The following is a 195,711-nucleotide window of genomic DNA, read 5'->3' on the forward strand; positions in this document are numbered from 1 at the left end:
GAGCCAGGGCTTTTAGCGATTGTACTGCACTTGAAACTGTAAAAATAGGAGATAAACTCACTACTATTGAAGATGAAGCTTTCAAAGGATGTAAAAAGCTGACAACTCTTACGATTGGAAGTGGCATTCAGACTATTGGCTCTAAGGCATTTTATAAGTGCAAAAAGCTTGGTAAGATTACAATAAAGTCTAGCAAGATTAAAAAGATCGGATCAAAGGCTTTTAAGGGAACATCTAAGAAGAGTGAGTACACACTTCCTTCGAAAAAACTGAAATCATACAAGAAAAAGTTTAAAAAGGCAGGTGCGCCAAAGACCGTTACCTATAAGAAATTGTCTAAAAATAAGTAAGTATTTCAAATCAATAAAAATGGATTTGTACTAAAGTGAAAGCTGTGAAATGGGGATATCTCCTATTTCACAGCTTATTTATGTGGATAAGAGCTGCGAAAAGAGGACTTTCAGAAATACGCAGCCCAATTCTGGCAATAAGAGCTGCGAAAAGAGGACTTTCTGAAATGCGCAGCACAATTCTAGCAATATGAGCTGCGAAAAGAGGACTTTCAGAAATACGCAGCCCAATTCTGGCAATAAGAGCTGCGAAAGAGGACTTTCTGAAATGCGCAGCACAATTCTAGCAATATGAGCTGCGAAAAGAGGACTTCCACAAATGCGCAGCCCACTCAAGCAAGTCCGAGCGGCAGCTATGAGCAACAGTCAATAAATTTCCAGCTCTTTGAGTTTCAATTAAGATTTGTGTCTAGCAATGATGTTTTTAAAAGTTAAATGTTTGTAAAAACAAGGATAAATCATTGTTTTTTCTGATAAATGCTTGTATTATTGAAATATATATTGCGAAATTTCGTGATTGAAAAAATATTCTGAAATGAGAAGATAATACATAAAAAATCAATTAAAATTCAAGATGATAATTGATTATTCAGAACCGGTGATCAATATTTTTGGATTTCCAGATGCTTTTTCTATTATGGGCTTTGGAAGTCGTAGATTCTGAGATATCAAAAGAATTTCACGAAGGAACAGATGATCAAGAAGACAACTGATTTTTCTAAATTAATGACTCAATTCGCGATGGTGGGACAGCTTGGACTATCTTTAGTAACTCCGCTTCTCATCTGTATTTTTGCGTGCTATATGCTGACAACCAAGCTTGGCGTCGGCGGATGGGTTTACATTATAGGTTTCTTTTTTGGACTGGGTGGTTCAATGATGACAGCCTATAAAGTTTACCTTGAGGTAAATAAAAAGAACGAGAAAAAGAAACGTTCCGAGAACGAAGTTAATTTTAATAAGCATATTTAAAAGGTAATTGCCGTGGGACAGATGGAAGGACACGTCCTACGTAATTATCCTTGTTATCGGTTGAAAAGTTATATCGATATAATAAAAAACTATGTTTTCAATCACAGGGCAATAGAGAGTGCGGATTGAAAATAGGGAGTGACGGAGAAAAAAGTTATGGTGGTTCAGGACGCAGTTAAGAAAGAGACTACGTTCATTGCTGTGGGGACAGCATTGGCGAGTGTCTTGGTTATAGTATTGTTTTTTGTTTTGCATCAAGTGGTACCAAAGGATGCTCCTTTTGGCTATTCGGTACCTTTTGATTATACGATCTTCCTGGGGGCTATTGGCGGCACTGTTGCTGCTGTGGGGAACTTTTTTTGGATGGGACTCACGGTCCAGAAGATCACAGGGATGAGCGAAGAGGAGACAGACAGGGCGAGAAGTACTATGGCAGTAAGTCTTAGATATAGGACATTACTTCAACTGCTGTGGGTAGTACTTGCTATCTTCGTGCCGGCAATTAATCTTGTTACCGGCGTAATTCCTCTTTTTATTCCGAGTATTCTAATAAAATTTCGCGGGATTTTTCTGCGAGGAAAGGAAGGTGATACTAAAGTATGAACTTTGAAGTAGCCGGCAGTAAAATCTATTACAGTATCCACACTGGTATTCCGGTTCTTGGTGATTTCAATATCACAGAGACACTGGTGGTCAGCTGGATCGTAATGGCAATCATAACGCTGCTGTGTATCTTCCTGACGAGAAACCTTCAGGTCGAGAATATTTCAAAGCGCCAGGCGGTTGCAGAGATGATAGTTGAAGCAGCTCACAATCTGGTTCGAAGTAATACCGGTGGTACAAAGTTTGACTGGCTGATTCCGCTGGTATCAGCAATATTTGCCACAAGTATTGTATCGAATCTGATATGCCTTGTGGGTCTGAGAAGTCCCACGGCTGATCTTTCAACAGAAGCAGCATGGGCTATTGTTGTTTTCATAATCATTACTGCATGCAAGATTAAAGCGGGAGGTTTCCTGGGTTATCTCAAGAGCTTCACAACGCCGATTGCAGTTATGACACCGTTTAATATTCTGTCTGAGCTGGCAACGCCTGTAAGTATGGCTTGCCGTCATTTCGGTAATATCCTTTCAGGAATTGTTATCGACGGACTGATTTACGCGGCACTTGCAATTGCGTCTTCCGCATTATTTGGACTTATACCGGGCGTCGTGGGTGATGTGCTTTCAAATATCCCAATCCTGAGCGTAGGTCTTCCGGCTATTCTGGGCGTATATTTCGACTGGTTTACAGGATGCATGCAAGCGTTTATTTTCTCAATGCTGACAATAATGTATATAGCAAATGCAGCAGAGGGATAAAAAAATTTAAAATTTCATATACAAACAATAAACCTAGGAGGATTTCAACATGAGTGATTTTCAGATGTTAGCAAAAGGTATTGCACTTGCAGGATGTGGTATCGGTGCAGGATGTGCACTGATCGCCGGTATCGGCCCTGGTATTGGTGAAGGAAATGCCGTTTCAAAGGCTCTTGAGGCAATCGGACGCCAGCCTGAGTGTAAGGGTGACGTAACAAGTACCATGCTTCTTGGTTGCGCTATCGCAGAGACAACCGGTATCTATGGTTTCGTTACAGGTCTTCTTCTGATTTTCGTAGCACCTGGCACATTCATGAACTATCTGAATTAAGATATTAAAATCGTGAACATGTGATTTTAATTGGGCGAAACACCTGCCTTGTGATCACAGGCATGTGCGAGCCGTTCGAGTTCTTTTTATAAGGCTAAGCAAAACCTTATGGAACTTGCAGCCCCGATTTATTTAATTAGGAGGTACACGAATGGGCACACAGGATCTAGTTACAATCGTTCCGTGGACGTTCATAGCACAGATATGCAACCTCTTCATTCAGCTTTGGCTCATAAAGAAATTCCTTTTCAAGCCTATAAATGAGGTAATTGAAAAGAGAAGACAGCTCACTGAGAATGAAATTAAGGGAGCCAGAGAAGCTAAAGAAAAAGCTGATGCAATGAAGAAGGAATATGAAACCAGCCTTTCTTCTGCACAATCACAGGCAGCAGAAATCGTTGCAAATGCTCAGAAGGAAGCTCAGGGCAAGGCTGACAACATCGTTAAGGATGCTGAAAAGCAGGCTAAGGGTATCATTGAGAGAGCAGAAGCTGATATCGAGCAGGAGAAAAAGAAAGCCATCAATGAGGCTAAGGATACCATCGGCGGACTTGCAATGGATATTGCAGGAAAAGTCGTGGAGAAAGAAATCAACGAGAACGATCATAAGAAACTTATTGATGAATTCATTAACAATGTAGGGGAGGCGTCATGACCAAGGCTGGAGATTTATACGGACAGAGTCTGTATGATCTGGCGCTTTCGGAAAACCTTACGGATGAAATCTTAAGTCAGATGGAGTCGGTAAAAGAGATATTAAAGGAGAATCCGGATTATGTAACTCTTTTGTCGGAACCCTCGATTCCTAAAAAAGAGAGATTAAAACTGGTTGATGAAGCATTTGACGGACAGCTTCAGCCCTATCTGCTGAATTTTATAAAGATCCTCATTGAAAGAGGATTACTAAGACAATTTTCAGCATGTGAAAAGAGGTTCAGGAGCAGCTATAACAAGGATCACGGCATAGCAGAAGCTATAGTGACAAGTGCTATAGCACTAAATGAGTCACAGGTAAGTGCTCTTAAGTCAAAACTTGAATCCATCAGTGGAAAGAAGATTCTGCTTACACAGAAAACCGATGAAGCTGTTCTCGGAGGTATCCGGGTGGAGATCGAAGGTAAGCTCTATGACGGAACTGTTCAGGGGCGCCTAGATGAACTCCGCAAAAAGGTTGACGAGACAGTCCTATAAGAAAGAATAAAACCCACGGAGGCTTTTAGAATGGAATTAAAACCAGAAAAAATATCCGAGGTGATTCGAAGCCAGATCAAAAACTATCAAAATGCGATCATTCAGAATGAGACCGGTACAGTTTTAACCGTTGGTGACGGTATATCCAGAGTTAGCGGACTTTTGAATTGTATGTCAGGTGAGCTCTTAGAGTTTGAGAACGGCACATTCGGAATGGCTCAGAACCTCGAAGAAACAGTAGTATCCGCGGTTCTGTTCGGAGAAGATGTTGGAATCAGTGAAGGACAGACCGTTAAGCGCACCGGACGAGTAGTTTCTGTTCCGGTAGGCGATGCAATGATTGGACGTGTTGTAAACGCTATTGGACAGCCGATTGATGGCGCAGGCCCTATTGAATCGGATGATTACAGACCTGTTGAGATCAAGGCACCGGGCATCATTGAAAGACAGCCCGTTAAAGAGCCTTTGCAGACAGGTATCAAGGCCATCGACTCCATGATCCCTATCGGACGTGGACAGCGTGAGCTGATTATCGGTGACCGTCAGACAGGTAAGACCACAATTGCCATCGATACTATCATCAACCAGAAGGGTAAGGATGTTATTTGTATCTATGTTGCAATTGGTCAGAAGAGATCAACAGTAACATCACTTGTGGCAGAACTGCAGAACGCAGGAGCTATGGAATACTCCATAGTTGTAGCAGCTACGGCTTCAGAGCCCAGCCCGCTGCAGTACATCGCACCTTATACAGGTTGCACCATGGGTGAGTATTTCATGAATAAGGGTAAGCACGTACTGGTTATCTATGATGACCTTTCCAAGCACGCTGTTGCTTATCGTGCACTTTCACTTCTTATTCGCAGACCTCCGGGACGTGAAGCTTATCCCGGTGACGTATTCTACCTGCATTCAAGACTCCTTGAGAGAGCTGCTAAGCTTTCTGATGAAAACGGAGGCGGTTCACTTACTGCTCTTCCTATCATCGAGACTCAGGCAGGTGACGTATCTGCATACATTCCTACAAACGTTATCTCCATCACTGATGGACAGATATTCCTTGAGACAGAGCTTTTCCATTCAGGAATCATGCCGGCTGTTAACCCTGGTATCTCAGTTTCCAGAGTTGGTGGTAATGCTCAGATCAAGGCCATGAAGAAGGTTGCAGGTACACTTAAGCTGATTTATTCACAGTATCGTGAGCTGCAGAGCTTTGCTCAGTTCGGTTCAGACCTTGATGAAGACACCAAGAGTCGTCTTGCACAGGGTGAAAGAATTGTTGAAGTTCTTAAACAGGACAAGAGCTCACCGGTTGCTGTAGAAAAGCAGGTTGCTATCCTGTACGCAGTTATCAACAATGTACTGACAGAGGTTGCTGTTACAGATATTGCAGAGTACGAGGCAGGACTTTTCGAGTATCTTGACACAAATCCTGATGGAAGCGATGTTATGAAGACTATCCGCGAAACAGGAAAACTTGAGGCAGATACAGAAGAGAAGATGAAGAATGTACTCAAGGCATATACCGATAAGTTTTTAGCCGGTAAAAAGTGATAACGGAGGATAAAACATGGCTGCTAATATGAAAGCTGTGAAGCTCCGGATAAAAAGCGTACAGAGTACCATGCAGATTACAAAGGCGATGCAGCTGGTTGCCGCAAGTAAGCTGAGAAAGGCAAAGGAGAAGGCAGACAACTCCAAGCCCTATCTTGGAACACTTCTTGCAACATTACAGGATATCGCCAGAGAAAACCATGATTTTCAGTCCCCTTATACCAAGGCAGGCAAAAATGATAAATGGTTATATGTTGTAATCGCCGGTGACAGAGGACTTGCAGGAGGATATAACTCCAACCTGTTTAAGTTCATGGAGAGCGAGACAAAGGGCCGTGATATAGAGGTATTTCCGATAGGAAAGAAATCTGTAGAATACTTTAAACACAGAAATGTTCCGATTTTCACAGAGGAATTTGCAGAGGTGGCAAAGGTTACAATATCTGAGTGCTTCTCGGTTGCAAAGATTCTTTGTGAAGCTTACAAAGAAGGAAAATTCGGACATATTTTCCTGTGTTATACAGATTTTGTATCTATGATGTCACAGGTTCCGACGGCCAGCCCTATTCTTCCGTTGTCAGATATGGCAATAGAGGACGAGGAAGCTAAAAAGTCTAAATCGCTTATTCTGTATGAACCGGACAGCGAGACTGTTTTCAATACAGTTGTTCCGGAGTATTTGGCGGGAGTGCTTTACACCAGTATCAATATCTCGGTTGCAAGTGAACTTGCAGCAAGAAGAACTGCGATGGAAGCTGCTACCGACAACGCAGAAGAAATGATTGAAACATTAAGTCTGTACTATAACAGAGCACGTCAGGCAAGCATTACTCAGGAAATTACGGAGATTGTTGCCGGTGCAGAAGAGCCATAAAAGAGGTTTATGTTTTTGCGATAGTCAAAAGATGTATCGCAACTTGGAATAACCTTATTGGATACTTACTTAAAGGAGAAAACTCACAATGAGTGAAAAACATATTGGAAAGGTAATACAGGTAACAGGACCTGTCCTTGACATTCGTTTTGGTGAGGGTGAACTGCCGGATCTGCATAGCGCTATTGAAATCAAGAATGGAGATTCCACTCTTGTGGCAGAGGTTGCACAGCAGATCGGTGATGATGTAGTTCGTTGTATTGCGATGAGTTCCACGGATGGTCTTGTTCGTGGAATCGATGCGGTAGATACAGCTGCTCCCATCTCAGTTCCTGTAGGTGACGAGTGTCTGGGAAGAATTTTCAATCTTCTTGGTGAGCCGGTTGATAATCAGCCTGCGCCCACAACACAAGAGAGATGGCCTATTCACAGACCTGCTCCGTCATTTGAAGATCAGGTTCCTGCTACTGAGATTTTTGAAACAGGAATTAAGGTAGTTGACCTTATCTGCCCTTACGCTAAGGGTGGTAAGATCGGTTTGTTCGGTGGTGCGGGAGTTGGTAAAACAGTCCTTATCATGGAACTTATCAATAACGTTGCGAAGGCACATGGTGGTATCTCAGTATTCACCGGTGTTGGAGAGCGTACCCGTGAAGGAAATGACCTTTACGGTGAAATGAAAGAAAGCGGAGTTATTAACAAGACTGCGCTGGTTTACGGACAGATGAATGAGCCCCCGGGAGCACGTATGAGAGTTGCTCTTTCAGGACTTACAATGGCAGAGTATTATCGTGATGTTAAGAATCAGGATGTGCTTCTTTTCATTGATAATATCTTCCGTTTCACTCAGGCAGGTTCAGAGGTTTCAGCGCTTCTTGGACGTATGCCTTCAGCCGTTGGTTATCAGCCGACACTGGCTACAGAAATGGGTGCTCTGCAGGAGCGTATCACTTCTACAAAGAAGGGTTCAATCACATCAGTTCAGGCCGTTTACGTGCCTGCCGATGACTTGACTGACCCTGCACCTGCAACTACATTCACACACTTGGATGCAACCACCGTTCTTTCCCGTGATATTGCATCAAAGGGTATTTATCCGGCAGTTGATCCTCTGGATTCCACAAGCCGTATCCTTTCACCCGACGTAGTTGGTAAGGAACACTACGAAGTGGCAAAGGGAGTACAGCAGGTGCTTCAGAGATATCGTGAGCTGCAGGACATCATCGCTATCATGGGTATGGATGAGCTCTCCGATGAAGATAAACAAACAGTATTCAGAGCACGTAAGGTTCAGAACTTCCTGTCACAGAGCTTCTCAGTTGCTGAGCAGTTCACAGGACTTCCGGGTAAATACGTACCTCTGAAGGAGACCATTCGCGGATTTAAGATGATCCTTAACGGCGAGTGTGACGACCTTCCTGAGTCAGCATTCCTGTTGGTCGGAACAATTGATGAAGTGTTCGAGAAGGCAAAGAAGAATAGCTAATATACTTGAGAGATTTTGCTTCCCGAATAGCTAATTTACTTATGAGATTTTTCTTCCGCGTGGTGTAGAATAGCTAAGCCTTTCTTAAAAAGTGAAGGCGGATGGAAAGCAAACAGATGAGGATTTAACAATATGGCAACATATCATTTACAGGTCGTATCCCTGGATGGATTGGAATATGAGGGCGAAGTTGAGAAGGTTCTTATTCGTACAATAGACGGTGATGTTGAGATTTTGGCTCGCCACACCAATTATTGTACCGGAATCGGAATGGGAACTGCTCATGTAACCTTTGCTGACGGAAAAGAGAGAAAGGCAGCCTGCATAGGCGGTATGCTCTCTGTCATGGATGGTGAAGTCCGAATACTTCCTACAAACTGGTTGTGGAGCGACGAGATAGATGTGGAACGTGCGCGTTCAGCTAAAGCGAGAGCTGAGGAAGCCTTGAAGGATGCTCAGCTTACCAAGGAAGCAAGAGTGCGCGCCGAAGCCAAGCTTTATCGTGCACTTGTGCGAATTGGTTCCGCTCAGTGAAAAAAATAATTCAGGAATATACATAAACATATATTGGGCGCTGTGGCTTGCCTATACGGCTTGCTGCGGCGCTTTTTAAATAAGAAACAGGGAGTATGAATGGAATCTCTAAAGGTTCTTATTGCTTCTGACGGATACAGGGATGATTTACAATGTTAAACAAGGAAGCAGCATAAACAAATGCTGTATAAACAAATCAAGATCAGCTGAAAGATGAAGGGAGTTGTCGCAAAATGTCAGTGCGTCAGCTCCCTTGTTATCTTTGTATAAATTCTATCTGAAATATTTGTAGAAAAACAATAATTGTAGAAATGTGCGGATTAACCTATAATGTGTGTACGTTAACAGAATAATACAAATAACACACAAAATTACAATATATTAAGAAAAGGGGTAGGAAAAATGGTAATCAAAAGTGTAACAGACAAAGAATTCAAAGAGTACGGCAGAGTTGTTGAGGGCTACAGTGTTGCAGAAATCCTTAAGACACTTGAGAATGACACACCTTGTCCGGATGATGTTGTTTATGTAGCTGAGGATGCTAATCTTATGGCTACAGCAGACACCAAGGATCTTGGCACAAGCCTTTTTGGCGGTATGCCTTTCCAGTTTGGCTACTGCAATGGTCACAACACAAAGATGAACTGCATGGAGTATCACAGAGACAGTGAGTTCAATCTTGGTACAGAGGATTTCATTCTTCTTCTTGCAAAGCTTAGTGATATCGAGGATGGCAAGCTTGATTCATCAAAGGTTGTAGCTTTCAAATGCCCTAAGGGTGTGCTTGTAGAGGTTTATGCTTCAACACTTCACTATGCACCTTGCCATGCAGATGCAGCTAAGGGCTTCAAGGTTCTTATTGCTCTTCCCAAGGGAACAAATGTAGGAACCACAGAGACAGCAGGTAAAAACCTTGATGACAGAACACTTTTTGCTACAAACAAGTGGCTTCTTGCACACAAGGATGCTTCAGAGATCGCTGATGGTGCTTATGAAGGAATTACAGGCGAGAACATCGATATTGCAGGACTCATCTGATCTTAGATTGTAAAACATCAACCTTTTTAATGTTACTATATTGCTTTGTTTTTAAGCATTGAAGAATGAGTTTTTGACGATATGAAATAATATTAGCGGATTCCGAATGTTCTAAAACTGCGAAAGCTTCGTAGAAATGGAGCAATTAGTACATAAGTAAGGGGCAAGATTTACTTTTGACCATTACATTATTTTAATGAAGGTTGTCACTAAATGACAGATGAGGGGTAAAAATGGCAACAATTAACGAGATAGCTGAACTTGCGGGCGTGTCCATCGGAACGGTGGACCGCGTTCTGCACAATCGCGGCTATGTTAAGGCTGAGACAAGAGAACGTGTTGAAAAAGCCTGTGAAGAACTGCATTATGAGCCAAACCGTGTGGCACAGGGACTTGCTGTCAGAAAGAAGAAACTGAAGTTTCTTTTTATGATACCAAAGACACAATATAGTCCCTTTTTCATACCGGTTCGTGAGAGCGCTGAAAAGAAGGCAAAATCGCTGGAAGCATACGCAGCAACTACGGATATTTTAGAATACCCTGACAGTGAAGCTGAAGAGAAGAAGCTCATCGATACATTGAAAAAAAGTGTTGGCGAATACGACGGTGCCTGCATTACAGGTACAGTGTCACCAATAAATGATCTGATCATAGCTGAGAGTAAAAAGCGGGATATGCCGCTGGTTTTCTATAACAGCAGGCTTGACGGTGTGGAACATCTTGCATACGTAGGGTGTGACTATATAGCTTCCGGAAGGCTGGCTGCCGGTCTGTCTGCAATGGCAGGCGGTGAGAATGCGAAAATCTGTTTTTTTACTGAGTATGACAGCATAAAAGAAAGTGCAACCGAGCGTATCAGAGGCTTTTCTAATGAGATGAGCTCAAGATATCCTGACATGGAGCTTCTTGGAAAATGGAGCATATCCCTTGATCGCGAAGAAAACAAGCGCTCTGTAAGAGAGATGTTTGTGAAATATCCGGAGACCAATGTGGTGTATGTTATAAATCCAAGAGATTACGATATATGCAGGCTTATAGCCGCTGAGGACACTGATCACAGGATAAGAATAATCACTAACGATCTGGTGGCAGTGCAGTATGAGATGTTCCACAAGGGACTCATTACAGCAACAATATGCCAGGAGCCTGAAAAGCAGGGCAAGCTTTCACTGGAGATATTATTTAACTATCTGGCATATGGCACAGTTCCTAAAAAGGTGAATTACACAGAGCTTAGCATACATATTGAGCAGAATCTGTAGTCTTTTGTGCAGTATTCAACGTACACATAAAGGCAGAAGTATGTAGTCTTTTATACGGAATTCAGCATATATGCAGAGTGGATTTTGACTTCTTGCGGGCAAAAGAGAAAGCAGAAAGCGGTAGTTTTTATACAGAATTCAGCATATATGTAGAGTGAAGTTTTGTCTTCTTGCGGGCAAAGTAGGAAAACAGAAAGCAACTGTCTTTGTCGGACATAGGAACGTTTTAGAGAGCCGCTGAAATGAAGAACGGGCGACATTGTGAACAGAATTATACACTTATTTCTGTGAAATATGTCGTGTTGACAAAATAACCTTCAAAACTTATGATTTATTTGATGTGTGAACGTACACACATTTCAAAACATCCATGTTTATATATGAAAAATGATAGTAAATATCATTTACAGGCATGTTCATTTTTCGCAGTTTTTGTAAAACTGCATAGCAATAATATTTATTTTTAAGGGTAGGAGGACATAAAATGAATAACATTCCCCAGGTTAAAATCGGTCTGGTAGCAGTCAGCCGTGACTGTTTCCCGGCATCACTTGCAATCAATCGTAGAAAGGCATTAGTTGAGAGCTACAAGAAGCTTTACAACGATGTAGACGTATATGAGTGCCCTGTATGTATCATCGAGAGCGAGACTCAGATGGTAGAGGCACTTGAGGACATTAAGAAAGAGGGCTGCAACGCTCTTTGCGTATATCTTGGTAACTTTGGTCCTGAGATTTCAGAGACACTTCTTGCTAAGCACTTCGATGGTCCTGTAATGTTCTGCGCAGCTGCAGAGGAGTCACAGAGTGACCTTCAGGACGGCAGAGGCGATGCTTATTGCGGAATGCTTAACGCAAGCTACAACTTAAAGCTTCGTGGTGTTAAGGCTTATATTCCTGAGTATCCTGTAGGAACAGCTGATGAGTGCGCTAAGATGATCAACGAGTTCGTTCCGATCGCAAGAGCACTTGTTGGACTTTCAGATCTTAAGATTATTTCTTTCGGTCCTCGTCCGCTTAACTTCCTTGCTTGTAACGCTCCTATTCAGCAGCTTTACAACCTCGGTGTTGAAATTGAAGAGAACTCAGAGCTTGATCTTTTCGAAGCATTCAACAAGCATGCTGATGATGAGAGAATTCCTGAAGTTGTTGCTGATATGGAAAAGGAACTTGGCAAGGGCAACAAGAAGCCTGAAATTCTTAAGAAGCTTGCTCAGTATGAGCTTACACTTCTTGACTGGGTTGAGGAGCACAAGGGTTACAGAAAGTATGTTACAATCGCTGGTAAGTGCTGGCCTGCATTCCAGACACAGTTTGGTTTCGTTCCCTGCTATGTAAATAGCCGTCTTACAGGCCGTGGAATTCCGGTATCCTGCGAAGTTGATATCTATGGTGCACTTTCAGAGTTCATCGGAACATGTGTAAGTAATGATGTTGTTACACTTCTTGACATCAACAACTCTGTACCTGCTGATATGTACGAGCAGAGCATCAAGGGCAAGTTTGATTACAAGCACACAGATACATTCATGGGCTTCCACTGCGGAAATACATGCTCAAGCAAGCTTACTGAGTGCACAATGAAGTATCAGAAGATCATGGCTAGAAACCTTCCTGAAGAAGTTACACAGGGAACACTTGAAGGAAACATCGTTCCTGGAGATATCACATTCTACAGACTGCAGAGCACAGCTGATAATCACCTTAAGGCATATGTTGCACAGGGTGAGGTTCTTCCTACAGACTCTATGTCATTCGGTGGAATCGGTGTATTCGCTATTCCTGAGATGGGACGTTTCTATCGTCACGTACTGATCCAGCACAACTTCCCTCACCATGGTGCAGTTGCGTTTGGTCACTTTGGAAAGGCACTCTTCGAGGTATTCAAGTATGTAGGTGCTGAAGTAATCGGCTACAACCAGCCTGCATCACTTCCTTATCCTACAGAGAACCCTTTCAAGTAATTTGAATTATTGATTTATTTGAATTACGGATTAAATTAGTTTGAATCATGGATCAGATTAGTTTAAAGCACCAATCAAATTAGTTTGGGTTACGAAAATAATTAGTTTGAATTTCGGATATTTAAATCAAGAATAATTGTCGAACTGCCGCATCATTTTGGTGCGGCAGTTTTTATAATATGTGCTTGAAAATGGGGCTGGATTGCAATAAAATGTGCGCAATGAGATTAAGTGAGCCGTATTACCGCAAGCGGTACATTTTGGAATATTAGTGAGGTAAGGCAATGAGAATAGTAGCAGCAGAAATAGACAGTGTAGGAAATGATATAGACTACAGCGGCCTTCAAACGCTGGGAGATGTAACTTTTTATGAGGACAAGATAACAGAAGAAAATGCAAAAACACGCCTTGAAGGGGTTGAGGTGCTGTGTATAAATAAGTCAAAGATCACACAGGCAATTTTGGATGATGCGGATGATTTAAAACTTATTTGCGAGTTTGCAACAGGTTTTGACAATGTCGATTTGAAGGCATGTACAGCAAGAGAAATCAAGGTGGCAAATGTAGCGGGATATTCTACATCTTCAGTGGCGCAGCACACGTTTGCACTTCTTTTTTATCTTATGGAATCACTTAAAGACTACGATGAATTTGTGAAAAGTGGCGAATATGCAGCGCAGGATCATTTTAGCAAGGTTGATATCCCTTTTCATGAGCTTGAAGGTGTTACCTGGGGAATTATAGGAATGGGCAACATCGGAAGAAAAGTCGCACATATCGCTGAAGCTTTTGGTGCAAAAGTAATCTTTTGTCCTGCGTCAGGAAGATCAACTCACAATTCAGATGATGAGTCATTTGAGATGGTGACATTTGATGAACTATTAAGAAGAAGCGATGTTCTGTCACTGCATTGTCCTTTGTCTGATAAAACCAGAAATCTGATAGACAAAGATGCTCTTGTAAAAATGAAGAAAACTGCAATTCTTATCAATGTGGCAAGGGGGCCTGTGGTAAATGAAGAGGATTTAACGAATGCTCTGATAAATGGAGAAATTGCCGCAGCAGGGCTTGATGTGCTAAGTGTAGAGCCCATGAGAAAGGATAATCCGCTGTTAAAAATCCAGGATAGCAGTAAGCTTCTTATTACGCCGCATATGGCATGGGCTAGTGTTGAAGCCAGAACACGATGTGTAGACGAAGTAAAGAAAAACATTCTTGCATATGAAAGAGGCGAGAATAGAAATATTGTGAATCTTTGATCAGATGCTACTCATGAATGAAGGCATCAATAACTTTCATGAGTGCTTCTTTTTGATAATCTGTAAGCAGTAAATATTTGGAGTTCAGATCAGCAAGTTCCGCGTCGGTTTTCCCATTATCTAACTGGTCGGCATCACTGAAAAACTCAGAAAGGGTTATTCCGAATGCATTACAGATGGATTCGAGCTTATCTATGCTGGGATATCTATTCTTGTTGTACCAGGTCACGATGGTTGATTGAGGTACGTCTGCAAGTTTGGCCAGCTTGTAAACGGATAAACGGCGTGCCTGTCTAAGTTCTGAGATACGTCCTAAAGCGTCAAACAATTATGATTGCCTCCATATGCAAAAGCTAATTGAGTGTAATTATAAGCACAAAATGCAAAATGTGCAAAATTTAATTGAGTGTTATCGTAGCCAAAATATGCAATGTGCGTAAAATTTGTTGAACGAAATTGTAGGCTCAATACACACGTATGCAAAATAAATTGATTGTAACTGCAAGCACAATATGTAACGAGTGCAAAACTAATATGACTGTGATTGCAAGTACAATATGCATCGTATGTATAATATTTTAATGCGCATATGTGATAGGTAATAATATTCACATACAATACGATGATATGCATATGCGATATATGCGATTAATGTAGGCGTGAGCTTTATGCTCCGCCTTTTTGTATTAAGAAACTACTCAATTTAAATATAAATTTGCACAAGAGCACCTGACTAATTGGAGCAGGAATTCCATTTTACGAATCTACCGATTGTTAATTGCAGATAAATTCCGTTGTGCTATTTCACCGACTGTTAATTGCAGAGGAAATTCCGTTACGCTGTTTCACCGACTGTTAATTGAAAATGATATTCTGTTGTACTGATCCACTGATTGTTAATGGGTGCGTAAATCCCGTTGCACTAATCCACCGATAGGCAAGGTTAGTCGTGTGTGCTAATTGATAGATGAAAAAACTATTTACAAACAGACATCAATGAATATAATAATATATTAAATGATATTAAATGATATTTTTCAAGGAGAAAAAATGCCTGTCGTAAATTCATATTCCATACTTGATTTTTATGCGCTTCCGGAGGAGATTCATGTGGAACTTATCAATGGCAGATACTATGAGATGCCGGTTCTTGGGGCGATGCATCAGGATTTGGCTTCATATTTTCATATACTTATTGGAGAATTCATAAGCGAGCTGGGAATAGATTGCAAAATATATGAAGGCTCTGTAAATGTAATGATATTGCAGGATGACTATAATATGTTTCAGCCGGATCTGATGATAGTTACGGATAAGAGCATCCTTGGTAAACGTGAGGTATATGGTGCTCCTGATTTTGTTTTGGAGATAATCTCAGATGAGATGAGGAGAGCTGCGATAGATGAAAAGGTGGAATGCTATGAGAGGGCAGGTGTGAAAAAGCTTCTGATAGTAGATATTAAGAATAGAAGTTTGACGGTATACGATCATGATGGGAATTCATACAACTGTGAGCAATACGGCTTTGTAGGGAATATGGATATGAATTTACTTGGTGGACAAGTAGTGATGGATCTTGAAAAGATCGGCTGTATCGCAGATGAGTACGGGAAATTCATTGACTGAACATGTTCGTTGATAAGTGATGATGTAGATAAATGAATAGGATTCGAGGCCTAATTTTTTGATGAAATTGAAAGAAATGGTATTAAATGGATGAAATTGAAAGAAATGGTAATTAATTTGAACCTATTCACATATTGTATTGGGATAAAATCAATTAGTGGGATAGGAATTGATTACTGTTAGCACAGGTTATTTAGGCGGTTACGGTATCCGTATTAGACCGGATTTACTAATATATAAACTGTCGTTTTTAGCAGTGAATAGAATGAAATAAATGAGAAGTATAAAGAAAATGGCTCCTCAGATTGTTTTTATAAGTTTTGTGATATATCATATAATAGGTTTCGATAAGAAATACAGGTAAATTAGTGAAGGAGAATCGCTATGACATTAGAAGAAGCAAAAAGCAAATTAGAGAAAAACGGACAGATGCATGTCCTCAAATATTATGATGAGCTTTCAGATGCTGAGAAGGCTGCGCTTTTACAGCAGATTGATGAGACAGATTTTGAAGTACTTAAGAATGCAAAAAATCTTGGACATGGTTCCGAGAGAGGAAAATTCGAACCTCTTGCATGTATGCAGCTTTCAGAGATCGAGAAGAGAAAAGAAGAGTTCAACCAGATCGGTACAGATGCAATCAAGGCTGGTAAGGTAGCAGCTTGTCTGTTGGCCGGAGGTATGGGTACAAGACTTGGTTCAGATGATCCTAAGGGTATGTACAACATCGGATTGACCAAGGAAGTGTTCATTTTCCAGAGAATTATTGAGAACCTTCTTGATGTGGTTAATGCAACAGGTTCATGGATTCATCTGTTCATCATGACAAGTGAGAAGAATCATGAGAAGACTGTAAACTTCCTTACAGAGAAGAACTTTTTCGGATATAAGGCAGATAAGGTGACATTCTTCAAACAGGACATGGCTCCTGCTTCAGATTATGAAGGAAAGGTATACATGGAGGAAAAGGGCCGTATCTCTACATCTCCTAACGGAAATGCAGGCTGGTTTTCATCTATGATCAAAGCAGGTCTTGATAAGACTCTTCATGAAGAAGGAATAGAGTGGGTTAACATTTTTGCTGTTGATAATGTGCTTCAGAGAATCTGCGATCCTTGCTTTGTTGGTGCTACTATCGAGCAGAAGGCTGAGGTAGGTGCAAAGGTTGTTAAGAAGAACGCTCCTGATGAAGGTGTAGGTGTTATGTGTCTTGAGGATGGCAAGCCGTCTATCGTAGAGTACTATGAACTCACACAGGAGATGATGGATGCTAAGGATGCAGCCGGAGAGCCTGCATATAACTATGGTGTAATCCTGAATTACCTCTTCAACGTACCGGCTCTTGAGCGTATAGCTAAGAATGAGCTTCCTCTTCACGTTGTTGAGAAGAAGATTCCTCACATCGATGAAAACGGGGAACTTGTAAAGCCTGAGACTCCTAACGGATGCAAATTTGAGCAGCTTGTTCTTGATATGATTCATGAACTTGACAGCTGTGTTCCTTATGAGGTTGTTCGTGAGTATGAATTTGCGCCTATTAAGAATAAGACAGGTAAGGATTCTGTAGAATCAGCAAGAGAACTTTGCAAGAAGAATGGTATAGAGCTGTAATTTTGATATCTTGAAATCTTATGAATATAGTAGACAGGGAGGAAAAAATGGCAATTTTAGTTACAGGTGGAGCAGGCTATATTGGAAGCCATACAGTTGTAGAACTTCAGAACGCAGGCTATGACGTAGTTGTTATGGATAACCTTGCCAATGCAAGTGAAAAAGTTTTGGGACGTGTTGAAGCAATAACCGGTAAGAAGGTTCCTTTTTACAAGACAGATATCCGTGACAGAGCAGGTCTTGAGGAGATTTTCAATAAAGAGAAAATCGATTCTGTTATACATTTTGCAGGACTTAAGGCAGTAGGTGAATCCGTACAGAAGCCTTGGGAGTACTATGAGAACAATATTGGCGGAACATTAACTCTTGTGGACGTGATGAGACAGCATGGCTGCAAAAACATAATTTTCTCATCATCAGCTACAGTATATGGCAATCCTGCATTTATACCGATCACAGAGGAATGCCCCAAGGGTCAGTGTACAAATCCTTATGGATGGACAAAGTCAATGCTTGAGCAGGTGCTGTCAGATATGCAGCATGCTGATCCTGAATGGAACGTAGTGCTTTTGAGATATTTCAATCCTATCGGAGCTCATAAGAGCGGAACAATAGGAGAGAATCCTAATGGTATTCCGAACAATCTGATGCCTTATATTACACAGGTTGCTGTTGGAAGACTTCCCAAGCTTAATGTATTTGGAAATGATTATGATACACCCGATGGTACAGGCGTACGTGATTACATCCATGTTGTTGATCTGGCTGTTGGACACGTTAAGGCTCTTAAGAAGCTTGAACCCGGAAGTGGTCTGTCCATCTACAACCTTGGAACCGGTGTTGGCTACAGTGTTCTTGACATTGTTAAGAATTTCGAAGAAGCTAACGGAGTTAAGATTCCTTATGAGATCCAGCCCAGACGTGCAGGGGATATAGCTACATGCTATTCAAATGCAGATAAGGCTGAGAAGGAACTTGGATGGAAAGCTCAGAACGGAATTCGTGAGATGTGTGAAGATTCCTGGAGATGGCAGAGTCAGAATCCTAACGGCTACGAGGACTAAGGATAGAGCCACAAGGCTTTTCATATATAATTTCTTGTTATTGTTCATACAGCTTTGCGCACTTGCTGCTCAGAGAGTGAGAATGTTTGAAGCTTTGAATATTGGATTTGCCCCATTGCCGAAGGCAACTGGAATTGGCAAATCCAGTTGCTTTGAGCATATTAAGGTGTGAACAGTAATAATTGCTTGAGGTATTATGTTTAAATTATGGGTACGACTCGTAAATGATAATCATCTTCTGAAGGATACGGTGATTGAGGATAACTCAATGGATACCAGGACGCATAAAGTTATGAATGCGTTGGAGAAGGCTTGTTATGACCTTGATCTGAGCAAGCCTATATGGCTGAAATCCACAGTACATGATTTTCAGCTTCATAATAAATGCAGATTTACCAAGGATGCATTTATTGAAGATATTCCATTCGAATATATGGAAATTCAGGTCATAGAGGAAGATGATTTTTATTATTGAATATGATGAAACAAATGATCAGAAAATGAAATAAATTGTCAATTTTTTGTGTCTTTAAAATCATTAGGAAAAATAACATAAACGTGATTTGCTAGATATTTCCCCGCTTTTTTGAGCATGAATTAAAGTTCAATTAAGATGAGGGAAATATTTTTTTGATACTTTTATCACAATTTCGTCACAATCACTTCCTATACTGAGAACATAGAAAACGAAATGAAAGAAATTATTTATCAAAATTTATCAAAGAAAAGAGGTAATGGATGATGTTTGATAATGAAAATAATGAACAGAATAAAGCAGAACTGGGGGAAAGACAGGAGACCAATGTTAATCCCGGAAGTACCTATGGCTCAGGTAGTAATTCAACAAGTGGTAGTGCAGAAAATGTAAACTCAAATTCTTACGGCAGCGGAAATCAGGGTAGTACCTACGGAAGTCAGAATAATACTTACGGAAACGGCTCTCAGAATAATACCTACGGAAATGGTCAGGGTTATACATATGGTTCAGGCAATCAGAATGGATCATATGGCAGCAACCAGAATAACAGCTACGGAACAGGCAATTATAATCAGAACAGCAATACAGGAAGTTACGGTAATTATTCTCAAAACCGTAATACAAACGGTAATTACAACTATAATAATCAGGGGACATATGGTAATTACCAGTACACATACAATCAACCCGGTATGAATGGAGGAAATGGACCTGTTAAAAGAAATACAGGTAAGAAAGTAGCAGCAGTTATTGCAGCAGCACTTGTTCTTAGTTTAGGTCTTGGTGCAGGATATTACAGCATGACAAGAATTACTCAGATGCCGGCATTGACAGATTCTCAGGATCAGGCTAGCGCAGCTGATAAGAATAAAGCTGCAGACGATAATTCAGTAAACAATGAATCAGGCAGCCAGGCTGATGCAGGATTAGATAGCACAACAGATATCATCGCTGATAACAATGCTGATTCCGGAATCGCACAGACTGAAACTGTTGAGAATAGTAAGACTGTTGTAACCGATGTTACAGAGGTTGTTGCAAAAGCAATGCCTGCCATGGTTTCAATCAACAATAATTACACACAGTCCGCATCATATTTTGGACAGACCTATAGCAAGGAGCTCACTGCATCAGGTTCAGGTATCATTGTTGGAACAAATGACAACGAGCTTTTAGTTGCAACTAACTATCATGTAATAGAAGGTGCTGATTCTCTTGAGGTATTCTTTGTAGATGAGAAAACTGCTAAGGCAGAGGTTAAGGGAACAGATTCAAATATGGACCTTGCAGTTATAGCTGTACAGCTTTCAGATCTTAGCGAGGAAACAAAGAATGCAATTGCTATAGCTACACTTGGTGATTCAGATTCACTTATCCTTGGTGAACCCGCTATAGCCATTGGTAATGCACTTGGATATGGCCAGTCAGTTACAACAGGAGTTATCAGTGCTGTTAATCGTATGATCGATCTGGACAACAGTAAGCAGGGAACATTCATTCAGACTAATGCAGCTATTAACCCCGGTAACTCAGGTGGTGCACTTCTTAACATCAGAGGTGAAGTAATTGGTATCAACTCTAATAAGATTGGTGGCGAAGCTATAGAGGGTATGGGATATGCTATCCCGATTTCAACAGCAAAGCCTATCATCGAGCAGCTTATGACTGAAAAGACACGTTCTAAGCTTGCTGAGGATCAGAGAGGTTATCTTGGAATATCCGGTGTTGGCGTAACTTCAGATGTATCACAGATGTATGGTCTTCCTCTTGGTGTATATGTAGCATCAGTTGCTGATGGAAGCGGCGCTAAGAATGCAGGCATTCAGGAAAGCGATATTATTACAAAGTTTGACGGAAAAGAAATTTCATCTATGGAAGATCTTCAGAACAAGCTTGCTTATTATGAAGCAGGTGAAACAGTTACAGTAACTGTTAAGAGACAGTCCACAGATGGATATCAGGATCAGGATATTCAGGTTACATTGGGTACAAAGCCCACAGTTCAGTCTGACAGCAATACTGAAGGCGAAAAGTATCAGGGCGGATCAAATCCCGATGCTAAGCCTGAAGAAGGTCAGGATGGTCAGGATGGTCAGCAGGGCGGCTATGAGATCAATCCATTTGAGAATCCTTTCGGTTTTGGATTTAACTTTGGTAACTAATTCAAGGAACTATTTAAATGCCATTGGGAGAGTTTCCCAGTGGCATTTTTTTATGTGAGAATGTTCTACGTCTTGAATATAGGATTTGCCCCTTTGCCGAAGGCAACTGGAATGGGCAAATCCAGTTGCTGTGAGCACCGTAAGGTGTGAACAGTAACACTGCAGGAGAATTAGCAAGCAAAATCCTTTCCAGTTAGCTTGATGAAAAACTTTACCGCGCATATAATTAAAATGTGTGTCAAATAACTACAGACAATATGGAGCTGAATACCGTTAGTGCAAGTACTTTGGGCGCTTATGGTATCCGTATCCGAACGGACTAAGTCGGATATAAGCTGGCATTTATATAGGAGAAATAATATGAGCGATAAATTCGATAATAACGGAAATGACGGGTTTGACTTCAGAGAAGTTATGGACTCTTCAGTTAATAATGATGAGGCTAAATCTGAGCATGAAAATGAGAAAAAGGATAAAGACTCAGTGACCTCAGTTAGCGGTAGTGTGGAAGATACTACAGGTAAAAAGGAAGGCTCTCAAAATAAAGAGAGCGAATACGAGGATGTCTGCTTCATGTGCAGACGACCTGAGAGTAAAGCCGGAAAGATGTTTCATTTACCCAATGGTATCTGTGTATGTGATGACTGTATGCACAAAACCATGGATACCGTAAGCCAGTTTGATTATCAGAACCTGTTAAATAACCCTAATCTCATGAATGAGTTAAATAAACACAGTGGGATGCCGGGGTTGAATTTTATGGATTTTGGTGACTTCATGAACACGGGTGGAATACCAAACTCCCAGAAGATTAAGAAGAAAAAAGAGGAAGACATTAAGGTAAAGCCTGTGTTTGATATTGAGCACATGCCTGCACCTCACAAGATCAAGGCTAAGCTTGACGATTTTATTATAGGTCAGGAAAAGGCTAAGAAGATTATTTCCGTTGCTGTTTATAATCACTATAAGCGTGTTAAGACAGGAACAATGGATGACATAGAGATCGAGAAATCAAACATACTGATGATCGGACCTACCGGAAGTGGTAAGACATATCTGGTTAAGACTCTTGCCAAGTTATTGGATGTGCCGCTTGCCATAGCTGATGCTACGTCTCTTACAGAGGCAGGATATATCGGTGACGATATTGAAAGTGTTGTAAGTAAGCTTCTTGCAGCTGCCGGGAATGATATTGACAGAGCTCAGCAAGGTATCATCTTTATCGACGAAATTGATAAGATTGCAAAGAAAAAGAATACAACATCCAGAGATGTTAGCGGAGAATCTGTTCAGCAGGGAATGCTTAAACTCTTAGAGGGAGCAGACGTTGAAGTTCCTGTTGGAGCAAGCAGCAAGAATGCTATGGTTCCCATGGCTACTGTTAACACCAGAAATATTCTGTTTATCTGTGGCGGTGCTTTCCCGGATCTTGAAGAGATCATCAAGCAGAGACTGAACAGGCAGACTTCAATAGGTTTTGATGCAGACTTAAAGGACAAGTGGGATAAGGATCCTGATCTTATTACAAAAGTTACTGTGGATGATCTTAAGAAATTTGGAATGATTCCTGAATTTTTAGGTCGTCTTCCTATCATATGCACTCTTAAGGGATTGTCCAAGGATATGCTTGTCAAGATTCTTGAGGAGCCGAAAAACGCGATTCTTAAGCAGTACCAAAAGCTCTTGGCGTTCGATGAGGTTAATCTTGAATTCGACAGAGATGCCCTTGAAGCTATCGCTGAGAAGGCCATGGAAAAAGAGACAGGAGCCAGAGCTCTGCGCGCAATAATAGAGGAATTCATGCTTGATATCATGTATGAGATTCCAAAGGATGACAACATAGGAAGCGTAACTATTACCGGAGATTACATCAGAGGAAAAGGCGGTCCCAGAATAGAGCTTAGGACTACCGAGGTTCCAAAGGCCATTCCGGTAAAAAATTCAGATGACTAAAGTGGATAGCATACAAAAAGTAACAAAGACATTTTTGCATATGCTGCCGGGGAAAAAGCAAACAATATAAAAAAGTAAATGAAAGCCTTCACCGTTGAAAAATGGCGAAGGCTTTTTATAAACTCATTAACTAAACGGATGGAGCGTAATTAAGCTGTGATAAATGTACCGGCTTTTCCTTTAAGTGCAGCGGATACTTCTGAAAGAGATGTTATAAGTACGCTACCTGAAGGATTCTTTTTAAGGAATTCGATGGCTGCCTCGATCTTGGGAAGCATATTGGTTGCACCAAACTGACCATCACGTATGTACTCTGTAGCTGTAGCGACATTCATGCGGTCAATCGGAGCCTGAGAGTCTTTTCCGAAGTCTGTGTATACGTTAGGCACAGATGTAAGGATGATAAGTCTGTCGGCACCTAAATCTGCAGCAAGCTTTCCTGCAATAGCGTCTTTCTCAATAACTGCTGAAGCTCCTTTAAGGACATGGCCCTGTTCAATAACAGGAATTCCGCCGCCGCCACATGCAATTACTATCTGACCGGCATCTGCAAGAGTACGGATGGCGTCTATTTCAACTATATCTATTGGCTTGGGAGCGGCAACGATACGAAGATATCCTTTTCCGGGAACCTCCTGAACAAAGTTGCCCTTCTTTATCTCGTTATCGGCATCCTCTTTTGACATGTATCTTCCGATAACTTTTGTGGGTGAATAGAAAGCCTCATCGTAAGGATCAACCGTAACCTGAGTAAGAATAGTACTTACAGGAGTTGAGATTCCACGGCTTGTAAGCTCGCTCTTAAGGGAATTCTGAAGGTCGTATCCGACATAGCCCTGGCTCATGGCGCTGCAGACACTCATTGGTGCAGGAGTATAGTCTATATAAATTCTTCTGAGCTCTGTCATCGCCTTGTGAATCATACTTACCTGCGGGCCGTTGCTGTGTGTGATGCTCAACTGGTAACCTGCCTCTACAAGATCTGCAAGAGCTTTAGCAGTGACTTTGACAGCTTCCATCTGTTCTGTGGTTGTATATCCAAGTGCCTCATGTCCAAGAGACACTACTGCCTTCCTGTTTTCCATAACAAATTCCTCCGTTATTTGACCTAAGGGGTACCACTTGCGGTGGGATTCCTTAGGTCAGTCCATTATTTTCATATTTGGTTTGACACTATCTTTTGATGTTTAATTATAGCACGATATATACATGAAAAGAATAATTATCGTTTTCCCAAAATGTATTCTCTAAACAGTGATTCGCCATTTTCAAGAAGCGTCTTGTAAGTATCAACAAACACTTCGTAAATAGGCAAAGAGCGCTTATCAAGGTCATAGGTTTGCGGAACTTCATTAAGCGCAGTATCTATGTCTGCCGCAATTTTTATGGCAACATTCTTATCAGGCATGGGAATCATGCCAAGAAAAGCTGAACTATAGGCTTTGCTGGAAGTGCAGGAGCTGATATAACAGGCTGCACAATCGGCCCATTCTTCTTTTATCATTGCTTTCTTCTCATCTGAAGTGCTGGAGGCTGAGTATTCATCAAGCTTAAAGTCATTTAGAAAGCCTTCTGTTTCCTTTTTGCGCTTTTTTGCAAAGAAGCCAAGCCCTGAAGATCTGTTACTTGTTAACAGCATCATAAAGGCACGCATATAGCGGTCTATGTATTGGGATCCTCTTTTCTCGTAGCGACCTTCGAGCAGTTCTGAATAGTAAGATATCTGCTGCTTTGTCAGAGGTTCTTCAGGAGCGTAATCTATATTTTTGTCAGGATTCTCATTAAGCAGTCCCTGTAAAAATGATTTTCTCTGATCGATGTCAGTAATCTCATGAAAATTGTGGACTTGCTTAATTGGAGAATTGTATAAGCTGTTGTTATTTATCATTATTAATCCTTAATGAATGTGGCTCATATATGGCCTACATCTCCAGCTTGTTATGCCTTCGATCGTAGGTCAGTATACCGTTTACTTCTTCCTCAACGTCAGAAAGCTGGGTATAAACAGCACCGGCGAGACCTTTTTTCTTAAGATTTTCAATGGTTTCGTTCATGAGGCTGTTGAAAGCTTTCTTAAAGTCTGATACTGTATCGAATCTTTTATAGCCATATATTCTGTCAACACTGCTATGACCGCTGATATAACAGGTATATCCGCCATATTCTGATATAACGAAAGCTCTGCGCTTTTTATCAGCGATTACGTCAAGCGGTCTGAAATAATTATGGACACTTCTAAAGTCACCGCCATTTTCATCAAACCATCCGCTTGCCTGGTCTATCAGTCTGTTGTCGGCAAATTGCCTTGCTTGAATTGTAGCTGCAGAAGCATTGAATTGTCCCCAGCCTTCATTGAAAAGAACCCACACGGAAATACTGGGTACATTGATGAGGTGCTGGATTGTCTCCTCCATCTCCCTGGTCCATTCTTTACGGCCGTCGGCAGATTCTCTTGAAAAGATATGATAATTAATTGGACCATCAGGCATATGTCCAAACACACCGGGAAATAGTGTGGGGAGATAGCTTACTACCGGCTTTGCGTAGGATGAACCTCCGCTGACCATATCCTGCCATACTATCATTCCAAGTCTGTCGCAGTGATAATACCATCTGGCTGCCTCGACTTTTATATGCTTTCTCAGCATATTGAAGCCAAGCCTTTTCATCTCCTGAATGTCAAAAATCAGAGCTTCATCACTCGGCGCAGTGTACAGACCGTCTGGCCAGTAGCCCTGGTCGAGAACTCCGTTCAGGAAATAAGGCTCACCGTTTAAGAAAAATAACGGGTGACCTTCTGCATCAAGTTGCCTTGTGAATGAGCGCATACCAAAGTAGGTCCATGCTTCATCGGAACCTGCTTTAATACATACCTGATAAAGATAAGGATCTTCAGGCGTCCACAGATGAGCCTTCGGTATGGCTATCTTGCAGGAGTAAACGTGAGTTGATATGTGTTTGCCTTCGATATCCGGCGAGAAGGTGCTGAGTTCATCAGATGAATGACTGAAGGAATCGTGAAAATCTTCAGATTCGAAGCGGTCACGTTCCTTGTCGCTTCTGTGGGTAGTATCACCCTCATTTTCAGCTATAAGTATCTCTTTATTTGCATCAAATATCTTGATGCTGATCGGAGAAATATCGTTGGTGTGAATCGTAACATATATAACGTCCAGATCTCTGTCCGGTATTATTCTGTAAGCGGTTATATGGGTTTTGGGAACGATCTCCATCCAGACTGTCTGCCAGATTCCGCTCTGGGCAGTATAATACATACCACCGCGCTTCAAGGTCTGTTTTCCTCTGCTGTGATAGGATGAGTCGGAATCATCCTGAACACAAACCGTAAGAACGCCTGAAAGTTTAGGGAATGAGCCTTTCAGGGCGTCAGTAATATCGATTGTAAAAGGAAGATAGCCTCCTGTATGAGCACCGACAGGCGTGCCGTTTATGAAAACGATGGCGCGCTGATCACAGGCTCCAAAATGCAGAAGTATCCTGGAATCAGGAGTCGGAAGTTCGATTTCACCCAGATTTTTTTTGTACCAGAGATATTCATCGGGCTTTAACTGGCGTTCAACACCTGAAAGAAGGGCTTCCGGGGAGAATGGAACCAGTATCTGACCATCCATTTTTTTGGGGTGAACATTGCTTTTTGTAAAAGCGTATTCCCACGATCCGTTGAGGTTTATATAGCTATTGCGTACAAACTGCGGACGGGGATATTCCTTAAGTACGTTGTCTTTATCAAGTGAATCTCCCCAGACAGTGGTAAGTTTGTGGAGAACATCATCTTCGTGTGTTTTATCGATAGCTTTGATTGCGTCAATTAAGTCCATTTTCTCGTCCTTCCATTAAGTAAGAAGTTTTGTTAACGCTGCACAAGGTCCTGGTAGAAAGCAGCAGTGGCGGTTGAAAGATAAGATATCACCCACAAAAGTGGCAGGAAGCATGCAAGTGTGCCGATTATAGCCAAAGGAATATAACTAATATACAGAAGCAGAAGTCTGTGCTTGTGGCCTTTCATGAGCTTGGCACTTGTCTTTAAGATTGAAAATGCATCCTTTTCCGGGAAATCCTGCAAAAGGTAATATGACTGTGAAAACATCAGTCTTACATAAATATTAACGATAGAGATCATGAGAGTTATTGCCAGTACTGTGAGCGGAACTTTGGGATCTATGGCTCCGTTTAAAACTCTGTTCTGGGCGCGAATTACAGTGAAGAGCTGCAGCGGGATAATTGTCAGAATATCCATTACTGCCAGCGGAATCTGCAAAATAATGGCTTTGTCCGGGTGATTTCTGAATCCCTGAAAAAGATCGGATACGGAAACCGGCTGACCATATACTATGTTCATGAATAGATAGGCAAGTCCTGACTGAAATACACCAAAAAACAGGTTTATTAAAAGTGTGGCTGCAAAATAAATCAGATATGATATCAGATTACTGGGGATAATCGCCCCTACTACGATATTTACGATGATAATCGCTAAGATTCTATACAGAATTACGGCAGCTATGGAAGTTCCATAGTGTCCAAGTAGTTGCTCCCTCGCAGTTGCTTTGATCATTGAAGTATTAATGTTTTGTTTCATACATTCCTCTTATAAAATTAAATTTAAACCATTGCAAAATGGCTCCTAAAAATAAGGCGAAGCATAAAGCTTCACCTTATTATAAACGTTTTTGAATATCTAAAATACAGATCTGCTTAAACAGCAGCATCAAAACTTGATCCGATCAGTCCACTGGCAGCGTCGGCTGATTTGCGGTTTTTCATATAAGGATTTTGTTCATTTTTATACATGATCTGAGTGGTGGTAAGGCCACCGGAAACGTAGGTCCTTCCGCATTCAGGACATATGGCTGTCTGTATTTTAACTGATGCCTGTAAAACTTTGCCATCACCTTCTGCAGCCTTTTTGTATGCGTTGGATACGTGTTCCTGCTCATGGCCGCGGACTCTGGAAGGTGCTGCTTCAGGAGAAATATGAGCGGCACTCTTAAATGAGACATTTTCATCTGAACCATCAATATATTTACGGTTCTTGCATGTCTCACACTCAGCCGGGGATGAACGCATACCGGGCTTTTTCTCAACGGATTCTCCGGGATTTAATGATACTTTTCCGGCATCAGTACCTAAAACTGATCCGGCAGCGGCTTCAGAAACGGTTCCTGAGCCTCCATTATTAAAAGCAGGGCCAAAGAATCCGGATGCATATGAACTATTAAATCCAATTCCATTGATTCCGCTCATAAGCACACCCTCTTAATCCAGATAAGGAAGGTCAAGCTCTATACCAAAGCTGTCGGCGATCTCCTTAAACATATCATCAAAGCTTTCACCGCTAATAGCCTGTGAATACTGATTGACCATCTTGTGAGCTTCGGGATCGGTAAACACCGTCACGAAGGATGAAACCATCAGTGCATAACCACCAACCAATCCGATAAGACCGAAGATAATTCCTCTTTTAGCCTGCGGATAAAGCTTTCCGGCAGAATCTCTTGAGAGAAACGCCAGGGTTATTGCAATTCCTCCGAGAATAATGGAGAAATAAACGCTTAATAATAATGCAATCGATACCAGACCCAAAATTGATGCGATGGTTGCAAGTGATACCCTGGGATTTAAAGGGTTATGAGTCTGATTATACTCAAAACTTTCATTCATATCCGGTAGTGTAAGTCCCTCCTCTGTAAACGCCGGTTTATATCTGATAAGAACCTTCCGATATTCACCTGAAGATTCCGACATTATGTGAGATATTGCTAACCGGCTGCATATGCATGTCAACACATAAAAGATGACAATATTTCAATTTAAGTTTACCGCAAAACGAGGGAAAAGTGTATTAAATTTTGGTGAAATCTGGTCATGCAGTGACAACGTTATCTGTTGATTTTTTACGCCATTTAATATTGTAATATAAAATTTCAATAACGCAGCAGCACATCCAGCCTACAGGATAGCCAAAGCCTACCCATTTGGGATCGTTTACCACGTAATTTGTGAGCAAAAACAGATATATCTGTCTGATTACAACGAAAGTGGCAATCATTATGTACATCGGACCCTTGGAATCTCCTCTTCCGCGAAGTGCAGCAGCCAGAGTGTGGTTTACGCAGTTCGCGATCAGGAAAAACACGTTGGTTCTTATGAAAAGAGAACCAAATTCGATTACTGACTCGTCTGATGAAAACAGTCTGATGGCAGGTGCTGCAAAAATATACAGAAGGAGCGCTATTACAAAAGTGATCATGGTTGAGAGCAAAATTGCGTCTCTGGTACCCTTTTCAGCGCGCTTAACTTTTCCTGCACCTATGTTCTGACTTACAAAGGTTGTGGCTGCCATGGCAACGCTGGACATGGGTAGCATTATGAAGGTGTCAAGCTTGTTGTAGCTGCTCCATCCTGCCATACAGCTTGAGCCGAAATGGTTTATATATGATTGGACAAACACATTTGAGAAAGCTGTTATTACTGACTGAATACCTGCAGGAAGTCCTACTACAAAGATCATTTTCAGAATCTTAGGATCAAGTGACAGATCTTTCCAAACAAGCTTATAGATATCGTTGGTACTTGTTAAGAGGAAAAGCGTAAGAATCGCCGAAACCATCTGAGATATTATTGTGGCATATGCAACACCTGCAATTCCTGTGTGAAGACCAATAACAAAAAACAGATCAAGAATTATGTTCATGACACTGGTAAGGATCAGGAACATAAGTGGCCTTGTGGTATCGCCTACAGCTCTAAGTATTCCGCTTCCCATGTTATAGATGAGAAGTCCCGTAAAGCCAAGGAAATAAATTCGAAGGTAAGTAGTGGCATCTGCCATAACATCATCAGGGGTTGCCATAAATCGGAGCATGGGCTTTACGCCAAGGCTTCCAATAATTGTAAAGACCACACAGAATATGAAGGTGGTGGTCATTGTGGTTTCTATGGCTTTATGAAGATTCTTTAAATCCTTTCCTCCGAAATATCTTGATATAAGTACGCCTGCACCGATAGAGAAACCGTTAAAGAAGAACACCAGCATGTTGATGATCATTGTGGTGGAACCGACCGCCGCAAGAGCTTCTTTTCCTACAAAATTGCCTACAACTATGGAGTCAACGGTGTTGTAGAGCATCTGGAATATATTGCCCAGCATCAGAGGCATGGCAAACATAATAATTTGGAATATGATGGAACCTTTTGTCATATCCCTGGTTGTTGTTTTAGTTTGTGACATAAAAATACCCTTCTTTTTTAAAATACTGAATATTAGTTTAGCACAACTAAATATGACAATTAAGAGATGAAATTTGATATTTGAGGAATGATTTTTTACATTATGCAAATTATACAGACATTGAAAAAGATGATAGTGTCATAGTAAAATAAAAATCGCGTATGAAGTCCAAACGTATTTTAAGATAGCGTTTAGAGTATGTCAGATAAAACCATTGTTTTTAGAGCCCGGTACCGTCCAGGAACGAAGTGATTGGTTAACGGTACCGGCAACAGACCGGTCTGAGTCATATAAAAAACTATGTTTATAGATGAGGAGAATTACAGTCGTAATGGATATTTTACAGAAAATCACAGAAGAACTCAGTGTACAGAAATGGCAGGTAGAGGCAGCAGTCAAGCTTATTGACGAAGGCAACACTATCCCGTTTATTTCCAGATACCGTAAGGAAGTGACAGGTTCCCTTAACGATGAGCAGCTTAGAACTCTCGGAGAGAGACTTACGTACTTAAGAGGTCTTGAAGAGAAAAAGGAACAGGTTATTTCCAGCATCGAGGAGCAGGGTAAGCTCACTGATGAACTTAAGGCGAAGATTATAGCTGCGGAGACACTGGTAGCTGTTGAGGATCTTTACAGACCATACAGACCAAAGAGAAAAACCAGGGCATCTGTTGCCAAGGAAAAGGGTCTAGATGGACTTGCAGATATTATTAGAGCACAGGAGACAACGAAATCTCTTGTGGAAGAAGCAACTCCCTATGTCAGTGAAGAAAAAGGAGTTAAGAACATTCAGGAAGCAATTCAGGGGGCTATGGACATCATCGCCGAGGAAATCTCTGATAATGCAGACTACCGCACATATATCCGTGAGGAGACTTGGAATCAGGGCTTTGTGACATCTGTTGCCAAGGATGAGAAGGCAGAGAGCGTTTATGAGATGTACTACAATTTCGAGGAGCCTGTTAATAAGATCCTCGGGCACAGAGTTCTTGCTCTTAACCGTGGTGAAGCAGAGAAATTCCTCACAGTTAAGATCACAGCTCCTGAGGAGCAGATACTTCGTTTTCTTGAAAAGAAAACTATTGTAAAGGATAATCCGGAGACAACTCCCGTACTTGTGGCAGTTTGCAAGGATTCCTATGACAGACTTATAGCTCCAGCCATTGAGCGTGATATCAGAAATGAACTCACTGAGAAAGCTGAAGACAGCGCTATAGGCGTATTTGGTAAGAACTTGGAGCAGCTCCTTATGCAGCCTCCTATCGCAGGCAAGACAGTACTTGGATGGGATCCTGCTTTCAGAACAGGTTGCAAGCTTGCAATTGTTGATGCAACAGGAAAAGTGCTTGATACAAAGGTAATTTATCCTACAGCTCCTCAGAACAAGGTAGAGGAAGCAAAGGCTGAACTCAAAAAGCTTATCAAGAAATATGATGTTGACCTTATTTCAGTAGGTAACGGTACTGCTTCAAGAGAATCAGAACAGGTAATAGTTGAGCTTATTAAGGAGCTTGATAAGCCTGTTCAGTATGTAATTGTTAATGAGGCAGGTGCTTCCGTATATTCTGCAAGTAAGCTTGCAACAGAAGAATTCCCTCAGTTTGATGTAGGTCAGAGAAGTGCTGCATCTATCGCAAGACGTCTTCAGGATCCTCTTGCAGAGCTTGTTAAAATTGATCCTCAGAGTATCGGTGTAGGTCAGTATCAGCACGACATGAATCAGAAGAAGCTTGGCGAAGCCCTTTCAGGTGTAGTTGAGGACTGCGTTAACAAGGTAGGTGTTGATCTTAATACAGCATCGGCACCGCTTCTTACTTATATATCAGGTATCAGCAAGGTTATTGCCAAAAATATTGTTGATTATAGGGAAGCTAACGGCAAGTTCCAGAGCAGAGATGAGCTCCTTAAGGTTCCAAAGCTCGGACCCAAGGCTTATGAGCAGTGTGCAGGATTCCTTAGAATCCATGATGGTAAGAATGCTCTTGATGATACAAGTGTACATCCTGAGTCCTATGAAGCAGCAGAGAAGCTTATGGATAAGCTTGGACTTACAATGGAGGATGTAAGGGAAGCACAGAAGAAGAGTGCCAAGGCTAAGGCTGATGCCAGGAAGGCAGAGAATAAGCCTCAACCAAAGCCTAAGAAAAAGGAAAAACAGTTTGTAGTTAAGAATACAAATACAGCTATGGGTGCAGCTCTGGCAGCAGCACTTAACGGAGCTAATCTTGGAGTTGATAGCGGTGTACCACTGTCATCTTCAGATATGGGAATTTCCGGAGCAGATACAGGAAAAGGTGGAAATGATAAAAATGTAGGTGGCAGCCTCCTTAAGAAAGTAGGAGATAAGAAGAAGCTTGCTGAGGAGCTTGGCGTAGGTGAAATCACACTTACAGATATTCTCTCAGAGCTTGAGAAGCCTTCACGTGATCCCAGAGAGAGCATGCCCGCTCCTATCCTTAGAAGTGATGTAATGGATATGAAGGACTTAAAGCCCGGAATGATCCTTAAGGGAACAGTCAGAAATATCGTAGACTTCGGTGCTTTTGTGGATATAGGTGTCCATCAGGACGGACTTGTTCATATCTCACAGATTACAGACCGCTACATCAAGCATCCTCTTGATGCTGTAAGCGTAGGGGATATCGTAGATGTTCAGGTCATAGAGGTTGATGTTAAAAAGCAGAGAATCGGACTTACCATGAAGATAAAGAAGTAAGAATATAAAACGAGAGCCATGTTGAAATGCATGGCTCTCGTAGTTTTTATAAAAATACATTAGTGATCAATTTCATAATCCAGAATCTGTCCATCGGACACCCTGATATCATATTGGTACTCTTTACCATATATATAGAATTCTACTTCATAGATATTTTCACCATGATCGTAGTCATTTTTAACTTCAGAGCCGGTAGTCTCAGCAGCGGTGAAGCCTGCGTGTTTTAGAGCAATTTCAAGAGCCTGATCCGGAGTTATCTCCTCCGGCGGGGGAGTTTTCATGGAATCCTTCGCCTTGCGCTTCTCCTCGTCATAGTACATGTAGTAGAGTATTTTGCCGGTAGAAGCTTCAATTTCAAAGTAATACTCATCAGGTTCTGCAATGAAACCTATATCATATTGCGCAATTCCGTTCTCCACTTCTCTTTCGGATTTTATGATGGTGACGTTTTCTTCCTTGCAGCCTGCATTGTGAAGAGCAATCTGCTTGGCGTCATCGAGAGAAATCTCTGAATCCTTCATAGCGCGTGCAGGTGAAAAGAATAAAGTGGCAGCCAGAGCTATGGCAGTAATGGGGATTACAAAAAGGATCTTTTTCATTTGAATATCTCCTTGTAGGAAAAGCAACAAAGCAGTTGAAAACATCAGTAAGAGCAAAGCTCTTTTAACTTATACATCTATATATCTAATTATATGTTTTCAAGGAGAGGTAAGAATGAAAGGTTTATTAAATATAGATAAATTGTTTTGAAATAGAGAGTTGCGGCATCAGTCTTGATAGAATGAATATTAATAGTATTATTGTGGAAACTACATCATTAATTATTGTACCAGGGGGCATATTAAAACAATATTCAATTATTGCTATTTCGTTTTTTTTATAAAACATCTTGCAAGAATCAAATTAATATAGTAGTGTATTTTTCAGATATGACAATTCCATATTGTTACATTTCTCTTATTCAGAGTGGTGGAGATACATAGGATCTGTGAAGCCACGGCAACCCCGGACATCCGGAAGGTGCCAACCTGAGCGTAGTGAGTAAGTGATCGAATACCGCATTGCTTTTTATTTTGGCGGTAGGATCTGCGAGCAATAAGAGGATTTGATTATCTGATATCAGGTCCGCTTGGCGTCGCTAAGCGGATTTATTTTTGCTTTTTAAGCAAAAGTTCAATGTTTTGTTTGAGCGCTAAGAGCGCAGAAAGGAATTTAAAATGGCAGAAAAGTTTATTTTCACTTCTGAGTCAGTTACTGAGGGACATCCCGATAAAATTTGTGATAACATCTCTGATGCTATCCTTGATGCCTGCCTTGCACAGGATCCCATGAGCCGTGTTGCTTGTGAGACAACAACTTGCACAGGTTTTGCACTTATCACAGGTGAGATCACAACCAAGGCTGTTGTTGATTATGCCAAGATCGCAAGAGACACTATCGTAGAGATCGGCTATGACAGCTCAGAGAAGGGCTTTGATGGTAACACATGTGCAGTTATGGTTGCTCTTGATCAGCAGTCAGCTGACATCGCTATGGGTGTTGATAAGGCTATCGAGGCTAGAGAGAACAAGATGACTGATGAGGAGATCGAGGCAATCGGTGCCGGAGATCAGGGTATGATGTTCGGTTATGCTACCAATGAGACAGAGGAGCTTATGCCTTACGCTATCTCACTTGCTCACAAGCTTACAAAGAAGCTTACAGAGGTTCGTAAGAACGGAACTCTTCCTTATCTTAGAGCAGATGGTAAGAGCCAGGTTTCAGTTGAGTATGATGAGAACGGCAAGCCAGTTAGACTTGAGGCTATAGTTGTTTCAACCCAGCATGATGATAAGGTTACTCAGGAGCAGATCCACGCTGACATCAGAAAGTACGTTATCGATGCAGTTGTAGATGCCGCTATGGTTGATGATAATACTAAGATTTATATCAATCCCACAGGTCGTTTCGTAATTGGTGGACCTCAGGGTGATGCAGGTCTTACAGGACGTAAGATCATCGTTGATACTTATGGCGGAGCTGCCCGTCACGGCGGCGGTGCTTTCTCAGGTAAGGATTGCACAAAGGTTGACCGTTCAGGTGCTTACGCAGCCCGTTACGTTGCAAAGAACATCGTAGCTGCAGGCCTTGCTGATAAGTGTGAGATTCAGCTTTCATACGCTATCGGTGTTGCTCAGCCTACATCAATCCTTGTTGATACTTTCGGAACAGGTAAGGTTTCTGATGAGAAGCTTACAGAGGCTGTTCGTAAGACTTTCGATCTTCGTCCTGCAGGAATCATCAAGATGCTTGACCTTCGTCGCCCTATCTACAAGCAGACAGCTGCTTATGGTCACTTTGGACGCAACGATCTTAACCTTCCCTGGGAGAAGACAGATAAGGCTGAAGAGCTTAAGAGCCAGGTTAATGCCTGATTGATTCTAAGTTAAGTGGTGGTTACAGATAAAAAGACCATTATATAGCTAAAAATTATGAGCCTCCTTGTAAGGGTATACTTACAGGGAGGTTTTTTATGATATATTGATTATGAAAGGAAAAGACTATGGACTTACTAAAAAAATTCGTACCGTATTACAAACCATACATAGGTGTATTTGTACTTGATCTTGTGGCAGCTTCAATTCTTTCGCTGATAGATCTTGTTTTTCCGCAGCTCCTCAGGGTACTCAGGCAGACGCTCTTTTTAGAGAGTCCTGATAAGATAATTGTCGGTATCGTAAGGCTTGCTATAGTTCTTCTTATAATGTATACCGTTCGTGCTCTTTGTAAGCATTATGTTACTTACCAGGGACATATGATGGGTGCCAAAATGGAATCCGGAATGAGAAGTGATCTGTTTGAGAAATTTGAGAGCTTTTCATTTTCATATTATGACAGGAATAATACCGGTGAGATGATGAGTAAGCTGATATCGGATCTTTTTGACATATCCGAGCTTGCGCACCATGGACCTGAAAATATTTTTATCTCAGTAGTAAAACTTATAGGATCCTTTGCGATTCTGCTGACCATGAATGTTCCAATGACTCTTATCCTGGCAGCAGTTGTGGTTTGTATGGCGATCTTTTCATACAACCAGAATGGCGTAATGAGAAGAACTTTCTTCGATAACAGGAAGAAGATTGCAGGAATAAATACCTCTCTTCAGGACACCCTTGGCGGGATACGAGTAGTAAAATCCTTCACAGGCGAAGAGATTGAGAAGAGCAAATTTGATAAGAGCAATCAGGCATTTCTTGATTCCAAGAAGGCTAACTACCTGACAATGGCACTTTTCCAGTCCGGAAATAACTTTTTTGAAGGACTTTTATACATAGCTGTTATAGTATCCGGTGGATTTTTTATTGCACAGGGAAGCTTGTCTGTAGAGGATCTGGCAGTTTATGCTCTTTATATAAATGTATTTATCGCTCCGGTAAATGTTCTTATTGAGTTTACTGAGCTTCTTCAGAAGGGGGCAGCAGGCTTCCAGAGATTCAGAGATGTGATGGATATTATGCCTGAGATCGTCGATGCTCCAGATGCACAGGCGCTGACAGATTGCAAGGGCACTGTGGATTATGAAAATGTATCTTTTTCATACGATGACGATGAGGAGAGAGTTTTGGATAACATCAATCTTCACGTTGATGCCGGTAAAAAGGTGGCAATCGTAGGACCCTCAGGCGGCGGAAAATCTACACTTTGCTCACTTCTTCCCCGTTTTTATGATGTTACTAAGGGTTCAGTAAAAATTGATGGGAAGGATGTAAGAACCCTCACACAAAAATCTTTAAGAGGTGTCATTGGTATCGTACAGCAAGAGGTGTATCTTTTTAATGGGACCATAAGAGAGAACATTGCTTACGGAAAACAGGATGCAACTCTTGAGGAGATAAAGGATGCAGCTAAGAAGGCTGACCTTGATGAATTCATATCTTCGCTTCCAAACGGTTATGATACCTTTGTGGGAGAGCGCGGAGCAAGATTATCCGGAGGACAGAAGCAGAGAATTGCCATTGCCCGTGTTTTCCTTAAAAATCCCCCGATACTGATACTGGATGAGGCAACAAGTGCTCTTGATAATGAGTCTGAAAAGTATATCCAGGAGAGTCTGGACAGACTTGCTGTTGGCAGAACAACCATTACTATTGCGCACAGACTTTCTACTATCAGGAATGCGGACGAGATTATAGTTCTTGATTCAGACGGAATACAGGAAGTGGGGAATCATCAGGAACTACTATCTAAAAACGGTATCTACGCAAAGTATTATCGTATGCAGGTCGGATAATTATTGATTCAATATTTGACTGGTACCTTTCAAGAATGCTAAGCATGATTTGGTAATGGTATTGAAAAAACAGACCGGTATGAGTCAGATAAAAACTTTTGGTTATAAATGAGGAGTAAACATGTCATTTGCACACTTACATGTACATACAGGGTACTCATTGCTGGATGGTTCCAACAAGGTTGAGGATTATGTAAAGAGGATAAAGGAACTTGGCATGACCGCCGGAGCAATAACGGATCATGGTGTCATGTACGGAGTTATAGATTTTTATAAACTCGCCAAAAAAGAAGGAATCAAGCCAATCATAGGTTGCGAGGTGTATGTAGCACCGGGATCCCGTTTTGAGAAGGAAGCCGGTGTTAATGAAAACAGATATTACCATCTGGTACTTCTGGCTGAAAATAATAAGGGATATGAGAATCTCTCACATATTGTCAGCCGCGGATTTACAGAAGGTTACTACTATAAGCCCAGAGTAGACCATGAGCTTTTGGAGGAATTTCATGAGGGTATAATATGCCTTTCCGCCTGCCTTGCGGGAGAAGTTCCAAAGGCCATAACCAGAGGCGATATGGATGCTGCAAGGGCAGCAGCTAAGAGATATGATGAGATTTTTGGTCACGGCAACTTTTTCCTGGAGATGCAGGACCATGGTATTTCAGAGCAGCATGCGGTTAACTCTGCGCTGCTTACACTTTCCAAGGAGCTTGATATACCTCTCGTTGTAACCAATGACTGCCACTATACCTATGCGGAGGATGCCGAATCACACGATCTTCTTCTTTGTATTCAGACCGGTAAAAAGGTTACTGATGAAGACAGAATGAGATATGAGGGCGGTCAGTATTACGTAAAGAGTGAAGATGAGATGCGTCTTCTTTTCCCTTACGCTCAGGAGGCAATAGACAATACGCAGAAGATAGCAGACAGATGTAATGTTGAGATAGAATTCGGCGTTACAAAGCTGCCTCATTTTGATGTGCCGGAAGGATATGATTCCTGGACATATCTGAATAAACTGTGTCTGGACGGACTTGCAGAGAGATATCCCGATGATGACGGAACTATCAGAAAACAGCTGGATTACGAATTATCTGTAATTCAGAGGATGGGATATGTGGACTATTTCCTGATAGTGTGGGATTACATCAATTTCTGTCGTGAGAATGGAATTGCGGTTGGTCCGGGACGTGGTTCGGCAGCAGGATCCGTAGTTTCATACTGTATACATATTACAAATATTGATCCGGTTAAGTATGACCTTCTCTTTGAGCGTTTCCTCAATCCTGAACGTGTATCCATGCCCGATATTGATGTGGATTTCGAATACGAACGCAGGCAGGAGGTTATTGACTACGTCACAAGAAAATATGGTGCTGATAAGGTTGTACAGATCATAACCTTTGGAACCCTGCAGGCAAAGGGAGTCATCAGGGATGTGGCAAGAGTTCTTGACCTTCCCTATAACTATGGTGATAATCTTGCAAAGATGATTCCCGGCGAACTTGGAATGACACTGGGAAAAGCCCTTGAAATGAATGCTGAGCTTCGAGGACTGTATGAAACGGATCCACAGGTCAGACATCTGATAGATATGTGTAAAAAGCTTGAGGGACTTCCAAGGCATACATCAATTCATGCGGCTGGTGTTGTTATATGTCAGAAGCCTGCAGAGGATCTGGTTCCTTTGTCACGATCTGCAGAAGGAAACCTGACAACTCAGTTCACCATGACTACGATTGAGGAACTGGGACTTCTGAAGATGGATTTCCTTGGACTCAGAACACTTACTGTTATCAAGGATGCGGCGAGATTTGCCAATGAATCTATTGGTGCAAAGCCCGGAGATGATAACTACATAGATATGGATAAGATTGATTATGATGATCCACAGGTCCTTGCCTCAATCGGAAGTGGCCACTGTGAAGGTGTGTTTCAGCTTGAAAGTGCCGGAATGCAGTCCTTTATGAAGGAACTAAAACCGCAGTCTCTGGAGGATATCATAGCAGGAATATCACTGTACAGACCGGGACCGATGGATTTCATTCCGAAGTATATTTCCGGTAAAAAAGATAAACAGAACATATCCTACGCAGCTCCTCAGCTTGAATCCATTCTGGCGCCTACTTACGGCTGTATAGTCTATCAGGAGCAGGTTATGCAGATAGTTCAGCAGATGGGTGGATATACACTGGGACGAGCTGATGAAGTAAGACGTGCCATGAGTAAGAAGAAGCAGCACGTTATGGAAGTTGAACGTGAAAACTTTGTAAATGGTAATGAAGCAGAGGGTGTTCCGGGATGTAAAGCTATCGGTATTTCTGCTGATGTTGCGAACGGAATCTATGATTCGATGATGGATTTTGCAAAGTATGCTTTTAATAAGTCACATGCTGCCTGCTATGCTGTCGTATCAATGCAGACCGCATGGCTTAAGTACTACTTCCCGGTTGAATTTATGGCTGCGCTTATGACATCCGTTATTGATAACCAGAGTAAAGTATCCTATTACATTATGACCTGCAGAAATGCAGGGATCGAACTGCTTCCTCCCGATATCAATGAAGGATACGCATGGTTTTCCGTAGCAAGAAATGATAGCGCAGAGGATGAAAACAATGTGCGAAGAACGAACGGAAGAGCCATAAGATATGCCCTTACATCCATAAAAGGAGTGGGAAGACCGGTAATAGAAGCCATTGTCAGAGAACGAAATGCAGGCGGAACATTTAAGAGCCTCAATGATTTCCTTAGCAGAATGGAGCCTTACGGCGAAATTAATAAGCGAGCTGTTGAAAACTTTATAAAAGCAGGTGCCTTTGACAGTCTTGGCGGTACAAGAAAGCAGATGATGTGCGTATATGCCAAGATGATGGATCAGCTCCATGACAAAAATAAAAACAGCGTTGCCGGGCAGATGTCACTGTTTGACTTTGCGCCTCAGGAAGTAAAGGAGCAGTTTGAGATAAAGCTTCCTGATGTGGGCGAATATCAAAAGGACATGCTTCTTGAATTTGAAAAAGAGGTGCTTGACGTCTATGTTTCAGGTCACCCTCTTGAAGAGTATGAAGGACTCTGGAAAAAATATATAACTGCAAAAACTACTGATTTTTATATTGATGAGGAGACAGGAGAAACCAGTGTCAGAGATAATCAGACAGTAACTGTTGGTGGAATTATCTCGGCAAAGACCACAAAATACACCAAGAAAGACCAGCTTATGGCGTTCATATCGCTGGAGGATCTTGTGGGAAGTATTGAGGTTATAGTTTTTCCTAAGACCTATGAAGGAAATATCGGCAGATTAAATGAGGATGCCAAGGTGTTTATCCAGGGAAGAGTCAGCGCAGAAGAGGATAAAAACGCCAAGCTCATAGCTTCAAAAATACAGTTGTTTGATGAAGTTCCCAGAACTTTGTGGGTTCAGTTTGAAAATAAGGAAGACTATGCAAAAAATGAAAAACTTCTTGAAGAAACGCTGCTCTCAACTGTTAAGGGCCCCGGTGCAAGGGATCAGGTCAATGTTTTCCTAAAGGCCACAAAGCAGATCAAAAAATTGTCCCCGTCGCTTAAAGTAAAGGCTGATGATTCAACACTTTCGGTTCTTGCGGACAAGTTTGGCAAGGAGAACTTAAGGGTTGTTTGAATTAATAAAAATATGCTAAATTTATGTCGTTCACAATTGCAGATTACTTAGTTTTGCGCTAATATATTAGCGTAAAAAGTGACAAAGAATTATCAATAACGAGGTATTACCTGATATGGCAAAAGAAATCAAAACTATTGGAGTACTTACAAGTGGTGGTGATGCACCTGGTATGAACGCTGCTATTCGTGCGGTTGTTCGTAAGGCTCTCGCAAATGGACTTAAGGTAAAAGGTATTAAGAAGGGATACATGGGACTTCTTAATGAAGAAATTTATGATATGGATCGTAGAAGCGTTGCTGATATTATTCAGCGAGGCGGTACTATCCTTGGAACAGCCAGATGTATGGAATTCACAACTGAGGAAGGCCAGAAGAAGGGTGCTGAGATCTGCAGAAAGCACGGCATTGACGGTATGGTCGTAATCGGTGGTGACGGCTCTTACAGAGGAGCTCAGAAGCTTTCAGCTCAGGGAATCAATACAATTGGTCTTCCCGGAACAATCGACCTTGATATTGCATGTACCGATTATACTATTGGTTTTGATACAGCTATCAACACAGCTATGGACGCTATCGATAAGATCAGAGATACATCATCATCTCATGAGCGTGTAAGTATCGTTGAGGTTATGGGACGTCATGCAGGATATATTGCTCTTTGGTGTGCAATTGCTAACGGAGCTGATGATATCCTTCTTCCTGAGAAATATGACTACAATGAGCAGCGTATCATCGATAACATCATCGATAACCGTAAGAAGGGTAAGACACACCACATCATTCTGAATGCTGAAGGTATCGGACATTCAGCTTCTATGGCGCGTCGTATCGAGGCAGCTACAGGTCTTGAGACCAGAGCTTCTATCCTTGGATACATGCAGCGTGGTGGTAGCCCGACCTGTAAGGATCGTGTTTATGCTTCAATGATGGGATGCTATGCAGCAGATATCCTTACTGCAGGTAAGACAAACCGCGTAGTAGCATATAGAAATGGTCAGTTTGTAGACTATGATATCGATGAGGCTCTTGCAATGAAGAAGTCCATCAACGAGTATCAGTACGAGATCAGTAAGATATTATAAATATGAAAGCCTTATGGGCTTTAAAGTACGTAAAAGCCTTCCCCGTTGGGGGAAGGTTTTTCAGTATCATGAGAGGATATATGATTTCCAGCACAAATAATTCCAGAGTTAAGAAAATAGCAGAATACGCTAAAAAAGCCAAAGCCAGAAGAGAAGACGGGGTATTTCTGATCGAAGGGATACGTATGCTAAGAGAAGCGCCGACAGATCAGCTTAGAGAAGTTTATGCCACGTCACATTTTTTATCCAACCTGTCTGCAGACGACAACAATATAATAGAAGAAATACGTTCTGATGACGGTGTGAGCTTTGAAGAAGTATCTGATGATGTGATGCGCAAGATGGCTGACACTCAGACACCGCAGGGAGTAATAGCTGTTGTTAAGCAGAAAAAGTGGGATCTTCAGGATATACTTATTGGCAAAGAGAGTGATAGTAATTCAGAGAATAGTGTGGCATCTCCGCTGATTCTGATACTTGAGAATATACAGGATCCGGGTAATCTCGGTAATATGTTTAGAACAGGCGAAGGCGCAGGAGTTACCGGAATCATAATGAGCAGTGACATGGCGGACGTATATAATCCAAAGGTTGTGAGATCCACCATGGGAGCTATTTTCAGAGTACCTTTTATTTATGTTGAATCAGTTCCTGATATAGTTAAGGAGCTCAATGATAAGCATGGAGTGATCAGTTATGCTGCGCATCTTCGTGGCAAAAAGAATTATGATCAGATAGATTACCATGGTGCGACTGCGTTTATTATTGGAAATGAAGGAAACGGACTTACGAAGGAAACTGCTGATGCTGCTACGGATTATGTGCTTATCCCTATGCTTGGGAAGGTTGAATCCATGAATGCGGCAACATCTGCAGCAATTTTAACTTTTGAAGCGGCAAGACAGAGAAGACAATAAGGAGGCAAGGTATGACAATTGGTTTCATAGGACTTGGAAACATGGCGAAGGCACTGATGGGAGGCATTATCTCCAAAGGGATATTTGATCCGCAGGATATAATAGGCTCTGATCCGATGGAAGCAGCAAGAGAAAGCGCTGCAGGCAAGTTCGGGATACAGATACGTGACAACAATTCAGATGTTGCTAAGGATGCAGACATAATACTTCTTGCAGTAAAACCTCAGTTTTTAAAGGTTGCAATAGCAGACATCATGGATGATATCAATGACAGTAAGCTGATAATCAGTATTGCTGCGGGTAAGAGCCTCGAATGGATTGCTAAGGAATTCGAAAAGCCTGTAAAGATTATAAGAGTTATGCCCAATACTCCTGCGCTTGTTGGCGAAGGATGTGCAGCAGTATGTCCCAACAATCTTTGCAGTGATGAAGACCTGAATGTGGCTCTTGAAATATTAAGAAGCTGCGGAACAGCAAACGTTGTTACTGAGAATCTGATGGATGTGGTAACAGGCGTAAGCGGATCATCACCTGCTTATGTATTTCTTTTTATCGAAGCCATGGCAGATGCTGCAGTACTTGGCGGAATGCCCAGAAAGCAGGCCTATGAATTTGCTGCGCAGGCTGTACTTGGAAGTGCCAAGATGGTACTTGAGACAGGAAAGCATCCGGGTGAGCTGAAGGATATGGTTTGTTCACCTGCAGGAACCACTATCGAAGCAGTAAAAGTAATGGAAGAAGCCGGCTTCAGGGGCATAATGATGGATGCGGTTCAGGCTGCTATAGAAAGAAGCAAAGAGCTGTAAAAAATATCCAAAATTGCAAACGGTATTTGGTTAATTTTTTCTGTGAAAAAGAATGAAACAAATTTGAAACGCAGTAATGACAAGGACTCCCTAAATTCCAGGGAGTCTTTTTTACGATTATTTTGCTCATTATTTGACAAAAAAACATATATTTGTTACAATCGTGGAGTGTTTTGTTTTAACAATTTGTAACAATTTTAAAAAGGAAGCAAAAAATCATGAGAAAAGCAGGCACGTTAATGCAGATAGCTTTAGGTTTGGCAATGGCAACAACATTGCTTGGAACAACTAACTGCAAAACCGTACAGGCGAGAACATCAAGTATCTTGACAAGCAACGACGTTGGAGTAGGTAATCTTTTGAATCCGACAGAAGTTACTGATATATCGGATGAAGATGTAGAAAAGGCCCATGACTTCGCCATGCTCATCAATGATGAGGTTATGGATGAAGAAGAGTTCGAAGAAGACGAGATGGAAGCAACAGATTCTTCAAAACTCGTAATGGCTAATGTATCTCAGGTTATGAATATCCGTATTTCACCTGATGATGATTCTGAGAAGGTCGGAGTTCTTTACAAGGACTGTGGTGGTAAGATTATCGAACAGCAGGATGGATGGACTAAGCTCCAGTCAGGCGATGTTATCGGATGGGCTAAGGATGATTACCTTCTCTTTGGAGAGGAAGCTGAAGCACTTGCACAGGAAGTAGGAGTTCAGCTTGTTACAAGTAAATGTGATGCTCTTCGCATTCGAGCTGAGGCCAGTGAGGACGCTGAAGTTCTGGGTGTCATTACAGACGATAGCTTTGTTGATATGGTTGAGGACGCCGGTGATGGCTGGATAGCTGTTGATTACAATGACCAGACAGGTTATGTACAGGCTGATTATGTGGCAACAGACTTCAGAATCGATGAAGGCGAGACCATGGAAGCCATTGAAGAGAGAGAAGCTGAGGAAGCTAAGAAGAAGGCTGAGGAAGAAGCTAAAAAGGCTGCAGCCAAGCTTACACAGAATACAGGAGCTGTATCAGCATCAACGGATGAAGCAAGACTTCTCGCTGCACTTATTTATTGCGAAGCAGGTAATCAGTCATATGAAGGTAAGCTTGCTGTAGGTGCTGTTGTTATGAACCGTGTGAAGAGTGGTGCTTATGCCGGAACAATCCCCGGAGTTATCTATGCATCAGGACAGTTTACACCTGCGCTCAACGGATCTGTTGACAGAGTATATGCGGGCAATATTCCTGACAGCTGTATACAGGCTGCCAATGCCGCACTTGCAGGAGAGACAACCTGCGGAACTGCTACTCACTTCAGACGTGCAGGCGGACATGATGGACAGGTTATCGGAGCCCACGTTTTCTGGTAATAGTATTTTTTAAATATATTTTGTGTTAAAATAAAGCCTGATTGCAGATTTTATCTGTGGTCAGGCTTAAATTATAATTACTGTAAAAGTTTATTGCATAAAGGGGAGGTTGTATCATGGCGGTTGATTTACACGGAAAAGATTTTCTTAAGCTCTTGGATTTTAAACCTGAAGAGATTGAGTATCTGCTTGATCTTGCGGAAGAGTTTAAGCAAAAGAAAAAGAACGGAATTTTACACGATGAGTATCGGGGAAAAAATGTAGCACTTATTTTTGAAAAGACCAGCACCAGAACAAGATGCTCGTTTGAAGTGGCTGCCCACGATCTCGGAATGGGTACAACTTACCTTGACCCCTCGGGTTCACAGATTGGTAAGAAGGAGAGTATTGCAGATACTGCCCGTGTGCTCTCAAGCATGTATGATGGAATCGAATACAGAGGTTTTGAACAGACAATAGTTGAGACCCTTGCAAAGTATTCAAAAGTACCGGTATGGAATGGACTCACGAATGAATTCCATCCTACACAGATGCTTGCTGATCTTCTGACAATCCGTGAACACTTTGGAAAGCTTAAAGGGATTCACATGGTTTATATGGGGGATGCAAGATACAATACAGGTAATTCCCTGATGGTTGCCTGTGCAAAGATGGGTATGCATTTTACAACCTGTGCACCCAAAAAGTACTGGCAGAATGAAGAACTTGTAAATACCTGCAGAGAGATAGCAAAGGAAACAGGCGCAGTAATTGAACTCTGCGAGGATCCGATGGAAGCAACCAAGGGTGCTGACGTAATCTCAACTGATGTATGGGTTTCAATGGGTGAACCTGACGAAGTATGGGAAGAGAGAATAACTGATCTCAAGGCCTATGCCGTAACAGCAGAGATTATGAAAAATGCAGGAGACCAGGCGGTATTCATGCATTGCCTTCCGGCTTTCCATGATCTGGGAACAGGTATAGGTATGAAGATAAAGGAAAAATTTGGACTTAACGAGATGGAGGTTACTGATGAAGTTTTCGAATCTCCTCAGTCCATAGTATTCCAGGAAGCGGAGAACCGCATGCATACAATTAAGGCGGTTATGTACGCAACAATATAAAAGAGGGTTTTTTATAAATGCTAAGTAAGGAAGCAATCAGTGCGGCGCTTACCACTGAATGGATGGCAAGAAATCTGGAATTTCATCCTGTAATAGATTCGACTAATAATGTGGCTAAGGCAGCAGGGGTAGAGGATAAGCCATCGGGATATCTGGTGGTGGCAGACAAACAGGAAGCCGGACGGGGGAGCAGAGGCAGAAGCTGGGACAGCCCGGCTGGTAACAACGTTTTCATGAGCCTTATGGTTCGCCCCGGAATACCAATGGACAAGGTATCAGGACTTACTCTTGTTATGGCTCTTTCCATATCCCAGGGAATAGATGAAGTGATCAGCGGGGTAAAAGACAGCTGTGAAATAATATCTCAATCTGAAAATTGCAGAGATGATGTAGCCTCGGCAAATGGAATAAGTGAAGATGACTCTAAAGAATCTCCATTAGATACTGGGAGTGGATACAGGACAGGAATTAAGTGGCCTAATGACATTGTACTGAATAAAAGAAAAACCTGCGGAATTCTTACCGAGCTGCATATGATGCCTGAACAAAATGATTATTTTGTTGTTATAGGTGTAGGAATAAATGTGAATCAGCCAAGGGAATTATTCCCCGAAGAAATTCAAAGCACCGCCGGTTCGATTTTATCAGAGACCGGAAAAAGAATCGACAGATCTGAGCTGATCGCTTTATGTATGAAGCATTTTGAAAAAAATTATGAGCAGTATATAGATGCTCAGAACCTTGCACCTTTGAGAGAGCAATACGAGGAACGTCTTATCAATATCGGAAAAGAAGTCCGGGTATTGGATCCAAAGGGAGAATATGAAGCAAAGTCCCTGGGAGTGACTGATGAGGGTGCACTCATAATAATCAGGTCCGATGGGAAAAGAGAAGAGATAAATGCCGGAGAAGTCAGTATACGAGGACTTTACGGATATGTGTAAAAATATGAATGATAATACACGGAGGGTTACATGCTTTTAGCTGTAGATGTAGGAAATACTAATATCGTATTTGGTGTCTTAAAGGGCAAAAACATAGTGGGATCATTTCGTATGATGTCGCAGACCGCCCACACTTCTGATGAATATGGTAACAATATTATCGCCATGCTCAGAAATAACGGGATCGACAAGGATGAGATCAATGGAATTATCATTTCAAGTGTAGTTCCGAACGTAATGTATGCACTTGTTAATTCCATGATCAAATATCTTGGTAAAAAGCCATACATTGTTGGACCTGGTATAAAAACAGGAATTAGAATTCTTACTAAAAATCCTAATGAAGTCGGACCGGATCTGGTTGTTGGCGCAGTAGCTGCTCACGAGTTATATGGCGGTCCTGCAATAGTAATTGATTTTGGAACAGCGACCACATATGTGCTTATCAATGAGAACGGGGATTTCGTAGCAGGTGTAGTGAGCCCCGGAATCAGAATATCTGCCAAGGCACTTTGGGAGGACACAGCAAAGCTCCCGGAAATTGAGATAAGGAAGCCTGAAAGTATTCTTGCTCAGGAGACGATCAGTTCAATGCAGGCAGGACTTGTATATGGACAGATTGGACAGACTAAGTACATCATAAATGAGATGAAACGCGAGTCAGGATTTAAAGATGCCAAGGTCATCGCCACCGGCGGTCTGGGAAGACTTATTTCAGATGAGTGCGATGAAATTGATATTTATGATAACAACCTTCTTATTCAGGGACTCAGAATTATTTATGATAAGAATAAGAGGATAAAGCCTAAAAATGATGAGTTTGAGAATACAGAACATTGATCCGGGAATGTAGGATGCGGGTTAAAAAAGAGGAATATCGTTAAATGAGTAATAAAGAAGATAAAGAAACAAGAAAAGTTTTTAGTGAAGAGGTGCGCCCCGGTGATGAAGAGAAGCTTCACTCTGATACCCTTGATGCGGACAGATCACAGGGAAGACGCCTTATCATAAATAAGGAGACCGGGAAAATCACAAATGCTGAGACCGGAGAAGAGGTTTCAGATATTCAGGTTGTGACTGAGGATGGATCTCTTGGCAGCGTATCTGCAGGTGGAAGAATTATTCTCTGCGGAGCAAATGCCTATGAGATGAAGTACTACTTTAATCCTCTTTTCAAAAAGATTCCCGAAAGCATACAGAAGGAACTCCATATCATAAGTGTTCTTTTCACACAGGAAGCCGGTGGAATTTTCACAATCGAATTTGAAGATGACGGCACGATAACCATGGAAACCACCAGAACCGAAGAGGATATCACTTATGATGAAATAAGTGCGGGCCTGCTAATCGGAGAAGTGAGAAGACAGAGACAGGATCTGTTCGAGGCATTGCAGATGTATTACAGAGCAATGATCCTTCATGAGGATATGAGCGATATCTTAAGCGAAGAAGATGAATAAGAAAACAGATTAAATAATTTGCAGTACACTGACAGTTTATCAGATTTTTGAATTCTATCAGGAATTTGGGAATCGTAATGGAGTAGTGCCTCGCAAAGTGAGGGTAATATCCAGGGTAAAATGAGCTTGGAAGGATTTAGATATGTACAGGGCTTCAAATGCCTTTAATGGTAAAGGAATTAGATATAACGAGTATCTGCACCCTCTTACTATAGGAGATGTGGAGATTAAAAATAATATTATACTAGGACCGATGGCAGGAGTATCCGACCTGCCATTTCGTCTGTTATGTAGCGAGATGGGCGCAGGGCTTGTCTGTATGGAAATGGTGAGTGCCAAAGCGATAACCTACCATAACAGAAATACAGATAACATGATGGAGATTCATCCTTCTGAGAGACCGGTATCGCTGCAGCTTTTTGGAAGTGAACCGGAGGTAATGGCAGAGGCTACAAGGATGATAGCAGAAAAGCCTTATGACATACTCGATATTAACATGGGGTGTCCTGTTCCCAAGGTTGTGGGAAACGGAGAGGGCTCTGCTCTTATGAAAAATCCCAAACTGATCGAAAAAATAGTGAAGGCTATGGTCCATGAGACTGACAGACCGGTGACTGTTAAAATCAGGAAAGGTTTTAACGAATCAAGCGTAAATGCTGTTGAGTGTGCCCTTGCAGCTGAGGAGGGAGGCGCGTCAGCAATTGCTGTTCACGGAAGAACAAGAGAGCAGTATTATAGCGGTAATGCGGACTGGTCCATTATAAAAAAGGTAAAGGAAGCAGTCAGGATTCCTGTAATCGGAAATGGTGATGTCACTGACGGAAAAAGTGCAAAAGCCCTCATAGATGAAACCGGATGCGACGGAGTTATGATAGCCAGGGCAGCAGAGGGTAATCCCTGGATTTTCAGAGAAGTCATATCATATCTTGGAAACGGTGAAGTAATAGAAAGACCGACCATGAAGGAAATGTACGAAATGGTCATTCGCCATGCTGATCTGCAGCTGCGTTATAAAGGTGAGTACATCGGAATAAGAGAAATGAGAAAACATGTATCCTGGTATACGACAGGACTACCGGGTTCAGCAAAGTTCAGAGCACTTATAAATACAATGGATGATATGGATTCACTAAAAGCAGCATGTGCGGAAGTATTCGGAGAAGGTACAAAGAATACAATCTGATAGAGTCTTTGTATTACTGAAGATGAGCATGCCAGGCACTGTGAGAATATCAGGCTTATCGTGATTATTGAGCTGAAGATTCATATCAGTTTTTAGATATGTTATAAACGAATAAATATACTTTTGACTTTATATAATTATTCATATATAATGCTATGGATTGTAAATAAGTATAAAACGGACATTGTGTCCGATCTTTTTCATAGAAAGGGTATAGAAATGGAAGAAAAGAAGAACATTTTAACCTATGAAGGACTCAAGGCATATGAAGATGAGCTTCATGACCTCAAGGTTGTTAAGAGAGCAGAGGTTGCTGAGAGAATCAAAGAAGCACGTGAGCAGGGTGACCTTTCAGAGAATGCTGAGTACGATGCAGCCAAGGATGAGCAGAGAGATATCGAAGCTCGTATCGAAGAACTTGAAAAGATCCTCAAGAATGCAGAAGTTGTTGTTGATGAGGACGTTGATCTCGATAAGGTAAGCGTTGGCGCAAAGGTTAAGCTTCTTGACATTGCATCCAATGAAGAGGTACAGTACAGCATCGTTGGTTCATCAGAGGCCAACAGCCTTAAAGGTAAGATCAGTAACGAGTCACCTGTTGGTAAAGCCCTTATCGGTGCAAAGGTCGGCGAAGAAGTCACTGTTGAAACACAGATGGGTGATTTTGTATACAAGGTCCTTGAAATTGTTCGTAAGTAATAAGATTTGCAGAATGCAGCAGCATTCCGGAATCTTTAGAACATAACATGAACACATGCAAATGTGATTTTGAGTCGTTAATGACATAATTGGTGGGGGTAATGAAAATTTGCCCCCATTTCTATTTTAACAGAGCACTTGGCGAGGGTTATCACGAGCTTAGTGCGAGCCATGCAAATCCACTTGACGAAGTGTTTTCGATATTGGTGGAGCTGTTTGAATTACAAGTGAATTAGTATTAGTAATAGATTAAGCTACAATCTCATATATATAAATAGTTCTTGTGAGAGCAGTAGCTGGAAAGAGGAGAAAAAGTGGCAGAGAATCAGCAGAAGAATCAGAATAATCAGAAGACAGAAGATATAAACCAGCTTAAAAAGGTTCGCCGCGAGAAGCTTGCAGACCTGCAGGCAAATGGCAAGGATCCTTTTCAGATCGTAAAGTATGACCAGACACATCATGCACAGGAGATCAGAGACAATTTTGAAACATTGGAGGTTGTTCCCGAGACAGACGCAGAGGGAAAACAGATCACTCCTGAGCTTTCAGATATTCCGGCAGAGAAGGTTGTATCACTTGCAGGTCGTATGATGAGCAAGCGTGTAATGGGTAAAGCATCTTTTGCAAACCTTCAGGATAAGTCAGGAAGAATGCAGCTCTATGTATCAAGAAATGATCTTGGCGACGAGTCATACGCAGCATTCAAGAAGATGGATATCGGCGATATCATCGGTGTTAAGGGATTTGCTTTCAGAACTAAGACAGGCGAGATTTCTGTTCACGTTAAGGAGCTGACACTTTTATCTAAGTCACTTCAGCCTCTTCCGGAGAAGTTCCACGGACTTACAGATACAGAGATCCGTTTCAGACAGAGATATGTAGACCTTATCATGAACGAAGAGGTTAAGGATACATTTATAAAGAGATCACAGATCATCCAGGAGATTCGTAACTTCCTGTCAGCAAGAGACTTCATGGAAGTTGAGACACCTATGCTTGTTGAGAATGCAGGCGGTGCGGCAGCAAGACCTTTCCTTACTCATTATAATGCTCTTGATGAGGAGAGAAAGCTTCGTATTTCACTTGAGCTTTACCTTAAGAGACTTATCGTTGGCGGTCTTGAAAGAGTATACGAGATTGGCAGAGTATTCAGAAATGAAGGTACAGATACCAGACACAACCCTGAGTTCACACTTATGGAGCTGTATCAGGCATACACAGATTATGAAGGAATGATGGAGCTCACAGAGAGCATGTTCAGATACCTTGCTGAGAAGGTATGCGGCACAACACAGGTTCCTTATGGTGATCACATCATCGACCTTGGTAAGCCCTTCGAGCGCCTCACAATGAACGATGCTATCAAGAAGTATGCAGGCATTGACTTCGATGCTGTTAAGACAGATGAGGAAGCTAAGGCTATCGCTAGGGAAAAGGGCGTAGAGTTCGAGGATCGTCACACTAAGGGTGACATCATCAACCTCTTCTTCGAGGAGTTCTGCGAAGAGAAGCTGATCCAGCCTACATTCATCATGGATCATCCTCTTGCAATATCACCTCTTACAAAGAAGAAGCCTACAGATCCTGATAAGGTTGAGCGTTTCGAGCTCTTCATCAACACATGGGAGATGTGCAACGCTTACTCAGAGCTCAACGATCCTATCGATCAGAGAGAGCGCTTCGCAGCTCAGGATGCCAATGCGGCAGCAGGCGACGAAGAAGCCGAGCACACAGATGAAGATTTCCTCAACGCACTTGAAATCGGCATGCCTCCGACGGGTGGTATCGGTTATGGTATCGATAGATTGTGTATGCTGCTTACTAATAGTGCAAACATAAGAGAGGTTCTGCTCTTCCCTACGTTAAAATCAACAAAATGACGTCCCTGTACGGATAAGGACGAGGCTGTCCGTGCTTCTACGGAGACAGACGGTGTTCAGACGGGTGACACGTTTTGACCTGCTTTCTGAAGAACGTTACGGAACGTGTTGGAAGCTGATGTAAAAGTAGAAAAATGATTCATGGAACACGACGGAAGCTGTCGTGGACCTGGATTTGTTGCTAAATAAATACAGGCAAGATTCAGAAAGAAACAGCTTTTTGAATGGCGCGTAACAGGCACTTACTTTAGTGAAAACTAGAGTAGGTGCCTTTTTTGCGTTCTGGGATTGAGACATTAGCAATGAAAGGAGGCCAGGTTTTGGCAAGAAAAAAAGAATTAAGTGAAGAAGAAAGAAAAAAGGAACTGATCAGAAAACTAAAGAAAGGCCCTGATCTTGAAAAGTACCTTGAAGGCAGAAAAAGGACATTTGTTTCATATGCACAGGGTGCAAGGATGTACTCCATGAGCTATTACACTTTTATTAAATTTGCCAAGGAAGCAGGCGCAAATATTCATATCAAGAAAAATGTAGTTGTAGATGTGGGAGCTATAGAGGCTTACATACAGAAAAATGGAGAAGGAGGACCAAATAGTAATGAGAAGAAGAAATCAGATTGATGATCCCGAGGTAAAAGAGAAGCTGGACAAACTGCTTCCATTGGGAAGGAAAAAATGGGTCAGATACGATGAAGGCGCACTGCTGTATTCTATGGGGCTTCATTCGTTTGAGGAGCTCGCTAAGAAAGCCAAGGCAGTTTACCACTACAACAGAATAGTACTTGTTAATACAGAAAAAGTAGATGAATACATGGAACTGATGTGTGCGGATGATCCCACAGATTTATGAGGAGGAAAACAGATTATGTGTAAAGTAATTGCAGTTGCAAATCAAAAAGGCGGGGTGGGAAAAACCACAACAGCATTAAACCTGGGTGTTGGACTGGCAGATAAGGGAAATAGAGTGCTCTTGATTGACGGAGACGCACAGGGATCCCTGACGATCAGCTTGGGATATAAGGAGCCAGATAGGATTGAAGTAACGCTTGCAACACTTCTTTCAGAGATTATGGAAGAAACAGAGCCTTCAATCTCAGAAGCAATTATTCATCATGCAGAGGGTGTGGATCTTATTCCGGCAAATATTGAGCTGTCTGCACTTGAAATCAATCTTGTGAATGCCATGAGTAGGGAAGTGATGCTCAGAAGTCTTGTTGATACCATTAAGTCAGATTACGACTATATAGTCATTGACTGCATGCCGTCACTTGGAATGCTCACAATAAACGCTCTGGCTTGTGCTGATAGTGTCCTAATCCCGGTTCAGGCTGCATATCTTCCTATGAAAGGTCTTGAACAGCTGATGAAAACAATAAGCCGAGTGCAGAGAAGACTCAACAGAAATCTTGTGGTTGAGGGTATTTTGCTCACTATGGTTGATTGCAGAACAAATTATGCCAAGGATATATCTCAGCTTGTAATCGACACTTATTCAGACCAGCTTCATGTTTTTGATACGACAATTCCGCTTTCTGTAAGAGCAGCTGAGATTAGTGTGGAAGGTGCGAGTATTTATCAATATGATCCCAAAGGAAAAGCTACAGCTGCTTACAGGACATTAACTGAGGAGGTGATTAAACATGCCTAAACAGAGAATTGGACAAAAAATAAAACTTGCATCAGTTGAAGAACTGCTAGGAGTTCCTTCTGTTGAGGGATGTATGGATATTGAAGTAGCGAGAATTCATCCATTCAAGGATCATCCATTCAAAGTTATTGATGATGACAAAATGCATGAGCTTGTAGAAAGTATCATGATGAACGGCGTTCTAGTACCGGTTATTGTGAGGCAGATGGAAGATGGCGATTATCAGATGATAGCTGGACACCGAAGATTATTTGCTGTTAATCAGATTGGAATGGATAAGATTCCTGCGATTGTAAAGGAATATACAGATGATGAAGCAATCCTGGCGATGGTTGATTCGAATCTGCAAAGAGAAGAGATCCTGCCAAGTGAGAAGGCGTTTGCCTATAAAATGAAATATGAAGCCACGAAGCGCCAGGGCAAACGTAATGATTTAACTTCTTCCCAATTAGGGAAGAAGTTGTGGGCGGACGAACAGCTTGCCAAAGAAGTTGGTGAAAGCAGAAATCAGGTGCATAGATTTTTGCGTCTTGCAGAGCTTATTCCACCTATTCTGGATCTGGTTGATAGAAAAATCGTGGCAATTGTCACAGCTGTAGAAATCTCGTATCTTGATTCGGCTGTTCAGGTAATGCTCTATAACTATATGAAAGAAAATGGAGAATGCAAGGCTTATCAGATCTACGCACTTAGGGATTACATGAAGGATCATGAGAGTATCACCAAGCTTGAGCTGATCAAGATTCTTAACGAGAACGCTCCAAGAAATGAAACTAACAAGTTCCAAAAGATTACGATACCAACAACGAAGCTAAAGGAGTATTTTCCGACATTTTATACCAAGTCACAGATAGAAAATGTATTGTTCCAACTGCTTGAGGATTGGAAGAAAGAAAATGTGGATAAGGAGGGCTAGATCATGTTTGTACTGAGACTGTTTTTTAAAATTCTGTTATTGCCGGTATTCTTCTTACTATTACTTCTGAAAGCTATGATTGTAGCTTTTGAAGACTTATCATCTGTAATAATTGGAGCAATGGTACTTTTAATTGGATTTGGTATTGCATATTGCATTTATAGTCATAGATATCAGGAAATAATTATTTTTCTCGTTGTGGGAATGATATTGATGGTTGGAATGTTTGCGGTAACTATTATTGAAGGTATGTGCGATTCACTTATCGAAAAGATAAGTGAACTATGAATCTACAAACTGATGTGATAGAGCCATTTTACAACAGATTGATGCTGAGTGGTTCTAATACAATAGTTGTCTTCATGACAAAAGGGTCTGTAACCACATCTTGTGCTGTTATAGGCTCTTTTTATTCGCGAAAAAAACACACCCTGTAATGAAAGGAGGAATGCACTGTAAATGTGTTCGGAAATTAGGCAGTGCAAATTTCATATGAAAAATACAGGGTATAAGGCAAGTGATATTTTCAAAAAGGATTCTTTACAATTGAATAATGGGGAGGAGGTGATTGATATTAACAGTAATCCAGAACGCTATAGCGGCGTGTATAAGGAATTGGCAGAGCTTATTGGCGATGCGGCGACTTTAAAAGTCTGGAAACGATTCTCTGGACTAAATATCACATTTCCACAAAAACTCTACTCTAAGGAATTTCGAAAGGAATATATAAGGGAGAACATGGATGCAGTAAAACCAGCTGACATGGCTAAGCTATTAGGACTTTCAGAGCGGAGAGTTAGACAGATAATTGTAGAAATAAGACATGGCGAATAGGTATTAAAGCGTTTGCAAGGCAGGTTCAATGCGAGTTTTGGGTTAAAAGAGAATATGAAAAGTTTCTAAAGAAACTCCAAGTGGATTCATTATTCCGCATAAATAAAGGATTATTAGGTGTCGAGATTGGAGTGGAGAGCGTTGATATTGTTCCGTTTGAGGATTATAATTTATTAGTGAGTGGTTTTACAGCTCTATATACAAAAATGGCTGGAACATCGCGTGACATCTAAGAATAAGGCAGTTGAGGCATCATGGAGTTCCTATGCTCTAGGGTGCCTTTTGTTTTATGAGGAATATGTATGGAAAACTACATTACACTATCCGAAGCCTCTCAAAAGTGGGGAATCTCGGAACGAAGGATAAGAACTCTATGTGCAGAAGGACGCATTAAAGGCGTTACTCGCTTTGGTAAAGCCTGGGCAATTCCAGAAAATACAGAAAAACCTGCTGATAATAGAGTTAAGACTGGAAAATACATAAAAAAACAGACTTGATAGCTTGGAAAGAAGCTGTCATTTTTGTGGGACAGTATAGGTGATAGTCTAAAATTACTCTAAGAATAATTACATCTCGAGAAAGGTATGGTTAATTAAATGCATACACTTGAAGCAATCAATAAAGACTATGTGGAGTTATTAAATAAGATCAACGTATTGCAGGGCTATTTCAGAAAGGTAGACTCTAGAAGAACAGATAAAGCTGCTATAGGTATAAAAGATGCGTTGTCCCAGATGAAGAATATGGTTAGTGAAATTGATTGTAAATCTTATGATCAAATCATGGATACCATTAAGGTTGTGGAATCCTATCTTCTGTGTGTAGATGCGATTGATAGATATAAAAAAGGCTTATTAGGATCAGTTAAAACTGATACTCCATCAATTAAGGGATTGGCAAAAAACATTGCAGAAAAGCAGCATGATTTTGATAAGCAAAAAGATGAGTTTCATCAGAAATATGACTATCTGATGAACTCAGAAGAATCAATACTTACTGCCATGCCTGCATGTATAGGAAATGTTGTTAGCATGGTTCAAAGAAATGCTGACGAACTTAAAGAAGAAGCCAGGGAAATATTAGGAAAAGAGTTATCGGTAGAACTTAAGAGAACAGATGGAGCAAATAATACTGATAAGTTACCTGAAACTATGCTTGTAGCAAGATATCCTTTGAGCAAAGTATCGATGCAAATTCTTAATGATGTAGGAGTTAAGGAGTCGTATCAGGATTTGATGATCGACTTAAAGAAGCAGGGAAACTGCGTTTTGCATACAGCATATGAAGATATGGAAAAGGAGGATGTTGATAATTTCATCATTTCTTACATTTTCAGATATTTAGATTCTTTTCCTGTTGGAACTGTTAATGTGCATATTTTTGATCAAAATGCGAACTATCTTTATAAGAGATTGTCTAACTGCTTTCAGGCAGAAAATGCTGGTGAAAATACAAAGAAAGCGGTACAAATACATAGCGATATCAGTGATTTAACGGCATTTAGGGATGTAAATTGCGAGGATATATTTAAGAAAACATCACTTGAGTATCCGGATTTGTTTTCTATATATGATCATGATAGGACAGATGCATTTAATCTTATTGTGCTACGTGATGGATTGGTAGATGGTAATGCATATGCTCCTTCTGATATTCTAGATGTCATCTATTCTTTGTCGAGGCCTGGAGATACCGGGCACAAGTGTGGCTTAAGATTTCTTGTAGTAGATAATAGTGTTTCTTTTGATAAAACACTTAATCCAAATGCAAAGCATGTTATTGGTCAGATAGTACAGAATTGTGAGTTGGAAATTGAATATAAGGAAGGCAAGTTCGTTGCTGATGGAAAGCATACAGAGGTTCTTCATGTAAACGGCAATATGGATGAATTTGTACAAGCAAGAGCTCAGGCTACAGTAGAATTACTGAATACTAAAGAACGTAATTTGATATCAATTGATGAAATATCAGATGGAGGTAGCACTGAACTAGGCAGCATAATGTATATTCCAGTTGGGCAGTCAGGAAGCAGTGTTGTTGAACTGCCATTTAGTTGTAAGGATGAGAATGGTACTGTCGCTGGACAATGCATTGGATATATGGCTATTGGACAAAGTGGTTCTGGTAAATCTTCATTTTTCCACAGCTTGGTGCTGAGTGGTTGTATTAGGTACTCACCAAAAGATTTGCAGTTTTGGCTACTTGATTTCAAGAATGGAGGTGCGTCATCAAAATACAGTAAATCGGGGCTCCCTCATATAAAAATGATTGCTGAAAATAACAAGATCGATGATGCATTGTGTTTGTTCCAGATGGTATTAGAGGAGATGGAGCGAAGAAACAAAGCATTTAACAGGAATTTTTCAGATAACATCATTGATTACAATAAAATCGCAGTCGAGAAGGGGCTGGAGTATTTCCCGAGGATAATTATTGCAATTGATGAAGTACAGGAAATTTTTAGGGATGACAATGCGTCTGTTTTGCAGAAACTTATCTCATCTATAGCTACCAGGATGAGATCAGCAGGCATGCATTTTGTTATGGTTGCGCAGAACCTTAGCGATGGAAAGTCATACATGTTAAAGGATGCGTTTTTACCAAGTGCAACTGGAAGAATATGTTTCCGTGTGGCGCCTGATATTCCACGAGATTCAGGCTTTGAAGAGGAGTTTGTTCAAAGGAAACAGGAGATTACAGAACTAAAGACAGGCGAAGCATATGTATCATACGGAAAAGATACTATTAAGAAAGTAAAAATGGCATATACTTCTCCGGAAGAGATGAAGGATAAGTATTTTGATGATATTAAGAATAAGTATCCTCAGTTTGCGGGAATGAGACCGTTAGTAATCGGATCAAAGAAGCGATTGTCGGTTTGCACTCCGATTCAAGGAACAGAAAAGTCATTTGCAGCGGAAATGAAAGAGCTAAAAGCAAAAAGAGGCACTTATTCTGCAATTGTTGCGGAAGACACATATAGAATGTCTCCGTTAAAAATCGAGTTCTCGCAACATGAGAATTCTTCAGTTCTATTACTTGGGGGTGACAAGCAGATTGCTTCTTCTTTGTGTAGTTCATTTGTTCTGTCATTAGCAAAACAAAATGTGGCTGTGCATCTGTTTAATGGAGATAGAACTAAGGTACAGGATGAATATGATGCGGTGGCGCACTCATTTATGTATATATGTCAGAACGCTGCATCATTTGGTGGGTGCGTTACAAACCATAGATTGACAGACTTTTCCGAGGTTATCAGAAGTATATACAGTGAGTACCTAAGACGACAAGCTCTGTATCAGAAAGCAGAGGATGAGGATCCGGAATTTGATCCATTATTCCTTGTAATAAATGATTTGTTTGCTATTGAAGCGTTTAGCAATAATGAAATGATTGAAGGTGATCTTCTAGAGGCAGATAGTCATACTGAGCCAGAAGCGTTTGACATAATGAATGTGGACGTGGATGCTGCATTTGAAGATATGGAATCCTTTAAGCCAACAAGCAGTGGGAAAATCAGGGAAAATGTTCAGACAATCATAGGTACTTTACTTAAAAATGGTTGGCGACATAATATGCATTTGATTTTGGGGTTGAAGGGAGATCCATATACGTGGCGAAATACACGAGTTGTATCTGACACAAATAATATCATTATGTTTAATAGAACAGAGTATGTAGATCAAATGGAAAATACATACTTCCTTAAAGAAATGCTTAAAAATATTTCTAATGACGGCAAAGAAGAGACCATGGCAATATGGTCAAATAGAAAAGCGGTAAGTAAAGTCAGACCAATCATTTATAACATGTCTGATCCAGATGAAGCTACTATGCTCGATTCGATAATCAAAGGGGAATGATGCATGAAAAAATTGTATGAAAGAATTGATGATATAGACATAAAAGGTGAACCATCTCAGTTAACTGAAATGGTGACTGCCATTGATATTGCGTTACAGAACGTGGCAGAACAAACAGATCAGCTAACTATAAACCTGGTTAGATACAGTGCTTCAAACAAAGGAACTCAGTACGAAAAGGTCGCTGACCATACAATAGAACTGAGAGATGCATTGTATGAAGCTTCTTTGGAACTAAACGATATACAAAACCAGGTAGTAGATTATCAAAATAAAGTGTCTAGATATGATGAAAGAAATGAGTATGCAGCTAAGCATCACCCATATCTTGTAAATATTAACCAAAATATTAATGTTGAAACAAAAGTTGTTCAGTTTGAAAAAGCAGAAATGCGCCATGTTGTGGCATTGTTGAATAATTACTATCAGACAGTTGTGTTTCAAATGAGGACCATTATCCAAAAGAAGAATGATATTGGGATGATATGGCGTGATTCACAGTACAGAGATTTCGCAAATTTTATTGACGTGGTTACAAATAGGGTTAAGGATGCGTTGAAAGAGTATCAGGAATATGCAAGGTATTTGGATGGAAAAATTAAGGAGCTGAGCTGATCATGGATATTAGATTTGACGCAAATGCAGCAAATGAATTAATTAGCCAAATGAATATGTATTGTGCTGGAATTTTGCAGGAAACTCGTGGCCTCTCGGAAATCATGAACAATACTGACGGGTGGAATGATAATCAGTCTAAAGCATTCAAGAATAATGTGAAGGAATTGAATAATGATTTGAAGACGGCCTTATCACTTGAAAAGGACTACATGAAGACTTTCCAGCAACGCGTAAAAGAACTGAGGGGATGATGAAATGGCAGGATATGATATGGATGTCAATTATGACACCTTATGCTCGGTGGAAGAAAAACTAGAAAAAATACAATTCGATTTGGATAACTCAACACAGAAGATGGCGGATGCAATTCAAAGAAGCCAGGATTTTTTGGCAGGAAATCAGTACGAAAAAGCCAAATCAATAACGACAAGAAGTATTGAACTGACGAAAAGAACTCATGATAATATCGGCAATGCAAGAAAATATATTGGCGACCTAAGAATGATAATGGAAGAGTATGGTAGGTGTGGTTACCCAGGAGAGGCATGATGAAGGAGATAAATTTAACTCCATTAAAAGATATTGATGTTCAGTATGAGAAGATCACTGAAACGCTTGATACAAAATATAAGTGCGATTGGGATGACTCTGTACATGAGTCATACGGCAGGTTTGTAACTCAGCTTCGAGAAATGGCCAAAGATGTCAAAACAATCAGATGTAGGGTAGAGACGTTACAGAAAGAAGCAGAAGAATTGAGAATTGAAGAGCTAGTGGGTAAAGCTGATGCATTATGTAGGGAGGCAGACGCAGTATGATCACGAAAGCAAAAGTAAGTCTGGCATCAGTTAAAGCTTTTAGCCAAGCGGCAATCGATAGCAGGGACTTTTCATTCAAATTTGATAGGGGAATATTATGCATTGAGCAGCTGATGAAAAGCTTTTCTGAATTAGAGCAAGGCGTTATGGAAAAAATAAAAACTATGCAGGGCTCAAAGGATAAGCTGGCTATAACAATGCGTAGCATAGAAGAGATTATTGCCAGGCTCACAGCTCAAATAAATGAGTTGCAGGATAAAGCATCAGGAATGGAAAACGAATTGGCCTCAATGAGTCCTTCATATACGACAACAGATGAGAATGGGGAAGAGCATGAAGTTCCAAATCCAGCATATGTTGCTCTAGAGGCAGAAATATCAGCAGTTTACAGCGAAATCGCAACGGTGCAGGAAGAATTGTTTCCACATGAGCGACGACTGGATAGAGCGCATTTTGTAAATAGCAAACTGTCATCTCATATTGACGCGGCAAATAGCACAGCATATGCACTTTCTGAAAAGCAGAATCAATGTAAGCAGCTTATGACAGAATTGGACGATATTAAGAATTCTAATTCTAGGAAGAGCACTGTTGCTGTTGATAATCTGAAAAAAATAGAACAGCAAGTAGCAGCCTATATGAGGACTAAGATGTCATATGATATGGGTAAAGGTAGTAGTGGTTTAGCCGGGAATGGTGCTGTAAATATAAATATTAATATCAATAAAACCACAGTTATTAATGAGGACCGAATTCAACGTCCTGAGCTAAACGATGAATATATTAAAGAGCATCAGATAAAACTTGATTCCGAAAATCATATTAATGAATTTGAAGGAAAGAAGTTTGGAGGAAAGTATAACTCATACAAAGAAAGAATAGATGGTACATCGAAAGAAAGCCCGATTCTTGGAAGATATGATGGAGAGAGAGGAGAATCAAAGTATATTCCATCCAATAGAAACGCTGAAGGAATAGTGGTGATTGGCATTCTGAAAAAATATGGCGTTGATGGAATAGAGTATCGGAACGGAGAGCCGGATTTTGAAGTATGCGCTGAAAGTGTAGTAAAAATAGAACATATGACAGAATTTAGATATGACTATGAGGCGCCTAAAGGAGTACTCGGTAACTTTACCCAGGCTGATATAGAGTGTGCCAAGGCGTGGAATTTCGAAGAGAAGGATGGCCGTTCAAACTGGGAACCTCGAGATGTACTTAATTATAGAAAAGCAAATGGTCTGACATGGCATGAAAAATGCGATACAGAGACAATGGTTATGGTCAGATCTGAGATAAATGCTTATTTCAAGCATGTTGGTGGTTGTTCTGAGTGCAGATTAAGGGATTCGTCTGCTGATGAAGGAGGATTCGATGAATAACAAAGTTAATCTCAACATATGGGGAAGAGATTTTGAATTGAATATTGTATTTCAGAATTTTCCTGGTGAAGAAGTTACAGCGCAACAAAATAGTGTTGTAGATTCGTTGACTTCCATTGATTTTAGTGCATCGCTGGATTCGGTCAAGGATTATATTGTGAAATATAACTCGGAAGATTTAGGCGGAACAGAGATTACTAATATCTTCAAGTATGTTATCCCCAAGAGTGTACTGATACCTAGAGAAAACGATAAAAGGGTTGCTGCTCTTATGTGTAATTATAAGTTTGATATGGAACATGGTATGGCTGTTGTATATGAAAATGAACAATACAAAGCTGTTGGTCCACAAGATATAATTCTTTGAAATTATAAATGATGTAAGGAGACGGAGTTTTTATGGATATCAAGTACGATGAGTATCTTGAGAAAGGTACAGAAAAGCTTTTAGAAATCTTTTCTTCGTCTGATATTTCTGAAGGAGAAAAAGAGGCAGTTGTATCGGCCTTTTCCGATGAACTGGTTAGTAATATCGGAGACACATGTAAACTTCAGGACTATGAGCACTTAATATATAGTGTTTCATTGAAATATATAGATGATTGCCTGTCAAAATTGTTATCTAATACCGAGGCTTCATATAGCGATTATGAAAAAGCTATTAAGTATTGCGTTAGGGAAAAAGAAATTCTGCAGATTTTTCAGGTAAAAAAGTGGAGTGTTCCTGTTATAAGCAATAATGACTTGGATAAGTGTGAGTCAACCATAAGAACAAGGCAGGAGTCGACTTCAATAAGCAGTAAGATTTCGGAAGAAGATCATAAGATTGATGAGCTTGTAAACACAGCACAGACAGAATTGAGTGTTAGTGCATGTGATAAGGCTTTGGAATTACTTGAAGAATTAGCAAATGATTTGGCTATATGTAAACAAAAAAAGCTGACGGTTCCCTCTGTAAATAATAAAGACACTAAGAAAATAGCAAAAAAAGTGTCAGATATCAGGAAAATTGCAGAAAAAAAGGAAAGCTTACACCAGGAAATGTATGGTATTGATTCACAGATCGATAGCATAGTTTCTATGCCAGAGACATCACCAAAGCATTGGGAAGAGGTTATTGCGCTTTGTCAGAGGCAGATGCCATTAATATCAGAATGCAATAAGAAACATTGGCCACAGCCGTCTTTGTCACATTCAGATACAAACGGTCTGATTACAAAATATCAACATTATATACACATGAATGATCTTGATAAGGCAATTGTATCAAGTCGCTCCCTTTTAGAGAGTGGAAAACAATATAAGGTCTTCTTTAGTAACTGCTCACAGCTTTCCAATTGTATAGATACTTGCAAGAAAAATAAGTGGATGCTTCCAGAACTGGCTACTACGAATCCGCAGAAAATTGAAGCGGAAGTAAGAGAAGAAAAGAAGCAGAAAGACCATGTGAAGAAAATAAAGCAGACTATTACATTAGCTGTTGCCGGAGTATTTGCGGTTATCATGCTGGTTGTGTTCTGTGTCCTTAAGTATAGAGAGGGGAAGGTTCAGATTCCATTTGATCCTGATTATGTTGAAGGTGCAAGTTTATCGACTATAGTTAATGAGCTTGATGAGGCAGGATTTGAAAATGTGCAGAAAGTAGCTGATTATTCTGGCTGGTTACAAAGTGATCAGGTAATATCGGTTTCTATTGATAATCAGGATACCTATAAGAAAGATGCATATAAAAAGCCTGACGTGAGCGTGGTTATTACCTATAGCAGTTCAGATAGAGTGTATGCTACGGACCTTTTGAAAGACTGGAAGAGTTCAAAATATACAGATATTGTTGAGAATTTGAAAGACGCAGGATTTACAAATATAGTAACAAATGAAGTAGATACTGCTGAAAAAGATTATGATCAGTTGGTAGAGGCTGTTGAATTGAATGGCCTGCCTTACAAAAATGAGCATTGCTACTTGCCGAAAAATGCACCAATTTCAATATCTTATTATGCATTAAAAATCGGTATTGGAAATGATAGTGCCCAGTTTATTGGTCAGGATTATAAATCTGTTGTTGATAGTCTTAAGGAGAGCGGATTTACTAATGTTCAGACAGAAGTTATTAACACGGGTTGGGCAAAAGGAAATACAGTAATAGGTGTAAATGTTAATAATTCTGATTCCTATAGCAGTAGCGATTCCTTTGCTCCTGATGTAAGAATTATCGTTAAATACAGTAGTAATGATAGGATAGACATCACTGATCTAGTAAAAGGCTGGGATACTAAGCAATATGAGTCGCTTAAGACTGGAATAACATTGAAAGCATTCACTAACGTAACATACAAAGAGAAGTTAACCGACAATAAGTCGTTAAATAAACTTGTTGCAAGCATTTCCGTTAATAACCAGCAATTTGATCAGGGCGATTGCTTTGTACAGAAGAATGCACCGATTGTTGTCGAATACTATGTATTAAGGATTACTATTGGTCAGAGCGCATCAGACTTTAAAGAAAATAAGGAAGGTAAGTATAAGGCAGTAGTTGATTCGCTGAAAGAAATGGGTTTTACAAACATAACAGTATATAGAAATGATGATCTGTTTAATGGGTGGATTACGAAAGAAGGCTCCATAGAATCTATTTCAATAAATGGAAATGAGACTTTTGAGGCAACAAATCAATACTATTATAATGCGCCAATAGTTATAGTTGTGAACACCTTTAAAGGCAAAGGATGCGAAGATATTACAAAGACAAAGTGACCCAACATTTCTTGAATTAGTAAGACAAGTGCTGAAGAAATTCGGCACTTGTTTTAACTATATGAGTATAGAAAGTGAGCTGTGGAATTGTTACGTATCATAGCTGTCTATGCCAGAATATTAAATTTTTGTGATAGACAGATTCTGTCATTGTGGAATGATATTATTGATATAGTGAATGACAGATTATGGAGGTATACATCATGCAGATTAAACTGAATAATTCAAATATAGTTTTATTGCTTCCAAGGGGATATGGACAGGTTGATAATGGTGAAGCCTTATATGGAGTTATGTATCATGTAAGAAAAGCCAATGATATACAGATGTTTCAGAATATAGCGGCAAGATCATATGGGAATACTGTGATTTCACATATTTCACGTGAAGAGGCAATGCCGTTTGATAAAGAGGCATTGATCAGTCAGATACATGCAAATCTTAGTGACAATCAGGGACTCATTGAGGTTGAAACAGGGAAGAACCCTAGAGGCTTTGAGTATGTATATAGCATTATAAAGACCTACCATCAGGATTGGTTGAATGTAAATTATTGTTTAAGGATGAATATTAAAAATGGGAATGAGATCATTGATGTAACAGGTAGCTTCTTTGAAATTATCATGACGGGCGAGCGTAGTGCAATGGGATGGAATTTTGCCATGAATGCAGGGTTCGAACGTGATCAGAATAATAAAGGCGAATTAACTCAGATCAAAGGATGGGCTGAGGATCCATATGATCCAAACTTTACAAGAGGGTGCCTTATGATTATGCCTGAGCGCCCAGGGTTAGATGGCTTATTTCCGTATGATCCTCTTTCTCAGGCCAGAGAACTTGTTTTGGCATTAACTGAAGACTCATATTATAAAACAAGAGATGAGATAGAAGCTGAAAGTAAAAAAGATACAAGCAAGAAGGATAAGAAAGCAGCAAAGCAATCGCCTGATGGTTCAGAGGAAAGAGAAGAGGATAAAGAGGATCCCAAGGAAGTATATAAGATGCTCTTTAGCAAAGACGTTTCTCGAAATGGAGCATATAAGGTAGAAATAGCAGATGGTCCAGAGAATAAGGGTAAGTTTGGAATTAAACTTCCGGATATAAAAGCTATCGATTTATCTAAGACAGCTACTATGGCAAAAGATGGAATAAAGTCAGCTGTAAGCAAAACAGCATCAGAACTCGATAAAGTAAAGACTCCGTTTGAGATACCAGATGATTTCAGATGCAAGTTGAATAAACCAATGCCTAAGGAACTTCCAGGCTGGGGAAAACGGCAGTATATAGGTTTTGGGAAACACTCTTTTGCAACTAGTGCACTTATTATGAGTTGGCCTGTAACGGAGACGGAATCATTACCATTGGGTGATGAACAGGGAATTATAAATCAGTTTCATCAAGAGGGAAATGAAAACCTGGGGCTTATTGCAGCTAAGTGCGGACTTACCCCTAAGGGAAACCGATATGCATATACAATAAGAAAAATGATGTTCTTTGATGAGGAAGGTAATCCACAAGGACCGATGGATTATGAGCTTAACTTGAATATTAGGGTTAATGGAAAAATCCATTTTATGAATGGCTCATTCCAGCCGGAAGAGGATCTTGAAGGAATAAGGGGAAGTGCACTAGGTATTATGGAACGTGGTAGCAGTGAATTATTACTTAATGCCGAACACTGGGCACGGGATCCATACGATGCTTCATATAAGAAGGGGCTACTTATGACATGGGAAGAAGACGAAAAGTTTGATGGACTTTTCCCATATCACCCTTTGTCCGAAATGAGAAGATTTGTTAAATATGTGATTGAGAATAACTAACCGTTTGTCTGGGAGTAAATATGGAAGAGATTAAAGGAGATAAGATTTCTCGAATACTTGATCTTTATACGAAGCTCATGGATGGCTGTGTTATTTATAAATCTGAAGAAGCACTTAGCCATGGTGTTAATGAAAGAAGTATCCAGCGTGATATTGATGATATCCGGTGCTATTTGGAGGATGATGCATCTGAGCGAGGCTATATAAACTCAGTAATCTATGATCGGGAGAAAAAAGGATATCGGCTAGAGCAGATTTACAAGATTAGGCTGACAAATAGTGAGGTGCTTGCTATTTGCAAAATTCTTTTGGACAGTCGTGCATTTACTAAGAAAGAAATGAAGGATATTCTTGATAGATTAGTGAATTGCTGTGCACCAAAGGTAAACCAGGACCTTGTATATGATCTTATAAAGAATGAGGAATACCATTATGTTGAACTCAGACATAAGAAAGCTTTTATTGATGTGTTATGGGAAGCTGGGATGGCAATCCGAGCTTGCCATTATGTTGAGATAAAGTATGAGCGTCTTAAAGATAAGAAGAATGTAAATCGTAAACTTAAGCCTGTATCCATAATGTTTTCAGAGTATTATTTTTACCTCATTGCATTTATTGATGATGAAGACGAGGCCCGTCAGGACTTTGATGTTTTAAATGATGCCTTTCCTACAATATACAGAGTGGATAGAATAAAAAAAATAAAGACATTGGAAGAACGATTTGAGATGCCTTACGCAAGCAGATTCGAAGAAGGTGAATTTAGGAAAAGAGTGCAGTTTATGTATGGCGGCAAATTACAAAAAGTCAGATTTCGGTACACAGGACCTGATGTGGATGCAGTTCTTGATAGATTGCCAACGGCAGAGATTGTTGATGAGGATGAAGAAGGCTACGAACTGAAAGCAGAGGTTTTTGGTAAAGGAATAGATATGTGGATTAGAAGTCAGGGAGATTATATTACGATGCTAGAAGGAGGAACTGACAGATGATAGGCGCAATAATAGGAGATGTTTCTGGATCTCGTTATGAAAGACTAAATCATAAATCAAAAGAATTTGAATTACTCGATAAAAGATGTCATCCCACAGATGATACTATTATGTCTCTTGCAGTGGCTAAGGCTATCCTGGAATGCGAAGGAAATTGGGAAGATCTTTCAGAAAAAGCAGTATCTGCAATGCAGGAATTGGGCCGAGCATATAAGAATGCTGGATATGGAAAATCTTTCATTGGTTGGTTGTCAGAAGATAATCCAAAACCGTATGACAGCTATGGCAATGGAGCTGCAATGAGAGTAGGCCCATGTGGATATGCTGCAACCAATATTCCCGAGGTAAAAGAATTGTCTGCTGCAGTTACAAAGATTAGTCACAATCATCCTGAAGGAATGAAAGGTGCTGAGGCAACTGCTATTGCCGTTTTTATGGCGAAAAGTGGTAGGAGCAAGGATGAAATAAAGGGATATATCGAAGAATATTATTACAAAATAGATTTTACGCTTGATCAGATAAGGGCTTCATATAAATTTGATTCTTCATGTCAGGGATCTGTGCCAGTGGCTCTTGAGGCTTTTTTTGAAGCAAGTGATTTCGAGGATGCTGTTAGAAATGCAATTTCAGTAGGCGGTGACAGTGATACGATTGCAACAATTGCAGGAGTGATAGCTGAGGCATTCTATGGAATTCCCGAAGGAATAATCGAAGCAGCTACAGATTACTTAGATAGTCGTCAGATGGAGATTCTTTATTATTTTGAAAAAATGTATACTTCTAAAGCGCTTGATTTAGATGGCAAAGCAACAAGGACTGTGTTTGAGGTAATTGATGACTGTGTAGACAAGGTAATACCGGCTGGAACATCAATAACTGCAGAATGTGATGAAGATGGAAATATTATTCACGCCCAGGTAGATGAATCTGTTATGAAGCCGGATTTTAGTTCCTTTGATAAACGGGATATAGGAAAAGAGGCAAAAGAAATACTGTCTAAAGCCGGTTCAGATTTGACTAAGGTTGGGAAAAAAGCAGGCAAAAAAGCAGGAAAAGGTATATTGACAGCAGCTAGGTCTATGAAAGATACCATAGATAAAACTAAAGAAATGGCAGCTGCAAAAGCAATTAATTGCTATGCCATTGCAACAGAAAATACAGAAGATACGGAATCTACTATGTACGCCGTAAGTGTTTTGCAAAAAGCTGGATTTGACGCAAAGATACATGTCGCACAAGGCACGATGTTCGGATATGTTTTTGCAAAAGGCGAGGATTATGAAAAGGCTGCAAAATTGTTGGAAGATGTAAAAGGAGTGTCTTTAAATGCCAATCCAGTGGATAAAGTAATGGCTGAAATGATAAGAAAACACTAGGAGGTACGGATATGTCCTACAAAATAGGATCATTTAATGTCCGAAATCTATCTTTCGGTGCTGGCGCAAGTAGAGATCTTGATTTGATGGCTGGCATAATAAAAGAATTTGATGTTATTGCCCTTCAGGAAGTACTGAGCGAAGGAAAGATTCTAGAGGGAATAACTGTAAGTGATGTTTCGGGGCAAGCTATGGCCTATGAATATTCATTAAGGAGTAGGCTTGGTGATAATTGGGATATGTGCTGGTTGGATCCCAAAACTGATAGTAAATGGTATCCATACACCGGGGATGATTCCAGAGGGGAAGGATATGCTTTTCTTTGGAGGAAAGATAAATTCAAGTGCCCATTGAATGAGCATGGAAAAGTAGTAAGACCAAGAATAATACATCAGTATAAAACAGATAGTTCCAGAGGCGAAATGAAGTTAATCAGGGATCCTGGATATGCGAGATTACAGCTCGTTGATATGCCCAATGCTGAAATCAGGCTTATTACAACGCATATTGTTTATAAGAAGCCTAGTGAAGATAATTTGTCAAAGGCAATTGATTTTGGATCTTATGTCATGAGGCAAAATGAGTTTAATGTACTGGCGCGAAGCATATATACATCTGTGAGTGAGGATCATAACGATATCAATTGTATTGTCCCGTACACGATTATACTGGGAGATTATAACCTTAATTTATTTTCAAGTGGAGCAGGTTCGCCTTTTGTGCCGGCAGTTATGGTAGTAGATTCAAAAAAGAGAATCTTAGGTACAGAAGGAGAAATGAAGAACGGATTCTATTTTATGCATACTACACAGGCTGATTTATCCACTGTAAATAAAGATGCTGATAATTATGCAAGCAATTATGATCATTTTACATTTGATGAGCGAACGAAGAATAGTATTGTTGAGGCAACACCGCACAGAGTTAATGCAGTGGAAAGGGCAGGAGACTTTAAAACATACAAAGACAAAGTCTCAGATCATATACCAGTAATGCTTGAAATAAGCATGAAATGAGGAGGTAACGAAGATGAGCGATAACACATATGAGATTCAGGATCAATTAAAAGCGGCATATGCATTAAACATGTGTACTGTATCTGTATCTCAGATAGTAGATTATAACGATGAATATATACTGGAGCAGGAATACGAGGCAATACTTAATAATCTGAACCTTGAGCAGATGCCAAAGGATGAGGCTCTTCTAAATATTCTTGTTAAGCTGCTTAATGTAATTACATTTTTCAGAATAGATAAGGTTAAGAGGGCTCAAATAGAGAAGAAATATCAGCGCAGGATAAAAAACGCCATTTGGTCTGCTGTTCCCAATATCGGGGTTATTGTGGCTGGAGATCCTGTGACAGTGGGATTATCACTTGCGACACAGGTTGGCATTGGCTATATGAATTACAGGAGAGAAAAGGCTGATGCATTAGCTGATAAAGAAGATTCTGAGGTAGAGCTTAGAATTACTGCAATGGAACAGTTTAATGCTTTAAGGAGGGAACTGTTTACTACAGCTTGGAGACTTGCTGATGAATATAACTTCCCGGATAAATACAGATTAACTGAGCGTCAGATAACTCAATATAATGAGATACTTATGGATCCTGACGAAATAAGGAAATATGAGCGCTTATCAGCTGTTAAGGATAATTTTGAAGCATATCTTCCGTTTTGGTATTTTATGGGGCATTCAGCGAAGTATATTGCAGAGGACAAGGATAATGGACTGGATTCAAACGCTAGAGACTACTATATAAGTCAGGCAAAGGAAAACTTTGAGAAATATGAGAGCCTTAATTCCTTTAATATTCTGAGAGAGGATGAACTAACTGCTTCATTTGCGCTCGAATATGTAGATTTGCTTTTATTGGAGGAAAATCCTGACCAGGAAAAAATCATAAGACTTATCGAAACAGCTGTGAAGATGGCTGGAAATGCAAATGACATACTTGAACTTTGTGCAGTGTCTTATCTAAAAGTAGGACAAACTGATAATGCAGAAAAACTTCTCAGAATATTGGTAAATGAAAACTACAATACAGCTACAAACGCTAAGCTTTTGAGCAGAATATATGTTAGTGAATATCTGAAAGGTACCAATCCGTTGGCAAAGACGCAGTATGGTATTTTGGCTTCAAGAGTGACACCTGCATGGCTTTTCCCTATGCCTGATAATAGAGCAGATGATCTTATGCTTCAGGATAAGGAACTCCAGGACAAGTATATTTCAGAGCAACGTTTTGCTCTTCAGAAGGAATATGGGGATGTTATAAATCAGTTCATTGAAAAAAACATTGTTATGTTCAATAAGATTATTCCTATCCCGGTAAGGGATGCTAATGATGAGTATTTTACTAATTCAGAGACAGCTATTAAGAGAAGACGCCAAGATGTTTATGACGCGTTGGAGAGCGATAGGGGAAATGAGTACAGGCAACAAATAAAGGAATCTGGATACAGATTTAGGTACATAGAACTAATCAATGAAATGCTTAATGCACTTGACGAGCTGAGAGTCTTCCGTGATAACAGTGATAAGGAAAGCATGATTCAGCTTATTAAGACAAATCTTTCTGATTCAAGTGGAGAACTAAAAGAAATCCAAGAAAAGCTTAATCGCAATGATGCATTCTCTATTATTGATTATGAAAAGATCCAAAAAAGCCTGTCTTTCCAAAGATTGACGAAAGAGTTCTTTGATGTTCTTAAGGATAAAATACTTCAGAGCATAGGAAGTATTGAAACCCTTGATGATTTAGATGATGTTGAATTGGATATTGTACAGTTTTGTAGAAAACATGATCTGGAAGAGCGTAATCCTAATCCAAAAGGGAAAATAGCACAGTCTGTTCATGATAAGGAAAGTGATTATATTTCTCAGGACATTTTAGGTGAGGATGAACGTGATGAAAGCTTTAGCAAAGTAGCATTTGAAAAAATGCTAGTTGCAGTTAGAGATGCTGCGGATGGTATCGTAGAGGATGGAAGTAAAATGAATCTTCTTATCCGGGGAGATAAAGAATTCGAGCTGTATTTCAAAAATGTGAAATTAAGGGGAGATGCCTTTAAGACTAAGACATTAGCAATACTTGATGATCACTCCTTTGCTAATTCGGATTTGTTCATTACATGTGATGGTGTAGTGCCGGTAAAGAGAAGCAAAGTGGAGGGACTGAAAGCTTTTAGTAAGATTGAGTACCAAGGCAAGAGTCTTAATCTTGGTTGGCCTGAAGAATATTCAAATCGCGCCGTTAATCTAGGTAATCTATATAGCTTACTTGAGAAACTTGGTAATATTAGAAAGAACTCAAAAGCATAAGTTCAATAGATAGAAATATAACGTTTTTTCAGTTGGGAATATTTCGGGAAATACTGGTACGAAATCAGGAAAAACTGGGAAGGTTATAGGGTTTTTTTATCAAAATTACTGTGTTATATTTACAATGGACAAAGCGATAGGGAAAAACAAAAAACACTTCCCCGGTCGCCGAGTCCATTTTCTTTTGCAAAAGAATAACGGTAAATGAAGCGTCAGCTTGTGACTGTGAAATGCAGTTGCAGGTCTGGCGCTTTTCTTTTGCCCAAAATCAGACAGCCAGCGGATGACGATCCAGGGCATACTACAACAAAAGAAAGGATAACACATTTATGGATTATGAAAATTTCAAAGAAAGGTTCGTGGAGGACCTGAAGGATAAGCTTTACGAGAAAGGAATTGAGGCAGATGTTTCAGTAAACACTGTGAACAAGCTGAACGACAGCTACGAGGCAGTGACGATCAAGCCGGTTGATGATCAGGTCGGTGTGAACATCTCACTTAATAAGTGCTACGGGGCATATGAAGATGGAACTGACTACAACGAGGTTGTTGATAAGACATCGCAGCTTGTTGCAGACAGTCTTGAGAATAAGCCTGAGGTCGATATGGCAACACTTACTGATTATGACAAGATGAAGGACAAGCTTGTGATGGAGGTTGTTTCAGCTGAGACCAACAAGGATCTGCTTGAGACGGTTCCTCATAAGGACATCGAGGACATGGCTGTGGTTTACCGCTTCGTTCTTAATTCTGATGTTGAGGGCAGAGCATCAATCCTTGCTACTAATCAGATGATTGAGAACTTCGGAATCACGGCTGATCAGCTCCATGCTGATGCACTGGAGAATGCGCCTCGAATCAAGCCTGTTGAGATCAAGGGCATGGGCGAAGTACTTGCCGAGATGATGGGAATTGAGCAGGCTGAGATGATGGGACTTTATCCTGTAAGACCTGAGGATGAGCAGATATTCGTAGCATCCGTACCTGATAAGGTGCACGGTGCCGGAGTTCTTGCTTACCAGGATTTCATGGATCAGGCTGCAGAAAGGGCTGGTGGAGATTTCTACATTTTACCTTCGAGCATTCATGAAATTCTCATCGTTCCTGACAACGGAAAGATGGGACTTCCTGAGCTTGAGAATATGGTAAAAGAGGTAAATGCCACTCAGGTATCACCTCAGGATAAGCTTACTGATAACGTATACCACTACGATTCACAAGCCAAGATCTTCGAGCTTGGTGAGAAGTTTGTGGAACGTCAGGCTGAGCGTGAGGAGCAGGACATCGACAAAGAGGAAAAGGGCTCTGTTCTTGGTGAGCTTAAAGCCAAGAAAGAAGAGGTTTCCAAGACTCCTAAGAAGGATGCTGTAGATAAGGCATCTAAGACCAAGGGCGGCGAAGCAATTTGACCGCCCTGCTCCAGGTATTGTTACTAATCAAATAATAGCTGATGGGCTATGAAGCGTCAGGCTGTGAGTATACCTCCGGTTTGGCGCTTTTTTGATGCCCGGAAAGGATAGAAAAATGTCAAAAACAATCGTAGACGTAAAATCAGGAACCCCCAGAACAGTTACAAGATCAGTGATCGGTCAGAAGGAGCCACTTCCTCATCCCAAGAATTGTAGTCATGAATGCCCCTACGGATATGGCAGAGCTTTCTGCTGGCCCTGCATGGCAAAGATTATGAATGAGCACAGAGCTGTCACGAAAACTGTACAGGAAGCGTGACACTATGAAATTCGATTACTTTTATGAGAATCAATCAGAGAAGTACTCGTTTTATAGGATTCCAAAAGCCCTTTTTACAGAGGGACCATTTCAAAATCTATCCACAGATGCAAAAGTGCTCTACGGACTTCTGCTTGAGAGGACAAGTCTTTCACAGGAAAATGGATGGCTTGATGAGAACGGCAGAGTCTATGTCTATTTCACAATCAAGGCAGTTAAAGCATCAATGGGATGTGCAAACGATAAGGCCTGCGGTCTTTTAAAAGAGCTGGAAAGAATAGGTCTGATCGAAAAAAGGAAGCAGGGACTATGTAAGCCAACAATCATATATGTGAAGGATTTCATGGGATTCCGGAAAACGGAACGCAGGAATTCCGATAATCAGAACTCCGGTGTTCCGAAAATCAGAATTCTGGACGACCGGAAATCGGAATCTAATAATACTGAGAATAATAATACTGAGTTAAATAATCCTAATCTTATCTTATCAGGATTAGATGTGGATAAGGATGAGAGATCAGTTTATCACGACATTCTTATGGAGCAGTTATCCATGGAGATATTGTATGAGCGTTATCCATTTGAGAGAGAAACTCTGGATGCAATCCTGGATATGATGCTGGATATCATCTGTTCCAAGAAGGAATACATCCTCATTGCAGGGGATAAGAGACCTTTAAATGTCGTGAAGTCTCAGTTTCTGAAGCTCAATTCAACGCATATTGAGTACGTTATGGACTGTATGAAGGACAACCCTGTAAAGGTTCGGAACATCAAACAGTACCTATTGGCAACACTCTACAATGCACCACTTACTATAAACAGCTATTACCAGGCCATGGTCAACAACGATATGGCTGAAGGAAGAATTTAGGAGGAAAACAAAATGGGAAAATTCTCACTTAACTTAGATCCAATAAAGGACGGATTTGTAGGAACAATAGAAAAGGCAGCAAGCACTGCCGGAAGATATGCAGTCATCGGTACCAATTATGATCACAGATTCATTTCTGAAAAGCAGTTCAATGCATATACAGATGAGATGTCAGAGAAAAATACTTTGGGGCTTTTGCTCGTCAGCAGTTTCATGATTTTTTATGACACAACAAAGCTTATCGAGATTGATGGTGAGAACTATCTTGTCGGAAGCTTCCTGGTTGTGGAACCGGCAGGTGAGAATGAGGCTCCTCATGCATATGCCTGGCTTGGAGATGGTGACATTGAGGCAGTAAAAGAAACACTTTCAGAGTATCTGACAGAGCTGATCATTGATGGTGAGCGCTATGATGCGCTGCATGTGGACTAAGGAGGCAAAAGATGAGCAGGACAATACCTAGAGCATTTGTTACAGCAGCATGGAGCAAAAACCGCGTGGACGCAGAAGACCAGGCGAGGAAATATTGCAGTGAACTTGTAAAGGCAGAATATTTACCGCTTTGTCCGGTGCTGGCTTTTAGCGGAATCATCAGCGAGGATGATCCGGACGGGGAAAAGAAGCGCAGGGAGATGTCGGAGGATCTCTTAAGACGCGCAAGATTTCTCGTAGTCTGTGGCAAGAAAATCAATGATGACGTTAGGGCAGATATTTCCGTTGCAAAGCGTTCCAAGGTAATACCTACAACGCTGGAAGGCGTTCTGGAATGCGGTGAATAAGGCTTCCGTGCTGACAGAAAGGAAGTGATTATTTGCAGGAAGAAGTATCCAAAAAGACGGTTCAATTCGCAGTGAATGGAACCAAGCTGACAGCAAAGTTTCTCTGGAAGGCTCTTGTAGCCTTTAAGAGACATCACGATAAGAAAAAAGTCGAGAGAGAAGTAAAAAAGAATACTCCCAAAAGAGGCAAACAGACTGTAAAGCAGCTCGTAGGTCAGGGGCAGGGTGTTTCTGCTATGGAAATAGGAGACTCCGGAATCAGTGATTTCAAGCGCATTGCCAACAAGTACGGTGTGGATTTTGCAATAACGAAAGATAAGACTGTTGATCCGCCAAAATACACTGTGTTTTTCAAGGCAAAGGATGCAGATGCTATCACTGCTGTATTGAAAGAATATGCTGCAAAGCAGACAAAACGTAAGAAATCGCAGCAGAAGGAACGTCCCAGCATCCTGCAGAAACTCAAGAAGTTCAAGGAGCTTGTGGCGAAAACAGCTCGTCAGCCCAAGGAGCGCAGGAAGGAGCAGGAGAGATGAAAAAGAAATATAAAAAGCTCTTTATCCTGAATATTCCTTATGTGTTTGTGGGACTGGTAGGAACCAATGTTGGCGAAGCAATCCGCATAGCATCAGGAACCACATCTTCAGAGAAGCTGCAGAGCATAGTTATGGATGGCACTTTCGGAACAGCTTTTTCTAATCCGATGCCAAGCTTTAATCCAAGAGATCTGCTTGTGGGGCTGGCTATCGGAGCAGGGCTGAGGCTTGCTGTTTATATCAAAAGCAAGAACGCCAAAAACTTTCGCCACAACATCGAATACGGCTCAGCCAGGTGGGGAAAAAGAGAAGACATAGAACCTTACGTAGATCCTGTCTTTGAGAATAATGTCATCCTTTCCCAGACTGAGCGGATCACAATGAACAGCAGACCTGCGAATCCCAAGTACGCAAGAAACAAAAATCTTCTTGTAGTTGGCGGTTCCGGTTCAGGTAAGACCAGGTTTGTAATGAAACCTAACATCTTACAGATGCATTCAAGCTATGTTGTAACTGATCCAAAGGGCACAGTAGTAAATGAGGTTGGATACGCACTTGTTAAAAATGGTTATGTGATGAAAATATTCAATACCATCAACTTCAAGAAATCAATGCATTACAATCCATTTGCTTATGTGCATGATGAGAAGGATATCCTGAAGCTCGTCACCACGCTGATAGCCAATACAAAAGGCGAAGGAAAGTCAGGTGACGAATTTTGGGAAAAGGCGGAAAAGCTCTTATATTCAGCACTTATCGGATATATCCATTATGAAGCACCGGAGGAGGAGCAGAACTTTACAACTCTTCTGGAAATGCTCAATGCAATGGAAGTCAGGGAGGATGATGAGGAATTTAAGAATCCGGTTGACCTGATGTTTGAAGAGCTGGAAGAAAGAGATCCTGAGCACTTTGCGGTAAGGCAGTACAAAAAATACAAATTAGCTGCAGGAAAGACAGCGAAATCAATACTTGTAAGCTGCGGAGCAAGGCTTGCACCTTTTGATATAAAGGAGCTTCGCGAGATCACAGCTTACGATGAACTGGAGCTGGATACTCTCGGAGACAGGAAAACAGCACTGTTTTTGATCATGTCAGATACAGATGCCACATTCAATTTCCTGATTTCCATGGTATATACCCAGCTCTTTAATTTGCTCTGCGAAAAAGCAGATGATGTGTATGGTGGAAGGCTTCCGGTTCATGTGCGATGTCTTATTGATGAGGCAGCCAATATCGGACAGATCCCTAATCTGGAAAAGCTTATGGCTACCATACGAAGCCGCGAGATTTCTGCGGCGCTTGTACTACAGGCAAAATCGCAGCTAAAGGCGATTTACAAGGATAACGCTGATACCATCATAGGCAACTGCGATAGTCAGATATTCCTTGGAGGCTCTGAACAGACAACCCTTAAGGACCTCAATACCACACTCGGTAAAGAGACAATAGACATGTATAACACAGGAGAGTCCAGGGGAAGCTCACAGAGTTTTAATACCAACTATCAGAAGCTGGGACATGATCTTATGAGTATCGATGAACTGGCGGTCATGGACGGTAGCAAATGTATTGTGCAGGTCCGTGGTGTAAGACCATTTTTGTCAGATAAATATGATCTGACTCAGCATCCAAAGTATCCACTAACAGCGGATGCAGACAAGAGGAACTGGTTCGATATCGAGAAGTTCCTTGATCACAACTTAATATTGAAACCCGATGACGAATATGAAGTCATCGACCTAAACGAAGAAGAGTAAAGCCCACTGAGGTGTCAATAAAAGGCATCTGAGTCAGGGCTTTTTCTTATGCCCGGAAATCGGGCAGATACGGCCGTATTCCCAAAGCTCAGTCGACGGGGCTTTGGATTGTAACTAATAAACCACAGATTTCAAACAAAAGAAAGGAGAACCGGAATTATGGGGACTGCAATTATAAAAATGAGAGAGAAAGGGACTAATACAGTCCCCGAAAAATTCCGGAAACACACATTATGGCATTTTTTCAGAGTTCAATCACAGCACTTCAGACAGTAGTAGTTGCCCTTGGCGCAGGCCTTGGAGTATGGGGAGGCATCAACCTTCTTGAAGGTTATGGCAATGACAATCCCGGCGCGAAGAGCCAGGGAATGAAGCAGCTCATGGCCGGAGGCGGAGTTGCCCTCATTGGAACCACACTTGTTCCTCTTCTTGCAGGTCTTTTTTGATCTGCCGGAGGGGAGGAATCGGAAGAAGCATGTCTCATTGACATAAGGACGCGCAGGTAGTATTATAATGATAGGTGGGATATCCCACCTATCATATAAGGAGGTGGACCTTATGGAAGCTATCAAAGATTATACGGTACACATTGACAGCAAAAAGAGAATCACCCTCAGAGGTGCGTTGTATCAATACTATAATGTAAAAGAATACGAAAATGGTTGCATAATGCTTGAACCGCGTGAACTAACTGTTCCTGATGGCATCTCGGCAAATACTTTAAAAGATATGGATAGAGCAATAGAGAATTTCAAGATGGGAGATGTTTCACCCGCTATTGATCTGTCTGATTTTTAGGGGGGATTGCCTGGATGGGATATGCGATTAGGATGGGAATTCCTGAAATGGAGGAATTATGGAATTCTCTTCAGACTCAGTACCGGGATGGTACTATCAGTAAAAAAGACGAGGAGCTTTATAGAAAATGGGGTAATGCTTTGAAGAAGCTATCCCTTGATCCGATGTACCCGAGCTTAAAATCTCATGAAATAACTGAATTGTCCAGACGATATGGTATGAAAGTCTGGCAGTCATATCTTGAGAATAAAAAGAGCGGGGCGCGTCGCATGTACTGGGTATATGGACCAGATCAGCAGGAGATAACAATAATCGGTTTGGAACCACATCCTGAAGATGCAAAAAATGGTGCATATGACAGAATAAAGCTGTCGGATTTATAACAACTTAATATTGAAGTAGTGCAGGACCATTCAACAAAGGATGGTCCTTTTTTAATGCAAAAAAGTAGGAGGTAACAAGTGGACAGCATAATTGAGGCGATAGAGGACTGGTTTAGAGGTCTGCTTGTTTCAGGCATTATGAGCAACATTACAAATACATTCTCCGCACTGAACAATCAGGTGGGTGAGATTGCATCAGAAGTCGGAAGGACACCGGCAAGCTTTTCACCAACCATTTTCAACATGATTAAAAATCTTGCAGAGAATGTGATTATGCCGATTGCAGGGATATTGCTCACCTTTATTGCCTGTTATGAGCTGATCCAGCTGGTTATAGGCCATAATAACCTGGCCAATTTTGAAACCTGGATCTTCTGGAAATGGATTTTCAAAACCTTCTTAGCAGTGACACTTATAACAAATACGATGAATATCTCGATGGCAGTCTTTGATGTTGCGCAGCATGTGGTAAACAATGCAGGCGGCATAATAGCAGGTTCCACAGCCATAGATGACAGTGCACTGGCCACAATGGAAAGCACTTTGGAGACCTTGGAAATAGGTCAGTTATTATCCATATATCTGCAGTCATTCGTGGTACAGTTTCTGATCTATATCCTGTCAGCCCTGATATTTGTCATAGTCTACGCAAGAATGATTGAGATCTATCTCATGGTAAGTCTTGCACCTATCCCATTTGCAACCTTTGGAAACAGGGAGCAGTCACAGATAGGACAGAACTATTTAAGGTCACTCTTTGCACTGGGATTCCAGGGATTCTTGATCATGGTATGTGTTGGAATATATGCGGTTCTTATTCAGACCGTAACCTTCTCAACAGATATCATCGGCTCTCTATGGGGAGTCATGGGTTACACGATACTATTGGCATTTACGCTCTTTAAGACAGGGGCAGTTGCCAAATCAATTCTCCATGCACACTGATAGGGAACAAATGCAGGAGAAATAAATACAAAAGTTCCCTAAAACAAAAGAAAGGATTTTGGGTAACAAACATGGCAGCATCATATATCTCGGTGCCTCGTGATCTCACGAAGGTCAAAAGTAAGGTGATGTTCAATATGACAAAAAGACAGCTGATCTGTTTCAGTGTTGCAGCACTGTTTGGAGTGCCGACCTTTTTTCTGATAAAAAGGGTCGCATCCCCAACTACAGCAGCTATGGGAATGATGGTGATAATGATGCCGTTTTTCTTCCTGGCTATGTATGAAAAGAATGGTCAGTATCTTGAGGTTATCTTAGGACATCTCATAGAGGCAACATTCATCAGGCCAAAACAAAGGCCCTATAAGACAGACAATAACTATTCAGCACTTGAAAGGTATGTAAACGCACAAAAGGAGGTCGATAAGATTGTTCAAATTGCTTTCGAAAGAGAAAAAAAGAATTCTCGTCATGCCAAAGCATCTGACTAAAGCCGAGAAGAAGCAGGTCAGAGAGATCATAAAGAACGCACAGAAAAATGACGGGGTTCCCAAAACTGCCCAGCAGTCCATTCCCTTTGACAGGATGTTTCAGGATGGTATATGCAGGATAGGGCAGGACTATTACACCAAAACAATTCAGTTTCAGGACATCAATTATCAGCTGGCACAGCAGGAGGATAAGACAGAGATCTTTGAGGAGTGGTGCAGCTTCCTTAACTTCTTTGACAGTTCAGTTCATTTTCAGCTTTCCTTCATGAACATGGCTACTGATATAGATGATTTTAGAACGAGCATTGCCATTCCGCATCAGGGCGATGGATTCAACAGTGTAAGGGATGAGTATAGTTCAATGCTCTTTCATCAGATGGAGGCTGGTAACAACGGACTTACCAAAACAAAGTTCCTTACCTTTGGTATCCATGCTGATTCCATGAGATCGGCAAAGCCAAGGATAATCCATATTGAAACGGATATCCTGAACAATTTCAAGAGGCTTGGTGTTCAGGCGAAGATCCTGAATGGAAAAGAAAGACTTGCCCTTATGCATCAGCAGTTCCACATGGGAGACATGGAAAAATTCATCTTTGACTGGAAGTACCTGAATAGAACAGGACTCACAGTTAAGGACTTCATAGCACCAAGTGGTTTTGGCTTCCCTACAGGAAGGAAATTTCAGATGGGCAGTCTGTACGGGGCCATGAGCTTCTTATCCATTGATGCATCGGATATCAATGACAGAATGCTTGCTGATTTCCTTAATATGGAATCCAGCATGATAGTAACCATGCATATCCAGTCAGTGGATCAGCACGAAGCTATAAAAACTGTAAAACATACCATTACAGAACTTGATAGGAGTAAGATCGAGGAGCAGAAAAAGGCTGTAAGAGCCGGGTATGATATGGACATAATTCCCTCAGACCTAGCAACTTTTGGTAAGGATGCAAAGGATCTTCTGAAGGAATTGCAGAGTCAGAATGAGAGAATGTTCCTTCTAACCTTCCTTGTCATGAACACCGGAAGGACAGAGCAGGAGCTTGAAAACAATGTTTTCCAGGCTAAGTCAATTGCTCAGAAGCATAACTGTAATCTTATCCGTTTGGACTTTCAGCAGGAGCAGGGGCTGATGAGTTCGCTTCCCCTGGCAAACAACCTTGTTGAGATTCAGCGTGGTATGACTACAAGCAGTACAGCAATATTTGTTCCGTTTACTACGCAGGAATTATTCCAGGCAGGAGACGAGAGCCTTTACTATGGCTTGAATGCTCTTTCCAACAACCTGATCATGGTAGACAGAAAGCTCCTCAAAAACCCTAATGGTCTTATCCTTGGTACTCCCGGTTCCGGTAAATCATTTGCAGCAAAGAGGGAAATTGCCAATGCTTTCCTTGTGACTGACGATGACATAATCATCTCAGATCCCGAGGCCGAGTATGCAGCTCTGGTTGAGCGCTTTAATGGCCAGGTGATCAAGATAAGCCCTACATCTACGCAGTATATCAATCCCATGGACATCAACATGAACTATTCGGATGATGATAATCCGATAGCGCTTAAGGCAGATTTCATCCTGTCCTTGTGTGAGCTGATCGTAGGTGGAAAAGAGGGATTGCAGCCTGTAGAAAAGACGGTTATAGACCGCTGCATTCATCAGATCTATAACAAGTATTTCGAAGATCCCACACCAGAGAAGATGCCGCTTTTGGAAGATCTTTACAACGCACTTCTTAAGCAGGATGAGCCGGAAGCCAAACATGTGGCGACTGCACTTGAAATTTATGTCACAGGTTCCCTTAATGTCTTTAACCACAGAACCAACGTGGATATCACAAACAGACTTGTTTGTTATGACATTAAGGAACTCGGTAAGCAGCTTAAGAAGATCGGAATGCTAGTGGTTCAGGATCAGGTCTGGGGCAGAGTTACAGAGAACCGTTCTCAGGGAAGGAGCACCAGATACTATATGGATGAGATGCACCTTCTTCTGCGCGAGGAGCAGACAGCAGCTTACACAGTAGAAATATGGAAGAGATTCCGTAAGTGGGGCGGCATTCCGACAGGTATCACGCAGAACGTGAAGGACTTGCTTGCTTCAAGAGAAGTAGAGAATATCTTTGAAAACTCCGACTTCATTTATATGCTGAATCAGGCTGTTGGCGACAGACAGATCCTTGCCAAGCAGCTCAATATAAGTCCACATCAGCTCTCTTATGTAACACACTCAGGAGCCGGTGAAGGGCTTATTTTTTATGGAAATGTGATCCTTCCGTTTGTAGACAGGTTCCCTACGGATATCGAGTTGTACCGTATCATGACGACCAAATTATCCGAGGTATCAGAGGCTAAGGCAGAGAGCAAATAAGGGAAAGGATGCGAGTAAATGAATGAAGGAGTTTACACAAGAGATACGAGCAAAGCCAAAAGAGAAATAAAGCCGGATCAGACACCAAAGAAAAAGACTCATGCCGGGAAGCTTAAGAATGAGGCTTCCCGAGCTGAGTACGCTAGGAAAAAGCTTCGTGTTGGAAAAGCTGATATCACCATGACAAAAGAGGAAAAGGAGGAGCTTAAGAGACTTCGAAAGCAGGGCAGGAAAAAGATATATGCAGATGCAGCTGTTTCAAGAAGTATCCATAGTGAAGTCAGCAACAAAAACGAAGATAACAATGCAGGCGTGGATGCAGTAAATGCAGGCACAGAAGCAGCCCAGGATATCGGATATGTTGTAAGGACTGTAGTAACTGATTCCAAAACAGAAAAAGAATATCTGTCAAAGCTAAAGGAAAACAGTACAAAAACAGAGAACGGTTACAGCAAAAAGATCCACAGCAGGACCGGAAAGGAAGGAGCAAGGAGGCCTTCCAAGGAAGCACAGCAGAATCTGATGCGAAAAGAGATCCAGAGACATGCGCATGAAGCTCAGGCAAAGGAGAGCGCCAATGCTTTCGGAAGCATCACAAAGCGTTTTACGGATAAGGCTGAGGACATTGCAGGAAGACTTGCGGAAATGATAAAAGAGTTTGCTGAAAACCATCCGCTGGGACTCCTGATTGCTGTGGTTGTTCTCATAGTTATCCTGGTGCTTTCAGGTACACTCAGTTCCTGCTCTATGATGGCAGGAGGTAGTAATGAGCTGGTTGTCGGAACGAGCTATACAGCAGATGATCCGGATATAGTTGCTGCGGAAGCTGATTATCAGGAGCTTGAAGCTGATCTTCAGGAACAGATAGATAATATCGAAACTGACTATCCTGATTATGACGAGTACAACTATGACCTGACTGAAATCGGTCATGATCCTTTCGAACTGGCTGCTCTTTTAACAGTTCTTTATGAGGATTATACAAGGGAAGAAGTTCAGGAAATGCTGCAGACAATCTTCGAGTATCAGTACACGCTGGAGATTGAAGAAGAGGTTGAACAACGACCGGTTATTGATGAGGAAACCGGCGAAGAGACTGGCGACACATACGATTATTATATTCTTAATGTCACGCTGACCAACGAAGGAATACAGGCCGCAGTTGATGCCCTTGACCTTACTGTGGATCAGATAAAGCGCTATGAAGTAATCGTAGAACTTAAGGGTAATAAGCCTGATGTGTTCGGAGATGCACCTTATCTCAATCCTGGTACTCCCAATCCTTATGATGACTACGCTGTTCCCGGAGAATATCTTACGGATGCACAGTTTGCAAGGATGCTTGCTGAGGCTGAAAGATATCTTGGTTATCCTTACGTCTGGGGTGGAAGTAATCCTTCCACAAGTTTTGACTGCTCAGGATATGTCAGCTGGGTAATAAATCACTGTGGCAACGGATGGAACTATGGAAGGCTTACTGCAAATGGTTGGAAGAATGTCACAGCGAGAGTCAGGGAGTCTGATGTAAAACCGGGGGATCTTATCTTTTTCCAGGGAACATACAACACAGTAGGCGCAAGTCATGTGGGGATTGTGGTAGATCCGGTAAACAAAATTATGATTCATTGTGGTTCGCCAATAAAGTATGCAAGCTATGATACACGCTATTGGAGAGCGCATTATTACTGCTACGGCAGAATCAGATAAAAGAAGGGAGAGCAATATCATGTACGAGAGATTAGATAAGCTCCGCGCTGAAGTGGAGCGTTGCAAAAGAAAGGTTGAAGACGACAGGCAAAGGCTAAAAGCTGCTGAACAGAAATTGCAGGAGGCTGAAAATACACAGATCCTTGCTGATGTAGGTGCGCTTAACCTGTCACCTGAGCAGCTGGCAGATTTCCTTAAACTGGTTGCAAACGGTCAGGTTGGAAGTGCAGGTACTGTAAGTACCGTTACAGCTGTAAACAAAGAAACTGAAGTTGAGACAAAAGATGATGATGATTACGATTTGGAGGGCTTAGAAGATGAAGAAAACTAAACTGAATATCAGAGGAAAGATACTTGGAGCTGTGGCATTTGCTGCGGCTCTTTTTATTGGAGCGATGCCTATAACAGCATTTGCCGGAGGACATGAGTGTACTTGCGAAACGAAGTGTACAGAGGATTGCATTGATCCTGACTGCGAACTTTGCAAGATAGATTACACCTTATGCTGCGGCGAAGATCCGGAAGAGGCAGAGCCTGAGGAAAAACCGGAAGAGAAGTGGGGACCGCTCACGCCTGATGGAAACATGACTCTTGTGGATGATTATGGAAGTATTGAAGCCGGTGGCAAGCAGTTTATCACTGTTGTAACGAAGTCCGGCAATTACTTTTATATCATCATAGACCGTGATGATCAGGGACAGGAAACAGTTCACTTCCTGAATATGGTTGATGAATCAGATCTGTTATCGCTTATGGATGAGGATCAGGTTAAAGAATATATGGCGTCAAAGGGTATAGCTGAAGAGGCGCCTGCTACCGTAGTAGAGGAGCCCAAGGAAGAACCCGAACCTGCTCCACAGCCCGTAGAGCCCGAACCGGAAAAGAAGAATCCTGCCAGCGTCCTGGCGCTTGTACTTCTTCTTGGAATTGGCGGTGCAGGAGGATATATGTATCTGACCAGGGCTAAGTCCAAAAAGGCAGATCAGGTGATAGAGGATCCTGATGCTGATTACGATGAGGACGAGGATGATTATCTGAACTCACTCCCCGGGGATGAAGAAGATTTCGAACCGCAGATAGATACAGAGGATGATATCCTTGTCGAGGATCCAGCTGATACTTCGAAAGAGGAGGATGTGTAATGGGTAGAAAATCACGTTACAGCGAATATGCAAAAGGAGTGTATGGAGAGCAGGGCGATGTCCCTGCTCTTTCCATTAAGGAGAAGCTTTCCCAGATGAGAGAGAAGGCAAAAGAAATAGACAAGAAACCTGAAAAGAAGGAGGAAAAGTAATATGGCTTTTGACAAAAATAATTTTGATCCCAAAGCTGCAGCAGAGGCTCGTAAGAAGGAAATGGATGAGATCACAGTGAAGCTTGAAAAGGGAGTAAAGGATATTTTTACTACTGAAAGTTACAAGGATTATCTGAACTTATGCGCTAAGCTTCCCAGGTATTCAGTAAATAATCAGATCCTTATCATGATGCAGAAGCCTGAGGCTACTATGTGCCAGTCCTTTAGTGGCTGGAAAGAAATGAATCGTCATGTATTAAAGGGAGAAAAAGGAATCAGAATCCTTGCACCTGCGCCTTACAAGATGGAACGTGAGCAGGACAAGCTGGACGGAAGCGGTAAACCGATTCTCGATAAGGACGGAGAGCCTGTAAAGGAAAAAGTTGAAGTTACCATAAATGCCTTTAAGCCTGTCAGTACCTTTGATGTGAGTCAGACAGACGGTGATCCCATTCCGACGATTGGAGTAGCGGAGCTTACTGGAACTGTGGATGGATATAAGACACTTTTGGATGCACTTAAGGATGTTATTCCTGTTCCGATTACATTCGAGAATATCGAGTCAGGTGCAAAAGGGTATTTCCATGTTGAAGACAACCGCATCGCTGTTCAGGAAGGAATGAGTGAAGCACAGACAGTGAAGACAATTCTTCATGAAGCTGCACATCAGGCACTCCATTCCAAAGAGGCACAGGATGCTTCTTCAGAACAGAAATCCAAAAATCAGAAAGAGACCGAAGCTGAGTCAGTGGCATATATCGTGTGTCAGCACTATGGCATCGATACTTCTGATTACTCTTTTGGATATGTAGCTGGTTGGTCAGAGGGAAAAGAATTACCTGAACTGAAGGCCTCACTTGATACAATCCGTAAAACTGCATCTGACCTGATCGTGAAAATCGATGAAAAGGTCCAGGCGATAGCACAGGTTCAGGACATGGATAAGTTTATGGAAGCGCATGGTGATGAGCTCCCTTTCGATGATCCGGAGGCTGATCAGCCAACAGGCTTTATCAAGATCACACCTCCGGTAGATTTTGGAACGATTCAGCGGGACAGAAAGATCACTGTTACAGCTGAAACCAAAGTTCAATCCATAGAAAAAGCTGATAAAACCAAAGAAAAAACCAGTGAAACCAAAGCTGATAAAAAGCAGAAAGCAAAAAAGATTTCCGTGAAAGAAAAGCTTTCTGCAGAAAAAGCAAAGGTGTCAAAAAATAAGAAACCAAAGACAGAGCCGAAGAAAGATCTTCAGGCTGCTATGTGACAGGAGGGTGATGATGGCAAGCAGAGATTCATGTATCCGGGCTTTGGCGAAAAAGCTTGGTAAGAAATATCGTGTGACCGTCATAGATTTTGAGCACGTGGTATATAGAGATTTTGGCAATGGCTACAACGTTGAAATCAGCGGAATGTATACCACAAGCAAAAAGAAAAAGGCCACCCTTTACCTTTGGGACGGAGAAACAATTGGAGCGCGTGTTGTGAAAAATGTATCGGATGTCGCACAGGATGATATCGGAAAAGAAGTTGAAATTTTATATGAGTATTCAAAATCCCTGATAGAGAAAGGGAACAACAATAAGGAGGAGAACGAATGAGTAAGAGAACAGTATTAAAAGTAATAGCAGGTGTAGGTGTTGTTGGAGCTGTGGCAGCTATAGTCCAAAGAAGTAACAGGAAAGTTCGCTATGCGGATCTTGCAGTTAGAGAGGCTGCACAACTGGTTGAAGAAGCAGCCAAGACTGTCGATGAAGCGATAGATCTGATCGAGGATTATCGTGATGAAGCCTTCGATTGTGATATCCTGGAGGAAGATTTCGAGAACGACAGCGAGGATGAGGAGTTTGAAAACGCTGACTCACCATGCGGTTGCCCTTATGAGGACAGATGCTGCATTTACGCTGAACGTCTTGAGAAGAACTACGAAAAGGAGGGTTCCCGTGCTTAATCTTGTGATCGCTGAAAAGCCTTCGGTGGCTCAGTCGATTGCTAAGGTTCTTGGATGCACCGGCAGACAGGATGGATACCTGGAAGGAAACGGCTATCTTGTCAGCTGGTGCGTTGGGCACCTTATAGAGCTTGCAGAGCCAGAAGGATATGATAGCAAATATGAAAAATGGAAAAAGGAAGATCTTCCCATAATTCCTGTGGAGTTTAAGTATCAGGTATCTGCATCTACCAAGAAGCAGTTTCAGACTCTGAGAGAACTTATGAATCGCAGTGACGTTACTGTTATTACAAATGCCTGTGATGCAGGTCGCGAGGGAGAGCTTATTTTCAGACTTGTTTATGACAAGGCTGGCTGTAAAAAGCCAATGAAGCGTCTTTGGATTTCGTCCATGGAAGATGAAGCAATAAGAGAGGGATTTAAAAATCTTGAAGATGGAAAAGCTTACGACAAGCTTTATGAAGCTGCTCTTTGCAGAGAGCGTGCTGACTGGCTTGTTGGAATCAATGCCACAAGATTTTTTACCTGTTCTTATGGACAGACTTTGAATGTGGGCCGTGTCATGACTCCGACACTTGCACTTGCTGTAGAGCGTGAAGCCAAGATCAGGGCATTTAAGCCGGAGGATTTTTATCAGGTGCAGATCGAAACGCTTGATGGGAAGCTTACCTTTAAGGGCGAGAGGCTATCAGATAAAAATGAGGCTGAGGCTATAGCAGATAACTGTAAGACTGAGGGCAAGGTGGTAGTAACAAAAGCAGAAACGAAGGAAAAGTTGGAAAACGCCCCTTTGCTCTATGACCTTACTTCGCTACAAAGGGATGCCAACAAAAAGCTTGGCTACACTGCTCAGCAGACTTTGGACTATGCGCAGAGCCTGTATGAAAAGAAACTTCTCACCTATCCGCGAACTGACAGCAGATTTCTTACAGATGACATGGGTGATAAAGCTGCAGAAATTTTCAATATTATTCAAGAGGCTATTCCGGAAATATGTGCATCTATCACCTGCGATTGCAAGAAGCTCCTGAACAGTAAAAAAGTATCTGACCACCACGCTATCATCCCAACAGAAGTAATGGAGACTACAAAATTAGAAGAACTTCCGGAGGGTGAAAAGAAAATATTGCAGCTTGTGGCAGTAAGATTCATGGAAAGTATAGCAGAGCCTGCGAAGTACAACATTACTGAAGGAGAAGTTTCATGCCTGGGTAAGTTTTACTCCTATAAGTGTAAACACTTTGCAGAGCTTGGCTGGAGAAATGTGGACAGGATATTTGAATCGGAAGTGGATATTGAAGAAGGTGAGGACTGGTTTGCATTTAGCCCGGGGGAAGAAATCACTATCACAGGTACTTCTGTGAAATCGGGAAAGACCACACCGCCCAAATCCTATACAGAGGACACACTGCTATCTGCCATGGAAAAAGCCGGTGAAGAAGACATCCCAGATGAAGCTGAGAGGAAAGGCCTTGGCACTCCTGCTACAAGAGCAGGGGTTATAGAAAAGCTCGTTCGTATAGGATTCTTGGAGAGGCGCGGTGATAAGAAAACAAAATATCTTGTTCCTACGCACAAGGGCGAGACGCTTATTACAGTAATTCCGCAGTCCATACAATCAGCATCTATGACAGCGGAATGGGAACAGAAACTTTTGCAGATTGAAAGGTCGGACTATGATGCAGATGCATTTATGTCAGAAATAGCGCAAATGGTTCAGACGCTGATAGATACTTACAGAATTGTTCCTGATGCAGAAGTGCTTATGCATCCTGTGTATGATCCGATAGGAAAATGTCCTTGCTGTGGAAGTGATGTGGTTGAGAAGTCCAAAGGATTTTTTTGTGAAAACAATAGCTGTAAGTTTGCGCTCTGGAAAGACAACCGCTTCTTTGATTCACTGTCCAAGAAAATCACTAAACAGATTGCAACTCAGCTTATTCAGAATGGAAATGCCAGGCTTAAGAAATGCAGATCCATTAAAACAGGGAAGACCTATGACGCTACAGTAGTTCTTACTACAAGTGATAATGGGAAGGCACAGTTTTCGTTAGATTTTACGAAGGGAGGTAAATAATCTATGGAGAAAAAGAGAAAAAACAAAATCAGAAAATGGGATGAGGTAGGTGGCGCTGTAGAAATTGATGAAGAAGTTTTGCTGGAAAGTCCGACAGAAGATCCAGGAGCAGGCCCTGCAGTCAGCAGGAATTTCATGCGTGGCATAGAGGATATGGTAGAGCAGAACGACAACAATTTTGATGGCGTTATCAATAACCTGCCTGAAGAAAAGCCCGTGGCTCAGATGAATGCGGCTAATGTTATAGAAGAGGAACAGGAAAAGAAATCAATCCTCAAGAAACTTCAGGAAGCTTTTAGCGATGCTCCTAAGCCTAAGCAGGTAGAGCCCTGTTGCATCTGCAATGCCATGGAGCGTTTTTGATGCGTGAGTATACAGATACTTTTCTTGTCAGGTTCAAAGAGGGAGAGCGGGATATTGTCAGAAGAAAAATGGAAGAGGCTGGCATTAGGAACATGGCTGCCTATATTCGGAAAATGGCAATTGATGGATATGTGATAAGGCTCGATCTTAGCGATGTGAAGGAGGTGGCTCGCCTCCTTCGCATCAATTCCAACAACCTGAACCAATATGCAAAAAGAGCAAATGAAACCGGCAGTATATACCTGGAGGATATAAAAGAATTACAGCGCCAACAGGAAAAACTATGGGAACTTATGAAAGCCATATTGCAGCGATTATCTACAATTTGAGAAAGGGGGTGAGGACTTGTGGCTGCGACCAGACTGATTTCCATGCATTTGAATAAAGGAAAATCCATTCAGCAGTGCCTGAAGGACAGAACTGATTATGCTCAGAATCCTGAGAAAACAGATGATGGCATTTTGGTCAGCAGCTATGAGTGTGATCCTAAGCTTGTTGAGGAACAGTTTGCTTTGGCCAAAAGCGAGTATCTGCATAATACCGGAAGACATTATCATGGAGATGTGATTGCTTATCAGATCAGGCAGGCTTTTAAACCTGGAGAAATAACACCGGAGGAGGCAAACCGGATTGGATATGAAACAGCAATGCGTTGGACCAAAGGACAGCACGCTTTCATTGTAGCAACACACATAGATAAAGCTCATATCCATAACCATATCATTTATAATTCCACCAATCTTGACTGTGACAGGAAATTCAGGGATTTCCATTTGTCAGGGATAGCACTTCATAAAGTCAGTGATCTTGTCTGCCTTGAAAATGGTTTGTCTGTCATAACTCCGAGAAAACCGTCGGAACGCAGCAGGCGTACAGTTTATCCTGAGCGAAAAAGCTTCCGTGACGAGATGCGTGAGTGCATTGACATCTGTATGGAGCAAAAGCCGAAAGATATGGATGAACTTATAAAGCTGCTTCGTGAAATGGGCTATGAAGTCAAGCGTGGGAAATATGTATCCCTTAAAGGAAGAGGTCAAAAGAAATTCCTTCGTATGAGATCTCTTGGTGCAGGCTATAGAGAACAGGATTTGGAAAAGATTTTTTCAGGTGAAAGCACATTTACACCTGATCCAAAACAGCAACAGAAAGAAAACTTTGCAGATAAGCCTGAATCCAAAGTGGATATGCTTCTTGATATTCAGGCCATAATTGCCAAGGGAAAAGGTCCCGGCTATGAGCGATGGGCTAAGGTTCATAATATAAAACAGATGGCGCAGACACTTCTGTTTTTGGAAGAACATGATCTTCGTGATTATGATGAACTTGCTGAAAAAGCTAAAGCAGCCTCCGACAGATTTGGAGAAATTACAGAGAAGCAGAAAGCTTTGGAGGCAAGACTTGTAGAAATTGCTGCTCTGAAAAAGCACATCATAAACTATTCCAAGACCAGGGACGTTTATGCTGAGTATCGAAAGAGCGGCTATAGTAAAAAGTTCTTTGAGGAACATCGTGAGGCTATCACACTTTGCAAGGCTGCAAAGGAAGCCTTTTCCAACATCGAGGGAAAACTTCCCAAGATAAAAGACCTTAACCAGGAATACAACGAGGTTCTTCAGGAAAAGAAAAAGACCTATGCTGAGTACAGACAGGCAAAGCAGGATATGAAAGATATCCAGATGGCAAAGTACAACATAGATCAGTTTCTCAAAATTGAGGAACAGGATAGGAATGCTGAAAAGCAGAAAACAACTGAACAGACATTATAAGAATGTGGGAGATTTCACTGTGATGATGCAGTGGAGTCTCCCTCTTTTTTGCGTTATACGCAAATGCTATTAGCATCAATTCTGTTGATGCGTGGCTCCGAGTGAAACGAGGTTCTGGGGGATTGGGGGCTATCCCACCAACAAGCAAGCCGCCTCCGCGATATCGCGAGGCCCTGCTTGCGAAAATGAAAAATTCAGTTGTCAAGGATTGAAAGATAATTTCAAAATTTTTTAATGATTAATTCGAAAAAGAGTTTTGCAAAGTCGAAAGTTGGATTTGAGTTATGAATGATATAAGAGTATAATGTAGCCTAGGACTATTTATCGGGACTTGAAAGTTCTTTGTGATGATGGGTAATCCCCATAAGAGAGGAAGAGTATGGCTGTATCTTATAACGGATTATGGAAACTATTGATTGACAAGGGAATGAAAAAAATGGATCTTGTCGAAAATGAGAAAATTGGAATCAGTAGCAGTACGCTTGCAAAGATGAGCAGAGGCGAGACTGTTTCTATGAATATTTTAGAGAAAATCTGTCTTGAACTGGATTGCGATTTTGGAGATATAGTTAGCATTGATCGAAACAAGAATATTGAGGTGAAATAATGCCTGTTGAACTTATAGATAACATCCATAAAACATTGGGGGATGATCTGAAAGCGGTTATAAAAAAAGGCGATAAGATTACAATTGCCGCAGCAAGTTTTTCGGTTTATGCATATAGAGAGCTTAAGGATGAACTTGCTAAGTGTGAAGAGTTCCGTTTTATTTTTACGGAGCCTACTTTTACTGCGTCAGAAGACATTAAAGTTGAAAAAGAGTTTTATATTCCTAAGCGTAACAGAGAAAAGAATCTTTACGGAACAGAATTTGAAATAAAGCTGAGAAACGGATTAGACCTTCGGGCCATTTCAAAAGAATGTGCAAACTGGGCTATGAAAAAGGCAGTGTTCCGTTCCAATATCTCAAATGAAAAAATGACCGGTTTTATGACTTCCGGAGATAATACATATGCCCCAATAAGGGAGTTTACTGCTGTAGAACTAGGAGAAGAACGTGGTAGTTATGCATATACCATGATACAGAAAGTATATGGTGAATGCACTCAGGAATACCTGAAATTGTTTGATGAAGTATGGAGGGACGAGGATAAATTACAGGATGTAACTGCGGACGTTATAGCAGGACTTTCTTCGGCATTTACAGAAAACTCGCCTGAGCTGATTTACTTTATAACTCTGTATAACATTTTTAGTGATTTTTTAGAGGAGTTATCTGATGATGTGCTCCCGAATGAGAGAACAGGTTTTAAGGACAGTACTATTTGGAGCCTCCTTTATGACTTTCAGAAAGATGCAGCAATATCTATTATAAATAAGCTTGAAAAATACAATGGCTGTATCTTGGCGGATAGCGTAGGACTTGGAAAAACTTTCACAGCTCTTGCTGTAGTTAAGTACTATGAGAGCAGAAACAAATCTGTGCTTGTGCTTTGTCCTAAGAAGCTTGGAGAGAACTGGATTACTTTTAAAGGAAATTATGTAAATAATCCAATTGCAAAGGATCGACTTAGATATGATGTCCTGTTCCATACAGACCTTTCCAGAAAAGGTGGAATGTCTAATGGGATAGATTTGGATAGATTAAACTGGGGGAATTATGACCTGGTTGTTATTGATGAATCTCATAACTTTAGAAATGGTGGTCAGTATTCTGGAGGAGATGAGTCAAGGGGCAATAGGTATCATCAACTGCTTAATAAGGTTATTAGAGCAGGTGTTAAGACGAAAGTATTGATGCTCTCGGCGACGCCTGTTAACAACCGTTTTAATGATTTAAGAAACCAGCTGGCAATTGCCTATGAGGGTGATGTTGAACAGATAAATGAAAAGTTGAATACGACTCATTCAATCGATGAAATTTTTAGACAGGCTCAGAAGGAGTTCAATGCCTGGAGCAAATTAAAGCTGGAAGAGCGAACTACTGATAAGCTGCTTAAAGCACTTGATTTTGATTTCTTTGAAGTGTTGGACAGCGTTACTATTGCACGTTCACGAAGGCACATTGAAAAATATTATAAGTCAAGTGAGGTTGGAAAGTTCCCAGATCGAAGGAAACCTATTTCTGTCAGATCAAACCTTACAGATTTAGAGGACGCAATTAATTATAACGAAATATATGAGCAGCTTAATACCTTGGCTTTGGAAATATATACGCCATCAGCATATATTTTTCCAAGCAAAATTGAAAAGTATAAATCACTTACACACAATAAGGGTACTGGATTGACACAGAGTGGTCGAGAAGAAGGTATCAGAAAACTGATGAGTGTAAACCTTTTGAAAAGGTTAGAAAGCTCTGTTTATTCTTTTAACCTTACCCTTTCAAGAATTGCAAATCTGATTAACTCTACGATTGAGCAGATAAATCAATTTGAAAAGTGTGGACTTGCAAACGTTGATGCTATGGAAATATCAGAGGATGATGACTTTGATATAGATGATCAGAACACAGATCTTTTCAGTGTGGGTAAGAAGGTGAAAATAGATCTCGCTGATATGGACTATGTGAGCTGGAGAGAGGTACTCAAAAAGGATGCAGAGACATTAAAGCTAGTTTCGGAAATGGTTGCTGACATTACGCCAGATCATGATTCTAAGCTCCAGGCATTGATAAAACATGTATCGCAGAAAATTGAAAATCCTATCAATCCTGGGAATAAGAAAGTAATTATTTTTTCGGCTTTTGGCGATACAGCAGAGTACTTATATGATAATTTAAGCGACTATCTTCATAGTAAGTATGGTATTCATACAGCATTGGTTACAGGAGCTGTTGAAGGGAAAACAACACTATCAGGAATAAAAGGTACACTCAATAATATCCTTACATGTTTTTCTCCGATTTCAAAAGGTCGTGATGTATTGATGCCGGGAAGCAATAAAGAAATCGATGTTCTCATTGCGACGGATTGTATTTCTGAAGGACAAAATCTACAGGACTGTGATTACCTTATTAACTATGATATCCATTGGAATCCGGTAAGAATTATCCAAAGATTTGGTCGTGTTGATAGAATAGGTAGTCGTAATCAGCAGATACAGCTTGTGAACTTTTGGCCTGATATGGATTTAGACGAATATATAAACCTAAAAGCCAGAGTTGAAACACGTATGAAGATTTCAGTTATGACATCTACTGGAGATGATAATCCTATCAGTCCAGAAGAGGCAGGAGACCTTGAATATAGAAGACAGCAGCTCAAGAAACTTCAAGAAGAAGTCGTTGATATGGAAGATATGTCTTCGGGTGTTTCTATCATGGATCTCGGCTTTAATGAGTTCCGCATGGATCTGTTGGAATATATGAAGAAGGACAAGAATTTAGATAAACATCCAAATGGGATATATGCAGTAGCACCACGCACAGCAGAACTACCGGAAGGAACGATATTTGTTCTTCGAAATATTAAGAAACTGAACAAAGATGATAACCAGAACAGAATCTATCCATATTATCTTGTTTACCTTGATCAGTATGGCGAGGTTGTTTGTGATTATTTGAGCCCCAAGAAATTACTTGATAGCATGAGGCTTCTTTGTAAAGGGCACTCTGAACCCATCGAAGACCTATACATGGCATTTAATCAGGAGACTGACGATGGGAAGAATATGAAAGAGTTATCAGAGCGACTGTCCACTGCAATTGAATCTATTATGGACACTAAGGAAGAAAGCGATATAGACAGTCTATTTAAGCCAGGGGGAACTACTGCACTGTTATCTACAGTAAGCGGATTGGATGATTTTGAATTGATATGTTTCTTGGAAATAAAATGATTGCGTGTAAAGGAAGGTAATGATGTTAGATTTACCTAAGAGTACTGAGTTTAACAAAAGGATACCTAAACAGTCCTTTTATGAAAATCTCGATGTATCACCATCTATAAAGAAATACTTTGTAGAACAAATAAAAACAATATATTGGAAAAACAAGATTTCTCCCGAGACAATGAATCTTGCTCCTGGAGAAATTGTTACAGAATTGCAGGTGTTTGAAATACGGTTGAGTAGTAACGAACTCGATGAATCAGTGCTTTCGTTGATTGATAAGAAGATTCCATATCATATTCTTTTTATTCTTGAGTACAATGGTAAATATCAAGCATGGACAGCTTATAAAGAGGCTGTTTCAGGAAACAATGCATTTAAAGTAGGAACATATTACCACACGGAATGGTTATGCGAGTCAGAATTACTACTTAAGATTGAAGGGCTGAACATAGATAAGGTCTACGAGAATTTAGTTAGACAGATTGCTGGAGAACTGTTAAGGAATGATTCCCATGAAAGCTTGAAAGAATCAGTAGATAGAGAAAGACGAAAACAAGAGTTAAAGAAGCAAATTGAAACATTACAGCAGAAAGTGCGACGAGAAAAACAATTAAATAAACAAATGAAGTTAAATTCAGAACTAAAAAAAATAAAAAAAGAACTGGAGGAACTCTAAAATGGAAAAAATGAAAATGGAGTCAATAGATATTATGGGGAATAATGTAGAAAAAATAGGGATGCTATTTCCTAATTGTATTACAGAGGCATTAGACGAAGAGAATAGTACTCCAGAGAAAAAAATATATAAGAAAGCTATAGATTTCGAGATGCTCAGGCAGATGCTTTCTAAAGATGTGCTCGAAGGAGATGAAGCATACGAATTTAGTTGGGTGGGGAAAAAAGCGGCAATAGTAGAGGCAAATAAGGCTATTCGCAAAACGCTTAGACCTTGCCCAGAAGAAAGTGTTGATTGGGACAATACAGAAAATGTGTACATTGAAGGGGATAACTTGGAAGCTTTAAAGCTTCTTCAGGAAAGTTATTTAGGAAAAGTAAAGATAATGTATATTGATCCGCCATATAACACGGGCAATGATTTTATTTATCGAGATGATTTCACTCAATCTATAGATGAATATGATGAGGAATCAGGAATCTATGACGATTCAGGAAATAAGCTATTTAAGAATACCGACAGCAATGGTAGATTTCATTCAGATTGGTGCTCAATGATATATTCTCGACTTTTGCTTGCTAGAAATCTGCTTTCAGATGATGGAGTTATTTTTATTTCAATTGGACAAGCGGAAGAATATAACCTTACAAAAATATGCAATGAGATTTTCGGCGAACAAAATCAAGTAGGTATAATATCGCGTATGATGAAGAGTGGAGGAAATAAGGGACAATATTTTTCTCCTAATATGGAATATGTACTAGTGTATGCGAAAGAAATAACTTGTTTGGGCTTTTTTAGAGAACCGTTATCTGATGATATTAAAAAAACATATAACCATGAGGAAACTGAAGGGGAGAGAACTGGTGAGATGTTTACAATAAAGGGGCTATGCCAACCTGGGTTGGGAATACGTCCTAATCAGAGGTATTGGATAGAGGCTCCGGATGGTTCATTTTTGATACCAAGGGGAAAAAACTTTCCGGCATCTATAGTTGAAGGGGAAAAAATATTACCGACAGATGAAGATACGTGCTGGAAATGGACTTATGATAGATACGCTGAAGAAAAGAAGAAAGGTAATATTTATTTTCATAAGAGCACAAGTGCAACTGCGCTAGTAAATGAAAATGGAGAAACTGCTCAGTGGAACGTTTTTAATAAGATTTGGCTTTCGGATAGGGAATCTGAAGGGCGGGTGCCAGTAGATTTAATAACAAAATGGGAAAATAGAATTAGCTCAAAAGAACTTAAAGACTTAGGAATTCCATTCGATTTTGCGAAACCTACAGAACTTATAAAATATTTAGTGTCACTTGTTCAAAAGAATAAAAATGCTATTGTTATGGATTTCTTTTCTGGAAGTGCAACATCTGCTGATGCAGTTATGCAACTAAATGCTGAGGATGGCGGAAAGAGAAAATTTATAATGATTCAGTTGCCGGAAGAAAATGATGAGTTATCTGATGCATATAAGTCGGGTTACAAAACAATATGCGATATAGGAAAAGAAAGAATTAGGCGCGCCGGAGGAAGGCTAGAAACTGAACATGATATTGATACAGGTTTTAGGGTGTTCAAAGTTGATGACACAAATATGAAGGATGTTTATTATTCTGCAAACGAATACAATCAGTCAGTTTTAGATTTGCTTGAGTCAAACATCAAAGAAGACAGAACATCGCTTGATTTGCTATTTGGATGCATCATTGAATGGGGGCTTCCTTTAGATATGAAATATAAGGCAATTCAGAAAGAAGGATGCACTATTCATGTTTGTGATGATGGTGATTTAGTTGCGTGCTTTGATAATAATATTCCAGATTCGGTAATTGACGAGATTTCGAAAATGCAACCATTAAGAGCTGTGTTTAGGGATTCTGGGTTTACAAACAGCCCACAGAAAATAAACCTTGAGGAACGTATTAAACATATTGCGCCTTATACAAGCGTGAAGGTTATTTAAGAAGGGGGGAAGAATGTGATGAAAATTGAGAAAAACAAAAAAATGTTACTGGTTAGATATAGTGATTTTTTATATAAGGATTGTATAGATGATCATATAGAAGTGATTAATCAAAATGGATTTTGCTGGTTTGGGAAAGTGGGAAAGCAAAAACCATCGAAAAAGTTTTGCGATGTTGTACTGAGTGAAGAATGTCCAATGATTATTTTACACTCTGCCAAAAAGGCATATATATGTGATGTTGAAGAAATAATTTTTGAGACGCCACAAGACGGATGCTTTCCTAAATACTATAAGAGTGTCCTTTTTGATAAAGGTAATGAGCCTTCTGCATATTTCAAGATATCAAGTTGTATTGAAATAAATAAATCCGTTTTATCAAATTTTATTGTAAGTAGTAGTCGTAATAGTTTGCCAAACTCTCTGCATGGTTCGATGAATTCAATTTTTTTGATTGAATGCGACAAAACTGTTCAAGAGAAGGAGTTATATAAATGAAATTACACTATAAACATCAAAAATTCCAAGCAGATGCAGCCAAAGCGGTTGTTGATGTATTTGCGGGACAACCGTATTTGACACCTACATATATGATGGATAGAGGCTCAGGGTATATACAGCAGAGTCTTACTGATGATGTGGATTTTACAGGATGGAGCAATCAGAAAATAGTTCCAGAGTTAAATGATCAGGTGATTTTGGAACACCTTCAAAAAATTCAGAGAAGTAACCAGATTGCGCCTTCAAATAAGCTTGAGGGAAGAGGTTCAGGATTCAACTTAACTGTTGAAATGGAAACAGGTGTTGGAAAAACTTATACGTACATCAAAACAATGTATGAACTTAACCGCGCCTATGGATGGAGCAAATTTATTATTGTTGTTCCAAGCATTGCAATAAGGGAAGGCGTTTATAAGTCTTTTGAAATGACACAGGAGCATTTTGCAGAAGAGTATGGGAAGAAAATCCGCTTCTTTATATATAATTCTGCGCAGCTTACAGAGATAGACAGGTTCGCATCTGACAGTTCAATAAATGTAATGATAATCAATTCCCAGGCTTTTAATGCAAAGGGTAAGGATGCGAGAAGAATATACATGAAGTTAGATGAGTTCCGCTCTCGTAGGCCTATTGATATTATTGCTAAAACAAATCCAATAGTAATTATTGATGAGCCTCAATCGGTAGAAGGAAAGCAAACGAAGGAAAACCTGAAACAGTTCAACCCAATGCTTACACTGCGTTATTCCGCGACTCATAAGAGCGATAGCATTTATAACATGGTATATCGTTTGGATGCGATGGAAGCTTACAATAAAAGGCTTGTTAAAAAAATAGCTGTAAAAGGTATTACTGAGACTGGAAGTACAGCGACAGATAGTTATTTATATCTGGAAAGTATTAATCTTTCAAAGGGTGATCCTACTGCAACACTCCAATTTGAGGTAAAACTTGCGAATGGATCTACAAAGAAAAAAAGTAAAATTGTTTCAGAAGGAGATAATTTGTATGCCTACTCAAACAATCTTGAAGAATATAAGAACGGTTTCGTAGTTAGCCATATTGATGGTAGAGATGACTCTATAGAGTTTATCAATGGGATAAAAATACATGCCGGTGACGTAGTAGGAGCTGTAGATGAAGACCAGCTAAGAAGAATTCAGATTAGAGAAACTATACTTACACATTTACAGAGAGAGCGTCAGCTTTTCTATAAGGGCATAAAAGTTCTGTCATTATTCTTTATTGATGAAGTTGCAAACTATCGCGAATATGATACTGCAAATCAGCCTGTTAACGGTAAGTATGCTGATATGTTTGAGGAAGAATATCAGGATATTCTTGATAATATGCAGCATACCATAGGCGATGAGGAATATGTTAAGTATTTGCAGGCAATACCGGCAAATAGGACACATGCTGGCTATTTCTCTGTAGATAATAAGGGAAAGATGATTAACTCAAAAGTTGGCAAGAAAGAAACTACGTCAGATGATGTAAGCGCTTATGAGTTAATTATGAAGAATAAAGAGCTGCTCCTTGATCGAAATCCTAAAAAATCACCAGTAAGATTTATATTCTCACACTCTGCGCTTCGTGAAGGCTGGGACAATCCTAATGTATTCCAGATTTGTACCCTGAAGCAGAGTAGCAGTGATGTAAGAAAACGACAGGAAGTAGGACGTGGACTTAGATTATGTGTTAATCAGGATGGGGAACGTATGGATGTCAATGCATTGGGCAATGATGTTCATAATATCAATGTTCTTACAGTCATAGCAAGTGAGAGTTATGACTCATTTGCTAAAGGCCTCCAGACAGAAATGGCTGAAGCTGTAGCTGACAGACCTAAGGCTGTTACAAAAGAGCTGTTCGTCGACCATCTGGTTAAGGATGATCAGGGGAATGAGTTCCTTATTACACATGATGTTGCATCAGCAATCCATTTTGATCTGATTACGAATGGCTATATTAATAAGCTTGGTGAGCTTACTGATAAATATTATGAAGATAAGAAAAATGGAGATCTGAAGATTGCAGAGGAGGCAAAGGATTTCAAAGCAGGTGTAGTGGATATTATAGATTCAATCTACGATAGCAAGGCTATGATGCCTGAAAATGCAAGAAGTAATAATGTTGAGCTGCAAGTTGATAACGATAAGCTTAATAGTAAAGAGTTTAAGGCATTATGGTCAAAAATCAATACGAAATCAGTTTATGTTGTTGACTTCGATACGGATGAACTTATTAGAAAATCCGTTGCATCGTTAGATTCAAAGCTTAGAGTTTCTAGGATATTCTTCAAGGTTGAAACAGGTGCGATGGATGAGATTAAATCCAAAGAGGAGTTATCCTCTGGCAGCTCTTTTGTAAAGGAAGAGTCCGGAAGTTATGATATTTCAACATCTGCAAACTCAAATGTTAAATATGACTTAGTTGGGAAACTCGTAGATGAGACGGGACTGACTCGTAAAGCAATCATTGCAATATTACAGGGAATAAAACCAGCAGTATTTGATCAGTTTAAGAATAATCCGGAAGAATTTATATCTAAGGCTGCCCAACTTATCAATGACGAGAAGGCTACAGCTATAGTGCAGCATGTTACATATGATGTACTTGACGAAAAATATGATACAGATATTTTTACTGATCCAACTATTAAAGGCAAGCTCGGTGTCAACGCAATGAAAGCTAAGAAGCATTTGTATGATCATATTGTTTATGATTCGACCAATGAGAGAGACTTCGCAACGGAGTTGGATACAAATAACGATGTAGCGGTATATGTTAAATTGCCAGATGGATTTTATATATCTACTCCAGTTGGACATTATAATCCGGACTGGGCGATTGCTTTTTATGAAGGCACTGTTAAGCATATCTATTTTATAGCAGAGACAAAAGGATCAATGAACTCAATGCAACTTAGGATGATTGAGGATGCAAAGATTCATTGTGCTAAGGAACACTTCAAAGCTATATCGAACGAGAACGTTGTATATGACGTTGTTGATAGTTATAAGTCTTTAATGGAAAAGGTAATGAAGTAAAAGAAGGGAAGCAGTTATGTCAGACATTAAGTATGAAATAGTTGAGGAAATCGGGGTTTTATCGGAAGGAAGCAATGGTTGGAGAAAAGAGCTCAACAAGATTTCTTGGAATGACAGAGCTCCAAAGTATGACATCCGCGACTGGGCACCGGGACATGAGAAGATGGGCAAGGGTGTAACACTTACAGAAGATGAGCTAAAGGCTTTATATGGGCTGATTGACGCTTTATAAAAGAATTCATAGAAATGGGGTTGTTACGATGGAACCGCTATATTCCATACTGCTTAGCAATCAGGACTACGCAGAGTACAAAGGGAAAATTAAACAGTGGTTATCAAAAGGCATAAAAGTCATCTGGTTTACTCAGAATGCAGATGAAGTATCGGAACTCAAGGCTGAGAATAGGCCATTTGTCAAGATATTTATGTTGCAGGCGTATAAAGTGACTTTTGCAGATGCTGCTTGCATCATCGATGGAAACGATGAGTCAGGCTTTGTTAGTAATGTTTTGGAAAGTGGATGCCCATTGTTTAACTCAGCACAGTATCTGGTTGAGCATTGTAAGGCTGATGAGCATATCGTTGTTCAGGCTTCTGCCGGAACAGGAAAGACTACGGTTATGATCGATCGTATTCTTTTTCTGATGCACACAATACCTGGGCTTCATTTGCAGGAAATCTATATGATTACCTTTACAAATGATGCTACCAATCAGATGAATAAGAGACTACAGGATGCCTTGGTTGCGCGTTATGAGCTGACTCGTGATCAGAAGTATCTCAGATGGCTGGAAGAACAGTCCCAGATGAATATTTCTACTATTCATAGTTTTGCTTATCAGATGCTTCGTGAATATGGTATAGGAGAAAGCTTTACCAAGAATCTTTCTATCAGAGGCTTTGAGTACGAGAAGAAAGAAATAATCAAAGACGCAGTGGATGGAAAGGTAGATGATACCAAACCTATCAAGGATCAGCTTGGAATACCGTTTTATAGGGCAAATGCTATTTTGAATCAGTACTGGGGAAGATTTTTACAGCTCGGAGTATCGCATTCAGATATGTTAAAGATGGACTGGGGCGAGCCTAAAGATGCAGCATCAAAGTCTTTTCATAGAGTTATAACAGAGACTATCCCTAAACTGGATGAGGCATATCTTGATATAAAGAGGGAAAAGGACGGAGTTGGTTTGAATGATATTATGCGTGACCTGCAGGAAGTCTTTAAGTCAGACTATATTCCGAGACCCGACATTACTATGAAATATCTGTTTATTGATGAGTTTCAGGATTCTGACTTGTCTCAGATTATGGTTGCCTGCTTTTTGGTGAAGCTATTAGGAGCAACCTTATTTGTGGTTGGTGATGTTAAGCAGAGTATTTATCGATTCCGCGGTGCTAATGATCAGTCCTTTGACATCCTGGAACAGTATAGGAAGGAAATGAATATAAAGAAACCAGTGAACTTTGAACTGGTGAATAACTATCGCACCTCTGCATCTGTACTTCAAAAAATGGACAGGTATTTCAGAGTCTGGGGAAAGCTTGATTATTTACAGTACGAAAAGTCTGTAATTCCTTTTAATCATGAAGACGGTATCTGCAAAATGATACATGCAGACGATAAGTCTGAGGATTATGACAGGAAGATAGCAGAAATTGCCAATAGCAGACGTGAGGATCTGATTTCACGTATTGAAGAAGGTGGATTAGAAGCAACAGAAAAGACGCGAGTGGTTCTTTTGGCAAGGACACATAAAGAAGTTAATATGTGTGCTGCAATTATGAGAAAGAATAAGATTCCGGTATCAGTTAAAGAAGATGGAAGTTTCTATGCTAGTGAGGCAGTCAGGGACTTTTACATAATGGTAGCTTCTTTTATGTTCCCTGATGAGCCGAAATATATTTTTGATTTCCTGCTAACGCCGTATGCAGGGGATGTTGATCCTATGAATATCAATGATATGGAGATGCTTCATGGTGACTACGATAACCTTGTAGATTATCTTGATCATTTCCTTAATCAGACAAACTGGAAGAAATATTATAAGGATTTACGCTTAAAGCCAGTACTTTCTGTGCTTAAGAGCATCCTTGATGATGTATCAGTAGTAGATAATTACATAACTAATCGAAAGAAAGTATTGCAGGATCAGGGCTGGCAAGAGAATAGATGTAATGCTCAGACCTATACAGATGCCAAGCAGTATCAGGCAAATCTTGAAAAGCTGATGGACATTATTCAGCGCACTCTTGGTGGGGAAAAAGTCAGCATATATGATATTTATAACTTCCTTAAGCTTAATATTGCGACTAATAGAAGTGAAGGTGAAGCGGAGGTTGAGTCTGAGGACGATTACAGATCTGTGCTTTGTATGACAGTGCATAAAGCAAAAGGTCTGGAATATGATACTATTTTTGTTCCTTATACAAATCGTGTATTTATAACCTTTGAAACTACAGAGGTTATTGTAGATCCTTTGGAAAGAAAAGTTGCCTGGAAATATACCGGAGATAAGGAAAAGAAGAATAAGCGCTATAAGTATACAGAGATGCAGAGCAGCTATTATGAGGAAATGAAGGCAAAGGACAGTTTTGCAGTTGTCCAGGAAGAGGCGAGAATCCTTTATGTTGCCATGACTCGTGCAATAAACCACTTTATTTGCCTTGTTCCGAACCCAAAGAACCAGGATACTTGGGCTAACTTTATACAGGAAGTAGGTGTTGACTATGAGTAGAAAAGTATATACATACACTGATTTAACAAAACTTCCTGAGAATAAATACTTTAAGGAGCTGGCGCAGTATCCTATTATTACTGTCTCTGCGGACTTAAGAAAAGGGTTTATAGGTACTGTTGGCTTGGAAAGAAAGGAAGAAGTCCTTTCATTTGAGGGAAAGCTACATATTACAGAGCTTAGAAATCTTACAAATAATATCAATACGCTTTGGAGTAGTGATCAGGCGAAGTTTGGCGAATCAATTATTCTGTCTGAGTTTATAAGAAAGAAGATAACTGCTACGCAGGATAAGAAGGAGCAGACCTGGCTCACAGGCTGCATCAGAAATCTAGATTCCATGATGTCAGCTATAAACCTGCTTGTGGAAGCAGAGATCAAGCCCGAACAGTTAGATACAATAGATGACCGGAATCTAAAGCTATTGGTCGATGCTTGGAATTATCTTCTTGAAAGAGACTCTTCCATAAGTGATTACAGGAATCGCATGGAGAGCATGGCATCAAGATCGGCTTGGGAAGAAGTATTTGCTAAAGCTTTCAATGAAAGTGGTCTTGGCAACAGTGAAGCTGTTGTATTTATGGGCTTTTACTATATTACGCCTATACAAGAGCACTTGATGAAACTCCTTGAAAAGGCGGGATTTCAGTTAATATATTTAATCCCTTATGATGAGAGATCCCCATTTGTCTATGAGATTTGGGACAAAACCTATACAGTAGAGAATGGTTATGAGGAGAAGGCAGCCTGGAATATGGAAAAATCAAGTGCCTATGATCCTTATGGCCTGATTTTTGAGGGTGAAGAAAGCGTAACCCTAAACAATAAGCTGGAAATAAAAGAATACGGTTCAATCATGGAATTTGTAGATGATGTGAAACGTATTAAGGGTGACAAGTTTACACTCTATGCCTCTTGTCAGAGAGAAGCTAATGAAATGCTTAAGGATTATTTCCCTGAAGAGTATGGAGAACGAAAGATATTGGCGTATCCTATTGGCCAGTTTGTAAGTTCTTTGAACAAGATGTGGAACGAGGATTTACAGACGATTACTCTGGATGCAGATAGTCTTATAGACTGCTTTTCTTCAGGTTGGCTTTCTGTCAATGGTGTTGCCGGAAAACAGTATATGCAGGATCTAATGCACGTCCTCCCCTTCTTTTCTTCTTGCAAGACTATTGAGCAGTGGGAGAAACAGATTGAGAAGCTTAAACAGATAAGAGAAGTAGTTATAAAGCCTTTTTCTAGTGAGCACGATGTGGATCCAGCTATTTCCAGGTGGCAGGAAGCAATCGAGAATCCTTTTGATAATTTCAGTATGTTCTCTGTTGAAGCTGAGAAACTTGATATTATCCTTTCGCTTGTAAAGCAGCTTTTAGATATGGCTAGAGAGCTGTTCGGCAATAACAGAGTAGTTAAGGTGAATGAGCATCTTGGAAAGCTAAATAGTCTATTAAGAAGAAATGAAATCTCCGATGAGCTTTATGAGGAAGAGCGAGGCATCATCGATAATATTTTTGATAAACTGAATCAATCGAACAGCTATATTGCTGAATGTACTCCTTCAGATATAGCCAGAGCACTTGATTTGTTTATGTCCGGAAGACTGGATGACAGTGAGATAGAGACAAATAGAGTTGGTTTCGTGCGCCCTATTTTCTTTATTGAAGCAGAGGCAGTCAAGAATATGAGCAAGGCGCATATTTGCATGTGTGATGTGAACAATATGCCCGGAGGAAACAAGGAGTATATCTGGCCACTGACAAAGGAGAAGATTCTTAAGTGTTACGAAACAACTAAGAATCCTCTGATTAGGAATCTCATGCAGATAATGGATTCTACTGTTCTGTGTAATAGATACTTTATGTATGCAGGTCTAAAGAATAAGGAAGTATGCATTTCCTGGATTAGTGAGATGAATGAGAAGCTTCTTTCTCCTTCACCTTATATAAAACTGATTGCTAATGCTGCTGGTATTAAGCTTAATCCAGCAAAGAAAAAAGAAATCACCTTTAACAGGATTGCAGATACACCTTATGGTGCAGGAAAGATAGCTCCTTATGAAAGGGATAAGCAGCCAAGGGATATTATCAAGGAAGCAAGAATGGCTTATGCGCTTTGCCCGATGAAATATACCTTGGGCTATGTTATGGAGAAACATCCAACTTTCGAGTCGGAATTCCAACAGAGCTACGCTTTGAATGCGCTTATTTCTGCGATTTATAACCTGATGAAAGACCAGGGTATGACTGTGAATCAGGTATATAAAAATGTTATAGAACTGTTTCCGTCTCTTAGAAAGAGTGAAAAGCGCCAAGTCTATGATTACATCTCTTATGACCGTGGCGAGAATGATTTTGACTATGGTAATCGTTCGGAGTGTGGCGGTAGATTCTATACAGATGAAAGATTAAAAATCCACTATCCAAATCAGGACGTTCGCGAGGTCACCAAGAAGAGATTCGGTGAATTGGCAACTCCTGATGGAAGAACTGGACTTGACCTGAACGAAGAAATGAAAGCCAGACCCGATGAAATGGTAGGAAGTATTGATCCGGTACAGCGTGCTTGTAGTTTCTGCCCGCATATCAGTTATTGTAAAAATGCAATATACGCAGTTGATCAGGAGAGTTATTATGATTGATAAAAAATTCTGGCAGACAATTGCAGATAATTGGAGCAAAGAGGATGATGGAATAGCTATTCCGGAAATAAAAAAAGGCGGAATTGAGCTTATAGACCCTTCAGTTGCTACCATGGACGCCAAGGTGGACGAAGAAGTTGATGATATCTTAGCAGACCTTGGATTGGATGACTTTTAAAGAAACTACAAGCAGGAGGACGATATGGCAGATAAGATTTATGATGCCTATCATCAGGAAATTGAACTTACAGATGAACAGCAGGCGTGCTTAAAGTATAGTGGCGAGCGAACCCTTATGGTTAAGGGACTTGCAGGAGCAGGAAAAAGTCTGGTCCTCATGGAGTTTGCACGTAAACTGCTTGCGAAATATGGGACCGATTCAAAGAATAAGGTCGCTATTTTTACTTTTCAGAATACTCTTGTGTCTACAACCAAAGAGTATTTAGAAGTAAACGGAACCTCAGAGGAGGGTGTAGTAGTTACTACAATAAATTCCTTCATAAAAGGTATTTATGAGCTTCTTGCAAAGTGTGGCGCTGCGCCGTTTAAGAAGTATCCTTATTCGGGAAAACAGGGTGAGCTACAAAGGATTAACAATGTCAAGGCTGCTATAAGAGCGCATCAGACTAAGTATGGTAAACATAGATTTCATAATATCGAGCCGGAATTCTGGATTGAAGAATTTGACTGGATGAAGGATATGAATGTCTGGACTGATGACATGGATCTGTATCTGACAATACCAAGAAAAGGTCGAGGCGGCAAAGTACGTATGAGCGCAGCAGATAGGGTGACTGCTTATCAGCTTTTTACCTGTTACTGTGAGCACCTTGAAAGAACAAAACAGGGTGACTGGGCTGATCAGACTCTTTTTATAGTAAGACACCCAGACTTAATCCCGGAAGCAATGAAGTTTGAGCATGTGCTTATAGATGAGGCCCAGGACCTATCCCTGGCTCAGATGACAGCAATCATGATGCTTTATAAGAAGGACATGGTTGTTGCAATGGACATGAATCAGCGTATTTTCAGTAAACAGTGGACTGCAAAACAGCTTGGCATAGAAACTACAACTAAAAAGCTTACAAAGTCCATGAGAACAACAAAGCAGATTGATGCACTTGCAGAATCAATTAGGTCAAAAAATGATGCTGTACTTTCTGAAGATGATAAGAGTTTGAGAGCCATTCCTGAAAGGACTGGAGATATACCTGAACTTGTGCATTTGGAAGATGCTGCAGCTGAGAGGAAATATGTTGTAAACCTTATCAAGACTTATCTCGCTTCTAATGATAAAATAACAATAGGTATTATTGCTGCAAAAAATAAGCAGATAGCGATTTATGCAGATTGGTTAGCTTCTGAGAATATCAATCATGAGCAGGTTAAGAAAGATTCAACATTCTCAATTGCTAAGCCTGGTGTGAAGATAGCTTCAGCCTATGGTGCAAAGGGACTGGAATTTGATGTGGTTATCATTCCTATGTTTGCAGAAGGAAATTTTCCATATGGGTTCCAGCCTGATGATGAAGAAGCCTATGAGCAGTATATGATTAAAATGCGTAATCTTGTCTATGTTTCTATGACAAGGGCAAGATTTAAGCTTGTTATAACCTTCTGGGGAAATAAAGGTTCAAGATTCATAGCAGATATGGATCCAGCTTTATATAATCTGACAGGCGATATGCCAAATATAAAGGTGCCAAGTTTTGTTTCAAAGGCGGCAGTGAGTACAGCTACTGAGAGTAGTACAACTGTAGTAGGTACGTCAAGTACAAACAGACCGATAAGGCCCGTTGCAAGAACTGTTGTAAGTACACAACCTGTGGCTTCTTCAAGCGTTATGAAGACTGGAAGCAGTGTTGCCTCCAACGGAGATCTTGTAGCCTTTTTGAAGAGCAAAGGAATAGAGGCTATTGATAAGCGTGATAAAGGCGGAGCGTTATGGATTGTTGGAGATAAGAGCCTTGATCCGATAGTGCAGGAGACCAAAAAGTTGTTTGGAGCAATGTGGATTTATAAGGCTGAAGGTGGAATGGCAACTAAGCATAGACCGAGCTGGTATACAAAGAGCTCAAAATAAGGATGGTATAAGATGGGATTTATCAGCTATCACGGAGAAAAAGAAGATCGTTATTCTGAGGTCTTAGAGTATTCCAGAGCTAGGCAAGAGGAAGAATGGAAAAAGTCAGAAGAAGAGCGTATCAGTAAGTGGCTTAAGGAGCTGACGGGCGATGATAAGCTAGCTCATTTTAATATTCAAGAATTGCTGAAGCTGATACTTTCCCAGTACAAGGCTCTGAAAGATTCGTATTGTTCTATTGTAGATGCTGGAGAAATACCATCTGGCTGTGATACAGCTTGTTTGTGGAAGGATTTTTCGATAGATATTGCAGACAGGCATATTCAAGCCTTTCATGTAATGCCTGAACTTCGAGAGAAACACCTTCAGACCTTTATTGATAAAATATTTAAGCTTTCCGGAATTATTTCAGCTTCAGAACATTTGGAAAAGATAGGTACTGATTCCGGGTATCGAAAATACTTTGTAGAATGCTTTGATCCAACCTGGACAGGCCGACACTTTTATCATTTGCTTCAATATATTGGAAAGGGTGATGAGAGTGCGGTTGAAGATTTTTTAGAAATCTATAAGAGATATACAATTATTTTGAACCTCTATTTTTATCAAGCGTTCCGGCCGCGCGACAATGGTTGGATTGGACAGATAGAGGCAGAGAGAAGTGCTATTGATGATATAAAAGTTCAGTATTCAAGGCGAGCACATATTGTTTTGAATCCTGCTTTTTTGCAGAATCCGTTATATAAAAAGGAAGAGCAGGTAGTAAATGCTTCGGCTATGGAAGAGACTACTATAGTAGAACCTATTATAGAAGAGCCGGTTGCGTCTCGCCCTGAAGAAGAGGCAATGATTGTTCCGCAGTCGGGGTTAGATAGAGTTCAGTTTAAAGCACTTTTAGAAAAGCAGGGAATAGCCAATTATGTAGCTGCCTGTAAGTTGCTTTTGAAGTGCGAAATGCCTGAGAACATCAGAGAAAACTATGAAAAGCTTATAGAACGTATGCCATTGCTACAGGATGCAGTGGATAAATTTGATCACGTCTATCATGCAGACCTAGACCAGTTTGATGACTATTTTGCACCGGAAGCACTTACGGTAACAGCAACTCTTGTAGAATATGAGGTTGTAAAGCCCTCTGAGGAAATTCTTCAGGACACTAGGGAAAACGTGTATCAAGCATCCAAGAAGCTTTTACTTCTTGTGAATGAGAAAATAGATGAGATATACAAATTTGTGACAATTGAAACTAATGCGGAAGCAAGGGCTCTTGAAGCGTTGATGAGCCAGGATGGGTATGTGGACCCGGAGTTAAAACTTAGGAGGGATTAACTATGTCAGAGTTGAAAGAAGAACAAAGAGTGATGGATCAGGGAATGGGCACAATTAAGGCAAGACCATTAACGCTTGACCCTGATGAAAATGCGCCTGTACTGGCAGAGCCTTCTCTTGGCTCTATTCAGACAACTACGGCAGATGCTGTGTTTAATGCTGGCTCCACGGATGAGTCCATGCTTACTCCTGAGGAGCAGAAGCAGGTGGACGAGTTTGTTAAGCAGATTGATATCAGCAATGTTAAAGTGCTTAACTCCTATGGCTCTAGTGCACAGAAGGGAATATCAACCTTTTCAGCTTCCATTACCGGAAAAGTGCGTACAAAAGAGTTTGGAGATGTGGGCGATAGCTTAAGAGATCTCCGTGCAGCTATAAACAGTACAGTTGCTCCAGAGAAGAAGGGACTGCTTGGACTGTTCCAGAAGGGTAAGAGCAAGGTTACATACCTGATTTCCAATTATGAGAGTGCTGAAACCAACATCCAGAAGATAGAGAAAGATTTGCAGCACCATCAGCAGGTTCTTACTAAGGATGTATATGTCTTTGATGAAATGTACAACATGAACCTTGAGTTTTACAAGGAACTCACAATGTATATCATAGCTGGTAAAAAAGCTTTGGAACAGGCAAAGTCAACAAAGCTTGTGGAGCTAAAAAACAAAGCAGACGCTACAGGAGATCAGCTTGATATTCAGATTTACCGTGATTATGATGATGCCTGCAAGCGATTTGAAAAGAGAGTATTTGACCTTGAAACAACAAGACTTGTTTCCATTCAGATGGCACCACAGATTAGATTGTTACAGAATGCTGATCAGGAAGTTGTTGATAAGCTAAGATCAGATATCATCAATACGATTCCTCTTTGGAGAAACCAGATGGTTCTGGCACTTGGCATAGAGCATAGCCGAAGAGCTCTTGATGCTCAGAGTGCTGTAACTGATATGACAAATGAGATGTTCAAGCGCAACGCTGAAACTCTTAAACAGGGTGCTATTGATGCTGCTCTTGCTTCAGAGAGAGGCATAGTAGATGTTGAAACGATTCGTAAGGTAAATGCAGATATTATTACTTCAATCAATGAAGTTGTAAAGATTCATGAAGAAGGATCAAAGCGAAGAAGTGAGGCTCAGGAGGAGCTGGCTAAGATTGAGGATGAATTGAAACAGGCACTGCTAGAAGCAGGAAGCAGATAAACAGAATCATAAAATGGGGATGTGATACGGATTCTGTAGGCATCTCCATTTTTGTTATTAGAATGTAGGAGGCAGATTGATGAAGAAAAAATTGAAGATATCCTATAATGCACCGGTGGTGCTGACCTTTGTTCTAATCTGCCTGGTGGTGCTGGTTATAGATGGTCTGACCATGGGAAAGAGTACAAACCTCCTATTCATGACCTATCATTCATCGCTGGCGAATCCATTGACGTATATTAGGTTTTTTACACATGCTCTTGGTCATAGTGGATGGTCGCATTTTATCAATAATGCAGCTTATTTGTTACTGCTTGGTCCGATGCTTGAGGAGAAACATGGTTCTCAAACCCTGCTAGAGATAATCGCTATTACTGCTTTGGTGACAGGACTTGTAAATTACATCTTCTTTCCAAGTGTAGGCTTGTGTGGAGCCAGTGGAGTAGTATTTGCCTTTATTATCCTGGCTTCCTTTACTGGCTTTAAGGATGGAGAGATTCCGCTTACCTTTATACTTGTTGCGATTATATACATAGGGCAGCAGGTGATTGAAGGAATTACTATTTCCGATAATATTTCTAATATGGCGCATATTGTTGGCGGTGCGGTAGGTGCAATACTGGGGTATGTGCTCAATAGGAAACCTAAATATTCAAGATAAATGTTCGGTGAAGATTAGACTAAAGAAACTAATGTATAGGTGTGTTATTGAGCCCAAGGAAGGACAAATCAATGAGAATGCATTTTATAGATACATCGTATACTGACGGAGAGTACAAATATAAAACTTAGAAAAAGGCATAACGGAAATAACCAATCTTAAGACTAATGTAAAGGGTATTGTGTATTATCAAGGAACCGGCTTTGTTATTAAAATTGGTGATAAAACACATTATGACGACGAAACCTGGAAGAATTGGTTATGAAAAAATACAGTGTCTATGAATGTTGCTAGACATAACGAATATATCGGAGGTGTGGAGTACGGCTTATCAGTACCATAATTGGGATAGCAAAAGAGAATATGACAGGTTCTGGGGCAAGGATAAAAAGCGCAAAAAGAGAAGAAACTTTCTTGTTTTTTTGCTGATAGTTCTTGTAGTTGGAGTACTATTATTTGTTCTAATGAATAAGCTTTCACAGCGGAATACAAGGAGTCTTGGGCAAAACGCAGAAACTTTTTCAATGAGCCTGGTGGAATCAGATGAGACGATTATTCCAGAATATTCAGGCGAAATCTACGTTGAGCTCAATGGGAATATGCCTTGTTTTAATGAGTATGACCTTTTAAATGTGTCGGGAGAGACATATTCAGAGCTTGATAAATTTGGCAGATGTGGAACGGCTATAGCTATGCTTGATAGAACTATGATGCCTACAGAAGAGCGTGGCTCGATAGGACAGATAAGACCTTCGGGTTGGAATCAGGAAAAGTATCCAGGCTTGGTAGATTCAGATCCACCGTATCTATATAACCGTTGTCATCTGATTGCATATGCATTGACCGGACAAAATGCAAATGAGCTCAACTTGATTACCGGCACAAGGTATTTCAATGTGGAAGGAATGCTTCCCTTTGAAGAACAGGTAATGAGATACCTTGATAATTCAGACAATCATGTTCTTTATAGAATAACACCATATTTTAAGGATAAAGAGCTTCTGGCAAGAGGCGTTGAGATGGAAGCATATTCTGTGGAGGACAATGGTGCAGCGATATGTTTTCATGTGTTTGTTTATAATGTTCAGCCGGGGATAGTGCTAGATTATAAGACAGGAGAAAGTGAAATAGAGTAGCTTGTTGAGGGAAATATGTTGAAATATGAAGATATAACACAGGATATGATTTTTCAAGATTGGTTCAAATATGAACCACATGATGTTCAGTACGTCAGATTTTGCGAAGATAATCCATCTGCGATAGCAGCTGGTTATAAAATAGCTGATGTTTATCGCTCGTTTGCGATGGCACGAGCATCATTACTGTTTTCGTTAGAGAATAATTATGGAGATTTAGCAAAGCCTGGTGATGATTTGCTAGTAAGAACGCTATTTGTTCAGAATGCAATTTTGCAATATTCAATATGTGAGGATCTATCATGGCAAGTGGCTTGGGCGTATATATTACCGGCAGATATTACCTATTTAATGAATAATGAGTATGAGAAGATGTCCAAGGAATGTAATAGAGATAATCTCATAGAACAGTTGGATTGTGGCATATCACAGCATTCTTTAGAAGCAGAGAAAATCAAAGAAATAATAGTAAAATTTGATGATGATGAAGATATAAAAAAGTTCAGAACACTTTACAATTTTCTAAAGCATAGAGGGAATATCCACGTTGAAGGATTGGGAAATGAAGATGAGTATTTAATGTCTATGGTAAATGGAAAGGCAGTCAAGATTTTATCACGTGAGAAGTATACATTAGAACAGCTTCAGGATTTAACATGGAATTATCATCAAAAGTTTGAAAAGTACTTTTCGGAATTGATTACCGCTGTGATTCCAGATGATTATACGAATAATAGTGTTACCCTCGGGGAATGGATAATCAGCAACTTGAAAATGGCGGATGCGCAGAAAAACAAAAACTGAGGAATAGATTATGGGATTTTTTTCACACGGCAACAAATCAGATGATATAGACTATGATAGGCTCCGTAGAGATTTGGCCGATGAATATGGCGCCCAGAGCGCAGCGTTCTCTGGAGGCTTTGGATTTCTTGAAATGTGTGATGCTGAGGATGCTACCAATGAGCAGCTTCTTGAAATGGCACGAAGGGAAGGCTTCAATCTCAACAAATATAAACGATAAAGGGGAATAGAATTTGGCAACAGCGATCATTTATTACAGCAAACATCATGGAAACACCAAGAAATTACTGGATGCTATAGCAGCGTCTGGTTCTGATGTGGAGTTAGTCGATGCTACTGAGAAGCATGAGCTTGATCTCAGCAAGTATGACAGAATTGGCTTTGCTTCAGGTATCTATTATGGCAAGTTCGCAGAACAGGTTCTGACCTTCGCAAAGGTTAATCTGCCTACAGGGAAGGATGTCTTTTTCATTGCTACAGCAGGCAATCCCACAAAGAACTGCTTTAACTCCATTGCGGAAGTAACAGAAGCTAAGCACTGTAAGGAACTTGGAAGATATATTTCAAAAGGATTTGATACTTATGGGCCTTTCAAACTTGTCGGCGGTCTTCAGAAAGGACATCCGACAGAGGAAGAAATCCAGGGAGCGATTGATTTTTATAAATCCCTGTAAATCATTGTTAGAGGTGGAACGGAATGAATCTGACTATAAACGAAATTCAGATGGTTAAGGTAGTAGAGAAATCCTTTGATGTGGAAAGAATGACAGACTTTCATCGCTGGCATTATGAGCTGTATTCAGATGCTGTTGTTACCTATCGCATGGAGAAGGGCAGCCAGAAGAAGATTGGGAAGAGCATTACTCCGATAGCAAAGGATGAAATGAAAGCATTTTTCAAGGAACTATATGATTTTGTTCGCACAGCAGAAATGTCTTGTGAGACCATTGATGATTGCTCTCATGAAGTAACATTTATCTATGGACCACTTCACAGAGAAATATTTGAAGGTGCTACCTGCAAAGGACATGAGGATCTGATCCATAAGATTACAAGCTTTATAAATGCACATAGGGGAAGGACAGATGAGTAAGCACATAAAGGTAGATGGGCAACTGCTCCAGGTAAATAAGAAATTTAAGGATTTAAAACAGAAGCAGCAGAGCACAATTCATGGTTGGCTCTATGAAGCTTATAAAAAGCAGGTGGCTCAAAACCTGACAGATTCAGAAGCTCTGTCAGATGTATTTGAAAAAATAGATGAGGCTGGCATATGGATTCCGGAGCATGAGATCATAACCGCATACCGCGCCAAGAAGACAAAGTACAGAAAACGTATGGAAGCCACCAATATGAGTGATGGCTTTAAGTTTGACTATAATGCAGCTGCAAACTACTGGGTTCATAAGGATGCTCATTCCAATAAAATGGATCGCCAGCAGCTTGCAGAAAGAATCAATAAATTTATAGAGGAACATAATACCTGCACTCTGGGAACTGCCTCAGAGGGGCATGTCAGATGTACTCCGATTGAGTATAACTATGTGGATAAGAAGCTGTATTTTTTCTCAGAAGGTGGATTAAAGTTCAAGGGATTAAAGAAAAATAAACATGTTGGTGTTGCTATATATGAACCCTACAATGGTTTCGGAAATCTTAAGAGTTTACAGATTGAGGGTACAGCAAATTTGGTGGAGCCTTTCAGTGATGAGTATTTGAAACTCATGGAACATAAGAAGATTCCAGTAGAGGCAATGAAGAAGCTGCCACAGCCTATGAATCTAATCAGGGTTGTGCCAAGATACTTCGATTATCTGGACTCTGATTTGAAGAAAGAAGATCTGAGCAGCAGACAGCATTATGAGGTATAGCTTTGAGTATTAGGGATGATGTCACAAAGTACATAAAGAAAAAATACAAGGCTTCTCCTGAGTATTTATGGAAGAGGTATCCTGATTATGCAGTTTTCAGGCATGATGACAATCGGAAATGGTTTTGCATAATCATGGATGTTGATGCTGATAAGCTGGGATTACCCGGAACTGAAAGAGTGGATATCATTGATGTAAAAATTGATGATCTTATGTTAAGAGACATCCTTTTGCAGCAACATGGATATCTGCCGGGCTATCATATGAACAGAGGGAGCTGGATCACTATATTGATGGACGGGAGTGTGAATCTTCAGGAAGTTTGCAACATGATAGATGCAAGCTTTGAAATGACAGCTTCAGCAAAGAAAAAGCAGAAGTTCAGGCAGCCTAAGGAATGGATCATTCCTGCTAATCCAATGTATTACGATATTGAGCACGCCTTCGATGATGCTAAGATAATTGATTGGAAGCAGGGAGCAGGCATCATCAAGGGAGATACTGTTTATATGTATGTTGGATCTCCTGTTTCAGCTATCCTGTATAAATGCAAAGTTATTGAAACAGACATTCCTTATGAATATGAGGACAAAAATCTGACCATAAAGGCACTGATGAAGATACAGCTTCAGAAGAGATACAAGCCAGACAAGTTTACCTTTGATCTGCTTAAGAGTGAATATGGAATATACGCTGTACGAGGACCGAGAGGTATACCAAACAGTTTGGGTGCGGCATTGAAATGAGGATAACACATGAATAATGAAATAATTTACAACCAAAACGGAAAGCTTATGGATGACGTAAGCAATATCATTGAATCGTCACAAAGATATGCCTATCATGCAGTTGATAGTATTCTTGTGTTGAGAAACTGGCTTCTTGGAAAAAGAATAGCCACTGAAAATATGGGTGGAACTGGTTCTGAAAGATATGGAGCCGAGATAATAGCTACGCTTTCCGAAAACTTAACTGAAAAATATGGGAAAGGTTTTGATAAATCCTCTCTTTACCGCTATGTAAAGTTTTATCAGAATTTCCCTGAGATTGTTGCCACGATGTCGCCACAATCTATTGAAGGACAGACTGAGGAGATTGTTGCCACAGTGTCGCCACAATCTTTTGACGTTAGCAAAGTAGGTATGCGGGGTGGACTTCTATCTTGGAGCCATTATAGGGTGTTACTTCAGGTAGAGGATGAGATTGCTAGAAAATGGTATGAAAAAGAAGCCTATGAGCAAACATGGAGCGTTAGAACGCTACAGAGAAATGTAAATACACAGTATTATGATAGGATGCTTCTTACGACAAATAAGCCTGCTGTAGAAGCTGAAATGAAAGAACTCACTTCTGAATATCAAAAGAAATTAGAGTTTATCAGAAACCCTGTTATTGCGGAGTTTCTTAATATGCAGGAAAGCACGGAATATCTTGAGTCTGATTTGGAAAGTGCAATATTGGGAAATCTTCAGAAGTTTCTAATGGAGTTAGGCAAGGGCTATGCTTTTGTGGCAAGGCAACAGCATATACATACAGAGAAGCAGGATTATTACATAGATCTTGTTTTCTATAATTACATATTAAAATGCTTTGTGCTCATTGACTTAAAGATTGGTAAAGTAACGCATCAGGATGTAGGCCAGATGGATATGTATGTACGCATGTATGATGAGATGAAGCGTAATGAGGGTGATAATCCTACTCTTGGTATAGTTTTATGTTCTGAGACAGATGAAGATATTGCCAGGTATTCAGTTATGCATGAAAATGAGCAGCTATTTGCTGCAAAGTATAAACTATGCCTTCCATCAGAGGAGCAGCTGAAGGCTGAAATTGAGACTCAAAAAGAGATATTTTATATGCAGCATCCTGAACTTAAAGAGTAAAAGTATCGGATAAAGTAGCGGATAAAGTAGCGGATAAAAGTATCGGTAACGCTAATAATGGCATAATAAAAAGACTCACCATCATCGGTGAGTCTGCATGTGTTTCTATACAAGTGGGTCAATTGTCTTTTTGGGTGAGCGGAAAGACTTCCGGTATCAGAAGATTAAAGTAAGCTGAGATTCTATAAGCCATTTCAAGGGACAGGTTCTGATCACAGTTTTCAATCTTGCTGATGGTGCGCCTGCTTACTCCGAGATCTTCAGCCATTTTGTTCTGACTGATGTTACGGTCTTTACGCAGGTCGTGGACATTGTTGGAATAAATCAAATCTTTCAAAAACATCACTCCTCTCGTATAAACGTAGCTTCTCTGACAAGTACCATTTTACTAAAGAGGCTGTCCGATATTGTGGACACTAATCAATGGCAAGCTTGCCGAATATCTTAAAAGAGCTGTATTCAGTGATCTGAATGGGATTATATTTTGCGTTAAGTGATACAAGAAATGTCCCGCTTTCCTTTTGGAGATATTTCTTAAAGTAGGTCATTCCGTCCAGGAAGAAAAGACCGATATCTCCAGAGTTGAGACTTTCTGTCTGTTCTATCCATACAAGCTCTTTGTTTTTAAATCTTGGTTCCATGCTGTCTCCGTCGAGGTATACGCCAAAGGTTGCTTTGTTTGGCACATGGTCATATATCTCAACTTCATCAAAATTCTCATCATCAATATAATTACCGGTTCCGGCAGATGCTGGAAGCAGGGCGACTTTCATAATTCGCGGTTGAAACTCTACGATCTCAGCTATCTGTTTCTTATATTCTCCGGACTTTTCCAGCAGTTCAATGTATTCAAGAACTTTCTTTATACCTTCATCATTTAGATTCTTGAAGGGATCATTAGGGTTCTCCCCTATAAACTCAGTATAAATATCATTGATTCCAAGTATTTCACATAAGGCCAGCAGTGTGTCCGCAGATGGAATACTGTTTCTTTTTTCCCAGGCACTAATCGCTGCATTTTTTATATGAATATCATATTTTTCGAGCTTGCTTGCAATCTCTATCTGGGACATCTTTTTATTGTTTCTATGCCAGGAAATCACTTCACCAATATTCTTCATGCCATTCTCTCTCTTTCTGTCGTGGTGGTATCAATTCTCTGTATAAAAATATAACATTTAAAAAGCGTGTTTTCAATGAAAATCAAATATAATTAGAAAATGTGATATATAGTAGCCTTGATTTGGAATGACAATAGATTTATAGTTATCTATGTCGAGAGGAGATATACAGGCAGCACAGCCTCAGTGCACTCGGAACTTACCTGTATCGTTTGGGGAATTATGGAGGAAATGGACGTATGGAGAAGGATGTCTATATGCGTAGAGGGACATGAAGCATCCACCTTCTGCGCATGAAATCATAGAGGCTTTTGGTAAGCTGCTCGGACCTCGGAGATTTATAGTCGGCTTGCTTCGTAAACTGAATAATGAATATATCTCAATGACTTGTAAAGGTGACTTTCCCTTTCCTTTTCAAGCTCTTGGACAACACTTTGAATCGGAGGTGACGAGTCTACATGCAGGAAGTTGAGTTTTATTGTAAAAAGTGCAGGAAGTCCATGAAGATGGCTTATACACTTATCGGAGATAAGGATGCTCCGGCTATGAATGGCATCAGTATCAGATGTCACACACATAAATGTACCAGAGTAGTAACCCTGAAGAACTTCACAGAAGAGAAGATAGTATTAAGGGCAGGATCTACTGGCAGATGTTATCTGTAAATAACTTAGAATAAAGGCGCGGATATTCCGTGCATAACTATGACAATTAAATTAGGACATCATGATATGGGGGTATAGCCCACCGCGGACGCATGATAAGAAATCAGTTAAAGGCTGAGTCTTATTGTGTGTCCTTTTCTTTTACCTTTTTCTGGTTTCGCCCGGAAAGAGGGAGAAGATGAATACAACACTTAAAGAGGAAACACTTGGACAGAGACTTAAAGCAGCAAGGATCAGGAAGAACATGACACAGGAAGAGCTTGCTGAAGCAATGCTCACAACAAAGAGCATGATCTCTTATTATGAGAATGACCACGGCGATATGAAGCAGAGCATGATTGCAGAGTTTGCAGATATCCTGGGAACTACTGTTGAATATCTTATCTGCGGAGTTATCAAGGAGCCTGAGCTGGATGCGGATTCTGTTGAGATTCTTAAGTTGTTTGGAGCTATGGACGAGAAGACCAGGCAGATCATGTTGGTACAGATGAGGGCTGTAGCTTATATTTGAAAATTTGCACCTAAGTATTATTTTTGACAATTCCCACACATTTTTTTATAAAAACAGCTTAAAATTCTTCACCTAATGCAGATTTCTGGTTTAGGTGAAGAATTTTTGCTTTTCAGCCCTTTCTTATGTTCGAAATTTTCGAACCTAAAGTTCTATTTCTAAGAGAACGTATTATTCCGTCACGTTCCGTAGAATTACATATGTAAGCAAGAGGTACAGCTTAGCCGGCTAACCTGACCTCCGGGTTTCAAACAGGAGGTGCGACATGAGTAAGAAAGATAAAGAAATATTTGACTCCTATGCAAGTGGTAATCCAAATCAGCGCTTTGATCTGATCTACAAGAATTACCATACTTTTCCCAAACTGATCGACAGCTTTGAGACTGGGGTGTTCAACATGATCCTCAATGAGAGGGAATATAACCGAAGGGCAAAGAACAAGGCGGATCTGGGAGTAAGGGTACAGACCAGCAACAAAAGTGATCCTACTGCAAAGCTTGCTGTAGAAAGAGTCATGATTCGTGAAGCGATTGAGAAATGTGATCTTGACGGAGGAATCCTTAAGGATACGGATAACCCGGAAATGCACAGGAAGAATATCTGGACAATAGCAATGATGCGCAGGGAATACGAAGTATTTGATTCCTTCCTTAATACACTCGATGGAAGGGAATACACCATAATGACCAGACATCTTAATGAGAAGTGTACTGCAGCAAAGATTGCAGAGGAGCTGAAGATTGCAGATAAAACCGTCAGTAATCAGCTGTCAGAAATCAAGTGTTCACTTAGGGAAAACATCACACCATATTTCAGGGAAGCGATATAAGGAGGCTTAGGCAATGGCATACAAGAGAAAAGAACTGGAGAACATGGACAACCTGTTCACCAATGGAAAAAAGAAATTTGTTAAGTACGAAGAGGGAGCTGCGATGTTTTCCATGGGGATCCACTCATTTATGGATCTGGCAAAAGAAGCAAAGGCTGTTTACCGCATCAGACGGATAGTGTTGGTGAACACTGAGATCATAGAGGAGTACCTGGAGAACTTCAGAGACCTGTAGACGGATTGATTATTTAAGAAACAGACTTTAGTTTTGGATAAATAAGCATTGATTAAATGTGGGACATTTAATATAATTTAAGCAGAGATACGAAAGGAGCGATATGATGGCAGGACATGGAAGACCACCGGTAGAGGAACCGAAGAATGTGAAGATCGGTCTTCGCGTTAGTGAAGAAGAGAGAAATCGCCTGCTTGCGTATTGCGAGAAGATGAATCTCACTCAATCCCAGGTTTTGAAGGAAGCGTTGGATCTTCTTTACAAGACCAAGCCATGACTAAAGCTGTTTCTTCTTTTTATAAGGAGGAACAAGATGGCACAAAGCAGAAAGGACTCCCGCGGATATGCGCTCAGAAGCGGAGAGTGTCAGAGATCGGATGGTCGTTATTCGTTTTCGTATACGGATAAGGACAGGAAGAGACAGGTAGTATATGCAACGGACCTGATCTCACTCCGAAAGAAGGAGCAGCAGATCAGACGTGACCTTGAGGATGGACTGGATCCGAGGAGGGCAGAGCGCATTACAGTCAACAAGGTATATGACGAGTACATGAAGCAGAAGTTCGACCTGAAGCCCACGACAAGATGCAATTACCTTTATACCTATGATCATTTCATAAGGGATAGCTTTGGCAGACGAAGACTGGTTGATATCAAGTACACGGATGTGAAGAAGTTCTATTACAGCCTTCTCACTGAGAAAGGATACTCTGCAGCTACTGTGGACAACGTACACACCCAGCTTCATCCGGCATTCCAGATGGCAGTGAGGGACGGGCTGATAAGAGTCAATCCTGCAGCCGGTGTTCTCGGGGAGATCAAGAAGAGTCATGTATGGGTAACTGAAAAGAGAATGGCTCTCACGGTTCCCGAGCAGAAAGCTTTCATGAATTATCTGTTCAATGAGCATCGCTATCAGGGATGGAAGTCTGTAATAACAGTACTCATAGGTACAGGGCTCCGTATAGGAGAGTGTCTTGGACTTCGCTGGGAAGATCTTGATTTTGAGAATCGCACCATAAGCGTGAACCACAGCCTGGTCCATCGTCAGTTTGAGGAGGGCGGTGAATCACTTCATATCAGCACTCCCAAGACCAAGGCAGGAACAAGAACCGTACCGATGATAGAGCAGGTCTACGAGGCATTCCTTGAAGAGTACCAGCTCCAGCAGATCACAGGATTCTGCACACAGGAGATTGAAGGGTATTCAGGATTTGTTTTTGCAAGCTCCAATGGCTCGATCACATTACCTCAGGAAGTGAACAGAGCAATCCATTCACTCATCGCAGATTACAATGCTGAAGAATCTGCAAATGCCAAGAAAGAAGGAAGACTTCCATTGATACTTCCAAAGATCTCGGCACATCATTTAAGGCATACCTTCTGTACCAGACTTTGTGAGAATGAGACAAACATCAAAGTCATTCAGTCGATCATGGGACACAAGGATATCCAGACCACTCTGGACATCTACGCAGATTGTACTGAGGAGAAAAAGAAGGAAGTCATCCACAACATGGAAGGTAAAATTTTCATCATGTAAGTGGCCTGTTACGGCAACAGATTTTGCATCAGTTTCAAAATCCGTCCTAATCCATTTCAGGACAGAAAAATTCGATTTGACACACGGTTTACCACTCGTTCAGGTATCACGATGGACAAGGATGGAAAAATAAAAAGTGCCTTATTCGGACTTCTATGGACAGCATGGGACAAGGATGGACAAGGACGGATAAAATTGCTCAGTCCGTCCCTACACTTAAGTCCATGAAGTGATAAGCCCAGTATTCATGAGGGTTTTTGAGATAAGGAATGGCATTTTGACAAACTCCTGACAAACGGGAGATGAATTTAGAGGTTTGTAGATGCGCTCAGAGGCGCACCGTTAAAAACAGAAAACTTTTTTTCGATAACTTTACAAAAGGTTATAAGAGCTACTTTTTAGAAAACAAAATTCTAAGAAGTAGCTCTTTTTGTTGGCTGATTCATGGATGGTTCTTCAGCACATAAAAAATAAGGAGGACATCATACATGAAAAGAAAAAAAGAAGACAGACCGTATTTTGATGATAACCGTGATTACGTTGGCGAACTTGAAAATGAGAATGAGAAAAACAGTCCATTTAACCGGGAAGTTATAGTCCAGGAAAAAGTAGTGATGCGTACCTTGAGGAAAAAGTGGCTCAGATATAGGGATGCAGAAATTGTTTACAGCCTTGAGCATAAGAAAATTCTTGAGATGGCAGACCAGGCAGGAGCGATTTACAGAAGAGAAGGAACCGTTCTGATCAACAGAGACATCTTTGATGAGTATCTTGAGAGATTCCACCAGCCTGCGGGAATGTATCAAACAAATGGTAATCGGGAGAAAAAAGTTTTGGAAGAGAGGGAGGGCTGAATATGTTCGGAACAATATGGATGTTCTCGGATCAGATTGATGATGAAGATATTCTGTTTGCCCAGAGAAGTTTTATCACCTACAACATGGCCATTGATTACTACAAGATGAGCTACAGGGCAGTTACTCGTGTGGCAGACAGGTCCGGTGCCTTTTACAAACTTCATAAAAAGGTTCTCATAAACAGGGCAATCTTTGAGGACTACTTAAGAAAAAATGGAAAAGATGGGAGGAAAAAAGTATGTGCAAAGTAATCGCAATCGCAAATCAGAAAGGTGGCGTAGCTAAAACCACAACTGCTATGAATCTTGGAATAGGACTTGCAAACAAGGGGCATAAGGTACTTTTAATTGATAACGATCCACAAGGGAGCCTTTCTATCTGCATGGGATATAAGGATCCGGACAGCCTTGAACTCACTATCGTTGATGTTATCGAGAAGATTGTTAATGAGGAAGATATTCCGGAAGGTTTCGCTATCATGCACCACAGTGAGAACGTAGATCTTCTTCCTTCAAATATCGGATTATCCGCTGCAGAGGTATCACTTGTAAACGTAATGAGCAGAGAGCTGGTACTTAGGGATTATGTGGAACAGATAAAGGACCAGTATTCATACATCATCATTGATTGCATGCCATCTCTGGGTGTTATGACCGTAAATGCTCTTGCTTGCGCTGACACTTGCCTCATACCCTGTGCCGCAGCGTTTCTTCCTGTAAAGGGTCTTCAGGCACTGCTTAAGACCATCTATACAGTAAAGCGCAGACTTAATTCAAAGCTTGAGATTGAAGGAATTCTATTAACTATGGTTGATAAGAGAACCAACTATGCTAAGGAAATTATTGCAGAGGTTAATGAAGTATATGGAAAAAGCCTCCGAGTCCTTCCTACGGAGATTCCGCTATCAATCAGAGCAAGTGAAACATCTGCTATGAGTAAAAGCATATATGAATATGATCCAAAAGGCAAGGTGGCAAGTGCCTATAGTGAACTTACAGAGTTTGTCGCAGATAATTCATGAAGGGGGTAATCAGATATGGCTGCTAAAAGAGAAAAGATACATTTTGAATCAGTAGATGAGCTTCTTGGAGCTCCTTCAATTAAAGATGGTACAGAAGAAATAAGGATTGAAAAGATACATCCATTTAAAGATCACCCTTTTAAGGTGGTTGATGATGATAAGATGGCGGAACTTGTAGAGAGTATCAAGGCTAATGGTATTTTGTCTCCGGTTCTTGTAAGACCGGACAACCAGGGCGGTTATGAAATGGTTTCAGGTCACAGAAGGATGCATGCTGCTAAATTAGTGGGGCTTGAGGTTGTGCCGGCAATTGTAAAGGAAATGACAGATGATGAATCGGTAATAGTTATGGTTGATTCCAATGTACAAAGAGAAGAGATTTTGCCTAGTGAGAGAGCATACTCACTGAAAATGAAGATGGATGTTGTTAAGCGACAGGGAAGAAGAACTGACCTCGAAGATACTTCTGGTACTGAGTGCCGAAAGTTGACTGGCGATGCCGTCGGTGAAGAATTTGGTCTTAGAGATAGGCAGGTCAGAAAATATGTAAAGCTCACAGATCTGATTCCTGAACTGATGCAGATGGTTGATGAAAAAGTAATTTCAATAGGAATGGGATATGATATTTCTTTCTTTGATAAGGAAGTCCAGAAGTGGATCTATGAATACCGAAAAGAAAATGGCATTCTCAGACCAGAACAGATAGAAGCGCTTAAGGCGCAGAAGAATCTTGAAAATATGCAACAGTACCCAGTTATACAGGTTTTGAACAGTGCGTTGCCTGAGCCTAAAACAAACGGAAAGGTCTCATTGTCAGAAAGAAAATTAAATAAGTATTTCCCTTCCCATATGTCTTCAAGGGAGCGTGAAAAGGTTATCCTTGAGCTTCTTGCAAAATGGAAGGAAGAACAGGAGGAAATGGCAGATGAAACTTGATTATCATTATGGACGACAGGCATTTCAGTATGCCATGGTAGAAATTCCACTGCTTATGTTTATTGACGATGCGTTTGAACCACTGTCTATAGAAGCAAAGGTTGTATATGGAATCCTACTACAAAGGATAAGGCTGGCAAATAGAAACGGCTGGCGGGATGAAGAAGGTAGGCTTTACGTGGTATATCCACTTGAACAGATGCATAAAGATATTGGACTTTCAACAAGAACAATCAGCACAGCACTGAAGCAATTGGAAGATATCGGAATTATTGATATCTGTATAAGAGGTCAGGGAAAACCTAATCTGTACTACGTGAAGAACTTTATTTACAAGGATGATGAAAGCTGTTCCAGAGGTGCAAAAATTGCATCTCTGGAATAGGGAAGGGGGAGAATAAATAAAATGAAATTTGAGTATTTTAATGGGAGGGAACCGATATCAAACAGCTATATGGCAATTCCCAAATGTTTTCACAGTGATCCTGTGCTGAACAAGGTATCGGTCAATGCAAGATATCTGTATGCGTTACTATTGGACAGAATGAAGCTTTCTGCAATCAATAACATGGTGGATAAGGAAGGAAAAACCTATGTTTTCTACGATTGGGAAGATGTTCATGAGGCAACGGGATTAAGTAAGAATACAGTATATAAGCTTTTTGACGAACTGGATTCTGAAAAAGGGATTGGTTTGATAGAGCGTGTGAAGATGGGACAGGGAAAGCCATCACGTATTTATGTCATGAGAATAGTTGAAGCAGAACATAACGTGGATGCAAATGAGTCTGAAAACCAAAAATTGGAAAAAGCCCATAAGTTCACAATTTGTGATTCAAGCCAAAAAGAGGATGTTTCTGAATACCAGGAATTGAACCGCCGAGGTCAGAACCGGGACTTGGAAGTCACTGGTCTTGGTTCTCCAGAGTACCAGGAATTGGGACGTAATAAAAATAATATTAATAAAAATAATATTAATAAAAATAATTATAATAATAATCTTATCCGTATCTATCCCAGTAACAGTATGGCTTCGCAGATGGATGGGATGGAATCAGAGGATGAAGAAAAGGCAACAAGAGCTTATGTCAGAGAGGATATTGGGACTGATGTACTGTGTGAGAGATTCCCTGACGATGAAGGGATAATAAGGGGCATAGAGGACCTTTTGGTTGACGTTCTCACTTCAAACCGCCCAAAGATATGGGTTGGAAGTGAAGAAAGGGAAACCAACTCGGTAAAGGGGAGATTCATGAAGCTTGACAACATGCTCATCGAGGATGTTGTAGCAAGCTGGAAAAACCTTACTGAGGTGCCAAAGAATCCGAGAGCATATTTGCTGACGATGCTGTATAACGTGTCTACAACACACGTTGCACAGATAACTGCTGAAGTCAATCATGGTATGAGATATGGCTTCGGCGTAACTGAAAATCAAGAATTGATGGAGGGTTGATTATGCTTATCTTAAAGCTTTTACTGAAAATTGCATTGTTTCCGGTATTTTTGATCATGTGCTTTATCAAGAGTTGGGTAGGTGTTCTGTCCAAGATCGGCTGTTTGATTCTTGGTCTGTTTTACTTGCTGATGCTGGGAATAATCGTGATGTACATTAGTATGAAAATGTGGGATGCAGTGTTTATGGGAGTTGCATTCTCTTTTGCGGCATTCCTTGTGACTTTTGGCGCGGTTGCAGTGGGTGTTGCGATTGAGGATATTACAGACAAACTCAGCAATATACTAGCGTCTTGAAGAAGAGGGGGAGATAGCGATGAATTTATGGGATGTTAAGGGAGTACCGCACAGTGGCTGGAAGTGTGAAGGAGTAATTGATGTTGGGGATGGAGCTTCGTCCAGCGATGAAATTGATTATGAGCAGTGTGAAATGTGCGGAAATGAGAAAATCCGGTATGTTCACATCATGAGGCATGAAAGTTATTTCAGAGAACTTAGGGTGGGCTGTGTATGTGCGGAGAAGATGTCTGGAGATTATGAGAGCCCAAGGAAAAATGAAAATGCCCTTAAGAACAAGCTTCTTCGCAAGAAGAATTTTCTGAAAAAGCCCTGGAAATATAATCCGGCAAAGGGCACATACAGCAAAAAATACAAGGGGACATACATTACTCTTGTGAGAGGGAGATATGACAGCTGGGGGATATATTGTGACAATTATAGATTATGGCAGGTCAGAGGACAGAAGATAAAGGACTTCAAGGCTGCAGAGGCGCTGGCATTTGAACTGTATGAGCTCGTCCATAAGAGGCAGGTGCCAATGGCAGCATAAAATTTACAGGATATTTATAAAATTTGCACCAAACGCAAATCGAAAATGATAGCATATATTTAATGAATTGTTGAGTTAAATCTAACACACCAATCATGCTTAAAATGTGGATTCTCGCTACAATAGATTGCGCTTTTAAGAGAAATATAGCATCTTTGTTATAGGAGGGCTAATCTGTGGACAAAGAGAAAACTGGAAAGCTCATTAAAGAGGCTCGGATCCGAAAGGGTTATACACAAACTGAATTAGGAGATTTGCTGGGAGTAACTAACAAGGCTGTGTCCCGGTGGGAGAAGGGAGTTTCACATAGTTAAAGATGCAGACTACAGCCCACACTTACAGCAATATGCTTGGGTATTCTCTTAATGGTGACAATCAACGTGATTTTTCAGCTGGCATTCTGAAAAATCTGTATCCTTACTAGAGGATGAAATGAATAATATGTTAAGGGGTATTAAGCTGGCACTAATCTGGTCATGGCGGATTATGAATGATTCTTATCCGAAAAGATACCGATGATGGTAATGGACAAGCTTTATGCTAATTGAACATTTAAACCGCTGACTGAGAGTGAGAAGATTACAGCAAACTTAATTTGTTCTGCGATGTGTTAAGGAATAATATATCGTTTATGTTAAGTTAATATTTTGTTAATACAATAAAACCCCCCTACGGGGTTACAGCTAGTGTTTTGAGATTATATAATCATAATGGGCTGATTATTTATGGTCAGAGGGAGATTATATAGTGAAAAAATACGTGATTCATCGATTGATTCAACTTATACCTGTGTTGTTTGGTATTACTCTGCTTTCCTTCGCTATGATGAGAATTGCAGGAAGCGATGCAATAACTGAATTGTATGGCGATAAAGGCGCGGTTGCGCAGGAGATCATCGATGCAAAGAGGGCTGAACTGGGACTGGACAGGCCCTTTATTGAGCAGTATTTCTCGTGGCTTACCGGAATGCTTAGGGGAGATATGGGTGTCAGTTACGTGTCCGGAAAGAACGTGTTTGACACTTTTGTAGCCAAGCTTCCGGCAACGCTTCTTTTAACGTTACTGTCAATTATTGCTACAATTCTTATTTCCATTCCGCTGGGAGTATTGGCAGCGGTCAATCATGACAGAATAGTTGATTATATTCTCAGATTCTTAAGTTTTATAGGTAATTCACTTCCCAATTTCTTTGTGGCGTTACTGCTTATGCAGCTGCTTTCGATTAAACTGGGATGGCTTCCTGTTATATCCAACGGCACTACCTTAAGAAGCGCCATCATGCCGACGCTGACACTGGCCATAGCTATGTCCGCCAAGTATATGAGGCAGGTAAGGGCAACGGTTCTTGAGGAACTGAACAAAGACTACGTTACGGGAGCCAAAGCCCGTGGTGTAAGAAATCATGTAATCCTTTGGAAGAGCGTCATTAAATCATCGATGCTTACAATCATTACGCTTCTGGCACTTTCTATAGGCAGTCTTCTTGGAGGTACTGCAATAATAGAGAGCATTTTCATGTGGGACGGAGTTGGAAAGCTGGCAGTTGACTCCATTACAATGCGTGATTACCCGCTGATTCAGGCTTATGTTGTCTGGATGGCAATTATTTATGTTTGCGTAAACCTTATTACGGATCTTCTCTATCATGCCCTTGATCCACGTATAAGACTGGGGGTGAGTGAAGATGCCTGAAGTAACAGTAAGAAAACAGAAAATCAGAAAAAACTCAGTGCGAACCCGCCTGATCATATTTGGCGTGCTGGCATTACTTCTATTGCTTGCTTCCATTTTCGCAGAGTATCTGACTCCTTATGATCCATACATTCAGGATCTTAACAATGCCAAGGCAGCACCCACTCCTGCGCATTTATTTGGAACTGACCGTTATGGAAGAGATATGCTTTCAAGAGTTATCGTCGGGAGCAGAGCCAGCATTTATTCAACACTTCTTTTGGTTGCCATCATAACAGCCATTGGAACCTGCGTTGGAGTTTTCTGTGGTTGGCATGGCAAATTTATTGATGTTGTGCTCATGCGTATTTCTGATATGTTCCTGGCATTTCCGGGACTGGTTTTTGCACTTGCTGTTGCAGGTGTACTTGGCGGTGGTCTGCAAAATGCCATTATTGCCCTTGCTGCGATATCGTGGCCTAAGTATGCCAGAATAGCCAGGAGCCAGACGCTGGCGCAAAAAGAAACGCCATACCTTAAGGCGGCCAAGCTGTCAGGAAGCAGTACCGTAAAGATAATCTTTAAACATATTTTGCCCAATATTATCGGTCCCATACTTGTAACCTCCATGCTTGATATAGGAACAATGATGATGGAGCTTGCAGGACTAAGCTTTTTGGGACTTGGAGCGAAGCCTCCTACAGCTGAATGGGGTAGTATGATGAGCGATACCAGAAGCCTTCTGACAACAGCCCCATGGGTTACTCTATCACCCGGATTTGCTATTTTTATCTCCGTTATGGTCTTCAATCTTCTTGGTGATACCATCAGAGATTATGCAGACCCCAGAAGCAGGGGAGGTAGATAAATGAGTGATCCGATCTTAAGATACGAACATGTGGATATTTCTTATAACGGCATGCAGGCTGTAAGTGATATCAGCTTTTCTGTGAATCAGGGAGAGATTCTTGGTATTGTAGGAGAAAGCGGCTCAGGCAAGTCTACACTGATCAAAGCGGCTATGGGACTATTGGGAGATGCAGGCCTTGTTACCCGTGGAGATATCTATTATAAGGATATAAATCTGGCAGATCTTTCTCAGGCTGAAATACGCAAGCTAAATGGTCAGGAACTGGGGATGATATTCCAAAACTCAGGAAGTGCTTTTTGCCCAATCAGAACAGTAGGAGCTCAGTTGTATGAGAGTATGACTGAACACAAGAGCATAACTAAGGAAGAATTCAGGAAAAGAGCTATCAATGTATTCAGCAAGATAGGATTTGAGGATGGAGACAGGATACTGGAAAGTTATCCTTTTGAATTGTCGGGTGGTATGCAGCAGCGTGTCGGGATCGCAGTTGCCCTGCTTTCAAATCCCGGTATTATTTTTGCTGACGAGCCAACCTCTGCTCTTGACGTGTCTGTTCAGAAGCAGGTTGTTGACGAAATGCTTATGGCTCGGAATAACTTTGGAACAACGATTGTGCTGGTGACACATAATATCGGTGTTATAGGAGCTATGGCCGACAAGGTTCTTGTTATGAAGGATGGAAAAATGGTGGAATACGGAGATACCTCACAGGTCATCACAGATCCAAAGGAAGAATATACAAGAAAATTGATGGATGCAGTACCCAGGTTGAGGAGAGCATAGATGGATCCTATTCTAAAGGTTGATAATCTCACCAAAGTTTTTTCCGGCAATGGGAAAGACGATTTTGTGGCAGTTGATCATGCCAGCTTTGAGCTCATGAGAGGCGAGTGCCTTGGAATAATCGGTGAGAGTGGTAGCGGAAAGACAACTATCGTAAATATGATATCAAGACTTCTCGATCCGACGGAGGGCACCATTATTCTTGATAACGAGGATATTACAAAGGCGTCAGGAAGAGAGCTGCGGAAGGTTTATAAAAAGATGCAGATGGTTTTTCAGACCCCGCAAGAGTCCTTCGACCCAAGATGCAGACTTGGTGATGGCATAGGTGAGAGCCTCAGAAATAACGACTTTTCCAAAAGGGATGCCAGAAAAAGAGTTATTGAACTACTTTCTGAGTGTGGCCTGTCCGAGGAGTTTGCGGACCGTTATCCACATCAGGTCAGCGGTGGACAGTGTCAGAGGGCTGCAATAGCAAGAGCTCTTGCAATAAAGCCGAGTCTGCTTATATGCGATGAAGCTACATCAGCTCTTGATGTAACTATACAAAAAGAAATACTTGAGCTTTTGAATAAGCTCAGAATGGAGCACGGGGAGGAGCTTTCTATTTTATTTATCTGTCATGATATTGCGCTGGTTCAGCAATTCTGCGACAGGGTACTTGTTTTTTACAAGGGAAGGTTAGTAGAGCAGGGAACGCCGGATGAGATAATCCGGAACCCGAAGGATGCGTATACAAGACGACTTATTGATAGCGTTTTGTAAATATTATGAAAAAGTGAAGAAAGGAAGAAAGGATGAAAAAAACTTTATCTGTGTTTTTGACACTGACACTGACTATGACAATGCTCATTGGCTGTGGCAAGAGCACCCCAACGGCTGTGGAGAGCACTACTTCCACTGACACAAATGCTCAGACAGAGGTGGCAGCAGATACCTCTGCAAACACTTCAGAGACGACATCTGATGTTGCCAAGACTATGGTCATAGGTGACACAACATTTAACGCTGAGAACTGGGAGGAGACGATAGATCCTCACAGGACCTACAATGGATGGCCATGCATTCGTTATGGTGTAGGCGAGACACTGGTACACTATACCGATACCATGGAGCTTGAGCCCTGGCTTGCTACTGCATGGGAAAACGATGGAAATCTCACCTGGACCATCACACTCAGGGATGGAGTAAAGTTTTCCAGTGGACGTGATATGGATGCAGAAGCTGTAAAGCAGTGCTTTGAACACCTTCTTGAGAACCACGATCGTGCACCCAGTGATACAAAGATCGCTGACATTAAGGCAGAGGGACAGATTCTTACAATCACAACATCAGAACCTAATCCTGCACTTATGAACTATCTTGGTGATCCTTACGGATGTATCATTGATGTTGATGCTTCTGATTTTGATGCCGGAGTGGCTGTTGGAACCGGCCCTTATGTTGCTGTGGATATGGTAACAGATGATCACCTCACACTTGAACCCAACCAGTATTATTGGAATGGAACGCCTAAGCTCAGTCAGCTTACCATCCGTACTCTTTCAGATGGTGACACACTTTCTGCAGCTCTTCAGGCAGGTGATATTGATGCTGCTTATGGTATGGCTTATGAGGCATATCCTAATTTCGAAAATGGTAATTATCAGTTCTCAAGTATCCAGACATCAAGAGCTTTCTTTGGCTCAATGAACATGACAAGTGACATTATAAAGGATGATGCGGTAAGAAAAGCAATCGCAATGGGCATCAACAAGCAGGGCTTTGTTGACAATCTGCTTGACGGACACGGTGTTGTAGGCCATGGTGCTTTCCCTGATGGTTTCTCAACCTTCGGTGGTGATAAGATCACAACAGAAGATTATGATCCAGAAGGAGCAAAAGCTGTGCTTGAGAAAGCCGGCTGGGTTGATTCTGACGGAGATGGCATTCGTGAAAAGAATGGTACAAAGCTTACTATTAGATGGCTCACATATCCTAGCCGCCAGGAGCTTCCGCTTCTTGCAGAGTCAGCACAGGCTTCTCTTAAGGATATTGGAATAGAGGTTGATATCAACTGTACAGCGAACAGGCGTGAATTCCTTGCAGATATGACAAGCTGGGATATCTACGCATCTGCACTTGTAACAGCACCTTCAGGAGATCCTCAGTACTTCTTTACAACAAGCTGCCTGCCGGAAATGAGCTATAATTTCGGTGCATATGAGAATAAAGAAGTAAGTGCTATGATCGAAGAGCTTTCAACAGAGTTTGATACTGCGAAGCGTGCTCAGCTTGCAATTGATCTTCAGCAGGCAATTCTTGACGAAAATGCTTATGTATTCTGCTCATTCCTTCAGATGAACATGATATCCAAGTCAAACGTTACAGGATGGACAGCACATGCATGTGACTACTATGAAGTAACAGCAGACCTTGATATTAACTAATGATGGTTTGAAAAACAGGGGATAGCATTTGCCATCCTCTGTTTTTTCTATTAAAATTTGCAATGTTTATGCGATTTGTGATAGACAGGAAACTGTATATATGAGTGAATTAGAAAAAATCTCTTTTGAAGAAGAATCAGAGGAGATCAAGGATAAAGTAATATCATATTGGACAAAAAGGTCTGAGAGCTTTTCGGAGCAGAGGCATGACGAGATCCACAGCTATAAGAGGCAGCTCTGGCAGGCGGAGTTTTTGAGATACTTTTCTAAAGAGGACAAGCTTTCTGTCTTGGATGTGGGTTGCGGAACAGGATATTTTGAAATGGTTCTGTCTGATTTTGCCTGCCAGGTGACAGGGATTGACCTTACTCCGGACATGATAGAACGGGGCAGGGATCTTTTGAAAAGGCATGACTCTAGCGCTAAACTCATGGTCATGGACGCGGAACACCCTGATTTTCCGGATGAGAGCTTTGACGTAGTAGTCAGCAGGAATCTCACCTGGACTCTGCCACATCCGATAGAAGCTTATAAGGAATGGCAGAGGGTTCTAAAGCCCGGGGGAATTTTGCTGATTTATGACGCGGAATATGCCAAGGGGTTCCATCATTACAATCAGGAGGATAACCTGGCCCACAAAAAGGTCAGCGAATCAATGGACAGAGAGTGCCATGAGATCTATCACATGCTCACTATCAGTTCACTGGACAGACCACAGTGGGATAAGGAAGTTCTTGCAGGGCTTGGTTTCGAGAATATAGAAACTGACCTTGGCGCAGGGGACAGGCTCTACGGCGAGAAGGATGAGTTCTATATGCCGGATCGGATGTTCCTTATAAAGGCACAGAAGTCTGGGGAGAATTGATATTGCCTGTGCTAAATGGCATGGATGAATATTAAAATCGGAAGAGGTATATAGATATGAGACGCGGAATAGATACAACAGATATGATGGTATACGGGCATGAGGCCTGGATCGTAACAGATAAATCAGTATATGAGCTGGGAGAAGAAGTCTGCGGAATAATGAGGTGGGGCCACAATATGAGACCTGACGGGTTCTTCCGCCTTGATGAGATAAGGGCCTTTGCCACAGATGAAAAGGGCAACAGGATTGCTATCACCCCTGTAAAGGGCCCGGTTGATGAGCAGGGAGATTACTATGAGCTTCGTTTTACTCCCACATCTACGGGGATTTATACTCTGATGTGCATCTACGACAACAACTATGTAAGGAATGAGAAGGACGAGTATTTTGAAGGCGACAGGCGAACATACCCTGACATCCTTGAAGCCAAGAACTATCCACAGATTTACGAGACCTGCATCACTGTAGGAGAGAAGAGCGGCACAATAGATTTCATCCACGAGTCCAGAGTGAGCTTCATTCCTGACCCCTGGGAGAGCGACACAGATGTGCTTCATCTCACACTGATCTTTGACAAGTTCCCTGTTAAGAGTGCTTCCTGCATCGTAGTCCACTACGATGGAAAAGAGTATTTTGAAAGATTTTTGAATACTGATGAGAATGGAAAGATCTTCTTTAACGTTGAGAAAAAGGGAATCTACATGGCAGTAACAAGAAAAGATCTTGATGAAGGTATCGAAGGTATTTACGAGGGCAAGGGAGTTGCCTCAACCTTCACTTATGTAAAAAGGTAAAAATCTAAAAGGATGCAGTCAGCCTGCATCCTTTTGTATTACACCGTATGTTACCATCGGACCATCCTTGATGATGCTTAAGGATGCTGTCTGATAGGTAAGAACACCGTCGTTTTCCGCGATGGCAGTGTGGATCGTCTTTCCAAAATAGTCCCGGATTTCTCCGAGCTTTTCTCCCTTTTTAAACTTATCGCCAACTTTTTTGTAAGGATACCAGCAGCCGGTACATGGGGCGATGTCGCTTAATTCCCGAAGCTCTGTCTTTGGGTATGTCTTATATTCTCCTTCAAGTAATCCTAAGCATCTCAGAATATTGTAAACATCCTCTTTGTCGGCCTGGACTTCTTCGGGAGGGCAAAGACTGAGCTGCCCACGCTCTATAAGCACGCTGGGGATTCCTGCCATGGAAGCCAGGTTGTAGGCACCACCGGTAGTACAGGTGGATCTTACATAGTAGGAAGTGTTGATACAGTCTATCATCTCTTTTGACACTTTATGTGCAGGAGCTTCTCCGACATAGTATGCGTAGGGGATGAGAGCCTCGTATCCGTCTCCGCTGTGGAGGTCAATGTAGGCATCCACATTCTTGATAAAAGTCTCAAACAGAAGATGAGCAAGGCGATCTGCTTCAGTACCTTCCTTGTCTCCCGGGAAAACCCTGTTCAGGTTCTTGCCATCTTCAAATACTAAAGACATGGTTCTGTTCTCGAACCCGGACCTGTTGGCCAGGGGGATTATGATCACATTGCCGGTAAGGTCAGCAGGAGCTATCTCATTGGAGAGCTCTATGGCTGCCTGTATCCCTACGTATTCAGCATTGTGTATCCCGGCGGTAATAAGGACCGTCTTACCCGGTTTTTCACCGCAGATTATGACGTGGGGGATATGTATCTCTGTCCCGACAACGTGAATGTGGTCCTTTATGGTTTTGCCCGGCTCAAGAGTATGGCCGGCGATGGTAATGTTATTCATGCTGATACCTCTTTTCATTGGCAAGGTTAGCATGACAAAGACCTCTTCACAAGCCCCTAGGGGGGATATTTGAGTGCGGAAACTATTTATGGCAGCCTGTTCATGTTGTTCTCAAAGAAATCCACACAGATATCAGCCATTTGTTTTTCATCCTCCTTCATCCCATCCCTGAACCAGCTGATTAGTATTTGGAAAAATGCAGCTTCGGAGGCGATTCTGATATAATTGATCTCCGTATCCGCTGTAGGATAAAGAAGCTTTGAAATTGATTTGCCGGAAAAAAGCTCACTCTGCAGGATTCCGGCCTGGTCAAACAGGGCGAGTATATCCTTATCCTCGCGGACAGTACGGAATACATCTTCAAACCACTGGTGTGGGTTCGCATGCAATTCCGGTTTTGAACTAATGTCTGCTATGCGCCTTATCATTTTATCGCCAAGCTCATGTAAAATATCTTGTTTATCAGTATAGTTGCGATAGAATGCCGTTCTGGATACTCCGGCACGGCGCACGATATCACTGACTGTAATCTTTTCGTACGGATGCTCACTCATGAGATGCATAAGTGAAAGCTGCAGACACTCTCTTGTCAGCTGATTGGACTCTTTGTTATTCATTCTCAGAACTTCTTTTTTCTGCATTTCTGTTAATAAATCTTTTGAATTTTTCACTTTTCCCCCTTTGACGTTACAAAAAAAACAAGTATGTAACATCATTTCACGTAAACGTATTATTGTAATGTCCGATGCTATGGGCATTGTAGCTTTTATACTGTGGTGTTACACTTGTAACAACAGAACAATTATAACATCACATGAGGAGGTATAACAAGTATGGAATTGGCAAAAAACATTTCTCACAAAGTACAAAGGCAGGCGTTCAGTATGCTTATAGACAAGTTTCTTGCAAACCTCGATAAATCAGAGAACAGAACAGCAACTTATCTAAAACTGGTAGATCAGGCAGAAAAATTCTGGGGAAAAGATGGAGCCAGGAAAGAAAGCCTTGATAAGGTAAGGAATGCATTTAAGAATCCTGATAACAGATGGGTGAAATTCCTGAACCAAGTAATAGATGAGACAGATCCTCATGTTGCAAAGATGATGATGCTCAATCTCGGCTATGAGGCATTTTTCAGAGGTACAAAAATGATCAGAGCGAATAGGGAAAAGTACGGATGTAATATCCCCTGGCTTATTCTCTTTGACCCTACAAGTGCTTGTAACATGCACTGTGCCGGATGTTGGTCAGGTACTTATGGCCCTAAGCACAATCTGTCTTTTGAAGATATGGACAAGATCGTTACTCAGGGAAAAGAGTTGGGAATATATCTTTACATGATGACAGGAGGAGAGCCTCTTGTAAGGAAGAAAGATATATTGAAACTGGCTGAAAAGCACAATGATGTTGAGTTTTCTATCTATACCAACTCAACACTTGTTGACGAGGATTTCTGTAAAGAAGTTGTAAGACTTGGAAATCTCACATTCCAGCTTTCTATTGAGGGAACTCCTGAGACTAATGACGCAAGGCGTGGTCTGGGACATTATGATGCTGTAATGAATGCCATGGATCTGTTCAAGAAGTATGGAATTGTCTATGGAACTTCTATCTGCTACACAAGACAGAATATTGAAGCAGTCACAGATCCTGAGTTTATAAAGTTTATATCCGAAAAAGGTGCAAGATTCGGATTCTTCTTCCACTATATGCCGGTTGGAAATAACGCTGTTCCTGAGCTTATGCCTACTGTAGAACAGAGAAGGAAAATGGTGGATCAGATACGATTCCTTAGAAGCGATAAGTGTGACATTGGCTTCTTCCCTATGGACTTCCAGAACGATGGGGAAGCTGTTGGCGGCTGCATAGCCGGAGGAAGAAACTACTTCCATATCAATTCAAATGGAGATGCTGAGCCTTGCGTATTTATCCACTTCTCCAATGCAAATATACATACTCATTCAATACTTGGGATACTTCAAAGCCCTCTTTTCATGGAGTATCACAAAGGTCAGCCGTTTAATAAGAACCATTTAAGACCTTGCCCTATGCTTGAAAACCCTAAGCTTTTAAGGGAGATGGTTGAAAGATCCGGTGCCCATGGCACAAACGAAGAATCAGAGGAAACCGTTGAACATCTTTGTGCTAAATGCGATAATTACGCTAAAGAGTGGGGGGCTGTTGCAGATGATATCTGGGCTGGTCAGAAACACTATAAGAAGGCGTATGAGAATTATGCTAAAAAGGACGAAAAGCCTCTAAATATCGTTGCGTTTAGGCACAGACCCAGACATCAATGGTCTATACATAAAAGAGCGTAAAAATATCATGTATTTGGTAAATAATAAAACCTTACACAAAAAGAGTAGCAAAACTTTATATGGAATAATGCGATACAGTATCGCAGGCATGAGCGGAACGGCTGTTGAATGGGGACTCTTTTTCTTATTGAATCAATTGCTGAAGATATATTATCCAATCGCCGCAATAATTGCACTCCTGTTTTCGACCCTTGTGAATTGGTGTGTTGGCAGGATGATACTCTTTAAGGCATCTGGAAACAATAAGCGTGAGATACTGCTTGTTTACCTTGCATGTTTCAGCGGGCTTTTTCTTAACCTTATCATTATGTGGCTGCTGATAAACAAATTTTCAATCGGAGAAATGCTAGCAAAGATGATGGCATCAGTCATAGTATTTGGGTGGAATTATCTGTTTCGTACAAGGATTATTTATAGACATCATCCTTGAGATGTGACCTAATAAGAGGCAGCCATTGCCCCCCACAAAAATATATACTTCTGGCAACACTCATAAGTTCTCAATGCACAAAGATGGAAAGAAGATAGATCTTTTTGGTTTTCATGTAAATCATGATAGACCTGTCCAGGAATCCTTGATATAATAGTTGTTGGGTTACGTTAGTTAATTAACAAACAATATAATAAAGGAGGTTTTTTCTTATGGCACGTTTCACACTACCGAGGGATATCTACCACGGAAAGGGCGCTCTTGAGGCGCTTAAGACACTTGAGGGAAAAAGGGCTATCGTATGCGTTGGCGGAAGCTCAATGAAAAAGGGCGGATTCCTTCAGAAGGTAGAAGATTACCTTAAGGAAGCTGGTATGGAAGTTGAGTTGTTTGAGGGTATCGAGCCAGACCCTTCAGTTGAGACAGTTATGAAGGGCGCCGAGGCTATGCAGAAGTTCCAGCCTGACTGGATTGTAGCAATCGGCGGCGGATCACCTATCGACGCAGCTAAGGCTATGTGGATCAAGTACGAGTATCCTGAGACAACCTTCGAAGACATGTGCAAGGTATTTGGCCTGCCTAAGCTTCGCACAAAGGCTCATTTCTGCGCTATTCCTTCAACATCAGGAACAGCTACAGAGGTTACAGCTTTCTCAATCATCACAGATTACAGCAAGGGAATCAAATATCCTATAGCTGATTTTGAGATCACACCTGATGTTGCTATCGTTGATCCTGAGCTTACACATACAATGCCTGTTAAGCTTGTTGCTCACACTGGTATGGATGCCATCACACATGCTATCGAGGCATATGTTTCAACAGCTAACTGCAATTACACCGATGGCCTTGCAATCCACGCTATCGAGATGATTCAGGCTAATCTTGTTAAGTCTTATAACGGTGATATGGATTCAAGAGATGCTATGCACGATGCGCAGTGTCTTGCAGGAATGGCTTTTTCAAATGCTCTTCTTGGAATCGTTCATTCAATGGCACACAAGACCGGTGCTGCATTTGCAGATAAGGGTGCACACATCATCCACGGCGCAGCTAATGCTATGTACCTTCCTAAGGTTATTGCATTTAATGCTAAGGATCCTACAGCCAAGAAGCGCTACGGCGTGATCGCTGATTACATGAATCTTGGTGGATCAAGTGACGACGAGAAGCCAGCAGTGGAAGGATGACTTTGCCATGGATGAAGAGGGCAAGTTCCCTAAGAGACTGAAAAAGGGTGTGCTTTCGGAGGATGGCATTTACAATATGCTTGAAAGAAACAAGGAGTTAATGAATATACTGGATGGATTTGATATGCCATAGGCTATTACGCAAAAGAGGGCTTTGAAGTAGTGTCAGAGCCATTTATGGAGGATAGGATTCCGCATGTTAAGATGGAGAGAGAATTGTGATAAGAAGATTTAAAGAGCCAGCTGGACGATACCTGACAAAGATAATTGGGCAGGACAGATTTGCTTTTGCAATGACAGATACTTCGGATTTATATGATTTGATAGAATGGGCAAAAAGGGGAGGATATCAAGGCTCTAACATACAGTTTTACGACTTTACAAATGGTAATGTATATAGACCATTTGAGAAGAAACGAGATGTCATCTACGCAGATCCGGCATATTTTGATGGCTTTTATTATATATTACAGGGTGATTATGCAGACAAAAAAGTAAGACTTTATAAATACATGCCAGAAGAAGTTCTAGAATTGATTACTGAGTTGAACCTGGATGAAGTAGATCTTTTTAATATGAGGCTTGCAGGAGACAAAATTCATATTATAAGTCAAGGACGGGGAATGTTTAACTGTTACTATCCAGAAAAGTTTAGTTTTTCTATTGAACCTAACGAAACTGTAACACTTGTAGAAGAAGGTAAGGTTTATATTGATGCTTGGATAGAAGAGGGCTGGGATGATGAAAATGATTGTGCAACTGATGATTATAAGTATTATGGAAAAGTAATTGTCAAAGATTTTCAGGGAAATGTCATTTCAGAAGAAATAGGGTCGTTATATCAAGGGCAGGATGGAACCTGGTGGATAGCATAAAAAATGCCCGCTCATCCAGCGGGCTGATGTACAAAGCGATTATTCAGTTTTAGTTGCTTCAGCTTCTTCCGTCGCCACTGGAAATACTTCCTGTACCAGCAGATTGAAGTAGGCTGAGATCCTATAAGCATAGTCCAAGGAAACGTTCTGCTCGCCATTTTCTATCATGCTGATAGTACGCCTGCTGATTCCAAGTTCGTCTGCCAGTTTATTCTGGCTGAGCTTATTCTTTTTACGAAGGTCATAGAGTTTGTTGGAATAAGACAAATCTTTCAAAACATCATCTCCTCTCGGTAATAGTTAAAGCCTTTCTGACAAGTACCATGATACCAAAAGGAGTGTCCTATATTGCGGACACTAATCGATAGCAAGCTTGCCAAATATTTTGAATGTACTGTATTCGCCTATGGGAAGTGGCTTATACTTTGTGTTTAATGATTGAAGGAAGCTACCAGCTGCTTTCACAATATATTTTTTGAAATAAGTTTTTCCATCCAGGTAAAAGAGTCCGATATCTCCGGAATCAAGACATTCTGTCTGTTCAAACCAAACCAGTTGTCCGTCTTTGAAAGTGGGTTCCATACTATCCCCGTCAAGGTAAACACCAAAGCTGGCTTTTCTTGGAACATAATCATGGATTTCAACTTCTTCAAAGTTATCATCATCAATAAAGTTGCCGGTTCCGGCAGATGCTGTAAACAGTGAGACTTTCATAATGCGGGACTGAAAATCGATAATGTCAGTAGTCTGCTTCTGGTAATCTCCGGACTTTTTCAAAAGCTCAATGTAATCAAGAGCTTTCTTCACACCTTCATCGTTCAGATCCTTGAAGGGATCATTCGGATTTTTTCCGATAAACTCTGTATAAATGTCATTGATGCCAAGTATTTCGCATAGTGCAAGTAGGGTATCAGCAGACGGTATACTGTTTCTCTTTTCCCAGGCGCTGACAGCTGCATTTTTGATATGGATATCATACTTTTCTAATGCGGATGCAATGTCTATCTGGGACATCTTTCTGTTTTTTCTGTGTAATGCAATTACTTCACCGATATTCTTCATGGTCTGCCTCTTTTCTGTCATTGGTGGTATCAAATCTCTGTATAAGAATATACCATGTGAAGCTGCTTGTTTCAATGAAAATCAAATATAATTACAAAAGTGTGATATATAGTAGCCTTGAATTGTAATCAAAATAGAATTATATTTATCTATGTCGGGAGGCGAAACGCAGACAGCACGGCCTGGTGCATTCGGAACTTGTCTGCAGCATTTGGGGAATTTTGGAGGAAATGAACATATGGTAAAGGATGTTTATATGCGTAGGGGGACATGAAGCATCCACCTTCTGCGCATGGATTAGAGGACCTATTTAAGCTGCTCGGACCTCGGAGGATTATAGTCAGCTTAACGAGACAACTTAATAATCAGAAATTCTCAATAACTTGTAAAGGTGACTTTCCCTTTCCTTTTCAAGCTGTTATTCAAAACATTGAATTGGAGGTGACAGGTCTATATGCAGGAAGTTGAGTTTTATTGCAAGAAGTGTCGTAAGAGCATGAAGATGTCTTACACACTTACAGGAGATAAGGATGCTCCGGCCATGAATGGGATCAGCATCCGGTGCCATACACATAAGTGCACCAGAGTATTAACCCTCAAGAATTTTACAGAGGGAAAAATAATACAGAGAGCGGAAGCTTCAGGCAGATGCTATCTGTGAATTGACTTAGAATACAGGCGCGGACTTCCGTGCATAACATGACAATTAAATTAGGGCATCATGATATGGGGGCATGACCCACCGCGGACGCATGATAAGAAATCAGTTAAAGGCTGAGTCTTATTATGTGTCCTTTTCTTTTACCTTTTTCTGGTCTCAGCCCGGAAAGAGGGAGAAGATGAATACAACACTTAAAGAGGAAACACTTGGACAGAGACTTAAGGCAGCAAGGATCAGGAAGAACATGACACAGGAAGAGCTTGCTGAAGCAATGCTCACAACAAAGAGTATGATTTCTTATTATGAGAATGACCATGGCGATATGAAACAGAGCATGATTGCAGAGTTCGCTGATGTTCTTGGGACTACAGTTGAATACCTTATCTGTGGAGTTATCAAGGCCCCGGAGCTGGATGCGGATTCTGTTGAGCTTCTTAAGCTGTTTGGGGCTATGGATGAAAAGACCAAGCAGATTATGCTGGTTCAGATGAGGGCTGTTGCAAAGATCTGACCGATTATTTTATACTACAAATATAATGACAACTAATCTTACCGGTGTTATCATTCGATATATAAGAGAGATAAGCGGAGCAGATAAGAGCTCCCGGAAAGGAAAAGAAAGAGACATGACAACAGTGAATCGCAATTATTGCCTCTATAGCGAAAGTTATGAATCATCACTCCAGAGCAAATCAGAGTGGATGTTTAATTTCATGCGCTCATTTAAGGATAGGCAAATGCGAGAAAATGTTGTTTTGGCTAAGAACCGGATAGTATAGAGACCGGATCGGAAGCTTATAGATAAACATGTTTGCGTACCGCTTACCTTAGATGAAAAGGCAAGCGGTTTTTCTTTTGCCTCAAAATATGCAGAGTTGGCTCAATTGGTACAGCATCGGTCTTGAAAACCGACATTCCTCACGGATATCTGGGTTCGAATCCCAGGCTCTGCGCTATAGATTCGTGGTGTAATTGGCAGCACAGCAGTCTCCAAAACTGTTAGTCCGGGTTCAAGTCCTGGCGGGTCTGTTTTGCACGAGTGGCGAAGTTGGTAGACGCACCTGATTTAGGGCTCAAAGCGTCCGGGGGACGCTTGTTCTGAGCCGACCGAAACGGAGTGGAGACAGGCGCGGCATGTGGGTTCGATCTACGTTCTACTTCGGTCGGTGCTAAGCGCACATCCCCTGGATGTGCAGCACCCCACCTCGTGTACTTGGCCAGAGGCCAGAAAGGAGTCGGAAATGACACAGAATATTCCAGCGATCGATATGGTCGCCACGGGACAGAGAATTACAGATTTAAGAGTGGCAGCCGGTATGTCTGTGAGGGATTTACAGGATGTGTTCGGTTTTGCTACTCCACAGGCGATTTACAAGTGGCAGCACGGAACTGCCATGCCAACACTGGACAATTTAGTCGTATTAGCAGCTGTTTTAGGTGTTGCTATGGATGACATTATCGTAGTCGAAGGGGAATGGCTTTATTCAATAAGCGCATGAACTGAATATAGATTGCAGGCGTTAAAGTGCCTGCGTATGGTCCCATAGTCTAATGGTTTAGGACGCTGGCCTTTCACGTCAGAGATACCGGGTTCAAGTCCCGTTGGGATCACTGTGGCTTCTTGGTCTAATTGGTAAGGACGTCAGCCTCTCAAGCTGGAAATGTCGGGTTCGAGTCCCGCAGGAGCTATTATGGGTGGGTATGCCTAGCAGCGAGGGCAAGGGTCTGTAAAACCCCCACATCAGAAACATCGCAGGTGCAACTCCTGCTCCCCCCACTATGTTTGCGTGACCGAGATGGCTTATGGTATCGCTCTGCTAAAGCGAAGCACGGCTAAACTGTGCCGAAGGTTCGAATCCTTCCGCAAACGCTCCGGGTAGGTATGCCTAGTGGCGAAGGCAGGGGTCTGTAAAACCCTGACAAGGAAACACCGTGAGTTCGAGTCTCACCCTGCCCACTTAAGTGTCATCTGATGACACTATACAAATAGGTCCGACAGGGCGATAATACTAACAGAACAAAGATATGGAGCTGCGAGGAGCAGTAGAAAGTTAAGAGGATTTATTGTAAATGTACTACGTAACTATCAACAAGCAATTTAATAACAAACAGTTTATGCAGTTCTGCAAAAATCAGAAGTGCTTTGTTAGTTATGCAAATTGCAAGTTGGTGGAAAGTGGTCCAGGATATGCCAAATGATGGATGATCCGGAGCATTAAGAATAAATGAGGTCATTGAGATCTGTAGCCACTTAGCTTGCAAGAGTTAAGTGGTTTTTTAATGCGAAAAAGGAGAATGGAAGAATGGATTATCCAGTAATTGATATTGAAGGAACAGGAATTAGGATTAGGAAACTGATCAGAGAGAGCGGACATACAGTGCCAGAGGTTTCTGAGTACCTGGGAGCAAGCACATCCCTTGTATATAGATATCTGCGAGGGGAAGTGCTTCCAAGCATAGATAGGATTGTAGCGCTTTCAGTTTATCTGGAAGTTCCGATTGATGACATAATTGCAGTCGATTAAGACTGCGCGTTGCGGCATGGGGTAATGGTAGCCCACAGGATTTTGGTTCCGGTAATCTTGGTTCGATTCCAAGTGCCGTAGTTAAGACATGGTAGCCAAGCTGGAAAGGCAGCGGACTGCAACTCCGCCAACGTGGGTTCGAATCCCACCTATGTCTCTTAGGGCTTGTAGCTCAACTGGTAGAGCTGGGGACTGAAAATCCCTGCGAGGTGGTTCGACCCCACCCGGGCCCATTATGCTTCCTTGGCAGAGCGGATATGCACCGGCCTTTTAAGCCGAGAGATGCGGGTTCAACCCCCGTGGGGAGCACTAAGCTGTTGTAGCTCAGTTGGAAGAGCAGTAGACTCTTAATCTGAAGGTCGTGGGTTCGAGCCCCACTAACAGCATTATTGCGGTATAGCTCAATTGGTAGAGCACCTGACTCTGACTCAGGGCGTTGCAGGTTCGAGTCCTGCTACCGTAGTTCTGGACACATAGCTCAATCGGCAGAGCGCCCGGCTGTTAACCGGGAGGTTGTGGGTTCGATTCCCTCTGTGTCCGCTATTCCAGGATAGCGTGGGAGGTAGAGCATCCGCTTCATACGCGGAAGGTTATGGGATCATGGCCCATTCCTGGGACTCTTTTCCTATAGAGGTGCTTTGTAGATTAGCTATCCAATTTATCAACCACGAGTTTATATACAATGAGATAAATCTCCAATAAAATAAAAATAGAGGAGGCAATATCGATGGATGATGGATATAGAAAAGTAATGGAGATCCTAGAAGCAAATAGATTTAGACACATGTTGGAGCCTTTGGATTACACTGTGTCTTGGGAAGAACCTGACAGGGTAAAAGGACTTGACCTTGAAGCTACAAAGAATAGAGTGTGCAATCTGATTAAAACAAAGGGATTAAAAGATAAGACCATTGCTGATAAATTGGGTATTACTCCGCAGGCTGTTAATAAATGGCGACATAAAGGATCTTTTTTTGTGATTGAAAACCTTTATATTCTCAGTGGCCTTCTGGGTGTAAGTGTTGATAATCTTTTAGTCCCTGTAGCCGTAAAGAAATGGGAAGTTTTGATTGAGAAAAGATGAGAGCCCTAATGTTAGTGAAGCAATGAATCAGTTTGGAATAATCGGAGTTTTGAAATGAGCAGAGTACTTGTGATTCCTGATGTACATTTAAAGCCATGGATTTTTGATATGGCTGATAGAGTTGATGAGAACAGCTACGATGACATTGTAATTCTCGGAGATTTGGTAGATGATTGGGGAAAGGGAAATGATTTAGACGCATATAACGAGACTTTGGACAGGGCTGCTGAATTTGGAAAAGAGCATGACCATTCATTGTGGTGCTATGGCAACCACGATGTATCCTATTTTTGGGATGCCATGGAATCGGGGTATTCTGTCCAGGCAAGGATAACTGCTATTGAAGGTATTACCAGACTGGAGCGTGTTATTGAAGAACGTTATAGATTTGTCCATAAAATTGATGATGTGCTGTTCAGTCATGCCGGTCTTACGGAGAGTTTTGTCTTTCAGACGTGTGGATATCATATGAAAGAGATTGATGATATCCTTGCAAGGATTAACCGTATGGGTAAGCAGGAACTGTGGAGGGATAATTCACCGATTTGGGCAAGACCTCAGGCTGATTTCTACCGAATGTTCAGGGATGATCTCTTTTACCAGGTTGTGGGACATACACCTGTAGAGGAACCACTTGACCTTGGAGGCGTACTGACGCTGGATCTTTTTTCAACATACTCAAATGGGGATCCGTATGGTAACCAGAAGTTGTATATTGTGGATACTGCAACCCGGAAATATGAAGAAGCATAATTTTTTTGCAGATTTAGAAAAGTGCTTTACAAGTCATAATACAGGTGCTAATGTAAATACATAGGAAGTGCCTGTCCTATTTATTTTGATGCAATCATCAACATAAATATGCGGTCGCTTCCTTTTTTGTTAAATTAAAACAGAAATACTACGAAAGGTAAGGTTTTAAGCTTTCAATGAGAAATATGATGTTTACAAATTTCACAGCCATAGAAACTACAGCATATGATTGCACGATCGATATGCTTAGTACTCGTGCGCTCGATTTGGCGACATCACGCGGCAAAAAAGGTATAGAAAGAAATAGAAGGATAGATTATAAAGTCCGATGTTAGACTGATACCAGGCACATTGGAATAATAATCAGGGTTTTAGGATCTATCCGTGAAAGTGGGTAGGTCCTTTTTTAATATAAAAAATGATGGGCGGTAGTTCAATGGTGAGAACCGGTGTCTTATATGCATCTAACCTGAGTTCGATTCTCAGTCGCCCTATTAGGGAATAGTTAGCAGGCACTTCTTATTCCTGAAAAACTTAATACTTTAGCAGAAGTCTACAGGCACGGACTTCTGCACCGCGGGTCTTGGGACTGCATGGGGTGGTCGCCTGCTTTGCAAGCAGGATATTCAGGTGGGTTCAATTCCCACAAGATCCATTTAAGCTTTCGCCTTCCTAGCTCAACTGGCTAGAGCATCTGCCTTGTAAGCAGAGGGTTCAGGGTTCGAGTCCCTGGGTAGGCTTTTGGCTCTATAGTATAAAGGCTATTATGCCGGACTGTCTATCCGGAGATCAGAGTTCGATTCTCTGTAGAGTCGTTTATATTGCGGGATAGTCTGGAGATGGTTCCAGCCCAGCCTCATAAGCTGTGCAACGCAGGTTCGAATCCTGCTCCCGCGACTAAGCTATAGAAAATTTGCAGGTTTCAGCTTCATGTTTTATCAACCACGAGTTAACTGACAGTCAGTATGTATAGGGATATCATTTAATTAAATGGATTGTGCGCCGTCACATTAATCCGGTGGTGGTGTGAAAATCAGATGGTGTCCACCTATCGGGCGTCGCCGTAACAGTCGGATTTACAAGATTTGGGAAAATAAGTATAGCAGGGAGAGATGATAGAAATGCGTTTTGATGAGATGGACAAAAAGATGCGTGTTTACGAGCAGTCCTTAGATCAGGTATTGCTTCCGGATATTTATATGGTGGCAAGGCTTGATGGCAGAGGCTTTACAAGACTTACTAAGGAAGTCTGTCATTTTGAAGCACCATTTGATGAAAAGTTTAGAGATATGATGGTGAAAACAACAAAAACTCTCATGGATTGCGGATTCAGAGTAGTATACGCCTATACAGAAAGCGATGAGATTTCATTATTGTTTGCGGCAGATGAAGATGCATTCGGCAGAAAAGTGCGCAAGTATAATTCAACACTTGCTGCTGAAGCAAGCGCAGTCTTTTCGCTTGAACTTGGGATGGCGGCAACATTTGACTGTAGAATGGTGCCTCTTCCAAATGCTGAGAGAGTTGAGGATTACTTCAGATGGCGTCAGGAAGATGCTAACAGGAATGCGCTAAATTCACATTGTTACTGGATGCTCCGAAAGGAGGGCACATCAGTTCATAAAGCTACGTTAGAGTTGAAAGGAAAAGGTGTTGCGTATAAAAATGAGCTGCTTTTCAGCAGAGGAATCAATTATGATAAGTTGCCCTCATGGCAGAAACGAGGCGTAGGCATGTGGATAGAAGAGTATGGAAAAGAAGGATTTAATCCGCTTACTGGTGAAACAAAGATGACAACACGTAAAAGAATACATGTAGATTACGAACTGCCGTTAGGTGATGAATATGGCAGCTTTATTCGGAAATTTACTTAAGGAGGATGAAAAGAAAAATGAGAAAATTAGCATCAATACAGAAGATAAAGGAAGTCTTTCCAATACCCGATGCAGACAGACTGGAACTTGTTCAGGTTCTTGGATGGAAGTGTGTCGGAGGAAAGGGAGAATTTCATGTGGGAGATCTGGTGGTCTATTTCGAGATAGATTCCTTTCTCCCTGTATGTGAGGAGTTTGAATTCCTGAGAAAGAGTTCCTACAGAAGTAATGATTTTATGGGTGAAGGATTCAGATTAAAGACTATGAAGTTCAGGGGAGAGATATCCCAGGGATTATGCCTTGGGATTGATAAGCTCTCAAAGCTTCAGGGGATGAGTCTTGAAGAAGGAATGGATGTGACGGAAATCCTTGGAGTTCGCGAGTGGGAAATGCCAGAAAGGGCAGGATCAGGAGGAACCATGATAGGTGATCGGCCCGGATATATACCTAAGACTGATGAGACAAGGATACAGTCAGCGCCGGAGCTGCTTAATGAGTTTAAGGGGCTGCCTTATTACATAACAACCAAGATGGATGGTTCAAGCCATTCCATAGGTGTAAGGGACGGAGAAATTTCTTTTACCGGCCATAACTTCACTTATAAGGATGACGGAAAGTCAGCGTTTGTGGAGCATGTAAAAACAGCAGGTATTCCAGAAAAGATGAAGGTATATGCAGAGGAACATGGACTGAGCTCTTTGGTTCTCCAGGGAGAATGGTGCGGGGAAGGAATACAGAAGAACAGACTTAGGCTTAAGAAGCCAGAGTGGTTTGCATTTACGGCAAGAGCTGATGATAAGAGAACTGACCTGGCAACGCTTAAGGAAATCTGCAGATATGTCGGATGTCAGATGGTTCCGGTGGAAGAGGAAGGCGATGATCTCTTAGCAAAGTATCCTGATGAGGCGGCTCTATTAGCAAGGGCAGAAGGTGTTGGATACAATGGGACAATACGAGAGGGAATAGTAATAAGGCCTGTTACGCCTGTTCACTCTTATACACTTAGCGGGCCTTTATCAATGAAAGTGATAAACAACAAGTATCTAATGAAAAATGATGAGTGATCATAGACGGGAGGCAGCATGATATCAACTTTATATGAACCATTCAGGCACTGGTCAGAAAATGGATCTGTTTATATCCTGTCTGATACGCATTTTAAAGATTCTGATTGTAAACTCATGGACCCTGACTGGATAGAACCAGATGAACAGGTTAATATCCTGAATTCTGTGATCATGAAAAATGACACATTTGTCTGCCTGGGAGATGTTGGAAGTCCTGAATATATAAAAAAGCTCAGGGTCAGAAAGAAGATACTGCTTCTTGGAAACCATGACAGAAGGGGAGATTACAAGGACCTTTTCAATGAGATATATTCCGGTCCACTATTTATAGCAGACAAGATTCTTTTGTCACATGAGCCGGTATACGGACTTCCGTGGTGTCTTAACATCCATGGACATGACCATAGTAACATGGAGATGTACAAGGAAGGCTGCAAGCATTTAAACCTTGCAGCCAATGTATGCGGATATACTCCGGTCAATCTTGGAAAACTGATAAAAGACGGGATTCTATCTGATATCGACAGTATACACAGGATCACGATTGATCATGCAGTGGAGAAGAAAGAAAAGAAGTGGATTAGTAAAGAGACACAGCAATGAAATCGAAGATATTAGAGTTTATAGAAAATAATACAGATAGCTGGGAAGAAAAGCTGAATGCAATGCTCATTAGGATAAGCCGTAATGGTGATTTGGCTTGCTTTAAGTATATGGCAGAAGCTGATTTCTCAGATCCACTGGTATGCGAAGCAAGAGGAATTATAATTGACGTGGTTCAGCGCGTAGTGGTCTGCTGGCCGTTTGATAAGTTTTTTAATGTACAGGAACAGTATGCTGCAGATATTGACTGGAATAGCGCCATGGTGCTGGAAAAAATAGATGGCTCTATGATAAAGCTTTTCTGGTACAAAGGTGCTTGGAGATTTGCGACAAGTTCTACCTGTGATGCTAAGGATGCTGCTATTCCAGGGTATAACGAACTGACTTATGCGGACATAATTGCCCGTGCTGAAAACGTAAATGAGATTCCTTTTGAGGAACTGAATAAAGACTATACCTACATTTTTGAGCTTGTTTCTCCACTTAGTCAGATTGTTGTCAGATATGAAATGACTGAGCTGTTCTTCCTGACCGCAAGAAATAATCTTACAGGTGAAGAGTTGGATACAGAGCTTCTGCAATTTAGGAGACCCAGGAGCTTTGCACTAATATCTTTGAATGAGTGTCTTGTTGCTGCTCTTGCGCTAAATAAGGGTGGCGAGATAGAGTATGAGGGTTTTGTCGTGGTTGATGAGAAACATAACAGGGTCAAGATAAAGTCTCCGGCATACGTGGCTATGCACAGATTATCTACGAATAAAGTGTTCACCGTAAAGAGAATGGCTGAGTTTTTCTGTAATGGTGAGGATCTTTCAAAGCTGGCAAAAGATTTTCCGGCTAATGCCCATATCATTAAGTACTATGATTGGCAGTTTGCTGAGATGAAGCATAAAGCAGAAGACATGATGCTTTATTCCAGGCGCCTTTATGAAGAATACGACCACGACAGGAAAGCAGTAGCCATGACCATAAAGGATTCTCCATACGCATGGGCTGGATTTAAGGCAATTGGGAACGAAAAGGACATCAGTGATATCATGGCAGTGCTTGCACCGGCAAATGTTGAAAAACTGATTGTGGAGTATCCTGAGATAAGTAATTGAAAGCTGAGAAATTATTATTGACGTTATAGGGAGGGACTTAATGAGTTCTATAACTTTTGTGATCGGAGCAACTGCTTCTGGAAAATCATTTTATATAAATGAAATGTTTTCGCAGGAAGACGTAGACATTTTAAATGCATATGATTATCAACAAAGAGCATATGATGAGGCAGGGTATGAAGACGCAATTCCAATTTCTGTGCAGAAAAAATGTGTTATGAAGGCTAATAGTATGCTTCTCGAAGATATTTTGAGAGACGTTAAGGCAGGCAAGAAAGTTGTTGTAGAGCAGACCTTCTATAAGGCCAAGCGACGTATTGCATATATTGATGAAATCAGGAAGTGCGGTGATGTGACTATAGATGTCCATGTAATGTGCCCTGATGATGATCAGTGGAAGATGAATATCCAAAAGCGTGGATTAGATGATCGGTTTGAATATTATAAAGCTATTGAAACAGAAATAGAGTTTCCAAACCCAAGTGAAGGCTTTGACAATATCTTTGCTGTAAAAAATGGCAAACCTGTCCTAAGAATGGATGATCCTAAGCCTGAAATAGTTGATATAGCAAGAAAAGAGCTACAGAAAGAAGCAGAGATGATTAAGGCTGAAGATGCTAGGAGAGAAGAAAAGGAAAAACTCATAGAGTCTATGAAAAAAAGACCTTTTTGGCATTATTGTGAGGTCTGTGGAAAAAAAGAATATATAACTGCTGAGCAGGCATATATGAGTGGATGGGATTATCCTCCTCACATTGGGATGTTTGGAGTGCTTAGTCCAAGAACATGTGGTAATTGCTCTGACATGGATACTCTATGGGCAAAGTTTATTGCAAAAGATGAATCGAATTGTTTTACTACATCAGAATTAAATGAGTCAGAACGGAAGACATTGCAAAGAATTAAGGGAGAACCTGAAAGCTTGCTGACAGAAGATGCGTGGGATTTATGAATATCAGTTAAAAGAATGTAGCTTATGAATTCGGGAATCGAAAACAATAATAGAAATAGTATTAAATATCGCCCTATTACATTTGATTCAGCTAAGAAAATGTTCACATACTTGCAGGATGTTGGGGATTTATATAGTCCTGATGAACGTATCTATGTATTTAACTATAGTGAATCTGGAGCGCTTGCGGTGTATAGGATTTGTGAGCTAAGAGCCAAAGAGCTTAGTAGGGACAGTGAGAAAGCTGATGAATACTGGGGTGCATTCCTCGGACCAGGAGGAAGTATCTATGACGTTCCTGGCGAACAATGTGGCGTTGATTATACAATGAAGTTCTGTGAGGACTGGTACAAATCAGAATGGTACGACACCAGAGATTATGCTGATTTAGTTTTATGAGAGAAGATGAGGCACTAGAAGGATGGAAACAGGAGAATATAGATGCAAACTGAGGACATCACATTTAAAATAACAGGCAGAGATGCGAAAAAACTAAATGAATTCCAAAAGCTTCATGATGGCTGTCTTGAGGGACTGGCTGGAGACAGGTTTTCCTATTCTTTTTCACCAACATCTCTTGGCATGGCAATAACAGTCAGCTGTTCTTGCGGGCAGAAACTATTTCTTGGTAACTTTATGGACCATGATGAGAAAGAGGTTGATATGAGTAAATACGGACCTCTTTCACAAACTGATATTGAGAACAAGAAGTTCGAAGAAGATGCGTTCAGAATTCTGCAGATGGAGAGTCCACGTATATGTATGATAGCATCTGCAAGAAAACAGACATTTACTATGATATATTTCTTTGCTGTGGGAGTTGCATGTAATGCTGACCCGAGAATCTCAAAGTCTATTCTCTATATCTACAGTTTGGATAAGTACCATCATCAGACGAATAACTACACAGGTTCTGAACGGGAGAACATAGAATTATTCTTCAGACACTTTAAGCAGAAGATTTGTGATGAGATTGAAAAATATGATTGTGACAATAAAGCTCTTTTAGAGAAATTGTATTCATGATACGAATTGACAGAATAAGAAGGTGAGAATAATGGGACGAGATGAAAATGTAGCAATATTCCAGGATACGGAAAAAATGTGCAAAGAGAACGGTCGATTAAGGGAGTCTATAAAACTGGCATCTGAGAATCAGAAGCTTATTCTGGAGGGCGATTCAACATTTGCATATGACAATGATAAATATGATGAGGCGGCTAAGATTATAGTCTCAAAGAAAAGAGCATTAGAAGCTGCAAGTGCATACAAAGGGATGAGAGTTGCTGTTCATAATTTTGCTTCAGCAACAAATCCGGGCGGTGGAGTAGTTAAGGGATCTACAGCCCAGGAAGAATGTCTGTGCAGATGCTCGACTTTGTACAGCATGCTTAATACCAAGGAGATGTGGAATGGATTTTATGCTCCCCACAGGAATGCAGCTGATCCAATTCACAATGATGACATTATATATACTCCGGGAGTTGTAGTGTTTAAAACAGACACAGCAGCTCCTGTTGCCATGCCAGAAACTCAGTGGTATGAGGTTGACGTTATTACCTGTGCTGCTCCTAATCTACGGGAAAATCCAAGTAATCCATATAATAAGAGCGATGGAACGAAAAAAGTGAAAATATCAGATAAAGATCTGCTTGAGCTTCATGAAAAGAGGCTAAGGAGAATATTGGATGTTGCCGTGGCTAATGCTGATGAAGTAGTTATATTGGGGGCATTTGGATGTGGAGCATTTCAGAATAAACCAGATATTGTTGCCAAAGCTGCATCAAATGTGATAGGCGACTTCCTACACCTGTTCAAAAATATAGAGTTCGCCGTATATTGCAGTCCAAGAGATAGCCGAAATTATGACGTGTTTAAGAGGTTATTAGCTAACAGATAGGAATAGGGATAATGAAATTTGGCGATTTAAGGCAAATGATAGATAGAACAGCAAGGATACAGATTTGTGATCACTTCTCTGGAGATTATATGGATTACAGATTTGTTGAGGATGTCCCACATGAAAATGATAGCAGGACGGTCTTTGGTATCGGGCTTGTGAGAAGCGAATACAGAGAAGAGGGAGTGTTAAGCTATGGGCGAAATTGCTATGCAATAGAGATAAGACTATTGGAACCAAAACAATTCTGAGTAGCAAGGTATTAGAATATGAGGCAAACCACTTATTTTTCAATATTTTCTCACATAATCGTATCTCACCATTATCTTACATTAAAAATATATAAAAATGCATTAAAACCTTTAAAAACCATTAAAAAACATTAAAATCCATTAAATATACAATAAAGTCATTAAAAGCCTTTAAAAAGTGATATAATACCATTAACAGGAGGTATCACTTTCATGAACAAATCAGCTGAAATTTTTAAGCCAGGGGCATTACCTGTGACTACTTATATTTCCAGAGAAGCTGCGCTAGGTTTTACTTATGAGGAGAGACTTGAGCAGGCGTTAAATATGTCTGGGTATATAACACTTATTTCCGGTCCATCCAAAATAGGAAAAACGGTACTGTGTGAAAGAGTTGTGGGAATCGACAACCTTGTAGAAGTATTGGGTTCAGACTTTTTGAATAAAGAAAATGTATGGAAGACAATCGGTGCAAAGGCAGGGATGCCTTTATCGGGAATGGTTACTACAGGAAATACTGATAATTCTATATCTGAGGAGTACATTGTAACACGAGAAAATGTTATAGCTTATTATCAGGAGCATGAACTTGTGCTGCTTATTGATGATTTTCATTACGCAAGCGAAGAAATACAGCGATTTTTATCGCAACAGCTGAAAGACGCTATCAGGAAAGGACTAAAGGTAATAATATCTTCGCTTCCTCACAGATGTGACGATGCAATCAGAACCAATCCTGATCTGCAGGGACGTATAAGTATAATCGATATTAAGCCCTGGTCTAAGGATGAATTGAGACAGATTCCAAGAAAAGGATTTGCGCAGCTTGGAATATATGTTGATGATAAGTATATTGAAAGCTTAGTCGGCGAGAGCCTTGCATCACCTCAATTGATGCAATTGTTATGCCTGAATCTGTGTGTGCTTATAAAGGCAGATTCTGGTAATGCAGTTGATGTTAGCGAAGAGATTATAAAAAAAGCTTATAAGTTTTCAACTCTGAACCTGGACTTTAAAAACGTCACTGCTGTTATCAGTAATGGAAAGACAAAACGTGGTAGAGAACGAAAAAAATATTGTACAAGCAAGGGAGAGTTGGATTTATATTCGCTTATACTTGAAGCTATTGCTCAGGATCCGCCTATAGAGGAGATTGGATTCGATGACCTGTTGACGAGAATCAATAAAACAATTGTTGGAGATGATAAGGTTACACCTAAATCATTAAAAGAATATCTGGGCAACATACAGGAAGTCCTAAACGATAAAAACAGAACTTTTGAGGTTCTTGAGTGGAGAGATAACGTACTGTATGTTATAGAAGCATTATTCTTATTCTATTTACGTTGGGGGCGCAATGAACAGGGAACAGAGTATTGAGTTTATTCAGGCTATAGAAGACACTAAAGCGTTAGAAAGAGCAATTTTAGATATCATAGATGAATTGAAATCAGAGGGATCCAAAGAAATCGCAGATGGCTTAGAGCAGCTTATACCGATATCAAATAATAGATTTTCTGTAATTGGCCAGAAGGAACTATTACAGGAATCCAAAAGAAGAGCTATCAGCATACTTAAGAGTGAACCCCAATTTAATCACGTCAGCGAGAAAGAAGCATGTTGCATCGTTGAGAGAGTATTAGGAAAGGTGCAGCTTTATCTGCAGGATATGTTTAAGCGACAGCCACATACTAAATGCACTGACAGTATTTTGAGTATGCAAAAGTGTTTTGATATTGGTAATGAATATGATCTGCAACATATAGTATATGCTCTGCTAAGAGCAGTGTTTCCGCTTGCCAGAATAGAAGAGTATCAGGATGCAGGAGCGTGTGCTGTTAGAAAAGACATATGTATTGATGAGTTTGACATTGCGATAGAGTTAAAATGTACAAGAGATAGCCTTTCCGCTAAAAAGCTTTCAGAGGAAGTAGCATCTGACATTGTTCACTATGATAATAAAAACATTTTCTTTTTAATATATGATAAAGCCAGAATAATAGACAATATCGATGTATTTAGGGATACCTATGAGAAAACTGACATGAGTAAAAACGTGAAGGTGTTTGTGATGCTATAGAAACCGATAAACATTCCTCGGCATCTTTTTTTGGCCAAGGGAATTGCACAAATAGCCAGTATGGATGTTTTTAAATACAAAAAATAATAGTTAGCTGTCTGGCTGAGATGGATGAAATATAGTCGTAATACTGAGCATCAGCTCATGAGTGCGCTGCACTTGTGGCTGGTGCTTTTTCTTTTGTCCTTTTGTTCGAAATTCTCGAACCTAAAGTTCTATTTCTAAGAGAACGTATTATTCCGTCACGTTCCGTAGAATTACATATTAGAAATGAGCAGAGTGTTGGTTATTCCAGATGTGCATTTAAAGCCCTGGATTTTTGATAAAGCAGATAAAGTAACTAGGGATTCTTTTGATGACATTGTAATTCTTGGAGACCTTGTAGACGATTGGAACAGGGGAAATGACCTCGATGTTTATAGGGAGACATTGGACAGGGCTGCAGAGTTTGGGAAAACTCATGACAAATCCCTATGGTGTTATGGAAATCATGATGTTTCATATCTTTGGGATGCTATGGAATCAGGTTATTCAATACAAGCAAGGGAAACGGTTATTGAAGGGATTACCAAGCTAGAGCGTGTGCTGGAGGATCGCTACAGATTCGTGCATAAGATTGAAAATACTCTTTTCAGTCATGCGGGACTTACTGAGACTTTTGTACTTCATGCATGTGGATATCATATCAAAGACATAGATGAGATTATCACAAAAATTAATCATATGAAAAAGGATCAGTTATGGAGAAACAGTTCGCCAATCTGGGCAAGACCTCAAAATGATTTTTACAGGATGTTCAGGGATGACGTTTTTTACCAGGTAGTTGGGCACACTCCAGTGGAGGAACCACTCAACCTGGGTGGAGTATTGTCTTTGGATCTTTTCTCGACATACTCTGACGGTAGTGCTTATGGTAATCAGAAACTATATATTGTAGATACTGAAGGAAGGTCTTATTCAGAAGCTGAGGAGCAGTGAAGAATTATGTTTTTTGAGGATGATGATAAACAATACAAACTGGTGGCACCGGACGTTGACAGTCTTATTCGTTATTTTGACAGCAGGGATTTGATCAATGCCAGAAAGTCAACGCCGGAATTGTTTGCTGCCATGAAACCAATATTTGAAATACTAAAGCCGCTGGCACCAATCAGGAAGAATAGTGATGTAAAGGCGCTGTGGATTAGGATTCCGCGAGGTACGATTGATGACTACGACAGCTTTGAAGATATGAAGCTTTATGGTGATGTAGAAACCTATGAGGAATATGAGCAGCGCTGGAATCATGATTATCCGGATGAGTATATCTGGTATGAACTTGTAGTTGCTTGGTGCCTCGATAGAAATGGTGAACTTAGTTATTATGGCATGGATCTGGGAAATGAGAGAATAATCGCTGCATCCATGGATGACGTAGTGTTTGAAGGAAGAGGATATTACGCTGAAGAGGCAGCAATAAAGCTTTGTGAACTTATAATACCGGCAGTAAAGGAGGCCATGTGCCTTCTTAAGGAAGGAAAATATAATGATCTTGTCGAAAAAGAGCTTCCATATGAATTCCGTACAGGCGTGGTAAAGCGTTCTGATATTTGGAACACTGATCCAGAAACTAAGGAATATGCTTATGATGGATTATCTGAAGAAGCTGTGAGTCGGTTTAGGGAAATGATCGGTTCCGGTGTAAATGATCTGGATAAAATCGGACGGATCAAAGATTTTACTGCAAATGATTTCTTCAAGGCATGCAAACTGGGATATGATGCAATAGGAAAAGACACCAGTAGATTCTCATTATCAGAGATGTATATGCGTTTTTCGGATGGAAGGGACGAAGGTCTGACGGGTAAGGGCCATGGTCTTAATGAGGGTCCGGGTATAGATTTTGAAGATCCTAAAGCCTGGGATGAGTGGTATTACAACAGAGAGCAGCAAGGTGGTCATCCCTGGGAAGTTGTCCCCGGTGGAAACAGCACACATATGGAGCTGTATGTCTGCAATGATAAACGTGATCTTGTATGGGATTTACGAGGAGGCGAGATTACAGAGGAAGAGTATCAGGAAAAGATCAAGAAGGCAGGATATTACTTTTATATAGTCGGCGTTCACAGACAGTTTGAGTCAATAAGCTTTTATCTTGCGCTATCAGATGCAGGCCTTCCGGTAATAATTGGAAGTGCTGAAGAAATGGTGGCAAGTTTTGATGGATCAGATTATGTAGGAGTCGTTCCGCACCATATGTACACCAGATATTGTTCGGATCTTTTTCCGGATGAATATGGTGATATCATAGATTTTACGCATGTCTATAAAGATGAGGATGCCTGGTTTAACAAGATCACATGGCTTCCAGAGGAACCTGCAGTATTGGTGCAGGACTGATATAAAAACATGGATGCAATTTATAGCAGGAAGTTTTCAGCGTAATACTCATTTGTAAGCTCTTTAATGAAGCCCTCAGGCGCTCTGACAACGGTACTTTCGCGTATGTTCCGGATGATGAGCGGATACTTGGGGGCTTTTGTATTAAATCCGAGAAGGGCATATTTGTTGCCGTCAAGACCAACGAAGATCCTCTTATACATACCTTTTCCAAGACCAAGGTGGGCATACTTCCACACATCGCGGTCAAATTCCCTCTGGGCGATATCATCCTTGTCATGACCGTTGTTTACGGTAAGCTTGCTGGTGAAGTCATTCTCGGAATATGAGATGCTGCCAAGAGAGATGGTCACACCATATTTCTCTTCAAGACTTGCAACAGCTTCCTTAAAATCTCTTCGGAATTCAGTTAGGGTATTCTTGTTTATTTCCATTGTTATCTCCAATTAAAAATCAAAATAATCTCTGATAGCAAAGCCAACACCGTTATGGTCGCTGTCTTTTGTAATATAGTTTGCAAGCTTCTTTATATCACTGCGTGCATTCATCATGACGATAGAAATTCCTGCGGTGGTTAACATATCGCGATCATTGTCGGCATCTCCGATAGCCATTGTTTCTTCTATGGAGATATCAAGGAGAGAAGACAGAGTCTTAAGGGCGGTACCTTTTGATACTCCCTCAGCATTCATTTCAAGGCTTGCTTCTTCTGCAAGTGCAAATGTAAGGGGGAGGTCTTTTAATTCCTCATAACCGTGGTGACGGTCTTCCTGATTCCGGAAGTATATGTTTATCTTGGTGATGGAATTGTGCTTTCGACTTTCAGCAGCCATGTCATCAACTTGTCTGGTTACTTTAAGGTACATTGGCTGGTAAACTCCCATATGGAAATCGTCCATGTGGTTGATATCAGCTGAAGATACAATGGATTCATTTTCTGTGAGGAAAGTGAGCATTCCGTCGTATTTATCTGCGACTTCAATTATTCTTTCAAAGCAGGAAGAAGGTACTTCTTTTCTGTAAATGACCTTCATGTCCATGCAGTCATATATTATTGCGCCACTGTAGCAGATGGCATAGCGGATCATGGGAGTTATCTCAAAGTACTCCTTCATTTCAACAAGTGCTCTGCCGGTTGCGTAGGATAGGTGTACTCCTTTATCAGCTACCAATGAAAGATCATCAAGCGTCTCAGGTAGAATTTTTTTATCCGATGTAAGAAGGGTGCCATCCATATCCATTGCAATCAGCCTGTAGGGTAGGAAGCCTTCTTTGTTGTTAGCTTTATTTGAAATAGGCATAATAACGTCCTCTTGTATATCTGTGTTCATCCTTGCAAATTATACATGATTTTGAAGAAATGCCAAGGTGCGGCATATAATTTCAGACTGACTACTTGAATTCCATAACTGTCTTATGAAAGTCTATTTCTGTCATAATTGGTACATCAACTGTCTATTTAGATTCCATTAAATCCTGAAATCTTGATAAATACTCCCTTATTCTTTTTTAGTCATCCTTAGTAACAACGAGCCAATCAAAAAATACATGATAATAATTATAAAAATCCAATGAAATTGATATGGGGATATTGCTGGGTGATGTATAACATAATTACAGAGAGGGCACACAATGAATAGATAGAAAAAACGATGAATATTGTGTTTTAAAAACCCGGGAAATAATATTATAAGCTCAGAAAGAAAAAAGCAACAGCCAACTGGCTAACATATACCATAACCAAGAAAGGGGTAAAATACTATGAGATTTAACGATGTTCAGGATACAAGAAAAGCAGAAGTTAAGAGAGAGCAGAGAAACGAAGCATTCCATAAAATGTATGATGAATGCCTTGAGAAGCTTTCAGCATTCTATAACAGAGAGAAGATGACAGTAGCTTTTGGAGCAACATTTACACTCTGATTCTTCAAAGGATAGATTAAGTTGAAATGAAACCAAATAGGATTATATCCCCGGAGATGTTGACTAATTTTGGGTCAATGCTCCGGGGATTTTTACGTTATAATATTGATACATTATGATGAAGTGAGGGGGATAGTTTTTTGGAAGAGATTTTTGATGTAACAGATGATAATGGCTTTCCTGTGGGCAGGACAGTTACAAGGTCAGAGGCTCATGATAAGGGAATACCGCACAGGACTGCACATATATGGATAGTGCGAAAGGCTGGTGATTCATATCAGGTGCTGCTGCAGAAGAGAAGTGCTAATAAGGAATCGTTTCCTTCAATGTATGACACTTCTTCAGCTGGGCACATCCAGGCTGGTGATGATCCGCTGGAATCAGCTCAGCGAGAATTGTTCGAGGAGCTTGGAATAAAAGCCTATGAGGGAGATTTTACTTTCGCGGGTAAGTTCCATATAAAATATGAGATGGAGTTCCATGGCAAGATGTTCAAGGACAACGAGGTTGCTTGTAGGCTTGGTGACAATATTTGTCGTATCGATAATGGCAGCTGCATTTTGTGACCTGAAATTTGATAATAAGGCTACATCAATATTAGTTTATCTGATATATGGGGTAGCTGTTCTGATAATAACTACAATTATAAATGTTGTCTGGGCTATGGGACTTCTGAAAAAGATAGAGTCACTGAATCCGCTTTTGGAGAAGGATCCGGACATGTACATGGCAGAGCTCACGGATATGATTGGAAATCCCAAATCGGCAATCCTTAAGCAGATACTGCATCTGAACAGGGGAAGAGCCTATGTCTGCAAGCAGGAATATCAGGCTGCTCTTTCGGAGTTTGAAAATATGGGTGACAAGATTGTCCTTGATCCGAGAAGGAAGATCATGTACAGGATTATGCTTGCACTGTGTTATCTGAACCTTGATAGAAAGCAGGAAGCTTTGTCTATAATAGAGGAACAGCAGGGAGTCCTGACAGAGTTAAGAGAAAAAGGGGATTCGCTTGCGACGTCTCTTCTGTCGGTGCTTGAGGAGGAAAAGGGGCAGGAAGAAGATGAGTAAAAATACGGTGATCGTAAGCCTTATGTGATTAATATATAAAAGCTGCATTTCTGCAGCTGAGTTTTTGAGGGTTAGCTGCCAGATTGTCATGTTTCTGGCAGCTTGTGTTTTATGAAGAAAAGTGTTCTTATGAGGGGTTACAAGAGGTTTTGTGTTCCTCTTGATGTTCTTATGATAACTAATCTTACTTAAGCCAAACTAAAATTCTGTGTGGAAAGTGTGAAGATTCGGTGAAAACGTGATCTGCCTAAAATGGGTGCTTGTGGTGCCGGAATGCGAGTATAATATTTCATAAGATAAGATGCGATGAGATGGGAACGGACATATGAGTAAACACAAAATGGTAAATGGCAAACTCCTTCAGATGAACAAGGGCTATGGCCAGCTTAAGAATAAACAGAAATCAAAGATAGCGGAGTGGATGTACCAGGCATACAAGAAGCAGGTAAATGAAGGTATTAGCGATGAAGAAGCTATTTCGCTTGTTTTGGATAAGATAAATGAGGCACAGATATGGGTACCTGATTATGAGGTGGAGAAAAAGTACAACGGGAGTAAGAATAAATTCAAAAGAAGGCTTGCCAGTGAAAACATACCACAGCATATATATCAGATGGAAGCACTCCTGGATAAAGCGACGGCAAGGCTTGATGTTTTGGAAGCAAAAATAGAAGAGTATAAAGAATTCCAGTCCGATATCAAAAGACTTGAGGAATACTATACAAGTCAGCAGTGGAAGGACGATTTCGCCATGGATGAGAAAGGGACTTTTCCTAAGAGACTGAAGCGTGGTGTTTTGTCAGAGGACGGAATCTATAACCTGTTGGAACGCAATAAGGAAATGATGGACTGGATAAATACAGGGAGTGAGGATTGAAGACATGTGGCTGTTATTTGCAATTCTTTCAGCAGTGTTTGCTGCGTTGACATCTATCCTGGCAAAGGTGGGTATAGATGGAGTTAATTCGAATCTTGCCACAGCAATAAGGACATGCGTTGTGGTGGTAATGGCCTGGGGTATGGTTTTTGTCACCAATGCTCAGGGTGGTATCAATACCATAAGCAGAAAGAGCTGGATATTTCTTATCCTTTCGGGACTGGCTACAGGAGCATCATGGCTATGTTATTACAAGGCTTTGCAGATGGGAGAGGCATCTAAGGTGGTTCCGATAGACAAACTCAGTGTTGTCATTACACTTGTACTGGCGTTTGTTTTTCTGCATGAGGAGTTTACAACGAAATCTCTTATAGGATGTGTGCTTATTGGTGCAGGCACTCTGATTATGGTGATGTAACGGAGGCATGATGAAGAAAGTTAGGATCACAGTAAAAAAGATTACTCAGTATTCTGATCTGATGGAAAAGTATGAAAATCCGATAGAGCATGCGTGTAGCATGAAGCTTGAACAGAGCTTCATATGCAATGGATGGGAAAGACCGGAGGGCTTCTGTGAGAGTGCATGGGAAACCGTGTCGCCTTTTGTAATGACACTGGCTCATGGTGGTGAGAATTTCTATGACGGATGGATGAAGAACCCAAAGTCAGCAATGATTTCCTGTAACGATGGATTCAGACCGGTAAGTTTTCTGTTGGAAACAATGGATGAGGATATGATCATGTGACGTGCCGCAAAGATGAGGTCTTTAGAAAAGAACTCGAGGGCAATAGAGAAAAAGAGGATAGTTATGAAAAAGCTGACACTAGAATTGTGGCAGCTTTTTCTCTTAATACTATACTAGAGATGGCGACACATCTTCTTTCCGTATTTGATATATTCAATTTTTGTTGTATCCAAATTCACGAGTCATGAATCTATCTTTGAATCTGGACTCCGCTTCAATTATCTCTCTATCTGAAATGGATTTTGGAAATATCTGTAATATGATATACTTAAACTTCTCGAAGTACTCCGCACCATTTTTTTCGTACAGCTCTTTAAGCATGACATTATTTCCATGATACGTGTTTGCGTATATACTCCACCTGCTCCACAAGCTATTAGTGCTTTCATAGGCACTTCCAACATACTGTCTACCTGTATTTCCATCAATGATCATATATACAGCCTTAACACAAGAAAGATGCTCATAATAATCCACATATTCATTATCAACAATCTCTTTCAATTGTGGGAATGTAAGCTCTACGCTGTCATAGTCTCTAAACTGATCAACAGACCGCATTCCTTCTGGTGGAAGAATAGCTTCGACATCAAAATCCGGCGCACCTTTACTGCTATTATAAAATGTAAATCTGTGTTTACACCTTAATATGAGTCTGTCTCTATACTGATCTAAGTTTAGAGAAACTTTTTCCCAGCGATAATAATCAGCATCTACTTTTTCTGTAAGCCTTACCGCAAATTTATATCTTGATCTATAAGCATCAATACCATGGATAATAATGTAAATCCTATTAACCTCAGCACCCCGGGTGACGTGCAAGAGCTCTCTATCCACATATCCATGGAGGATTTACCATGAATAATACAGAAATGATACCGAATGATAATCAGAGCCAATACCCGGAGAAGGATCGTCTACGCGATGCAGAAAGAGTATTAAACTATTTGGAAGATCATCCGGGAACAGGATTTATCTTGGGAGGAACATTTACAGCAGGGGGAATAGGCGCAATGATTTACTATGGGAGTAAGCTTATTACAAAGTCATAATCAGAATAGAGTTAGTATTAAGACCGGTTAAATAATCGGTCTTAATTTTTGCGTTGACAACTTTGGCCAGACTTATTACCATATAATCATGAAGCAAGTTTGGCCAAAGTTGTGATTGAGGGGGGAACATTATGACTATATTTGAATTAAAAGCAATAATGGAAACAAAGGAAGAGCATTACCCAATATCGGATGAGTATAATGCTACACATGGGCAAAAGCACAATGTACATTGGTCCTCACAAAAAGAGCACTTACTTACATGGCTTGATGCACAGGCTACTAATGGGAAAGGGGGATTCACAAGAAAGAAGCCTAACTATGATGCAAAAATCATGTATGCAAATCTTTCATGCCCTGAGTGTTTATTATGGATTGCAGAAGCGGCGGGGCTGTCAAAGGATATAATTTTATCTGCTGCAAAGAATGCAAAAACAAATGATGGAGCTGTCACAAGGGCTGCGATCATTAGACATGACATCCCTTGGAATTGTATAGAAGCAGCGTTATTGGCTTAAGGAGGTAAAGAAAATGCCTGTTGTAAGGTTTTCAGTCACGGATGAGGAACTAAAAGAATTAGAAAGAAAAGCAAAAGAAGAGGGAACAACTGTTAAGCTTTATTCAAAAAATAAGTCCCTGGGAGTAGAATCCAGCATTTTTACTCCAAAAGAAGCGTTGAGACGTGCGCTAATTAAATACACTAAGGATGATGAACCCTTCTGTTTGCCTTCTCTTTACACAGATGAGGAGTGGCTAGAAATGTCAAAATCGATAGGAACTGCTGGTCAATTTGGAAAAGCATTTTTTGTGTATGTAAAAGATGTAGATCCGGGTAAAGTGGAATATGTCGATGGTGGCAGCAGAGGAAAAAGGGCACGATATAAGGTGCTATAACAATTAAGAGGACATAACATGCCAAAAAGAGATGACAGTAATGGAAGGGAATAATAATGGGTAAGAAAAAGGTGGAACATGTTGTTTTTGACGGCATGCGGGAGATAAAAAAGAAATATAATATCAGTGAATACAACAAAAAATCTCATACTGATAAAAGGAAACAGACAGTGATAATACATACTAACCTGCCCAAATAACATTTGGACAGATTATGAGTTTCTATTTCACCACTTCTCCCATGCTACCTTGATTGGGGCAGGATTATAATATATCTTGTTAGGAGAACTTAAAAGAGGAGACTTGAAAATATGACACCTAAAATCTGGTTATTCATCGTATTGATCGGAGTACTTGCACCGGTTTATCTTTTGTTTGGATTAGCAACTTCCAAAAACGTTAAGGAGATGTCAGAAAAGAATAAAGAAGAGATTGAAAAGAACAGAGCCAAGCACAGATATATGATACTTGGTCAAAGTTGGGGAATGGGCATAGGAGTTGCAGTTGGATGTATAGCAAGTTATCTCATATTTGGCAAAGTATCGACAGGTATGTGCCTTGGAATAGGACTTGGAATGTTTGCAGGTATGATGATCGGAGCAATGATCGATAGGAAAAAGGCATCGGAACAGAATTCAGATGCACTCAATTGATGATAATGCCATGAGGCAGGATGCAGTTTTATTTGAATTGTTCCCTGCCTTTTTCATGGGCATAATTATCCATGGAAATACCAGGAGAATATTGAAAAAGGGAATATCAGACCATGATAATGTTGGGGACAATAATAAACAGTGCTGCTATAATCGTTGCTGGCTTCTTTGGGAATATAACCGGGAAGCTATTTAAAGAAGATCAGCAGGATGCGCTTTGCAAGGTATGTGGTATAAGTACACTTTTCATAGCAATTTCAGGTGCTATGGAGGGTATGATGAAAGTTGAGAACAATGCACTCGTGGGTGGCAGATCCATGCTTGTGGTTCTAAGTCTTGCTATTGGAACGGTTATAGGAGAACTGATCGGAATAGAAAGAGCTTTTGAGCGTTTTGGAGAATGGCTTAAGATAAAAAGTGGTAATGGCAAGGATTCGGAATTTGTAAATGCGTTTGTGACTGCATCGCTTACGGTATGTATAGGAGCGATGGCTATTGTAGGTTCAATACAGGATGGAATCAACGGAGACTATTCGACACTTGCTGTAAAAGCTGTCTTAGATTTTATAATTGTTGCAATCATGACAGCTTCTATGGGAAAAGGCTGTGTCTTTTCAGTAATACCGGTATTTTTGCTTGAGGGATCAATAACGCTGCTTGCCAGACTGGTATCACCTATTATGACTGATATGGCTGTTTCGTATCTGTCACTTATCGGAAGCATACTGATCTTCTGCGTTGGTGTTAACCTTGTTTGGGGCAAGAAAGTGCGAGTGGCTAATATGCTGCCTGCCTTAGTGATAGCGGTTAGTGCAGCATACATACCGGCTATGTGATGCTAAGCACAAAGTGAAATCGGGAGAGGATCCTGAAAGAAGCATGGAGAACTGTGATGAGGATTATTCTTTCACCTGCAAAGAAAATGAATGTGGATACGGATAAACTTGAGTGTCAGGGACTTCCGGTATTTATTGACCAGACGGAGAAAATACTTGAGTGGCTCTGCAATAAGTCACATTCTGAATTACAAGAACTGTGGGGATGTAATGATAAGATTGCTGAGCAGAATTATAAAAGTATTAAAGAGATGGATCTCCGTAACAGGCTGACACCGGCAATACTTTCATATGAAGGAATCGCGTTTCAGTATATGGCACCTGCGGTGTTTGAAGACAGAAGCTTTGATTATGTGCAGGAGCATCTTCGCATCCTTTCTGGCTTTTATGGTGTGCTGAAACCGATGGACGGAGTAACGCCATACAGGCTTGAGATGCAGGCTAAAGCATCGGTTAATGGACATAAGGATTTATATGATCTGTGGGGTTCCAGGCTCTATGAGGAAGTAAGTGATGGCACCGGTGTTATAATAAACCTTGCATTAAAGGAGTATTCCAAGTGCATTGAAAAATACCTCGAACCGGATGACTGTTACATCACCATTACATTTGGCGAGATGGTAAATGGGAAGCTGGTGACAAAGGGGACATATGCCAAGATGGCTAGGGGTGAGATGGTTAAGTACATGGCTGAAAACCAGATAGAAGATCCGCAGGAGATAAAGAAGTTTGACCGGCTTGGATATGTTTACAGGGATGATCTTTCATGTGATACAGAGACTGTTTTTGAAAAGAGAAAGTGACGGGATATATATGAATGAAATGGAAAAGATAGCCAGAGAGAATCACCATAACGGAAATAACTGTTCAGTGTCGCTTGCTATGGCGTTTGCTGAAAAACTAGGTGTGACACATGAAGAGGCAAAAAAGATTGTACCAGCTCCGAGAAGCATTGACGGTAAATGCGGCGGGTATCTCAGTGTCGTGGCAATGCTTGAGAAGCTGGGAATAGATAAAGCCGGTGAATATGAGAGGATGTTCCTTGAGAAAAATGGCAGCCTTTACTGTAAGGAACTGATCGCATCAAGGGCAGGAACAGGGAGAACCTGCAACGATATTGTTGGAGAAGCGGCAGCAATGTTTGATGAACTGATTCGGAATTCCTAATGGATCCATGTTTCAAATGTCTGACAAACTAAAAAATGGATAACTCTGGAAATTGAATAATAGGCATATTGTAAAGAGTTTATGGCAGCAGATCATGAGTTTTTGTGGTCTGCTGTTTTTGCATTAATTTATTATAGAAGAAATAGCCTCAGAAAAACTTTTAAAAAAATTTTCATTTTGGAGGTTGTGGAATGGCCTCTCCCAGTGGGAATAAGTGAAGGGGTAAATAATCCTTTCGTCGGACATTGAAAACTGAATAGTCATTCATCAGGTACAGTCCTGTACTGTGGAGCCGCAAGGGTACGCCTTGAGCGAGATAGCCCCTCTGGAATGCCGGTAGCACCGGCATGGCGAAGATAAGTACAGGGATAATGAGACTTCCGCTTAGCCACAACTAAACGTAATGGGAGCGGCCCGGCGAGACCCGCGAGAGGAGAGAACCTATGCTCCTTCAACCATGAGCAGTTACTACCAGGCAGAGGTTAACCACAACATGTACGGCACATGATCGTTATATTGACAACGTTGTACAACACTCATATAATTTAACTGTAAGTGAACATAAAACAACACTCATGGAGGGAAAAGATATGCCAAGAGTTAATTTAGCAATCACACAGGAATTATATGATCAGATTGAGAAAGCAGCCAAGAAGGAGAACGTAACCGTCAACTACTACATCTGCGATATGTTGGAGGAGAAGTTCGGCAAAAGAACTGTCTACGACTATACACTTGCCATCAACAACATGATCGCTGAGGCCAAAACAATGAAAGCAGAATTCGTCCTGGCAGATCTTCCGACTTTCGCAGGTGTAAACGATGTTCTTATTGAATACGACATAAAAGAGTCACCGGCCCAGGTCAGGTCCCGTCTTGGCAAGATGTTTACAGAAGCAGTCAAGAAAGGGAATGCCAAAGGCATCGAGAGGGCTGTGATTGAAAGAAACGGTGTAGAAGAGTTTAAATCTGCTTCAAGAGCTGCTGTCTACTGTAACAAACTGTATAAACAAAAGAAAAACAGCAAGTGAGTGACCTGAGCTTTAGCCACTCTACGCTGGAGGAGGGGCTATGTTCATATTAAAGATTTTGATGAAGTTGGTGTTGTTCCCACTGGTTCTGATACTTTTCTTTCTGAGAATCTGGGTAGAACTACTATACAAAATTGGAGAGGTTGCATTCGGACTGTTCTGCATAGTAATGCTGGTTATATTTGCTGTTAATGTTTGGGTAATGTTCAAATGGCAGATGTGGGAGCCACTTGTAATTGATATTGGGATTGCTTTTGTAATATATCTGGGGGCACTAGGTACAACCGGAATAGTAATGGCATTTCAGGCGCTTACTGATAAGCTTATGGAGTTATTAGTATCATGATTTAAAAATGAGAGTTGTTGACACCCTATCAGATAGGGTATATTATTAATGGTAGTAGGAGAATATATGACAAGAACATTTATTCAGACGACAGAGTTCTCTCGGAAGTGGGATGAATTAGGATTTGATGATGACGATCTTTGGTTGATGGAACAGGATATCCTGAAGGATCCCAAGAAATATCCTGTTATGAAAGGTACTGGCAAGCTACGAAAAGCTAGAATAGCTTTCGAAGGTAGAGGGAAAAGTGGAAGTGCCAGGGTGTGCTATGTTGATTTTGTTGTAGCAGAGACAATTTATCTGATTACTGTCTATGGCAAGAAAGAAAAAGATAATCTATCTAAAGAGGAAAGAAATAATATCAAGAAGGCAATAGGTATTCTTGAAAAGAGCCTCGGAGGTGGCAAGAAATGAATGATAGTGTTTATGAAAGTATTATGACAGGCCTTAATGAAGCTATTGAAGATGCAACCAGTAAAAAGCCAATACTAAAGAGACAAAAAGTTACTGTGGAACCTGTAAAAGTGTATGAAGCAGAAGATGTAAAAAGAATTAGAAATACTACAGGAATGTCACAAAAAACCTTTGCAAGTTATATGGGAGTATCAGATAAAACGGTTGAAGCATGGGAATCTGGTACTAATCATCCATCTGGAGCTGCTAGCAGAATACTAAATATGATGGAGATTGACAAGGATTTGGTGATTAAGTTTCCTTTTGTTAGTAATGTGCAAGATAAAAAGGCTCTTCAGTGAAAATGATTACTAAAGCCATTTGGATTCAGGTTGACATGCTTCTAAATGGTTTTTGTAATATTCTGGCAAAATTTTAGGAAATTGAATTTTTCAGCATTTGATACAAGTAAGCTTGATGAATACGCAAAAAAGGCCAAAGAACAGTGGGGAGATACTCCTGCTTATAAAGAATATGCCAAAAAAAGCAAGAACTGGACAAAAGAATATGAGAGCGGCCTGATGGCTGACTTTACTAAGCTTTTTGAAGAGTTTGGTACTATGAAGGGAATGGATCCGGCATCCGAAGAGGTCCAGGCTCAGGTAAAGAAAGTACAGGATTTCATTACGGAGCATATGTACACATGCACTGATGATATTCTTTATGGCCTTGGAACAGGCTATGTAGGCGGCGGAGAGTTGACCCAGAATATTGAAAAGATGGGCGGTGAAGGAACTTCAGAGTTTATCTTCCAGGCAATTAAGATCTATTGCGGAAAATGATCACAACAAAACACGATTTTGAAGTCATCTGGCGGATAAAACTGTCAGATGGCTTTTTTTATTATTTGAAAACGGATATAGTAGAAGATATATATCTGAAAATTGTTGGAGACGTAGAAGATATATTTCAGTAGGATCATTGAATATTTGAGCTGCATTGTTATATAGATAGTATATTTAAGATGTTTGGTGGGGATTGGTGGATTACTTATTTTTTGCTAAAAAAGATTGCAATCGCATGTTTGGCATTTCATATGCTGCTGTTTCGATTGGAACTAAAGAAACCATTTCCGCGAATACCATATAAACAGGAAGATTTGTATGATCTGCTGTTTGGGGAGTGAGCACTGAGTTGGTAATACTTATTTAATTATTTTCTGCTCATGGGCGATATATAATAGATTTAGTTTACAAATTTAGAAATAGATTGCGATGGTAGAGATATGGCAGCAGGATACTTGTTAAAAGAAGCAGAATATGAAGACAGGCCGCTTTCAGATGATGAGATGTGGTCTGCCTTCGCATACCTTTTTTCAAGTAAATCCGTAAATGATACAAGTTATAAATTTGGATTTCTGAAGTCCATTCTGGACAATTTATATAATACTGATAGTAAGTTGGTACTTAATTTTGATCAGCTCTTTTCCAAGTTTGCAGAGATTTATTGGAACCTGGTTTTGAAGCATCATATCAGACAGAAGAAGCCTGGTAAGCTGAATCGCCGGTCTGAGCTTGAGAATGCACTTTTATATGGCAAGGAGAAATATGACATTCTTGAAGATATTCCCTTTGAGAGTTTATCCGAAGATATGCGTATTGATATCTGTCATAAGGTCAAAATGAAGTGTAAAGAAAATGTAGTTGGTGCATTGTATGCAGATCTTGGTGGGCTGTTTTATTCATTTTCCAAGAAGGGCGAGTGGATCAGGATTAATCCAAGGATGTACGAGTTCGTTTGTAAGCACAAGGTGGCTATAGAGAAGCTTAACTATTATGAATGGGCGAAGTTTCTTGAGAGAGTTAATGAGGATAGCGCTGTAGATCATCTTCTTAGCAAAATTGATGAGAGCACCCTCCGCACCCGTAGTAGTCTTGCGTACTACAGGGATATTCTATTCCAAGAATTCGAAAATAAATGCTTCTATTGTGGCAAGCCTGTCACGAAACATAGCGTAGAGGTGGATCATTTTATTCCGTGGTCGTTTATAAAAGATGATCAGATTTGGAACTTTGTCCTGGCTTGTCCTGAGTGTAATAACAAGAAAAGAGATAAGCTAGCCCAGGTTGATTTCCTTACTAAGATATCTGAGCGGAATGAGATCATGATTGAGAGGGATCAGAGTAATAAGGAATCAGCAAGGCGTATAAAAATGATTTACACTTGGGCTCAGAAAAATGGCTATAACGAAATTTGGACGCCCAAGAAAATGAGTGTTTAATGTAAATGTCAGAAAACTGACTTGAGGAATATATATATGTTGGAACCAGGATTATACGAACAGGTCATTAATAAACAGATACAGTCAGAGCTTACAGGATCTTCAGATGATCTAAAGCGAGTTGAGAAGATTGATGGAGCTGAAGCATCAGAGATCCTTTCTAAGTATGTTTCGGAAGTTCTTCATAAGGCTCTGGATCGTATTTCTGATGATGAAAATCTTGAGGCGAAGATTGATCTGGTTAATAAGGTCGTTGGTCTGATATCAGAAGAAAATGATTTAAATGATCTGAAGGAATTGGCAGTAGCTGATAGTGCTGAGCAGCTGCTGGCGCTGCTTTCAGAAAATGATCCTATGTACAAAATTGGTCAGCGTAAGGCCAAGGATATAGTGCGTCCAGAAACATCAGTTGCGCAGAGTAGCCTGTTTACCGGGGCTATTCATGAACCGCAGATGTATTCTGAGCTTCGGAAGGAAATGGAAACTGCGGATAGAATCGATATGTTGGTTTCCTTTATAAAATGGAGCGGATTACGGCTTTTGTTCAAAGAACTAAAAGACTTTGTAGATCGTGGCGGGAAGCTTCGGATAATCACAACTTCTTATATGGGAGCTACGGATGTTAAAGCTATCGAAGAGCTTAGCAAGCTTCCTGGCACCGAAGTGCGCATATCCTATGATACTAAGCGAACCAGGCTTCATGCTAAGGCATATATTTTTTATAGAAAGACAGGTTTTACTACTGCATATGTAGGTTCATCCAACATGTCTAACGTAGCTATGTCCAGCGGTCTGGAGTGGAATATTAAAGTGACTACAAAGGATATGGCTCCGACAATACAGAAGATAGAGGCTACGTTTGACAGTTATTGGAATTCTACGACTTTTGAAAAATATACCCATGATAGCTATGACAAATTGAAAAAGGCGTTACGAGCGGAGAGGCATGGGGAAAAGACAGAGGGTTATGGCTTTATCGTAGACATCAATCCATATAAATCATGTGAAGTATGGAAGCAAGATTCTGCTATTTGTCAGAGAGTTTAAGAAGGATATCGCAGGTGCAGCTCCGTATACATATCTTGGAACTGCAAAATATGTGAGTCATTATGGAAGCAGGCCAATGAGTATCACATGGCACCTTGATAATCCGATACCTGCAAAATATATCAAGAAGACAAGCAAACTGGAAGTAGGATGATTATGAAAACTGTCAACGTAGTCGCAGCAATAATCTGCGATGATTACAAGAGAAAAACTAAGATATTCGCAACCCAGCGTGGATATGGGGATTATAAGGATGGCTGGGAATTTCCCGGAGGAAAGATTGAAGAAGGTGAAACTCCTGAAGAGGCGTTGGTAAGAGAGATTAGAGAAGAACTTGGTGCGGAGATTGAGGTTCATGATCTGATAGATGTCATCGATTATGATTATGAGACTTTTCAACTAAATATGAATTGCTATTGGGCAACTGTTGCTGAAGGTAAGCTCCAGCTTTTGGAGCACGAAGCGGCCAAGTGGCTAGAGGTTAATGATCTTAGAAGTGTGGACTGGCTTCCTGCAGATCTGGCGCTACTTCCTAAGATTGCTGAGGCTATGGTTGATAAGAATGTTGAGTATTACGATATGAATGCTGATTCGTTCTTTGCTGGAAGTGTTAACGCAGATATGTCATACGAGAGGGACAGGTTCATCGCACTTCTTCCTGAACATGGCCGTGTTTTAGATGCAGGCTGTGGAAGTGGACGAGACAGTAAGGCATTTATGGATGTGGGTTTTGATGTAATAGCTTTTGATGCATCTAAGGAAATGCGTAAGAGAGCTTCTGAATATCTGGGGCAGGAAGTTCTGAATATGAGGTTTGAAGATATCGATTTTCATAATGAGTTTGATGGAGTCTGGGCATGCGCTTCGCTTCTACATGTGCCGGGGGATCAGCTACCGGAGACGATGAAGAAGCTGAATACTTCCCTTAAGAGTGGCGGTGTTATATATGCTTCTTTCAAATATGGCGATGGCACTAAGATGCGTGGAGATCGCAGATTTAGCGATTTTGATGAGAAAAGTATAGTTCTGTTGTTTGAGAATGCAGGATTTGAGATTGTTTACAATGAGGTTGGTACAGATAACAGACCCGGTAGAGAAGATGAGATGTGGGTCAATGCTATAGGTAAGAAGAAACTCATCTAAAAAGAGGCGATATGACAGAATTTGGAAATACTGCACTGGCAAATCTAAAGCAATACTTTGGTTATGATTCGTTTAAACCTGGCCAGGGCAAAATTATAAATACAATATTAGATGAGAAAAGGGATGTGCTGGCAATAATGCCGACCGGTGCAGGTAAGTCCATCTGCTATCAGATTCCGGCTATAATGCTGCCTGGGATCACGATTGTCATATCTCCGCTTATTTCACTGATGCAGGATCAAGTAAAATCTCTGAATGCAGCGGGAATTCATGCTGCTTATATCAATTCATCCCTTACGGATTCACAGATAACAAAGGCCCTTGAGATGGCAAAGTCAGGGACATACAAGATTATTTATGTTGCGCCGGAGCGTCTGGACAACTGGGAGTTTACGAATTTTGCAGACAGTGCTGAGATATCAATGGTTACAGTTGATGAGGCACACTGCATTTCCCAATGGGGACAAGATTTCAGACCGAGTTACCTGAATATAGTGAAATTTGTTGAAAGGCTTCCAAAAAGACCTATCGTTAGTGCATTTACTGCAACCGCTACGGAAGAGGTAAAACGTGACATAGAATGCGTATTAAAACTCCAGAATCCCGGTGTTTTTGTTACAGGGTTTGACAGAGAGAATCTGTATTTTTCTGTTGAGCATATAAAAAACAAGGATGACTATATAAGAAAATATGTCAAAGACCATAGTAACGAGAGCGGAATAATATACTGTGCAACCAGGAAGAATGTTGATGCAGTTTTTGAAATGCTGACTTTGGATGGTGTTCCCGTGGTCAGATATCATGCAGGCCTTGATAACGAGTATAGAAAGAACAGTCAGAATGATTTCATATTTGACCGTAAACCTGTTATCGTTGCCACAAATGCTTTTGGTATGGGAATAGACAAATCTAATGTCAGGTACGTGATCCATTACAATATGCCTCAAAGCATGGAGAACTATTACCAGGAAGCAGGAAGAGCTGGACGAGATGGTGAGAATTCACAGTGCATTCTGCTGTTTTCGGCCCAGGATATTATGATCAATAAGTTCCTCCTGGAAAAAAGGATTTCAGCGAGGTGGATCCTGAGGATGAAGATCTCATCAGACAGCGGGATATTAAGCGCCTTAAGGTAATGGAAGGCTACTGTAGGACAACCGGGTGTCTGAGGAATTATATACTTGAATACTTTGGCGAAGAAGTAAGCGCTCCATGCGATAACTGCGGGAACTGCCATCGTGAATATAAAGAGATTGATATGACTGATGCTGCTAAACAGGTCATCAACTGTGTATATGAGACCAAAGGCAGATACGGGATGAATATTGTTCTTGGTACGCTTGTGGGTGCAAACAGAGCAAGGCTTCGCGAGCTTGGAACTGATAACTATAAGACATATGGTGCCCTTAAAGATCACAGTGAAGCAGATATACGTCTTTTAATGAATCAGATGATCATGGACGGATACATAATTCAGACTGATGATAGATACAGTGTGGTGAAACTTGGGAATATAGCAGCATTGAAGGAACCAGATGCGAAAGTGCTACTTCGGACTTATGAAGAAAAAGAAGTCAGTGCCAGGGCAGGAAAATCCAAGACGAGAAGTACGGATTCACTTACCAAAGCAGGATATGAACTGTTTGAGGCACTCAGGTTACTCAGGATGGAAATTGCAAGAAGGGAAGGAATGCCTCCTTATATTGTTTTCAGTGACAAGACTCTGATTGATATGTGCGCCAAACTTCCTTCAAACGAGCAGGAAATGCTGGGAGTTTCCGGAGTTGGTACCAATAAATTTGATAAATATGGCAAGGAATTCCTGGAAAAAATAGCTGAGTTCATGAGTGTAAATCCTGATGCTGTTATCAGTATGCCTGTTTCTGGCGGTGAAGACGATGATGAATTCGTGCATAGGAGAGGTATTACAAAGAAGAGAAAAGTTGATTTTTATCTCCCCAAGGAAGATATGGAGAAGTTTGAATATAAGGATCTTTATTACATAACCGAGATCAAGGATGAACTGAACCGCATATGCTCCGCTGATGATGTAAAGAAGATAGTGGGGACGAGAATCTGGGATGTGTTGGCAGAAAAAGGTCTGGTGGGTGAGAAGTTTCTTGGTGGTATTAGCCAGAAATATCCAACAGCAGAAGGCAAGGAGCTGGGAATTGTCTCTGTGGACAAGGAGAGTGTGAAGGGTAATCATTATACCGTTTTGATGTATCCGCCTTCAGTACAGAAAATGATTGTTGAATACTACGCTAATATCCATAACGAAGGCTGAGCAAGAATATATGGAATATATTGAGATTTTTACAAGAGAAGGTAAGCCCACCGGGAAGATAATCGAAAAACATGAAAAGAAACAGCCCGGAGATTATATAAAGCACGTTCTTATCATTATGAAAACAAGTGACAGCCCTGCACCGGGAAATGGCGAGGGAAAGTACGTTGTGCAGCAGAGATCTCTTCGGGCAAGATACTATCCAGGCAAATGGGATATGACAGGCGGCGGAGTACGATCCGATGAAACACCCAAGGAGGCTGCAGTGAGAGAATTGGCGGAAGAGCTTGGAATAAAAGTATCGCCTGACGATCTGAAACTAGCCTTTGAATATATCAAAGACTGGGATGATGGAACCGGGCTTTTGGCATCAATTTTCATGCTGCGAGTTGATGTTCCTGAAGGCGGCTTTGATTTCGATTGCTACGAAGTTAACAATGTCAGGGTTATGCCTTTTAGTGAGTTCTATGGGCATATCATGGATCATAATGATGAAGAGATGGGCAGAGTAATCAGGGATATAGAAGCAAGGCTGTAACAGATATAAACAGGAGAAGCATTGCCTGAGGGGAGAATGTAATGCCGTTTTCAATTATCAGAAATGATATTACAAAAGTAAAAGCAGATGCCATTGTTGATACTGCAAATCCTGATGTTGCTATAGGGGATGGTGTCGATGCCGCAATATATAAAGCTGCCGGTGAGGAGAGTCTTTTTGCAGCCCGAAGGGAGATAGGAGTACTTGAGCCGGGAGAAGTGGGCATTACTCCGGCTTTTGATCTTGACGCGAAATACATTATTCATGCCAGCGGCCCCTGGTGGGAAGGTGGGGATAAAGGCGAAGCAGAGCTTTTGAGAAAATGCTATGACAGGTCGCTTATTCTTGCTGTTGAGCATGGATGCGAGTCTATAGCCTTTCCGCTTCTTGCGACAGGTACCTATGGTTTCCCCAAGGAGCTTGGAATTCAGATAGCTGTTGACGCATTTACAGAGTTTTTGCTTGATCATGAAATGCAGATTACTCTGGTTGTTTTTGGGGAGTATGCCTATCATGTTTCTGGTAAAATATTTGATGATGTAAAGAGTTTTATCGATGAAGAGTATGTGAACGGAGTGCTGGAGGATGAATATAGTCATGATGGCATTCCGGAAGACTCAATGGTATATCTACAAAGCGTGTCTGCTTTTTTCGATGAGGAACCGGATTCTGATACTGCTTCTGAAGAGAGTGATGAAGAAGAGGAATTCAATGAAGACTGGGAAGAGGAACCGTCGGATCTTTCTGATAAAATAGGATTGCCAGAGCCAGATTACATTGAAACGCAGGGCAGTCCAAGAGAAAAGAGTAAGAGTAAACGCGGCATTTTTGCGGATGCTATGAAAGCTATGTCAGCCGCAAGGATTGGTAAAGCCAAAGAATCTGCTCCCATGGCGGCTGCGTATGATGAGTGCCAGGCTGAGATGATGTTTGGTGCAGCCAAAGATTCACAGTCCCTAGATGATGCCATTAAGGAGATGTATACGGATTCCTTTGAGAAGCATCTGCAGCAGCTGATAAATAAGAAAGGACTGAAGAATTCTGAGATTTATGCGGCTGCCAATATTTCCAAGCAGTACTTTTCAAAGCTACTGAAAGGTCAGGTTAAGCCTTCCAAGGAAAAGGTGCTTTCCCTGGCTATTGGGCTGAGATTAAACCTGGATGAGACGGTGGATTTCTTAAGGCTCGCGGGATATGCGTTGTCTCCAATTTCCCAGACTGATGTTGTGGTCAAGTATTTCATTATCCATGAGGACTACAACGTTATGAAAATAGATATAACACTCTTCGATTACGGACTGGATCCGCTGTCGAAGGGATGATAAGTATGGTCGCCTGCGGGTTGACCATTTTTATTTGCCACCATAGTAACATGACATTATCAGATAGAGCTCCGCTGCAGATACTAGTCGAACTTAGCTGGCATGCAAGCTTAGTGAGACTGTATCCGAAGCAAAGCGTAGGTGGGGCCGGTAGAAAACAAATGATTGTTACGATGGAGGTATCAAGATGAGTAAAGGTTATACAGAGATTGTTTATATACTGGACAGAAGCGGATCAATGGGCGGACTGGAGCTGGATACAATAGGCGGTTTTAATTCCATGATAAAGAAGCAGCGCGAGACAGGAGAAAAGGCATACGTATCAACGATTCTTTTCGATGATGTGACAGAGGTCCTTCATAACAGAGTTGATATCAGAGATGTTAAGGATATAACTCCTGATGAATACTACGTCAGAGGATGCACGGCGTTACTGGATGCAGTTGGCGGAGCAATAAAGCATACAGTAAATGCACACAAGAATGCTTCCAAGGATAAGAGACCGGAGAAGACTATTTTCGTGATAACAACTGATGGAATGGAAAATGCCAGCTGCAGATATTCCTACGGTCAGATCAAGAAGATGATCCAGCATGAGCAGAAGAAGTATGGTTGGCAGTTCATTTTCATAGGCGCGAATATTGATTCCTATGCTGAGGCACAGCGATTTGGCATAAAAAAAGAAAGGGCGGTTAACTATATGCACGATTCAGTAGGTACTACAAATCTTTATGCAGGTGTTTCAAAGGCTGTTTGTTCAGTAATGATGGCAGGAAGTGCAATGGATGCTGAAGAGGAGCTTAACTGCTGCGAATGGGATGCTGAGATTCGTGAGGATTATGCAAAGCGTAGTGGTCAGCGCAGGAGATGATACGATGCGATGAGATTGGAAGAGAGAGGCAAGAGTCATAAAGGGAGTGTGTATTTGGTGATGAAATTTAATGCGGGCAGAGAGAATACCGATAATATATGGCTATCTGGAATAATGGGAGTTGTTGTGGGTGATGCTCTGGGCTGTCCTGTGCAGTTCATGTCCAGGGAAGATGTTCAGGCAAATCCTGTGACAACTATGATCGGACATGGCACTTATGATATGCCGGTAGGGACATGGACTGATGACAGCAGTATGACTTTGGCGCTTCTTGACAGTATCAGGGATAAAGGTGGTATTGACCTTCAGGATATCATGAACAGGTTTGTAAGGTGGATTAGGAACGGCGAATATGCGCCATTTGGTGAAGCCTTTGATGTGGGACATGGTACGATGGCTGCTATTGTCCGCTACATGAAGGGTGGCGATTTGAAAAGCTGCGGCGGTACCACTGAACGTGATAACGGAAACGGCTCTCTGATGAGGATTCTCCCGGCATGCCTGTATGCATATGAGAATAAACTTACGGACGAAGATGCTGTTTCCATGATTCATCAGGTAGCCGGGCTGACCCATAACCATATAAGAGGACAGATCGCTTGTGGACTTTATTATTTCTGTGTGAAGAGTGTGCTGGATGAGAATGAGCCTCTTGTGGAAAGACTGCAGATAGGCTTTGATAAAGGATTTGAGTTTTATGCGGAGTTTTTGCAGGATACATCAGAACTTTCGCATTATGACAGACTACGGGATATTAAGAAGTTTTCAGAAGTTCCGGAGTCTCAGATTCAGAGCAGCGGCTATGTGGTTGATACCATTGAAGCGGCTGTCTGGTCACTTATTACTACGGACTCTTTTAAAAACTGCGAGTTGAAAGCGGCTAATCTTGGAGATGACACCGATACTATAGGAGCCATTGCTGGTGGTTTGGCGGGACTTTTTTACGGATATGACGGGATTCCCAAGGAATGGCTTGAGGTTATTCAGAGGAGGGAATGGATCGAGGATCTTTGTAAATTATAACTTCATATGAGCCTGCGTAAGGGAGACACTATGCCTCCCTTTTTACCTGCTCAAAAGGGACTTTCTCCGAGGTTTGTCACCTGATTAACAGCTGTCATTTTTATAGGACATGTAAAGCGGGATAATTGTATTATCAAAAGAAGACACGTAGATATGCAGCTGAAGAGAAGGGAGAATTCCAGTATGGGAAAGGCTTTTGGGTTTGTGACAATTGGTATACCGGCAGCAATCCTGATGACCATGTTGCTTATGATGCCGCTGGTTGTCAGGTGAAAAGGAGGCTCTATGAAGCGATTTGTGTATTGGGTTAAAAAATGTGTGCGCGGACATAACAAGCATTGCAAGCACTTTTGCTGCATCTGTGAATATTATGAAATCTGCCACAAAGATGGTGCTTTTAGCTAATGTAGCGCAGGGAAAATAAAACGTTATATTTCGCCGAAACGGGTGTGTATTTGTAGATAAATCAGGTTTATTCTTGTATAAAGAGGAACCACACCGTTTTCAAGTAAGTGAAGGAGGCGGTAAGTTATGAAGAAATCAATAATTAGTCTTTTAATAGCATTCGCTGTTGCAATTACCATATTTGGAACTACATCTGTGAGCACTTTGGCATACAACAGTCAGTGCGCTAAGTCTGGATGTACAAGGAAAAGGAGTACCGGAAGCATTTACTGTTATGAGCATAAGGGCGGATCTTCCAACAGTAGCTCATATTCCAGCAGCAAGAGTTATGCTTCTACCACAAGCACAAAGCACTGTGCTAAGGCTGGCTGCACCAGGAAGAGAAGTACGGGAAGCATCTACTGCTACGAGCATAAACCTAAGGATACATCAAGCAGCAGCTCATATTCCAGCAGTAAGAGTAACACAAAAAAGAAGAGCAGTAGCTCCGATAAATCAAAGAAGAACTATGACTATTACGGAGTTCATGATTATAAATCAGCCCAGGATTTTGCTGATGACAAGTATGAAGAGTTCTATGATTACGAGGACGATTACGAAGATGAGGACGAGGCATACGATGCAGCAGAGGACTACTGGAACGATAACCACTGAATAGTGTTGGGTGTGTTGTGGAGCTATTTAAGGAGGCATGTTATGACAGGACCTTTTGATGATATGTTTGGAAATACACCCTTTGATCTTAACCATGATGACCATATAGATGGTGGCGAGTGGGCGTTTATAAATGATACACTTTTCTCAGATGATAGCAGTTCAAGCACCAGCGAAGATGATGAGATTGATGACGAGCTTGAAATGGCGGGCTTGTCCAGAGATGATCTGGAGATAACTGCTGTTTGGTGAAGAACCAGACAGCATCCTCCCTAAAACAATAGCTGCCTTGATGGGCGGCTTTTTCTATTTTATGCCTATATTGAAGGCCGCATCTGGGATATAATCTATAGTGGATATAAAAATATTGGAACGTGAGGGTTCGGAAAATGAGTAAAACGGCGATAGTTTATGCTTCAACACATCATGGAAACACAAAGAAAGTGGTGGATGCAATTGCAAGGGAATTTGACGTTGATCTGATTGACGCAACAGCTACTACGGAGAAAGATCTGAGTGAATATGAGCTTATAGGCTTCGCTTCAGGTATCTACGCTGCACAATTCCACCAGCAGGTTAAGAATTTTGCACAGGCTAATCTTCCTCAGAATAAGAAGATATTTTTCATAATGACAAGTGCCATGAATAAGGATTTTTCAAAATCAATGGCAGAATCCATAAAGGGTAAGAATGCTGAGATTGTCGGAAAATTCACCTGCCCCGGGTATAATACTTTTGGCCCGTTTAAGCTGATTGGTGGGACTGCGAAAGGTCGTCCTGATGAGAATGATCTTAAGGATGCAGTGGAGTTTTACAGGACACTTGTGAGAGTAGGAAGGCAATAAGGCAAATAGATGATACAGTGGAAAATCAAGCAGATTTTTGATGGAGACTATGGATGTGAAGAATTGAAACCTGGAGAAAAGCCAATGGTTTCAGTTACACTTATAGATGATGATGGGAATGAAAAGTATGTCTCTGTAGAAGATGAGTGGCTAACAGATAATGAACTTGAAGTCGGGGACAGATGGCCTATTATACATGTCAGATATGGTGTAATAGTTGCTAATAAAAGAAGCGAGCGGTACATTATAGCAGCGTCAGATGTAGCGGAATATCCAATCGTGATCTCGCGTATTGCCGATGAGGATGATTCTTTTGATGATGGCGGTTATTATGGCCTTTATGATGGTGTTAAGGTTGAGCAGGCTAATGATATTCTGGATCTTCTCAGGGATAATGAGAAAACAAAAGCCAGGACAAAATTGAGAAAGACACTTGAACAATTGGTCCCATACGTGGATGGTGTAGGGCCGATAGTGTTGGATGATCTTATTCCGGACGAATGGTACGATGCCTGGAAAGATATGGAAGGTATTGTGACAGCAGAAAAGCATATTGATGGATACTGGGACAAAAACATTATGGAGATAGGACTATGAAATTTAGTATGTCACTTTCGAAAGCAGAAAAGATTATGGCATACGACAAGGAGGGGCTTGATACCCAGAAGGAACGCGAGGATGCAGCCAAGGAAAGAATATTCTCGATTTTACCGGAGGATCAGAAAAAGGAACTGACAGCTCTTTTTGATGAGTTTGAGGAAAATAATACTCCTGAATCCAAGTTTGCGCATGCAATGGATAACCTCCAGCCACTTATGCTGAACAACAGTAACGGTGGAGGTGACTGGAGAGAGCATGGGGGTACCAAGGAACAGGTATATGGCAGACAGTCAAAGACAAGAGAAGGTTCGGAAAAGCTATATGAGCTTACAGATCAGATAATAAGGGAACATATCAGTAAAGGAAACATAAAGGAATGAGCAACAAAGAAGAATGGAATAGAATACTACAGATAGTCGGGGAGGAGGGATATCCTACAGATAGCGAATTTGCAGATAAATGTGTAAAAAAGTTCAGTGTGATGAGGAATCTGTTCTATGTAATTTTATTTGGAGGATCCTTTTACATAATTCAGGGAGGAAGAATAATTCCTAATAACGATCTGGTATTTCAGGGGGTTATGGCTGCCATCATAATCTCTGCATTCGCATATATAAAGCAGAAAAAGGTACTTCATCTGGAATTAAACAGATATGCATTCAGAGAATGCTGGCCGGATAAAGGTTTATCAAGATATCTGAGTTTTGTACCAACAGCTCTGAGAAAACAAATGCTCTGGAGCGTGACACAGTATAATTTTGGATGCATTTTTTTCAGACTGGGCAGGATTGATAAAGCGGCAAAGAGCCTTGCTCTTATGCAGGAGTCATCAACAACTGCTTATAATATGCTTTTGGCTTTGCATTTAAAACATTACATAGCCTTGTATTATAACGACTATGATACGGTTATATCCTGCGCAAATGAGGCATCTGTGATTTATCCCAAGGTGAGACATACAACCTGGAACAATAAAATATTTGGTGATCTGCAAATGTATGGTACATATGCTAATTGCTTCAAAAATAATGCTCCTCAACAGGTATATTCTGTTCTTCAGTCGCCACAGGAAAGACCTATGGATGAAGTTGAAAGGCAATACTATCTGTACCGCGCAGCAATAGTGCTGAATGATTTAGAAAGCGCAGAGAGATTCAAAAGATATGTGATGGATAATGCCGGAACTACATGGTATGGGCAGGCTGTTAGAGAGAACTTTGTCCCAGAAAGCAAACCTGTAAATTATCCTGGATATATTATTAGAACGGAAATGCTAAACAGCCCAAGTAAAGTGGATAACAGCAGACTGAAATATATGTTACTGGGAGTGCTGATTGTTCTTTTGTTTTACATTGTACCTAGGTTGTTATAAGAGGCGGCAAGGATTATAAGATGGGCAGCTGTGGAGTTAAAAATCCGCAGCTGTTTTTATATGGAGCAAATCGATTGACACTAAAACCATAGCTGTCTACGTATAGTCCACCGCTGTCGTATGTGGGAAGACCCCGGTTATAGATTTTGGAGCAACATTCACTATCTGATAAATGCCGATAAAGATGGCATGAAGCTGAAATAATAAGTGGACATCGCTGAAGTGACTGTCCACCTTTTTAACGGCATATCTTTGTGTTTTATGAAAATCTATACGGACGCAAAGGTCAGAATAGTTTCTCTCATGTCATCAATGAGGATAGTAGCATATCTACTCGTCAAATCCACAATCCATGGCATTAAAAAAGGGCTTCGCCTAGATGAAAATGAGAAATCATTTCTTCACAACTCCTTTTTTAACAGATTCTATTAGAGAAAGATCATCAGCATGACGATTGCAAAGCCTACGGCGAAGGAAAGTGCACCTCTGTCGTTGTCTTGCTTAAGGGCTATCTGAGGAATTTCCTCGATTGTAGTATAAACAAGAGCTCCACCGGAAACTGACATTATATAGGGTAGAAGTCCGGGGAATAAAACGACCAGCACAACTGTGATAATGCCCAGAAGCGGTATCGGTGCACCGGATACAACTCCCATAAGGAATGCCTTACCTGTTTTGGTTCCGGCTTCTCTAAGCCAAAGTGAAACATTGAGCGCTTCCGGTATGTTCTGGAGTGCGATGGCTATAGCCAGGACAAGCGCAACCGATGATGATATCCATTCAGTCTTCATGAAATGCGCTGCGTAAATAGTACCAAGTGCTATTCCTTCGGGAACATGATGGATTACTTCCTTCAGAACAGCCTTTATTTTGGGACTTAATTTACTTTCCGGTCCTTCGGTTATATCGGAATAAACATGTATATGTGGTATGAATTTATCAAGAAGGATCTGGAAGATAACCCCTACGCAAAAGCAGATTGTCACAGGTATGATTCCCTTATGTACATCGGTCCCAAAGCCTTCAACTGCAGGCTCTATCATTCCCCAAACTGCTGCTGAAAGCATAATTCCCGAACTGAATCCAACCAGTACAGCTCTCATTTTGTCCGAGAGCTGAGCCTTCTGAGCATAGATGATCAGCGAACCAAGAAGTGTTCCGATAAGAGGAATCAGCATGCCAAAGATTGTCTCAGTGTCAGAGAGAGTATTGGCATTATCCAGATGTGTTATAAGTGCACGGAATCCAATGAACAATAAGATTGTACCGCCCATGATCTCGGATCCTGCCTTGTAGCGATCTCCGAAAACGCTGCCTATCTTAACGCCTGCCATTGAAATGATACAAGTAATGACTCCGATAATGATTACTGCTATCACAACATTGATAAGACTTCCTGAATCAATGATCTCAACCGGTACAGCTACAAAAGTGATGCCGACCGCCAAAGCATCGATACTTGTAGCTACAGCCATCATGAACATCGTCTTGACATCAAATCCGGGCGACACTTCCTCATCCGGACCAAGAGCTTCCTTGATCATATTGCCACCAATTAGTGACAGCAGAATAAAAGCTACCCATGGCGCAATCATGCTGATAAGCTTAACAAAATTCGAACCCACCAGATAACCTATAAGAGGCATAACTCCCTGAAAAGTTCCAAACCATATGCCACACAAAAGATACTCTTTCTTTGAGACCTTGCCGACTGCAAGTCCTTTACAAATAGAGACTGCGAACGCATCCATCGCCAAACCTACCGCCAAAAGCAGTACTTCAAATAAGCCCATAATCCATCTCCTTCAATGAAAAATAAAAAGATCAAGTACAGAAAAACTATACTTGATCGTTCATTCGAAAAAATGACAACATGTATAGTTCTCCCGTAAACAACTATACATGAGTCTCGCAATTTAAAACAAGCCAGGTCAATGGCCAGTATGTTGACTTGCTACGTAAAAACGCTTGCTACTCCCTCATGGGAAATATGAAAAATCTTATCATTAAAAATATATGATGTCAATTGTAACGTCCCAGTGACTCTTTCTGATATAATAATTTCAAACGACTCAAATTTTTTTAGTAAGGGGGATTATAATATGTCTGACGGATCAAAATATGTACCGTATGAAGAGCGTACCGGAGCTGAATCTATAGTTTATTTCACCAGGGACTTGTCGCCCGCAGGAATTCAAAAGGTATATGAAAAAGTTAATAATGGCATTACAGGCAAAGTTGCGATAAAGCTTCACACTGGAGAACAGGGTGGCCCCAATATAGTACCTCCGTCCTGGGTCAAGGAACTGATGGATATGGAAGAGAGCCTAAAAAATGCCACAATAGTTGAAACCAATACTTTCTATGATGGAGACCGATATACAACAGAATCCCACAGAAAAACTTTGGCGATAAATGGTTGGAATTTTGCACCTGTCGATATCATGGATGAAGAAGGAACGATCACCCTTCCGGTTAAAAACGGAAAATGGTTCAAGGAGATGAGCCATGGTTCCCATATGCTAAATTATGATTCCATGTTTGTTCTAACTCATTTTAAAGGTCATACCATGGGCGGCTTTGGAGGAAGCAATAAAAATATAGGCATAGGATGTGCAGACGGTCGCATTGGGAAGGCATGGATACATGCAAAGAATGGAAATGACTGGGGCGTAGTGGAAGAGGAGCTCATGGAAAAGATCACTGAATCCACCAAGGCTACTATTGATCATTTTGGAAAAAACATTACCTATGTCAATGTGATGAGGAACATGAGCGTATCCTGCGACTGTGAAGGTGTTGCAGCTGAGCCGGTTGTTACTCCCAACGTGGGAATACTTGCGTCAACTGATATTCTGGCTGTGGATCAGGCTTGCATCGACCTTGTATACGCAATGACTGAGGAAGAGCACAGAGCACTTGTTGAGAGAATTGAAACGAGGCATGGACACAGGCAGTTATCTTATATGAAAGAACTGGGAATGGGAAATGACCGTTATAAGCTCATAGATGTTGATAATAATGACATGGAGATAGACAGAAAAGAAGCTGTTAAGGGCCTTAAGCCTTTTGTAAAAATGCAGCCCAAATAATATCTTAAGTCCATGGAGAATTCTTTTATTATGATACCTGAAGATTATGCAAAAAGAGCATTTTTCGATAACTATGATTATTACTGGTTAACACGAACCATCAAATGTAATATCTTTTTCTCAGAATGTAGTAGATGAGGGATAATATCTATTCAAGAATATCGGCATTCATTTTCCCATCCGGTTGAAAGATTGTAGCCATTATAAACTACTTTGTTTTTACTTTTGCAGCATATTCTCTTTTAAAGTTTCAAATATCACCCTTGCTACCAGTCTCGATCCAGCGGGTGAGGCATGTCTCCTATCCTCAAAATAAAGGTCAACTGACGGGTTCTTATGTATCTCTTCCCACCAGATCTCACCGACCGGAGCTACAAGGCAGCCATGCCTCTTCGCAAGTTTTCTGTATCTTGATGACATCTCTTCTTGAAACTGCTCGTTGTTTTCTTCTGTCCATGTCATATAGTAACAAGGAGTTGCTCCAGTCTGCCTTATCCATGACATGATCTTATCTGCAGCTTCTTCCATTACTTCATACTCTCCCATAGGATGAGCCACATGCTGAAGAATTACAAAATCATACTCTCCAAACAATATATTGAATCTTGTCTGCTCATTCTCCGCGTGATAATCAAATCCCATGCCGCCTTTAGTTAGCATGGCAACCTGCATGTCTATGCCATTTTCTTTACATATTTCCTTAAAAATATTTGGCATATCATTGTAAAAGGTATGGCTGTTCCCAATAAATAGTGTTCTCATATTCCGTTTCCCTTTTTTCTGTCTTAACAATATAGAAGATAAGACTTTTTATCCCTGATCACGAAGCGCCAGGTAAAAGAGCACCGCCTCCCTAAATTTTCTGGGATTTAGCCCGCTACTCTGGCTAATCCTGTTAAGTCGCTGCTGTACGGTATTTTTATGTAAAAACAGTTCCTCTGCGGTGGCGGCCAACGACATTTCTTTTTCATAATAGATCTCAAGAAATTTCCTGTCTTCCCCTGAAAGTGTGGAAAGCACTTTGTCAGAGAATTCCCTAAATTGCTGCTTTGAAATACCGGAAAAGAGTATTTCCAATGTCAGTGTATCGAAATTGACATAGTAAAGCTCCTTATCTTTGATTGTTTTCAGTGCATGCTCTGCGCTTTGATAGGATTCATTACATTTATAAACTTCTACAGCCTTCCCGATTGCTGTCTTCAAAATCTCCCCATGCCCTTCGGCGAAACGAATAAACATATACTCCTTTTTATCAAATTCTTCCGCTTCAACCAAGCCGATAAATAGTTTCGGATAGTTATAGACATAAATACCATTTCTCATTGAGCTGAACAGAGCCTCCACCTGCTGCTCAAGTAAGGAGATATTCACGGGATTATAGCGGCTGTTTACTTCGATCTGTACCATTCGGTAGGTTTGTTCCCAAACAATATTAAACTCCCTGAAGCATTCCCGCAGATAGTCCATGTTTTCAAATTCGCTGTAGATCAGTGAGCGGATCATGTACTGCTTCTTTTCATCTAATGTGCGATGGACAGCATTTAATTCCTGTTCATGAAGGAGCAGGCTCGCGATTCGTTCAGCCAGCTTGGCAAAACGTCGAACTTCTGAGGGTTCGCCGGAAATACCGACCACTGCGATCACACGCATATGGTGGAACACCGGAATATTGATTCCCTTATGAGTTCCCGGGAATTGCTCATCTGATTCCACTTCAATGATTTCTCCGGTTCGTGCCGACTCCCTTCCGATGTCATGGTATGTGTTCAGACGATCCGGGTCGCTGGAGGCATAGATCATCCCATTGGTATTGATGAAGTTGACATGATGACCGCAGACAGCATGGATATTGTCGACAATCTGCTGCGCCAGATTCCTGGAAATTGATGTGATCATGGTAAAACCTCCGGATTGCAGATGCTGTAATCATAGCTAATGTCATGGATGACATTTTATTTGCTAAACAATATATATTTAATATTATGTGTAACATATCATAATGAAATTCTTTTGTCTATAATACATTCATAACGAAGCAGAACTGGAACAGTTAATCAAAAAAAGGAGAAAAGCGTCATGAAGGTTGTAACAGCAATAGATTCTTTTAAAGGAAGCATGTCCTCCATCGAAGCCGGTTATGCAGTAGCCGAGGGCTTTAAAAGAGCAAACCGCACTGTGGAAGTGGCTGTCCGCCCGCTGGCCGACGGAGGTGAGGGAACGGTGGAAGCACTGATCGAGGGAATGAACGGAGAACGACACGAGGTTGTTGTGACAGGTCCTTTGGGAAGTCCGGTGAGCTGCGCATACGGAATTATACGTGATACCATGACCGCTGTGGTGGAAATGAGCGGCGCGGCAGGCATAACTCTGGTGGCAAGAAATGAATTAAACCCTCTAAATGCGACAACCTATGGTGTCGGGGAAGTCATAAAAGATGCGATCAATAAAGGATGTAGGCGTTTTATCGTAGGGATAGGCGGAAGCGCCACAAATGACGGTGGCGTAGGCATGCTGCAGGCACTGGGTTACGAATTTCTGGATAAGGCCGGAAGGCAGATTCCTTTCGGTGCCAAAGGCCTTAAGGAGCTTGAGACCATCACCGATACCTATGTAATCCCGGAGCTTAAGGACTGCGAGTTCATGGTAGCCTGTGATGTTACGAATCCGCTCTGCGGAACCGACGGCTGCAGTGCGGTGTATGGTCCTCAGAAGGGGGCAACTCCTTCCATGATCATGGATATGGATAAATGGCTTGGCTATTATGCTGCGGCTTCAAGGGAAAAATATCCCCAGGCAGATCCGAAGTATCCCGGCACCGGTGCAGCCGGTGGTCTTGGATTCGCTTTTTTAACCTATACAAACGCAAAATTACAGTCCGGGATCAATATCGTACTTGAAGAGACTAGTCTGGAGGATTATATCAAGGATGCCGATCTTGTGGTGACCGGGGAAGGTATGCTGGATTTCCAGACAGCCATGGGTAAGGCACCTGTTGGTGTGGCAAAGCTGGCAAAAAAATACGGCAAGCCCGTGATCGCCTTTGCAGGTGGAGTGACTGAGCAGGCTGTGGAGTGCAACCGAAACGGTATCGACGCATTCTTTCCCATTGTAAGAGGTGTAACCACACTCGATGAAGCCATGGACAATACAAATGCCAAAAACAATCTGGCTGCTGCTGCGGAACAGGTAATGCGGCTTATGCTCATAAATATAGGAGGAACAAGTCATGTATGATTTTTCAACCATCGGTGCAATCATTGGTATGGCAATTGCCATTATACTTATAATTAGAAAATTCCATCCCGCTTACAGTCTGATCCTCGGCGCCCTTGTTGGTGGTATTGTGGGATCTGCGGGAAATCTTGGGTTAACAGTAAGCACGATGATGACAGGTGCCGGCAGTATGATCACTTCGGTGCTGCGCATCATGACTTCCGGAATCCTTGCCGGTGCTCTGATAAAAACCGGTGCGGCGGAAAAGATTGCTCAGGGAATCGTCGGAAAGCTTGGCGCAAAAAAAGCCCTCCTCGCCGTTGCCGTTGCAACAATGGTAATCTGCGCTGTTGGTGTGTTTGTGGATATCTCAGTTATTACAGTAGCGCCTATCGCTCTGGCTATAGGTAAGGAGGCCGGTTACAACAAGCAGTCCCTTCTTCTTGCCATGATCGGAGGAGGAAAGGCCGGAAACATTATTTCTCCTAATCCCAACACCATCGCAGTCTCAGAATCTTTTGGTGTGGATCTGACATCTCTTATGATGAAAAACGCGATTCCGGCAATCTGCGCACTAATCGTAACCGTGATTCTTGCCAATCTTCTTTCAAAAAAAGAAGGGCTTAAGGTGCTAGAATCCGATCTTGAAAAAGGTGAAACCAAGGAGCTGCCTTCATTCCTGACAGCAATTCTGGGACCTTTGGTGGTGATCATCCTTTTAGCGCTTAGGCCTATCGCAAATATTACGGTGGATCCTATGATCGCATTACCAATCGGCGGTCTTGTCTGCACCATTGCCACAGGCAATATCAAAAAGTTTGGATCCTTTGCAGAATTCGGTCTCGGAAAGGTAACAGGTGTTTCCATCCTGCTACTTGGAACCGGAACCATTGCAGGAATCATCAAAGCCTCTGCCCTTCAGCAGGATGTTGTGAATATTCTGAACATCTTTAATATGCCGGCTTTCCTGCTTGCTCCAATTGCAGGTATCCTGATGGCCGGAGCAACAGCCTCAACCACGGCAGGAGCAACAGTTGCAGCCCAGACCTTCTCTTCGATCCTTACTGCCGAAGGCGTAAATGCTCTGTCTGCCGGCGCTATGATTCATGCCGGAGCAACAGTGATAGATTCTCTGCCCCACGGTTCCTTCTTCCATGCTACAGGCGGTGCAGTAAACATGAACATTTCGGAGCGGATGAAGCTTATAATATTTGAAGCTTTGGTAGGATTAACAAGTACGGTGGTCGCAGTGCTGATATTTGCGGTGACATCCGCAATTTAGCAGGTCATGAATAATCCTTCATACTTACAGATTGACATTAAATAGGTTTCTTAGCTTGTTGAAAAATAGGGGCGGCGCATTCTTGTGACTTTAGGATAATATCTATAGCTCTGGAAATTCCAGGGCTATTTTATTTTTGTCTGAAACAAGGTATGATTATTCATAAGTTGTCTGAAAAAGATGTTTGGGCAAGAGGAGTAATAGAGTTCTTTTGCGAGCGATAACTAGGAGAGATCAGAACAGATGCTTATAGGAATCCTTTCAGATACACATGGACTATTAAGGCAAGAAGTTATCGATGGCTTAGAAGGAGTTGATCATATCATTCATGCCGGAGATATAGACAATAAACAAGTCATAGATCGGCTTGAGGAGATTGCTCCGGTAACTGTTGTAAGAGGCAATGCAGACAAAGAATGGGCTGAATATCTTCCAGAGACCGCAACTGTGGAGCTCCTTGGTAATAAGATTTGTGTTATTCACAACAAAGGGAAGATTTCTGATGACCTGGCAGGGATATCAATTATCATCTATGGACACAGCCATAAATATAGCCTGGTAGAAAAAAACGGGCAAGCATGGTTTAATCCCGGATGTTGCGGAAAAAGAAAACCAGACCAGGAAGTTTCTTTTGCAATCCTTGAGATATCAGGCCCGGGAGAGTTTGAATTTCAGAAAAGAGTAATCGCCACCGCGGAACAGGACTCAAAGCTTCCAAAGGATATAGATAGAATAATATCCAAGGCAATGGATCTGACTGACAGAGGAAAGACTTACAAAGAGATTGCAAAGAAACTGAAGATTTCAGAAGAGCTGGCAGAGAGCATCTGCAGAATGTACCTGACTCATCCCAGAGTTGATGTGGCGGGGATTATACAGCGGATAAGCTGAGGTGGACAGATGGAACTTAAACGAATAGGAATTGAGCAAAAGGAAGCAATAAAAAAGCTGTTTGTAAGTGTTTTTACAATCGAACTGGTGATGAACATCTGCATCTTAATTGGATGTTGACTTTGCCCTTGGTGTAAAGATGTTTTGAAAAGAACATCGGGACACAAATAAAATTTCAGTAAAACATACTATCGTAGGAGTAAAAATGGGGTATAGGATTAGAATAGCAATTCCTCAAGATGAACAGAGAATTCGTGAATTGTTTACAGAGATGCTGCAGACAATTTATCATACAGAAGATGTGAAGGGCTACGAATTAGGCTATTTGAATCGTTATTGGACAAATGGCGAAGAACGGATACTGGTAGCAGAGGATGAATCTGTTGTGGCTTTTTTGTCAATAGAAGTTCATCATGAGCCAGAAGCAGATTATGCATATCTTGATGATTTGTCTGTTACAGAAAGGTATCGCAATATTGGAATCGGAAGTGCTTTAATCCACGAAGCAGAGGCCTATGCACAAGAAATTGGTATACAGCACATTCTATTTCATGTTGAAAAATCTAATACTGAAGCATTTCGTTTATATGAAAGGCTTGGCTATAAGATTTTTCGTGATGACGGCAACAGATATATGATGAAAAAAGATCGGATTCATATTGCGGAAGAACGCATTACTGCTGAGGAATATGTTGATTTTTTAAAGAGGACGGATTTGGGGTCACAATATCCAAAAGAGCGTTTTGAAGAACGAATTAGGAAGCTTGTCAAGAATGTTTCCATCAGCCTGATTGCGCGTAATGATAAAGGTCTAATTGTTGGGGCTTTGTTTGGGCTTACAGATTTCTGCTATTGGTTGTACGTGACAGACCTTGGGGTGGACAGGAATTATGAGAGACAAGGTATCGCAAGCAAGCTCATGAAGACTGCACATGAAATTGCCGGTGGAGAAAAGGATATAGCCATATATCTGATTGCCAATGAAGATGCTGTAGGCTTTTATGAGAAAATCGGTATGAAAAGGGCTGACGATGTAATGAAATACAACCACATAGAATGGACTGAATGGACAATATGAGTGGCTGGCAGATTTATATTCAGGATAATGAAATAAGCAAATCGGGATTAGTGGAGTAGAACATGGATAAAAAAAGGGCTTTGTCTGGCGCCATAACATTTATAACCCTGATGGGAATCGTAAGTCTGTTTTCGGACATGACTCATGAAGGCGTCAGAAGCATATTGGGCGAATATCTGAACCTCGCAGGGGCATCCGCTGCAACCATCGGATTTGTGTCCGGTATAGGAGAATTGTGCGGGTATTCACTAAGGCTCATATCCGGATTTATAGCAGATAAAACGAAGAAATACTGGACATTTGTTATCAC

At 40.9% G+C, this 195,711-nt stretch carries 206 protein-coding genes, 18 tRNA genes, 5 pseudogenes and 1 riboswitch (1 of these 230 only partly in view); of the genes and pseudogenes, 208 read left to right on the forward strand and 21 right to left on the reverse strand.

Features of this window, described 5'->3' with window-relative positions:
* The 15 genes from G622_RS0100660 to G622_RS0100740 form a co-directional block, all read left to right on the forward strand.
* Window positions 1-350 carry the 3' end of a leucine-rich repeat domain-containing protein gene (locus G622_RS0100660; protein ID WP_026509084.1) on the forward strand. It extends 1,504 nt beyond the left edge of the window, so only the last 350 of its 1,854 coding nucleotides appear in the window; its start codon lies off the left edge, out of view; its stop codon occupies window positions 348-350.
* Between the two features lie 693 nt (window positions 351-1,043).
* Window positions 1,044-1,322, forward strand: a complete 279-nt coding sequence (locus tag G622_RS0100675) for an AtpZ/AtpI family protein (protein ID WP_026509085.1) — start codon at window positions 1,044-1,046, stop codon at window positions 1,320-1,322.
* A 156-nt stretch (window positions 1,323-1,478) separates the two neighbouring features.
* Window positions 1,479-1,925: an ATP synthase subunit I gene (locus tag G622_RS0100680; protein WP_026509086.1), complete on the forward strand. Its 447-nt coding sequence runs from the start codon at window positions 1,479-1,481 to the stop codon at window positions 1,923-1,925.
* Entirely contained in the window at window positions 1,922-2,683 is a 762-nt protein-coding gene (locus tag G622_RS0100685) for a F0F1 ATP synthase subunit A (protein WP_026509087.1), read from the forward strand. Before G622_RS0100680 ends, G622_RS0100685 begins: the two co-directional genes overlap by 4 nt.
* Window positions 2,684-2,732: 49 nt before the next feature.
* Window positions 2,733-3,014, forward strand: coding sequence for an ATP synthase F0 subunit C (gene atpE / locus G622_RS0100690; RefSeq protein WP_026509088.1), 282 nt, complete (start codon window positions 2,733-2,735; stop codon window positions 3,012-3,014).
* 151 nt (window positions 3,015-3,165) lie between these two features.
* Entirely contained in the window at window positions 3,166-3,669 is a 504-nt protein-coding gene (gene atpF, locus G622_RS0100695) for a F0F1 ATP synthase subunit B (RefSeq protein WP_026509089.1), read from the forward strand.
* A complete protein-coding gene (atpH, locus tag G622_RS0100700) occupies window positions 3,666-4,205 on the forward strand; it encodes an ATP synthase F1 subunit delta (protein WP_026509090.1) in 540 nt (179 codons plus the stop codon). Before atpF ends, atpH begins: the two co-directional genes overlap by 4 nt.
* 30 nt (window positions 4,206-4,235) lie before the next feature.
* On the forward strand, window positions 4,236-5,759 hold the full coding sequence (atpA, locus tag G622_RS0100705; protein WP_026509091.1) for a F0F1 ATP synthase subunit alpha: 1,524 nt from the start codon (window positions 4,236-4,238) through the stop codon (window positions 5,757-5,759).
* A gap of 16 nt (window positions 5,760-5,775) precedes the next feature.
* Entirely contained in the window at window positions 5,776-6,633 is an 858-nt protein-coding gene (gene atpG / locus G622_RS0100710; RefSeq protein WP_026509092.1) for an ATP synthase F1 subunit gamma, read from the forward strand.
* Between the two features lie 88 nt (window positions 6,634-6,721).
* The gene (gene atpD, locus G622_RS0100715; protein WP_026509093.1) at window positions 6,722-8,119 is read left to right on the forward strand and encodes a F0F1 ATP synthase subunit beta; all 1,398 of its coding nucleotides are present in this window, start codon (window positions 6,722-6,724) and stop codon (window positions 8,117-8,119) included.
* A gap of 132 nt (window positions 8,120-8,251) precedes the next feature.
* Window positions 8,252-8,653: an ATP synthase F1 subunit epsilon gene (atpC, locus tag G622_RS0100720; RefSeq protein WP_026509094.1), complete on the forward strand. Its 402-nt coding sequence runs from the start codon at window positions 8,252-8,254 to the stop codon at window positions 8,651-8,653.
* Between the two features lie 402 nt (window positions 8,654-9,055).
* Entirely contained in the window at window positions 9,056-9,691 is a 636-nt protein-coding gene (locus G622_RS0100725) for a DUF4867 family protein (RefSeq protein WP_026509095.1), read from the forward strand.
* A 233-nt stretch (window positions 9,692-9,924) separates the two neighbouring features.
* Window positions 9,925-10,953, forward strand: a complete 1,029-nt coding sequence (locus tag G622_RS0100730) for a LacI family DNA-binding transcriptional regulator (RefSeq protein WP_026509096.1) — start codon at window positions 9,925-9,927, stop codon at window positions 10,951-10,953.
* Window positions 10,954-11,437: 484 nt separating this feature from the next.
* The gene (locus tag G622_RS0100735; RefSeq protein ID WP_026509097.1) at window positions 11,438-12,916 is read left to right on the forward strand and encodes an L-fucose/L-arabinose isomerase family protein; all 1,479 of its coding nucleotides are present in this window, start codon (window positions 11,438-11,440) and stop codon (window positions 12,914-12,916) included.
* Between the two features lie 284 nt (window positions 12,917-13,200).
* A complete protein-coding gene (locus G622_RS0100740) occupies window positions 13,201-14,175 on the forward strand; it encodes an NAD(P)-dependent oxidoreductase (protein ID WP_026509098.1) in 975 nt (324 codons plus the stop codon).
* 7 nt (window positions 14,176-14,182) lie between these two features.
* Here G622_RS0100740 and G622_RS0100745 read toward each other — a convergent pair whose 3' ends face one another.
* On the reverse strand, window positions 14,183-14,503 hold the full coding sequence (locus G622_RS0100745) for a helix-turn-helix domain-containing protein (RefSeq protein WP_026509099.1): 321 nt from the start codon (window positions 14,501-14,503) through the stop codon (window positions 14,183-14,185).
* A 722-nt stretch (window positions 14,504-15,225) separates the two neighbouring features.
* Here G622_RS0100745 and G622_RS0100750 point away from each other — a divergent pair.
* The 6 genes from G622_RS0100750 (at window position 15,226) to clpX (ending at window position 23,069) form a co-directional block, all read left to right on the forward strand.
* Complete coding sequence (locus G622_RS0100750) at window positions 15,226-15,801, forward strand: Uma2 family endonuclease (protein ID WP_026509100.1); 576 nt, start codon at window positions 15,226-15,228, stop codon at window positions 15,799-15,801.
* A 384-nt stretch (window positions 15,802-16,185) separates the two neighbouring features.
* A complete protein-coding gene (locus tag G622_RS0100755) occupies window positions 16,186-17,412 on the forward strand; it encodes a UTP--glucose-1-phosphate uridylyltransferase (protein WP_026509101.1) in 1,227 nt (408 codons plus the stop codon).
* Between the two features lie 47 nt (window positions 17,413-17,459).
* On the forward strand, window positions 17,460-18,476 hold the full coding sequence (galE, locus tag G622_RS0100760) for a UDP-glucose 4-epimerase GalE (protein WP_026509102.1): 1,017 nt from the start codon (window positions 17,460-17,462) through the stop codon (window positions 18,474-18,476).
* Between the two features lie 196 nt (window positions 18,477-18,672).
* Window positions 18,673-18,951 carry a hypothetical protein gene (locus G622_RS0100765; protein WP_026509103.1) on the forward strand — a complete coding sequence of 93 codons (279 nt, stop codon included), beginning with the start codon at window positions 18,673-18,675 and terminating at the stop codon, window positions 18,949-18,951.
* 263 nt (window positions 18,952-19,214) lie between these two features.
* Window positions 19,215-21,116 (forward strand): trypsin-like peptidase domain-containing protein, encoded by a 1,902-nt coding sequence (locus G622_RS21160; RefSeq protein ID WP_049945623.1) that lies wholly within the window; start codon window positions 19,215-19,217, stop codon window positions 21,114-21,116.
* Between the two features lie 414 nt (window positions 21,117-21,530).
* The gene (gene clpX / locus G622_RS0100775) at window positions 21,531-23,069 is read left to right on the forward strand and encodes an ATP-dependent Clp protease ATP-binding subunit ClpX (RefSeq protein WP_026509104.1); all 1,539 of its coding nucleotides are present in this window, start codon (window positions 21,531-21,533) and stop codon (window positions 23,067-23,069) included.
* A gap of 149 nt (window positions 23,070-23,218) precedes the next feature.
* Here clpX and arcC read toward each other — a convergent pair whose 3' ends face one another.
* The 7 genes from arcC to G622_RS0100810 form a co-directional block, all read right to left on the reverse strand.
* Window positions 23,219-24,154 carry a carbamate kinase gene (gene arcC / locus G622_RS0100780; protein ID WP_026509105.1) on the reverse strand — a complete coding sequence of 312 codons (936 nt, stop codon included), beginning with the start codon at window positions 24,152-24,154 and terminating at the stop codon, window positions 23,219-23,221.
* Between the two features lie 137 nt (window positions 24,155-24,291).
* The gene (locus G622_RS24170) at window positions 24,292-24,957 is read right to left on the reverse strand and encodes a DUF6553 family protein (protein ID WP_049945624.1); all 666 of its coding nucleotides are present in this window, start codon (window positions 24,955-24,957) and stop codon (window positions 24,292-24,294) included.
* 34 nt (window positions 24,958-24,991) lie between these two features.
* Entirely contained in the window at window positions 24,992-26,908 is a 1,917-nt protein-coding gene (locus tag G622_RS0100790) for a glycoside hydrolase family 2 protein (RefSeq protein WP_044956893.1), read from the reverse strand.
* 32 nt (window positions 26,909-26,940) lie between these two features.
* Complete coding sequence (locus G622_RS0100795) at window positions 26,941-27,669, reverse strand: DUF975 family protein (protein WP_026509107.1); 729 nt, start codon at window positions 27,667-27,669, stop codon at window positions 26,941-26,943.
* A 116-nt stretch (window positions 27,670-27,785) separates the two neighbouring features.
* Entirely contained in the window at window positions 27,786-28,334 is a 549-nt protein-coding gene (locus G622_RS0100800) for a hypothetical protein (protein ID WP_026509108.1), read from the reverse strand.
* Window positions 28,335-28,346: 12 nt separating this feature from the next.
* Entirely contained in the window at window positions 28,347-28,835 is a 489-nt protein-coding gene (locus tag G622_RS0100805) for a hypothetical protein (protein WP_026509109.1), read from the reverse strand.
* 118 nt (window positions 28,836-28,953) lie between these two features.
* Window positions 28,954-30,321 (reverse strand): MATE family efflux transporter, encoded by a 1,368-nt coding sequence (locus G622_RS0100810; RefSeq protein ID WP_026509110.1) that lies wholly within the window; start codon window positions 30,319-30,321, stop codon window positions 28,954-28,956.
* Between the two features lie 331 nt (window positions 30,322-30,652).
* Here G622_RS0100810 and G622_RS0100815 point away from each other — a divergent pair, with 331 nt between their 5' ends.
* Window positions 30,653-33,037: a Tex family protein gene (locus tag G622_RS0100815; RefSeq protein WP_026509111.1), complete on the forward strand. Its 2,385-nt coding sequence runs from the start codon at window positions 30,653-30,655 to the stop codon at window positions 33,035-33,037.
* A 59-nt stretch (window positions 33,038-33,096) separates the two neighbouring features.
* On the opposite strand, the gene G622_RS0100820 is transcribed toward G622_RS0100815, so the two are convergent.
* The gene (locus tag G622_RS0100820; protein WP_026509112.1) at window positions 33,097-33,639 is read right to left on the reverse strand and encodes a PepSY domain-containing protein; all 543 of its coding nucleotides are present in this window, start codon (window positions 33,637-33,639) and stop codon (window positions 33,097-33,099) included.
* 355 nt (window positions 33,640-33,994) lie between these two features.
* A riboswitch (SAM riboswitch) is annotated at window positions 33,995-34,088 on the forward strand.
* 169 nt (window positions 34,089-34,257) lie between these two features.
* Here G622_RS0100820 and metK point away from each other — a divergent pair.
* The 80 genes from metK (at window position 34,258) to G622_RS0101220 (ending at window position 118,968) form a co-directional block, all read left to right on the forward strand.
* Window positions 34,258-35,454 carry a methionine adenosyltransferase gene (gene metK / locus G622_RS0100825; protein WP_026509113.1) on the forward strand — a complete coding sequence of 399 codons (1,197 nt, stop codon included), beginning with the start codon at window positions 34,258-34,260 and terminating at the stop codon, window positions 35,452-35,454.
* A gap of 128 nt (window positions 35,455-35,582) precedes the next feature.
* On the forward strand, window positions 35,583-37,313 hold the full coding sequence (locus tag G622_RS0100830; protein ID WP_026509114.1) for an ABC transporter ATP-binding protein: 1,731 nt from the start codon (window positions 35,583-35,585) through the stop codon (window positions 37,311-37,313).
* 121 nt (window positions 37,314-37,434) lie between these two features.
* Complete coding sequence (locus tag G622_RS0100835) at window positions 37,435-40,962, forward strand: DNA polymerase III subunit alpha (RefSeq protein ID WP_026509115.1); 3,528 nt, start codon at window positions 37,435-37,437, stop codon at window positions 40,960-40,962.
* Between the two features lie 115 nt (window positions 40,963-41,077).
* The gene (gene pfkA, locus G622_RS0100840) at window positions 41,078-42,046 is read left to right on the forward strand and encodes a 6-phosphofructokinase (RefSeq protein ID WP_026509116.1); all 969 of its coding nucleotides are present in this window, start codon (window positions 41,078-41,080) and stop codon (window positions 42,044-42,046) included.
* Window positions 42,047-42,126: 80 nt separating this feature from the next.
* On the forward strand, window positions 42,127-42,963 hold the full coding sequence (locus tag G622_RS0100845; RefSeq protein ID WP_026509117.1) for a TrmH family RNA methyltransferase: 837 nt from the start codon (window positions 42,127-42,129) through the stop codon (window positions 42,961-42,963).
* Between the two features lie 11 nt (window positions 42,964-42,974).
* Window positions 42,975-43,769 carry a pyrroline-5-carboxylate reductase gene (proC, locus tag G622_RS0100850; RefSeq protein WP_026509118.1) on the forward strand — a complete coding sequence of 265 codons (795 nt, stop codon included), beginning with the start codon at window positions 42,975-42,977 and terminating at the stop codon, window positions 43,767-43,769.
* Between the two features lie 218 nt (window positions 43,770-43,987).
* Complete coding sequence (locus G622_RS21170) at window positions 43,988-45,139, forward strand: cell wall hydrolase (protein ID WP_049945625.1); 1,152 nt, start codon at window positions 43,988-43,990, stop codon at window positions 45,137-45,139.
* A gap of 116 nt (window positions 45,140-45,255) precedes the next feature.
* Window positions 45,256-46,245, forward strand: coding sequence for an ornithine carbamoyltransferase (gene argF, locus G622_RS0100860; protein WP_044915619.1), 990 nt, complete (start codon window positions 45,256-45,258; stop codon window positions 46,243-46,245).
* A gap of 17 nt (window positions 46,246-46,262) precedes the next feature.
* Complete coding sequence (locus tag G622_RS21175; protein ID WP_044956894.1) at window positions 46,263-47,189, forward strand: biotin--[acetyl-CoA-carboxylase] ligase; 927 nt, start codon at window positions 46,263-46,265, stop codon at window positions 47,187-47,189.
* A 30-nt stretch (window positions 47,190-47,219) separates the two neighbouring features.
* Entirely contained in the window at window positions 47,220-48,029 is an 810-nt protein-coding gene (locus G622_RS0100870; RefSeq protein ID WP_026509120.1) for a type III pantothenate kinase, read from the forward strand.
* Between the two features lie 44 nt (window positions 48,030-48,073).
* The gene (locus G622_RS26365; RefSeq protein WP_242832928.1) at window positions 48,074-48,649 is read left to right on the forward strand and encodes a DUF6145 family protein; all 576 of its coding nucleotides are present in this window, start codon (window positions 48,074-48,076) and stop codon (window positions 48,647-48,649) included.
* A gap of 142 nt (window positions 48,650-48,791) precedes the next feature.
* Window positions 48,792-49,832 carry a tRNA dihydrouridine synthase DusB gene (gene dusB, locus G622_RS0100880; protein ID WP_026509122.1) on the forward strand — a complete coding sequence of 347 codons (1,041 nt, stop codon included), beginning with the start codon at window positions 48,792-48,794 and terminating at the stop codon, window positions 49,830-49,832.
* Window positions 49,833-50,051: 219 nt separating this feature from the next.
* A complete protein-coding gene (gene greA / locus G622_RS0100885; RefSeq protein WP_026509123.1) occupies window positions 50,052-50,531 on the forward strand; it encodes a transcription elongation factor GreA in 480 nt (159 codons plus the stop codon).
* 314 nt (window positions 50,532-50,845) lie between these two features.
* Entirely contained in the window at window positions 50,846-52,411 is a 1,566-nt protein-coding gene (lysS, locus tag G622_RS0100890) for a lysine--tRNA ligase (RefSeq protein WP_026509124.1), read from the forward strand.
* 320 nt (window positions 52,412-52,731) lie between these two features.
* Complete coding sequence (locus G622_RS0100895; protein WP_155831387.1) at window positions 52,732-53,031, forward strand: DUF6462 family protein; 300 nt, start codon at window positions 52,732-52,734, stop codon at window positions 53,029-53,031.
* Complete coding sequence (locus G622_RS0100900) at window positions 53,009-53,260, forward strand: DUF6462 family protein (RefSeq protein WP_044956895.1); 252 nt, start codon at window positions 53,009-53,011, stop codon at window positions 53,258-53,260. The genes G622_RS0100895 and G622_RS0100900 overlap by 23 nt, the downstream gene beginning before the upstream one ends.
* Before the next feature lie 15 nt (window positions 53,261-53,275).
* Window positions 53,276-54,058, forward strand: coding sequence for a ParA family protein (locus G622_RS0100905; RefSeq protein ID WP_026509127.1), 783 nt, complete (start codon window positions 53,276-53,278; stop codon window positions 54,056-54,058).
* Complete coding sequence (locus G622_RS0100910) at window positions 54,051-54,974, forward strand: ParB/RepB/Spo0J family partition protein (protein WP_026509128.1); 924 nt, start codon at window positions 54,051-54,053, stop codon at window positions 54,972-54,974. The genes G622_RS0100905 and G622_RS0100910 overlap by 8 nt, the downstream gene beginning before the upstream one ends.
* Before the next feature lie 3 nt (window positions 54,975-54,977).
* A complete protein-coding gene (locus G622_RS0100915) occupies window positions 54,978-55,262 on the forward strand; it encodes a hypothetical protein (RefSeq protein WP_026509129.1) in 285 nt (94 codons plus the stop codon).
* Between the two features lie 171 nt (window positions 55,263-55,433).
* Entirely contained in the window at window positions 55,434-55,808 is a 375-nt protein-coding gene (locus G622_RS0100920) for a Mor transcription activator family protein (RefSeq protein WP_026509130.1), read from the forward strand.
* A 302-nt stretch (window positions 55,809-56,110) separates the two neighbouring features.
* Window positions 56,111-56,305, forward strand: a complete 195-nt coding sequence (locus G622_RS0100925; protein ID WP_026509131.1) for a helix-turn-helix domain-containing protein — start codon at window positions 56,111-56,113, stop codon at window positions 56,303-56,305.
* A 99-nt stretch (window positions 56,306-56,404) separates the two neighbouring features.
* Window positions 56,405-59,671, forward strand: a complete 3,267-nt coding sequence (locus tag G622_RS0100930) for an FtsK/SpoIIIE domain-containing protein (RefSeq protein WP_026509132.1) — start codon at window positions 56,405-56,407, stop codon at window positions 59,669-59,671.
* A 3-nt stretch (window positions 59,672-59,674) separates the two neighbouring features.
* A complete protein-coding gene (locus G622_RS0100935) occupies window positions 59,675-60,286 on the forward strand; it encodes a hypothetical protein (protein ID WP_026509133.1) in 612 nt (203 codons plus the stop codon).
* A gap of 2 nt (window positions 60,287-60,288) precedes the next feature.
* Window positions 60,289-60,540 (forward strand): hypothetical protein, encoded by a 252-nt coding sequence (locus G622_RS0100940; protein ID WP_026509134.1) that lies wholly within the window; start codon window positions 60,289-60,291, stop codon window positions 60,538-60,540.
* A 4-nt stretch (window positions 60,541-60,544) separates the two neighbouring features.
* Window positions 60,545-60,838, forward strand: a complete 294-nt coding sequence (locus G622_RS0100945) for a hypothetical protein (RefSeq protein ID WP_026509135.1) — start codon at window positions 60,545-60,547, stop codon at window positions 60,836-60,838.
* On the forward strand, window positions 60,835-61,107 hold the full coding sequence (locus tag G622_RS0100950; protein WP_155831388.1) for a hypothetical protein: 273 nt from the start codon (window positions 60,835-60,837) through the stop codon (window positions 61,105-61,107). The genes G622_RS0100945 and G622_RS0100950 overlap by 4 nt, the downstream gene beginning before the upstream one ends.
* On the forward strand, window positions 61,104-62,489 hold the full coding sequence (locus G622_RS0100955) for an HNH endonuclease (protein ID WP_026509137.1): 1,386 nt from the start codon (window positions 61,104-61,106) through the stop codon (window positions 62,487-62,489). Before G622_RS0100950 ends, G622_RS0100955 begins: the two co-directional genes overlap by 4 nt.
* Window positions 62,482-62,856: a DUF6985 domain-containing protein gene (locus G622_RS0100960; RefSeq protein ID WP_026509138.1), complete on the forward strand. Its 375-nt coding sequence runs from the start codon at window positions 62,482-62,484 to the stop codon at window positions 62,854-62,856. Before G622_RS0100955 ends, G622_RS0100960 begins: the two co-directional genes overlap by 8 nt.
* A gap of 32 nt (window positions 62,857-62,888) precedes the next feature.
* Window positions 62,889-65,243, forward strand: a complete 2,355-nt coding sequence (locus G622_RS0100965) for a hypothetical protein (RefSeq protein WP_026509139.1) — start codon at window positions 62,889-62,891, stop codon at window positions 65,241-65,243.
* 203 nt (window positions 65,244-65,446) lie between these two features.
* Window positions 65,447-67,066: a hypothetical protein gene (locus G622_RS0100970; RefSeq protein WP_026509140.1), complete on the forward strand. Its 1,620-nt coding sequence runs from the start codon at window positions 65,447-65,449 to the stop codon at window positions 67,064-67,066.
* Window positions 67,067-67,086: 20 nt separating this feature from the next.
* A complete protein-coding gene (locus tag G622_RS0100975; protein ID WP_026509141.1) occupies window positions 67,087-68,058 on the forward strand; it encodes a helix-turn-helix transcriptional regulator in 972 nt (323 codons plus the stop codon).
* Complete coding sequence (locus G622_RS25060; RefSeq protein ID WP_081675114.1) at window positions 68,055-69,434, forward strand: ADP-ribosylglycohydrolase family protein; 1,380 nt, start codon at window positions 68,055-68,057, stop codon at window positions 69,432-69,434. The genes G622_RS0100975 and G622_RS25060 overlap by 4 nt, the downstream gene beginning before the upstream one ends.
* An 11-nt stretch (window positions 69,435-69,445) precedes the next feature.
* Window positions 69,446-70,450, forward strand: coding sequence for a hypothetical protein (locus G622_RS0100985; protein WP_026509142.1), 1,005 nt, complete (start codon window positions 69,446-69,448; stop codon window positions 70,448-70,450).
* 13 nt (window positions 70,451-70,463) lie between these two features.
* Window positions 70,464-72,761: a hypothetical protein gene (locus tag G622_RS0100990; protein WP_026509143.1), complete on the forward strand. Its 2,298-nt coding sequence runs from the start codon at window positions 70,464-70,466 to the stop codon at window positions 72,759-72,761.
* 329 nt (window positions 72,762-73,090) lie between these two features.
* Entirely contained in the window at window positions 73,091-74,170 is a 1,080-nt protein-coding gene (locus tag G622_RS0100995; RefSeq protein ID WP_026509144.1) for a DUF5688 family protein, read from the forward strand.
* A 115-nt stretch (window positions 74,171-74,285) separates the two neighbouring features.
* On the forward strand, window positions 74,286-74,489 hold the full coding sequence (locus G622_RS0101000; protein WP_155831389.1) for a hypothetical protein: 204 nt from the start codon (window positions 74,286-74,288) through the stop codon (window positions 74,487-74,489).
* Window positions 74,490-74,493: 4 nt separating this feature from the next.
* On the forward strand, window positions 74,494-75,363 hold the full coding sequence (locus G622_RS0101005; RefSeq protein ID WP_026509146.1) for a DUF6017 domain-containing protein: 870 nt from the start codon (window positions 74,494-74,496) through the stop codon (window positions 75,361-75,363).
* 12 nt (window positions 75,364-75,375) lie between these two features.
* The gene (locus G622_RS0101010) at window positions 75,376-75,795 is read left to right on the forward strand and encodes a hypothetical protein (RefSeq protein WP_026509147.1); all 420 of its coding nucleotides are present in this window, start codon (window positions 75,376-75,378) and stop codon (window positions 75,793-75,795) included.
* Between the two features lie 11 nt (window positions 75,796-75,806).
* Window positions 75,807-76,142 (forward strand): DUF7768 domain-containing protein, encoded by a 336-nt coding sequence (locus tag G622_RS0101015; RefSeq protein WP_026509148.1) that lies wholly within the window; start codon window positions 75,807-75,809, stop codon window positions 76,140-76,142.
* Between the two features lie 32 nt (window positions 76,143-76,174).
* Window positions 76,175-76,678, forward strand: a complete 504-nt coding sequence (locus G622_RS0101020; RefSeq protein ID WP_026509149.1) for a PcfB family protein — start codon at window positions 76,175-76,177, stop codon at window positions 76,676-76,678.
* Window positions 76,675-78,438, forward strand: coding sequence for a VirD4-like conjugal transfer protein, CD1115 family (locus G622_RS0101025; RefSeq protein ID WP_026509150.1), 1,764 nt, complete (start codon window positions 76,675-76,677; stop codon window positions 78,436-78,438). The genes G622_RS0101020 and G622_RS0101025 overlap by 4 nt, the downstream gene beginning before the upstream one ends.
* Window positions 78,439-78,671: 233 nt before the next feature.
* Window positions 78,672-78,884, forward strand: a complete 213-nt coding sequence (locus tag G622_RS0101030) for a Maff2 family mobile element protein (RefSeq protein WP_026509151.1) — start codon at window positions 78,672-78,674, stop codon at window positions 78,882-78,884.
* A gap of 112 nt (window positions 78,885-78,996) precedes the next feature.
* Window positions 78,997-79,236 carry a hypothetical protein gene (locus tag G622_RS0101035; RefSeq protein ID WP_026509152.1) on the forward strand — a complete coding sequence of 80 codons (240 nt, stop codon included), beginning with the start codon at window positions 78,997-78,999 and terminating at the stop codon, window positions 79,234-79,236.
* A 14-nt stretch (window positions 79,237-79,250) separates the two neighbouring features.
* Window positions 79,251-79,619: a hypothetical protein gene (locus G622_RS0101040; protein ID WP_026509153.1), complete on the forward strand. Its 369-nt coding sequence runs from the start codon at window positions 79,251-79,253 to the stop codon at window positions 79,617-79,619.
* A 78-nt stretch (window positions 79,620-79,697) separates the two neighbouring features.
* Window positions 79,698-80,564, forward strand: a complete 867-nt coding sequence (locus G622_RS0101045) for a VirB6/TrbL-like conjugal transfer protein, CD1112 family (protein WP_026509154.1) — start codon at window positions 79,698-79,700, stop codon at window positions 80,562-80,564.
* Window positions 80,565-80,635: 71 nt separating this feature from the next.
* A complete protein-coding gene (locus tag G622_RS0101050; RefSeq protein WP_026509155.1) occupies window positions 80,636-81,055 on the forward strand; it encodes a PrgI family protein in 420 nt (139 codons plus the stop codon).
* Window positions 81,036-83,429, forward strand: coding sequence for a VirB4-like conjugal transfer ATPase, CD1110 family (locus tag G622_RS0101055; protein WP_026509156.1), 2,394 nt, complete (start codon window positions 81,036-81,038; stop codon window positions 83,427-83,429). The genes G622_RS0101050 and G622_RS0101055 overlap by 20 nt, the downstream gene beginning before the upstream one ends.
* Before the next feature lie 18 nt (window positions 83,430-83,447).
* Entirely contained in the window at window positions 83,448-85,136 is a 1,689-nt protein-coding gene (locus G622_RS21185; RefSeq protein ID WP_044956896.1) for a C40 family peptidase, read from the forward strand.
* A gap of 19 nt (window positions 85,137-85,155) precedes the next feature.
* Complete coding sequence (locus tag G622_RS21190; RefSeq protein WP_049945627.1) at window positions 85,156-85,467, forward strand: DUF4315 family protein; 312 nt, start codon at window positions 85,156-85,158, stop codon at window positions 85,465-85,467.
* Entirely contained in the window at window positions 85,454-86,278 is an 825-nt protein-coding gene (locus G622_RS21195; RefSeq protein WP_049945628.1) for a DUF4366 domain-containing protein, read from the forward strand. Before G622_RS21190 ends, G622_RS21195 begins: the two co-directional genes overlap by 14 nt.
* Entirely contained in the window at window positions 86,278-86,430 is a 153-nt protein-coding gene (locus tag G622_RS25605; RefSeq protein ID WP_155831390.1) for a hypothetical protein, read from the forward strand. The genes G622_RS21195 and G622_RS25605 overlap by 1 nt, the downstream gene beginning before the upstream one ends.
* Before the next feature lies 1 nt (window position 86,431).
* Window positions 86,432-87,697: an ArdC family protein gene (locus G622_RS21200; protein WP_049945629.1), complete on the forward strand. Its 1,266-nt coding sequence runs from the start codon at window positions 86,432-86,434 to the stop codon at window positions 87,695-87,697.
* 13 nt (window positions 87,698-87,710) lie between these two features.
* Entirely contained in the window at window positions 87,711-88,031 is a 321-nt protein-coding gene (locus G622_RS21205) for a hypothetical protein (RefSeq protein WP_044956897.1), read from the forward strand.
* Window positions 88,028-88,381, forward strand: a complete 354-nt coding sequence (locus G622_RS0101090; protein ID WP_026509157.1) for a hypothetical protein — start codon at window positions 88,028-88,030, stop codon at window positions 88,379-88,381. Before G622_RS21205 ends, G622_RS0101090 begins: the two co-directional genes overlap by 4 nt.
* Window positions 88,374-90,458 (forward strand): DNA topoisomerase 3, encoded by a 2,085-nt coding sequence (locus G622_RS0101095; protein ID WP_044956898.1) that lies wholly within the window; start codon window positions 88,374-88,376, stop codon window positions 90,456-90,458. Before G622_RS0101090 ends, G622_RS0101095 begins: the two co-directional genes overlap by 8 nt.
* Before the next feature lie 3 nt (window positions 90,459-90,461).
* The gene (locus G622_RS0101100; protein ID WP_026509159.1) at window positions 90,462-90,821 is read left to right on the forward strand and encodes a DUF4316 domain-containing protein; all 360 of its coding nucleotides are present in this window, start codon (window positions 90,462-90,464) and stop codon (window positions 90,819-90,821) included.
* A complete protein-coding gene (locus G622_RS0101105; protein WP_026509160.1) occupies window positions 90,821-91,150 on the forward strand; it encodes a plasmid mobilization protein in 330 nt (109 codons plus the stop codon). The genes G622_RS0101100 and G622_RS0101105 overlap by 1 nt, the downstream gene beginning before the upstream one ends.
* An 18-nt stretch (window positions 91,151-91,168) precedes the next feature.
* Window positions 91,169-92,587 carry a relaxase/mobilization nuclease domain-containing protein gene (locus G622_RS0101110; RefSeq protein ID WP_026509161.1) on the forward strand — a complete coding sequence of 473 codons (1,419 nt, stop codon included), beginning with the start codon at window positions 91,169-91,171 and terminating at the stop codon, window positions 92,585-92,587.
* A 379-nt stretch (window positions 92,588-92,966) separates the two neighbouring features.
* Window positions 92,967-93,194, forward strand: a complete 228-nt coding sequence (locus tag G622_RS0101115; RefSeq protein ID WP_026509162.1) for a helix-turn-helix domain-containing protein — start codon at window positions 92,967-92,969, stop codon at window positions 93,192-93,194.
* The gene (locus tag G622_RS0101120; RefSeq protein WP_026509163.1) at window positions 93,194-96,427 is read left to right on the forward strand and encodes a helicase-related protein; all 3,234 of its coding nucleotides are present in this window, start codon (window positions 93,194-93,196) and stop codon (window positions 96,425-96,427) included. Before G622_RS0101115 ends, G622_RS0101120 begins: the two co-directional genes overlap by 1 nt.
* A 19-nt stretch (window positions 96,428-96,446) precedes the next feature.
* Entirely contained in the window at window positions 96,447-97,097 is a 651-nt protein-coding gene (locus tag G622_RS0101125; protein WP_242832929.1) for a DUF4391 domain-containing protein, read from the forward strand.
* A 1-nt stretch (window position 97,098) separates the two neighbouring features.
* Window positions 97,099-99,063: a site-specific DNA-methyltransferase gene (locus G622_RS0101130; protein WP_026509165.1), complete on the forward strand. Its 1,965-nt coding sequence runs from the start codon at window positions 97,099-97,101 to the stop codon at window positions 99,061-99,063.
* Window positions 99,064-99,081: 18 nt separating this feature from the next.
* Entirely contained in the window at window positions 99,082-99,561 is a 480-nt protein-coding gene (locus tag G622_RS0101135) for a hypothetical protein (RefSeq protein ID WP_026509166.1), read from the forward strand.
* Window positions 99,558-102,617 (forward strand): type III restriction-modification system endonuclease, encoded by a 3,060-nt coding sequence (locus G622_RS0101140; protein ID WP_026509167.1) that lies wholly within the window; start codon window positions 99,558-99,560, stop codon window positions 102,615-102,617. The genes G622_RS0101135 and G622_RS0101140 overlap by 4 nt, the downstream gene beginning before the upstream one ends.
* Before the next feature lie 16 nt (window positions 102,618-102,633).
* Window positions 102,634-102,849: a YdbC family protein gene (locus G622_RS0101145; protein ID WP_026509168.1), complete on the forward strand. Its 216-nt coding sequence runs from the start codon at window positions 102,634-102,636 to the stop codon at window positions 102,847-102,849.
* A gap of 28 nt (window positions 102,850-102,877) precedes the next feature.
* The gene (locus G622_RS0101150) at window positions 102,878-105,355 is read left to right on the forward strand and encodes a UvrD-helicase domain-containing protein (protein ID WP_026509169.1); all 2,478 of its coding nucleotides are present in this window, start codon (window positions 102,878-102,880) and stop codon (window positions 105,353-105,355) included.
* Window positions 105,348-107,999, forward strand: coding sequence for a hypothetical protein (locus G622_RS0101155; RefSeq protein ID WP_026509170.1), 2,652 nt, complete (start codon window positions 105,348-105,350; stop codon window positions 107,997-107,999). The genes G622_RS0101150 and G622_RS0101155 overlap by 8 nt, the downstream gene beginning before the upstream one ends.
* A complete protein-coding gene (locus G622_RS0101160; protein WP_026509171.1) occupies window positions 107,992-108,177 on the forward strand; it encodes a hypothetical protein in 186 nt (61 codons plus the stop codon). The genes G622_RS0101155 and G622_RS0101160 overlap by 8 nt, the downstream gene beginning before the upstream one ends.
* Before the next feature lie 24 nt (window positions 108,178-108,201).
* Window positions 108,202-110,082, forward strand: a complete 1,881-nt coding sequence (locus G622_RS0101165; protein WP_026509172.1) for a 3'-5' exonuclease — start codon at window positions 108,202-108,204, stop codon at window positions 110,080-110,082.
* 12 nt (window positions 110,083-110,094) lie between these two features.
* Window positions 110,095-111,411 (forward strand): hypothetical protein, encoded by a 1,317-nt coding sequence (locus tag G622_RS0101170; protein WP_026509173.1) that lies wholly within the window; start codon window positions 110,095-110,097, stop codon window positions 111,409-111,411.
* Between the two features lie 2 nt (window positions 111,412-111,413).
* The gene (locus G622_RS0101175; RefSeq protein WP_044956899.1) at window positions 111,414-112,610 is read left to right on the forward strand and encodes a toxic anion resistance protein; all 1,197 of its coding nucleotides are present in this window, start codon (window positions 111,414-111,416) and stop codon (window positions 112,608-112,610) included.
* A gap of 79 nt (window positions 112,611-112,689) precedes the next feature.
* Entirely contained in the window at window positions 112,690-113,271 is a 582-nt protein-coding gene (locus tag G622_RS0101180; protein WP_026509175.1) for a rhomboid family intramembrane serine protease, read from the forward strand.
* 284 nt (window positions 113,272-113,555) lie between these two features.
* A complete protein-coding gene (locus tag G622_RS0101185; protein ID WP_081675118.1) occupies window positions 113,556-114,407 on the forward strand; it encodes a DNA/RNA non-specific endonuclease in 852 nt (283 codons plus the stop codon).
* 15 nt (window positions 114,408-114,422) lie between these two features.
* Window positions 114,423-115,211, forward strand: coding sequence for a hypothetical protein (locus G622_RS0101190; protein WP_026509177.1), 789 nt, complete (start codon window positions 114,423-114,425; stop codon window positions 115,209-115,211).
* Between the two features lie 10 nt (window positions 115,212-115,221).
* Complete coding sequence (locus tag G622_RS0101195) at window positions 115,222-115,431, forward strand: hypothetical protein (RefSeq protein WP_026509178.1); 210 nt, start codon at window positions 115,222-115,224, stop codon at window positions 115,429-115,431.
* A gap of 13 nt (window positions 115,432-115,444) precedes the next feature.
* The gene (locus G622_RS0101200; RefSeq protein WP_026509179.1) at window positions 115,445-115,885 is read left to right on the forward strand and encodes a flavodoxin domain-containing protein; all 441 of its coding nucleotides are present in this window, start codon (window positions 115,445-115,447) and stop codon (window positions 115,883-115,885) included.
* A 23-nt stretch (window positions 115,886-115,908) separates the two neighbouring features.
* Window positions 115,909-116,304: a hypothetical protein gene (locus tag G622_RS0101205; RefSeq protein ID WP_026509180.1), complete on the forward strand. Its 396-nt coding sequence runs from the start codon at window positions 115,909-115,911 to the stop codon at window positions 116,302-116,304.
* Window positions 116,297-117,082, forward strand: coding sequence for a pyridoxamine 5'-phosphate oxidase family protein (locus G622_RS0101210; RefSeq protein ID WP_242832930.1), 786 nt, complete (start codon window positions 116,297-116,299; stop codon window positions 117,080-117,082). The genes G622_RS0101205 and G622_RS0101210 overlap by 8 nt, the downstream gene beginning before the upstream one ends.
* Window positions 117,083-117,084: 2 nt before the next feature.
* On the forward strand, window positions 117,085-117,828 hold the full coding sequence (locus tag G622_RS0101215) for an MmcQ/YjbR family DNA-binding protein (protein ID WP_026509182.1): 744 nt from the start codon (window positions 117,085-117,087) through the stop codon (window positions 117,826-117,828).
* A 9-nt stretch (window positions 117,829-117,837) separates the two neighbouring features.
* A complete protein-coding gene (locus G622_RS0101220) occupies window positions 117,838-118,968 on the forward strand; it encodes a PDDEXK nuclease domain-containing protein (RefSeq protein WP_026509183.1) in 1,131 nt (376 codons plus the stop codon).
* Window positions 118,969-119,086: 118 nt separating this feature from the next.
* On the opposite strand, the gene G622_RS0101225 is transcribed toward G622_RS0101220, so the two are convergent.
* Together G622_RS0101225 and G622_RS0101230 are read right to left on the reverse strand one after the other, a co-directional pair.
* Window positions 119,087-119,305: a helix-turn-helix transcriptional regulator gene (locus G622_RS0101225; RefSeq protein ID WP_196814163.1), complete on the reverse strand. Its 219-nt coding sequence runs from the start codon at window positions 119,303-119,305 to the stop codon at window positions 119,087-119,089.
* A gap of 79 nt (window positions 119,306-119,384) precedes the next feature.
* The gene (locus tag G622_RS0101230) at window positions 119,385-120,089 is read right to left on the reverse strand and encodes an XRE family transcriptional regulator (RefSeq protein ID WP_026509185.1); all 705 of its coding nucleotides are present in this window, start codon (window positions 120,087-120,089) and stop codon (window positions 119,385-119,387) included.
* Window positions 120,090-120,547: 458 nt separating this feature from the next.
* Between G622_RS0101230 and G622_RS0101240 the strand changes: the two genes are divergently transcribed.
* The 22 genes from G622_RS0101240 (at window position 120,548) to G622_RS0101345 (ending at window position 136,386) form a co-directional block, all read left to right on the forward strand.
* Window positions 120,548-120,754 carry a hypothetical protein gene (locus tag G622_RS0101240; protein WP_026509187.1) on the forward strand — a complete coding sequence of 69 codons (207 nt, stop codon included), beginning with the start codon at window positions 120,548-120,550 and terminating at the stop codon, window positions 120,752-120,754.
* Window positions 120,755-120,932: 178 nt separating this feature from the next.
* Window positions 120,933-121,265, forward strand: a complete 333-nt coding sequence (locus G622_RS24175) for a helix-turn-helix domain-containing protein (protein ID WP_049945630.1) — start codon at window positions 120,933-120,935, stop codon at window positions 121,263-121,265.
* Between the two features lie 265 nt (window positions 121,266-121,530).
* Window positions 121,531-122,094, forward strand: coding sequence for a hypothetical protein (locus G622_RS0101250; RefSeq protein ID WP_026509188.1), 564 nt, complete (start codon window positions 121,531-121,533; stop codon window positions 122,092-122,094).
* A gap of 13 nt (window positions 122,095-122,107) precedes the next feature.
* Complete coding sequence (locus tag G622_RS0101255) at window positions 122,108-122,329, forward strand: DUF6462 family protein (RefSeq protein WP_026509189.1); 222 nt, start codon at window positions 122,108-122,110, stop codon at window positions 122,327-122,329.
* Between the two features lie 103 nt (window positions 122,330-122,432).
* Window positions 122,433-122,606, forward strand: a complete 174-nt coding sequence (locus tag G622_RS25610) for a CopG family transcriptional regulator (protein WP_155831391.1) — start codon at window positions 122,433-122,435, stop codon at window positions 122,604-122,606.
* A gap of 36 nt (window positions 122,607-122,642) precedes the next feature.
* Window positions 122,643-123,872: a tyrosine-type recombinase/integrase gene (locus tag G622_RS0101265; RefSeq protein WP_026509190.1), complete on the forward strand. Its 1,230-nt coding sequence runs from the start codon at window positions 122,643-122,645 to the stop codon at window positions 123,870-123,872.
* A gap of 488 nt (window positions 123,873-124,360) precedes the next feature.
* Window positions 124,361-124,726: a DUF6462 family protein gene (locus G622_RS21215; RefSeq protein WP_022766300.1), complete on the forward strand. Its 366-nt coding sequence runs from the start codon at window positions 124,361-124,363 to the stop codon at window positions 124,724-124,726.
* Window positions 124,727-124,728: 2 nt separating this feature from the next.
* Window positions 124,729-124,980 carry a DUF6462 family protein gene (locus G622_RS0101275; protein WP_022762244.1) on the forward strand — a complete coding sequence of 84 codons (252 nt, stop codon included), beginning with the start codon at window positions 124,729-124,731 and terminating at the stop codon, window positions 124,978-124,980.
* Window positions 124,968-125,750 carry a ParA family protein gene (locus G622_RS0101280; RefSeq protein WP_022766301.1) on the forward strand — a complete coding sequence of 261 codons (783 nt, stop codon included), beginning with the start codon at window positions 124,968-124,970 and terminating at the stop codon, window positions 125,748-125,750. The genes G622_RS0101275 and G622_RS0101280 overlap by 13 nt, the downstream gene beginning before the upstream one ends.
* A 15-nt stretch (window positions 125,751-125,765) precedes the next feature.
* Entirely contained in the window at window positions 125,766-126,686 is a 921-nt protein-coding gene (locus G622_RS0101285; protein ID WP_022766302.1) for a ParB/RepB/Spo0J family partition protein, read from the forward strand.
* Window positions 126,676-127,071, forward strand: coding sequence for a replication initiator protein A (locus G622_RS21220; RefSeq protein ID WP_022766303.1), 396 nt, complete (start codon window positions 126,676-126,678; stop codon window positions 127,069-127,071). The genes G622_RS0101285 and G622_RS21220 overlap by 11 nt, the downstream gene beginning before the upstream one ends.
* 21 nt (window positions 127,072-127,092) lie before the next feature.
* Window positions 127,093-128,142 carry a replication initiator protein A gene (locus G622_RS0101295; protein ID WP_022766304.1) on the forward strand — a complete coding sequence of 350 codons (1,050 nt, stop codon included), beginning with the start codon at window positions 127,093-127,095 and terminating at the stop codon, window positions 128,140-128,142.
* 2 nt (window positions 128,143-128,144) lie between these two features.
* Window positions 128,145-128,438, forward strand: coding sequence for a hypothetical protein (locus tag G622_RS0101300; protein ID WP_022766305.1), 294 nt, complete (start codon window positions 128,145-128,147; stop codon window positions 128,436-128,438).
* 19 nt (window positions 128,439-128,457) lie between these two features.
* Window positions 128,458-128,970, forward strand: coding sequence for a hypothetical protein (locus G622_RS24180; RefSeq protein WP_022766306.1), 513 nt, complete (start codon window positions 128,458-128,460; stop codon window positions 128,968-128,970).
* A gap of 176 nt (window positions 128,971-129,146) precedes the next feature.
* Window positions 129,147-129,284, forward strand: coding sequence for a helix-turn-helix transcriptional regulator (locus tag G622_RS0101310; protein WP_022766307.1), 138 nt, complete (start codon window positions 129,147-129,149; stop codon window positions 129,282-129,284).
* A 433-nt stretch (window positions 129,285-129,717) separates the two neighbouring features.
* Window positions 129,718-130,662: a nickel ABC transporter permease gene (gene nikB, locus G622_RS0101315; RefSeq protein WP_022766308.1), complete on the forward strand. Its 945-nt coding sequence runs from the start codon at window positions 129,718-129,720 to the stop codon at window positions 130,660-130,662.
* Window positions 130,655-131,509: a nickel transporter permease gene (gene nikC, locus G622_RS0101320; RefSeq protein WP_022766309.1), complete on the forward strand. Its 855-nt coding sequence runs from the start codon at window positions 130,655-130,657 to the stop codon at window positions 131,507-131,509. The genes nikB and nikC overlap by 8 nt, the downstream gene beginning before the upstream one ends.
* Window positions 131,510-132,295: an ABC transporter ATP-binding protein gene (locus G622_RS0101325; protein ID WP_022766310.1), complete on the forward strand. Its 786-nt coding sequence runs from the start codon at window positions 131,510-131,512 to the stop codon at window positions 132,293-132,295. It abuts the gene before it with no gap.
* Window positions 132,296-133,060 carry an ABC transporter ATP-binding protein gene (locus G622_RS0101330; RefSeq protein WP_022766311.1) on the forward strand — a complete coding sequence of 255 codons (765 nt, stop codon included), beginning with the start codon at window positions 132,296-132,298 and terminating at the stop codon, window positions 133,058-133,060.
* 32 nt (window positions 133,061-133,092) lie between these two features.
* Window positions 133,093-134,724, forward strand: coding sequence for an ABC transporter substrate-binding protein (locus tag G622_RS0101335; protein WP_022766312.1), 1,632 nt, complete (start codon window positions 133,093-133,095; stop codon window positions 134,722-134,724).
* A 28-nt stretch (window positions 134,725-134,752) separates the two neighbouring features.
* The gene (locus G622_RS0101340; RefSeq protein WP_255344700.1) at window positions 134,753-135,589 is read left to right on the forward strand and encodes a class I SAM-dependent methyltransferase; all 837 of its coding nucleotides are present in this window, start codon (window positions 134,753-134,755) and stop codon (window positions 135,587-135,589) included.
* Between the two features lie 56 nt (window positions 135,590-135,645).
* A complete protein-coding gene (locus G622_RS0101345) occupies window positions 135,646-136,386 on the forward strand; it encodes a DUF4198 domain-containing protein (protein ID WP_022766314.1) in 741 nt (246 codons plus the stop codon).
* 18 nt (window positions 136,387-136,404) lie between these two features.
* Here G622_RS0101345 and G622_RS0101350 read toward each other — a convergent pair whose 3' ends face one another.
* Both G622_RS0101350 and G622_RS0101355 read right to left on the reverse strand, forming a co-directional pair.
* Window positions 136,405-137,391: a M14 family metallopeptidase gene (locus G622_RS0101350; protein ID WP_242832931.1), complete on the reverse strand. Its 987-nt coding sequence runs from the start codon at window positions 137,389-137,391 to the stop codon at window positions 136,405-136,407.
* Between the two features lie 53 nt (window positions 137,392-137,444).
* On the reverse strand, window positions 137,445-138,029 hold the full coding sequence (locus G622_RS0101355; protein WP_026509191.1) for a TetR/AcrR family transcriptional regulator: 585 nt from the start codon (window positions 138,027-138,029) through the stop codon (window positions 137,445-137,447).
* A 162-nt stretch (window positions 138,030-138,191) separates the two neighbouring features.
* On the opposite strand from G622_RS0101355, the gene G622_RS21230 reads away from it, so the two are divergent.
* The 6 genes and pseudogenes from G622_RS21230 (at window position 138,192) to G622_RS0101380 (ending at window position 142,174) form a co-directional block, all read left to right on the forward strand.
* Window positions 138,192-139,679: a radical SAM protein gene (locus G622_RS21230; protein ID WP_022766317.1), complete on the forward strand. Its 1,488-nt coding sequence runs from the start codon at window positions 138,192-138,194 to the stop codon at window positions 139,677-139,679.
* Window positions 139,680-139,746: 67 nt separating this feature from the next.
* Window positions 139,747-140,109, forward strand: coding sequence for a GtrA family protein (locus tag G622_RS0101365; protein WP_196814164.1), 363 nt, complete (start codon window positions 139,747-139,749; stop codon window positions 140,107-140,109).
* Between the two features lie 212 nt (window positions 140,110-140,321).
* Window positions 140,322-141,281, forward strand: a pseudogene (locus G622_RS21235) (iron-containing alcohol dehydrogenase); the annotation flags it as partial.
* Window positions 141,282-141,306: 25 nt separating this feature from the next.
* Window positions 141,307-141,432, forward strand: coding sequence for a DUF4298 domain-containing protein (locus G622_RS25065; RefSeq protein WP_081675119.1), 126 nt, complete (start codon window positions 141,307-141,309; stop codon window positions 141,430-141,432).
* 29 nt (window positions 141,433-141,461) lie between these two features.
* Window positions 141,462-141,521: a hypothetical protein gene (locus G622_RS27115; protein ID WP_242832936.1), complete on the forward strand. Its 60-nt coding sequence runs from the start codon at window positions 141,462-141,464 to the stop codon at window positions 141,519-141,521.
* Window positions 141,518-142,174, forward strand: coding sequence for a hypothetical protein (locus tag G622_RS0101380; protein WP_026509193.1), 657 nt, complete (start codon window positions 141,518-141,520; stop codon window positions 142,172-142,174). Before G622_RS27115 ends, G622_RS0101380 begins: the two co-directional genes overlap by 4 nt.
* Window positions 142,175-142,213: 39 nt before the next feature.
* Here G622_RS0101380 and G622_RS0101385 read toward each other — a convergent pair whose 3' ends face one another.
* On the reverse strand, window positions 142,214-142,450 hold the full coding sequence (locus G622_RS0101385; protein WP_026509194.1) for a helix-turn-helix transcriptional regulator: 237 nt from the start codon (window positions 142,448-142,450) through the stop codon (window positions 142,214-142,216).
* Between the two features lie 81 nt (window positions 142,451-142,531).
* A complete protein-coding gene (locus G622_RS0101390; RefSeq protein WP_026509195.1) occupies window positions 142,532-143,236 on the reverse strand; it encodes an XRE family transcriptional regulator in 705 nt (234 codons plus the stop codon).
* 454 nt (window positions 143,237-143,690) lie between these two features.
* Here G622_RS0101390 and G622_RS0101400 point away from each other — a divergent pair, with 454 nt between their 5' ends.
* From G622_RS0101400 to G622_RS0101580, 37 genes are all read left to right on the forward strand, one after another.
* Window positions 143,691-143,897 carry a hypothetical protein gene (locus tag G622_RS0101400; RefSeq protein WP_026509197.1) on the forward strand — a complete coding sequence of 69 codons (207 nt, stop codon included), beginning with the start codon at window positions 143,691-143,693 and terminating at the stop codon, window positions 143,895-143,897.
* Between the two features lie 178 nt (window positions 143,898-144,075).
* Complete coding sequence (locus G622_RS24185) at window positions 144,076-144,408, forward strand: helix-turn-helix domain-containing protein (protein WP_050008350.1); 333 nt, start codon at window positions 144,076-144,078, stop codon at window positions 144,406-144,408.
* A 358-nt stretch (window positions 144,409-144,766) separates the two neighbouring features.
* Window positions 144,767-144,850, forward strand: a tRNA-Ser gene (locus tag G622_RS0101410).
* 4 nt (window positions 144,851-144,854) lie between these two features.
* Window positions 144,855-144,926: transfer RNA gene (locus G622_RS0101415), tRNA-Trp, on the forward strand.
* A 212-nt stretch (window positions 144,927-145,138) separates the two neighbouring features.
* A complete protein-coding gene (locus G622_RS0101420; protein ID WP_044917036.1) occupies window positions 145,139-145,396 on the forward strand; it encodes a helix-turn-helix domain-containing protein in 258 nt (85 codons plus the stop codon).
* A 38-nt stretch (window positions 145,397-145,434) separates the two neighbouring features.
* Window positions 145,435-145,508 (forward strand) — tRNA-Glu (locus tag G622_RS0101425).
* 4 nt (window positions 145,509-145,512) lie between these two features.
* A tRNA-Glu gene (locus G622_RS0101430) sits at window positions 145,513-145,586 on the forward strand.
* Between the two features lie 4 nt (window positions 145,587-145,590).
* Window positions 145,591-145,674 (forward strand) — tRNA-Tyr (locus G622_RS25615).
* A gap of 4 nt (window positions 145,675-145,678) precedes the next feature.
* Window positions 145,679-145,767: transfer RNA gene (locus G622_RS0101435), tRNA-Ser, on the forward strand.
* A 4-nt stretch (window positions 145,768-145,771) separates the two neighbouring features.
* Window positions 145,772-145,854, forward strand: a tRNA-Tyr gene (locus tag G622_RS0101440).
* 346 nt (window positions 145,855-146,200) lie between these two features.
* Window positions 146,201-146,422: a helix-turn-helix domain-containing protein gene (locus G622_RS0101450; protein ID WP_026509199.1), complete on the forward strand. Its 222-nt coding sequence runs from the start codon at window positions 146,201-146,203 to the stop codon at window positions 146,420-146,422.
* 10 nt (window positions 146,423-146,432) lie between these two features.
* Window positions 146,433-146,503, forward strand: a tRNA-Gln gene (locus G622_RS0101455).
* 4 nt (window positions 146,504-146,507) lie between these two features.
* Window positions 146,508-146,579: transfer RNA gene (locus tag G622_RS0101460), tRNA-Cys, on the forward strand.
* A gap of 4 nt (window positions 146,580-146,583) precedes the next feature.
* Window positions 146,584-146,655 (forward strand) — tRNA-Phe (locus tag G622_RS0101465).
* Window positions 146,656-146,659: 4 nt separating this feature from the next.
* Window positions 146,660-146,731: transfer RNA gene (locus G622_RS0101470), tRNA-Lys, on the forward strand.
* 4 nt (window positions 146,732-146,735) lie between these two features.
* Window positions 146,736-146,808 (forward strand) — tRNA-Lys (locus G622_RS0101475).
* Window positions 146,809-146,812: 4 nt separating this feature from the next.
* A tRNA-Gln gene (locus G622_RS0101480) sits at window positions 146,813-146,885 on the forward strand.
* Window positions 146,886-146,889: 4 nt separating this feature from the next.
* Window positions 146,890-146,962 (forward strand) — tRNA-Asn (locus tag G622_RS0101485).
* A gap of 187 nt (window positions 146,963-147,149) precedes the next feature.
* Window positions 147,150-147,506 carry a helix-turn-helix domain-containing protein gene (locus G622_RS21245; protein ID WP_049945162.1) on the forward strand — a complete coding sequence of 119 codons (357 nt, stop codon included), beginning with the start codon at window positions 147,150-147,152 and terminating at the stop codon, window positions 147,504-147,506.
* A gap of 54 nt (window positions 147,507-147,560) precedes the next feature.
* The gene (locus G622_RS0101500; RefSeq protein ID WP_026509200.1) at window positions 147,561-148,259 is read left to right on the forward strand and encodes a metallophosphoesterase; all 699 of its coding nucleotides are present in this window, start codon (window positions 147,561-147,563) and stop codon (window positions 148,257-148,259) included.
* 423 nt (window positions 148,260-148,682) lie between these two features.
* Window positions 148,683-148,753, forward strand: a tRNA-Ile gene (locus G622_RS0101505).
* Between the two features lie 84 nt (window positions 148,754-148,837).
* Window positions 148,838-148,914, forward strand: a tRNA-Ala gene (locus G622_RS25620).
* Window positions 148,915-148,925: 11 nt separating this feature from the next.
* Window positions 148,926-148,999, forward strand: a tRNA-Thr gene (locus G622_RS0101510).
* A gap of 82 nt (window positions 149,000-149,081) precedes the next feature.
* Window positions 149,082-149,156: transfer RNA gene (locus G622_RS0101515), tRNA-OTHER, on the forward strand.
* Between the two features lie 215 nt (window positions 149,157-149,371).
* The gene (locus G622_RS0101520; RefSeq protein WP_242832932.1) at window positions 149,372-150,133 is read left to right on the forward strand and encodes a tRNA(His) guanylyltransferase Thg1 family protein; all 762 of its coding nucleotides are present in this window, start codon (window positions 149,372-149,374) and stop codon (window positions 150,131-150,133) included.
* Window positions 150,134-150,150: 17 nt separating this feature from the next.
* Window positions 150,151-151,197, forward strand: coding sequence for an RNA ligase (ATP) (locus tag G622_RS0101525; RefSeq protein WP_026509202.1), 1,047 nt, complete (start codon window positions 150,151-150,153; stop codon window positions 151,195-151,197).
* Between the two features lie 18 nt (window positions 151,198-151,215).
* Window positions 151,216-151,803, forward strand: coding sequence for a metallophosphoesterase (locus G622_RS24190; RefSeq protein ID WP_049945632.1), 588 nt, complete (start codon window positions 151,216-151,218; stop codon window positions 151,801-151,803).
* Complete coding sequence (locus G622_RS0101535; protein ID WP_026509203.1) at window positions 151,800-152,906, forward strand: RNA ligase; 1,107 nt, start codon at window positions 151,800-151,802, stop codon at window positions 152,904-152,906. Before G622_RS24190 ends, G622_RS0101535 begins: the two co-directional genes overlap by 4 nt.
* Before the next feature lie 40 nt (window positions 152,907-152,946).
* A complete protein-coding gene (locus G622_RS25080) occupies window positions 152,947-153,858 on the forward strand; it encodes an AAA family ATPase (RefSeq protein ID WP_081675122.1) in 912 nt (303 codons plus the stop codon).
* A 24-nt stretch (window positions 153,859-153,882) separates the two neighbouring features.
* Window positions 153,883-154,257, forward strand: coding sequence for a hypothetical protein (locus G622_RS0101545; protein WP_026509205.1), 375 nt, complete (start codon window positions 153,883-153,885; stop codon window positions 154,255-154,257).
* A gap of 42 nt (window positions 154,258-154,299) precedes the next feature.
* The gene (locus G622_RS0101550; protein WP_026509206.1) at window positions 154,300-154,884 is read left to right on the forward strand and encodes a hypothetical protein; all 585 of its coding nucleotides are present in this window, start codon (window positions 154,300-154,302) and stop codon (window positions 154,882-154,884) included.
* 31 nt (window positions 154,885-154,915) lie between these two features.
* Window positions 154,916-155,758 carry a TIGR02452 family protein gene (locus G622_RS0101555; protein ID WP_026509207.1) on the forward strand — a complete coding sequence of 281 codons (843 nt, stop codon included), beginning with the start codon at window positions 154,916-154,918 and terminating at the stop codon, window positions 155,756-155,758.
* Window positions 155,759-155,769: 11 nt separating this feature from the next.
* The gene (locus G622_RS0101560; protein WP_026509208.1) at window positions 155,770-156,009 is read left to right on the forward strand and encodes a hypothetical protein; all 240 of its coding nucleotides are present in this window, start codon (window positions 155,770-155,772) and stop codon (window positions 156,007-156,009) included.
* Window positions 156,010-156,222: 213 nt separating this feature from the next.
* A complete protein-coding gene (locus tag G622_RS0101565; RefSeq protein WP_026509209.1) occupies window positions 156,223-157,389 on the forward strand; it encodes an ATP-binding protein in 1,167 nt (388 codons plus the stop codon).
* Window positions 157,367-158,089, forward strand: a complete 723-nt coding sequence (locus G622_RS0101570) for a hypothetical protein (RefSeq protein ID WP_026509210.1) — start codon at window positions 157,367-157,369, stop codon at window positions 158,087-158,089. Before G622_RS0101565 ends, G622_RS0101570 begins: the two co-directional genes overlap by 23 nt.
* 270 nt (window positions 158,090-158,359) lie before the next feature.
* Window positions 158,360-159,067: a metallophosphoesterase family protein gene (locus G622_RS0101575; RefSeq protein ID WP_044915872.1), complete on the forward strand. Its 708-nt coding sequence runs from the start codon at window positions 158,360-158,362 to the stop codon at window positions 159,065-159,067.
* 6 nt (window positions 159,068-159,073) lie between these two features.
* Window positions 159,074-160,468 (forward strand): hypothetical protein, encoded by a 1,395-nt coding sequence (locus G622_RS0101580; RefSeq protein WP_026509212.1) that lies wholly within the window; start codon window positions 159,074-159,076, stop codon window positions 160,466-160,468.
* Between the two features lie 20 nt (window positions 160,469-160,488).
* Here the strand turns inward: G622_RS0101580 and G622_RS0101585 are convergent, their stop codons facing one another.
* Both G622_RS0101585 and G622_RS0101590 read right to left on the reverse strand, forming a co-directional pair.
* On the reverse strand, window positions 160,489-160,902 hold the full coding sequence (locus G622_RS0101585) for a hypothetical protein (RefSeq protein ID WP_026509213.1): 414 nt from the start codon (window positions 160,900-160,902) through the stop codon (window positions 160,489-160,491).
* Between the two features lie 12 nt (window positions 160,903-160,914).
* Window positions 160,915-161,769 (reverse strand): Cof-type HAD-IIB family hydrolase, encoded by an 855-nt coding sequence (locus G622_RS0101590; RefSeq protein ID WP_044956900.1) that lies wholly within the window; start codon window positions 161,767-161,769, stop codon window positions 160,915-160,917.
* Window positions 161,770-162,229: 460 nt separating this feature from the next.
* Here G622_RS0101590 and G622_RS25625 point away from each other — a divergent pair, with 460 nt between their 5' ends.
* The 6 genes from G622_RS25625 (at window position 162,230) to G622_RS0101625 (ending at window position 165,085) form a co-directional block, all read left to right on the forward strand.
* The gene (locus G622_RS25625) at window positions 162,230-162,391 is read left to right on the forward strand and encodes a hypothetical protein (protein WP_155831392.1); all 162 of its coding nucleotides are present in this window, start codon (window positions 162,230-162,232) and stop codon (window positions 162,389-162,391) included.
* 140 nt (window positions 162,392-162,531) lie between these two features.
* Window positions 162,532-162,957 carry an NUDIX hydrolase gene (locus G622_RS21255; RefSeq protein ID WP_049945634.1) on the forward strand — a complete coding sequence of 142 codons (426 nt, stop codon included), beginning with the start codon at window positions 162,532-162,534 and terminating at the stop codon, window positions 162,955-162,957.
* Window positions 162,911-163,462, forward strand: coding sequence for a hypothetical protein (locus G622_RS0101605; protein ID WP_155831393.1), 552 nt, complete (start codon window positions 162,911-162,913; stop codon window positions 163,460-163,462). Before G622_RS21255 ends, G622_RS0101605 begins: the two co-directional genes overlap by 47 nt.
* 325 nt (window positions 163,463-163,787) lie before the next feature.
* Complete coding sequence (locus G622_RS26375) at window positions 163,788-164,339, forward strand: DUF4298 domain-containing protein (RefSeq protein WP_242832933.1); 552 nt, start codon at window positions 163,788-163,790, stop codon at window positions 164,337-164,339.
* A gap of 4 nt (window positions 164,340-164,343) precedes the next feature.
* Window positions 164,344-164,757: an EamA family transporter gene (locus tag G622_RS0101620; RefSeq protein WP_026509216.1), complete on the forward strand. Its 414-nt coding sequence runs from the start codon at window positions 164,344-164,346 to the stop codon at window positions 164,755-164,757.
* A gap of 7 nt (window positions 164,758-164,764) precedes the next feature.
* A complete protein-coding gene (locus tag G622_RS0101625; RefSeq protein WP_330363539.1) occupies window positions 164,765-165,085 on the forward strand; it encodes a TIGR04076 family protein in 321 nt (106 codons plus the stop codon).
* Window positions 165,086-165,238: 153 nt separating this feature from the next.
* On the opposite strand, the gene G622_RS21265 is transcribed toward G622_RS0101625, so the two are convergent.
* Entirely contained in the window at window positions 165,239-165,907 is a 669-nt protein-coding gene (locus G622_RS21265; protein WP_049945635.1) for a GIY-YIG nuclease family protein, read from the reverse strand.
* Between the two features lie 35 nt (window positions 165,908-165,942).
* On the opposite strand from G622_RS21265, the gene G622_RS0101640 reads away from it, so the two are divergent.
* The 29 genes and pseudogenes from G622_RS0101640 (at window position 165,943) to G622_RS0101805 (ending at window position 185,845) form a co-directional block, all read left to right on the forward strand.
* A complete protein-coding gene (locus G622_RS0101640; RefSeq protein WP_026509219.1) occupies window positions 165,943-166,137 on the forward strand; it encodes a hypothetical protein in 195 nt (64 codons plus the stop codon).
* A gap of 131 nt (window positions 166,138-166,268) precedes the next feature.
* Entirely contained in the window at window positions 166,269-166,655 is a 387-nt protein-coding gene (locus tag G622_RS21270; protein ID WP_044915864.1) for a hypothetical protein, read from the forward strand.
* Between the two features lie 13 nt (window positions 166,656-166,668).
* The gene (locus tag G622_RS0101650; protein WP_026509220.1) at window positions 166,669-167,031 is read left to right on the forward strand and encodes a DUF1413 domain-containing protein; all 363 of its coding nucleotides are present in this window, start codon (window positions 166,669-166,671) and stop codon (window positions 167,029-167,031) included.
* Between the two features lie 56 nt (window positions 167,032-167,087).
* On the forward strand, window positions 167,088-167,231 hold the full coding sequence (locus G622_RS25630; RefSeq protein ID WP_155831394.1) for a hypothetical protein: 144 nt from the start codon (window positions 167,088-167,090) through the stop codon (window positions 167,229-167,231).
* Between the two features lie 111 nt (window positions 167,232-167,342).
* Window positions 167,343-167,684, forward strand: a complete 342-nt coding sequence (locus G622_RS0101660) for a hypothetical protein (protein ID WP_026509221.1) — start codon at window positions 167,343-167,345, stop codon at window positions 167,682-167,684.
* A gap of 113 nt (window positions 167,685-167,797) precedes the next feature.
* Window positions 167,798-168,520, forward strand: a complete 723-nt coding sequence (locus tag G622_RS0101665) for a DUF554 domain-containing protein (RefSeq protein ID WP_026509222.1) — start codon at window positions 167,798-167,800, stop codon at window positions 168,518-168,520.
* A gap of 56 nt (window positions 168,521-168,576) precedes the next feature.
* Window positions 168,577-169,323: a peroxide stress protein YaaA gene (gene yaaA, locus G622_RS0101670; protein ID WP_026509223.1), complete on the forward strand. Its 747-nt coding sequence runs from the start codon at window positions 168,577-168,579 to the stop codon at window positions 169,321-169,323.
* Window positions 169,307-169,687: a C-GCAxxG-C-C family (seleno)protein gene (locus G622_RS0101675; RefSeq protein ID WP_026509224.1), complete on the forward strand. Its 381-nt coding sequence runs from the start codon at window positions 169,307-169,309 to the stop codon at window positions 169,685-169,687. The genes yaaA and G622_RS0101675 overlap by 17 nt, the downstream gene beginning before the upstream one ends.
* Window positions 169,688-170,277: 590 nt before the next feature.
* The gene (locus tag G622_RS0101685; RefSeq protein WP_026509225.1) at window positions 170,278-170,718 is read left to right on the forward strand and encodes a hypothetical protein; all 441 of its coding nucleotides are present in this window, start codon (window positions 170,278-170,280) and stop codon (window positions 170,716-170,718) included.
* A 40-nt stretch (window positions 170,719-170,758) separates the two neighbouring features.
* The gene (locus tag G622_RS0101690; protein ID WP_026509226.1) at window positions 170,759-171,064 is read left to right on the forward strand and encodes a hypothetical protein; all 306 of its coding nucleotides are present in this window, start codon (window positions 170,759-170,761) and stop codon (window positions 171,062-171,064) included.
* Between the two features lie 66 nt (window positions 171,065-171,130).
* Window positions 171,131-171,478, forward strand: coding sequence for a type II toxin-antitoxin system RelE/ParE family toxin (locus tag G622_RS0101695; RefSeq protein ID WP_026509227.1), 348 nt, complete (start codon window positions 171,131-171,133; stop codon window positions 171,476-171,478).
* A complete protein-coding gene (locus tag G622_RS0101700; RefSeq protein WP_026509228.1) occupies window positions 171,475-171,819 on the forward strand; it encodes a helix-turn-helix domain-containing protein in 345 nt (114 codons plus the stop codon). Before G622_RS0101695 ends, G622_RS0101700 begins: the two co-directional genes overlap by 4 nt.
* 81 nt (window positions 171,820-171,900) lie before the next feature.
* Window positions 171,901-172,299 carry a TipAS antibiotic-recognition domain-containing protein gene (locus G622_RS21275; RefSeq protein WP_242832934.1) on the forward strand — a complete coding sequence of 133 codons (399 nt, stop codon included), beginning with the start codon at window positions 171,901-171,903 and terminating at the stop codon, window positions 172,297-172,299.
* 458 nt (window positions 172,300-172,757) lie between these two features.
* Window positions 172,758-173,738: an HNH endonuclease gene (locus tag G622_RS0101715; protein WP_196814165.1), complete on the forward strand. Its 981-nt coding sequence runs from the start codon at window positions 172,758-172,760 to the stop codon at window positions 173,736-173,738.
* A gap of 36 nt (window positions 173,739-173,774) precedes the next feature.
* A complete protein-coding gene (locus G622_RS0101720) occupies window positions 173,775-174,785 on the forward strand; it encodes a phospholipase D-like domain-containing protein (RefSeq protein WP_026509230.1) in 1,011 nt (336 codons plus the stop codon).
* The gene (locus tag G622_RS27120; RefSeq protein ID WP_026509231.1) at window positions 174,742-174,939 is read left to right on the forward strand and encodes a DUF3427 domain-containing protein; all 198 of its coding nucleotides are present in this window, start codon (window positions 174,742-174,744) and stop codon (window positions 174,937-174,939) included. Before G622_RS0101720 ends, G622_RS27120 begins: the two co-directional genes overlap by 44 nt.
* A 2-nt stretch (window positions 174,940-174,941) precedes the next feature.
* Window positions 174,942-175,337: pseudogene (locus G622_RS26960) on the forward strand ((deoxy)nucleoside triphosphate pyrophosphohydrolase); the annotation flags it as partial.
* 81 nt (window positions 175,338-175,418) lie between these two features.
* A pseudogene (locus G622_RS26965) lies at window positions 175,419-175,928 on the forward strand (class I SAM-dependent methyltransferase); the annotation flags it as partial.
* Between the two features lie 11 nt (window positions 175,929-175,939).
* Window positions 175,940-178,215, forward strand: a pseudogene (recQ, locus tag G622_RS26970) (DNA helicase RecQ).
* Window positions 178,216-178,225: 10 nt separating this feature from the next.
* The gene (locus tag G622_RS0101745) at window positions 178,226-178,753 is read left to right on the forward strand and encodes an NUDIX domain-containing protein (RefSeq protein ID WP_026509232.1); all 528 of its coding nucleotides are present in this window, start codon (window positions 178,226-178,228) and stop codon (window positions 178,751-178,753) included.
* A 41-nt stretch (window positions 178,754-178,794) separates the two neighbouring features.
* A complete protein-coding gene (locus tag G622_RS26390; protein WP_026509233.1) occupies window positions 178,795-180,075 on the forward strand; it encodes a macro domain-containing protein in 1,281 nt (426 codons plus the stop codon).
* Between the two features lie 187 nt (window positions 180,076-180,262).
* Window positions 180,263-180,946 (forward strand): vWA domain-containing protein, encoded by a 684-nt coding sequence (locus G622_RS0101760; RefSeq protein ID WP_026509235.1) that lies wholly within the window; start codon window positions 180,263-180,265, stop codon window positions 180,944-180,946.
* 60 nt (window positions 180,947-181,006) lie between these two features.
* On the forward strand, window positions 181,007-181,969 hold the full coding sequence (locus G622_RS0101765) for an ADP-ribosylglycohydrolase family protein (RefSeq protein ID WP_044956930.1): 963 nt from the start codon (window positions 181,007-181,009) through the stop codon (window positions 181,967-181,969).
* Window positions 181,970-182,500: 531 nt separating this feature from the next.
* Window positions 182,501-183,028 carry a hypothetical protein gene (locus G622_RS0101780; protein ID WP_026509237.1) on the forward strand — a complete coding sequence of 176 codons (528 nt, stop codon included), beginning with the start codon at window positions 182,501-182,503 and terminating at the stop codon, window positions 183,026-183,028.
* A gap of 42 nt (window positions 183,029-183,070) precedes the next feature.
* Entirely contained in the window at window positions 183,071-183,280 is a 210-nt protein-coding gene (locus G622_RS0101785) for a hypothetical protein (RefSeq protein WP_026509238.1), read from the forward strand.
* A 137-nt stretch (window positions 183,281-183,417) separates the two neighbouring features.
* Window positions 183,418-183,873 carry a flavodoxin family protein gene (locus G622_RS0101790; RefSeq protein ID WP_044956901.1) on the forward strand — a complete coding sequence of 152 codons (456 nt, stop codon included), beginning with the start codon at window positions 183,418-183,420 and terminating at the stop codon, window positions 183,871-183,873.
* Window positions 183,874-183,882: 9 nt separating this feature from the next.
* Window positions 183,883-184,470 carry a hypothetical protein gene (locus G622_RS26125; RefSeq protein WP_044956902.1) on the forward strand — a complete coding sequence of 196 codons (588 nt, stop codon included), beginning with the start codon at window positions 183,883-183,885 and terminating at the stop codon, window positions 184,468-184,470.
* Window positions 184,467-184,853 carry an HD domain-containing protein gene (locus tag G622_RS21295; RefSeq protein ID WP_081675126.1) on the forward strand — a complete coding sequence of 129 codons (387 nt, stop codon included), beginning with the start codon at window positions 184,467-184,469 and terminating at the stop codon, window positions 184,851-184,853. Before G622_RS26125 ends, G622_RS21295 begins: the two co-directional genes overlap by 4 nt.
* Window positions 184,850-185,845 carry a hypothetical protein gene (locus G622_RS0101805; protein ID WP_026509240.1) on the forward strand — a complete coding sequence of 332 codons (996 nt, stop codon included), beginning with the start codon at window positions 184,850-184,852 and terminating at the stop codon, window positions 185,843-185,845. Before G622_RS21295 ends, G622_RS0101805 begins: the two co-directional genes overlap by 4 nt.
* A gap of 428 nt (window positions 185,846-186,273) precedes the next feature.
* Here G622_RS0101805 and G622_RS26810 read toward each other — a convergent pair whose 3' ends face one another.
* A complete protein-coding gene (locus G622_RS26810; RefSeq protein ID WP_081675127.1) occupies window positions 186,274-187,638 on the reverse strand; it encodes a manganese efflux pump in 1,365 nt (454 codons plus the stop codon).
* 309 nt (window positions 187,639-187,947) lie between these two features.
* Here G622_RS26810 and G622_RS0101815 point away from each other — a divergent pair, with 309 nt between their 5' ends.
* Window positions 187,948-188,937: a DUF362 domain-containing protein gene (locus G622_RS0101815; protein WP_026509241.1), complete on the forward strand. Its 990-nt coding sequence runs from the start codon at window positions 187,948-187,950 to the stop codon at window positions 188,935-188,937.
* A gap of 219 nt (window positions 188,938-189,156) precedes the next feature.
* On the opposite strand, the gene G622_RS21305 is transcribed toward G622_RS0101815, so the two are convergent.
* Together G622_RS21305 and G622_RS0101825 are read right to left on the reverse strand one after the other, a co-directional pair.
* Window positions 189,157-189,699: a hypothetical protein gene (locus tag G622_RS21305; protein WP_044956903.1), complete on the reverse strand. Its 543-nt coding sequence runs from the start codon at window positions 189,697-189,699 to the stop codon at window positions 189,157-189,159.
* A gap of 48 nt (window positions 189,700-189,747) precedes the next feature.
* The gene (locus G622_RS0101825) at window positions 189,748-190,833 is read right to left on the reverse strand and encodes a CdaR family transcriptional regulator (protein WP_026509242.1); all 1,086 of its coding nucleotides are present in this window, start codon (window positions 190,831-190,833) and stop codon (window positions 189,748-189,750) included.
* Window positions 190,834-191,013: 180 nt separating this feature from the next.
* On the opposite strand from G622_RS0101825, the gene G622_RS0101830 reads away from it, so the two are divergent.
* The 5 genes and pseudogenes from G622_RS0101830 to G622_RS0101855 all read left to right on the forward strand — a co-directional run.
* Window positions 191,014-192,171, forward strand: a complete 1,158-nt coding sequence (locus G622_RS0101830; RefSeq protein ID WP_026509243.1) for a glycerate kinase family protein — start codon at window positions 191,014-191,016, stop codon at window positions 192,169-192,171.
* A complete protein-coding gene (locus G622_RS0101835; RefSeq protein ID WP_026509244.1) occupies window positions 192,164-193,432 on the forward strand; it encodes a GntP family permease in 1,269 nt (422 codons plus the stop codon). Before G622_RS0101830 ends, G622_RS0101835 begins: the two co-directional genes overlap by 8 nt.
* Window positions 193,433-193,675: 243 nt before the next feature.
* Complete coding sequence (locus tag G622_RS24200) at window positions 193,676-194,323, forward strand: metallophosphoesterase family protein (protein ID WP_049945636.1); 648 nt, start codon at window positions 193,676-193,678, stop codon at window positions 194,321-194,323.
* A gap of 205 nt (window positions 194,324-194,528) precedes the next feature.
* Complete coding sequence (locus tag G622_RS25110; protein WP_081675128.1) at window positions 194,529-195,401, forward strand: GNAT family N-acetyltransferase; 873 nt, start codon at window positions 194,529-194,531, stop codon at window positions 195,399-195,401.
* A gap of 62 nt (window positions 195,402-195,463) precedes the next feature.
* A pseudogene (locus G622_RS0101855) lies at window positions 195,464-195,711 on the forward strand (MFS transporter); the annotation flags it as partial.

This window comes from Butyrivibrio sp. LC3010, from assembly GCF_000424385.1.
Lineage (GTDB): Bacteria > Bacillota > Clostridia > Lachnospirales > Lachnospiraceae > Butyrivibrio.

Excerpts from the sequence above, each read along its gene's own strand:
- G622_RS0100675 (WP_026509085.1), top strand. The coding sequence starts at position 1,044 with ATGATCAAGAAGACAACTGATTTTTCTAAATTAATGACTCAATTCGCG.
- G622_RS0100680 (WP_026509086.1), top strand. The coding sequence starts at position 1,479 with ATGGTGGTTCAGGACGCAGTTAAGAAAGAGACTACGTTCATTGCTGTG.
- G622_RS0100685 (WP_026509087.1), top strand. The coding sequence starts at position 1,922 with ATGAACTTTGAAGTAGCCGGCAGTAAAATCTATTACAGTATCCACACT.
- atpE (WP_026509088.1), top strand. The coding sequence starts at position 2,733 with ATGAGTGATTTTCAGATGTTAGCAAAAGGTATTGCACTTGCAGGATGT.
- atpF (WP_026509089.1), top strand. The coding sequence starts at position 3,166 with ATGGGCACACAGGATCTAGTTACAATCGTTCCGTGGACGTTCATAGCA.
- atpH (WP_026509090.1), top strand. The coding sequence starts at position 3,666 with ATGACCAAGGCTGGAGATTTATACGGACAGAGTCTGTATGATCTGGCG.
- atpA (WP_026509091.1), top strand. The coding sequence starts at position 4,236 with ATGGAATTAAAACCAGAAAAAATATCCGAGGTGATTCGAAGCCAGATC.
- atpG (WP_026509092.1), top strand. The coding sequence starts at position 5,776 with ATGGCTGCTAATATGAAAGCTGTGAAGCTCCGGATAAAAAGCGTACAG.
- atpD (WP_026509093.1), top strand. The coding sequence starts at position 6,722 with ATGAGTGAAAAACATATTGGAAAGGTAATACAGGTAACAGGACCTGTC.
- atpC (WP_026509094.1), top strand. The coding sequence starts at position 8,252 with ATGGCAACATATCATTTACAGGTCGTATCCCTGGATGGATTGGAATAT.
- G622_RS0100725 (WP_026509095.1), top strand. The coding sequence starts at position 9,056 with ATGGTAATCAAAAGTGTAACAGACAAAGAATTCAAAGAGTACGGCAGA.
- G622_RS0100730 (WP_026509096.1), top strand. The coding sequence starts at position 9,925 with ATGGCAACAATTAACGAGATAGCTGAACTTGCGGGCGTGTCCATCGGA.
- G622_RS0100735 (WP_026509097.1), top strand. The coding sequence starts at position 11,438 with ATGAATAACATTCCCCAGGTTAAAATCGGTCTGGTAGCAGTCAGCCGT.
- G622_RS0100740 (WP_026509098.1), top strand. The coding sequence starts at position 13,201 with ATGAGAATAGTAGCAGCAGAAATAGACAGTGTAGGAAATGATATAGAC.
- G622_RS0100750 (WP_026509100.1), top strand. The coding sequence starts at position 15,226 with ATGCCTGTCGTAAATTCATATTCCATACTTGATTTTTATGCGCTTCCG.
- G622_RS0100755 (WP_026509101.1), top strand. The coding sequence starts at position 16,186 with ATGACATTAGAAGAAGCAAAAAGCAAATTAGAGAAAAACGGACAGATG.
- galE (WP_026509102.1), top strand. The coding sequence starts at position 17,460 with ATGGCAATTTTAGTTACAGGTGGAGCAGGCTATATTGGAAGCCATACA.
- G622_RS0100765 (WP_026509103.1), top strand. The coding sequence starts at position 18,673 with ATGTTTAAATTATGGGTACGACTCGTAAATGATAATCATCTTCTGAAG.
- G622_RS21160 (WP_049945623.1), top strand. The coding sequence starts at position 19,215 with ATGATGTTTGATAATGAAAATAATGAACAGAATAAAGCAGAACTGGGG.
- clpX (WP_026509104.1), top strand. The coding sequence starts at position 21,531 with ATGGACTCTTCAGTTAATAATGATGAGGCTAAATCTGAGCATGAAAAT.
- arcC (WP_026509105.1), bottom strand. The coding sequence starts at position 24,154 with ATGGAAAACAGGAAGGCAGTAGTGTCTCTTGGACATGAGGCACTTGGA.
- G622_RS24170 (WP_049945624.1), bottom strand. The coding sequence starts at position 24,957 with ATGATAAATAACAACAGCTTATACAATTCTCCAATTAAGCAAGTCCAC.
- G622_RS0100790 (WP_044956893.1), bottom strand. The coding sequence starts at position 26,908 with ATGGACTTAATTGACGCAATCAAAGCTATCGATAAAACACACGAAGAT.
- G622_RS0100795 (WP_026509107.1), bottom strand. The coding sequence starts at position 27,669 with ATGAAACAAAACATTAATACTTCAATGATCAAAGCAACTGCGAGGGAG.
- G622_RS0100800 (WP_026509108.1), bottom strand. The coding sequence starts at position 28,334 with ATGAGCGGAATCAATGGAATTGGATTTAATAGTTCATATGCATCCGGA.
- G622_RS0100805 (WP_026509109.1), bottom strand. The coding sequence starts at position 28,835 with ATGTCGGAATCTTCAGGTGAATATCGGAAGGTTCTTATCAGATATAAA.
- G622_RS0100810 (WP_026509110.1), bottom strand. The coding sequence starts at position 30,321 with ATGTCACAAACTAAAACAACAACCAGGGATATGACAAAAGGTTCCATC.
- G622_RS0100815 (WP_026509111.1), top strand. The coding sequence starts at position 30,653 with ATGGATATTTTACAGAAAATCACAGAAGAACTCAGTGTACAGAAATGG.
- G622_RS0100820 (WP_026509112.1), bottom strand. The coding sequence starts at position 33,639 with ATGAAAAAGATCCTTTTTGTAATCCCCATTACTGCCATAGCTCTGGCT.
- metK (WP_026509113.1), top strand. The coding sequence starts at position 34,258 with ATGGCAGAAAAGTTTATTTTCACTTCTGAGTCAGTTACTGAGGGACAT.
- G622_RS0100830 (WP_026509114.1), top strand. The coding sequence starts at position 35,583 with ATGGACTTACTAAAAAAATTCGTACCGTATTACAAACCATACATAGGT.
- G622_RS0100835 (WP_026509115.1), top strand. The coding sequence starts at position 37,435 with ATGTCATTTGCACACTTACATGTACATACAGGGTACTCATTGCTGGAT.
- pfkA (WP_026509116.1), top strand. The coding sequence starts at position 41,078 with ATGGCAAAAGAAATCAAAACTATTGGAGTACTTACAAGTGGTGGTGAT.
- G622_RS0100845 (WP_026509117.1), top strand. The coding sequence starts at position 42,127 with ATGATTTCCAGCACAAATAATTCCAGAGTTAAGAAAATAGCAGAATAC.
- proC (WP_026509118.1), top strand. The coding sequence starts at position 42,975 with ATGACAATTGGTTTCATAGGACTTGGAAACATGGCGAAGGCACTGATG.
- G622_RS21170 (WP_049945625.1), top strand. The coding sequence starts at position 43,988 with ATGAGAAAAGCAGGCACGTTAATGCAGATAGCTTTAGGTTTGGCAATG.
- argF (WP_044915619.1), top strand. The coding sequence starts at position 45,256 with ATGGCGGTTGATTTACACGGAAAAGATTTTCTTAAGCTCTTGGATTTT.
- G622_RS21175 (WP_044956894.1), top strand. The coding sequence starts at position 46,263 with ATGCTAAGTAAGGAAGCAATCAGTGCGGCGCTTACCACTGAATGGATG.
- G622_RS0100870 (WP_026509120.1), top strand. The coding sequence starts at position 47,220 with ATGCTTTTAGCTGTAGATGTAGGAAATACTAATATCGTATTTGGTGTC.
- G622_RS26365 (WP_242832928.1), top strand. The coding sequence starts at position 48,074 with ATGAGTAATAAAGAAGATAAAGAAACAAGAAAAGTTTTTAGTGAAGAG.
- dusB (WP_026509122.1), top strand. The coding sequence starts at position 48,792 with ATGTACAGGGCTTCAAATGCCTTTAATGGTAAAGGAATTAGATATAAC.
- greA (WP_026509123.1), top strand. The coding sequence starts at position 50,052 with ATGGAAGAAAAGAAGAACATTTTAACCTATGAAGGACTCAAGGCATAT.
- G622_RS0100900 (WP_044956895.1), top strand. The coding sequence starts at position 53,009 with ATGAGAAGAAGAAATCAGATTGATGATCCCGAGGTAAAAGAGAAGCTG.
- G622_RS0100905 (WP_026509127.1), top strand. The coding sequence starts at position 53,276 with ATGTGTAAAGTAATTGCAGTTGCAAATCAAAAAGGCGGGGTGGGAAAA.
- G622_RS0100910 (WP_026509128.1), top strand. The coding sequence starts at position 54,051 with ATGCCTAAACAGAGAATTGGACAAAAAATAAAACTTGCATCAGTTGAA.
- G622_RS0100915 (WP_026509129.1), top strand. The coding sequence starts at position 54,978 with ATGTTTGTACTGAGACTGTTTTTTAAAATTCTGTTATTGCCGGTATTC.
- G622_RS0100920 (WP_026509130.1), top strand. The coding sequence starts at position 55,434 with ATGTGTTCGGAAATTAGGCAGTGCAAATTTCATATGAAAAATACAGGG.
- G622_RS0100925 (WP_026509131.1), top strand. The coding sequence starts at position 56,111 with ATGGAAAACTACATTACACTATCCGAAGCCTCTCAAAAGTGGGGAATC.
- G622_RS0100930 (WP_026509132.1), top strand. The coding sequence starts at position 56,405 with ATGCATACACTTGAAGCAATCAATAAAGACTATGTGGAGTTATTAAAT.
- G622_RS0100935 (WP_026509133.1), top strand. The coding sequence starts at position 59,675 with ATGAAAAAATTGTATGAAAGAATTGATGATATAGACATAAAAGGTGAA.
- G622_RS0100940 (WP_026509134.1), top strand. The coding sequence starts at position 60,289 with ATGGATATTAGATTTGACGCAAATGCAGCAAATGAATTAATTAGCCAA.
- G622_RS0100945 (WP_026509135.1), top strand. The coding sequence starts at position 60,545 with ATGGCAGGATATGATATGGATGTCAATTATGACACCTTATGCTCGGTG.
- G622_RS0100950 (WP_155831388.1), top strand. The coding sequence starts at position 60,835 with ATGATGAAGGAGATAAATTTAACTCCATTAAAAGATATTGATGTTCAG.
- G622_RS0100955 (WP_026509137.1), top strand. The coding sequence starts at position 61,104 with ATGATCACGAAAGCAAAAGTAAGTCTGGCATCAGTTAAAGCTTTTAGC.
- G622_RS0100960 (WP_026509138.1), top strand. The coding sequence starts at position 62,482 with ATGAATAACAAAGTTAATCTCAACATATGGGGAAGAGATTTTGAATTG.
- G622_RS0100965 (WP_026509139.1), top strand. The coding sequence starts at position 62,889 with ATGGATATCAAGTACGATGAGTATCTTGAGAAAGGTACAGAAAAGCTT.
- G622_RS0100970 (WP_026509140.1), top strand. The coding sequence starts at position 65,447 with ATGCAGATTAAACTGAATAATTCAAATATAGTTTTATTGCTTCCAAGG.
- G622_RS0100975 (WP_026509141.1), top strand. The coding sequence starts at position 67,087 with ATGGAAGAGATTAAAGGAGATAAGATTTCTCGAATACTTGATCTTTAT.
- G622_RS25060 (WP_081675114.1), top strand. The coding sequence starts at position 68,055 with ATGATAGGCGCAATAATAGGAGATGTTTCTGGATCTCGTTATGAAAGA.
- G622_RS0100985 (WP_026509142.1), top strand. The coding sequence starts at position 69,446 with ATGTCCTACAAAATAGGATCATTTAATGTCCGAAATCTATCTTTCGGT.
- G622_RS0100990 (WP_026509143.1), top strand. The coding sequence starts at position 70,464 with ATGAGCGATAACACATATGAGATTCAGGATCAATTAAAAGCGGCATAT.
- G622_RS0100995 (WP_026509144.1), top strand. The coding sequence starts at position 73,091 with ATGGATTATGAAAATTTCAAAGAAAGGTTCGTGGAGGACCTGAAGGAT.
- G622_RS0101000 (WP_155831389.1), top strand. The coding sequence starts at position 74,286 with ATGTCAAAAACAATCGTAGACGTAAAATCAGGAACCCCCAGAACAGTT.
- G622_RS0101005 (WP_026509146.1), top strand. The coding sequence starts at position 74,494 with ATGAAATTCGATTACTTTTATGAGAATCAATCAGAGAAGTACTCGTTT.
- G622_RS0101010 (WP_026509147.1), top strand. The coding sequence starts at position 75,376 with ATGGGAAAATTCTCACTTAACTTAGATCCAATAAAGGACGGATTTGTA.
- G622_RS0101015 (WP_026509148.1), top strand. The coding sequence starts at position 75,807 with ATGAGCAGGACAATACCTAGAGCATTTGTTACAGCAGCATGGAGCAAA.
- G622_RS0101025 (WP_026509150.1), top strand. The coding sequence starts at position 76,675 with ATGAAAAAGAAATATAAAAAGCTCTTTATCCTGAATATTCCTTATGTG.
- G622_RS0101030 (WP_026509151.1), top strand. The coding sequence starts at position 78,672 with ATGGCATTTTTTCAGAGTTCAATCACAGCACTTCAGACAGTAGTAGTT.
- G622_RS0101035 (WP_026509152.1), top strand. The coding sequence starts at position 78,997 with ATGGAAGCTATCAAAGATTATACGGTACACATTGACAGCAAAAAGAGA.
- G622_RS0101040 (WP_026509153.1), top strand. The coding sequence starts at position 79,251 with ATGGGATATGCGATTAGGATGGGAATTCCTGAAATGGAGGAATTATGG.
- G622_RS0101050 (WP_026509155.1), top strand. The coding sequence starts at position 80,636 with ATGGCAGCATCATATATCTCGGTGCCTCGTGATCTCACGAAGGTCAAA.
- G622_RS0101055 (WP_026509156.1), top strand. The coding sequence starts at position 81,036 with ATGCCAAAGCATCTGACTAAAGCCGAGAAGAAGCAGGTCAGAGAGATC.
- G622_RS21185 (WP_044956896.1), top strand. The coding sequence starts at position 83,448 with ATGAATGAAGGAGTTTACACAAGAGATACGAGCAAAGCCAAAAGAGAA.
- G622_RS21190 (WP_049945627.1), top strand. The coding sequence starts at position 85,156 with ATGTACGAGAGATTAGATAAGCTCCGCGCTGAAGTGGAGCGTTGCAAA.
- G622_RS21195 (WP_049945628.1), top strand. The coding sequence starts at position 85,454 with ATGAAGAAAACTAAACTGAATATCAGAGGAAAGATACTTGGAGCTGTG.
- G622_RS25605 (WP_155831390.1), top strand. The coding sequence starts at position 86,278 with ATGGGTAGAAAATCACGTTACAGCGAATATGCAAAAGGAGTGTATGGA.
- G622_RS21200 (WP_049945629.1), top strand. The coding sequence starts at position 86,432 with ATGGCTTTTGACAAAAATAATTTTGATCCCAAAGCTGCAGCAGAGGCT.
- G622_RS21205 (WP_044956897.1), top strand. The coding sequence starts at position 87,711 with ATGGCAAGCAGAGATTCATGTATCCGGGCTTTGGCGAAAAAGCTTGGT.
- G622_RS0101090 (WP_026509157.1), top strand. The coding sequence starts at position 88,028 with ATGAGTAAGAGAACAGTATTAAAAGTAATAGCAGGTGTAGGTGTTGTT.
- G622_RS0101100 (WP_026509159.1), top strand. The coding sequence starts at position 90,462 with ATGGAGAAAAAGAGAAAAAACAAAATCAGAAAATGGGATGAGGTAGGT.
- G622_RS0101105 (WP_026509160.1), top strand. The coding sequence starts at position 90,821 with ATGCGTGAGTATACAGATACTTTTCTTGTCAGGTTCAAAGAGGGAGAG.
- G622_RS0101115 (WP_026509162.1), top strand. The coding sequence starts at position 92,967 with ATGGCTGTATCTTATAACGGATTATGGAAACTATTGATTGACAAGGGA.
- G622_RS0101120 (WP_026509163.1), top strand. The coding sequence starts at position 93,194 with ATGCCTGTTGAACTTATAGATAACATCCATAAAACATTGGGGGATGAT.
- G622_RS0101125 (WP_242832929.1), top strand. The coding sequence starts at position 96,447 with ATGATGTTAGATTTACCTAAGAGTACTGAGTTTAACAAAAGGATACCT.
- G622_RS0101130 (WP_026509165.1), top strand. The coding sequence starts at position 97,099 with ATGGAAAAAATGAAAATGGAGTCAATAGATATTATGGGGAATAATGTA.
- G622_RS0101135 (WP_026509166.1), top strand. The coding sequence starts at position 99,082 with ATGAAAATTGAGAAAAACAAAAAAATGTTACTGGTTAGATATAGTGAT.
- G622_RS0101140 (WP_026509167.1), top strand. The coding sequence starts at position 99,558 with ATGAAATTACACTATAAACATCAAAAATTCCAAGCAGATGCAGCCAAA.
- G622_RS0101145 (WP_026509168.1), top strand. The coding sequence starts at position 102,634 with ATGTCAGACATTAAGTATGAAATAGTTGAGGAAATCGGGGTTTTATCG.
- G622_RS0101150 (WP_026509169.1), top strand. The coding sequence starts at position 102,878 with ATGGAACCGCTATATTCCATACTGCTTAGCAATCAGGACTACGCAGAG.
- G622_RS0101155 (WP_026509170.1), top strand. The coding sequence starts at position 105,348 with ATGAGTAGAAAAGTATATACATACACTGATTTAACAAAACTTCCTGAG.
- G622_RS0101160 (WP_026509171.1), top strand. The coding sequence starts at position 107,992 with ATGATTGATAAAAAATTCTGGCAGACAATTGCAGATAATTGGAGCAAA.
- G622_RS0101165 (WP_026509172.1), top strand. The coding sequence starts at position 108,202 with ATGGCAGATAAGATTTATGATGCCTATCATCAGGAAATTGAACTTACA.
- G622_RS0101170 (WP_026509173.1), top strand. The coding sequence starts at position 110,095 with ATGGGATTTATCAGCTATCACGGAGAAAAAGAAGATCGTTATTCTGAG.
- G622_RS0101175 (WP_044956899.1), top strand. The coding sequence starts at position 111,414 with ATGTCAGAGTTGAAAGAAGAACAAAGAGTGATGGATCAGGGAATGGGC.
- G622_RS0101180 (WP_026509175.1), top strand. The coding sequence starts at position 112,690 with ATGAAGAAAAAATTGAAGATATCCTATAATGCACCGGTGGTGCTGACC.
- G622_RS0101185 (WP_081675118.1), top strand. The coding sequence starts at position 113,556 with ATGTTGCTAGACATAACGAATATATCGGAGGTGTGGAGTACGGCTTAT.
- G622_RS0101190 (WP_026509177.1), top strand. The coding sequence starts at position 114,423 with ATGTTGAAATATGAAGATATAACACAGGATATGATTTTTCAAGATTGG.
- G622_RS0101195 (WP_026509178.1), top strand. The coding sequence starts at position 115,222 with ATGGGATTTTTTTCACACGGCAACAAATCAGATGATATAGACTATGAT.
- G622_RS0101205 (WP_026509180.1), top strand. The coding sequence starts at position 115,909 with ATGAATCTGACTATAAACGAAATTCAGATGGTTAAGGTAGTAGAGAAA.
- G622_RS0101210 (WP_242832930.1), top strand. The coding sequence starts at position 116,297 with ATGAGTAAGCACATAAAGGTAGATGGGCAACTGCTCCAGGTAAATAAG.
- G622_RS0101220 (WP_026509183.1), top strand. The coding sequence starts at position 117,838 with ATGAATAATGAAATAATTTACAACCAAAACGGAAAGCTTATGGATGAC.
- G622_RS0101230 (WP_026509185.1), bottom strand. The coding sequence starts at position 120,089 with ATGAAGAATATTGGTGAAGTGATTTCCTGGCATAGAAACAATAAAAAG.
- G622_RS0101240 (WP_026509187.1), top strand. The coding sequence starts at position 120,548 with ATGCAGGAAGTTGAGTTTTATTGTAAAAAGTGCAGGAAGTCCATGAAG.
- G622_RS24175 (WP_049945630.1), top strand. The coding sequence starts at position 120,933 with ATGAATACAACACTTAAAGAGGAAACACTTGGACAGAGACTTAAAGCA.
- G622_RS0101250 (WP_026509188.1), top strand. The coding sequence starts at position 121,531 with ATGAGTAAGAAAGATAAAGAAATATTTGACTCCTATGCAAGTGGTAAT.
- G622_RS0101255 (WP_026509189.1), top strand. The coding sequence starts at position 122,108 with ATGGCATACAAGAGAAAAGAACTGGAGAACATGGACAACCTGTTCACC.
- G622_RS25610 (WP_155831391.1), top strand. The coding sequence starts at position 122,433 with ATGATGGCAGGACATGGAAGACCACCGGTAGAGGAACCGAAGAATGTG.
- G622_RS0101265 (WP_026509190.1), top strand. The coding sequence starts at position 122,643 with ATGGCACAAAGCAGAAAGGACTCCCGCGGATATGCGCTCAGAAGCGGA.
- G622_RS21215 (WP_022766300.1), top strand. The coding sequence starts at position 124,361 with ATGAAAAGAAAAAAAGAAGACAGACCGTATTTTGATGATAACCGTGAT.
- G622_RS0101275 (WP_022762244.1), top strand. The coding sequence starts at position 124,729 with ATGTTCGGAACAATATGGATGTTCTCGGATCAGATTGATGATGAAGAT.
- G622_RS0101280 (WP_022766301.1), top strand. The coding sequence starts at position 124,968 with ATGTGCAAAGTAATCGCAATCGCAAATCAGAAAGGTGGCGTAGCTAAA.
- G622_RS0101285 (WP_022766302.1), top strand. The coding sequence starts at position 125,766 with ATGGCTGCTAAAAGAGAAAAGATACATTTTGAATCAGTAGATGAGCTT.
- G622_RS21220 (WP_022766303.1), top strand. The coding sequence starts at position 126,676 with ATGAAACTTGATTATCATTATGGACGACAGGCATTTCAGTATGCCATG.
- G622_RS0101295 (WP_022766304.1), top strand. The coding sequence starts at position 127,093 with ATGAAATTTGAGTATTTTAATGGGAGGGAACCGATATCAAACAGCTAT.
- G622_RS0101300 (WP_022766305.1), top strand. The coding sequence starts at position 128,145 with ATGCTTATCTTAAAGCTTTTACTGAAAATTGCATTGTTTCCGGTATTT.
- G622_RS24180 (WP_022766306.1), top strand. The coding sequence starts at position 128,458 with ATGAATTTATGGGATGTTAAGGGAGTACCGCACAGTGGCTGGAAGTGT.
- nikC (WP_022766309.1), top strand. The coding sequence starts at position 130,655 with ATGCCTGAAGTAACAGTAAGAAAACAGAAAATCAGAAAAAACTCAGTG.
- G622_RS0101325 (WP_022766310.1), top strand. The coding sequence starts at position 131,510 with ATGAGTGATCCGATCTTAAGATACGAACATGTGGATATTTCTTATAAC.
- G622_RS0101330 (WP_022766311.1), top strand. The coding sequence starts at position 132,296 with ATGGATCCTATTCTAAAGGTTGATAATCTCACCAAAGTTTTTTCCGGC.
- G622_RS0101335 (WP_022766312.1), top strand. The coding sequence starts at position 133,093 with ATGAAAAAAACTTTATCTGTGTTTTTGACACTGACACTGACTATGACA.
- G622_RS0101345 (WP_022766314.1), top strand. The coding sequence starts at position 135,646 with ATGAGACGCGGAATAGATACAACAGATATGATGGTATACGGGCATGAG.
- G622_RS0101350 (WP_242832931.1), bottom strand. The coding sequence starts at position 137,391 with ATGCTAACCTTGCCAATGAAAAGAGGTATCAGCATGAATAACATTACC.
- G622_RS21230 (WP_022766317.1), top strand. The coding sequence starts at position 138,192 with ATGGAATTGGCAAAAAACATTTCTCACAAAGTACAAAGGCAGGCGTTC.
- G622_RS0101365 (WP_196814164.1), top strand. The coding sequence starts at position 139,747 with ATGCGATACAGTATCGCAGGCATGAGCGGAACGGCTGTTGAATGGGGA.
- G622_RS25065 (WP_081675119.1), top strand. The coding sequence starts at position 141,307 with ATGGATGAAGAGGGCAAGTTCCCTAAGAGACTGAAAAAGGGTGTGCTT.
- G622_RS0101390 (WP_026509195.1), bottom strand. The coding sequence starts at position 143,236 with ATGAAGAATATCGGTGAAGTAATTGCATTACACAGAAAAAACAGAAAG.
- G622_RS0101400 (WP_026509197.1), top strand. The coding sequence starts at position 143,691 with ATGCAGGAAGTTGAGTTTTATTGCAAGAAGTGTCGTAAGAGCATGAAG.
- G622_RS24185 (WP_050008350.1), top strand. The coding sequence starts at position 144,076 with ATGAATACAACACTTAAAGAGGAAACACTTGGACAGAGACTTAAGGCA.
- G622_RS0101420 (WP_044917036.1), top strand. The coding sequence starts at position 145,139 with ATGACACAGAATATTCCAGCGATCGATATGGTCGCCACGGGACAGAGA.
- G622_RS0101450 (WP_026509199.1), top strand. The coding sequence starts at position 146,201 with ATGGATTATCCAGTAATTGATATTGAAGGAACAGGAATTAGGATTAGG.
- G622_RS21245 (WP_049945162.1), top strand. The coding sequence starts at position 147,150 with ATGGATGATGGATATAGAAAAGTAATGGAGATCCTAGAAGCAAATAGA.
- G622_RS0101500 (WP_026509200.1), top strand. The coding sequence starts at position 147,561 with ATGAGCAGAGTACTTGTGATTCCTGATGTACATTTAAAGCCATGGATT.
- G622_RS0101520 (WP_242832932.1), top strand. The coding sequence starts at position 149,372 with ATGATAGAAATGCGTTTTGATGAGATGGACAAAAAGATGCGTGTTTAC.
- G622_RS0101525 (WP_026509202.1), top strand. The coding sequence starts at position 150,151 with ATGAGAAAATTAGCATCAATACAGAAGATAAAGGAAGTCTTTCCAATA.
- G622_RS24190 (WP_049945632.1), top strand. The coding sequence starts at position 151,216 with ATGATATCAACTTTATATGAACCATTCAGGCACTGGTCAGAAAATGGA.
- G622_RS0101535 (WP_026509203.1), top strand. The coding sequence starts at position 151,800 with ATGAAATCGAAGATATTAGAGTTTATAGAAAATAATACAGATAGCTGG.
- G622_RS25080 (WP_081675122.1), top strand. The coding sequence starts at position 152,947 with ATGAGTTCTATAACTTTTGTGATCGGAGCAACTGCTTCTGGAAAATCA.
- G622_RS0101545 (WP_026509205.1), top strand. The coding sequence starts at position 153,883 with ATGAATTCGGGAATCGAAAACAATAATAGAAATAGTATTAAATATCGC.
- G622_RS0101550 (WP_026509206.1), top strand. The coding sequence starts at position 154,300 with ATGCAAACTGAGGACATCACATTTAAAATAACAGGCAGAGATGCGAAA.
- G622_RS0101555 (WP_026509207.1), top strand. The coding sequence starts at position 154,916 with ATGGGACGAGATGAAAATGTAGCAATATTCCAGGATACGGAAAAAATG.
- G622_RS0101560 (WP_026509208.1), top strand. The coding sequence starts at position 155,770 with ATGAAATTTGGCGATTTAAGGCAAATGATAGATAGAACAGCAAGGATA.
- G622_RS0101565 (WP_026509209.1), top strand. The coding sequence starts at position 156,223 with ATGAACAAATCAGCTGAAATTTTTAAGCCAGGGGCATTACCTGTGACT.
- G622_RS0101570 (WP_026509210.1), top strand. The coding sequence starts at position 157,367 with ATGAACAGGGAACAGAGTATTGAGTTTATTCAGGCTATAGAAGACACT.
- G622_RS0101575 (WP_044915872.1), top strand. The coding sequence starts at position 158,360 with ATGAGCAGAGTGTTGGTTATTCCAGATGTGCATTTAAAGCCCTGGATT.
- G622_RS0101580 (WP_026509212.1), top strand. The coding sequence starts at position 159,074 with ATGTTTTTTGAGGATGATGATAAACAATACAAACTGGTGGCACCGGAC.
- G622_RS0101585 (WP_026509213.1), bottom strand. The coding sequence starts at position 160,902 with ATGGAAATAAACAAGAATACCCTAACTGAATTCCGAAGAGATTTTAAG.
- G622_RS0101590 (WP_044956900.1), bottom strand. The coding sequence starts at position 161,769 with ATGCCTATTTCAAATAAAGCTAACAACAAAGAAGGCTTCCTACCCTAC.
- G622_RS25625 (WP_155831392.1), top strand. The coding sequence starts at position 162,230 with ATGAGATTTAACGATGTTCAGGATACAAGAAAAGCAGAAGTTAAGAGA.
- G622_RS26375 (WP_242832933.1), top strand. The coding sequence starts at position 163,788 with ATGAGTAAACACAAAATGGTAAATGGCAAACTCCTTCAGATGAACAAG.
- G622_RS0101620 (WP_026509216.1), top strand. The coding sequence starts at position 164,344 with ATGTGGCTGTTATTTGCAATTCTTTCAGCAGTGTTTGCTGCGTTGACA.
- G622_RS0101625 (WP_330363539.1), top strand. The coding sequence starts at position 164,765 with ATGATGAAGAAAGTTAGGATCACAGTAAAAAAGATTACTCAGTATTCT.
- G622_RS0101640 (WP_026509219.1), top strand. The coding sequence starts at position 165,943 with ATGAATAATACAGAAATGATACCGAATGATAATCAGAGCCAATACCCG.
- G622_RS21270 (WP_044915864.1), top strand. The coding sequence starts at position 166,269 with ATGACTATATTTGAATTAAAAGCAATAATGGAAACAAAGGAAGAGCAT.
- G622_RS0101650 (WP_026509220.1), top strand. The coding sequence starts at position 166,669 with ATGCCTGTTGTAAGGTTTTCAGTCACGGATGAGGAACTAAAAGAATTA.
- G622_RS25630 (WP_155831394.1), top strand. The coding sequence starts at position 167,088 with ATGGGTAAGAAAAAGGTGGAACATGTTGTTTTTGACGGCATGCGGGAG.
- G622_RS0101660 (WP_026509221.1), top strand. The coding sequence starts at position 167,343 with ATGACACCTAAAATCTGGTTATTCATCGTATTGATCGGAGTACTTGCA.
- G622_RS0101665 (WP_026509222.1), top strand. The coding sequence starts at position 167,798 with ATGATAATGTTGGGGACAATAATAAACAGTGCTGCTATAATCGTTGCT.
- yaaA (WP_026509223.1), top strand. The coding sequence starts at position 168,577 with ATGAGGATTATTCTTTCACCTGCAAAGAAAATGAATGTGGATACGGAT.
- G622_RS0101685 (WP_026509225.1), top strand. The coding sequence starts at position 170,278 with ATGCCAAGAGTTAATTTAGCAATCACACAGGAATTATATGATCAGATT.
- G622_RS0101690 (WP_026509226.1), top strand. The coding sequence starts at position 170,759 with ATGTTCATATTAAAGATTTTGATGAAGTTGGTGTTGTTCCCACTGGTT.
- G622_RS0101695 (WP_026509227.1), top strand. The coding sequence starts at position 171,131 with ATGACAAGAACATTTATTCAGACGACAGAGTTCTCTCGGAAGTGGGAT.
- G622_RS0101700 (WP_026509228.1), top strand. The coding sequence starts at position 171,475 with ATGAATGATAGTGTTTATGAAAGTATTATGACAGGCCTTAATGAAGCT.
- G622_RS0101720 (WP_026509230.1), top strand. The coding sequence starts at position 173,775 with ATGTTGGAACCAGGATTATACGAACAGGTCATTAATAAACAGATACAG.
- G622_RS0101745 (WP_026509232.1), top strand. The coding sequence starts at position 178,226 with ATGGAATATATTGAGATTTTTACAAGAGAAGGTAAGCCCACCGGGAAG.
- G622_RS26390 (WP_026509233.1), top strand. The coding sequence starts at position 178,795 with ATGCCGTTTTCAATTATCAGAAATGATATTACAAAAGTAAAAGCAGAT.
- G622_RS0101760 (WP_026509235.1), top strand. The coding sequence starts at position 180,263 with ATGAGTAAAGGTTATACAGAGATTGTTTATATACTGGACAGAAGCGGA.
- G622_RS0101765 (WP_044956930.1), top strand. The coding sequence starts at position 181,007 with ATGAAATTTAATGCGGGCAGAGAGAATACCGATAATATATGGCTATCT.
- G622_RS0101780 (WP_026509237.1), top strand. The coding sequence starts at position 182,501 with ATGAAGAAATCAATAATTAGTCTTTTAATAGCATTCGCTGTTGCAATT.
- G622_RS0101785 (WP_026509238.1), top strand. The coding sequence starts at position 183,071 with ATGACAGGACCTTTTGATGATATGTTTGGAAATACACCCTTTGATCTT.
- G622_RS0101790 (WP_044956901.1), top strand. The coding sequence starts at position 183,418 with ATGAGTAAAACGGCGATAGTTTATGCTTCAACACATCATGGAAACACA.
- G622_RS26125 (WP_044956902.1), top strand. The coding sequence starts at position 183,883 with ATGATACAGTGGAAAATCAAGCAGATTTTTGATGGAGACTATGGATGT.
- G622_RS21295 (WP_081675126.1), top strand. The coding sequence starts at position 184,467 with ATGAAATTTAGTATGTCACTTTCGAAAGCAGAAAAGATTATGGCATAC.
- G622_RS0101805 (WP_026509240.1), top strand. The coding sequence starts at position 184,850 with ATGAGCAACAAAGAAGAATGGAATAGAATACTACAGATAGTCGGGGAG.
- G622_RS26810 (WP_081675127.1), bottom strand. The coding sequence starts at position 187,638 with ATGGGCTTATTTGAAGTACTGCTTTTGGCGGTAGGTTTGGCGATGGAT.
- G622_RS0101815 (WP_026509241.1), top strand. The coding sequence starts at position 187,948 with ATGTCTGACGGATCAAAATATGTACCGTATGAAGAGCGTACCGGAGCT.
- G622_RS21305 (WP_044956903.1), bottom strand. The coding sequence starts at position 189,699 with ATGAGAACACTATTTATTGGGAACAGCCATACCTTTTACAATGATATG.
- G622_RS0101825 (WP_026509242.1), bottom strand. The coding sequence starts at position 190,833 with ATGATCACATCAATTTCCAGGAATCTGGCGCAGCAGATTGTCGACAAT.
- G622_RS0101830 (WP_026509243.1), top strand. The coding sequence starts at position 191,014 with ATGAAGGTTGTAACAGCAATAGATTCTTTTAAAGGAAGCATGTCCTCC.
- G622_RS0101835 (WP_026509244.1), top strand. The coding sequence starts at position 192,164 with ATGTATGATTTTTCAACCATCGGTGCAATCATTGGTATGGCAATTGCC.
- G622_RS24200 (WP_049945636.1), top strand. The coding sequence starts at position 193,676 with ATGCTTATAGGAATCCTTTCAGATACACATGGACTATTAAGGCAAGAA.
- G622_RS25110 (WP_081675128.1), top strand. The coding sequence starts at position 194,529 with ATGGGGTATAGGATTAGAATAGCAATTCCTCAAGATGAACAGAGAATT.